Origin of the sequence: Polycladomyces abyssicola (assembly GCF_018326425.1) — a bacterium.
Lineage (GTDB): Bacteria > Bacillota > Bacilli > Thermoactinomycetales > JIR-001 > Polycladomyces > Polycladomyces abyssicola.
In genome coordinates this window covers 2,201,155-2,431,840 of record NZ_AP024601.1, presented here as the reverse complement: position 1 = coordinate 2,431,840, position 230,686 = coordinate 2,201,155, and the positions used below count along the sequence as shown (strand labels likewise).

General features: G+C 53.0%; 224 protein-coding genes, 1 other RNA gene, 3 pseudogenes, 1 riboswitch and 4 other annotated features (2 of these 233 running past the window's edge). Of the genes and pseudogenes, 173 read left to right on the top strand and 55 right to left on the bottom strand.

Going from position 1 to position 230,686, the window contains the following annotated elements; translation table 11 throughout:
• Nucleotides 1-501 carry the 3' portion of a hypothetical protein gene (locus KI215_RS12230; RefSeq protein ID WP_212773001.1) on the top strand. The gene continues 372 nt to the left of window position 1, outside the view, so the window shows 501 of its 873 coding nt (coding positions 373-873); its start codon lies off the left edge, out of view; the stop codon is at nucleotides 499-501.
• 53 nt (nucleotides 502-554) lie between these two features.
• Here KI215_RS12230 and KI215_RS12225 read toward each other — a convergent pair whose 3' ends face one another.
• Complete coding sequence (locus tag KI215_RS12225; protein ID WP_212773000.1) at nucleotides 555-1,640, bottom strand: isocitrate/isopropylmalate family dehydrogenase; 1,086 nt, start codon at nucleotides 1,638-1,640, stop codon at nucleotides 555-557.
• A gap of 292 nt (nucleotides 1,641-1,932) precedes the next feature.
• Between KI215_RS12225 and nagZ the strand changes: the two genes are divergently transcribed.
• The 12 genes from nagZ to acsA all read left to right on the top strand — a co-directional run bounded on the left by nagZ (nucleotide 1,933) and on the right by acsA (nucleotide 13,472).
• Nucleotides 1,933-3,708: a beta-N-acetylhexosaminidase gene (gene nagZ / locus KI215_RS12220; RefSeq protein WP_212772999.1), complete on the top strand. Its 1,776-nt coding sequence runs from the start codon at nucleotides 1,933-1,935 to the stop codon at nucleotides 3,706-3,708.
• A 51-nt stretch (nucleotides 3,709-3,759) separates the two neighbouring features.
• Entirely contained in the window at nucleotides 3,760-4,149 is a 390-nt protein-coding gene (locus KI215_RS12215) for a DUF948 domain-containing protein (protein ID WP_212772998.1), read from the top strand.
• 29 nt (nucleotides 4,150-4,178) lie between these two features.
• Entirely contained in the window at nucleotides 4,179-4,520 is a 342-nt protein-coding gene (locus KI215_RS12210) for a YtxH domain-containing protein (protein WP_212772997.1), read from the top strand.
• Nucleotides 4,521-4,754: 234 nt separating this feature from the next.
• The gene (locus KI215_RS12205) at nucleotides 4,755-5,189 is read left to right on the top strand and encodes an EamA family transporter (protein ID WP_212772996.1); all 435 of its coding nucleotides are present in this window, start codon (nucleotides 4,755-4,757) and stop codon (nucleotides 5,187-5,189) included.
• Nucleotides 5,190-5,208: 19 nt separating this feature from the next.
• On the top strand, nucleotides 5,209-5,559 hold the full coding sequence (gene ytxJ, locus KI215_RS12200) for a bacillithiol system redox-active protein YtxJ (protein WP_212772995.1): 351 nt from the start codon (nucleotides 5,209-5,211) through the stop codon (nucleotides 5,557-5,559).
• A gap of 43 nt (nucleotides 5,560-5,602) precedes the next feature.
• Nucleotides 5,603-6,151 (top strand): RNA polymerase sigma factor, encoded by a 549-nt coding sequence (locus KI215_RS12195; protein ID WP_205493545.1) that lies wholly within the window; start codon nucleotides 5,603-5,605, stop codon nucleotides 6,149-6,151.
• A 16-nt stretch (nucleotides 6,152-6,167) separates the two neighbouring features.
• Entirely contained in the window at nucleotides 6,168-6,914 is a 747-nt protein-coding gene (locus KI215_RS12190) for an anti-sigma factor family protein (RefSeq protein WP_212772994.1), read from the top strand.
• Between the two features lie 102 nt (nucleotides 6,915-7,016).
• Nucleotides 7,017-8,090 (top strand): bifunctional 3-deoxy-7-phosphoheptulonate synthase/chorismate mutase, encoded by a 1,074-nt coding sequence (locus KI215_RS12185; protein WP_212772993.1) that lies wholly within the window; start codon nucleotides 7,017-7,019, stop codon nucleotides 8,088-8,090.
• A gap of 140 nt (nucleotides 8,091-8,230) precedes the next feature.
• The gene (locus tag KI215_RS12180; RefSeq protein WP_212772992.1) at nucleotides 8,231-9,424 is read left to right on the top strand and encodes a hypothetical protein; all 1,194 of its coding nucleotides are present in this window, start codon (nucleotides 8,231-8,233) and stop codon (nucleotides 9,422-9,424) included.
• A gap of 237 nt (nucleotides 9,425-9,661) precedes the next feature.
• On the top strand, nucleotides 9,662-10,687 hold the full coding sequence (ccpA, locus tag KI215_RS12175; protein ID WP_212772991.1) for a catabolite control protein A: 1,026 nt from the start codon (nucleotides 9,662-9,664) through the stop codon (nucleotides 10,685-10,687).
• A gap of 28 nt (nucleotides 10,688-10,715) precedes the next feature.
• Nucleotides 10,716-11,414, top strand: a complete 699-nt coding sequence (locus tag KI215_RS12170; RefSeq protein WP_212772990.1) for a 5'-methylthioadenosine/adenosylhomocysteine nucleosidase — start codon at nucleotides 10,716-10,718, stop codon at nucleotides 11,412-11,414.
• 330 nt (nucleotides 11,415-11,744) lie between these two features.
• Entirely contained in the window at nucleotides 11,745-13,472 is a 1,728-nt protein-coding gene (acsA, locus tag KI215_RS12165) for an acetate--CoA ligase (protein WP_420830132.1), read from the top strand.
• Nucleotides 13,473-13,710: 238 nt separating this feature from the next.
• Here acsA and KI215_RS12160 read toward each other — a convergent pair whose 3' ends face one another.
• Complete coding sequence (locus tag KI215_RS12160) at nucleotides 13,711-15,792, bottom strand: transglycosylase domain-containing protein (RefSeq protein ID WP_212772989.1); 2,082 nt, start codon at nucleotides 15,790-15,792, stop codon at nucleotides 13,711-13,713.
• 107 nt (nucleotides 15,793-15,899) lie between these two features.
• Nucleotides 15,900-16,167: a binding site (T-box leader), on the top strand.
• Nucleotides 16,168-16,209: 42 nt separating this feature from the next.
• Between KI215_RS12160 and tyrS the strand changes: the two genes are divergently transcribed.
• Nucleotides 16,210-17,463 carry a tyrosine--tRNA ligase gene (tyrS, locus tag KI215_RS12155; RefSeq protein ID WP_212775183.1) on the top strand — a complete coding sequence of 418 codons (1,254 nt, stop codon included), beginning with the start codon at nucleotides 16,210-16,212 and terminating at the stop codon, nucleotides 17,461-17,463.
• 101 nt (nucleotides 17,464-17,564) lie between these two features.
• Here tyrS and KI215_RS12150 read toward each other — a convergent pair whose 3' ends face one another.
• From KI215_RS12150 to trmB, 3 genes are all read right to left on the bottom strand, one after another.
• Nucleotides 17,565-18,275 (bottom strand): alpha/beta hydrolase, encoded by a 711-nt coding sequence (locus tag KI215_RS12150; RefSeq protein WP_212772988.1) that lies wholly within the window; start codon nucleotides 18,273-18,275, stop codon nucleotides 17,565-17,567.
• 79 nt (nucleotides 18,276-18,354) lie between these two features.
• The gene (gene rpsD / locus KI215_RS12145) at nucleotides 18,355-18,954 is read right to left on the bottom strand and encodes a 30S ribosomal protein S4 (RefSeq protein ID WP_212772987.1); all 600 of its coding nucleotides are present in this window, start codon (nucleotides 18,952-18,954) and stop codon (nucleotides 18,355-18,357) included.
• A gap of 298 nt (nucleotides 18,955-19,252) precedes the next feature.
• The gene (trmB, locus tag KI215_RS12140) at nucleotides 19,253-20,023 is read right to left on the bottom strand and encodes a tRNA (guanosine(46)-N7)-methyltransferase TrmB (RefSeq protein ID WP_212772986.1); all 771 of its coding nucleotides are present in this window, start codon (nucleotides 20,021-20,023) and stop codon (nucleotides 19,253-19,255) included.
• A gap of 326 nt (nucleotides 20,024-20,349) precedes the next feature.
• Between trmB and KI215_RS12135 the strand changes: the two genes are divergently transcribed.
• The 6 genes from KI215_RS12135 (at nucleotide 20,350) to KI215_RS12110 (ending at nucleotide 27,153) form a co-directional block, all read left to right on the top strand.
• The gene (locus tag KI215_RS12135) at nucleotides 20,350-21,318 is read left to right on the top strand and encodes a sugar phosphate isomerase/epimerase family protein (RefSeq protein ID WP_212772985.1); all 969 of its coding nucleotides are present in this window, start codon (nucleotides 20,350-20,352) and stop codon (nucleotides 21,316-21,318) included.
• A 30-nt stretch (nucleotides 21,319-21,348) separates the two neighbouring features.
• Nucleotides 21,349-22,392, top strand: coding sequence for a Gfo/Idh/MocA family protein (locus KI215_RS12130; RefSeq protein WP_212772984.1), 1,044 nt, complete (start codon nucleotides 21,349-21,351; stop codon nucleotides 22,390-22,392).
• Between the two features lie 14 nt (nucleotides 22,393-22,406).
• On the top strand, nucleotides 22,407-23,471 hold the full coding sequence (locus tag KI215_RS12125) for a Gfo/Idh/MocA family protein (RefSeq protein ID WP_212772983.1): 1,065 nt from the start codon (nucleotides 22,407-22,409) through the stop codon (nucleotides 23,469-23,471).
• A gap of 99 nt (nucleotides 23,472-23,570) precedes the next feature.
• Nucleotides 23,571-24,851, top strand: a complete 1,281-nt coding sequence (locus KI215_RS12120) for an ABC transporter substrate-binding protein (protein ID WP_212772982.1) — start codon at nucleotides 23,571-23,573, stop codon at nucleotides 24,849-24,851.
• A 152-nt stretch (nucleotides 24,852-25,003) separates the two neighbouring features.
• Nucleotides 25,004-26,311: a carbohydrate ABC transporter permease gene (locus KI215_RS12115; protein WP_212772981.1), complete on the top strand. Its 1,308-nt coding sequence runs from the start codon at nucleotides 25,004-25,006 to the stop codon at nucleotides 26,309-26,311.
• Nucleotides 26,312-26,325: 14 nt separating this feature from the next.
• Nucleotides 26,326-27,153 carry a carbohydrate ABC transporter permease gene (locus KI215_RS12110; RefSeq protein WP_212772980.1) on the top strand — a complete coding sequence of 276 codons (828 nt, stop codon included), beginning with the start codon at nucleotides 26,326-26,328 and terminating at the stop codon, nucleotides 27,151-27,153.
• Nucleotides 27,154-27,189: 36 nt separating this feature from the next.
• Here KI215_RS12110 and KI215_RS12105 read toward each other — a convergent pair whose 3' ends face one another.
• Nucleotides 27,190-27,663 carry an Hsp20/alpha crystallin family protein gene (locus KI215_RS12105; RefSeq protein WP_212772979.1) on the bottom strand — a complete coding sequence of 158 codons (474 nt, stop codon included), beginning with the start codon at nucleotides 27,661-27,663 and terminating at the stop codon, nucleotides 27,190-27,192.
• Between the two features lie 148 nt (nucleotides 27,664-27,811).
• Between KI215_RS12105 and KI215_RS12100 the strand changes: the two genes are divergently transcribed.
• Both KI215_RS12100 and KI215_RS12095 read left to right on the top strand, forming a co-directional pair.
• Entirely contained in the window at nucleotides 27,812-28,984 is a 1,173-nt protein-coding gene (locus KI215_RS12100; RefSeq protein WP_212772978.1) for a hypothetical protein, read from the top strand.
• Between the two features lie 16 nt (nucleotides 28,985-29,000).
• On the top strand, nucleotides 29,001-29,618 hold the full coding sequence (locus KI215_RS12095; protein WP_212772977.1) for a histidine phosphatase family protein: 618 nt from the start codon (nucleotides 29,001-29,003) through the stop codon (nucleotides 29,616-29,618).
• 280 nt (nucleotides 29,619-29,898) lie between these two features.
• Here KI215_RS12095 and KI215_RS12090 read toward each other — a convergent pair whose 3' ends face one another.
• From KI215_RS12090 to KI215_RS12075, 4 genes are all read right to left on the bottom strand, one after another.
• Nucleotides 29,899-30,792 (bottom strand): diacylglycerol/lipid kinase family protein, encoded by an 894-nt coding sequence (locus KI215_RS12090; protein WP_212772976.1) that lies wholly within the window; start codon nucleotides 30,790-30,792, stop codon nucleotides 29,899-29,901.
• 88 nt (nucleotides 30,793-30,880) lie between these two features.
• The gene (locus tag KI215_RS12085; protein ID WP_212772975.1) at nucleotides 30,881-31,162 is read right to left on the bottom strand and encodes a hypothetical protein; all 282 of its coding nucleotides are present in this window, start codon (nucleotides 31,160-31,162) and stop codon (nucleotides 30,881-30,883) included.
• Between the two features lie 95 nt (nucleotides 31,163-31,257).
• The gene (locus KI215_RS12080; protein ID WP_212772974.1) at nucleotides 31,258-32,781 is read right to left on the bottom strand and encodes an MDR family MFS transporter; all 1,524 of its coding nucleotides are present in this window, start codon (nucleotides 32,779-32,781) and stop codon (nucleotides 31,258-31,260) included.
• 212 nt (nucleotides 32,782-32,993) lie between these two features.
• Complete coding sequence (locus KI215_RS12075) at nucleotides 32,994-33,407, bottom strand: DUF4395 domain-containing protein (RefSeq protein WP_212772973.1); 414 nt, start codon at nucleotides 33,405-33,407, stop codon at nucleotides 32,994-32,996.
• A 245-nt stretch (nucleotides 33,408-33,652) separates the two neighbouring features.
• Here KI215_RS12075 and KI215_RS12070 point away from each other — a divergent pair, with 245 nt between their 5' ends.
• The 3 genes from KI215_RS12070 (at nucleotide 33,653) to KI215_RS12060 (ending at nucleotide 35,601) form a co-directional block, all read left to right on the top strand.
• Complete coding sequence (locus KI215_RS12070) at nucleotides 33,653-34,324, top strand: class I SAM-dependent methyltransferase (protein WP_212772972.1); 672 nt, start codon at nucleotides 33,653-33,655, stop codon at nucleotides 34,322-34,324.
• A gap of 343 nt (nucleotides 34,325-34,667) precedes the next feature.
• Entirely contained in the window at nucleotides 34,668-35,144 is a 477-nt protein-coding gene (locus KI215_RS12065) for a PaaI family thioesterase (protein WP_212772971.1), read from the top strand.
• 31 nt (nucleotides 35,145-35,175) lie between these two features.
• Nucleotides 35,176-35,601 (top strand): NUDIX hydrolase, encoded by a 426-nt coding sequence (locus tag KI215_RS12060; RefSeq protein ID WP_212772970.1) that lies wholly within the window; start codon nucleotides 35,176-35,178, stop codon nucleotides 35,599-35,601.
• Between the two features lie 43 nt (nucleotides 35,602-35,644).
• Here KI215_RS12060 and KI215_RS12055 read toward each other — a convergent pair whose 3' ends face one another.
• Nucleotides 35,645-36,148, bottom strand: a complete 504-nt coding sequence (locus KI215_RS12055) for a GAF domain-containing protein (protein WP_212772969.1) — start codon at nucleotides 36,146-36,148, stop codon at nucleotides 35,645-35,647.
• Nucleotides 36,149-36,528: 380 nt separating this feature from the next.
• On the opposite strand from KI215_RS12055, the gene KI215_RS12050 reads away from it, so the two are divergent.
• From KI215_RS12050 to KI215_RS12035, 5 genes and pseudogenes are all read left to right on the top strand, one after another.
• Nucleotides 36,529-37,644, top strand: coding sequence for an aminopeptidase (locus KI215_RS12050; RefSeq protein ID WP_212772968.1), 1,116 nt, complete (start codon nucleotides 36,529-36,531; stop codon nucleotides 37,642-37,644).
• Between the two features lie 26 nt (nucleotides 37,645-37,670).
• Nucleotides 37,671-37,826: pseudogene (locus KI215_RS16125) on the top strand (aminopeptidase); the annotation flags it as partial.
• 117 nt (nucleotides 37,827-37,943) lie between these two features.
• Nucleotides 37,944-38,198: an AbrB/MazE/SpoVT family DNA-binding domain-containing protein gene (locus KI215_RS12045; protein WP_212772967.1), complete on the top strand. Its 255-nt coding sequence runs from the start codon at nucleotides 37,944-37,946 to the stop codon at nucleotides 38,196-38,198.
• 124 nt (nucleotides 38,199-38,322) lie between these two features.
• Complete coding sequence (locus KI215_RS12040; RefSeq protein WP_212772966.1) at nucleotides 38,323-39,357, top strand: M42 family metallopeptidase; 1,035 nt, start codon at nucleotides 38,323-38,325, stop codon at nucleotides 39,355-39,357.
• A 15-nt stretch (nucleotides 39,358-39,372) separates the two neighbouring features.
• On the top strand, nucleotides 39,373-39,846 hold the full coding sequence (locus tag KI215_RS12035; RefSeq protein WP_212772965.1) for a PaaI family thioesterase: 474 nt from the start codon (nucleotides 39,373-39,375) through the stop codon (nucleotides 39,844-39,846).
• A 125-nt stretch (nucleotides 39,847-39,971) separates the two neighbouring features.
• Here the strand turns inward: KI215_RS12035 and KI215_RS16015 are convergent.
• Nucleotides 39,972-41,052, bottom strand: a pseudogene (locus tag KI215_RS16015) (RNA-guided endonuclease InsQ/TnpB family protein); the annotation flags it as partial.
• A 229-nt stretch (nucleotides 41,053-41,281) separates the two neighbouring features.
• Entirely contained in the window at nucleotides 41,282-41,656 is a 375-nt protein-coding gene (locus KI215_RS12020; protein ID WP_212772962.1) for a molybdopterin-binding protein, read from the bottom strand.
• Nucleotides 41,657-41,776: 120 nt separating this feature from the next.
• Here KI215_RS12020 and glsA point away from each other — a divergent pair, with 120 nt between their 5' ends.
• Together glsA and KI215_RS12010 are read left to right on the top strand one after the other, a co-directional pair.
• Nucleotides 41,777-42,694, top strand: coding sequence for a glutaminase A (glsA, locus tag KI215_RS12015; RefSeq protein ID WP_212772961.1), 918 nt, complete (start codon nucleotides 41,777-41,779; stop codon nucleotides 42,692-42,694).
• A 177-nt stretch (nucleotides 42,695-42,871) separates the two neighbouring features.
• Nucleotides 42,872-43,171: an Fpa/YlaN family protein gene (locus KI215_RS12010; protein WP_212775182.1), complete on the top strand. Its 300-nt coding sequence runs from the start codon at nucleotides 42,872-42,874 to the stop codon at nucleotides 43,169-43,171.
• Between the two features lie 58 nt (nucleotides 43,172-43,229).
• Here KI215_RS12010 and KI215_RS12005 read toward each other — a convergent pair whose 3' ends face one another.
• Complete coding sequence (locus KI215_RS12005) at nucleotides 43,230-44,114, bottom strand: LysR family transcriptional regulator (protein WP_212772960.1); 885 nt, start codon at nucleotides 44,112-44,114, stop codon at nucleotides 43,230-43,232.
• A gap of 98 nt (nucleotides 44,115-44,212) precedes the next feature.
• Between KI215_RS12005 and KI215_RS12000 the strand changes: the two are divergent.
• Nucleotides 44,213-45,001 (top strand): annotated as a pseudogene (locus KI215_RS12000) (citrate/2-methylcitrate synthase); the annotation flags it as partial.
• A 48-nt stretch (nucleotides 45,002-45,049) separates the two neighbouring features.
• On the opposite strand, the gene cax reads toward KI215_RS12000, so the two are convergent.
• Complete coding sequence (cax, locus tag KI215_RS11995) at nucleotides 45,050-46,195, bottom strand: calcium/proton exchanger (protein ID WP_212772958.1); 1,146 nt, start codon at nucleotides 46,193-46,195, stop codon at nucleotides 45,050-45,052.
• A 453-nt stretch (nucleotides 46,196-46,648) separates the two neighbouring features.
• Between cax and KI215_RS11990 the strand changes: the two genes are divergently transcribed.
• From KI215_RS11990 to KI215_RS11980, 3 genes are read left to right on the top strand one after another with little or no spacing between them, the layout of a single operon-like run.
• Nucleotides 46,649-47,464: an NYN domain-containing protein gene (locus tag KI215_RS11990; RefSeq protein ID WP_212772957.1), complete on the top strand. Its 816-nt coding sequence runs from the start codon at nucleotides 46,649-46,651 to the stop codon at nucleotides 47,462-47,464.
• A gap of 50 nt (nucleotides 47,465-47,514) precedes the next feature.
• Nucleotides 47,515-48,297, top strand: coding sequence for an SDR family oxidoreductase (locus KI215_RS11985; RefSeq protein ID WP_212775181.1), 783 nt, complete (start codon nucleotides 47,515-47,517; stop codon nucleotides 48,295-48,297).
• Nucleotides 48,298-48,325: 28 nt separating this feature from the next.
• On the top strand, nucleotides 48,326-48,703 hold the full coding sequence (locus KI215_RS11980; RefSeq protein ID WP_212772956.1) for an Asp23/Gls24 family envelope stress response protein: 378 nt from the start codon (nucleotides 48,326-48,328) through the stop codon (nucleotides 48,701-48,703).
• Nucleotides 48,704-48,993: 290 nt separating this feature from the next.
• On the opposite strand, the gene KI215_RS11975 is transcribed toward KI215_RS11980, so the two are convergent.
• Nucleotides 48,994-49,338: a YugN family protein gene (locus tag KI215_RS11975; protein WP_246512105.1), complete on the bottom strand. Its 345-nt coding sequence runs from the start codon at nucleotides 49,336-49,338 to the stop codon at nucleotides 48,994-48,996.
• Between the two features lie 233 nt (nucleotides 49,339-49,571).
• Here KI215_RS11975 and KI215_RS11970 point away from each other — a divergent pair, with 233 nt between their 5' ends.
• The 9 genes from KI215_RS11970 (at nucleotide 49,572) to KI215_RS11930 (ending at nucleotide 55,844) form a co-directional block, all read left to right on the top strand.
• Nucleotides 49,572-50,759, top strand: coding sequence for a M20 metallopeptidase family protein (locus KI215_RS11970; RefSeq protein WP_212772954.1), 1,188 nt, complete (start codon nucleotides 49,572-49,574; stop codon nucleotides 50,757-50,759).
• 104 nt (nucleotides 50,760-50,863) lie between these two features.
• Nucleotides 50,864-51,553, top strand: coding sequence for a DUF421 domain-containing protein (locus KI215_RS11965; protein ID WP_212772953.1), 690 nt, complete (start codon nucleotides 50,864-50,866; stop codon nucleotides 51,551-51,553).
• A gap of 65 nt (nucleotides 51,554-51,618) precedes the next feature.
• Nucleotides 51,619-52,044 carry a CBS domain-containing protein gene (locus KI215_RS11960; RefSeq protein WP_212772952.1) on the top strand — a complete coding sequence of 142 codons (426 nt, stop codon included), beginning with the start codon at nucleotides 51,619-51,621 and terminating at the stop codon, nucleotides 52,042-52,044.
• Between the two features lie 186 nt (nucleotides 52,045-52,230).
• On the top strand, nucleotides 52,231-52,632 hold the full coding sequence (locus tag KI215_RS11955; RefSeq protein ID WP_212772951.1) for a YhjD family protein: 402 nt from the start codon (nucleotides 52,231-52,233) through the stop codon (nucleotides 52,630-52,632).
• 20 nt (nucleotides 52,633-52,652) lie between these two features.
• A complete protein-coding gene (locus KI215_RS11950) occupies nucleotides 52,653-52,847 on the top strand; it encodes a hypothetical protein (RefSeq protein WP_212772950.1) in 195 nt (64 codons plus the stop codon).
• A 120-nt stretch (nucleotides 52,848-52,967) separates the two neighbouring features.
• A complete protein-coding gene (locus tag KI215_RS11945) occupies nucleotides 52,968-53,312 on the top strand; it encodes a cupin domain-containing protein (RefSeq protein ID WP_212772949.1) in 345 nt (114 codons plus the stop codon).
• Between the two features lie 370 nt (nucleotides 53,313-53,682).
• Nucleotides 53,683-54,141 carry a stage V sporulation protein AC gene (gene spoVAC / locus KI215_RS11940; protein ID WP_212775180.1) on the top strand — a complete coding sequence of 153 codons (459 nt, stop codon included), beginning with the start codon at nucleotides 53,683-53,685 and terminating at the stop codon, nucleotides 54,139-54,141.
• Between the two features lie 15 nt (nucleotides 54,142-54,156).
• Nucleotides 54,157-55,206: a stage V sporulation protein AD gene (gene spoVAD / locus KI215_RS11935; RefSeq protein WP_212772948.1), complete on the top strand. Its 1,050-nt coding sequence runs from the start codon at nucleotides 54,157-54,159 to the stop codon at nucleotides 55,204-55,206.
• A complete protein-coding gene (locus tag KI215_RS11930; protein WP_212772947.1) occupies nucleotides 55,203-55,844 on the top strand; it encodes a GDSL-type esterase/lipase family protein in 642 nt (213 codons plus the stop codon). Before spoVAD ends, KI215_RS11930 begins: the two co-directional genes overlap by 4 nt.
• Before the next feature lie 62 nt (nucleotides 55,845-55,906).
• On the opposite strand, the gene KI215_RS11925 is transcribed toward KI215_RS11930, so the two are convergent.
• Nucleotides 55,907-56,662, bottom strand: coding sequence for an HAD family hydrolase (locus tag KI215_RS11925; RefSeq protein ID WP_246512308.1), 756 nt, complete (start codon nucleotides 56,660-56,662; stop codon nucleotides 55,907-55,909).
• 112 nt (nucleotides 56,663-56,774) lie between these two features.
• Nucleotides 56,775-57,034: a binding site (T-box leader), on the top strand.
• Nucleotides 57,035-57,085: 51 nt separating this feature from the next.
• On the opposite strand from KI215_RS11925, the gene aroF reads away from it, so the two are divergent.
• A complete protein-coding gene (aroF, locus tag KI215_RS11920) occupies nucleotides 57,086-58,099 on the top strand; it encodes a 3-deoxy-7-phosphoheptulonate synthase (RefSeq protein ID WP_212772945.1) in 1,014 nt (337 codons plus the stop codon).
• Between the two features lie 170 nt (nucleotides 58,100-58,269).
• Nucleotides 58,270-59,352 (top strand): S8 family peptidase, encoded by a 1,083-nt coding sequence (locus KI215_RS11915; RefSeq protein WP_212772944.1) that lies wholly within the window; start codon nucleotides 58,270-58,272, stop codon nucleotides 59,350-59,352.
• A gap of 309 nt (nucleotides 59,353-59,661) precedes the next feature.
• On the opposite strand, the gene KI215_RS11910 is transcribed toward KI215_RS11915, so the two are convergent.
• Nucleotides 59,662-60,984 (bottom strand): hemolysin family protein, encoded by a 1,323-nt coding sequence (locus KI215_RS11910; protein WP_212772943.1) that lies wholly within the window; start codon nucleotides 60,982-60,984, stop codon nucleotides 59,662-59,664.
• Between the two features lie 696 nt (nucleotides 60,985-61,680).
• Between KI215_RS11910 and KI215_RS11905 the strand changes: the two genes are divergently transcribed.
• Nucleotides 61,681-61,914 carry a hypothetical protein gene (locus KI215_RS11905; protein ID WP_212772942.1) on the top strand — a complete coding sequence of 78 codons (234 nt, stop codon included), beginning with the start codon at nucleotides 61,681-61,683 and terminating at the stop codon, nucleotides 61,912-61,914.
• Between the two features lie 165 nt (nucleotides 61,915-62,079).
• Nucleotides 62,080-62,235 carry a hypothetical protein gene (locus KI215_RS11900; protein ID WP_212772941.1) on the top strand — a complete coding sequence of 52 codons (156 nt, stop codon included), beginning with the start codon at nucleotides 62,080-62,082 and terminating at the stop codon, nucleotides 62,233-62,235.
• An 87-nt stretch (nucleotides 62,236-62,322) separates the two neighbouring features.
• Here KI215_RS11900 and KI215_RS11895 read toward each other — a convergent pair whose 3' ends face one another.
• A complete protein-coding gene (locus tag KI215_RS11895) occupies nucleotides 62,323-62,802 on the bottom strand; it encodes a protease complex subunit PrcB family protein (RefSeq protein ID WP_212772940.1) in 480 nt (159 codons plus the stop codon).
• Nucleotides 62,803-62,973: 171 nt separating this feature from the next.
• Here KI215_RS11895 and KI215_RS11890 point away from each other — a divergent pair, with 171 nt between their 5' ends.
• From KI215_RS11890 to KI215_RS11880, 3 genes are all read left to right on the top strand, one after another.
• Nucleotides 62,974-64,659, top strand: coding sequence for a DNA repair helicase XPB (locus KI215_RS11890; protein WP_212772939.1), 1,686 nt, complete (start codon nucleotides 62,974-62,976; stop codon nucleotides 64,657-64,659).
• Nucleotides 64,656-66,560 carry a helicase-associated domain-containing protein gene (locus KI215_RS11885; RefSeq protein ID WP_212772938.1) on the top strand — a complete coding sequence of 635 codons (1,905 nt, stop codon included), beginning with the start codon at nucleotides 64,656-64,658 and terminating at the stop codon, nucleotides 66,558-66,560. The genes KI215_RS11890 and KI215_RS11885 overlap by 4 nt, the downstream gene beginning before the upstream one ends.
• Nucleotides 66,561-66,858: 298 nt before the next feature.
• Nucleotides 66,859-67,278: a YlbF/YmcA family competence regulator gene (locus KI215_RS11880; protein WP_212772937.1), complete on the top strand. Its 420-nt coding sequence runs from the start codon at nucleotides 66,859-66,861 to the stop codon at nucleotides 67,276-67,278.
• Here KI215_RS11880 and KI215_RS11875 read toward each other — a convergent pair.
• Nucleotides 67,268-67,669, bottom strand: a complete 402-nt coding sequence (locus tag KI215_RS11875; RefSeq protein ID WP_212772936.1) for a hypothetical protein — start codon at nucleotides 67,667-67,669, stop codon at nucleotides 67,268-67,270. The two genes, KI215_RS11880 and KI215_RS11875, sit on opposite strands and share 11 nt — an antisense overlap.
• 166 nt (nucleotides 67,670-67,835) lie before the next feature.
• Between KI215_RS11875 and KI215_RS11870 the strand changes: the two genes are divergently transcribed.
• The 5 genes from KI215_RS11870 (at nucleotide 67,836) to KI215_RS11850 (ending at nucleotide 72,288) form a co-directional block, all read left to right on the top strand.
• A complete protein-coding gene (locus KI215_RS11870) occupies nucleotides 67,836-68,126 on the top strand; it encodes a YlbG family protein (protein ID WP_212772935.1) in 291 nt (96 codons plus the stop codon).
• Between the two features lie 91 nt (nucleotides 68,127-68,217).
• Nucleotides 68,218-69,465 (top strand): MFS transporter, encoded by a 1,248-nt coding sequence (locus KI215_RS11865; protein ID WP_212772934.1) that lies wholly within the window; start codon nucleotides 68,218-68,220, stop codon nucleotides 69,463-69,465.
• Between the two features lie 562 nt (nucleotides 69,466-70,027).
• Nucleotides 70,028-70,768, top strand: coding sequence for a hypothetical protein (locus tag KI215_RS11860; RefSeq protein WP_212772933.1), 741 nt, complete (start codon nucleotides 70,028-70,030; stop codon nucleotides 70,766-70,768).
• A 430-nt stretch (nucleotides 70,769-71,198) separates the two neighbouring features.
• The gene (gene minD, locus KI215_RS11855; protein ID WP_212772932.1) at nucleotides 71,199-72,011 is read left to right on the top strand and encodes a septum site-determining protein MinD; all 813 of its coding nucleotides are present in this window, start codon (nucleotides 71,199-71,201) and stop codon (nucleotides 72,009-72,011) included.
• Between the two features lie 10 nt (nucleotides 72,012-72,021).
• Complete coding sequence (locus KI215_RS11850) at nucleotides 72,022-72,288, top strand: cell division topological specificity factor MinE (RefSeq protein ID WP_212772931.1); 267 nt, start codon at nucleotides 72,022-72,024, stop codon at nucleotides 72,286-72,288.
• A 119-nt stretch (nucleotides 72,289-72,407) separates the two neighbouring features.
• On the opposite strand, the gene KI215_RS11845 is transcribed toward KI215_RS11850, so the two are convergent.
• On the bottom strand, nucleotides 72,408-73,226 hold the full coding sequence (locus KI215_RS11845) for a hypothetical protein (RefSeq protein ID WP_212772930.1): 819 nt from the start codon (nucleotides 73,224-73,226) through the stop codon (nucleotides 72,408-72,410).
• Nucleotides 73,227-73,515: 289 nt separating this feature from the next.
• Here KI215_RS11845 and KI215_RS11840 point away from each other — a divergent pair, with 289 nt between their 5' ends.
• Nucleotides 73,516-73,962 (top strand): hypothetical protein, encoded by a 447-nt coding sequence (locus KI215_RS11840; protein ID WP_212772929.1) that lies wholly within the window; start codon nucleotides 73,516-73,518, stop codon nucleotides 73,960-73,962.
• Nucleotides 73,963-74,283: 321 nt separating this feature from the next.
• On the opposite strand, the gene KI215_RS11835 is transcribed toward KI215_RS11840, so the two are convergent.
• Together KI215_RS11835 and KI215_RS11830 are read right to left on the bottom strand one after the other, a co-directional pair.
• Nucleotides 74,284-74,511, bottom strand: coding sequence for a hypothetical protein (locus KI215_RS11835; RefSeq protein ID WP_212772928.1), 228 nt, complete (start codon nucleotides 74,509-74,511; stop codon nucleotides 74,284-74,286).
• A gap of 8 nt (nucleotides 74,512-74,519) precedes the next feature.
• Entirely contained in the window at nucleotides 74,520-74,675 is a 156-nt protein-coding gene (locus KI215_RS11830) for a hypothetical protein (protein ID WP_212772927.1), read from the bottom strand.
• 297 nt (nucleotides 74,676-74,972) lie between these two features.
• Here KI215_RS11830 and KI215_RS11825 point away from each other — a divergent pair, with 297 nt between their 5' ends.
• Nucleotides 74,973-75,143, top strand: a complete 171-nt coding sequence (locus KI215_RS11825) for a hypothetical protein (protein ID WP_212772926.1) — start codon at nucleotides 74,973-74,975, stop codon at nucleotides 75,141-75,143.
• A 51-nt stretch (nucleotides 75,144-75,194) separates the two neighbouring features.
• On the opposite strand, the gene KI215_RS11820 is transcribed toward KI215_RS11825, so the two are convergent.
• The 3 genes from KI215_RS11820 to KI215_RS11810 all read right to left on the bottom strand — a co-directional run bounded on the left by KI215_RS11820 (nucleotide 75,195) and on the right by KI215_RS11810 (nucleotide 76,332).
• Nucleotides 75,195-75,764 carry a manganese catalase family protein gene (locus KI215_RS11820; protein WP_212772925.1) on the bottom strand — a complete coding sequence of 190 codons (570 nt, stop codon included), beginning with the start codon at nucleotides 75,762-75,764 and terminating at the stop codon, nucleotides 75,195-75,197.
• Between the two features lie 74 nt (nucleotides 75,765-75,838).
• Nucleotides 75,839-76,099, bottom strand: a complete 261-nt coding sequence (locus KI215_RS11815; RefSeq protein WP_212772924.1) for a spore coat protein CotJB — start codon at nucleotides 76,097-76,099, stop codon at nucleotides 75,839-75,841.
• On the bottom strand, nucleotides 76,096-76,332 hold the full coding sequence (locus KI215_RS11810) for a spore coat associated protein CotJA (RefSeq protein WP_212772923.1): 237 nt from the start codon (nucleotides 76,330-76,332) through the stop codon (nucleotides 76,096-76,098). The genes KI215_RS11815 and KI215_RS11810 overlap by 4 nt, the downstream gene beginning before the upstream one ends.
• 194 nt (nucleotides 76,333-76,526) lie before the next feature.
• Between KI215_RS11810 and KI215_RS11805 the strand changes: the two genes are divergently transcribed.
• The 36 genes from KI215_RS11805 to KI215_RS11635 all read left to right on the top strand — a co-directional run bounded on the left by KI215_RS11805 (nucleotide 76,527) and on the right by KI215_RS11635 (nucleotide 109,911).
• Nucleotides 76,527-76,895 (top strand): hypothetical protein, encoded by a 369-nt coding sequence (locus KI215_RS11805; protein WP_212772922.1) that lies wholly within the window; start codon nucleotides 76,527-76,529, stop codon nucleotides 76,893-76,895.
• Nucleotides 76,896-76,909: 14 nt separating this feature from the next.
• Complete coding sequence (locus KI215_RS11800; protein WP_212772921.1) at nucleotides 76,910-77,068, top strand: hypothetical protein; 159 nt, start codon at nucleotides 76,910-76,912, stop codon at nucleotides 77,066-77,068.
• Between the two features lie 89 nt (nucleotides 77,069-77,157).
• The gene (locus tag KI215_RS11795) at nucleotides 77,158-77,370 is read left to right on the top strand and encodes an alpha/beta-type small acid-soluble spore protein (RefSeq protein WP_212772920.1); all 213 of its coding nucleotides are present in this window, start codon (nucleotides 77,158-77,160) and stop codon (nucleotides 77,368-77,370) included.
• A gap of 139 nt (nucleotides 77,371-77,509) precedes the next feature.
• Nucleotides 77,510-79,096, top strand: a complete 1,587-nt coding sequence (locus tag KI215_RS11790; protein ID WP_212772919.1) for an acetate--CoA ligase — start codon at nucleotides 77,510-77,512, stop codon at nucleotides 79,094-79,096.
• Between the two features lie 58 nt (nucleotides 79,097-79,154).
• On the top strand, nucleotides 79,155-79,700 hold the full coding sequence (locus KI215_RS11785) for a hypothetical protein (protein ID WP_212772918.1): 546 nt from the start codon (nucleotides 79,155-79,157) through the stop codon (nucleotides 79,698-79,700).
• Between the two features lie 325 nt (nucleotides 79,701-80,025).
• Nucleotides 80,026-81,777: a sigma-54 interaction domain-containing protein gene (locus KI215_RS11780; protein WP_212772917.1), complete on the top strand. Its 1,752-nt coding sequence runs from the start codon at nucleotides 80,026-80,028 to the stop codon at nucleotides 81,775-81,777.
• 140 nt (nucleotides 81,778-81,917) lie between these two features.
• Nucleotides 81,918-83,120: a thiolase family protein gene (locus KI215_RS11775; RefSeq protein ID WP_212772916.1), complete on the top strand. Its 1,203-nt coding sequence runs from the start codon at nucleotides 81,918-81,920 to the stop codon at nucleotides 83,118-83,120.
• A 15-nt stretch (nucleotides 83,121-83,135) separates the two neighbouring features.
• Nucleotides 83,136-83,684, top strand: coding sequence for a 3-hydroxyacyl-CoA dehydrogenase family protein (locus tag KI215_RS16205; protein ID WP_338048298.1), 549 nt, complete (start codon nucleotides 83,136-83,138; stop codon nucleotides 83,682-83,684).
• Nucleotides 83,647-84,033 carry a 3-hydroxyacyl-CoA dehydrogenase family protein gene (locus tag KI215_RS16200; protein ID WP_338048297.1) on the top strand — a complete coding sequence of 129 codons (387 nt, stop codon included), beginning with the start codon at nucleotides 83,647-83,649 and terminating at the stop codon, nucleotides 84,031-84,033. Before KI215_RS16205 ends, KI215_RS16200 begins: the two co-directional genes overlap by 38 nt.
• A gap of 11 nt (nucleotides 84,034-84,044) precedes the next feature.
• On the top strand, nucleotides 84,045-85,196 hold the full coding sequence (locus tag KI215_RS11765) for an acyl-CoA dehydrogenase family protein (protein ID WP_212775179.1): 1,152 nt from the start codon (nucleotides 84,045-84,047) through the stop codon (nucleotides 85,194-85,196).
• Nucleotides 85,197-85,210: 14 nt separating this feature from the next.
• Nucleotides 85,211-85,861: a CoA transferase subunit A gene (locus KI215_RS11760; protein ID WP_212772915.1), complete on the top strand. Its 651-nt coding sequence runs from the start codon at nucleotides 85,211-85,213 to the stop codon at nucleotides 85,859-85,861.
• Nucleotides 85,862-85,866: 5 nt separating this feature from the next.
• Nucleotides 85,867-86,547, top strand: a complete 681-nt coding sequence (locus KI215_RS11755) for a 3-oxoacid CoA-transferase subunit B (protein WP_212772914.1) — start codon at nucleotides 85,867-85,869, stop codon at nucleotides 86,545-86,547.
• Nucleotides 86,544-87,797, top strand: coding sequence for an ABC transporter substrate-binding protein (locus KI215_RS11750; protein WP_212772913.1), 1,254 nt, complete (start codon nucleotides 86,544-86,546; stop codon nucleotides 87,795-87,797). Before KI215_RS11755 ends, KI215_RS11750 begins: the two co-directional genes overlap by 4 nt.
• A gap of 20 nt (nucleotides 87,798-87,817) precedes the next feature.
• Nucleotides 87,818-88,693 carry a branched-chain amino acid ABC transporter permease gene (locus tag KI215_RS11745; protein ID WP_246512104.1) on the top strand — a complete coding sequence of 292 codons (876 nt, stop codon included), beginning with the start codon at nucleotides 87,818-87,820 and terminating at the stop codon, nucleotides 88,691-88,693.
• Entirely contained in the window at nucleotides 88,693-89,703 is a 1,011-nt protein-coding gene (locus KI215_RS11740; protein WP_212772911.1) for a branched-chain amino acid ABC transporter permease, read from the top strand. The genes KI215_RS11745 and KI215_RS11740 overlap by 1 nt, the downstream gene beginning before the upstream one ends.
• On the top strand, nucleotides 89,696-90,430 hold the full coding sequence (locus KI215_RS11735) for an ABC transporter ATP-binding protein (protein WP_246512103.1): 735 nt from the start codon (nucleotides 89,696-89,698) through the stop codon (nucleotides 90,428-90,430). Before KI215_RS11740 ends, KI215_RS11735 begins: the two co-directional genes overlap by 8 nt.
• Nucleotides 90,417-91,121: an ABC transporter ATP-binding protein gene (locus KI215_RS11730; protein ID WP_212772910.1), complete on the top strand. Its 705-nt coding sequence runs from the start codon at nucleotides 90,417-90,419 to the stop codon at nucleotides 91,119-91,121. Before KI215_RS11735 ends, KI215_RS11730 begins: the two co-directional genes overlap by 14 nt.
• 19 nt (nucleotides 91,122-91,140) lie before the next feature.
• Nucleotides 91,141-91,920: an enoyl-CoA hydratase/isomerase family protein gene (locus KI215_RS11725; protein ID WP_212772909.1), complete on the top strand. Its 780-nt coding sequence runs from the start codon at nucleotides 91,141-91,143 to the stop codon at nucleotides 91,918-91,920.
• Between the two features lie 105 nt (nucleotides 91,921-92,025).
• Nucleotides 92,026-93,237, top strand: a complete 1,212-nt coding sequence (locus KI215_RS11720) for an acyl-CoA dehydrogenase family protein (RefSeq protein WP_212772908.1) — start codon at nucleotides 92,026-92,028, stop codon at nucleotides 93,235-93,237.
• 170 nt (nucleotides 93,238-93,407) lie between these two features.
• A complete protein-coding gene (locus KI215_RS11715; RefSeq protein ID WP_212772907.1) occupies nucleotides 93,408-93,797 on the top strand; it encodes an acyl-CoA thioesterase in 390 nt (129 codons plus the stop codon).
• Between the two features lie 3 nt (nucleotides 93,798-93,800).
• On the top strand, nucleotides 93,801-94,055 hold the full coding sequence (locus tag KI215_RS16355) for a 3-hydroxyacyl-CoA dehydrogenase NAD-binding domain-containing protein (protein ID WP_420830195.1): 255 nt from the start codon (nucleotides 93,801-93,803) through the stop codon (nucleotides 94,053-94,055).
• Nucleotides 94,056-94,159: 104 nt separating this feature from the next.
• Nucleotides 94,160-95,284, top strand: a complete 1,125-nt coding sequence (locus KI215_RS11705; protein ID WP_212772905.1) for a zinc-dependent alcohol dehydrogenase family protein — start codon at nucleotides 94,160-94,162, stop codon at nucleotides 95,282-95,284.
• Between the two features lie 436 nt (nucleotides 95,285-95,720).
• On the top strand, nucleotides 95,721-96,923 hold the full coding sequence (locus tag KI215_RS11700; protein ID WP_212772904.1) for an acyl-CoA dehydrogenase: 1,203 nt from the start codon (nucleotides 95,721-95,723) through the stop codon (nucleotides 96,921-96,923).
• A gap of 33 nt (nucleotides 96,924-96,956) precedes the next feature.
• Complete coding sequence (locus KI215_RS11695) at nucleotides 96,957-97,955, top strand: phosphotriesterase family protein (protein ID WP_212772903.1); 999 nt, start codon at nucleotides 96,957-96,959, stop codon at nucleotides 97,953-97,955.
• A gap of 47 nt (nucleotides 97,956-98,002) precedes the next feature.
• Nucleotides 98,003-98,758 carry an SDR family NAD(P)-dependent oxidoreductase gene (locus KI215_RS11690; protein ID WP_212772902.1) on the top strand — a complete coding sequence of 252 codons (756 nt, stop codon included), beginning with the start codon at nucleotides 98,003-98,005 and terminating at the stop codon, nucleotides 98,756-98,758.
• A 16-nt stretch (nucleotides 98,759-98,774) separates the two neighbouring features.
• Entirely contained in the window at nucleotides 98,775-100,478 is a 1,704-nt protein-coding gene (locus tag KI215_RS11685; protein ID WP_212772901.1) for a long-chain-fatty-acid--CoA ligase, read from the top strand.
• Nucleotides 100,479-100,505: 27 nt separating this feature from the next.
• Complete coding sequence (locus KI215_RS11680) at nucleotides 100,506-101,252, top strand: 2-phosphosulfolactate phosphatase (protein ID WP_212772900.1); 747 nt, start codon at nucleotides 100,506-100,508, stop codon at nucleotides 101,250-101,252.
• Nucleotides 101,242-102,303, top strand: a complete 1,062-nt coding sequence (locus tag KI215_RS11675) for a phosphotransferase family protein (RefSeq protein ID WP_212772899.1) — start codon at nucleotides 101,242-101,244, stop codon at nucleotides 102,301-102,303. Before KI215_RS11680 ends, KI215_RS11675 begins: the two co-directional genes overlap by 11 nt.
• A 57-nt stretch (nucleotides 102,304-102,360) precedes the next feature.
• Nucleotides 102,361-103,143, top strand: a complete 783-nt coding sequence (locus KI215_RS11670) for an enoyl-CoA hydratase/isomerase family protein (protein ID WP_212772898.1) — start codon at nucleotides 102,361-102,363, stop codon at nucleotides 103,141-103,143.
• 11 nt (nucleotides 103,144-103,154) lie between these two features.
• The gene (fabG, locus tag KI215_RS11665) at nucleotides 103,155-103,913 is read left to right on the top strand and encodes a 3-oxoacyl-ACP reductase FabG (RefSeq protein ID WP_212772897.1); all 759 of its coding nucleotides are present in this window, start codon (nucleotides 103,155-103,157) and stop codon (nucleotides 103,911-103,913) included.
• A 17-nt stretch (nucleotides 103,914-103,930) separates the two neighbouring features.
• Nucleotides 103,931-104,380 carry a MaoC family dehydratase N-terminal domain-containing protein gene (locus KI215_RS11660; protein ID WP_212772896.1) on the top strand — a complete coding sequence of 150 codons (450 nt, stop codon included), beginning with the start codon at nucleotides 103,931-103,933 and terminating at the stop codon, nucleotides 104,378-104,380.
• Nucleotides 104,377-104,799: a MaoC/PaaZ C-terminal domain-containing protein gene (locus KI215_RS11655; RefSeq protein WP_212772895.1), complete on the top strand. Its 423-nt coding sequence runs from the start codon at nucleotides 104,377-104,379 to the stop codon at nucleotides 104,797-104,799. The genes KI215_RS11660 and KI215_RS11655 overlap by 4 nt, the downstream gene beginning before the upstream one ends.
• Nucleotides 104,800-104,922: 123 nt before the next feature.
• Nucleotides 104,923-105,696 (top strand): SDR family oxidoreductase, encoded by a 774-nt coding sequence (locus KI215_RS11650; protein WP_212772894.1) that lies wholly within the window; start codon nucleotides 104,923-104,925, stop codon nucleotides 105,694-105,696.
• A gap of 78 nt (nucleotides 105,697-105,774) precedes the next feature.
• Nucleotides 105,775-107,448 carry a long-chain fatty acid--CoA ligase gene (locus KI215_RS11645; protein ID WP_212775177.1) on the top strand — a complete coding sequence of 558 codons (1,674 nt, stop codon included), beginning with the start codon at nucleotides 105,775-105,777 and terminating at the stop codon, nucleotides 107,446-107,448.
• Nucleotides 107,449-107,602: 154 nt separating this feature from the next.
• Nucleotides 107,603-109,003 carry a sigma-54 interaction domain-containing protein gene (locus tag KI215_RS11640; RefSeq protein ID WP_212772893.1) on the top strand — a complete coding sequence of 467 codons (1,401 nt, stop codon included), beginning with the start codon at nucleotides 107,603-107,605 and terminating at the stop codon, nucleotides 109,001-109,003.
• Between the two features lie 569 nt (nucleotides 109,004-109,572).
• Entirely contained in the window at nucleotides 109,573-109,911 is a 339-nt protein-coding gene (locus KI215_RS11635) for a hypothetical protein (RefSeq protein ID WP_212772892.1), read from the top strand.
• Nucleotides 109,912-109,988: 77 nt separating this feature from the next.
• Here KI215_RS11635 and KI215_RS11630 read toward each other — a convergent pair whose 3' ends face one another.
• On the bottom strand, nucleotides 109,989-110,414 hold the full coding sequence (locus KI215_RS11630; protein ID WP_212772891.1) for a hypothetical protein: 426 nt from the start codon (nucleotides 110,412-110,414) through the stop codon (nucleotides 109,989-109,991).
• A gap of 83 nt (nucleotides 110,415-110,497) precedes the next feature.
• On the opposite strand from KI215_RS11630, the gene KI215_RS11625 reads away from it, so the two are divergent.
• Complete coding sequence (locus KI215_RS11625; RefSeq protein ID WP_212772890.1) at nucleotides 110,498-111,619, top strand: S8 family peptidase; 1,122 nt, start codon at nucleotides 110,498-110,500, stop codon at nucleotides 111,617-111,619.
• Between the two features lie 14 nt (nucleotides 111,620-111,633).
• Here KI215_RS11625 and KI215_RS11620 read toward each other — a convergent pair whose 3' ends face one another.
• Complete coding sequence (locus KI215_RS11620) at nucleotides 111,634-112,914, bottom strand: S8 family peptidase (protein WP_212772889.1); 1,281 nt, start codon at nucleotides 112,912-112,914, stop codon at nucleotides 111,634-111,636.
• A 334-nt stretch (nucleotides 112,915-113,248) separates the two neighbouring features.
• On the opposite strand from KI215_RS11620, the gene KI215_RS11615 reads away from it, so the two are divergent.
• Complete coding sequence (locus KI215_RS11615) at nucleotides 113,249-115,231, top strand: peptidoglycan D,D-transpeptidase FtsI family protein (RefSeq protein ID WP_212772888.1); 1,983 nt, start codon at nucleotides 113,249-113,251, stop codon at nucleotides 115,229-115,231.
• A 16-nt stretch (nucleotides 115,232-115,247) separates the two neighbouring features.
• Entirely contained in the window at nucleotides 115,248-115,829 is a 582-nt protein-coding gene (locus KI215_RS11610; protein ID WP_212772887.1) for a DUF502 domain-containing protein, read from the top strand.
• A gap of 68 nt (nucleotides 115,830-115,897) precedes the next feature.
• Here KI215_RS11610 and KI215_RS11605 read toward each other — a convergent pair whose 3' ends face one another.
• Nucleotides 115,898-116,092: a gamma-type small acid-soluble spore protein gene (locus tag KI215_RS11605; protein ID WP_212772886.1), complete on the bottom strand. Its 195-nt coding sequence runs from the start codon at nucleotides 116,090-116,092 to the stop codon at nucleotides 115,898-115,900.
• A gap of 113 nt (nucleotides 116,093-116,205) precedes the next feature.
• Here KI215_RS11605 and asd point away from each other — a divergent pair, with 113 nt between their 5' ends.
• The 3 genes from asd to KI215_RS11590 all read left to right on the top strand — a co-directional run bounded on the left by asd (nucleotide 116,206) and on the right by KI215_RS11590 (nucleotide 119,160).
• Nucleotides 116,206-117,084, top strand: a complete 879-nt coding sequence (gene asd / locus KI215_RS11600; RefSeq protein WP_212772885.1) for an archaetidylserine decarboxylase — start codon at nucleotides 116,206-116,208, stop codon at nucleotides 117,082-117,084.
• Nucleotides 117,085-117,119: 35 nt separating this feature from the next.
• The gene (locus KI215_RS11595; protein ID WP_212772884.1) at nucleotides 117,120-117,716 is read left to right on the top strand and encodes a rhomboid family intramembrane serine protease; all 597 of its coding nucleotides are present in this window, start codon (nucleotides 117,120-117,122) and stop codon (nucleotides 117,714-117,716) included.
• Between the two features lie 205 nt (nucleotides 117,717-117,921).
• Complete coding sequence (locus KI215_RS11590) at nucleotides 117,922-119,160, top strand: MFS transporter (protein WP_212772883.1); 1,239 nt, start codon at nucleotides 117,922-117,924, stop codon at nucleotides 119,158-119,160.
• A 132-nt stretch (nucleotides 119,161-119,292) separates the two neighbouring features.
• Here the strand turns inward: KI215_RS11590 and KI215_RS11585 are convergent, their stop codons facing one another.
• The gene (locus KI215_RS11585) at nucleotides 119,293-119,631 is read right to left on the bottom strand and encodes a DUF4870 domain-containing protein (protein ID WP_212772882.1); all 339 of its coding nucleotides are present in this window, start codon (nucleotides 119,629-119,631) and stop codon (nucleotides 119,293-119,295) included.
• A 56-nt stretch (nucleotides 119,632-119,687) separates the two neighbouring features.
• Here KI215_RS11585 and KI215_RS11580 point away from each other — a divergent pair, with 56 nt between their 5' ends.
• The 10 genes from KI215_RS11580 (at nucleotide 119,688) to KI215_RS11535 (ending at nucleotide 130,660) form a co-directional block, all read left to right on the top strand.
• Nucleotides 119,688-120,227 (top strand): gamma-glutamylcyclotransferase family protein, encoded by a 540-nt coding sequence (locus KI215_RS11580; RefSeq protein ID WP_212772881.1) that lies wholly within the window; start codon nucleotides 119,688-119,690, stop codon nucleotides 120,225-120,227.
• A 16-nt stretch (nucleotides 120,228-120,243) separates the two neighbouring features.
• On the top strand, nucleotides 120,244-121,281 hold the full coding sequence (locus KI215_RS11575) for an SIS domain-containing protein (RefSeq protein WP_212772880.1): 1,038 nt from the start codon (nucleotides 120,244-120,246) through the stop codon (nucleotides 121,279-121,281).
• On the top strand, nucleotides 121,282-122,253 hold the full coding sequence (locus KI215_RS11570; RefSeq protein ID WP_212772879.1) for an ROK family protein: 972 nt from the start codon (nucleotides 121,282-121,284) through the stop codon (nucleotides 122,251-122,253).
• 78 nt (nucleotides 122,254-122,331) lie between these two features.
• Nucleotides 122,332-123,426 (top strand): extracellular solute-binding protein, encoded by a 1,095-nt coding sequence (locus tag KI215_RS11565; RefSeq protein ID WP_212772878.1) that lies wholly within the window; start codon nucleotides 122,332-122,334, stop codon nucleotides 123,424-123,426.
• Complete coding sequence (locus KI215_RS11560; protein WP_246512102.1) at nucleotides 123,396-123,767, top strand: type 2 periplasmic-binding domain-containing protein; 372 nt, start codon at nucleotides 123,396-123,398, stop codon at nucleotides 123,765-123,767. Before KI215_RS11565 ends, KI215_RS11560 begins: the two co-directional genes overlap by 31 nt.
• 313 nt (nucleotides 123,768-124,080) lie before the next feature.
• Nucleotides 124,081-124,836: a polysaccharide deacetylase family protein gene (locus KI215_RS11555; protein WP_212772876.1), complete on the top strand. Its 756-nt coding sequence runs from the start codon at nucleotides 124,081-124,083 to the stop codon at nucleotides 124,834-124,836.
• Between the two features lie 169 nt (nucleotides 124,837-125,005).
• On the top strand, nucleotides 125,006-126,280 hold the full coding sequence (locus KI215_RS11550) for a hypothetical protein (protein ID WP_212772875.1): 1,275 nt from the start codon (nucleotides 125,006-125,008) through the stop codon (nucleotides 126,278-126,280).
• Entirely contained in the window at nucleotides 126,277-127,152 is an 876-nt protein-coding gene (locus KI215_RS11545; protein ID WP_212772874.1) for a sugar phosphate isomerase/epimerase family protein, read from the top strand. Before KI215_RS11550 ends, KI215_RS11545 begins: the two co-directional genes overlap by 4 nt.
• Nucleotides 127,149-128,882, top strand: coding sequence for a polysaccharide deacetylase family protein (locus tag KI215_RS11540; protein WP_212772873.1), 1,734 nt, complete (start codon nucleotides 127,149-127,151; stop codon nucleotides 128,880-128,882). The genes KI215_RS11545 and KI215_RS11540 overlap by 4 nt, the downstream gene beginning before the upstream one ends.
• The gene (locus tag KI215_RS11535; RefSeq protein ID WP_212772872.1) at nucleotides 128,879-130,660 is read left to right on the top strand and encodes a glycoside hydrolase family 20 zincin-like fold domain-containing protein; all 1,782 of its coding nucleotides are present in this window, start codon (nucleotides 128,879-128,881) and stop codon (nucleotides 130,658-130,660) included. Before KI215_RS11540 ends, KI215_RS11535 begins: the two co-directional genes overlap by 4 nt.
• A gap of 627 nt (nucleotides 130,661-131,287) precedes the next feature.
• On the opposite strand, the gene KI215_RS11530 is transcribed toward KI215_RS11535, so the two are convergent.
• The 3 genes from KI215_RS11530 to KI215_RS11520 all read right to left on the bottom strand — a co-directional run bounded on the left by KI215_RS11530 (nucleotide 131,288) and on the right by KI215_RS11520 (nucleotide 135,311).
• Nucleotides 131,288-132,424 carry a Gfo/Idh/MocA family protein gene (locus KI215_RS11530; RefSeq protein ID WP_212772871.1) on the bottom strand — a complete coding sequence of 379 codons (1,137 nt, stop codon included), beginning with the start codon at nucleotides 132,422-132,424 and terminating at the stop codon, nucleotides 131,288-131,290.
• Nucleotides 132,425-132,592: 168 nt separating this feature from the next.
• Nucleotides 132,593-134,200: a hypothetical protein gene (locus KI215_RS11525; protein WP_212772870.1), complete on the bottom strand. Its 1,608-nt coding sequence runs from the start codon at nucleotides 134,198-134,200 to the stop codon at nucleotides 132,593-132,595.
• A gap of 58 nt (nucleotides 134,201-134,258) precedes the next feature.
• Nucleotides 134,259-135,311 (bottom strand): Gfo/Idh/MocA family protein, encoded by a 1,053-nt coding sequence (locus KI215_RS11520; RefSeq protein ID WP_212772869.1) that lies wholly within the window; start codon nucleotides 135,309-135,311, stop codon nucleotides 134,259-134,261.
• Nucleotides 135,312-135,493: 182 nt separating this feature from the next.
• Between KI215_RS11520 and KI215_RS11515 the strand changes: the two genes are divergently transcribed.
• Both KI215_RS11515 and KI215_RS11510 read left to right on the top strand, forming a co-directional pair.
• Entirely contained in the window at nucleotides 135,494-137,860 is a 2,367-nt protein-coding gene (locus tag KI215_RS11515) for a DUF2339 domain-containing protein (RefSeq protein WP_212772868.1), read from the top strand.
• Nucleotides 137,861-137,961: 101 nt separating this feature from the next.
• On the top strand, nucleotides 137,962-138,216 hold the full coding sequence (locus tag KI215_RS11510) for a YciI family protein (RefSeq protein WP_212772867.1): 255 nt from the start codon (nucleotides 137,962-137,964) through the stop codon (nucleotides 138,214-138,216).
• Between the two features lie 100 nt (nucleotides 138,217-138,316).
• Here the strand turns inward: KI215_RS11510 and KI215_RS11505 are convergent, their stop codons facing one another.
• The 3 genes from KI215_RS11505 to KI215_RS11495 form a co-directional block, all read right to left on the bottom strand.
• Nucleotides 138,317-139,162, bottom strand: coding sequence for a carbohydrate ABC transporter permease (locus KI215_RS11505; protein ID WP_212772866.1), 846 nt, complete (start codon nucleotides 139,160-139,162; stop codon nucleotides 138,317-138,319).
• The gene (locus tag KI215_RS11500) at nucleotides 139,159-140,100 is read right to left on the bottom strand and encodes a carbohydrate ABC transporter permease (RefSeq protein WP_246512101.1); all 942 of its coding nucleotides are present in this window, start codon (nucleotides 140,098-140,100) and stop codon (nucleotides 139,159-139,161) included. Before KI215_RS11500 ends, KI215_RS11505 begins: the two co-directional genes overlap by 4 nt.
• Nucleotides 140,101-140,368: 268 nt before the next feature.
• Nucleotides 140,369-141,673, bottom strand: coding sequence for an ABC transporter substrate-binding protein (locus KI215_RS11495; protein WP_212772865.1), 1,305 nt, complete (start codon nucleotides 141,671-141,673; stop codon nucleotides 140,369-140,371).
• Between the two features lie 260 nt (nucleotides 141,674-141,933).
• On the opposite strand from KI215_RS11495, the gene KI215_RS11490 reads away from it, so the two are divergent.
• The 6 genes from KI215_RS11490 to KI215_RS11465 all read left to right on the top strand — a co-directional run bounded on the left by KI215_RS11490 (nucleotide 141,934) and on the right by KI215_RS11465 (nucleotide 148,867).
• Nucleotides 141,934-143,214, top strand: coding sequence for a DegT/DnrJ/EryC1/StrS family aminotransferase (locus KI215_RS11490; RefSeq protein WP_212772864.1), 1,281 nt, complete (start codon nucleotides 141,934-141,936; stop codon nucleotides 143,212-143,214).
• Nucleotides 143,211-144,428, top strand: coding sequence for a DegT/DnrJ/EryC1/StrS family aminotransferase (locus KI215_RS11485; protein WP_212772863.1), 1,218 nt, complete (start codon nucleotides 143,211-143,213; stop codon nucleotides 144,426-144,428). Before KI215_RS11490 ends, KI215_RS11485 begins: the two co-directional genes overlap by 4 nt.
• A gap of 193 nt (nucleotides 144,429-144,621) precedes the next feature.
• Nucleotides 144,622-145,479: a sugar phosphate isomerase/epimerase family protein gene (locus KI215_RS11480; protein WP_212772862.1), complete on the top strand. Its 858-nt coding sequence runs from the start codon at nucleotides 144,622-144,624 to the stop codon at nucleotides 145,477-145,479.
• A 124-nt stretch (nucleotides 145,480-145,603) separates the two neighbouring features.
• Nucleotides 145,604-146,398, top strand: a complete 795-nt coding sequence (locus tag KI215_RS11475) for a glucosamine-6-phosphate deaminase (protein ID WP_246512100.1) — start codon at nucleotides 145,604-145,606, stop codon at nucleotides 146,396-146,398.
• Nucleotides 146,379-147,545, top strand: a complete 1,167-nt coding sequence (locus KI215_RS11470) for an N-acetylglucosamine-6-phosphate deacetylase (RefSeq protein ID WP_212772861.1) — start codon at nucleotides 146,379-146,381, stop codon at nucleotides 147,543-147,545. The genes KI215_RS11475 and KI215_RS11470 overlap by 20 nt, the downstream gene beginning before the upstream one ends.
• Before the next feature lie 347 nt (nucleotides 147,546-147,892).
• Complete coding sequence (locus tag KI215_RS11465) at nucleotides 147,893-148,867, top strand: 2-hydroxyacid dehydrogenase (protein WP_212772860.1); 975 nt, start codon at nucleotides 147,893-147,895, stop codon at nucleotides 148,865-148,867.
• On the opposite strand, the gene KI215_RS11460 is transcribed toward KI215_RS11465, so the two are convergent.
• Nucleotides 148,837-149,685, bottom strand: coding sequence for a CPBP family intramembrane glutamic endopeptidase (locus tag KI215_RS11460; protein ID WP_212772859.1), 849 nt, complete (start codon nucleotides 149,683-149,685; stop codon nucleotides 148,837-148,839). The two genes, KI215_RS11465 and KI215_RS11460, sit on opposite strands and share 31 nt — an antisense overlap.
• A gap of 378 nt (nucleotides 149,686-150,063) precedes the next feature.
• Between KI215_RS11460 and greA the strand changes: the two genes are divergently transcribed.
• The 3 genes from greA (at nucleotide 150,064) to fabF (ending at nucleotide 152,594) form a co-directional block, all read left to right on the top strand.
• Entirely contained in the window at nucleotides 150,064-150,543 is a 480-nt protein-coding gene (greA, locus tag KI215_RS11455; RefSeq protein ID WP_212772858.1) for a transcription elongation factor GreA, read from the top strand.
• Nucleotides 150,544-150,709: 166 nt separating this feature from the next.
• A complete protein-coding gene (locus tag KI215_RS11450; RefSeq protein ID WP_212772857.1) occupies nucleotides 150,710-151,099 on the top strand; it encodes a hypothetical protein in 390 nt (129 codons plus the stop codon).
• 235 nt (nucleotides 151,100-151,334) lie between these two features.
• Complete coding sequence (fabF, locus tag KI215_RS11445) at nucleotides 151,335-152,594, top strand: beta-ketoacyl-ACP synthase II (protein ID WP_212772856.1); 1,260 nt, start codon at nucleotides 151,335-151,337, stop codon at nucleotides 152,592-152,594.
• Between the two features lie 212 nt (nucleotides 152,595-152,806).
• Here fabF and KI215_RS11440 read toward each other — a convergent pair whose 3' ends face one another.
• The 3 genes from KI215_RS11440 to KI215_RS11430 all read right to left on the bottom strand — a co-directional run bounded on the left by KI215_RS11440 (nucleotide 152,807) and on the right by KI215_RS11430 (nucleotide 154,177).
• The gene (locus KI215_RS11440; protein WP_212772855.1) at nucleotides 152,807-153,142 is read right to left on the bottom strand and encodes an ArsR/SmtB family transcription factor; all 336 of its coding nucleotides are present in this window, start codon (nucleotides 153,140-153,142) and stop codon (nucleotides 152,807-152,809) included.
• A 1-nt stretch (nucleotide 153,143) separates the two neighbouring features.
• Nucleotides 153,144-153,578, bottom strand: coding sequence for an SRPBCC family protein (locus KI215_RS11435; RefSeq protein ID WP_212772854.1), 435 nt, complete (start codon nucleotides 153,576-153,578; stop codon nucleotides 153,144-153,146).
• A gap of 149 nt (nucleotides 153,579-153,727) precedes the next feature.
• Nucleotides 153,728-154,177, bottom strand: coding sequence for a hypothetical protein (locus KI215_RS11430; protein WP_212772853.1), 450 nt, complete (start codon nucleotides 154,175-154,177; stop codon nucleotides 153,728-153,730).
• A gap of 494 nt (nucleotides 154,178-154,671) precedes the next feature.
• Here KI215_RS11430 and KI215_RS11425 point away from each other — a divergent pair, with 494 nt between their 5' ends.
• Entirely contained in the window at nucleotides 154,672-155,103 is a 432-nt protein-coding gene (locus KI215_RS11425) for an NUDIX hydrolase (protein ID WP_212772852.1), read from the top strand.
• 83 nt (nucleotides 155,104-155,186) lie between these two features.
• On the opposite strand, the gene KI215_RS11420 is transcribed toward KI215_RS11425, so the two are convergent.
• The 3 genes from KI215_RS11420 to KI215_RS11410 form a co-directional block, all read right to left on the bottom strand.
• Nucleotides 155,187-155,546, bottom strand: coding sequence for a group I truncated hemoglobin (locus KI215_RS11420; protein ID WP_212772851.1), 360 nt, complete (start codon nucleotides 155,544-155,546; stop codon nucleotides 155,187-155,189).
• A gap of 162 nt (nucleotides 155,547-155,708) precedes the next feature.
• Nucleotides 155,709-156,410, bottom strand: coding sequence for a Crp/Fnr family transcriptional regulator (locus KI215_RS11415; protein ID WP_212772850.1), 702 nt, complete (start codon nucleotides 156,408-156,410; stop codon nucleotides 155,709-155,711).
• A 200-nt stretch (nucleotides 156,411-156,610) separates the two neighbouring features.
• The gene (locus KI215_RS11410; protein ID WP_212772849.1) at nucleotides 156,611-156,802 is read right to left on the bottom strand and encodes a hypothetical protein; all 192 of its coding nucleotides are present in this window, start codon (nucleotides 156,800-156,802) and stop codon (nucleotides 156,611-156,613) included.
• A 139-nt stretch (nucleotides 156,803-156,941) separates the two neighbouring features.
• On the opposite strand from KI215_RS11410, the gene KI215_RS11405 reads away from it, so the two are divergent.
• From KI215_RS11405 to KI215_RS11365, 9 genes are all read left to right on the top strand, one after another.
• Nucleotides 156,942-160,181 carry a PD-(D/E)XK nuclease family protein gene (locus KI215_RS11405; protein ID WP_212772848.1) on the top strand — a complete coding sequence of 1,080 codons (3,240 nt, stop codon included), beginning with the start codon at nucleotides 156,942-156,944 and terminating at the stop codon, nucleotides 160,179-160,181.
• Complete coding sequence (locus tag KI215_RS11400) at nucleotides 160,178-163,768, top strand: UvrD-helicase domain-containing protein (RefSeq protein WP_212772847.1); 3,591 nt, start codon at nucleotides 160,178-160,180, stop codon at nucleotides 163,766-163,768. The genes KI215_RS11405 and KI215_RS11400 overlap by 4 nt, the downstream gene beginning before the upstream one ends.
• Nucleotides 163,769-163,898: 130 nt before the next feature.
• Nucleotides 163,899-165,980, top strand: coding sequence for a transglycosylase domain-containing protein (locus tag KI215_RS11395; RefSeq protein WP_212772846.1), 2,082 nt, complete (start codon nucleotides 163,899-163,901; stop codon nucleotides 165,978-165,980).
• A gap of 155 nt (nucleotides 165,981-166,135) precedes the next feature.
• Nucleotides 166,136-166,507 carry a hypothetical protein gene (locus KI215_RS11390; RefSeq protein WP_212772845.1) on the top strand — a complete coding sequence of 124 codons (372 nt, stop codon included), beginning with the start codon at nucleotides 166,136-166,138 and terminating at the stop codon, nucleotides 166,505-166,507.
• 312 nt (nucleotides 166,508-166,819) lie between these two features.
• Complete coding sequence (locus tag KI215_RS11385; RefSeq protein WP_212772844.1) at nucleotides 166,820-168,976, top strand: RelA/SpoT family protein; 2,157 nt, start codon at nucleotides 166,820-166,822, stop codon at nucleotides 168,974-168,976.
• Between the two features lie 19 nt (nucleotides 168,977-168,995).
• Entirely contained in the window at nucleotides 168,996-169,442 is a 447-nt protein-coding gene (dtd, locus tag KI215_RS11380) for a D-aminoacyl-tRNA deacylase (RefSeq protein WP_212772843.1), read from the top strand.
• Between the two features lie 74 nt (nucleotides 169,443-169,516).
• Nucleotides 169,517-171,526 carry a transketolase gene (gene tkt / locus KI215_RS11375; RefSeq protein WP_212772842.1) on the top strand — a complete coding sequence of 670 codons (2,010 nt, stop codon included), beginning with the start codon at nucleotides 169,517-169,519 and terminating at the stop codon, nucleotides 171,524-171,526.
• Nucleotides 171,527-171,934: 408 nt separating this feature from the next.
• A complete protein-coding gene (locus KI215_RS11370) occupies nucleotides 171,935-173,455 on the top strand; it encodes a coproporphyrinogen III oxidase (protein ID WP_212772841.1) in 1,521 nt (506 codons plus the stop codon).
• 258 nt (nucleotides 173,456-173,713) lie between these two features.
• Complete coding sequence (locus KI215_RS11365; protein WP_212772840.1) at nucleotides 173,714-174,901, top strand: M20 family metallopeptidase; 1,188 nt, start codon at nucleotides 173,714-173,716, stop codon at nucleotides 174,899-174,901.
• A gap of 201 nt (nucleotides 174,902-175,102) precedes the next feature.
• Here the strand turns inward: KI215_RS11365 and KI215_RS11360 are convergent, their stop codons facing one another.
• Complete coding sequence (locus KI215_RS11360; protein WP_212772839.1) at nucleotides 175,103-176,020, bottom strand: DMT family transporter; 918 nt, start codon at nucleotides 176,018-176,020, stop codon at nucleotides 175,103-175,105.
• Nucleotides 176,021-176,111: 91 nt separating this feature from the next.
• Here KI215_RS11360 and KI215_RS11355 point away from each other — a divergent pair, with 91 nt between their 5' ends.
• The 5 genes from KI215_RS11355 (at nucleotide 176,112) to KI215_RS11335 (ending at nucleotide 181,099) form a co-directional block, all read left to right on the top strand.
• Complete coding sequence (locus tag KI215_RS11355; RefSeq protein ID WP_212772838.1) at nucleotides 176,112-176,672, top strand: helix-turn-helix domain-containing protein; 561 nt, start codon at nucleotides 176,112-176,114, stop codon at nucleotides 176,670-176,672.
• A gap of 90 nt (nucleotides 176,673-176,762) precedes the next feature.
• Nucleotides 176,763-177,019 (top strand) — a binding site (T-box leader).
• Between the two features lie 57 nt (nucleotides 177,020-177,076).
• On the top strand, nucleotides 177,077-178,345 hold the full coding sequence (gene hisS / locus KI215_RS11350) for a histidine--tRNA ligase (protein ID WP_212772837.1): 1,269 nt from the start codon (nucleotides 177,077-177,079) through the stop codon (nucleotides 178,343-178,345).
• 13 nt (nucleotides 178,346-178,358) lie between these two features.
• Entirely contained in the window at nucleotides 178,359-180,146 is a 1,788-nt protein-coding gene (aspS, locus tag KI215_RS11345; protein WP_212772836.1) for an aspartate--tRNA ligase, read from the top strand.
• 124 nt (nucleotides 180,147-180,270) lie between these two features.
• Nucleotides 180,271-180,452: non-coding RNA, 6S RNA (gene ssrS, locus KI215_RS11340), on the top strand.
• 71 nt (nucleotides 180,453-180,523) lie between these two features.
• Nucleotides 180,524-181,099, top strand: a complete 576-nt coding sequence (locus tag KI215_RS11335; protein WP_212772835.1) for a 5' nucleotidase, NT5C type — start codon at nucleotides 180,524-180,526, stop codon at nucleotides 181,097-181,099.
• A gap of 25 nt (nucleotides 181,100-181,124) precedes the next feature.
• On the opposite strand, the gene KI215_RS11330 is transcribed toward KI215_RS11335, so the two are convergent.
• Nucleotides 181,125-182,471, bottom strand: coding sequence for an AAA family ATPase (locus KI215_RS11330; protein WP_212772834.1), 1,347 nt, complete (start codon nucleotides 182,469-182,471; stop codon nucleotides 181,125-181,127).
• 262 nt (nucleotides 182,472-182,733) lie between these two features.
• Here KI215_RS11330 and cymR point away from each other — a divergent pair, with 262 nt between their 5' ends.
• From cymR to mltG, 14 genes are all read left to right on the top strand, one after another.
• The gene (gene cymR, locus KI215_RS11325; RefSeq protein ID WP_212772833.1) at nucleotides 182,734-183,153 is read left to right on the top strand and encodes a cysteine metabolism transcriptional regulator CymR; all 420 of its coding nucleotides are present in this window, start codon (nucleotides 182,734-182,736) and stop codon (nucleotides 183,151-183,153) included.
• Nucleotides 183,154-183,170: 17 nt separating this feature from the next.
• Entirely contained in the window at nucleotides 183,171-184,313 is a 1,143-nt protein-coding gene (locus KI215_RS11320; protein ID WP_212772832.1) for a cysteine desulfurase family protein, read from the top strand.
• A 153-nt stretch (nucleotides 184,314-184,466) separates the two neighbouring features.
• Entirely contained in the window at nucleotides 184,467-184,994 is a 528-nt protein-coding gene (locus KI215_RS11315; RefSeq protein ID WP_212772831.1) for a hypothetical protein, read from the top strand.
• Between the two features lie 112 nt (nucleotides 184,995-185,106).
• Nucleotides 185,107-187,368, top strand: a complete 2,262-nt coding sequence (recD2, locus tag KI215_RS11310; protein WP_212772830.1) for an SF1B family DNA helicase RecD2 — start codon at nucleotides 185,107-185,109, stop codon at nucleotides 187,366-187,368.
• Between the two features lie 49 nt (nucleotides 187,369-187,417).
• On the top strand, nucleotides 187,418-187,915 hold the full coding sequence (locus tag KI215_RS11305) for a PRC-barrel domain-containing protein (protein WP_212772829.1): 498 nt from the start codon (nucleotides 187,418-187,420) through the stop codon (nucleotides 187,913-187,915).
• Nucleotides 187,916-187,929: 14 nt separating this feature from the next.
• The gene (locus KI215_RS11300) at nucleotides 187,930-188,124 is read left to right on the top strand and encodes a hypothetical protein (RefSeq protein ID WP_212775174.1); all 195 of its coding nucleotides are present in this window, start codon (nucleotides 187,930-187,932) and stop codon (nucleotides 188,122-188,124) included.
• A 19-nt stretch (nucleotides 188,125-188,143) separates the two neighbouring features.
• On the top strand, nucleotides 188,144-188,359 hold the full coding sequence (locus KI215_RS11295; protein ID WP_212772828.1) for a hypothetical protein: 216 nt from the start codon (nucleotides 188,144-188,146) through the stop codon (nucleotides 188,357-188,359).
• A gap of 187 nt (nucleotides 188,360-188,546) precedes the next feature.
• Complete coding sequence (locus tag KI215_RS11290) at nucleotides 188,547-189,611, top strand: AI-2E family transporter (protein WP_246512099.1); 1,065 nt, start codon at nucleotides 188,547-188,549, stop codon at nucleotides 189,609-189,611.
• 358 nt (nucleotides 189,612-189,969) lie between these two features.
• Nucleotides 189,970-192,600 (top strand): alanine--tRNA ligase, encoded by a 2,631-nt coding sequence (gene alaS, locus KI215_RS11285; RefSeq protein ID WP_212772826.1) that lies wholly within the window; start codon nucleotides 189,970-189,972, stop codon nucleotides 192,598-192,600.
• A 50-nt stretch (nucleotides 192,601-192,650) separates the two neighbouring features.
• A complete protein-coding gene (locus KI215_RS11280; RefSeq protein ID WP_275956702.1) occupies nucleotides 192,651-192,950 on the top strand; it encodes an IreB family regulatory phosphoprotein in 300 nt (99 codons plus the stop codon).
• A 13-nt stretch (nucleotides 192,951-192,963) separates the two neighbouring features.
• On the top strand, nucleotides 192,964-193,407 hold the full coding sequence (ruvX, locus tag KI215_RS11275) for a Holliday junction resolvase RuvX (RefSeq protein ID WP_212772825.1): 444 nt from the start codon (nucleotides 192,964-192,966) through the stop codon (nucleotides 193,405-193,407).
• A complete protein-coding gene (locus tag KI215_RS11270) occupies nucleotides 193,385-193,702 on the top strand; it encodes a DUF1292 domain-containing protein (protein ID WP_212772824.1) in 318 nt (105 codons plus the stop codon). Before ruvX ends, KI215_RS11270 begins: the two co-directional genes overlap by 23 nt.
• 5 nt (nucleotides 193,703-193,707) lie before the next feature.
• Nucleotides 193,708-194,001, top strand: coding sequence for a DUF1292 domain-containing protein (locus KI215_RS11265; RefSeq protein ID WP_246512307.1), 294 nt, complete (start codon nucleotides 193,708-193,710; stop codon nucleotides 193,999-194,001).
• Nucleotides 194,002-194,087: 86 nt separating this feature from the next.
• Nucleotides 194,088-195,125 (top strand): endolytic transglycosylase MltG, encoded by a 1,038-nt coding sequence (gene mltG, locus KI215_RS11260; protein WP_212772822.1) that lies wholly within the window; start codon nucleotides 194,088-194,090, stop codon nucleotides 195,123-195,125.
• A 129-nt stretch (nucleotides 195,126-195,254) separates the two neighbouring features.
• Here mltG and KI215_RS16005 read toward each other — a convergent pair whose 3' ends face one another.
• Complete coding sequence (locus KI215_RS16005; RefSeq protein ID WP_246512098.1) at nucleotides 195,255-196,493, bottom strand: pyridoxamine 5'-phosphate oxidase family protein; 1,239 nt, start codon at nucleotides 196,491-196,493, stop codon at nucleotides 195,255-195,257.
• Between the two features lie 217 nt (nucleotides 196,494-196,710).
• On the opposite strand from KI215_RS16005, the gene KI215_RS11250 reads away from it, so the two are divergent.
• The 7 genes from KI215_RS11250 to sigK all read left to right on the top strand — a co-directional run bounded on the left by KI215_RS11250 (nucleotide 196,711) and on the right by sigK (nucleotide 204,768).
• A complete protein-coding gene (locus KI215_RS11250; protein ID WP_212772821.1) occupies nucleotides 196,711-196,926 on the top strand; it encodes a hypothetical protein in 216 nt (71 codons plus the stop codon).
• 95 nt (nucleotides 196,927-197,021) lie between these two features.
• The gene (locus tag KI215_RS11245) at nucleotides 197,022-198,599 is read left to right on the top strand and encodes a PhoX family protein (RefSeq protein ID WP_212772820.1); all 1,578 of its coding nucleotides are present in this window, start codon (nucleotides 197,022-197,024) and stop codon (nucleotides 198,597-198,599) included.
• 7 nt (nucleotides 198,600-198,606) lie between these two features.
• A complete protein-coding gene (gene tatA / locus KI215_RS11240) occupies nucleotides 198,607-198,822 on the top strand; it encodes a twin-arginine translocase TatA/TatE family subunit (protein WP_212772819.1) in 216 nt (71 codons plus the stop codon).
• 135 nt (nucleotides 198,823-198,957) lie between these two features.
• Nucleotides 198,958-200,763 carry a peptidoglycan D,D-transpeptidase FtsI family protein gene (locus tag KI215_RS11235; RefSeq protein ID WP_212772818.1) on the top strand — a complete coding sequence of 602 codons (1,806 nt, stop codon included), beginning with the start codon at nucleotides 198,958-198,960 and terminating at the stop codon, nucleotides 200,761-200,763.
• Nucleotides 200,764-200,868: 105 nt separating this feature from the next.
• A complete protein-coding gene (locus KI215_RS11230; RefSeq protein ID WP_212772817.1) occupies nucleotides 200,869-201,759 on the top strand; it encodes an AEC family transporter in 891 nt (296 codons plus the stop codon).
• Nucleotides 201,760-202,211: 452 nt separating this feature from the next.
• Nucleotides 202,212-203,876, top strand: a complete 1,665-nt coding sequence (locus tag KI215_RS11225) for a serine hydrolase domain-containing protein (RefSeq protein ID WP_212772816.1) — start codon at nucleotides 202,212-202,214, stop codon at nucleotides 203,874-203,876.
• Between the two features lie 187 nt (nucleotides 203,877-204,063).
• Complete coding sequence (sigK, locus tag KI215_RS11220; RefSeq protein WP_212772815.1) at nucleotides 204,064-204,768, top strand: RNA polymerase sporulation sigma factor SigK; 705 nt, start codon at nucleotides 204,064-204,066, stop codon at nucleotides 204,766-204,768.
• 334 nt (nucleotides 204,769-205,102) lie between these two features.
• Here sigK and KI215_RS11215 read toward each other — a convergent pair whose 3' ends face one another.
• Both KI215_RS11215 and KI215_RS11210 read right to left on the bottom strand, forming a co-directional pair.
• The gene (locus KI215_RS11215; protein WP_212772814.1) at nucleotides 205,103-205,411 is read right to left on the bottom strand and encodes a DMT family transporter; all 309 of its coding nucleotides are present in this window, start codon (nucleotides 205,409-205,411) and stop codon (nucleotides 205,103-205,105) included.
• Nucleotides 205,412-205,424: 13 nt separating this feature from the next.
• The gene (locus tag KI215_RS11210) at nucleotides 205,425-206,006 is read right to left on the bottom strand and encodes a TetR/AcrR family transcriptional regulator (protein ID WP_212772813.1); all 582 of its coding nucleotides are present in this window, start codon (nucleotides 206,004-206,006) and stop codon (nucleotides 205,425-205,427) included.
• Nucleotides 206,007-206,285: 279 nt separating this feature from the next.
• On the opposite strand from KI215_RS11210, the gene KI215_RS11205 reads away from it, so the two are divergent.
• On the top strand, nucleotides 206,286-207,830 hold the full coding sequence (locus KI215_RS11205; protein ID WP_212772812.1) for an amidase domain-containing protein: 1,545 nt from the start codon (nucleotides 206,286-206,288) through the stop codon (nucleotides 207,828-207,830).
• 200 nt (nucleotides 207,831-208,030) lie between these two features.
• On the opposite strand, the gene KI215_RS11200 is transcribed toward KI215_RS11205, so the two are convergent.
• The 4 genes from KI215_RS11200 to KI215_RS11185 all read right to left on the bottom strand — a co-directional run bounded on the left by KI215_RS11200 (nucleotide 208,031) and on the right by KI215_RS11185 (nucleotide 213,546).
• Nucleotides 208,031-208,789 (bottom strand): NAD-dependent protein deacylase, encoded by a 759-nt coding sequence (locus tag KI215_RS11200; RefSeq protein WP_212772811.1) that lies wholly within the window; start codon nucleotides 208,787-208,789, stop codon nucleotides 208,031-208,033.
• Between the two features lie 1,266 nt (nucleotides 208,790-210,055).
• Nucleotides 210,056-210,226: a hypothetical protein gene (locus KI215_RS11195; RefSeq protein ID WP_212772810.1), complete on the bottom strand. Its 171-nt coding sequence runs from the start codon at nucleotides 210,224-210,226 to the stop codon at nucleotides 210,056-210,058.
• A gap of 102 nt (nucleotides 210,227-210,328) precedes the next feature.
• Nucleotides 210,329-211,435: a M24 family metallopeptidase gene (locus KI215_RS11190; RefSeq protein WP_212772809.1), complete on the bottom strand. Its 1,107-nt coding sequence runs from the start codon at nucleotides 211,433-211,435 to the stop codon at nucleotides 210,329-210,331.
• Between the two features lie 218 nt (nucleotides 211,436-211,653).
• Nucleotides 211,654-213,546: an alkaline phosphatase D family protein gene (locus KI215_RS11185; protein WP_212772808.1), complete on the bottom strand. Its 1,893-nt coding sequence runs from the start codon at nucleotides 213,544-213,546 to the stop codon at nucleotides 211,654-211,656.
• Between the two features lie 488 nt (nucleotides 213,547-214,034).
• Here KI215_RS11185 and KI215_RS11180 point away from each other — a divergent pair, with 488 nt between their 5' ends.
• The 8 genes from KI215_RS11180 (at nucleotide 214,035) to KI215_RS11145 (ending at nucleotide 221,667) form a co-directional block, all read left to right on the top strand.
• Complete coding sequence (locus tag KI215_RS11180; RefSeq protein ID WP_212772807.1) at nucleotides 214,035-214,556, top strand: YqeG family HAD IIIA-type phosphatase; 522 nt, start codon at nucleotides 214,035-214,037, stop codon at nucleotides 214,554-214,556.
• Entirely contained in the window at nucleotides 214,538-215,662 is a 1,125-nt protein-coding gene (yqeH, locus tag KI215_RS11175) for a ribosome biogenesis GTPase YqeH (protein ID WP_212772806.1), read from the top strand. Before KI215_RS11180 ends, yqeH begins: the two co-directional genes overlap by 19 nt.
• Before the next feature lie 260 nt (nucleotides 215,663-215,922).
• Complete coding sequence (locus KI215_RS11170; RefSeq protein WP_212772805.1) at nucleotides 215,923-216,774, top strand: shikimate dehydrogenase; 852 nt, start codon at nucleotides 215,923-215,925, stop codon at nucleotides 216,772-216,774.
• 21 nt (nucleotides 216,775-216,795) lie between these two features.
• Complete coding sequence (locus tag KI215_RS11165; RefSeq protein ID WP_212772804.1) at nucleotides 216,796-217,380, top strand: nicotinate-nucleotide adenylyltransferase; 585 nt, start codon at nucleotides 216,796-216,798, stop codon at nucleotides 217,378-217,380.
• Nucleotides 217,370-217,948, top strand: a complete 579-nt coding sequence (gene yqeK / locus KI215_RS11160) for a bis(5'-nucleosyl)-tetraphosphatase (symmetrical) YqeK (RefSeq protein WP_212772803.1) — start codon at nucleotides 217,370-217,372, stop codon at nucleotides 217,946-217,948. Before KI215_RS11165 ends, yqeK begins: the two co-directional genes overlap by 11 nt.
• A gap of 14 nt (nucleotides 217,949-217,962) precedes the next feature.
• Nucleotides 217,963-218,307: a ribosome silencing factor gene (rsfS, locus tag KI215_RS11155; protein ID WP_212772802.1), complete on the top strand. Its 345-nt coding sequence runs from the start codon at nucleotides 217,963-217,965 to the stop codon at nucleotides 218,305-218,307.
• 138 nt (nucleotides 218,308-218,445) lie between these two features.
• Nucleotides 218,446-218,687 (top strand) — a binding site (T-box leader).
• A gap of 56 nt (nucleotides 218,688-218,743) precedes the next feature.
• Nucleotides 218,744-221,200, top strand: coding sequence for a leucine--tRNA ligase (gene leuS, locus KI215_RS11150; RefSeq protein WP_212772801.1), 2,457 nt, complete (start codon nucleotides 218,744-218,746; stop codon nucleotides 221,198-221,200).
• A 317-nt stretch (nucleotides 221,201-221,517) separates the two neighbouring features.
• Nucleotides 221,518-221,667: a hypothetical protein gene (locus KI215_RS11145; protein ID WP_205492824.1), complete on the top strand. Its 150-nt coding sequence runs from the start codon at nucleotides 221,518-221,520 to the stop codon at nucleotides 221,665-221,667.
• Nucleotides 221,668-221,900: 233 nt separating this feature from the next.
• Here KI215_RS11145 and comER read toward each other — a convergent pair whose 3' ends face one another.
• Nucleotides 221,901-222,737 carry a late competence protein ComER gene (comER, locus tag KI215_RS11140; protein WP_212772800.1) on the bottom strand — a complete coding sequence of 279 codons (837 nt, stop codon included), beginning with the start codon at nucleotides 222,735-222,737 and terminating at the stop codon, nucleotides 221,901-221,903.
• A 90-nt stretch (nucleotides 222,738-222,827) separates the two neighbouring features.
• Between comER and KI215_RS11135 the strand changes: the two genes are divergently transcribed.
• On the top strand, nucleotides 222,828-223,478 hold the full coding sequence (locus tag KI215_RS11135) for a helix-hairpin-helix domain-containing protein (RefSeq protein ID WP_246512096.1): 651 nt from the start codon (nucleotides 222,828-222,830) through the stop codon (nucleotides 223,476-223,478).
• A gap of 53 nt (nucleotides 223,479-223,531) precedes the next feature.
• On the opposite strand, the gene KI215_RS11130 is transcribed toward KI215_RS11135, so the two are convergent.
• The gene (locus tag KI215_RS11130) at nucleotides 223,532-224,725 is read right to left on the bottom strand and encodes an ornithine--oxo-acid transaminase (RefSeq protein ID WP_212772798.1); all 1,194 of its coding nucleotides are present in this window, start codon (nucleotides 224,723-224,725) and stop codon (nucleotides 223,532-223,534) included.
• 214 nt (nucleotides 224,726-224,939) lie between these two features.
• Nucleotides 224,940-225,057: riboswitch (SAM riboswitch) on the top strand.
• A 216-nt stretch (nucleotides 225,058-225,273) separates the two neighbouring features.
• On the opposite strand from KI215_RS11130, the gene KI215_RS11125 reads away from it, so the two are divergent.
• Nucleotides 225,274-226,575 (top strand): homocysteine synthase, encoded by a 1,302-nt coding sequence (locus KI215_RS11125; protein WP_212772797.1) that lies wholly within the window; start codon nucleotides 225,274-225,276, stop codon nucleotides 226,573-226,575.
• Here the strand turns inward: KI215_RS11125 and KI215_RS11120 are convergent.
• Complete coding sequence (locus KI215_RS11120) at nucleotides 226,554-226,805, bottom strand: hypothetical protein (RefSeq protein WP_212772796.1); 252 nt, start codon at nucleotides 226,803-226,805, stop codon at nucleotides 226,554-226,556. The genes KI215_RS11125 and KI215_RS11120 overlap by 22 nt on opposite strands.
• 72 nt (nucleotides 226,806-226,877) lie before the next feature.
• Between KI215_RS11120 and KI215_RS11115 the strand changes: the two genes are divergently transcribed.
• From KI215_RS11115 to KI215_RS11100, 4 genes are all read left to right on the top strand, one after another.
• Nucleotides 226,878-228,074 (top strand): aminotransferase class I/II-fold pyridoxal phosphate-dependent enzyme, encoded by a 1,197-nt coding sequence (locus tag KI215_RS11115; RefSeq protein ID WP_212772795.1) that lies wholly within the window; start codon nucleotides 226,878-226,880, stop codon nucleotides 228,072-228,074.
• Nucleotides 228,040-229,203 (top strand): trans-sulfuration enzyme family protein, encoded by a 1,164-nt coding sequence (locus tag KI215_RS11110; protein ID WP_212772794.1) that lies wholly within the window; start codon nucleotides 228,040-228,042, stop codon nucleotides 229,201-229,203. The genes KI215_RS11115 and KI215_RS11110 overlap by 35 nt, the downstream gene beginning before the upstream one ends.
• Nucleotides 229,204-229,565: 362 nt before the next feature.
• Nucleotides 229,566-230,123, top strand: a complete 558-nt coding sequence (dcd, locus tag KI215_RS11105) for a dCTP deaminase (protein ID WP_212772793.1) — start codon at nucleotides 229,566-229,568, stop codon at nucleotides 230,121-230,123.
• Nucleotides 230,124-230,234: 111 nt separating this feature from the next.
• Nucleotides 230,235-230,686, top strand: the 5' portion of a protein-coding gene (locus KI215_RS11100; RefSeq protein WP_212772792.1) for a class I SAM-dependent methyltransferase. It continues 154 nt past the right edge of the window; only the first 452 of its 606 coding nucleotides appear in the window; its start codon is at nucleotides 230,235-230,237; its stop codon lies beyond the right edge, outside the window.

Here is a 230,686-nt window from a genome sequence, read left to right as displayed (position 1 = left end):
GAATCTTTCCATGTTGACCGTCAGGCGTTCAGACGGGAACTGTCGCGAATACTGCCGAAGGATCGTCTGATCCGGTTGTTCCTGCACCGTCATCCGGAAGTCGCGTTGCAGACGGTAGCTTCCTACTTGGGAAAAGATCCGCAACAACTGAGCCAATTGATCCAACGCTATCAATTGAAGCCGCGTGACGTTGTCAAAGCAGCAGTGTTGGCCAAAGCAAGCGGGAAAGACATCGCGCAAGTGGTCGCGATGAAAACATCGCAAAAACAGTGGCGCGACGTGGCGGCATCATTGGGATTAAAGCGAGAGGATGTGCGGGATGAAGTGCAGCAATTGAAAAAGATGTTCCGCCAACAGTTGAAAAAATGGCATAAGCGACATTGTCCCGATATTTCCGGTAGAGAAAAACAAACTTCAACCGGCACAACCGACGAACAGCCGCAAACGGAACGCTTGTTGGACGGGATCGATCCGTTCGCTTCGTCTTCCGATACATTGTAACGCTTTGAATATACGAATGCCCGCTCTTACGGAGAGCGGGCGTTTGCGTTTACTCAAAAACCTTGCAGCGTATTCCACACTTCCAGTTTGGTTTGCACTTTGTTGATCACTTCATTGGTAAATTCGGTGGTGGTGGCGTTGCCGCCCAAATCGGCTGTTCGTACTCCTTCGCGCACCGTTTCGATGGTGGCTTCATAGATGGCGCGAGAGGCGGCGCTGGCTTTGGGATCATTGAAATAAGTGAGCAAAGAAGCACCTGCCAGTATCATGGCCATGGGGTTGGCGATGTTCTTGCCATACAACGAAGGAGCTGTCCCGTGCGGTGCTTCCGCCATCACCACTTTCGGGTTGAAATCTTCGTCGAAGCTCATCAGGATGGATTCGGCACCGGCGATCGATCCGAACAACTGCAATACCAAATCACTCAAACAATCGCCGTCCCGGTTGAGGGCCGGTATCACCATCGGTTCCCCCGAGCTGTTGAGCAGCAAGGCATAAGTGGCATCGATCAGTTGAGGCTCGTATCGCACTTCGGGATACCGCTTGCTGGCCGCGTCCATTTCTTCCTTCAACATGCCTTCATACACGGGGCTGACGGTGTATTTGGGACCGCCAAACACTTTGGCGTTCGTCTTCTTGGCGTGACGGAAGGCGAATTCAGCCACGGCACGACACGTTTTACGGTCGATTTTTTCCGTCCGATACGCCACTTCATCCATACCTTCCCCTTCGCGCCATTCCTTGGCGCCATAGGCGTCACCGACCGCCATCCGGATGATGGAGATCGGGGCATACGTACCGGCGACCGGTCGCACGCCGGGGATTCTGCGTCCCGTGCGGACGATCACCTTACCGTCGATTTCTCGCCGCAGGATAGCGTTGGGACTGCCCACATCCCCTTTTTCCTCCGGTGTAATCGTGGCCGCTTTCAGACCGAAACCGGTCCGTTTCATCGCCTGCGCTGCTTCCAAGACAACTTGGTTGTTCGTTTTCCGGCGGTTTTCCAGACTGAGATCAAATTCCAGAAACTCCAAGTTCAATCCGATCACGTTGGGATCGAGAACACGCAGCGCTTCTTCCAATAACTCCTGGCCTGTCTGGTCTCCTTTCATCACGACGATCGATTTGACATTCGACATGATGTGTTCTCCTTTCTCCACAGTCTTCTTTTGCAGGGCGAATTTGAACAATACGCACGCTTCGCTTATTCGAACAGGACTAAATCTGGAGGCCCCATTTCATGTTACGAAACTGTGTTTCATTTCTCACCTATCCCATTATAGCGCGTGCAACCCATTACGACCAGCGGGAAAGATTCGAACAACTTTAAGGGATTTCGGATAGTCATTCCCGACCGACTGTGATAGGATGCAGGTGTGAAAAAGAATACCCCGCAGTCAACCGAAAGAAAGAGAGAAAGGAGGGAAGGGGATGAATACTGGACGGATCGGCAGATGGAGCATCACAGCGTTGGTATTCATGGTGTTGATCAGTCTTCCGTCGGCCGTTCCGCTCAACATCCGCAGCCCGTTGTCGCAGGTGGATGCCACATGGGTGAACCGGACGTTGTCCCGCATGAGTCTGGACGAAAAAGTGGGCCAGATGTTTATGGTGGGATTCCAAACGGACAGATGGGGATCGTCCTCCGGCTTCTCGGCTCATGCCCGTGAACTGATCCGCCGTCATCATGTGGGCGGTGTCATCCTGTTTTCGCGCAACCTCCAAAACCCGCGCCAAGTGGGGGAGTTGACCAATCAGTTGCAACAACTGGCCGTGGCGTCTGAGCCTCACGTACCACTGCTGATCGCTGTCGACCAGGAGGGTGGGGACATCACCCGAGTCGACGGGGCAACGGTGTTTCCCGGCAACATGGCACAGGGGGCGACGGTTGATCCGGAAATTGCTTACGTGTCGGCCAAAACGGTGGGACGGGAATTGCGCGCTATGGGAATCAACCTCAATTTGGCCCCGGTGCTGGATGTGAACAAAAATCCGGCCAACCCGGTGATCGGGGTTCGTTCGTTCGGCGAAAACCCCCGGATGGTGGCTGCGATGGGTACGTCAGCCATCCGCGGTTACCATGAGGGGGAGGTGCTGACGGCGGTCAAACATTTCCCGGGCCACGGGGACACCCATGTCGATTCCCACATTGGTCTGCCGTCGGTGACCCATGATCGCAAACGGTTGGATGCGGTCGAGTTGGTGCCGTTTCGGGAATCCATCAGGGGCGGTGCCGACATGATCATGACCGCACACATCACTTTTCCGGCTATCGATTCCACACCGGATACCCCTGTCACGTTGTCTCGCCGTGCGTTGACCGGATTGTTACGGGAGGAGCTGGGATTTCAGGGAGTGATCATTACGGACGACATGGAGATGGGTGCGATCGCCAAACGATTCGGCACACCACAAGCCGCCGTTCGGGCGATTCAAGCAGGAGCGGACATGGTTCTGGTTGCCCATTCTCTTTCCGCACAACGATCCGCGATTGCGGCAGTCAAACAGGCGGTTCAAAGTGGGAAGATTTCCAAAGAGCGAATCGATGAGTCGGTTCGTCGCATTTTACGTCTCAAAGCGGAGCGGCTGGGCAAGCATGCCGTCGCCAAACAAGTGTATGCGTACCCGGACGAAGCGGAACGGATGGTGGGAACGCCGCAGGCGGCCCGGCAAGCAGAAGCGGTTGCCGCACGCGCCGTCACGCTGGTACAGGACCCGGACCGACGTCTGCCATTGCGCCCCGAGTGGTTACCGCGCGTACTGGTGGTTTCACCCGAAAAACCGGTGGCCTTGAGCCGACGGTTGTCCGATCAGGGGTTCCGTGTGGAAGCGTTGGGGGTTGATGCCGATCCCGCAGTGGCTGAGCGTAAGCGGGCGGTGGAGAAGGCGAGAGAGGCGGATGCAGTGATCGTGGGTCTCACCGGTGCCGTATTGCACCCGCAGCAAGCGGCGTTGGTCCACCAGTTGGAGGAGACGGGAAAACCGGTTGTCGCCTTGGGCCTGAATACGCCTTATGATGTGGCTGTGTTACCGAGAAAAACGACATACTTGGCATTGTACGGCTCCAACCCCGTATCGTTGGACGCAGGTGTAAAGGCACTGACGGGCCAGATCCCGTTGAGGGGGAGACTGCCGGTCTCCATACCCGAAAGGTATCCGGTAGGAGCCGGGATTCACATTGAACGAATGGCTCGGCCGGGTCGTTAACGTTTTTCTTCTGAAATGTTGGGGAAAGAACGGGCGAGGAGGGGCAGTCCGATGTGGATTGCAATCAGTTTGATGATGATCGCGGTTTCGTTTTTGGTATTGGTCATTTTTTTGATCATTTCCTTATTGAAATGGAATCGTGCGGTGGAATCGATCGAAAAAACCGTTCGACAAGTGGAGCAACAATTGTCGGAGACATTGCAGGAATCCCGCTCCATGATGCAGGAAGTGCGGATGTTGGTTGCTGATGTCCGTGAGAAGACTGACTGGATCGATCCGCTTCTACGATCGCTTCACACCGCGGGAACCAGTTTACAGGAGCTTTCCACCGGCCTCCACCAACAAGTGATATCGGTGCGCCGTCGACTGGGCAGTGTGTTGTCCGTGGTGGGAGCGGTAATGGAGTGGTTTCTTCAACGGCAGGGACCTCGTGATAAATAAAGCAGATTTGGAAGAGAGGAGTGTGGCCGATGGCGAAAGAAACGGGTGGAAGGAATTTTTTGTTGGGGGCTGTTGTGGGCGGTTTGATCGGAGCGACTGTTGCCTTGTTGTTGACACCCAAAACGGGTCGTGAGATGCGGGAAGAGCTGGGCAAACGCTGGGATATTGCCAAGGAAAAAGGGCGGGAGTGGATGGAGGCGATTAGGGAACAGGCTGACATCACCCCGGAACAATGGGAAGAGGCCAAAGAAGTGGCCAGATCCAAATGGATCGAACTAAGTACAACTGCAGATAACATGCGAAAGGAACAGATGTGGGTCGACATCCGTAAAACGGAAGGAGAGCCGTCAGACACCCAAAAAGACGGATGATGCGGAAAATGGGAAACGGCGCTCGACTCTCAGTCGAGTGGCTTCTGAGTTAGTTAGAAAATGGAAAATATTACAGGTTAATTGCGGATGAGCGGGTGGGTAATAAATCAACAGTGTTGTCGACGGACAAGCACCAGGTTGCACCCGATTCAAAGGATATCCTGATAAGAGCGTGTCTAACCCGTTTGGACAAAACATATACATGGGACAAAAAGGTCCAAACGAGGTATGATAATGAATAAAGAAATTGTGTACGCGCTGCTGGCGGCGCTTAGTTTCGGGATCGCGCCCGTTTTTGAAAAGTTGGGGTTGTCTCGGACCGATCCCACCTTGGCGCTGTTCGTCCGCGCGTCGGTCACATCGTTGCTGGTCACGGCATTTTTGGTGACTTCCGGCAAAGCACACCTGTTTCGTGCAACCGATGCCCAGTCATTGGTGTTTGTCGTAATCGGCGGTGTATTTGGTGTGCTGTTCGCCCAGTTTTTTTATTTTAAAGCCCTGCAATACGGGGAGATCGGTCGCGTCATGCCGATCGTGGGCGGTTTCCCTGTTATCGCCTATTTCTTGTCCATTATCGTGTTTGGTGAATCAGTTACCCTAACCAAGTTGATAGGCATTGTGTTAGTGGTGGCAGGGGTGCTGTTGTTGGGAGACACCGAAGGATCTTAGTGCAGAAAGGGTGGATGAAATGAGCGAATTGCCGTTGATTACCTCGGAGGAACAATGGGAGTCTTGGTTGGAAGAATCCCGGAAACAGCCGCTGTTGCTATTGAAACACAGTACCCAATGCCCGATCAGTGCCGAAGCATTTGAAGCGTTTCGTGCTTTTTCCGGCACATCGCAGGCCAAATCCGTTCGGATGGGCGTGGTCACCGTGATTGAACATCGTCCGGTCTCCAACGCGATCGCGGAACAGCTGCAAGTCAAACATGAATCACCGCAAGCGCTACTCATCAAGGATGGAAAAGCCGTCTGGCACGCTTCCCATTGGAACGTGACTCAAGAAAGTCTGGCACAAGCGGTAGCCGCACACACCTGAAAAACGGGTTCTAACGGGAGAAAGAGGAACAGAGGAGGTTGTCATGAGCTCAAAGGAAATGCGAGTCTCATCACGGAAGTTGGTGGCGGATGACTTTATGGAACGCCTGCAACAGCATCGGCGTTACCTGTATCATATCGCCTACCGACTGACGGGAAATCCCGAGGACGCCAAAGACCTGACGCAGGAGACGATCTGGCAAGCACATCGCAAATCCAATAAATACGTTTACGAAAAGTCGCTTAAGGCATGGTTGCGGACGATGATGACCAACCGTTTCCGTGACCAGAAACGGAAAAAAAGTTTGAAGCTGGTCGCGCTGGAAGACGCGTTTATACATTCGGAACCTCCTCCGACCACCAGCATGGCCTCGGTGGAGGAGCAAGTGGAACAGCGTTTGCTTCTGGAACGGGTGAAAGAGGAGATTCAAAATCTACCCGAGATTTATCGACGCGTCATCGTATTGCGTCATTTTTACTCCCTGTCATATACTGAGATCAGTAAAGAATTGGAGATCCCGGAGGGAACAGTCAAAACGCAGCTGTTTCGTGCGCGGAAGATGTTGAAAGAGCGTTTGTCGAAAAAAGGGTAAGGAGTGGACGCGGGCGATGTCTTGCAGGGACATGGATCAGCTCATTCAGCTATACGTGGACCGGGAAATCGAGGAAACCGACCGTATGCGTCTGAAGTCCCACGTGGCGGAGTGTGCTGATTGCAAACGGGACCTGCAGGATATGATCGCACTGGTCGACACGTTGGAAAACATCCGGATTAAAGCCCGGGCTCCCCATTCAGCAAACGGGCTCTCACTGGTCAGATGGGTGGCGGTTGGCATATCCATTTTCCTGTTGGCCTATATTCCGTATCGCAGTGAGCATGACCAAACACCCGTATCGTCTCTGTCCGTTTCTTCCATCAGTGTAGCGCAGAATGGGGCTGAAGAAACGGTTGACCCCGAATACACCATCTTGGCGACATCTGCCGATACCGTCCGCATCCCGCATCGGGATACCGTTCGGATTCTCACACCGGATCAATGGCCGGCCCGTATCTCATCCGCGACGGCTCTGGTGTATCCCGGCGCTTTGCGTTTCCTGATCGATCAGACGGGATCGGATTGGTACAGGCAAGTGGACCGATTGATTTTGGTAAAAGTGCCCGATGCTGATACATTGCGGATGCTGTTGAAACGCGTGGGAGAAGAATGGGATGGTTCCACGGACCATGATATCGTCCAGTTTCCCACCTCGGTCGTCATCACACCGGGTGAACAGCCCAAAGTGCAATTTTTCTCCTCTCCCGCCCAGGACCAGGATATCTTGCAGTGGGCAAGCCATTTAATCCGTCATCATTGATTCGTTTTTTCTTACGCCCATTTTACTGGTCTGGGGTGACATCCCGCTCCTTCTGCGCTATAATAAGCGAAAATTTTTCATAAGGGATGGGTGGGGAGAGTATTGAGTCACCAACAGATTGAAAAGTTGAGGCAGAAGCTGGACGACATCAACTTGCAATTGCTTCGGATCATCAATGAACGTGCGTCAGTGGTAAAGGAAATCGGGGAAATCAAAAAACGATACGGTGTTCAAAAGTTCGATCCCATTCGGGAAAAAGACATGCTGGAACGAATTGTGGAACATAACGAAGGACCGTTTGACGACAATACCGTCCGCCATCTGTTCAAGCAGATTTTCAAGGCTTCATTGAGCCTGTTGGAAGATGACCACAAAAAGGCATTGTTGGTCAGCCGGAAGCGTCAGTCGAAGGACACCGTCGTCATGGTGGGCGATTTTCCGGTCGGCGGGGAGCGTAACGTCATGGTGGCGGGACCTTGCTCGGTCGAATCGGAGGAACAAGTTCGGCAAGTGGCGCAAACGATGAGCAAATTGGGAATTCGCTTGATCCGTGGCGGTGCGTACAAACCGCGCACGTCTCCCTACGACTTTCAGGGCTTGGGAGAAGAGGGGCTAAAAATCCTGCGCCGGGTGGCTGATGAATTCGGCTTGAAAGTGGTCAGTGAAATTGTTCATCCGGCCGATATCGAGATGGCGACTCAATATGTAGATGTGATCCAGATCGGTGCACGTAATATGCAGAACTTTGAGCTCTTGAAAGCGGCAGGCTCTGTTCGTAAGCCCGTGCTATTGAAACGCGGCTTGGCGGCGACACTGGAGGAATTCCTGTTTGCGGCGGAATATATTGTCTCCCGCGGCAACACACAGGTCATCCTGTGCGAGCGCGGCATTCGTACTTATGAAAAATGGACGCGAAATACACTCGATATTTCGGCTGTTCCCATTTTGAAACAAGAAAGCCATCTGCCCGTGTTGGTGGACATCAGTCACTCCACCGGCCGGCGTGATATCCTGTTGCCCATCGCCAAAGCGGCATTGGCTGCGGGGGCGGATGGCATCATGGTGGAGGCTCATCCGGAGCCTTCGGTGGCGTTGTCAGATGCCGGGCAGCAAATCAATCTCAACCAACTGGAAGAATTGCTGATGCAATTGCGTCAAACGTACGATTTGGTGTGAAATCATCACTTCCGTTTGTGAAGGGTGGCCGAAGTCCAGAGCTACATTATCGACAGTTTGGGGAGAAATGGGGCTTCCGTCTCCATTTCTCCCTTTTTTGCGTTACAATGTGGTTAAAAAGGAAAAAGGGGGCGAATCAGGTGAGTCAACACGAATGGATGCAGGCCGTTCAGAATGAGCAGATGTGGTTGCATGAAGTCTCGGCCGGACGGATGACGCAGGATGATTGGTTTATCCATCTGGCAAAAAACGGGACCCCCTTGCGTACGCTGATGCTGGCAACGGAACAGGGGGGGAGTGAAAAACCCGTCTTGGCACCGGGTCCCTCACCGCAAAACAAACGACTGGTGTTGGTGATGGATCCGGAAGCTTTGCAAGCGATCCGATTGCAAACACCGGGATCGCCCCGATTGATGGCGGAATCTGCTTGGACACTGGTCCCCAAAACGCTGCGTGCCGGTCACGACGGCTTTGTGGTGAATCCCGGACATCCCACCCGAATGACTTTGGACCGTACCACGGCCGCACGGTTGTGGAGGGAATATGCCGTGGCACAATTGGGTCGCAAAGGCGGTGGCTGGGTGCCGGTAAGGGATGAACAGATGTTGTTGGTGGAATATGCCAAGGATACATACACGGTTGCGGTGTATGCGACGGAGGAAGATTGCGAGCAGATCAGCCGCCAATGCGGTGGAACGACGACGTTTATTCCGTGGTCCCGGATTGCCCGGCGCTGTCAGGAGGTAGGGGCTGAGGCGCCATTTTTGCAGTTTGGTTATCCCGAACAAGTAATGCTGGAAGCCCGGCATATGGAGGCATTAATTCGACAAAGCGACGATACGCCACCGTTGCAACAAACACCGTCACCGAACACGTCACCTTCAGCTACTCCCACAGCTTCCCAGTCTGCTGACGCGCAAGCCGAAGAATCGGCCGCTTCCGCTCAAGCTGGATTACAAGCGTTGGAACAGGCGATTCGTCAGGGGCAAGGGATTGCCAATGGTTGGGAAGTGTGCAGGGCATTGGCTGAATTACAGTCCGTCTGGGTGATTGTCGATAGTCGAGGAGAATTGGTGCCGTTGACACAGGACAGCGGTCATCTTATGATCGACTTGTTCACATCAGAATCCCATGCAATGGCTTTGTTGGAGGATTGGAAACAAAAACATCCCGATACGCCGACGCTTACCCCTCGTTTGGTACCGGCCCGTCCGCTGTTTGAGGCGTGGGCGCCCAAAATGCCGGTGATATGGATCAATCGCGGCACTCCACAAGCATGGACGAGTGTGACGGGGGAAACCTTGCCGTATGTGCTGCAATTGTCCGGCTCCTGAAGGAAAGAAAAAGAGCCGAGGTGACTCCGGTTCTTTTTTTGATTTCCGGACAAGCTAATGAGGAAACTGGTGGGACTCGATGAAAATACGTGAAATCCTGTGGTAAAATGTGATATTGAGATAGAGGACGATCATCACGATGAATGGGACGGTTTCCATTGAAAGGAAGCCGCTCCCCAGCGGTGATGTTGGATAACGGAACGTGAAAAAAATGTAAATTGGGTGTGGAAGATAACAATGGGGAAGAAACGAGAAGCAGTTACCATTTATGATGTGGCACGGGAAGCCGGTGTATCCATGGCAACGGTTTCGCGTGTGGTCAATGGAAATCCCAATGTGAAACCCGCTACAAGAAAAAAGGTATTGGAAACAATCCGCAATCTCGGATATCGGCCCAATGCAGTCGCGCGGGGATTGGCCAGCAAACGGACGACAACTGTGGGGGTGATCATCCCCGACATTTCCAATGCATTTTTTGCTGAGTTAACGCGGGGCATTGAGGATATCGCCAACATGTATCACTACAATATCATCCTGAGTAACTCGGACAACAAAAAGGACAAAGAATTACAGCTGATCGAGACGTTTTTGGAGAAACAGGTGGACGGGCTGCTGTTCCTCGGCGGTGAAGTGACGGACGAGCATCGACAGGTCTTTGCCGAAGCGCATGTGCCCATCGTATTGGCTGGAACGCAAGATCCTGTAGGTGACCGCCCGTCTGTGGTCATCGATCAGGTACAGGCCGCCAAGGAAGCAACTACGGCGCTGATCCGGGAGGGTAACGAACGCATTGCCTTGATCGGCGGCCCGCTGACTGATCCGGTCAACGGCTATTCCCGTTACTTGGGCTACAAACAAGCATTGGAAGAGAATGGATTGCCTTTCAACGAGGAATTGGTCCGTATCGGTGACTATCGTTACCGTTCCGGATTGGAAGCGATGCACAGTCTCTTGGAAACCGATCAACCGCCTACCGCCGTATTTGCCTGCAGTGATGAAATGGCCGTCGGAGCTTTACATGCGGTGCAGGATGCCGGTCGATCCGTGCCGGAAGACATCTCCATCATCGGATTCGACGATATTCCGCTGGCCACGCGAGTGCGCCCGTTGTTAAGCACGGTGGCCGTGCCGATGTATGACATCGGCGCTGTGGCCATGCGCTTGTTGACCAAATACATGAACGACGAGCCGGTGGAGAGTGCGCAGGTAGTATTGCAATATCGGTTGGAGTTGCGCGATTCCACTCGGATACAAGAGCTGTGAAAATTAACGGGAGAGAGGAGAACGTTCGTTGACAATCGGTGTAATCGGGGCGATGGAGGAAGAAGTCGCTCTGTTTCTGGAGGAAATGGAAACCGAACAAGTGGAGGAGCACGCCGGCATCCGTTATCACCGGGGTCGGTTGGCCGGTACGGACGCCGTAGTGTGCAAGTCCGGTGTGGGCAAAGTGAATGCGGCGATCTGCACGCAAATCCTGATCGACCGATTCAACGTAAAGGCGATCGTGTTTACCGGTGTGGCGGGGGCATTGCACCCGGATCTGGACATCGGGGATCTGGTGATTTCCACGTCATGTCAACAACATGATATGGATGTTACGGCTTTGGGTTTCGCTCCCGGTCAAATCCCGTTCCAGGCGGTCTCGGTCTTTCCCGCCGATGAACGTTTGATACGGTTGGCTGAGGAGGCGGCCCAGCAAGCGGCGGATGTCAAAACGGTGAAAGGAAAAGTGTTGTCCGGTGATCAATTCATCTCCAGCTCGGAAAAAGTGGCCGAACTGCGAGAAAAATGGGAGGGCGTCTGCGTGGAGATGGAAGGGGCCGCTGTGGCCCACGTTTGCTACGCGAACCGAGTTCCGTACGTCGTGATCCGCTCCATGTCTGACAGGGCGGATCATTCGGCCAACGTTAACTTTGCCGAATTTACGAAGCTGGCCGCTGAACGATCCTGCGCAATCGTGCGGGAGATGTTAAACCGGTGGAACGGATAGAATGTATCCGGAAATGGAACTGCCGGCCCAAGAGAGAACCTGTTGACAAACTGGTACACGAGCGAAAGCCGTCTTTCTGCCGAACGGCTTCAACGTAAGGATGTGGAGCAGAGGGCGGAAGACGGTTTTTCACTTAATCAGGCACTATTTCGAAAAGAATGAAAAGCATCGTTGCGATGAATGATATCAGAGGACAATTGTCGCAACCGCCTGCCAAATGGAAGGTCGGCGGTTGTTGTGTCATATAAATTGCGAATGTTTCAATCTATGTTATAATAGTGGATAATGAAGGCGTTTTCACGAGGGTCGACGAAACAAGGAGGGCAGAAAATGAAAATGATGGAGACGGAACGCTTGGCTGTGACCGTGAAGGAAGCCAACCTGCCGGACTACGAAAAGACCGCTCGCGAATTTGATTGGAAGGAAGCAGAAAAGGCTTTTTCCTGGTACGAGACAGGTAAGGTGAACGCCGCATACGAAGCGATTGATCGTCACGCCGAGTCGGAAGAAAGAAAAAACAAACTGGCTCTGATCTACAGCGATCCCAACCGAGAGGAACGCTATACCTTTGCTGAGATGAAAGAGAAATCCAACCGTTTTGGAAATGTACTCCGTAAAATCGGTATCCAAAAAGGGGATCGTGTCTTTATTTTCATGCCCCGCACTCCGGAATTATATTTCAGCTTTTTTGGAGCGATCAAAATCGGGGCCATCGTGGGCCCGTTGTTTGAAGCGTTTATGGAAGCGGCTGTTCGCGATCGGCTGGAAAACAGCGAAGCGGTCGCCTTGGTAACGACTCCCGCTTTGTTGCCGCGTGTTCCGGTGGATGAGTTGCCGGCACTCAAGCACATCATTCTGGTGGGTGCGCAGGGGGAACTGCCGGAAGGCTACTATGATTTTCACAAGGAAATGGCGAATGCTTCACCGGAATTGGACATTGAGTGGGTGGACCGCGAGGATGGAATGCTGATTCACTACACTTCCGGGTCGACCGGGAAACCCAAGGGAGTGTATCATGTTCATAATGCCATGATCCAGCATTACCAGACAGGTAAGTGGGTGCTGGACTTCAAGGAGGACGACGTATATTGGTGCACGGCGGACCCCGGTTGGGTGACGGGCACTTCCTACGGTATCTTCGCGCCGTGGCTCAACGGGGTCACCAATGTGGTGCGCGGCGGACGATTTAGCCCGGACGATTGGTACCAAACCATTGAAAAGTACAAGGTCACCGTCTGGTACAGTGCACCGACGGCTTTCCGCATGTTAATGGCGGCGGGGGATGATGTGGTAAAAAAATACGACCTCTCTTCCCTGCGCCATGTATTAAGCGTGGGTGAGCCGCTCAACCCGGAAGTGATCCGTTGGGGAATGAAGGTGTACAATCAACGTATCCATGACACGTGGTGGATGACCGAGACCGGCGCCATTCTGATTGCCAACTACCCGTCCATGGAGATCAAGCCCGGCTCGATGGGACGACCGATTCCCGGTGTGAAGGCGGCGATCATCGACGACGAGGGTAACGAACTGCCGCCCTACCAAATGGGTAACCTGGCCATCCGCACACCTTGGCCGTCCATGATGCGTGCCATATGGAAAAACCCTGAGAAATACCAAGAGTATTTCCGCATTCCGGGATGGTACATCTCAGGTGACTCCGCCTATATGGATGAAGAGGGGTACTTCTGGTTCCAGGGACGGTTGGATGACGTGATCGTCACCGGCGGAAAAAATGTGGGACCGTTCGAAGTGGAAAGCAAACTGGTGGAGCACCCAGCGGTGGCGGAGGCGGGCGTCATCGGCAAACCGGATCCCGTCCGGGGACAGATCATCAAGGCGTTTGTGGCACTCCGGTCGGGATATCAGCCGTCCGAAGAGCTGAAAGAGGAGATCCGGAAGCATGTAAAGGAGAAACTGGCGGCTCACGCAGCCCCGCGCGAAATCGAATTCAAGGACAAACTGCCCAAAACGCGCAGCGGAAAAATCATGCGGCGTGTACTCAAAGCTTGGGAGTTGGGATTACCTACCGGCGACTTGTCAACGATGGAAGATTAAGAGTAGAAGCAGAAAAACCCCCGGGTTTATACCCGGGGGTTTTTTGATAGTAACGAGGAACACCGTGCCGAGCATGTCTGGTAATGGCGTAAGAAGAGTAGTTTTTTGCAGGTTGACTGACATTTGAGCATAGTGATTCTCACCAGCATCAGAATGCATGTAACAGACACGTTCTCATTTGATCATCCGTGGCGATGGAGCCCATACCAGTTTGCTGTATATTTAGCATATTTCGACATTATTGCACACCCAGGGCGACGAAACGTTCGCCCTTAGGTTGAAGATTGGGGTCAGACTGCATGATCGCCTTGAAATAAGTGGCCCATGCTTCCTTCGCAACGGTATCGTTGTACATCTTTTTGTTGTAGTCGTATCCGACCCATACGCCCAACGCCACGCGGGGGGAATAACCGATGAACCACACGTCGTATTGATTTTGCGTGGTTCCCGATTTGCCCGCGATGTCGTAACCGCGGATCCGTTGACCGATCAGTTTTCCTGTGCCGTTTTTGATCACATCGCGCAACATGTCAGTAGTGGTGTATGCGGCATTCGGAGAGTAAACCTGTACAGGTTTCTGTTTGTGTTCATACACCACTTTCCCGGAGGAATCGATGATTTTCTGAATCATGTACGGCTCGTTGAATTGACCATGATTGGCTAAGGCCGCATATCCGGCAGTCATCCGCTGAACCGTGAAGCCGTAGGTAAGTCCGCCGATGGCGGAAGCTTCCCCGTCGTACGGATGGAATCGGAAGCCCATTTTCTCCAGGTAGCTGAAGGCACGTTCCTTACCTACCATCCGGAACACCTTGATGGCCGGGATGTTGAGCGATTTGGCCAATGCTTCGCGGGCCGTCACGTCTCCTGCATATTTTTTGTTGGCATTTTTATAGGTTTTACCCGTACCGTCCGCTGCTTTCAGCTCTTCGTCCTTGATCTTCGTTTCCGGTGTGATCAGACCGAGATCGAGCGCCGGTCCGTAATCCAGCAAGGGTTTTATCGTAGATCCGGGTTGGCGCGGATAGTCCAGCGCGTGATTCACTTTGGTCTCCCGTCCGCCGACGAATGCCAGCAACGCCCCCGTTTTTACATCGATCAACGTGGCGCCGACCTGTTGCAGTTGGTTCTTTTTCACCACCCATTTGCGGTTGCCTTTGGGCCCCACTTTCACCCGGATGTTGGCCGGAGGAGCGAACTTAATCCGATTGGTGGTTTGTTCCATCGTATCCAACAGATTTTTGTCAAGGGTCGTTTCGATATGGTATCCGCCCGTTAGCACCCGTTTCCGGTATTCTTCCATCGTAGCCCAATACTTGCCCTGCTTTCTCAGCTGAGCCGGATCCAGACCATCTACTTTCATAAGGGCTTCAGCCGCTTGTTTTTCGACCGCGTCCATTACATACCGGTACTTCTCATAGGCGCTGGGTTTCGGTTTGGCCAGTGAGGCCTGCAGGTTGAACGCCAACGCTTGGTCGTATTCCTGCTTGGTGATCTTATGGGTTTTCAGCATCCGGTCCAGCACGACCTTCATGCGCTCTTTCCCGGCTTTCAGCGTGGAACCGTCGTCGGCAAAAAACGGGTTGTATGCGTTGGGCCGTTGGACCATACCTGCTATGTAGGCGGCTTGTGCCAAGTTGAGATCTTTGGCGCTGACGTCAAAGATCCCCTTAGCCGCAGCTTCCACTCCCAACATATTGCGGCCGTTGGGATCTTTTCCGTAGTATGTGCTGTTCAGATACGCGTTCAGAATGTCCTTTTTGCTGAACATCTTTTCCATGCGCAACGCGATGAAGATTTCCCGCGCCTTGCGTTCATGGGTTTGCGACTGGTCTTGCAAGATGGTGTTCTTGACGACCTGTTGTGTGATCGTGCTGCCGCCGGTGGTCACCGAGCTATGCATCACCTGTTGCAGGGCCGCACGAAACAGGGCTTTGGGAACCACTCCGTGATGTTCGTAGAACTGTTGATCTTCCGTTGCGATGAAAGCCTTGATCAGATAGGGGCTCACTTGCTCCGCAGTCACGATTTTCCGGTTTTCGTCCCCCCTGAGCTGGCCGATCAGTTGCCCGTCACGGAAAAACGCTTGGCTGTTTTGAGACCATCCCGTTAATTTCTTCTCAAAGTCGGCCTTGCTCAGCACTGGCTGATCTTTGACCAGCGAAGCGACGTAACCCGCAACGACACCTGCGGCACCAATCGACAACGTGAGTATCAGGATCACAGCGAAGAATAAAGAATAGAGAAAGCCTTTGAAAATCCGGAAACCCAGCGACTGTTTTTTTGCCGCCGGGGATGAAGGTGAATCACGGTGTTCCATCGCTTGATACCCTCCTCGTTTAACGGTAATATTATATCACAGGCATTGTTTGGGAGGATCATTGAAATCTTCGACAAAATCGCGTCAATTTGCGACGCGTCCATCAGAGAGCAGTGATGAACAGGACGAGTAGCCGGCGGATCGGACCCTACAGAGAGCTGGTGGTTGGTGTGAACCAGTGGTTCCCGCCGTGCGAATTACACCTGGGAGCTTCGCATGAGGCCGATTGGACTGTTTATGGTCATTCGGAAAAAGGGGATTGACCAGACAGGTCCAGGCTTCGTGCGACGGGGGTGACTTACCCGTTATCCGAACGAGCGGAAAGCAGCATTGCTTTCAAAAAGGGTGGTACCGCGGGTGAACCTCGTCCCTTGAGGATGGGGTTTTTTTATGTTAACGAAGAAGGAAGGGATGGAAATGAGCACGACGGAGATCAAACCGGAAGTTCAACGGGAGATCGAGCGGCAGTTGGCTGTCATCCGCCGCGGTGTGGCCGAGATCATCCCGGAGGAAGAATTGAAGGAAAAACTGCGTCACTCCATTGAAACCAACCGGCCGCTCAAGGTGAAATTGGGATTGGATCCCACCGCGCCGGATATCCACATCGGTCATACGGTGGTATTGCACAAACTGCGCCAGTTCCAAGAACTGGGGCACGTCGTCCAATTGGTGATCGGCGATTTTACGGGTCGGATCGGCGATCCGACGGGAAAATCGGAGACCCGTCGTCAGTTGTCGGAAGAAGAGGTGAAGGCAAACGCCCGAACCTACACCGACCAGTTGTTCAAGGTGCTGGATCAATCCAAAACGGAAATCCATTTCAACAGTACGTGGCTGTCGCCGATGACATTTGCTGAAGTAGCCGAACTGGCCGCCAAATGCACAGTCGCCCGGATGCTGGAGCGGGACGATTTCTCTAAGCGGTATCACAGCGGCCAGGCGATCAGTGTGCATGAATTTTTCTATCCGTTGATGCAGGGCTATGATTCAGTCGCACTGAAAAGCGATATTGAACTGGGAGGAACGGACCAAAAGTTCAACCTGCTGATGGGTCGCCAACTCCAACGCGAATACGGTCTGCCCGAACAGGTCATCATGATGATGCCGCTGTTGGAGGGGTTGGACGGCGTCAAAAAGATGAGCAAAAGCTTGGGCAACTACATCGGCATCCAGGAACCGCCGCAGGAGATTTACGGAAAAGCCATGTCCATCCCGGACGAATTGATGGTGAAATACTTTGAGCTGGCGACCGATCTGTCCAACGAAGAGTTGGAGAAGCTGAAAAAAGGGCTGGCCGACGGGACCATTCATCCACGGGACGCCAAAATGAAGCTGGCTCATACCCTGGTGCGCATGTATCACGGACGGGAGGCCGCTGACGAGGCTGAACGCCATTTCCGCCAAGTGTTTCAGCAAAATGCCCTGCCGGAAGATATCCCGGAAGTGACGATCGCGGCGGGTCAACTTCAAGACGGCAAGATGTGGGTGGTGCAACTGCTGTCCACCTTGAAGTTGGTTTCGTCTAATGGCGAAGCGCGTCGGATGATCCAGCAGGGGGCGGTTCGCGTCAACCAAGAAAAAGTGACGGATGTCGATCAGCATCTTCCTGTTGAGGATGGAATGGTGGTACAGGTGGGAAAACGCAAATTTGCTAAAGTGAAGTTGGTTTAACAAAAAAGCGGGCCCGATTTTCTCGTTTCTGGAATTGCTTCACTTGACGAGAAATCGGGCCCTTCCCGTTTTAGTTGCGATGGTGGGATGCGTCCTTGTTGTCAAAACGGTTCCAAACCGGCTTGCTGCAACAAATGGTTACCAATTTCCACCAGTTGATCGGCGACCACTTCTGGTTCCTGCAACAGGTAAAAGTGGCCGACTTTTGTTTCGATGCAGCGCCAACCTGCTTGCTCCGCGATTCGGCGTTGCGATTCGTAGTGTTCCGTCCATTTCCAGTAGACGCAAGGATGGTCAGGCCAACCGTCCGGGACGGGGATGGCCTCTTCGTACATGGCCAGCGGCGTCGCGTACAATTGGGCCACAAAGGCGCGACGCACGGAAGGTGCGGGGATCGCCGTCTTCAGATCATCTTCGGTCCATGGTGGAATCATGCCGTCCCGTGCTTGCCGGCGGAATTCGTCCGCTGCTTCTTTTGTATTGTACAAATCCAATCGGCTTTTCCCATCTTGGGGAATGAGAGCATCGACAAAAACGGAACCGATGACCGGTTGCTGGATGGCGTCGGCCACGGCCGGGATCAGTACGCCCGCACCACTGTGTGCCACCAGAATGATAGGCTCTTTGGGCGTGAGATGTTCCAAGGCCGTCACAACTTGCTCCACATGTTGTTTCCAATACGGGGGTTCATCTTTACGATGTCGCAAAATCGGAACGATAGCGGGAATCTTTCGTTGTTTCAATACTTGCGCAACCCAGTTCCATGTGGCTGGACCGACGAAGGGACTGTGCAACAACAAAAAAGTGGCCATTGTATCACCCCATAATGGATGATTTGTAAAGAAAAACCACTCCATCCAAAACGAATGGAGTGGCTGGGTAAAAAGAGGATTAACGGGAGTAGAACTCCACGATCATCCGCTCATTGATTTCCGCCGGGAGTTCGGAACGCTCAGGCAGACGTTTGTAGGTGCCTTCCATTTTGCTTTCGTCGAACTCGAGATATTCCGGCAGGAATTGCCGATCTTCCAGCGCTTCTTTGACCACTTGCAGGTTGCGGCTCTTTTCGCGCAGGCCAATTACGTCGCCCACCTGTACTTGATAGGACGGACGGTCCACTTTTTTCCCGTTGACCGTGATGTGTCCATGTACCACCAATTGCCGTGCTTGTGCACGGGTACGGGCGAAGCCCAGGCGATACACCAGGTTGTCCAGGCGGGATTCGAGCAACTTCATGAAGTTCTCACCGTGAACCCCTTGCATTTTGCCTGCACGGTCAAAGAGATTGCGGAATTGTTTTTCGTTCAGACCGTACATCAGACGCAGTTTTTGTTTTTCCTGCAACTGAAGACCGTACTGGCTCAGCTTCCGGCGTTGCCCCGGACCATGTTGACCCGGCGGATACGGCCGTTTCAACTCTTTTCCGGTGCCAGACAGAGAAATGCCGAGACGACGGCTCAGTTTCCAACGAGGTCCAGTATAACGTGCCATACTGAAGCTCCCCTTTCATCATTTGCGTTGGAATGCAAATGACGGGATGGCTGGTTCGCGAAGTTGCCCGTACTTTCCGGATAGCGGCGAAAAGCCGGACATCCGTGAAAACGTTACAGCCGTCATTCACGGAGCGAACCAGTGAGGGTGATCCATCACCATCACTTTGCGTGCTATCCTCAAACCCCAGGGAGATTTGAGCCATACAAAACCTTATTATAAAACATATACGGCAAAAGTCAATGAGAAAGCAGCGTCTGAACGTATGCATCGTCCGGCTGAAGGATGTTTCCACTTTTTAATCCCGGTCTGTCAATGGATCAGAAACGTCATCATTCCGGTTTGTCTCATGATCTGCTTGTTCTTGACCCGTGTCGATCTGCCAAGTCTTTCTTTTCCTTCTCTTCTCCAACACTTCTTCCGGAAATTCTACCGGCGGTCGGGCGAGCAGGTAGTAGATCGGCATTCCCTTGGCGACGAATTTTTCTTCATACTCGGTCATGATGTTGCCTTCGCTATAAGGGCTGCGATGCAGGTCTTCACTCTGCTCCAGCACCGTATAACCGCATACGGCGAGTTCCTCCAGTGTAAACTCGTACAAGGACCGGTGATCGGTTTTGAGCAACAGCTCCCCCTTCGGTCCCAGGATTTTCTGGTATTGGGCCAGAAAATCGCGGTGCGTCAGCCGGCGTTTGGCATGCCGCTTTTTGGGCCACGGGTCGCTGAAATGCAGATAAAAACGGGCCACTTCCCCTCTGTCGAACACCTCGTCCAGTTCCGCGATATCCATCCAAAGAAAGTGGAGATTGCTGCAGTCCTGTTCATCCGCTTTTTTGAGCGCCTGCATCAGGACTTCTTCAACCCGTTCGACTCCGATCCAATGAATGTTGGGTTTCGCAGCGCAGATGGTGGATAAAAATCGTCCTTTGCCTGTGCCCAACTCAACATGGAGCGGGCGATCGGTCTGAAGAAATGTGCGCCATTGTCCGCGCAGTTGTTTCGGGTCGTTGATGACCCGTGGATGTTGACGTACAAATTCCTTTGCTTCCGGTTTTCTTCTGAGTCTCATGGTATCCCTCGTTATGTGTTCGTAGTATTGCCGATGATCCCGAAGGTGGGCCTCCGGTGATTCCCTATCTATTATAGCCACGAGCAGGTAAGAGACCAACTGAAACGGGCGGATTTCTCTCAGTAAGGGATGGATGTTTATTTTTGAATCATACAAACGGTTGCATCTTTGCGCATGATTTTTTATGCTAGAAGTGGAGAAAACGTTTTCGATATGACGAAAGGTGTGTGTTTTTCGAAAACGGCGCATCTACACACAATTATCTCAAAATTCGCTTAAGAACTGCTCGCTATGCTCAATCGCTACATACAAAAGGGGGAAACGTTGTGAAACTCGGTGTGTTCACGGTCTTGTTTTCGCAGATGCCGTTGGAGGAAATGCTCGATTACGTCAAAGCAGCCGGACTGGATGCAGTGGAGATCGGGACGGGTAATTACCCGGGAAATGCGCACTGCAATCCAGATGAGTTGCTCGAGGACGAATCAAAATTGCGCGCCTTCAAGAAAGCGATTTCAGACCGTGGTCTGATCATCAGTGGGCTAAGCTGTCACGGTAATCCATTGACACCGGAGAAAACGTTTGCACAGCAATCCCATGACACGTTTGTGAAAACGGTGTTGCTGGCGGAAAAGCTGGAAGTACCGGTTGTCAACTGTTTTTCCGGCACACCCGGCGCTTACGAAGGAGCCAAGATGCCCAGTTGGCCCGTCGCACCCTGGCCCAATGAGTACCGAGAGATCCTGGAATGGCAGTGGAAGGAGAAGCTGATTCCTTATTGGCGGGAGTGGGGAAAATTTGCCGAAGAACACAATGTGAAAATCGCTTTGGAACTGCACGGCGGATTTTTGGTCCACACCCCTGCCACGTTGTTGAAACTGCGTGAAGCAGTGGGAGAGGTAATCGGGGCCAACCTGGATCCCAGCCATTTGTGGTGGCAAGGCATCGATCCGGTGGCTGCGGTGAAAATCCTGGGGAAAGCGGGCGCCATTCACCATTTCCATGCAAAAGACACCTACATCGACCCCGACAATGTCAATATGTACGGGCTCACGGACATGCAATCGTATGCCAACATGCAGGAGCGGGCCTGGATTTTCCGTACCGTTGGCTATGGTCACGACCTGAAAACTTGGGCGGACATCCTGAGCGCCTTGCGGATGGTGGGTTACGATTACGTCGTCAGCATCGAGCATGAAGATGCTCTCCTGTCGGTGGAAGAAGGATTCCAAAAAGCGGTTGAAAACTTGAAACAGGTGTTGCCGAAGGAACAGTTGACCGATATGTGGTGGGTCTAAGGCTAAAGACATTGGAGGAGGGGATGAAACATGGCCAAGATTCGAGTGGGTGTTATCGGTTGCGGAAGCATTGCCAAGTATCGTCATATTCCGGAATACGCGGAAAATCCTCATGTGGAACTGGTCGCTTTTTGTGATGTGGTAGAAGAACGGGCAAAACCATTCGCTGATCAATATGGCGGCAAGGTATATACCGATTATCAGGAGTTGCTGAAGGATGATGCGATCGATGCCGTCAGCGTTTGCACGCCCAACGTGGAACACGGTCCGATGACGATCGCGGCGGCGCGTGCGGGGAAACATGTATTGTGTGAGAAGCCGATGGCCACATCCGGTGAGGAAGCCCAGGCGATGATCGATGCGGCACGGGAGAACGGTGTGGTCCTGATGATTGGACACAATCAGCGGTTGATGCCGCCGCACGTTAAGGCGAAAGAGATTTTGGAGAGCGGTAGATTGGGCAAAGTGCTCACGTTTCGCACGACATTCGGCCACGGCGGTCCTGAACAATGGAGTGCTGAAGGAAAAGGCGGTTGGTTTTTCCGGAAAGAACGGGCATTTGTCGGTGCAATGGGCGATTTGGGTGTCCACAAGGCCGATCTGATCCGTTGGCTCTTACAGGATGAGATTGTGGAAGTGGGTGCATTGGTGGACACGTTGCACAAGGAAGAAACGGACGTGGACGATAACGCGGTGATCATTTTGCGTACTCGCGGTGGTGCAATCGGTACCATGGAAGCGAGCTGGACACATTATCCGAATGAAGATAACAGCACTATTTTACATTGTGAAAACGGTACTATGAAAATTGGGGTAGACCCGGTGGATCAAGTGATCGTCGAACTTCGGGATGGCACGGTCGAACGATATCAGGTAGGCGCCATCGCCACCAACGAAGAGGGAGGACAAACCAAAAGCGGCGTGATCGACGCATTCGTCCACAGCATCCTCTCCGGTGAACCTCCTCTCATCTCGGGCGAGGAAGGGAAGAAATCGCTGGAAGTCATTCTGGCGGCCATCCGGTCTGCGGAAGAGAAACGCATCGTACAACTGCAACCAACCCAAGTTGGCTAATTGGAGGAGCAGTCATGACACAGTCATGGAAGATCGGAATCATCGGCGCAGGTGGGATTTCGGAAGCCCACCTCGCCGCCATCCAAGAGGAGCCTCGTGCGCAAGCCCTCGCCATCGCAGACGTAAACGAGGAAACAGCACGGAAGCGCGCCGACCGGCACGGTATTCCGCACGTTTACACCGATTACCGGGAGATGCTGAAACGGGATGATCTGGATGCAGTCATTCTCTGCCTTCCCAACTTTCTGCATGCCTCGGTAGCGGTGGAGGCGCTGTCCTCAGGCAAACACGTTTTGTGCGAAAAACCGATGGCGCTCAACGCCGACCAGGCGCAGTCGATGGAGGATGCGGCCAAACAGGCGGGCAAAGTGCTGATGGTCGGACAAAACAATCGTTTCCGCGGAGAATCAACGTTACTCAAACGGCTGGTGGATCAAGGCAAGCTGGGAACTGTCTATCATGTGAAAACGGGGTGGATTCGGCGAAACGGCATCCCTGGCTGGGGAAGTTGGTTTACGTCAATGGAGAAGGCGGGGGGTGGCCCCCTCATCGATATCGGTGTACACGTGTTGGATCTGGCACTTTGGTTGATCGACTATCCCCGGCCGGTGACCGTGTTCGGTCAGACGTACAGCGTATTTGGCCCGAAAAAGAAAGGGCTTTTCGGTTGGGGAACCGTGAATGATCAGGGTGTATTTGACGTGGAAGATCTGGCGGTGGCCATGATCAAATTTGAAAACGGTACCACGCTGATCCTGGACGTCAGTTGGGCCGCCCATATTGAGAAAGATCGCGCCTATGTGCAATTGTACGGCGAGGAAGGCGGCGTCAACATGGACTTCAATGCCGGTAAAATCACGCTTTTTCATGAGGAAGCGGGTGTTCCCGTCGATTCGGTGTTGTACCCCGAACGGCAAAATGAACGATTGCTGTTGTTGCAAAATTTCCTGGACGCCGCTGAAGGAAAAGAAGAACCGATTTGCCGGCCGGAACAAGGAGTTTACATTCACCGCATATTGGATGCGATCTATACCTCTTCCCGTACGGGAAAGCCCGTTACATTGGATGAGACCGACTAGGAGGTGGGAAGGAGCAGGTTAACACAAATGGTGGCATCAGCGGTTGTGGTCATCATGAAGTGACGGTAGTAAATGAAACAAACAGGAGGGGAAACACGCATGAAACAGTGGAAAAAATGGGTGAGTGCTGGTCTTGCGTTAACAATGGCGGTATCACTGACGGCTTGCAGCCCGGGTGGTTCCGATGCGGACAGCGGTAGCGGAGGCAAAGTGAAGATCGTCTATGCCCGGGGAAAAGATGTAACGCCGGCAACGAAAAAGATTGTCGAAGCATTTGAAAAAACACACCCCAACATTGATGTCGTCGTGCGGGAGATGCCGGCCGATACGGGTCAGAGCCATGACCAGTACGTGACGATGCTCTCCAGCAAATCGTCTGAAATCGATGTATTCGACTTGGACGTGATTTGGCCTTCGGAGTTTGCCCAGGCGGGCTATCTCTTGCCGCTGGACCGGTTTATCCAAAAAGACCGGATCGATATGAACCAATACGTACCCGGTGCGGTCGAAGCGGGTAAGTTCGAGGGCAAGCAATGGGTGATGCCCAAATTTATCGATGCCGGTCTCTTGTATTACCGCAAAGACCTGATCAAGCAACCGCCGAAAACCTGGGACGAACTGATTCAAATGGCCAAACAGACGAAGGGAAAAGGCGGCACCAAATTCGGTTATCTGATGCAGGCGAAACAATATGAAGGGTTGGTCTGCAACTTCTTGGAGTTCATTTCTGCCTATGGCGGTAAAATCCTGGATGAGCAAGGGCGTGTGGTGATCAACAGCCCGCAAACCATCAAAGGTTTGAAAAAAATGATCGAAGTGACCAAATCTGACTTCGTCCCGAGCAATATCACCACTTTTACTGAGCTGGAATCCCATACCGCCTTCCTGGAAGGTCAATCAGCTTTGATTCGCAACTGGCCGTATATGTATGCACTGGTGCAAGATCCGGCACAGTCCAAAGTGAAGGATAAAGTGGGCGTCGCTCCGTTGCCTGCCGGCGACCATGGCTCGGCTGCCACGTTGGGCGGATGGATGACGGGGATCAACCGATACAGCAAGCATCCGAAAGAGGCTTGGGAACTGGTGAAATTCATGACGGGTCTGGAAGGTCAAAAAATCACGGCGCAATATGGCGGATCGGCACCGACGTATCTGCCGGCATACAATGATCCGGCTGTAAAAAATGCCAACCCGTTGTTCGCCCAAAAGGACTTTGTCAAAGGAGTCAGTGCAGCTGTGCCTCGTCCGGTATCCCCGGATTACCCGAAAATCTCTGACATCATCCAAATTGAAGTTTCCAAAGCCATCGTGGGGAAACAAACGGCGGAACAAGCCGTAAAGAACATGGAGCAAAAACTGAAACAGGTAGTAAAACAGTAAACAAGTGATGGAAAGACCGCGAGATAGTGAGCCGGGAGATCGTTTCACCGTTCCGGTTGTAGACGGGGTACGGCTCCCGGCCTCTTTCAAAGAACCAAGTGGGAGTGGTGGATCTCCCTCCCGATCAGCCTTCAACAAAGTGGTGACGCAACATGAAAATCGGTAAGCGTATGGAGTTGTCGGAAAGGTCGATCGGCTATCTGTTCGTGTTGCCTACGCTGATCATCATTCTGTTGATCGCGATCTGGCCGGTGATCCGTTCTTTTTGGATCAGCTTACATGATGTGCGGTTAAACAATCCGGCCAAAACCGAGATACACGATCAATACGGAATCGATATGGAAGGGTATCTCAATACTGCTCCGTTTTTGATCAGTGCTCTGGATTCTGAAATTCAGCACGCCAAAGCACAGAAAGACCGGCTGCAGGCCATACGGGATGAAGTGCAAAAACTGAGCGATCTTCTCAACCAGGAAAAAGGGGTAAAAAAGCGTTACGATCAAGTAAACGATTTGCTCACGGACTTTAAGCCGGTTCCGCCCGACTTGAAGTATGCCAACATCCAAAACGAGACCGCACAAAAGGTGAAACAGTCGCTTTCGCACATTCGCACTGAACTGGAAGATATGAAAAAACAAGGCGTACTTCAGAAACCGAGAGACGTTATCGGTTTGACGGACGGGTTTCAATCCGCGTTGATTTCACCCAACTATGTCGGACTCCAATACTATCGACAATTTGCTCAAGACCCGCGGATGTGGGCTTCGTTGGAAAACACACTGGTGTTTACCGTGATCTCCGTCGCTTTGGAGTTGGTGTTCGGCTTATGGATTGCGATGTTGTTGAACAAGCAATTTATCGGACGAGGCTGGGTACGTGCTTCCGTGTTGATTCCTTGGGCCATTCCCACGGTCATTTCCGCCTTGATGTGGAAGTTTTTGTTTGACGGTCAAAACGGGATAGTCGCCAAATTGTTCGAGGTACTCCACATCGTGCCCAATATGGGTGAACTGTTGACAACAAAATGGGGGTCGATGTTTGCCATCATCGTCGCCGATGTATGGAAAACCACCCCGTTCATGGCGTTGCTGCTGCTGGCCGGTTTGCAAACCATTCCGCAATCGTTGTATGAAGCGGCGGAAGTGGACGGTGCCAGCAGGTTTCAAAAGTTTGTGAAGATCACGCTCCCGTTGTTGAAGCCGACCATCTTAGTGGCGTTGTTGTTCCGGACATTGGATGCATTCCGGATCTTTGACTTGGTGTATGTGTTGACGGGAGGGGGACCCGGTAATGCGACGGAAACGATTTCGATCTACGCCTACAAAACGATGTTCGCCCAGATGAACTTCGGGGCGGGTTCGGCGTTGTCCGTGATCGTCTTCCTGTGTGTGGCCGTCATCAGCATGGTATTCGTCAAAGTGTTGGGAACCGATTTGGTCCCCAGCGGCCGGAGTAAATAAGGAGTGTGACTGAGATGCAGCAGAAACCGGGGTTTCTGTTTTACCTGATGATCGCCGGGTTTTTGTTCATCATCTTGTTTCCGTTTCTATGGCAGTTGATCACATCCCTCAAGCCGCCGGGTGAACTATTTGGCGATCATGCGTTTCGACCCATCATCGATCATCCCACTTTGGAAAACTACAAGCGCGTGTTTACACAACGGCCGTTCCATCTATATTTGTGGAACAGCTTTGTGGTGGCATCACTGACGACAGTGTACTGCATCGTGATCGCTTCTTTCGCCGCCTATGCGATTGCCCGTCTTCATTTCAGAGGGAAAACGGTGGTTCTCGGATTGGTGCTGGCGGTTTCGATGTTTCCGCAAATCGCCACCATTTCGCCGATCTTTCTGTTTATGCAATCGGTGAAACTGACCAACAGTTATTTGGGTCTGATCATTCCCTACACCACGTTTGCCTTGCCGTTGGCCGTCTGGAACCTGACGACCTTCTTTCAAAAGATTCCTCACGATTTGGAGGAAGCGGCCAAAGTGGACGGGGCAACCGTGTTGCAAACCTTTCGCAAGGTGATCGTGCCGCTGGCAGTACCGGGCACGTTTACCACGGCCATCTTAGTATTCATCGCAGCGTGGAACGAATTTTTCTTTGCGTTGACCATCAATACGGATGAGGCGATGAAAACCGTCCCCCCTGGCATCGCGATGTTCCAAGGGCAATATACAGTCCCTTGGGGGGAGATCTCCGCAGCATCCATCATTGTGACAATCCCGTTGGTGATCATGGTACTGATCTTCCAGCGGCGCATTATCTCCGGCATCACGGCCGGAGCGGTCAAAGAATAAGGATGGGCAGCCGATCCATGGTAACGGATCGGCTTTTTATTTGTCACGCTTGTTCCGTACGCTGATGTGGAGACGGGAGACATCTGGGTTTTTCGGAACAGTGATGTAGAACATCCCGTTTTCGTTTTCGACATGGATTCGTTTAAGGTCTGCATCGGCCGGTAGAGCCAACGATCTACGGAAGGCGCCGTATCGGCTCTCCACCCGATAGAGTCGTGTGTCCTGTCTTTCGGTTTTCCGTCTTTTTTCCCCCCGGATGGTCAATACGCCGTCGTAGACGGTGATCTCAATCTCTTTTGCCTCCATTCCCGGCAGTTCGGCTTCGACTACATATCGGTCCGTCTGTTCCTCGATATTGATTCGTGGAAGGAAATCGGCGGCCCTTCCGAGAAAATCATCTTCAATCTCCCAGGGATCGGAAAAAAAACGCCGGATTGCTTGCGACACATTTTGCCGTAATCGCGCCAAAGGTTTGACATCCGGCTGGTCGGATCGTACCATGGTGCCCATCTTCATCTTCCTTTCGCTAATGTTCTACCATCTATTTTGAGACGGAAAAAACAGATTATGCACCCATGAAAGACATAAAAAGGATAGTGAGGATGTTTTTGTTGCGATAAGATGGAGTACAAACGTTCCATATGAGGGGTGGCGGATATTGGCAGTCCGTTGGACGATGCTGGGGATGTGGTTGCTCGTCAGCTTGTTGGCGGGTTGCCAATGGGGAGACGACTTCCAATCGGGGACACGGGTCTCACATCTTTCCCGTTCGGAATCTGCGGCGTTTGTCCCGTATGCTGACCGGGAGGTGCCGAGTCTTCGTTCATTGATTGCCAGAAAGGGGTTTCAACAGTATGCTTCTCAGCATGCGTATTTGTTGGGGTACAGCTACGATGGCGTCTTTCTGGCAGTGATGACGTTTGATCGGGAGGCACAAGCCTATCGCATTCAGTTGTACCACACCGTACAGCAGAGGATTGAAGAAACGCTGTACGTACCTTCCGCTGAACGGTTGCATGCGACGGATGATTCCCAGAAACAGAGCGAAGCGGAAGAACAATTGCAAATTGCTCAGGAAACCATCGACATGGGGTACCGAATCAAGGCGCCAGCTAAACCTTTGAAATGGCGATTTGATCAGGCTGTGCGCATCCCTGGTCCCGGCAACTATCTCATTCGAACTGACTGGAAAACACCGACTTTGTCCATCCTCGTCCAAGACGGCCAAGGGAGGAAATGGAAGCTGGCGCAACAAGATTGGCGAACATCCGCCCTCCGGCCGGCTTCCGAGATGTATGTGATCCGTCACCCGGATTTTCCCGATCGATGGACGGTAGTGGGTGCTTCGATTGGGGCGCAAAAAGGTCCAGAACCCTTTTTTTGCTCCATGGAGATAGATGCATTGCGACCCGAGCGATCAGAACAGTCGCTCTCCCGGCTGGTCAATACGGTATTGCCTGGCGGGGGAAACATTGTGTTTCGTGGGGAGTTGACCAAGCGCGGGTATGGTGTTCTGTTGGCTGTTCAGGAAGCTTTACCGCCGGCTGTGCGGGAGCCGGGGATTGTGTATCAGGGAATAGCCAAGAGATTTGTTATAATTGACGACAGCGGGCGTGCTGTTGACCAAGGTGGCAGCAACGGGTTGGTTCATCAAGGTAGAATATTGTCAGCCGGTCAATCCTTGTACTATCGGATTGTTTTGATCGCCCGCAACCCCAAGCAAAAAGCCGATCTGTTGCTGGTGGACCAGTTGGAGCCGAATGGAAAAGTCAAACGTACGTTTGAATGGATCTGGGACGAATCGGGACAACGTTTTCAACTGTTGCAATGAGAGGGAGAGGAGAAGCATGGAAACACATTTATGGCTGATTCGCCACGGGGAAACAGTGTACAACCAAGAAAGGCGGATTCAGGGACGTCTTGACATCCCGCTGAATGAAAACGGAAAAGAGCAGGCGCGGTTATTGGCCGAGTGGATGCGCACACGTCCGGTGGATGCTGTATATGCCAGTGATCTCAAGCGTGCGGTGGAAACGGCGGAAGCGATTGCCCGTGTCCACGGGTTGACCGTCAACCCGCTGCAGGGACTGCGGGAGCGGTCGTTTGGGGAGTGGGAAGGCATATCGTTCGAAGAGTTGGAAGAGCAATATCCCGATTGGAAGAAAGTTTGGGCAGAAGGTGGACGCTACGGGGTCGAACGATTTGACGAGTTGAGTCGGCGCATCGCCGAGCAGTGGGAGTGGATCGCCCGACGGCATCCTGGTGCCCATGTGGTCGTTGTCGGCCACGGTAGCAGTATGCATGCCGGTTTGATGGCCATCGCGCATGAGCAGCGCAATGAGTTGAATGTCAGACTGACCAATACGGGAGTGACATCCGTCACCTTCCATCCGGATCACGGTTGGCAATTGGTTCGCATCAACCAAACTGATCATTTGCAGGCGGTAAAATCGGCTGATCGATGAGCAGGGCTGTGTCGTATCTTTGCGAGTCCAATTCAGGTGAGCCTTTTTCCACTTCCTCTGTTTGTTTCGTTCTGCTTAGGGGTTGCCTTGTGAGGAAAAGGCCACCTTTCTTTTTTGAATGGCCTCATTCTGCTTTCAGCTATACAGGAACGTTTGTTTCAACAGACCAAAAAAAGACACGGATGAATCGTAATGCATCCATGTCTTCGATGATCTATGTTCTGATTTTTTTGTGAATGATGATTGGGGGGAATTGTCCGCGAGATCAACCGAATGGTTGTCAAAATGTGTGCTGCTTCCCTACCAGCATCGTCAGATGGTCGGGAAAAACGGAAAGAGTGGCCGGTGTCGTACCTTTCTTTTCCCCGTCGCAATCGATCAATTGCGGCGAGGAGGTTTCAACATGCATTTGGTGGGTCCGAAAATAGAGAACGTCTTCTCCTTCCGGCGGTTTTCCTGCCCAATGAGAGCGGAGCCAGGACCAGAGACTGTCGAAGGAGGCATCCTTCACCAGAAACACGTCCATCAGGCCGTCATCCACACGGCTCGTCGGGAAAAACGTCCGATAACCGCCCAGGTAGGCACCGTTACCGGCGATGAGTAACTGCGCCGGACCGTGATAGGATACGTCATCCGCCTCCAGATGCAATGTAAACGGAGTTGGATTGACGGCATGTTTCAGTGCATTGAAATAGTAGGCCAGCCGCCCGAACCGCTCCTTCTCTTTCGGGTCGATATCCGAGGATACTTCCGTGATGAGACCGATCCCCCAAAAGTTGAGAAAATAGCTTCGACCATCAAACCCCACATCGACCGAACGTTCCCGACCGGACAGGATTTGCTCCGCCGCTTCCATTGGATCTTGGGATATTCCCAGTGTGCGGGAAAAATCATTGCACGTGCCGCCGGGCAAAATGGCCATGTGTGGACGACGGGGGAGCGGTGCCAATGCGTTGACCATTTCTGCTAACGTACCGTCCCCTCCACCGACGACGATCAGATCGGCATTTTCCGCCTCTGCCCGGACAATTTGCGCTCCCTCGCCTGGACGTGCGGTTTGATGGAAGGAAACAGACATGCCCGCCCGACGAAAACGGAGGAGAATTTCGTCGATGGTGGAGAGCAGGGAGCCGTCCCCGGCGTTCGGATTGACGATGAGAACGGTATGTTTCATGTGATATGACATCCTTTTCGTAGAGTGGGAGGGGTGTGTGATTTAATATGGACACTCATTCGATTTTTGAAACGTGACGGGACTGAGATCATCCCAACGGCTTCGTCCAGAGTGAAAATATCGCGATCCATGCCAGGATGTTCAGGAGCAACGTCAGCCCCGCCATGAGGGTGATCACATGCCGCATCTTCCGATATCCCCGTTTGCGTGCCCACAGACCGGCCGGCAGCACATATGCGAGTTGCACAAATCCGAGAAACCACAACGCGGCCCCCTTGGTGACGATGAGCATCAGCGCATGACCGCACAGGATGGAACTGAGCCCAAGTGCGATCTCAACCGTGGTCGAAATACGTCTTATGGGTTTCAAACATCGGCCACCTCCGATTCATTGACTGGGTGGTCATTGACCGGCTGTTCCCGTGGCCCAATTTCTCCTCATCACCTATGTGGACAATCATATGGTTATGGTGTCGTTTCTTCCGGAAACGCCATCGATTGCGCACTTCCTTTGGGTATCCATACGGCAGCCACGATTAACGCCAACAGGCTGAAAACAGTGGCCGTCAAAAAGACCGCGTGCAAGGAGTGCGCCAGCCACCTCCCCATTTCAGCATTCAACCAGGCAGGCAGTTGCGCAAGGGACTCCGGAGAAGTGATTCCCTGCATATGCCGCAACTTGTCGATTGTTTCCGGGCTCCATTCACCTTGATGGGCTTGAATGGACGTCTCTACGGCACGTTTCAACTGGAATGTCATCACAGCTCCCAGAATGGTGACGCCGAAGGCCCCGCCCATCGAACGGGAAAACATCTGAGAGGAGGTGGCAGCTCCACGATCCTGCATGGAAACGGCATTTTGGATGGCCAAAATGTATGTGGTCATGGACAAGCCCAGACCCAAACCCAATGCGCACATGGTTGCCAGCACCCATCCGTACGCGGTGTTCTGTCCCATGCCGACGAATATCAGCGCTGCGGCGACAATCAAGCTTACACCGGTCAATACGACGGGACGGTAGCCGCTTTTCAGTATCCAGCGGCCTGCCGCGATCGAGCCCAACGTCCATCCCAACACTTGCGGCGTGATGGCCAATCCGGCCAATGTCGGGCTTTCGTCCAACACCCCCTGCACAAAAAGGGGAACGAAGGAAATCGCTCCGAACATGCCCATTCCTGTGAGAAATGCGGTCAAATTGCTGGAAGCGATGATCCGGTTCTGCAACAGGCGGATGGGAATGAACGGGTCCTTTACCCGACGTTCCCACTGGATGAGGATCATCAGCAATACGGCCGAGATCGCCATACATCCCCACGGCAAAGGGTTTCGCCAGCCTTTTTCACCAATGAGCAAAGTGGCGTATAATAAACCAAACACGGATATGGTCATCAGTCCCGCTCCGACCACATCGACATGCGGACGTTCTCCGTCTTTACGGTTGGGCAGGTAGACGGCAATGATGCCGATCACCAGCAATCCGACCGGCAAGTTAAACCAGAATAACCAGCGCCAAGAGAAATGTTCCACTGTCCATCCGCCGACGAACGGACCGATAACGGCGGCGACCCCCCATACTGAGGAAAACCATCCTTGCACACGGGCACGCGCTTCAAACGGGAAGATATCCCCGATGATCGTCATCGCTACAGGCAAAACGCCGCCAGCTCCCAGCCCTTGCAACGCACGGAACAAGACGAGTTGTGTCATGGATTGGGACAGTCCACACAACGTCGAACCTAAGACGAACAACAGTACAGCCACGATGAAGACACGTTTTCGTCCGTAGAGATCAGCCAATTTGCCGTAAATGGGAACTGTCGTCGTATTGGCCAACATGAATGCGGAAAACACCCAGCTGTACAGGGAAATTCCACCCAATGCCGTCACAACGGTGGGCATTGCCGCATTGATAATCGTCACTTCCACTGCTGCGAGAAACATGGCGACCATCAATGCCGCCGTGATCATATTGCGTTGGTGCCGATTCATCTTTCTATCGCCTCTCCATCTGCTTCGTTCGGATAATCTTATCCTACCCCATTACTTCGAGTTGCGAAAGAGAGAGAAAAAGAAACCGGGAGCCGTTTCTATACCGCTTCGATCAACAGGTAATGAAGCGATATGGCAACGACTCCCGGGATCAAAGCGTGTTTCAGATTTCTACAGCCCGGATAAAAGGGATTTGGAGACACACTTTCGCATCAGCCTTTTTGACGGCGATGCTTCCACTGCAAATACTGATATCGGATAAAGCAACCGATACAGAACCCGAGAATGGCGATGAAAGCGGCCAAGGCGACCATCACGGCAAAGACGGTGCCCACTGTCGTCCAACCGAGTGTAAATGCGATCAAGCTCACCGCCAGACAGATAACGGAAATCCATTGGTTAAACCGCTGTTGATCGGGGTCTTCCGCCGGATATTGGTCAAGTGGCTTGGACAGAAACGGACTCGCCAGCCAAAATGCGGGGTTTTTTCCGGTTGACAAGCTAATGATCCCCACCAAGAGCGGAATGACCAAGATCCAGGGTTGAGAGAACAACAGAGCAGCCAACACTGTAAACACGATCATCCATTGATTGGTACGGACAAAAGGGAGTGGGATGCCGGACATGATATCCACCACTTTTCCGAGTGATTATGTAAGATTTATGATGCCATCAATTTGGATTGTTGACAAGGGGGAAAATGGTTGATGTGACAAAATGTTGAGAGCGTGTCCGTCGAGTTTTGAATCCACGCAACCTTGGGGGCATGCGTTTTTTTCCATTGATGGGAACAATGGATGGTGTTAAGATTCCACTTGGAAAACTGACTAATTCGATAGGATTAAGGAATATTTGCCGAGGAGGCCATGTGATGACAAACGAACCGCGTTTTAACGATTTGTTCGATCAATGGGCCGAGGATTACGATCATGCTGTATCCGGCGGTCATCCGGAATATATCGAGGTGTTTGAGGGATATGCCGATATTTTGAAGACAGTGGTAGAATCGCTCTCCCTTCCCAAAGGGAGTGTCGTGATGGAATTCGGTGTCGGTACCGGCAATTTGTCACGTTTGCTCCTGGCGGCGGGATACCGTGTGATCGGGATTGAACCGTCTGCTGCCATGCGGGAAAAGGCGAAAAGCAAACTGCCGGATCTGGAGCTCTATGAAGGGCATTTTCTGCACGTTCCGGACGGTCTTCCGCCCGTGGACGGGATTGTCAGTACGTATGCGTTTCACCATCTGACGGATGACGAAAAAGACAGGGCGCTTCGGGATTTCGCGCGTCGGCTCCGGCCAGGCGGAAGAATTGTGTTTGCCGATACCGTTTTTCGGGATGAAGCCACGAAACGGGCCATGCAACAGGAAGCCGAGGAACGTGGATTTCATGAGCTTGCACTGGATTTGAAACGAGAATATTATCCGGTAGTGGAACGTTTGGAGAGTGCTTTCCGTCAGGCGGGCCTTACCGTTTGTCTGAAGCAGTTGAACCGATATGTGTGGCTGATGGTGGCTGAGCAAAGGGGAGGAAACCCAGGTTAAAAACCTGGGCAGGTTGTGGATCAAGTTTGCGGGTTCCGATTACCCGTCTCTGCTCTGTAGTGACGGTTAGAGTCGCTTGATAGGACCAAATCCTCCATAAGAGGGGTAGCCGTTTTCCCACGAGCCACCTTTGAGTGTTTACGAAATAGGAGCAGTGAAAACAGTTCACTCGAGATCACGATGGGTAGATTATGGTGTCAGCAGTCTCCCCAGGTCGAACGCCTGGGTTTTTTCATTCGCTAGTCACCGTTTTTTGCTATACTATGCGTATGGGCGAAAGTATCGCTCAGTGTGAAGGGTTACATATTTCATCCGTATATTTCGTCAAAAGAGGGATTTGATCATGACAAGAGAAGGATTGCTGCAGGAGTTGCAAGATCTGAACGAACAGGAAATCCAGACGATCTACAAAATGGTGCAGGCACTCAAGCGTTCGCGGGTCAGCCCGTTGGCATATATTGAAGAGCTGATGAATTTTCGGTCGGATGGCTACGATGAAAAAGAGGGCGTTTATGTTCACCGGATGTTGGTAACCGAAGAGCTGAAAAATCGCTACAAAATGCTGCACGGGGGAATCACGACCACTTTTATCGACACGGCCATGGGTTACACCGTGTTTCAAGCGTTCGGTTATGAGCGCCGCGCTGTGACACTGGATTTAAATGTGCACTTCCTGGCACCGGCTCAGGATGGTTGGCTGACTGCACAAACCCGTGTGGTGAAAAGTGGCCGGACCATCATCGTGTTGGAAGCGAAAGTGACGGATGAAAACGGCAAACTGATCGCGACGGCGACCGGCGATTTCTTCAGGTTGGCGTAGCGGAAACAGAAAAAAGGGCTGGTGGGATGCGATGAAAAAACCGTATAAAATCGCGGCCAAAGCGATCATCTTTGATCAGGGACGGGTGTTGGTACTGCGAAAATCAACGGAGGAACGCAGTGCCAGAGACAATCACGGCTGGGATTTTCCCGGCGGTGGATTGGAACCCGAGGAGCCATTGATGGACGCATTGGCCAGAGAAGTACGGGAAGAAACGGGATTACAGGTAAAAGTCGTCGCGCCCGCCTACATTTATGACGAGATTCAAGAAGAAAAGCATCTGATTATCATCAAGTTCGCTTGCCATCAACCGACTGGAACACTCCGGTTGAGTGCCGAGCATGACAGCTACCATTGGATTGCGCTGGACGAACTGGACACGGCTCCGTTTCCTGAGTGGATGAAGGAGGAAATCAAACGGGCGCATCGGGTGTATACACAATTTCTCACCAAGTAGTTCATATGAAATGCCCTGGCTCCAATGAGCGCAGGGCATATTTTCAACCTTTCAGGATCGGGGACCAATCGATGCTGTTTGTGACGATTCGGGCGAATTGTTCCAGATATCGCTGGTCTTCCTCGTCGAAACGGGCTTCAATCGGACTGTCGATATCCAACACAGCTACCAGCTGGTCGTCCTTGAACATCGGCACCACGATTTCAGATCGGGTGGCAGCATCACAAGCGATATGTCCGGGGAATTTCAACACATCCCGGACCAGTTGCGTACGGCGCTCAGAGGCTGCCGTTCCACAAACACCTTTGCCGAACGGAATGCGGATACAGGCCGGTTTGCCCATAAACGGCCCCAGCACCAGTTCGTCACCGCGGTTCAGATAATAACCGGCCCAGTTTACTTGCTCTAAAGACAGATACAAGAGGGATGCGGTGTTGGCCAGATTGGCCACCATGTCCCGTTCCCCTTCCACCAGGTGGCCCACCTGTTTCAACAGATTTTCATATCGTGAGATACGGTCGCCTTCGATCTGCTCAAAGTGAAACATGAGTGAAAACTCCTTTGTTGCAATTTGGCTGATCCCAGACTGTGTGAAAAACTGCGGACGTTGCCGCGAACAACGACTCAGCAGTGAGATCGGTTGCACCTTTTCCCCATCATTGTAACGAAACGGGGTCGGTTTCGCTATACCCGTAATCAGCTTTCCCAAAACCGCTAAGGCGTGTCTGGTTATTCCGTAAAACGAAACGTACTTTGCCCGCGTCCTACGCTGACCGGGCTGGAGCGGTCATCATCTGCTTTGCTGCAGGGCGCAGGTGGAGCGAACCGGGAAAGAATTCACCAAACATACCCCAGGTGTCCAAACGCTTTCACCCATGATACAATCGAAGGGAAAGCGGTCAGGCAGCGGAAAAGGAGGAATCGACCATGCAAGACCCACGGTTATCGCAATTGGCAAAAGTATTGGTGCATCATTCCTGCAGGGTGAAACAGGGCGACAACGTGTTGATCGACGTGTTCGGACCGGACCACGATCTTGTACGGGCGTTGATCCCGGAAATCCGTGCAGCCGGTGGGTATCCGTTTGTTCAACTACATAACCATGCATTGATCCGAGCGATGTTGCTGGACACCGATGAGGAGCACATGAAACGTTTGGGCGAAATCGGCCTGTATCAGATGAAACGAATGGATTGCTATATCGGCATTCGCGGCGGACAAAACATCAGCGAACTGTCCGACGTTCCGGCTGCCCATATGAAGTGGTATATGGAACATTTCAACCATCCCGTCCACACAGAACAGCGGGTGAAACACACGCGGTGGGTGGTGTTGCGTTATCCCAATCCGTCGATGGCCCAGCTGGCCAACATGAGCACGGAGGCATTTGAAGATTTCTATTTCCGTGTCTGCACGTTGGACTACGAGCGGATGGCCAAAGCGATGGAACCGTTGGTGAAGCGGATGGAGCAGGCCAAGGAAGTGCGGATTGTCGGCCCGGGGACGGATCTGACTTTCTCCATCGAGGGTATGCCGGCCATACCTTGCTACGGACAGTGCAACATCCCCGACGGGGAAGTGTACACCGCTCCTGTTCGTAACTCCGTGAACGGAACGATCACGTTCAATACGCCAACGGTTTATCACGGGGTGAACTTTGAGAACGTCCGCTTGCGCTTTGTCGACGGCAAGATTGTGGAAGCGACGGCCAATGACACCAAACGGTTGAACGAAATTCTGGATACGGACGAAGGGGCGCGCTACATCGGGGAATTCAGCTTGGGCTTCCACCCGTACATCCGCCACCCGATGAAGGATATCCTCTTTGATGAAAAGATCGACGGCAGTTTCCACTTCACGCCGGGAAGCGCCTATGAGGATTGCGACAACGGCAACCGTTCGGCGATTCATTGGGACATGGTCTCGATTCAACGGGAAGACTACGGCGGAGGAGAAATCTACTTCGACGGTGAACTGATCCGTAAAAACGGCCGTTTCGTCGTGCCGGACTTGGAACCGCTCAACCCTGAAAACCTGGGGTAATCCAACCATGCAAGACCCGCGGTTATCGAACGGCCATTCATTGGGATTTGATCTCAATCCAACGGGAGGACTACGGAAGAGGAGAAATCTACTTCGACGGCGAACTGATCCGCAAAAACGGCCGTTTCGTCGTACCGGACTTGGAATCGCTCAACCCCGAAAATCTGGACATTTCCGCATAAAATGGGTTCAAATCTCGTAAATAGGGAAAATGTTAGTAGATTTGAAGAGAACTGCAAGTATCCAGTAGGATTTTCTCGCTTTCAATATTCCAGGAGACCAAAAAGGAGTGGTTGGGCATGAAAGCTACGGGGATTGTCAGAAAGGTAGACGAGCTGGGGCGGATCGTCTTGCCGGTGGAATTGCGCCGTACGTTAGATATTGATGTGAAAGACCCGGTGGAAATCTATGTGGACGGCGAAAATATCATTCTGAAGAAATACAGTCCTTCTTGTCTGTTTTGCGGCCAAGTGGAAAATGTCATCTCCTACAAAGGGAAAAACGTGTGCCAAACTTGCGTGGAAGAATTGGTCTCCATGAAGGATCGTGCGTAACCGGTCGGGCAGGTAAGCCCGTTTTGCCGGTTTCTCCCCTCGCCCCATCGGCCTGTTTTTGCAGGCCTCTTTTTTTTGTCTCTTGTCCGCTGGTATAATCCGGAATAGGAGAGGAGGATGAAAAGTGGAGGAACAATTGATCTCCACCTTGGTTGAATTGCTGAACATCCCGAGTCCGACGGGGAGAGCCGACGCTGCCATTACATATGTAGAGGAGCGCTTGAAAGACTTGCCGTATTCGCTGGTCCGCACGCGCAAAGGAGGGCTGTTGCCCGAGATTCCGGGAAAGGATGAGGAGACGATCCGGTTTATCACCGCCCATGTGGACACACTGGGGGCGATGGTGAAACAGATCAAAGAGAGCGGTCGTTTGCGGATCACTGCCATCGGGGGTGTGACCTGGCACTCACTCGATGGGGAAGGTTGCACGATTGAAACACGGTCCGGACAGCGCTTCAGGGGAACGATTTTGGCTACTCATTCTTCCCCTCATGTCTATGCCGATGCCCGGTTGCAACAGCGAACGGAAGAAAACATGGAGGTCCGCTTGGATGCCCGTGTCTGTGATGCTGATGAGGTGCGCCGACTGGGAATCAGCGTGGGTGATTTTGTCTTCTTTGATCCGCGTGTAGAAGTGACGGAAACCGGATTTGTCAAATCGCGTCATCTGGATGACAAAGCCAGTGTGGCTGTTTTGATCGAACTCATCCGCCGGATTGCCGATGAAGGGTGGGTTCCACCGGTTACGACACACATTTTTTTCAGCAATTACGAAGAAGTGGGACACGGCGCCAATGCGATGATCTCGGATAAAGTGCGGGAATATTTAGCCGTCGACATGGGTGCGATCGGAGAGGGGCAGGAATCAGACGAATTCAGCGTCTCCATCTGCGCCAAGGATTCCTCGGGACCTTATCATTTCGGCTTGCGGCAAAAGCTGGTCCATCTTGCGGAAGAGCACGGCATTCGCTATCGGGTCGACTTGTATCCGCGGTACAGATCGGATGCCAGCGCCGCTTTGCAGGCAGGACACGACCTCATCTGGGGACTGATCGGTCCCGGGGTGGATGCGTCCCACGCATATGAACGGACTCACCGTGAGGCATTGGTCCATACGTATCGGTTATTGTATCATTACCTTCAAACACCGTCACTTTAGAGAGGGAACTTCGCGATGTGGGATGAAATAAGGGAAGTACTGGTAAACGGCAGTGAGGAAGAAAAAGAGTTGTTTCGACTTACTTTACAGGCCATCCGGCAAAAACGGGAGAGGCAAAGTGCGTATCCATCCGGATTCATGGGCTTGTCTGGCAGATTTGTGAGTCCCGGAGTGTATGAATTTCGGGTGTCCGTCACTCCTTATCTGCTCAACCGTGGCGGCGTGGTCCACGGCGGTATGACTGCCTTGTTGGCTGATTCCACGATGGGGTCCTTGATCAACCGTTCGTTGCCGGACGACCAGTTTGCCGTGACATCGGAGATGAAGATCCATTATCTCAGTCCGGGGCGGGGCAAAGAACTGATTTCACGCGCCACCTTGCTGGATTTGCGGCATCCGTTTGCCGTCGCCTCCTGCACGATTACCGATGAGCGGGAGAGAAAAGTCGCCTACGCCACCGGTACATTTTTCATCGGAACTCGCAGGTGACTTGCTCCACACGACCAAACACCAGAGGCACTCCCTTTGATCGCCGTGGGCTTCTCGCTTCATCTGGCGTGGCAACCCACATCCATCCACGATGGCTTTGTCCAAGCCTAGAAAAGGTTTCATTCTCATTGTCCGTATCTCGGCTCAGGAACGTATCCCATCGCTTTCTGTAGGATATTTCTCGCGGCATTGACATCTCTGTCTGCTACATATCCACATGAGCAACGATGGGTACGTTCTTTTAATGTCTTCTTTACGATCCGACCGCACTCCGAGCAAACTTGCGACGTGCTGCGAGGATCCACTTCCATCACTTGCTTACCGGCCCACTCTGCCTTGTAAGCCGTAAATTGAACCAGCATCCTCCCACCTGCGTCTGCAATGCTCTTGGCAAAATGGTGATTTTTCACCATCCCCCGAATGTTTAAGTCTTCAAAGGCAATCCCATCGTAGTTGTCCACCAAATATCGGCTGATTTTGTGAGCGGCGTCTTTCCTCTGATTGGCTATGTATTCATGGCATTTGGCCAATATCGCAACTGCTTTTCTCCAACGATGGGAGCCCTCTGCGGGAAACCATCCGTTGGAGCCATTTCAACTTTCTTTCCGACTGACGAAGATACTTGGGGTGGTCGAAATATTCTCCATCAGAGGTCACAGCAAGATGTTTGATCCCCAAATCCACTCCTACTTGCTTACCAGTACTTGTAGATTTGGCTTTCACCTCACACGAGAAGCAAGCATAGTACTTGCCGTTTTTCCGCTTGATGGAGCAAGTCTTGATCTTTCCTTCGATCCGGCGGTGTAGCTTGATTCTCACATCGCCGATTTTGGAGAGTTTCAGATACTTTCCATCCAGTTTGTAGCCAGCTTGAGGATAGGTGAAGCTATCGTATCGGTTCTTACCCTGAAAGCGAGGGTATCCCGGCTTTTCCCCACGCTCAATACGACGGAAAAACGCTTGAAATGCTTTGTCCAACCGCTTGGCTACGTCTTGAAGAACCTGGGAAAGGATCTCTTTGAACTCCGGGATCTCCTTCTTGAGTGCTGGGAGTTCTACTGCTTGCTTGTGATAGTTCAACGCGATTCTACGTCTTTTGTAGGCGAACTTTCGTTGTTCAAGCATGGAGTTGTAGAGCCAGCGGCACATGTAAAGTGTCCATTCCATTTTCTCGATTTGCTCTTTCGTTGGTTTCAGCCTGAATTTGTAGGTTCTTATCACTGTGATCAACTCTTTATACAGTCTTTTCTAGTATGATACAAGATTCTACCAGCATTTTCAGAATGGATCAGAAGGGCATTCGAACAATGTCGGACTTGCGAGAGCTGAAGCCCTCCCTCGTCCGACACTCCTTTCATCCCAACCCTGAAGGGCTGGTTTTCCGCTTGCTCTTTATAAACAACCATCCCCTGCGGCATGAGCCCGCCGGGGATGGTTATTTTACTTTGACGACTTCCAGCTTGGTCAGATATCCGATCGGTTGACCTGCCAGATTTCCTTTCTGCAGGTACAACAGCGCCGGGCCGTCCGGGCGAATCGGCTTGCCGTCGCGAGTGAAACGTAAAATGCCCGAACGCGCTTCTTCCAGAGTGATTTTGATTTGATTGCCGTCGGATTGGTGACAGATGACATGGGTGGCATCTGGATCAGGTTCGGCATGCTCCAGAAAGATGGACAGTTTCATCCCGTAACCCTCGACGCCCGGAAAATATTTTTCCATGGGAATTTTGCGTTCGTCCACGATCCATATCGTCGGATCGAGGTTGATCTGAAAACGGACCGCTCCAGTGATCAAAATGACTTCGTTCATATGATGTCGGCTCCCTTGTCTGGATGATATATCAGGCATGTTTCATTATACATGATCGGCTTGATGCAAAAAATAGGATATAAGGACGATCAGCCCGCAAGCAGTCGAGGAGGAAAACAGATGAGACACCCCCTGTTGGAAGAGCTGGTGGCCAAACACCGGCCAGATACGAAGGGCGGCAAGGTGGCGGATTATATCCCCGCACTCAGCCGACAAAATCCATCCGTACTGGGCATCGCGACGGTCACACCCGATCAGGAATTGATGTACGGCGGAGATGCACCGGAGGTATCATTCACTATGCAAAGCATCTCCAAAGTGATCAGTTTGGTGTTGGCGTTGATGGATCATGGAGAAGAGACGGTATTTTCCCAAGTGGGCATGGAACCGACGGGGGACCCGTTCAATTCGTTGTACAAACTGGAAATGATGAGTCCGCCCAAGCCGCTCAATCCCATGATCAACGCCGGTGCAATGGTTGTCAGTTCCCTGGTGAAAGGATCGGGTGTGGAAGATCGGGTCGGTCGTCTGCTGGATCTGGTACGGGCGATGGCGGACAATCCCGATATCGAAGTGGACGAAGAAGTGTTCCGATCCGAATATGAAACCGCGCACCGTAACCGTTCCATCGCCTACTTTTTGAAGGAGTACGACCAGATCGGCGATGTGGAAGAAACCCTGCAGGTGTATGTGCGGCAATGTGCCATTCGTGTCACCTGCGAGGATTTGGCGAGGATCGGTCTGAGCCTGGCACAGTATGGGCGTTCCGTAACCGGGGAACAGATTATCCCACAATCGATCGCCAGGTTGGTGAAAACTTTTATGGTGACATGCGGGATGTACAATGCGTCGGGGGAATTTGCCATCCGGGTCGGTATTCCCGCCAAAAGCGGCGTTTCGGGGGGGATCTTGGCTTCCGTGCCCGGTAAGATGGGGATCGGCATCTACAGCCCCGCATTGGACGACAAAGGAAACAGCCGCGCCGGTGTTCGGTTGTTACAGAGTCTCTCGCGGGCATGGCAACTGAGCATTTTTTGATGGGACGGTTTGGGAGAAGGGTGGCCTGATTGAGGGACAACTGGAGATCAAACTTATCAGACACACTTGATTCCGCACTTTGCAAATTTGTTATGAACATGTTACACTATGATCAAGTGTAGTAGGTACGGCCGTTTTTCCTTTCCCAAAAGAGTAGCGGTCGGATAGGGGGGTTCTCTGTTGACGCCAACACAGACCGATCTCAACCAACGGGCGCTGGAATTGTTGCGCGAAGATGCGGAAAAGATTCACCAGTTGATTCATGTACAACTGGAACATTTGACAGCGCCGAAATGTCCGTTGTACGAAGAGGTTTTGGACACGCAGATGTTCGGCCTTTCCAGGGAGATCGATTTCGCCGTCCGGGCGGGCTTGATCGATCGGGAGCAAGGCCGGGAGATCATCAGCGACTTGGAACGGAAGTTGGCCGATCTCTACACGAAAGTACTCCCCTTATCAAAAACCAAAGAATCATGACACGCAAAGACTCCGGACGGGGTCTTTTTTATTTTTCCACCATCACCTGCGAAACGTTCTACTCTTCATAGGGCGGGTAAATCCCGCGAAGATCATCCACCAAACGGCGAAGGACCGGGGAAAGGGCCCGACGGTCGGGATGAAACAGACAAACGGGCAGTTGCGGATGCAGTTCGGGAATGCGCAACAGTCGCCATCCGGCCTGATCATGGGTCAAGGCCATCCGGGGGAGGATGGCGCTCCCGATTCCTTGGGATACTGCTTGTTTGATCGTCTCTATGTCGGGCAGTTCGAGAACGGGATCGATGGTCAAATCGTATCGTTCCAATTGTTCATCGAGCATCCGTCGCTCCGTTGTACCCGGCGCAGGCAGGATGATGGGGGTTTCCGGCAATCGTTTCAATGGAAAATACGCCATGCGGGCGATCGGGCTCTGAAAGGAAACGGCCAATGTAAACGTGTCATAGACCAAAACGGATACAGGAAAGCGAGAAAGGTTACCGGTCCGGTATGCGATGCCCAAATCGATCCGCCCCTCTTCCAATGCTTGAATGATCTGCACTTCAGTCAGGGTCAGCATGCGGATATGAACGTGGGGGCGTTCGGGTTGCAAATAGGGAGACAATCGCTGAAGCGCAAATCGTCCCAGGGTAACATCGACCCCGATCGTGATCCGAGTGATCGAATCGCCATTTTTTTGATGCAGGGCATGTTTGCTTTCTTCAAAAAGGGAGACCATTTTTTGGGCATAAGGAAGAAAAGATTTTCCCTCCGGTGTAAGCGAAACATGGGGACGGTGGAATAATGTGCAGCCCAGCTCTTCCTCCAGGCTCCGGATTTGTGCGCTGACGGCGGGTTGGGTCAACATCAGCTCTTCTCCGGCTTGGCGAAAATGCCGATGCTTCGCCACTGTGAGAAAGGTGATCAACTGTTGGATATGCATGGGATCCTCCCGTTTGATCAAATTCATTTATCAACGTGATGATAATGATAAATTAGATTTTTTTCAACAATTCGACTACGTAGGCTGTCGCCGCCTTATCGGACGAAAGCCAGTTTGACTGGCCGCCGACGCCGGATCAGGCATTGCAAGTGGCGGCCAAGATTCCGACGATCATCGGGGTTCGCCGCCATGCGTTACAGGGTGTGCCGTTTGATCCTCCGTCGCGGGATTGGACCCATGCGCAATGGCACGGTTGGTGTACGTGCGGAAGTGTGTTGCCTCCCCGGTATGTGCGCGCACTGGAGGCCTATCTCATCCTGACGGCGGAACACGGATTGAATGCGTCTACCTTCACCGCACGCGTTGTGACGTCCACACAGGCGGATCTGCCATCTGCGCTGTCAGCCGCCATCGGTGCATTGAAAGGTCCGTTGCACGGCGGTGCGCCAACTCATGTGGAAATGATGCTGGAGGAGATCGGTGACGAAAGGCTGGCCGAGGCGTATCTCCGATCGCGCCTGGATCAAGGAAAGCGATTAATGGGTTTCGGCCACAGAGTGTACAAAACCGTCGACCCTCGGGCTGAAGCGCTGAAAGCGATCGCACAAGAGATGGCCGAGGAGGAGCCCTGGTTCCGGTTGGCACTCCATGTGGAAAAAGAAGCGGTCCGTCTGCTTCAGGAATACAAACCGGGACGCCAACTGTACGCCAATGTGGAATTCTACGCTTCGGCGGTGTTGAAAGCGATCGGTTTGCCCAAGGAGATGTATACGCCGACTTTCATTTCTTCTAGGGTGATCGGATGGGCCGCCCACGCGTTGGAGCAGGCGGCGGCCAATCGGATCATCCGCCCCGATTCCCGCTATATGGGTCCGATGCCGGAATAGTGACGAAAGCCCCCTGCAAACGCAGGGGGCTTGTTTGTGATGGGAGTATTAAACGACAAAGAATGCCGTACCCAAAATGATGTAAACCAACAGCAACAACACGCCTTCATACCAGTTGGTCGACCCGTCCCGGGAAATGGAGGAAGCGATAAAAGCGGAAACGGCAATTGCCGCCAATTCGTACCCCGAAAACACCAGGTCCATCGGTTTGCCGACCAAGTAGCTGGCGAATACCAGTACCGGCGCGACAAACAACGCAACTTGTAAACTGCTGCCGATCGCGATCTCCACTGCAGCGCCGATCCGGTTTTTCATGGCCAGGAACACAGCGGCGCTGTGCTCAGCAGCATTACCGATGATCGCGATCAGGAACGCACCGACAAACAGCTCCGACCAACCCAGTGCATGTGCGACGGCTTCCACGCTGTGGACCAACCATTCACTCTGAAGGGCGACAAAAGCCGTGGAAACCAACAGGAGCAACAGGGAAACGCCTTTTGACCACTCCGGTCCCTCTTCTTCCTCATTCTCCGCGGTAGCAGTCGCAGCAGCAAAAGCCGGCGTACCGGCAGCAGGGCTCCTTTCCGGTTCGTCCAGCGGAGAGTGTTCCTCCGGCAACCCGTCCACTGCATCACCCAATTCCTTGCGGTGGGTTACCAGGGAGAAGAACAGCCAGAGAAAATATCCGATGATCAGTGCGGCTGCGATGCTCAGGCTCAAAATATGTACTTCTTTTCCTTGGAGTCCCTTGATAAACGCGGCGGGAATGAAAAGCGCGATGACAGCCAGCAGCATCAGGGAAGCATTGTGCCCGGCCAGCATCGTGTTGAACCGTTGGATTTTGTACCGCAATCCGCCGAACAGCACACTCAATCCGAGTACGAGTAACAGGTTGCCGATGATGGATCCCGTGATACTCGCTTTAACCATGTCAAACAACCCGGCCTTCACCAGGAAAAACGCGATAATCAGTTCAGCGGCATTGCCGAAAGTGGCGTTCAAAAGCCCTCCCAGACGTTCGCCGGCGTAATGGGCGACACTTTCCGTGGCCTTACCCAGCAACGCAGCCCAAAACAACAGCGACAAACAGGCGGTGGCGAATTGAATCGGCTGGGAATGGAGAAAAAAGTGCGCACCGATACTGAGAAGTGTAGACAAGATCAACAACGGCAAAAACCACTTTTGCTTCAACATTTTTCACTCCTTGTCCCATTTTAGTTTGTCCTCGGATGCTTCCATCATACTGGATGGATCGGGCATGGGAAAAGTCAGCTTGTTGGTGGGGAGAATCCATCGGCGAGACATTATTTGTTTTTTGTTCCAACCACTTTCAGGACAATTTCAAAAAATGCCGCTCCCTTGTATTGTACGGGAAATCTTGTTGAATGCAATGGGGGAGCGGACAGGATTTAGCAGGACCCGGTTGAATTTCGATCTGGTATACGCTGTGTGATGAGATCGGCAAGATGGGGACCAAATTGCGCAGTTTGATTGAATTACTGTAACAAAAGGATTCCGATGTGTGTTTGTCGAATTCATCCATAATCAGAAAGCGGAAAAGTGTATGGTTGATCGGTTGATAGAGGGATATGTCATAATCCGAGGCGGTGAAGTTTGAGACAAAGTGAGGGATCGGAGGCCTTACCCATGAATTTGGAGAAACATATCGCCGTGTTCATCGATTTGGAAAATGTCTATTACGGGCTCAAGAAATACCATATGGACCCGGATCATCCCGATGCGCACCACAACTTGTTTCTGCGGTTGCAGGAACATTACGGCAAGGACAAGATCCGTATGATGGAGGCGTACGCTGATTTTGAACAGTTGGACTTGTCTATGATGAGCCTGCAGCGCAAACGGGTACATGTCCATCAGGTGTACGGCAACGGCCGGGGAGGAGAAGAGCGGAAAAACGCCGCGGACATCCAGCTTTGCCTGGATGCGATGGAAGTGTTATACGAACTTCCTGAGGTGACGACGTTTGTCATTGTCAGTGCTGATCAGGACATGATCCCTTTGCTGGATCGCCTATGGTCTCACGGTAAAAAGGTGGAGCTTTTCTGCCTGTTTGACGAGAGCCTCTCCAAATCCGCTCAGCTTCCCGAATTTTGCGATAAAATTTACAATCTGTTCGAATTTTTGCACATTCCTCAGTTTCAGAATCTCTCCCAAATGGATCGATTGGTTCAAAGCGCCATCATCCATATTTATGAGTGGTATGAAGACCCCAACAATTTTGACAAGAGTTATGGCAGTTCCTGGATCAAGAAGGATCTCATGCGCAAGTTTCGATTGTCCGACGGAGAAGTGAATGATTTGTTCACCAAGCTTGTGAGGGGACGCTATTTGGAGCCCTACGAGATTGGCGTGGATGGAAAGAAGTTCTACGGTTACCGGACCAATATGGACCATCCGCAGGTGCGGTTGATCGTCAAAATCGCCGGGTATATGGTAGGATAGAAGTACTAAAACGGCTAATTTCATTGCAACGAAAGAGAGGGATTGTGGCGTTGGATCTCGGACTGAAAGGAAAAGTGGCGTTGGTGACAGCATCCAGTCGGGGATTGGGACGAGCGATCGCACATCGTTTGGCCGGTGAGGGAGCTAAAGTGGCTGTTTGCAGCAGGGATCAGGCCCGTGTGGAAGAAACCGCTCAGACGATCGCCGAGCAAACGGGAGCAGAAGTGTTCCCCGTGGTGGCTGATGTATCGCGGGCGGAATCGGTGAACAAGCTGATTGATGAAGTCGTCGGGCGGTGGGGACGGATTGATGTTCTGGTGTGCAATGCGGGCGGACCGCCCAGCGGTACATTTGAGATGTTTGACGATGAGGTGTGGCAGCGAGCGTTTGAAACCAATTTGCTGAGCGTGGTGCGTTTGGTGCGTGCTGCTTTGCCGCATATGTCCAAAGGCGGAAAGATCATCACCATCGCTTCCACCAGTGTCAAACAACCAATTCCCGGTTTGATTTTGTCCAATACGATGCGGGCCGGAGTGGCTGGATTGATGAAGTCGTTGGCTGAGGAGCTGGCTCCGCGCGGGATCTTGGTCAACACGGTTTGCCCGGGTCGTATCGCCACGGATCGCGTGCAGGAGTTGGACGAGTCTTTCGCCGCAAAAAAAGGCGTATCAGTAGAGGAAGTGCGCAGAGCTGTATCCGCTCAAATTCCGCTGGGACGCTATGGGGAGCCGGACGAGTTTGCCCGTGTTGTCGCTTTTCTGGCTTCTGACGCCAACACGTATGTGACGGGTCAGGCGTTGATGATTGATGGCGGAATGGTCAAAGCATTATAACATATATTCTAGATCGAGGAGGGTCTTTATGTCGGAAACCTTATCCCAAGGAAGCATACGCATTGCCGACGATGTGGTGGCAGTGATTGCTGGCTTGGCGGCCACGAAAACAAAAGGGATTGCCAGCATGTCCGGTGGTATCACCGAAGGTTGGGCCAAACGGGTCAGCGGTAAAAACGTGACGCGCGGTGTATCGGTGGAAGTGGGGCAAGTGGAGACAGCCATCGATTTGCGGGTCATCGTGGAATACGGTGTCAAGATCAATGAAGTGGCACGTGAGCTGCAACAAAACGTCAAAGAGGCGGTAGAAACGATGACCGGTCTCCGCGTGGTCGAAGTCAATGTCAAGGTGGAGGGCGTTGACATCAAGGAGAAAGAAGAAGAACAGGAAGAGCGCGTACGCTGAAGGATAGAGTTCACCGACTCCATGTTCCCGTGTCTGGCAACTTGATCAGCACGCAACGTAAGCCCTACCGAGAGGAAAACCGGAAAGCGCAGGAACATTCGCGGGCAATCTTCTTTAAAACCGAAGGGTACTTTACCCACGCCCTGCGCTGCCCGGTTCAAAGCGGCCAAGATCACTTTCCTTGCAGGGCGCAGGTAGAGAGAGCCGGGAAAGCGATATGGATCGATTGATCAGACACCACATGAAACTCATCAGCAATCTCAGCCGCCATCGATGGCGGCTGTCGTCTGTCATGCGGTCAATTTCTGATGAGCTTCTTTCAGGACAGAGGCAACAGCTTCCCGAAAAGCTTCCGGGATTTCTACCGAGTAATCCAGACCGTGCGGAAAAATATGACGGGCAAAAGCGGCATTTTCCAACTCCACTATGGCCTTGGGGTTTTCCAACTGTCCTTCCACTGCGCGGGCCATAATGCGCAGATAGTAGTCCTGTCCGGTCTTTTCTTCATGGTACTTCATGTCGTAAACAGCTTTGTTGTAATCCCATGACCAGCGAACAAAGCCCAAGCCGGTCAAAACGCTTTCCACTTCGCCAAACGTTTTGCGAATCCCTTTCAACTGAATTTCTTCCAACACCTTGTTCCCCCTCTCTTGGCGCACCACATCCCTTTTCATGATAGTATGTTCTGACAACGGGTGCAAGGCAGCGGATTGTTAATAGTGAGGATTGATTCGGTTTCTCCGTGGAAAGCCGTTCCCGTCTCCATTTGATTTTTCGTGTCATCGGAATGATTTTTTTGTTTGAAGGGCGTTTTTTGTTAAGATGAAATTCCAAGGTGCTTGAAGGTGTCGGGAGGGACTTTTATTACATGCGAGATTGGAATGAACCGATTCGTGCGCTGTTCCCGCAAATGGTAAAATGGCGCCGTGAATTTCATATGCATCCAGAACTCTCTTACCAGGAAGCGCGCACTTCGGCGCGGGTAGCGGAAATCCTAAAACAAGCCGGTCTGGAGGTGCGCACCGGTGTTGGCGGAAGGGGTGTGATCGGAATTCTTCACGGCAACGGGGATTCGTCGCGAACAGTGGCCTTGCGTGGCGATATGGATGCGTTGCCGATTCAGGATGAGAAGACGTGTGAGTACCGGTCCAACGTACCCGGCGTCATGCACGCTTGCGGTCATGATGCCCACACGGCTGCTTTGCTCGGTGTGGCCGTTCTGCTCAGTCAACACCGTAAAGAGGTTCCCGGTCGGATTGTCTTTTTGTTTCAGCATGCCGAAGAAGTCCTTCCCGGAGGGGCGGAGCGCATGATCGAAGACGGTGCTTTGGAGGGAGTGGATGCCGTCTACGGCGTTCATCTCTGGACTCCTTTTCCCGTCGGGGTTGTCGCTTTGAACGATCACGCCCTGATGGCCGGAGCGGATACATTTCACATCGAAGTGATCGGTAAGGGCGGGCACGGTGGTTTGCCGCATGAAACGGTAGATGCGATCGTCATCGCATCCCATCTGGTCGTCAATCTGCAAACCGTTGTCAGCCGACAAATCGATCCCCTCAAGTCAGGTGTTATCACCATTGGTCACATTCAAGGCGGTCAAGCGTGCAACGTGATCGCGGAACGTTGCGTCTTGACAGGCACGATACGTACACTGGACCCGACACTTCGAGAATTTATCTCCGCCAGAATCAGCGAGGTGACCGAACAGACTTGCCGTATGTACGGGGCTACTTATCGCGTTGATTTCGAGTGGGGCACACCCCCGCTAGTCAATCACGCTGTAGAAGCCCACAGAATGGCTGAAGTGGCCCGCCGGATCGTAGGCAATGCAAAGGTGTGGGAAGTGCCGCCGGTGATGGCAGGAGAGGACTTTGGCTACTACCTGCAACAGCGTCCGGGCGCTTTCTGTTTTGTCGGTGCGGGCAATCCTGAGCGCGGCATCCGTTATCCACATCATCATCCATTATTTGATATTGACGAAGAAGCGATGAAAGTGTCGGCCGCGTTGCTCATTCAGACCGCGATGTCGTATTTGCGTGGAGATCCGGTGAAATAAAGGGTTTTTATATAAACAGATCTGGAGCGTTTTCACTCGCTCCTCTTTTTTTTTGGGAATAAGTGGACATACTATCACCCGATTAAATGCGGGAGGGAAAAGAGATGGATTTTTTGGAGGTAATCTTTCAGACAGTCATCGCTTTCGTGGTGATTCTGGTGTTAACCATGATTCTCGGGAAACAGCAAATCGCCCAGATGACATATTTCGAATATATCAACGGGATCACATTCGGTTCAATCGCGGCCACATTGGCGACCGACATCGACCAGCATACGTGGCAGCATTTGATCGGACTGGTGTTGTTCGGTGGGTTGACCTTGCTGTTGTCGTACCTCTCACTAAAAAATCGCAAAGCCCGTCGCTGGCTAGAAGGAGACCCGGTCATCGTCATCCAAAACGGCCAGATCATGGAGGAAAATCTGAAAAAAAACCGGTTTCATTTCGACGAAGTGATGGAACTGTTGCGACAAAAAGGCGTGTTCGACATATCCCAAGTACAGCAGGCCGTGTTGGAAAACGACGGACAAATCACGGTGATGCTGAAACCACAATATCAGCCGCTCACCAAAGACAGTATGGCCAAACCGTCGGGACCTGCCAATATGCCGATCGAATTGGTAATCGACGGCCAGGTGATCTACGAAAACCTGCAAAAGGCCGGCAAGAACGGACAGTGGCTTATGAACCAAATCCGGAAGCAAAAAGGGGTGCAATCACTTCGTGACGTCTTTTACGCCAGCTTGCAGTCGGACGGTACTGTCTATGTGGATGTGCGCAACGATCAGGCCTGAGAATAAAACATACACCTGCACGCCACAATAAGTAAAGCACTGTATGTAAAAAGGAGGAACCTTGCATGGGACAACTGAAAGATATCATGACCCAACAAATCGCTTACGTTACGCCGCAAGACAACGTGTATGAAGTGGCTAACCTGATGAAACAACACAACGTGGGGATGATTCCGGTTGTTGAAAATGGCGCGTTGCAAGGAGTCATTACCGATCGCGATCTGGTTCTGCGTTGCATCGCAGAACGGCAACCCAACTCCCTGAAGGCGAGCGACGTCATGACCGGCAACCCGGTCACAGGCAATCCCGACATGTCGGTGGCGGAAGCCTCCCAACTGATGTCCCAACATCAAATCCGTCGTCTGCCCGTGGTGGAAAATGGGCAAATGGTCGGAGTTGTGGCGATCGGGGACATGGCGGTTCGCGATACATTCTCCGATCAAGCCGGTCAGGCATTAAGCAATATTTCCGAGCCCAGCCAACCGCAATAGCATTACATCGCCTGTTGGAGCGTGGAAAAAACCCGGCACGTCGCCTTTCATGCCCCCCATTAACCATGGGAGAGAAGGCGGCGTTTGCTTGTTTTTGGATACAATTTCCGTCGTGATCAAAACATATGTTCGCATATAATAAAAACGGAAAACGATGCAGGTGTGATGGCCAGGTAGGTGATGTCCATGATGATTCCGCCGGAGGAATACAACCGATTCGCTGATCTCATCAAGCGGCTGGTGGTATTGGACGTGCTGGCCCGCGCACTGGAAATCGATCAACGGGGGATGGAACGTCTCCCGTTAAAGTTTGGAAGAGTGTGGAAGGAAACGATGGCGGAGGTCATGCAGCGCGTAGAACAGGAGCGGGTACAATGCCGACGACAACTGCGCCGGTGCGGGGGACACATCGTGGAGGTGCGCCAGTGGTCGGATGCGCGAGAAGTGCAGGCGCGGTTCCGCGGTTTTTTCTATCGGCACTGGTTTGACAACGAATGGCTTCGCAGTGAATGTGAAGAGTGGCTTCGCTCGTATTGGCGGGAGGGCAAAAATACCAGACAACAAACTCCCCGGACTCGGTCACATTAAACATGAAGGGAGGATGTAGCATGAGAAAAGGTCTGATTCCTGTCATGCTGGGTACATTGGTTTCCACACTGGGCGTCTCGCTGATCAACCGGAAGCGGAAAAACTGGTTCCGTAAAACCCGTTCCACCCGACCGTACGGTTGGGGTGTGTTTGGATTCGGTCTGGCTCACATCTTATTGGGCGGGATTGATCTGTTCCGTCGGCGCGCGCGATAAGAATGAGACTAGGGGAGAGTCTCCCCTCTTTTTCTTGCAAAAAGTTTGCTTTCTTCAGTTGAATCATATCCCGAATTTGCAGTACAATGTACCCAAATGGCGAAGGGGGTTGCAAAATCAATGGAGGGGCCCTATGTAATCCGCAAGGGTGGCAGTGACTGGATTCCGATGGGAAATGGGGTACAGCTGAGCTATCTGCGAAAAAGCGGCAAGGAATACAGCATTTTGCTGAAGATGGAGTCCGGAGGCCGTTTTCCGATGCATGAACACGTCGGTGGAGAAGAAGTTTATGTCATCGAAGGAAGCGTGCAACTTGGAAAAGTTCGTTTGGAACAAGGGGACTATTACTATGCTCCTCCCGGTGTGAGCGAAACTGCCATGACGGAAGACGGTTGTACATTGCTGATCACCTCTGCACGGGGCTTGGAAGTCAACAATCCGACAGCCAAAGTGACGGCTCAATGACAGCCGTTCCACATATATCGTTTATGAAGAGCGAGCGAAAACTCGTCTGAAACGAAATCATCTAAGCTTGGACGAAGACATCGTGGATGGATGTGGGTTGCCACACCAGATGAAGCGAGAAGCCCACGGCGACCAAATGATGTCTTTGGTTCTTTAGCCGTGTGGATCAAGTCACTGTTTTATGATGGCCAAGCAGGAGGCACGTTTACCCGACCGCAATACCATTGCGGGACGGGAAACGTGCCTTTTTTCGTCTGTTCGACTCATCGCATAAAATCCTCGATTTCATCGCACGATATGAAAGCGATTGTTGCTGAGGGAGTGCGATTCCGAGATGAGCGATCAAGAACAACAAGCAGAACAGCAAGCCATGCAACAAGCTGAAGAGCAAGCGAAAATTGAGCAATACCAGCAAGTGGCGAAACAATATCAGCCCCGGCCCAAATTGCTTCGAAACTGTTTGAAGGCCTTTGTTGCCGGCGGCTTGATTTGCGTGATTGGTCAGTTGCTGCAAAACATGTACATTCATGTTTTTCATTTTCAACCCGACAAAGCGGGGGATCCGACCGTAGCCACCCTGATCTTCATCGCATCTGTACTCACCGGGTTGGGCGTGTTTGACAAGATCGGACAGTGGGCCGGAGCGGGAACGGCGGTGCCGGTGACCGGTTTTGCCAACTCCATCGTATCTGCTGCGTTGGAACACCGCGCGGAAGGATGGGTGCTTGGCATTGGCGGCAATATGTTTAAATTGGCCGGATCGGTCATCGTGTTCGGCGTGGTGGCCGCCTTTTTCATCGGAATTATTCGTACGTTGTTCTTTTCGTGAAGGGAGGGTTGAGCGATGGCGACAAACGAAACGAAAGCACTTGGAAGAAGCACATGGGTTTATCCATCGGGTGTTGGAATCTTAGCGAGCGCGGCAGTGGTGGGGCCCAAAGAAGGCGATGGTTTGCTGAAGGATGACTACGACATTATTTACACGGATATGTATGCCGGACAGGATACATGGGAAAAAGCCGAACGAAAGATGTTGGAGGATGCGGTCGCCACGGCCGTGGAAAAAGCCGGGTTGCAGACATCGGACATTCCGGCCTATCTGGCGGGTGACTTGTTGAACCAAAATATCACCTCATCCTTCTCGGCCAAAACACACCAGATGCCGTTTATGGGTGTTTACGGTGCCTGCTCCACCTCCATGCTGTCTTTGTCGTTGGCAGCGGCGTTGGTGGATGGAGGGTATACGCCCTATGCAGTGGCTGGTGTCAGCAGTCATAACGCCACTGCGGAAAAACAGTACCGTTATCCGACCGAATATGGCGGACAAAAAACGGATACAGCACAATGGACGGTGACCGGAGCCGGAGCTGCCGTGGTCGGACGGGGCGAAGGCGGTCCTCTCATCCGTTATTCCACCATTGGAAAAGTGGTCGATCGAGGGGTGAAAAATCCCTTTGATTTGGGAACGGCGATGGCTCCTGCTGCTGTGGACACGATTCAGACTCATTTCCAAGATACAGGTCGCATGCCGGGAGATTACGATTTAATCGTTACTGGCGATTTAGCCAAAGTAGGCCATCCCATCGCAGCCGATCTGCTTAAACAGGCGGGGTATGACCTCGGTGAGCGCTTCCAGGATTGCGGGTTGATGATTTACAGTCCGGGTCATGAAGTATTCGCCGGCGGTAGTGGATGTGCCAGCAGTGCGGTGGTGACCTACGGACACATTTTAAAGCAGATGCGTCAGGGGACATGGCGGCGAGTACTGGTAATTGCAACGGGAGCTTTGTTAAGCCCGATTTCTTATCAACAAGGTGAATCCATTCCTTGTATCGCTCATGCGGTGGCTTTGGAAATGTCTGAAGCGGCGGAAGGGAGCGGCGGATTGTCATGAATCAGATCGCCTATTTGGCTTTGGGCGATTCGTTGACGGAAGGAATTGGAGCGCGCGTTCCGTTTGTGGAGCAGTTTTTCGACCACCTGCGCCGAACGGAAGATTGCCAGGTGCGAAACTGGGGCGTTTCCGGGATGACGTCGGAAGAACTGTTTTCGATGTTGGGAAATTCGGGGATTGGCCGGTTGGTAACGCGTATGTCCCACATCACCGTAACCACGGGCGGTTGCGATTTCATCCACACGTATGAAACGGACGGCGTTTCCATCATCAGTTTGACCCGTACGATGCGGCGCGTACAATTACAAGTGGATCGCATCCTAGGTTTGCTCAGGAAGTACAATCCGGAAGCGACGATCCATCTGTTGGGGTTTTATTTGCCCCTACCTGCTTATGAGCAGGGTTTGTGGATGGCTACCCGGTTGATCACCTCGATGAACCAAGCGTACCAGCGGTTATGCCGGCAACATGGGGTACATTGGGTTGATCCGTTTGACACGTTCCTCCACCGCCATGACTATTTTGCTGATGAAGTGCATCCCAACCAAAAAGGGCACGACGAATTGGCCCGCCTTTTCATTCAAACGGCGGACCCGGAACAGGCCGGAAGCAATCAATTGCCAAACAGTCATCCTTAGAACATGGCTGGTAAATCAATGGATTAAATCTAAGCGAAGCGTACTTTCCCGCGTCCCGTGCTCTATTTACTCATCAATTCCCGTTCCCAAATTTTCAGCAGTTCGTCCAAGCTACAGATGATATATTGAGGGCGACATGTTTCGTGAAACGCCGAAGGCACTCCTTCCCGATGGAGGCGGTGATTCAGACAGGTTGAAAACAATGGATGACGGGTCCGTTCTGTGATGGGGAGGTTTCGCAAATCCGAAGGCATTTCGCGGTAAATCCACACGGATATTTGTTGAGCCCGGTTCGCTCCCAACACATCTTGATCCAACCGGTCTCCCACATGAATTACCTGTCTATCTTTTCCGAATTGGAAAAAAGCAGCTTGCGGTTTGGCGTACCGCATCTCCTCCGGTGTGTAGAACCCGCCGAAATACGGGGTCAAGCCCAGGCAGTCTGTCACCGGACGCTGGTATCGGGTAAATCCATTGGTGGCCGCCACCATGTGGGCGCCTGCTTGGGTCAAGCGATCCATTGCCGGCAACACATCCGAAAACAACCATACTTTCCCCACACATGCGTGCTTTTCCACCAACTCGCGTACGGTAAAGGGGATTGCGTGTTCCAAGACGACCGAGCAAAGGATGTCATCCCAGTCATAGGCCTCCGGGTAAGCACCATTTGAGAGCCGTCGCCGGTGTTCACGGATGAGGCGGTTCACGGGTTTTTCCTCTGAAAAATGTGATTGTAACCAACGGTTGATCTCCGGAAACACCCAGCGTCGAAATGGATTGATCATCAATGTATGATCCAGATCAAAAGAAAGCAACACTTCATTCAATCGGCCCCATCCCCTTTTTGTCATGGGTTCAAAATTCCTCATTCGCCCTGTTGACAGATTTGCCAGAACGTGATAAGTTATAAATCAAATTTCACTTTCATACCCAAAAGCGTTGAAGAGGCGAAGTAGGCAGTGGAGACCCGATTGCAGAGAGCCGGTGGTGGCTGCGAACCGGTATCGGCCCATTGACCGAATTACCCCTCGGAGCTGTTGGCTGAAACGTTGGGTGATCAGTAACCCCACGGAGTAGGTCAAACCGGCTTTCCCCCGATATCGGGAATCGTGCGGACGATCGGTCCGTGCGACAGAGTGGAATCTTTCGGGATTCAATAAGGGTGGTACCGCGAGCTCCTCGTCCCTTACGGATGAGGAGCTTTGTTATTATGGATATTCGATTCAAGGAGGCGGCGCGTTATGATTTTGGTGTTGGAACCAAACTTAACGGATGAGCAGGTGGCGAACATAGTCCGTCAGTTGGAGGAAAAAGGAGTTCAGGTTCATTACTCCAAAGGTGTGGACAAAACGATTCTCGGTCTGATCGGTGATAAGCGGAAAATCGCAGAATTGCCGGTGGAGCGGTTTCCCGGCGTGGAAAAAGTGGTGCATGTCAGCGAACCGTTCAAATTGGCCAGTCGCCATTTTCACCCGGAGGCGAGCCGAATCCAAGTGGGCAATGTTGTGATTGGCGGCGAGGAACCGGTGGTGATTGCTGGACCGTGTTCCGTTGAGAGTCGGGAGCAGTTGATGGCCACAGCGGAAGCGGTGAAAAAAGCGGGTGCGCATATCCTTCGCGGTGGGGCGTTCAAACCGCGCTCGTCCCCCTACTCGTTCCAGGGATTGGGTGAGGATGGTCTGAAGTTGTTGGCCGAGGCTCGCGAAAAAACCAGCATGCCGATCATCTCTGAAGTGATGGATCCGGAAAACCTGGAGATGGTGGCTGAGTACGTCGACATCCTGCAATTGGGTGCCCGAAACATGCAAAACTTCCATCTGCTCAAAAAAGTGGGGCGAATCAACAAACCGGTAATGTTAAAAAGAGGTCTTTCCGCCACCATTGAAGAGTGGTTGATGGCGGCCGAGTATATTTTGAATGAAGGAAATCCTCATGTGATCCTGTGTGAACGCGGGATTCGCACATTTGAACAGTACACACGGAACACGTTGGATATCAGTGCCGTTCCGGTCGTCAAACACTTGAGCCATCTGCCGATCATCGTTGATCCCAGCCATGCTGCCGGAAAATGGCGCTATGTGACGCCATTGGCCAAAGCGGCGATCGCAGTCGGCGCGGATGGCTTGATGATCGAAGTGCATCCCCAGCCGGAAAAGGCGTTGTCCGACGGACCGCAGCAGCTCACGTTCGACAAGTTTGATGAACTGATGCACCAAGTGAAGGCATTGACGTCGCGGTTAGAGCCGGTGGGTTAACGAAAGCCATCTTGATTCAATCACAGACAGGCCGGATCTCCCGATCGGGAGACCGGCCTTTTTTTTGTTCACCAACTGTCAATTCCTGCTAAAAATCAACCGATGGCTAAGCATCTCGTCCAATCTTTCATTCTAGTTGCCTCATACATTGTCGTATGAGGTGATGAAACATGATGGAAGATCGACGGTTTACGTTTCTGTTTCGCACCTGTCCCAAACCGGAGAAGATCCAGCGATGGGGAGGGAAAGTCTACCATGTCAGCCGCTATAGTCAATCGGTGTCCGCCGTCGTACCATCGGCCAAAGCGCTGAAAGCGCTATTGCGCGACGATGATCTCATTTTGGCCGAACGGGATCGTTTGGTAGGGTTGCCTTCACCGCAGTTGGAACAGATTTATCGAGTTCCAAGTATTCGGAAAAAATCGCGTTCCTTACGACAGGTGTTGCCCTGGAACATCCAGCGCGTTTGGAACGCCAAACCCGTATCCAATGCCGGCAAGGGCGTACGCGTAGGCGTGATCGACACCGGGATTGATTTGACCCATCCCGATCTCAGAGGCAACATCAAGGGTGGGGTCAACCTGATCAAACCGGGTGCATCCCCGCAGGATGATAATGGACACGGGACGCACGTGGCCGGGATCATTGCCGCGGTTGACAATCGGATCGGTGTGGTGGGTGTGGCACCTGCAGCGCAATTGTACGCCATCAAGGTGTTGAACAGTCGCGGCGTGGGTAGGTTGACCACATTGATCAAAGGAATCGAATGGGCAATCGACCACGGTATGCACATTTTAAACATCAGTATTGGCGGCGGGACGTCCGTTCCCGGAAATCTGGTCGCCGCGATCCATGCCGCGGTCAATCGGGGGATTCTCGTGGTTGCTGCAGCGGGCAATAACGGGAAGGCCAACGGCAAAGGAAATAATCTGGAAGTACCTGGGAAAATATCCGGTGTCGTCGCCGTGGCTGCATTGGCCAAAAATAATCGTCGTGCGCCATTTTCCGCGACGGGGCCAGAATTGACCATCGCTGCTCCCGGTGTGAGGATTTTGAGCACTTTCACAGGTGGCCGTTATGCCGTTTTGAGTGGGACATCACAGGCGGTACCGCATGTGGCGGGAGCGGCGGCGGTATTCAAACAGTTGCACCCGGGTTTGTCTCTTTCGGCGCTGAAACAAGTGTTGACCAGACGTGCCAGGCGTACAGGCGCTCCTCACCTGACGGGGGCAGGTTTGGTGCAAATCCGTTGAATTTGGATTCATGGGACCGGATGTGGAACAACCGCATGAACATTTGGTGGAAATCAAGCGGGGCACCCGTTAGTCGAGGTACCCCGCTCATGCGTCATATAGAAACTGTCTACATGATGGGGTGAGAGACGGAGGGCGTGTCTGGTAAATCCGTGAGGGAGCAAATGCTTTACCAGGTGAGCGAAGACCCGGAAAACGCAGGAATGAAATCGCGAAGCGTATTTTGCCCATGTTCTGCGCTTCGGTTCGGAGCGGCCATGGCCCACTCTCTTGAGGGCGCAAGTGGGGCGAACCCGGGAGATACGCCGATTACGATGACGTCTTCTGGTTTTCGGGCGGCGCCGGTTTGACAAGCAGACGGGTGATGCTGCGCTGATCAATTTCCTGCACGATGAAGAGGAGGCCGTCGTACACGACGCGGTCCCCCACTTTGGGGACTTCCTGCAGTTGTGAAAAGATCCATCCACCGATCGTGTCGTTGTCGGGATCTTCGATGTGAATGTTGAAATGCTCGTTAACTTCTTCGATCAGCAGGCGGGCGTCAATCGACGTCTCGTCTCCTTTTTGTTGGAAGAATGGTCGTTCGTCATCAAATTCGTCCTGAATTTCACCGACAATCTCTTCGATGATGTCCTCCGTCGTCACCAGGCCGGATGTGCCGCCGTATTCGTCGACGACAACGGCCATACCAGCCCGGTTTTTTTGTAAAATCCGAAGGATGTCCTTGATTTCCATCGTCTCCGGTACCAGGGTAACCGGGCGAACCAGCTGGGTGATATCAGGCTTCTCCCCTTCCGCCAGCCGTTCATAGATATCGCGAATATGGATGATGCCGAGGATGTCGTCCTTGTCTTTGCCACACAGGGGAAACCGGGTGTATCGTGCTTCCTTGACGATCTTCATGTTTTCCTCAAAGGACAGATGGGCGTACAAGCAGACCATATCGACTCGGGGAACCATGATCTCTCTCGCCACCCTGTCGGTGAAATCAAAGATATTGTCAAACAAGGACAGTTCCGTCTGGTCGATCAACCCGCTTTTGTGGCTTTGCTCCACTAACATGCGTATTTCTTCTTCGTCGTGCGCCATCTGATGATCGGGTACGGGCTCGATTCCCAGCCACTTTAATACTTGGTTTGCAGCATTGTTCAACACCCAGATAAATGGATAAAACAACCGATAAAACCAAATCAGCGGACGCGAGGTGAATAGGGTGATATTCTCCGACCGCCGAATGGCCAGTGATTTGGGCGCCATTTCCCCCAGCACGATGTGAAGAAACGTAATCAAGCTGAACGTGATGGCAAACGATACCGTATGTATCATCCAATCGGGCAGATGAAGCCATTTCAGCGCTGTATCAATCACACGGGCAACAGCCGGTTCGCTGATCCAACCCAAACCAAGCGAAGCCAATGTAATGCCCAGCTGAGTGGCTGATAAATAAGCATCCATGTTGGCCAGCACTTTTTCTGCCGCTTTGGCCCGACGGTTTCCTTCTTCCGTCAATCGGGCGATCCGGGTAGAACGCACTTTGACAATCGCGAACTCCGCCGCTACGAAAAAGCCGTTCGCCAGTACGAGCAAAAAGACGAGTGTGAATTTAAACAAAAGGATAATCACGTTTTCCAACGGCAGAAGAACCCCCCGTTCATGATGTTCGACGCATCGGCACAGGTGAGACTGTATTTGGTAAATCCATATGGATCCATGTGTGCTGTTTCCCCTCTCACGCCTGTTTCACGAAATTCATGATCACACTCGTAGTAAAACGAAACGGTCAACCTGAATGACCGGACGGATCACAGATTGACACAACCTCATGGCATATTGTGTCCAACCTGTTTTGTTTCATCGTCAGGTCATCGCTGGCGTGATGGGGTACATTTCCTGTCCGTATTATTTTAACGCAAAAGTAAGGGTCGGTCTAAGACAGGCATCCCTATTCATACAATCTGATGAAACAAAGGAGGGAACGGAATGGAAATCTATTCGACCGAACGACCTTATCCGGGCATGACTTATCCGTGGCAGTGGGATCATACATATTTTCCATTACAGACGGGAATGTCACCGTGGACAATGGCCGGAGCGCCAAGTTATCCCAGTTATCCGGGATTCCAACCGGGTGGGGGAGCACCGGGCTTTCCGGGGTTGGGACCATGGATGGGATGGCCATGGTCCATGATGCCATCACCTGGAGGTCAACCGGGCTGGCCTGTTTCATGGACGCGAGGATGGGATGGTTCGGGGAATTGTCGAGATTGCCAATCCAATCCTCCCTTTGCTCCATGGACATCGTGGACGTCATGGTGGGGAGTTCCACCCATGTACAATGAAGTGCCGAGTTGGTCGTATCCAGGCGAGCCGACCGCTCCCAGTGCTTCACCGTATTCTGCACGGGAAGCGGACTCGGAACAACCAACCGCGTATTACCAATTCGATCCTGCGGGGGAGCCGTTGTGGGAATCTATGGAATCCCCGGAATCTCCCTGGATTCAAACACCGGAGATGGAGAATGTGGGTGCCGAAGATTCCACAGATCCACATGAAAATGGATGAATCAGGCACCTGCTTGACGCATAAAACATTCATTGGAACCCTTTCATGGTTTCCACCCTTCCTTGCATGATACCTTTCGGATGGTGTTTTCCTCCGAAAGGTTTTTTTGTGGAAAACAACATAGCGGGGAACAATGAAAAGAGTGACTCAAAAAGGAGGGAAAACATGATGGAAATTCGAGAAAGAGGGATCCCGGAGATCCCGCCGGCCATTCGGGAACCAGAGATCACGAGCCCGCATCAGCCAGAAATCGTGTCTCCGAGAAGTCCCGATCATCCCCGCGATCCCGGTCCGATCCGAGCGGACGAAGCGAAACGTTGACACGCTAAACGCCGGAATGAGCGGGACTCTTGAGAGGCTTTTTTGGCAAGCTTGATCGCTTCTCCGATCCGTAATGTTGAAGGTCTTTTACATTTGAGCTGGAGGCCGGGCGGTCTTAATGCGGAATTGGAACGTGACGTCTGTCTGCAAGGGGATGGAGACGACCGTTACTGGGTAGGTGATCACTTGGGTGACGAGTGATCCGGGAGGAGGTGCCTGCTCTTTGGCATATACAACCACCGTATGGCCAAGGCGGTGAATACGCTGGATCTCGATCCGATAACCACCGGTTGGTCGCATGCCCAACGCCGCGATCACATAGGTGCGTTCATTCGCATGAACAGCGACACCAGTGGGCTTTCCCGTCGCTTGTATCTCCTCCCACCGTTTCTTTACTTCAACGGGCAACTGTTGTAACGATTCTTGGCGAAAAGGGATGTTCATGTCGTCTTGGGGCGTTTTCCCTTGTGGGGTCCCATGATCGCGGGACATCCCTCCGCCACAACCGGTGATGCCCATCATCAACACCAGTAACAGCATGACAATCACCTTCCATGGATTTTTCATGGGCAGTACCCTCCTGTTTGATTCGCCTTTTCCTTTATAGACCCCTTTCGACTGGGAAAAGTTTCAATGGATTGCAACGGGTTGGATAAATTTACTATTTGTTAGGTTTTTTGTCATGGTTTTGTGCATTGTTGTTCAGAATAACCAGTAGATGGAAAGGAGGGGTGCAGGGTGTATCGACCCGATCTGCCATTGATCGTACAGAGAGACCGCACGTTATTGCTGGAAGTGAGACATCCGTTGTTCGACGAGGTGCGGGATCGTTTGGCGTCATTTGCGGAGCTGGTCAAAAGCCCGGAGTACATTCATACATACCGTTTGACCCCTTTGTCGCTTTGGAATGCAGCGGCCAGTGGCGTCACCGTGGAGGAAGTGATCGATGTATTGACGCGCTACAGCAAATTCGAACTGCCATCGTCGTTGCTGGATCAAGTACGGGATTGGATGTCGCGGTACGGCAAGATCCAATTGCGTCGGACCGGAAGCGAGTTAACGATTGGGTGCAGGGATCGATTGTTGTGGAAAGCGCTTATACATATGCCTGAAGTGCGGGAGTTGGGATTGAAAACGTTGGATGACACAACAGCGGTGATCGATCCTGCATGGCGCGGAAAAGTGAAACAATTGTTTTTACGCATGGGGTACCCGGTGGAAGACATCGCCGGGTACAGCGAGGGAAAAGCATTGGAGGTTGCGCTCAGGGATCGATCCCGGTCAGGAGATCCATTTACGTTGCGGTCCTATCAGCGGGACGCGGCCGATGCTTTTTATCGATTCGGATCGGTTTACGGCGGGAACGGCGTGTTAGTGTTGCCGTGCGGAGCGGGAAAAACCATCGTCGGGTTGGCCGCGATGGCGAGGGTAAAGCGGGAAACATTGATCCTAACCCCCAATGCCACCTCCGTCCGGCAGTGGGTGCGTGAGATTTTGGACAAAACGGATCTTCCCGAGGCATGTGTGGGGCAATATACCGGGGAGAAAAAACAGGTTGCCCCAGTTACAGTGGCAACTTATCAGATTTTGACCCACCGGACTGACCAGCACGCTCCGTTTACCCATATGCGGTTGTTTGAAGAGCGGGATTGGGGATTGATCATCTATGATGAGGTTCACCTGTTGCCTGCACCCGTATTTCGGGCCACCGCCGATTTACAGGCCAAGCGGCGATTGGGGTTGACTGCGACGCTGGTCCGGGAGGACGGGCGCGAGGAAGACGTATTCAGCCTGATCGGTCCCAAAAAGTACGATGTGCCTTGGAAAGTGCTGGAGTCGAAAGGATGGATTGCAGAAGCGGTTTGCATCGAGATTCGTACCCCGATGCCTCCGGCGATACGACAGCAGTATGCATGCGCGCAAAAACGGCACCGGTACCGGATTGCTGCCGAGAACCCGAGCAAAGTGGCAGTGCTGAGAGACATATTGCGGCGTCACGCCGATGAACCTGTGTTGATCATCGGTCAATACTTGAGTCAGTTGAAAGAGATTGCACGGGAATTGGCGGCGCCGCTGATTACCGGACGTTTGGCCCAGCGGGAACGGGATCAGTTGTACGAACGATTTCGGCAAGGAGAAATTCCCGTGTTGGTCGTCTCCAAAGTGGCCAATTTTGCGATCGATTTGCCTGATGCCGGAGTGGCAGTTCAGGTATCCGGGTCGTTCGGTTCCCGGCAGGAAGAAGCCCAGCGGCTGGGACGAATTCTGCGCCCCAAACAGGGGAAAAACCAAGCTCATTTTTACCATATCGTTTCCCGGGATACAGTTGATCAGGAGATGGCCATGCACCGTCAGCTCTTTTTGGTGGAGCAGGGATATCGATACACCATCCGGGATGCCGAGCAATGGGAGGTGGAACAGTGAACATCACGCTGTGTTTTCGATCCTTGTCCCCGTCTGTCCGTTCCCGGATTGCCGAATGGCACGGTTTGGCGGATGAAGAAGCGGAACGACTGCCCGAACGATTGTCCGATACCGAATTTTTACGGAAGATACGGGAAGGTATGGACGAGGCCGAACAGGCGTGGATGGATCATTTCACTTTTGTGGTCGGCAGTGGTGTGTGGAGCGGACGGGATTTGGGAAAACGGGAGGGAGTGCGCTTCTTGCCGTCGGTGTCGCTGCGTGTCGCTCTGCTGCGGCTCAGGCAAAAGGGATTGGTCTATGCCGTTCGCAGTGCGGGTGGACAGTTGGGCCACCTATGCCCGGAAGAGGTTCGCCGGGCATGGTTTCGTCTGAGATGGGGGGAGCAGCGGACAATCCGTCCGGTTTTCGACGTTCAAGCGGAAGAATTGGCCGGAGGCGGTTTATACCAGGACCTGTTTCAATTTTTGATCTTGATTCACCAGCATTCACCCCGGTTGACGCAAGACGGACGTTTGTACAAGCGGACCGCGCAAAAATGGAACGCGGAATTGGAGATAGAAACGGAAGCGTTACACCACACCCCGTGGGACACAAACGGCGAAAGTGACGATCAACCACCTGCGTTGAAATTGGTCTGGCATCTGGCACATGATTGGGATCTGGTTGAGGTGGTGGAGGACCGGCTTGTCCTGCGGGAAGCGGTGGTGAGGGAATGGTTGCACATGTCGGAACGGGTGGCACAGCGTCGGTTGTACGATTGGGTGAAACGGCGGCTGCTTCAGGATAATCCGGGCAGAGAAGCATGGTGGTGGGGTTTGGAGGAAGCGGGAAGGGACTGGACGCCGGTTGACGGTGGAGGAAACTCGGTGCCTTATGGGGAAAAGCCGAACCTCTCCCAAATCCGGCAATGGCTGCGGTCCCTTCAGGCGATGGGGTGGGTCGATCTGGGTAGGAACAGAAAGCGGTCATACTGGCGGTGGAGCAACTGTTCGCCTTTTGCGGATCATTTGGTGGAAACCGCGGACAAAGGGTTTGTCAAACCGGATTTTGAAGTGTTGATTCCTTTCACCTTCCCCATGGCCGAACGGTGGCAGCTTGCGCAATTTGCCGATTATGTCGGAGGAGATCGAATGTTGACCTATCTCTTGACAGTGGAATCCGTCCGTCGCGGAAGAGCGCAGGGGATGTCAACCGGGGAAATTCTTTCGGCTCTGGAGCAGATCGGCGATTCTCCTTTGCCCGATAACGTACGGATCGGTGTGGGTCAGTGGGCGGCACAAGCAGGGCGTATCACTTTTCGCACTTGTGTGTTGCTGGAATGTCAGGACGAGCGGTTGGCAGATGAATTGGAACAACATCCGGAAATCGGCCCCAGACTGCAAAAAAGGATCAGTCCCACCGCATTTCAGGTGACAGCAGAGGAAATTGCACAACTGCAGGAGTTGTTGGACGGACAAGGATATCCCTTTTTGCCAGGCTTGCTTGAAGAAACGGAAAAGATGTGGTGGCGTCTGCCGCCTCCGCCATCCCTCGGCTCGGTGGGCAGTCGTTTTTCTGACAGGGCGATGGGGAAGGCGGGACAGCTGGTGGATGCGTACCCGGAGATCAATGAGGCGGTACCTGGCATACAGCATTTGCCTCGGATGTGGACGTCGGGATTGCGTGCGTATCATCGAACCACTGTTTTGGATATGGTCCGAAAAGCGGCAGAATGGGATTTGGAGATGATGGCGACGCGGGAAGGAGCCGAGCCGATCCAATTTTTCCCGAAGCAAGTCGACAATGTCGGCGGACATTGGCTGATCCGGGGGCAAAACCGGCGTGGTGGGGAGGATCACTGGAAACTGGAAGAGCTGTCCGCCGTGCAGATCCTCATTCCGGATGAACTTCGCCGATAGTGTCCAGGGCATGTTTGGTCATTCCGTAAGGGAGCAATGTTTTCCCAGGTAGGGCCTTTACCAAGGCCCTGACTGAGTGAAGACTCGGGAAGCACAAGATGGGAATCGCGGGCAATTTCCTTAAAGCGAAGCGTACTTTGCCAGCGTGCTGCTCTGACGGGGTTAGAGCGATCATCATCTACTTCCCTGCCGAGCGCAGGTGGAGCGAGCCAGGAAAGCGATGTGAACAGTACACACACCAAACACACACTGGAATGAATGGGATTGTGGTACAATGGGGGCATGGAGGGATGATGCGATGGCATCGCTCGATATGACCGAAATTCTACTGGAAACCTATCGTTTGGCTGATCAGATCATTGAATCCGAGGAAGTGTCCCGTTATTTGCAGCTAAAAAAACAACTCCGCGAGGATGCGCAGGTACAAGCGCTGATTCGGGAGTTTCAAAAGAAAAAGGAACGTTTTGAAGAATGCCAGCGGTTCGGGCATTACCATCCCGATTATCATGCGGCCAAAGAAGAAGCCGAAGCGCTTCAACGCCGCATGCGGAAGCATCCGCTGATCGCAGCTTATTTGGAAGCAGAAGCAGTATTGGACCAATTGCTGCATCAAGTGAGCCGGACGATCGCCCATTCGGTATCCGAGTCGATCAAAGTGCCCGCCAATGATCCGCTCGACGGGAACACGTCGGTAAAACGCTGCGGATTCACTTTCTAGGGCGGAGTAGGATGCACTGAGGGCACTGATTGCCGCAGCAAAAACTCTTGATGTCCGGTACGCGAAACTGAATTCGGTATACACGCGTGTCGCCCGAGGAACGTACGAAATGACAGGCGAAAGACCATTCCGTCCCTTTGATCAGCTCGTTCGCCATCTGTTCCAACAGCCCGTCCAGTTCGTGGGGCTGACGGCCATCAGCCGGTTGCAAATACAGAAAATGGACGCCGGCAAATGTTCGGAGCCGAACATCGGCGCAAACAGGGGATGCTTTCAACTGTGTCGCAAGACGTTCATACAGCGTTGTGGATTTCATGAGGAACTGGCGGGATGCCGCCTGTTCGTCACACTCCCATTTCCAGATTGGCGGTATGGTCCGCCGTCGACCCATTGTTCCACCTATTGTACCAAATCCGATCTTAAATAGGTATAGGTACAGGAAATGTTCGTCAGTTGATCTGGGTAGAGCTGACATGTTACCATATTTAGTGTAATGCACTGCCTTTCCAAAAGGTGAACAACCTTTGCAAAACACGGCACAAAAAGGAGAGCCGATCATGTCGTTTCCTTTTTCTGACCGGCTGGGTTTGGCTGTGTGGGTCAAAGATCTGAAGGCAGCGCGTTCATTGCGGCGTATGGGAAACATCCATTTTGTCTCCAAGCGGTTGAAATATGTATATCTCTACATCGACGGCCGCAAATCGGATCAGACGATCCGAAAAATTGAACGACTTCCGTACGTCACACGCGTGGAACGTTCCCTGCGGCGCGAATGGACGACCGATTTTCAACGTACATTGGAAAAGTCGAAGGATGGATCAGCAGTTGGAACCAAGACGGAAAAATAGCTGCCCGCGAAAGGGCGGCTTTTTCTCATCTTAATATTTCGCTCAGCGAAATAGCAGGAAAGCGAAAGACAAAACTCGGGAGAGGACCTTTATGCCCATTTGGCGACGAAACTTGTACATTCTCATGGTATCGCAGTTTTTGGTTTTGAGCGCGATGTCGATGATCGTCCCGTTTCTGCCGTTGTATCTGGAACGGGATTTGGGCATGAAGAATCCTGCGGAGATACAACTGTGGGCGGGATTGGTATTTGGTGCCAATTTTTTGACTTCGTTTTTGATGGCACCGGTGTGGGGCACACTGGCGGACCGATACGGCCGAAAGATTATGGTGTTGCGGTCGGGATTCGGCATGTCGGTCGTGATCATGCTGATGGGATTGGCCACTTCGCCACTGCAACTGTTGCTATTACGCATGTTGAACGGTACGATTTCCGGATTTATTCCTGCTTCCATCTCATTGACGGCCACCAATACGCCCAAAGAACATGCCGGATATGCGCTCGGTTTGTTGCAGTCCGGAGCGGTGGCCGGTTCGATCATGGGGCCGTTTATCGGCGGCATTTTGGCGGAAGTAATCGGTTTTCGCGAAATCTTTTTCCTGACCGGTACCCTGCTCGGACTGGCGACCCTGGTCGTATTGTTGGCGGTCAAAGAAGAGAAGCGACCTGAACCGACCGGCGAATCTGCTGGCTTTTGGGCTGAGGGTTCAGCCATCTTGCACCAGCGTCCATTGGTCATCCTGTTTACGGTCGGTTTTCTGTTGCAGTTTGCCGTATTGGGACCGATGCCGCAGATGCCGAGGTACGTATCGGAATTGGGAGCGCCTGGCGGCTATGTGGCTTTCTTTGCCGGACTGGTGACGGCTGTCACCGGTTTGGCCAATATGTTGGCATCGCCGGTTTTGGGCCGGTTGGGTGACCGGTATGGTTCGGAAAAAGTGTTGTTTTTCGCGATGCTCGGGGCGGCAGTACTCTTTATCCCTCACGCCTGGGTGCATCATGTGTGGCAACTCTTACTGCTGCGCTTCTTGTTGGGTATGTGCGTCGGTGGGCTGTTGCCTTCGCTCAACACGTTGGTGCGTCAATATGCCCCGAAAGGGAAAGAAAGTACTGCATACGGTTACAGTACCAGTGCCGTTTCTTTGGGAAATATGCTGGGACCCGTCACTTGCGGTTACTTGTCCGGATGGATCGGTATTAACGGAATATTTTACGTAACCGCCGCTTTGTTGTTCCTCGGCGCATGGTGGTTGAAAGCAGGTCTCAAAATCACGCCTTCCATCTCACATTCCCCAATGGAAAAACATGCAGCAGGGGATCATGCTCCCCCGATCAGGTAAGGGTGTTTCGTTAACACCGACACGGCTTTCAGCCGGTTTTTTCCGTAAGATCCCTCGTTCGTCTCAATTCCATATCCGCCCTCAGCGGTTGACCAGACGGATACCGCCCTCCTTTCATAGGATAGGAACAGGCCCGTTGGTTGCTTGCTTGCAGTCGAAGAAAGGAGTGGCGCTATTGTTTGGATTTTTTGGGAAAAGAGTGCCGAGACCGTTCTTCCCGCCTATAGGTTTGAAAGGGCCGGGATTTAAAAACAGATGGGGACCGCCCCCTGGACCGGGTGTATTGGGACCGCCGCCACCGCCACCACCGCCCCCGGAACCGTTTTTTGACGGGCCGCCTCCAGGTCCCTTTTCTCCCGGAGAGTGGCTGGACTAAAGGGTTGCCGGTTCTTTTAGAAATTTGTCATGTTTCCTGAGCGTATGTGCTCAGGCCTTTTCTTTGTTTGGCGAAAAACCATCAAAATTAGACCGGAAACCAATGGCAAAAAAGCTTTATAATAGAGTGTATAAACACACAACCAACATCCTTTCAGGATTTGACGGATAAAAGGAGGGAACCCCCGTGAAACTGCTGAAAGAATTGAAAGACCGTTTGGAAAAGGGCATGGAAACGGCCGGTCATAAATCGCAACAGATGTTGGAGATCAGTCGGTTGAGCATGAAAATCAAGGTGAAAAAAGAGGACATCGACCGACTGTACCGCCGTTTGGGACAAGCGGTGTCGGAAGTATGGGAATCACAGTCCGAGTTTGTGTTAAATGCGCACATACGTGAATTGTTGGATGCGATACGGGACCTCAAACAGCAGGTGGAGATTTTGGAACAAGAATTGTTGGACGTGAAAGGGAAACGGGCGTGTCCGGCTTGCCAAACGGTAATCGACAAGAGTTTGGACACATGTCCGAGTTGCGGAAAGACATTCTCGGTTCAAGAATATGTTTCTTCAGAGCGACCCGTACATAACCGCGCACACACTCCCGAACCGGATTCACCCAGAGTCGAACAACCAACATCCCGTGTGACTTCCGAGTCTCAACGCACCGGGAGAGAAATGGATTTTCGAGAGTATACCCTGCCAAAAATCAACTTGGATCTGTCATCAGCTGGCGACACCGCTCATTCCAAGCCTCAAACCGGTCCCAACAGCAATACTGATTCTCACGCTACAGCTGCCGTTCATTCCCAAACGCAACTATCTACAGGTTTTGAAGAAATCGTGGTTTGTCCAGGATGCGGTATCCAAATCAACCCGCAGGCGACACGATGCGACACATGCGGAGAAGTTTTTTTCCAGTCTAGTTGAGAAAGAATGGCGGTTTGGCAGGACACGGGCTGGTGCGTGACGAAAAACTTTCTTTGAAAAGAAAAAAGTGGGTATGATACACGTTTCGACACCTGTCCCGGAAATGCGGAGGGAGGACCTGTTTTTAAGGTAAAATTTGTCTTTTGTCACTATGCTATGTTTGATACAATAATAGGTAATCTTTAGGGGTGTGTCATAACAGCAGGATTCTTGTTGTTTTCAGGCTTGGGTGATCGCCGTATGATCTCGGGTCTCGTTACCCGCGTGTACATAATCGGTGCACATCTTTGCGGAGTTAGCCGCAAAGAGGGTTTGGATGACACAACCCCTAGCTTTCCGAAGCAGATTCCCCGCATGGGTGTAAGAGCACCCGACTGGAGGCGGGATGAGTCGAATCGAGACAGAGGGTTGGGGAAAGGGGTAACGAGTAATGAAGCACGAATCTGTCGCGATTACCATTACGAGTGGTAAAGGCGGTGTGGGAAAGTCGACGACCGTCGCTTCGGTCGGCCTGGGATTGGCACAACTCGGTAAAAAGGTATGTCTGGTAGACACTGATATCGGTCTTCGAAAGCTGGATTTGATGCTGGGGTTGGAAAATCGCATCGTATATGATTTGGTAGACGTGATCGAAGGTACGGGTAAACTGCGGCAAGCATTGGTTCGCCACAAGGAATATCCAGATTTAGCCCTGTTGCCTGCGGCGCAAACGCGCTACAAAGAAGAGGTTACACCGGCACAGATTAAACAAGTGGTGGATGAACTGCGAAACGAGTTTGATTACATCTTGATCGACTCACCTGCAGGAATCGAAGGCGGTTTTCGGAATGCCATCGCTGCTGCTGACCGTGCCATCTTGGTGGTCAACCCCGAAATTCCGTCAGTACGTGATTCTGACCGTGTCATCGGTCTGTTGGAAGCGGCGGATCTCAAACAGATCGATTTGATCGTCAACCGAGTGCAGCCCGGGATGGTGCGTGACGGTGACATGTTGAGTGTGGAACGGGTCCAAAACCATCTGGCCATCAATCTGTTGGGTATTGTGCCTGAGGACAAACGCATCATTCGTTCATCCAACACGGGTGAACCTGTCATTTTGGATCAGAAGTCGTTGGCGGGCAAGGCATTTTCCAATATTGCCCGCAGAATCAACGGAGAAGAAGTCCCGTTTTTGGAGTTGGAGGAAAGTGGGTTGATCTCTCGAATCAAACGGTTGTTTCATATCGCGAGTGCGTTAAATTGAGGTGAAGTCCGTGGCGTTTCTCAATATGTTCAGCAGGGACAAGGATCAGCCCACCGCACCCACGGCGGATGATCGTTTGTCTCTCGTTTTGAGCTATCAACGGTCGGAAATCGACGAGGCCAAATTGAAACAATTTCGGATCCGCCTGATCGAGCTGTGTGATGATTTCGGTTTCGATGTGGTCGGTCAAGTGGAAGTGCGACCCCAATCCAGGGGAGGAGATCGAACAACCGTGTTATGTGCCAGCATCCCGGTTCGAGTGAAGCAAAAAAATTGAAGGAAGGGCGCGTTTTTCCGCCCAGTCCATCAGTATGATAGATGGACTCATGGCGGGAAAACGCGCCCTTTTTTTGCATAAATCCAAGAGAAAACGCTTTGTCAAATGATTGGCCCGCTTTACATCGTGTGATTTTTTCCCAGATTTTGCTCCAAAAAATCCACAACCACAGCCGGAAACGCTTTGTCCTCGGTAATCGTGAACAAGGCGATGGAAACGCGGGTACAACCGAACTTGCGCATCAAATGCAACAGCTTGTCACGAGTGGTTGCGTTGGGTTTTCCGAATTTCTTTTCAAAAGCTTTTAAAATCATTTTCTCTTCAGAAGAAGGCTCATAACGGGGGGATGAGAACTCATTCGTCTCGACCTTGACGGGATTCTCTTGTTCATGGGAAGCGGCGATCTCCTGCCGGATATCCTCTATCTGCTGTTTGGAGTATGTACCGTCCAACGAACGGATCTCCGGGCGTTGGATTTGCCAGTCCTGCAGACGACGTCGCCTACGCGGACGTTGTTCCGGCAAGCGGTTGAAACGGTCCGGATATTTTCTGCGCAAGGTATAAATCCGTTGATAGATGGCTCCTTGTGTACGGGACAACTGTTTTTCCAATGCCGCTATGGCGGACGACAAAGATTTGCCTTCATCCAAGTAACGGTTGACGGTTTGAATGACCGTTTCCTCTTCCTCTTCGGACCAACTGTTCATTCGACCATTGGGGGAATGGCCATTTTGGTAATTTGATGGAAATCGTTCCGGGAATTCCGTCCGTAGTTTGCGTACGTGAGACATGATACCAGCGTAGCCGCGGTTCAAAGTATCAGCCAGTTCTTTTAAAATGTCCCGCTCACGGCGACCTTGGGCCAATCCCCGGTTAATCGCCTCTATGATCGTTTCGTTTTCTTCATCTGTATATTTTCCTTTTTTTGTGTCAAACATGTGTTTCCCCCTCTCAGCCTTAATAATTTCTCTATTTCAATATAACAAAATTGAAACAACCTTTTCCACTAATATACTCCTTTTTTCGACTAAATTTTAGTTTGAAAACGAGGTTTTTCTCCATAATCAACATAAAAAAGGGAATCAACACTAGTAATAACCAAAAATATGATTAAAAAAGTATAATTGTCAACCAAATTGCCCATACAGATACTGAATATGGATTTTCATACATATCCGAAGCACTTATGAAAATATTTGTTGTCAGCCAAGGAAGGAGGACGTGGAATTGGAATTGAGAGTGAATGAAATCAGTTCATTACTGACAACCCGTTATCCGCTTTCCGGCAACCGTCATGAGGAGAACAGTTCTGAAGTGCCTGTTCATCGCGATTGGGACATCACCTCCAAAGCGGCTTTGGTCATCTTGTGGGGACTGTTGATCTATCCCCGTTTGGATCCGGAGATGAGGCGTCAATCGCCTCCCGTCGTATCGGTCAATCAACTCCACGCATCATTTCGTGAGCATCTCGGAAGCGAACAACAATGGCGGAGTATGTTGGAACGGTTTGTCCAACATGATTACATCCGCATACAAGCTCCCGACCGTGTCACACCGGGGACTCGATTGTTCGCCTCTGTCGATGCTGCTAAGATGTACGACTTATTTCGTACTTCTGTATTAGTTCGACAACTACATACTACCACGAAATCACCTCGAAACAAAAATTCGTGATCAGATTTTAATATTTTCGTTTCGATGGAAACAATTGTCGAATTGAATTTTTAAGCTGACAAAAGCCGTGATCCTGCCTTTTATCCAAGCAGGGAATCGGCTTGTGTTCTTTTTGCGGAAACCAGAAAAAAAGCGCTGATGTTCCACAAAGAAAAATGGGGCACAAGCCTCAGGAGAAATGTGGAACAATCAACGCCGGAGCGGCGGTTTGAAAACAGTTTGAATCATGATATGGGAGAAGTTGAAAGGGAGCAGGGGATAAACGACCCAAAAGTGACTTGAAATACCGGAGAAGGTGTAATGTTTCAGTTTTTGGAGGTGTCAATCGTTGTCTTTGAGGGATTCCAGAAAACGTTGCAGGGTCTTCCGCTGTTCGGGGGACAATTGCAAAGCAACATGGACCAGGTGCCGAATATCTTCCGGTAGAGAAGACATCGCGATCTGGTGCTGTCCCATCTGGTTGATTACTTCTTCCAGCAGGTTTCTTGCTTCATCGATGTGCTTGTAGGCTTGGATCAACAATTTGGCTGCGGGACTCTGATGATTCATTGCGTCATTTACTCCTCACGAGAGGATAGGATGCGCTCGATTTCCTCGTGGATTCGTTTCAGTTCGTCCGAACTCAGCTTGTGAAGGTCCCGCATCATGCTCTCCAGTTTCAACAACCGGAATTCCTCCAAAAATGATGGGATGTATTGGGGATGAACCGACATCAAAATAACTCCTTTCGGAAATTCGTCATATGATCGTTTGATTTGTCCGAGGGAATTTTAATTGTATCAGAAATCTGTCGGTGGTCAATGACGATCAGGTGTGGATTGTCCCAATCGATGTCGTTTTTTCCCATCCTCATGCCTTCTCGCTCCCGCATTCGGAAAGATCTCGACAAGATTCGTTTTTTGTCATAAAAAAAGGGTTTCGCAGAGGTGAAAAAAGGGTAATCAACATCTAGCCCTTCTTTGTGGGCACACTCCTTGGGCTGTATTCATTCTACAGCAAAGAGGTGTTGCATGATGGCGGCGGAACCACTGCGGGAAATTGAAGAAAGGTTGGAAAGAGCCAAACAGGAGTACAAGTTGGCCGTGCAACGCCACGAATTTTTGGCACAGGCGGATTTATGGGAAGAGATTCAGCAATTGAAAAAACAGCGGGATCAATTGAGATTGAGACAGATCAGTTGAAGTTGGATACAAAAAGCCAAAGCTCCCTCCGGGGAGCTTTTATCATTTTACTCAAAAATACTGCTTCTGTGCCCGATGTTCCTTCAGGATTTCCACTGCCTCGCGGAAGCGTTGGGCATGAACCACTTCCCGTTCCCGCAGGAATTTGAGGGCGTCATTGACATCCGGGTCGTCCGACATGTCGATCAGCCATTGATACGTAGCGCGTGCTTTTTCCTCCGCGGCGATGTCCTCGTACAAATCGGCGATGGGATCTCCTTTGGCTTGGATGTAGGTGGCGGTAAACGGATTGCCGGCAGCATTATGGTAGAAGAGTGCACGATCGTGATCGGCATAGTGATCGCCCAACCCTGCCGCTTTCATCTCTTCGGGTGAGGCATCTTTGGTCAGTTTGTAGACCATGGTGGCGATCATTTCCAAGTGAGCAAATTCTTCAGTGCCGATGTCGGTCAACAATCCCTTAACCTTGTCGGGCAAAGTGTAGCGTTGGTTGAGATAGCGCAATGCGGCGGCTAATTCACCGTCGGCTCCCCCGTATTGCTCGATCAGATATTTGGCTAGTTTGGGATTGCATTGGCTGACGCGCACCGGATACTGCAACTTCTTTTCATAAATCCACACATCAGTTCCCTCCATTGCAGTCTCTCTTTCATGTTAGCTCGGATCTTGATGTTAGCGGCTTAGCGATTGGACATCTAAACTTCCCAAGGCCATGGGCCTTCGTTCCATCCTCCCGGATACTGATTATAACTGTGACCAAAATGGGTCAGCGGGCCGAATCGGGACTCAAACTCCTTTTTGAGCTGAGATCGTTTTTGTGCATAGCTGTTATACTGCTGAATCGTACGTGTATCTCCGGGATGGGTATCCAGATACAGGTTCAATTCCACCAGGACGAAGTCAACCACCTGCAATTGATGCAGGAGCTGATAATATTCTTTGCTCATTTTGCTCATCTCTCATTGCCCCCGTCGAAACGTGTCTTTCGGTACGGACTGTACAACAGCGGCCACAACGTACCGCGTCGAAGTGCCATTTCAGGGGGGAACTGGGGAAGATTGGGGGGTTGGAACGGGATATATTGGTTAGGTGGAACAACGTATTTTTTGACACGAATGGGATGACACGGGTCAAATGGACTTACGTAAGGTTGCCAATATCGCTCCTGTTGCACAAACGGATTCCACATCTTTCACCCTCACCTTAACCATGTCATTGGTGTGATTTGCTCAGTGTCAAGATATGTACTCCATGGGCGGGTGTTACGGGTTAAATCGCCCATTTCTCATTACGCAAAAAATGTCATCGGCGTCGGGCGCATACCTTGATATCAATCATCGTCATATTAAGAGGAGACGAACCTCTTTGGTTGGAGGTGAGATCTTGAAAGAACGAGGAATTTTGGCTTATTTCCATACGGAGGAACAGGCGAAAAAAGCAGCGGATGAATTGAAACGCCATGGAGTCGAGAATGTCCAGGTGGATCGCTTTTCGGTTTTTCCTTCAACGGAGGAACGTGATTTGGACAACCCGATCGCAGAACCGCTTTCATCTTTGGCCCAGAACGTGATGGACGCCTACATTTCCAGTCCCGATGCGGGTGTATTGGCGTCCGCTCATCCCAGTGCCAGCGGCATGGCGGATGGAAGTGGATGGCAGACGGATGAGGATGTGTTGGTCACTGCCGTGGTGGAGGAATCGCGGCTGGAAGAAATGAGGGCATTGCTGGAGTCAATGGGTGCCCGTTTGTAAAGGAGGGATCAGGAGTGACACACCGGAAAGGACAACCGAAAAAAGAAAGCCGTTTTGTGGACAAAACAGGCAAGGAACCGCCCATTTCTATCGATGGACACAAACCCCCGCGCATGTGGGATGGAGACGTGACAGCGGGTGGAAATACGCCGGATTCCCCGAAATCGAGATGAACGGTTTCTCAGTTTCACCATAATTTCACACGCATTGATCTCCAGACAAAACCGCAACATAAAGGTACAGAATCAAGGAGGTGAAAATCATGCCGCAACAACGTGACCGCAACAACAACCAACTGCTGGTCCAAGGTGCCGCCCAAGCGCTGGACCAAATGAAGTATGAAATCGCTTCTGAGTTCGGTGTTCAACTGGGGCCGGACACGACCTCCCGTGCCAACGGTTCTGTTGGTGGTGAAATCACGAAACGTCTGGTTGCCTTGGCCGAATCTCAACTGGGTGGAGGCCGTACGGTTTAACCTGAACAATTTTATCATCTGGTATCGGGCAGCGACTTATGTCGCTGCCCATTTCATTTCCAGTTAATTTCAGAGGATTTGGAATCGTCACTGTCGTAATTATTGAAAGCGTTACCACTACCCGGGAGGCGATGCTTGAATGGATCGTATCATCGAAATTCCGACATATTACAACCTGGCGCAGGATGTAGACCGACACGCTCAATCCCCGGATAAAGCGGCCATTTTGTGGGAGAATGACAAAGGAGAGCGTCAAACCGTCACTTATGGTGAATTGAAACAGCGTTCCGACCGATTGGCCAGTGGTTTGCTTGCAAAAGGATTGTCCAAGGGCGACCGGGTCATGATCTTGTTACCGCGTCACCCCGCTGCTTATACTGCCTATTTGGGCGTGTTGAAAGCGGGTTTGGTTGTATTGCCCGGCTCCGAAATGCTGCAACCGTCGGATATTCGTTACCGTTTGCAACATGCAGAAGTCAAAGCGGTGATTGCCGATGCGTCGCTCACGCAACGAGTGGACGAGGCGGCCCAGGATTGCCCGTTCCTGTTGCATCGATGGGTGGTGGGTACAGCTGAGACAGAAGGTTGGGAACCACTGGATTCGGTGGAGAGGGAACCGGTGGAACTTCCCCGCACTCGCAGTGACGACGTGGCTTTTTTGGCTTATACATCCGGTACCACCGGCGGTCCCAAAGGTGTGATCCATCACCACAGTTGGGCGATTGCTCATCAGGCAGCGGCCAAGCTGTGGCTGGATATCCGTCCATCAGATGTGGTATGGGCGACAGCGGGTCCAGGATGGGCCAAATGGGTGTGGAGTCCGTTTATCGCTACTCTGGGATCCGGTGCCACGGCACTTGTTTATCAGGGAAGGTTTTCCGCAGAAAAGTATCTCTCCCTGATGGAGCAATACAAAGTGAACGTCCTCTGCTGTACGCCGACCGAGTACCGACTGATGGCTAAAGTGGACGGCTTGGAGCGATACGATCTGTCGTCACTGCGCAGTGCCGTCAGTGCCGGAGAACCTCTGAACAGGGAAGTGATCGATACGTTCCGCCGTTATTTCAATGTTGAAGTGCGGGACGGTTACGGTCAGACGGAAAACACACTTCTGGTGGGAACGCTTAAGGGAATGAAGGTGAAGCCGGGGTCGATGGGTAAACCCACACCCGGTAACCGCGTGGCCGTCATCGATGAGGAGGGTAATCCGGTGCCGGTCGGACAGGTGGGGGATATCGCCGTTCACAAAGATACCCCAGCGTTATTCAAGGGATATTTCCGTGATCCGGAGCGAACGGCGAAAGCCTTCCGGGGGGACTGGTATCTGACAGGCGATCAGGCGCGTAAGGACGAAGACGGGTATTTCTGGTTCGAGGGCCGCTCCGACGACATTATTATCAGTTCGGGCTACACGATTGGGCCGTTTGAAGTGGAGGACGCCCTGGTCAAACATCCGGCAGTGCAGGAATGTGCCGTGGTGGCCAGTCCGGATCCGATTCGGGGATCGATCGTCAAGGCGTTCGTCATCCTGAAACGGCAGGAGGATGCCTCCGACGATCTGGTTCGGGAACTGCAGGAACATGTAAAACGGGTAACCGCCCCATACAAATACCCCAGGGAAATCGAGTTTGTCACAGAATTGCCCAAAACGACCAGCGGCAAGATTCGCCGGGTGGTACTGAGACAATTGGAAAAAGAACGCAAAGCCAATCGGCAGACGAGTTGAACCGGACTCTCACCTTCGGTATAATCGAGGGCAGCTGGAGACGAAGGAGACCGGTATCATGAAGGTGTTTCCCCACGGATATGTAGTCAATTTTCAGGAGACAGCCCGGGAAATGTACCCGAAAGACTTAGACGCCAAGCTGAAAAAAGCGATATCCCAATGCAAAAACCTGATGGTGGGCACGATCAGTATCCCGCAGCAGGCATTGCATGTGTTCGGAACGGCAGAATCGTTCGAAATTTTGGAGGAACAGGATCTGTTGCGCATCCGTTTTCGCCGGCAGGACGGGAAAACGGAGGAAAGGGAACATTCTCTGTCGGCGTTGACGATCAGTCACGAGGCGCGATTCGACATTCACGATCCGGCTAAGGGAACGGTCCCTTGTATAGTGTTGTATGTCACCTTTGCGGTGGGTGAGGATACAGACGAAGAAATTACCTATTTCTTCACCGACCCGGAGGCGGTGACCCACCCATTGGATTGTGTGGCTGAGTTTTGGCTGCAGGTGCATGAAGTGGGTCGTGACGTCAACTTCGACGAAGTTGGTTGTGCTGCCAACCAATGGAAACCCGACCGCACGCCGCCTTGTGCGGGAGGGTGTTGACGGCTGTCATTTAGGGGAGCTGTCGTATTTCCCATCGAGTGACTCTGGTTGTTGATACGGAGCTTAAGACGAGAGTCTCTGGACTTTTGTGGGATCGAAGCATGCTTCGATCTTTTCCAGTTCTGTGGAAAGAAGACTATTTGCGAACGATACTCGTGAACCCGATGCGGTACTTGTCCGCTTCGGGTTTTTCTGTTCGTAGCATACAACAGTGACCTTCGGCGTCTGTTAAAATAAAAGAACAACAAGAGGGGATCGATGTCTTCAAAAGAGATTAGCTTGAGTCAGCAGCGTTCGGGGATTCATTTTGTGAAGGGGGTAGGCGATGGCTGAGAAACTTCACGATTGGAAGCATCTTTGGCACCAGACACCCTGTCCTATGGCAGTCGTGGACGACTTGGGTATGATTCGTTACGGAAACCAAGAGTTGCTCCAATTGTTTGAAAAGGAAAAACTGGATTATCGATCCTGGGCTTCGTTCATTCAAGCAACTGCTTTCAAGGAAGATCCGGAACTGCAACAGATCGGCGGCAAGAGATACCGGATTCGTTACTGTGCACTGGATGAACCGGAGGGCTGGTTTCTTTACTTGCTGGAAAGGGTTGCTGGTGAAGGACATCCTCCTCAATCGACGCCCAACGGGTTGGATTTGGACACCCTCATCGAAAATTCCTATGACTGTATTTATATCACAGACCACAACGGGATCACGCTTCACACGAACTCCGCGATTGAAAGGCTTACGGGGATTCCGAAGGAGTATTATGTGGGGAAAGATGTTCGATACCTGGAAAAAAGGGGAATATTGAAAAAGTCCGTGACACTGGAAGTGTTGAAAACAGGAAAAACCGTCAGCACCGTACAAGCCAATAAACAAGGGAAAGTGCTGATCATTACGGGGAATCCGGTCTTTGACAACGAAGGCCGGGTTGTACGGGTGATTACCAATATCCGTGATGTGACCGAATTAAATCGCCTTCGGGATGAACTGGACGAGACGCGCAAGTTGTCGGAGAGGTATCGTAAAGAACTGTCCGAATTGAGGAAGCTGTACCTGAAGGAAGAACCCTCCATTGTGATGAACGATGTGGCCATGCAGCAGGCTTATCATTTGGCGATGAGAGTGGCCGGAACCGACGCAACCGTTTTGCTGTTGGGGGAATCCGGAGTCGGCAAAGAAGTATTTGCCCAGATGATCCATAAAAACAGCAGCCGGTATGAAAGTGGGTCCTTTATCACCGTCAATTGCGGTGCGATTCCGGAAGAATTGATCGAGTCGGAATTGTTCGGTTACGAGGGAGGGGCTTTCACCGGAGCCCGAAAAGAGGGGAAACCGGGGATGTTCGAGCTGGCGGATAACGGAACCTTGTTTTTGGATGAGATTGGGGAACTTCCTCTGGCGATGCAAGTAAAACTCTTGCGCGTGATTCAGGAAAAAAAGGTTCGAAGAGTGGGGGGAACACGGTCTGTTCAAATCAACGTGAGAATCATCGCCGCAACGAACCGCGATTTAAAAGAAATGGTGAAAAGGGGGGAGTTCAGGGAGGATCTCTATTATCGGATCAGCGTGGTTCCGATCGAAATTCCTCCTCTTCGAAGGCGGAAAAACGACATTAAACCGTTGTTGATTCACTTTCTGGACAAGTATAACCGCAAGTACCGCAAGTCTTGTTATTTTGTTCCGGAAGTTTTTGAGAAGCTGCAGGAATACGAGTGGCCGGGGAATGTTAGGGAGCTGGCCAATATGGTGGAGCGGCTGGTCATCACCTGTCCGGAGGATGCGATTCGACCGGAATATATTCCGGAAATACGGGAAAATCGAAACGTTGATTCCCATGGTAGCCGGTCTCGGGTAATGGTCCCGGAGATTAACGGGGAAATCTACAACCTGTCCGGTTTTAACCGTTCCTTTCAATCTTTGAACGATTTCATCTCCCACCTGGAACGTGAGATTTTGGCCGAGGCTTATGAACGATTCCACAGCTCTTATCAGGTGGCGCAGAATTTGGGAATCAGCCAGTCCACAGCCATGCGAAAGGCATACAAATACGGAATCAGAGAAAAGGGTTCCTCTTAAGTCGATTTCGGTTTATAAACCGAAATCGACTTATTTTTTGACTTATTTGAAGGTGGGTGATGACCCCTTTTTTTAAGATGTTTGGGAATCGCCATTGTGGCATGGCTTTTGCAATAAAAAGGAGCGGGAGGGGAGATACAGTGAAAGATTGCTGGATCGTCGGAGCGGTGCGAACACCGGTGGGGCGTTACGGTGGTGCGTTATCCACTGTTCGACCCGATGACTTGGCCGCAGTGGCAATTCGCGGCTTGCTGGAACGGACCGGTGTCCCCGGTGAAGCTGTGGAAGATGTGATTTTCGGAAATGCCAATCAAGCGGGGGAAGATAACCGAAACGTGGCAAGAATGGCTTTGTTACTCGCAGATTTACCCGTCACCGTCGGTGGTGTGACGGTCAACCGTTTGTGCGGTTCGGGTCTGGAGGCAGTGAACCAGGCTAACCGGGCCATTCGAATGGGGGAAGGGGACGTGATGATCGCCGGAGGAGTGGAAAGTATGTCCCGTGCCCCTTTGGTGATGTCGAAACCCGATCGGGCCTTCCCGCGGGGGAATACGACCGTATACGATACCACCCTTGGTTGGCGGTTCGTCAATCCCCGGCTGGCCGAACGCTATCCGCCTGAGTCGATGGGGGAAACGGCGGAAAATGTGGCGGTGCGTTACGGAGTCTCCCGGGAGGATCAGGACCGATTCGCTTTGCTGAGTCAGCAGAGAGCGGCTGCGGCCATACGGGAAGGTAAATTCAAAGAGGAAATCGTTCCTGTTCCCGTCGATGACCGCAAAGGAATTCGGTGGGTGAGTGAGGACGAACATCCCCGCCCGCAAACCACCTTGGAGCAATTGCAGGCTTTGCTCCCCGCGTTCAGGGAAGGCGGCACGGTGACTGCGGGGAATGCTTCGGGGATCAACGACGGGGCGGCGGCTCTTCTTTTGGCGAGTCCGGAGAAAGCGAGAGAATATGGCCTTCAGCCCATGGGGCGAATCGTTTCCTCCGCGGTTGCGGGAGTAGATCCTTCCGTGATGGGGATCGGACCCGTTCCGGCTGTTCGAAAGGCGTTAAAGCGGGCTGGTTTGACGATGGACGACATCGACTTGATCGAACTGAATGAGGCTTTTGCCGCCCAAGCAGTGGCATGCATGCGCGAATTAAACATACCCGAAGAAAAATGCAATGTGAACGGTGGATCCATTGCGATCGGACACCCCCTTGGAAGCACGGGAGCACGGTTGTTGACGTCGCTTCTCTACGAGATGAAACGCCGTCAAGTCCGTTATGGATTGGTAACCATGTGCATCGGGGTGGGACAAGGAATCGCCACCATTGTGGAACGCATCGAGAGTTGAGAAGGGAGGATCGGTATGCGGGAAATCCATCGGATCGGTATCATCGGTGCGGGAGTGATGGGAAGGGGGATTGCATACCAAGCGGCAATCTCTCGATTCTCAGTGGTTTTGTACGATATTAAGCCTGAATTGTCAAAAAATGCAGTGAAACAGACCGCATCCCTCATCAAGCGGCAGGTGGAAAAAGGGGCTCTTTCCCCGGAATGGGGTGAGGAAGCCTTGAACCGGATCGAAACAGTGGATTCGCTGGAAGCCTTTCGAGAGTGTGATTTTGTCATCGAAGCAGTGGTCGAAGATCTCGAGATCAAACAAAATGTGTTTCGGCAGCTGGATGCAATCTGCGACGGAGAAGTGGTGCTCGCGACCAACACATCAGCTAAAAGCGTTACTGAAATCGCTGCTGCCGCATCTGATCCCAGTCGGGTGTGCGGCATGCACTTTTTCAATCCCGTACACCGGATGAAGCTGGTGGAAGTGGTTCGAGGATTGCAATCCGCAGATTGGGCCGTTGAGCAGACGGAAAAAAGTGGCCCAGCAATTAGGAAAAGAAGTTGTCCGCATTAATGAACGGCCAGGGTTTGCCACCAGCCGCATCAGTGCATTGGTGGGCAATGAAGCGTTCTACATGTTGATGGAAGGGGGCGGATCCCCTGAGGAGATCGACCGGGCCATCAAGCTCGGGTTGAACTATCCGATGGGTCCCTTTGAATTGGGGGACTTGGTGGGTTGGGACACCCGGCTGAAAGTGCTTGAATATCTGCATGAAACGTTGGGAGAGAAGTTTCGTCCTTGCCCGCTTCTCGTTCAATATGTCAAAGCCGGCCGTTTGGGGAGAAAGACCGGACAGGGCGTTTACCGGTACGATGAACAGGGTCGGCGGGTTCCCTACCAAGAAGAAGAGTTTGCAAAGTGAGGGTGAGAATATTGGAACTTGTGGTCAAACCCGAAATCCGGCAGCTGCAGACTGTGGTCAGGGATTTTGTGAAGGAAGTGGTTGAACCGGTCGCGCAGGTCATCGAAGAAGAAGACCGTATACCGGAGGATGTCGTGGAGCAAGCAAAGGAACTGGGATTGTTCGGTCTTTCCATTCCTGAAGAATACGGTGGATTGGGCCTGAGTATGACGGAAAAGTGCGTTCTGTTAGAGGAGCTTGGAAAAACCCATAACGGTTTCACCAGTCTCATTGGCGCCCACACTGGTATCGGGACCGTCGGAATCGTGGAGTTGGGAACGGAAGAACAGAAGCAGCGGTTCCTGCCGAAAATGGCGAGTGGTGAATGGATCGGCGCGTTTGCCCTGTCCGAACCTGAGGCGGGATCTCATGCGGCCAACCTACGTACCCGTGCTGAACGCAAGGGGGATCGCTATGTGCTCAACGGGATGAAACACTTCATCACCAACGGTCCGGAAGCCCGCGTGATCACCGTCATGGCCAGCACTGATCCCGCCAAGGGGGCCAAGGGCATCACCTCCTTTTTGGTGGAAAGCGATTCGCCGGGGTTCAGCCGAGGTCCGGCGGATGTGAAAATGGGGCTTCGGGGGTCCCACACTTGCCAGTTGTTTTTCGAAGATTGTGAGGTGCCGGAGGAAAACCGCTTGGGAGAGGAGGGTGAAGGATATGTTAACGCATTGAAAATTTTGGCCAACGGTCGGGCCTCTCTTGCAGCCCGTTGCCTGGGGTCTTGCGAGAAATTGTTGGAACTTTCCATGGATTACGCCATGCAGCGGAAACAATTTGGAAAGCCGATTTTTGAGAACCAGGCCATCCAACACATGTTGGCGGACATGTCATTGGAGATTGAAACACTGCGGAGTTTACTGTATCGGGTGACCTCCATGGTGGATCAAGGAAAGAAAGTGATCAGGGAATCGGCAACGGTCAAATTGTATGCTTCGGAAGTGTACAACCGCATCGCGGATCGGGCGGTACAGATTTTCGGCGGAATGGGTTACATGAAAGAGTTTCCGGTTGAGCGGTTTTACCGGGACGCCCGAATTACACGGATCTATGAAGGGACGTCGGAAATTCAGCGCAACATCATTGCGGCGCAATTGAAGAAGGAATATGTCCGGTAGGGAGGAGAGTAAAGGTGCCAGCCATCCGACAATCTGCCGAGGAGGCCGTTCGCCGTATCCGCTCCGGGTCAACCTTGATGGTGGGCGGATTCGGCTTGGCCGGCGTCCCTCTGCGGCTGATCGATGCCTTGGAGCGGACGGAGGTCCGGGATCTGACCGTGATCAGCAACAACATCGGTACCCCCGGGCAAGGTTTGGGGAAATTGTTGAATGCGGGTCAGATCAAAAAGGTCATCGGGACCTATTTTACCACCAATCCGGATGTCGGGGAGGCATACCATGCCGGGAAGATCGAGGTGGAGTTGATTCCGCAAGGCACCTTTTGCGAAGCTATCCGTGCCGGGGGGAGCGGCATTCCCGCTTTCTACACACCGACGGCGGCCGGGACTGAGCTGGCCGAGGGGAAGGAAGTCCGGTTCTTCGACGGCAAGCCGTATGTCTTAGAGCGGGCATTACGGGGTGATGTTTCCCTGATCAAAGCCCATAAGGCGGACGAGTTGGGGAACCTGATTTATTACAAAACGGCCCGGAACTTTAATCCGTTAATGGCGATGGCTTCCGACTTGACCATCGCAGAAGTGGATGAGATTGTTCCGGTCGGGAGTCTGGATCCTGAGGCGATTGTCACCCCGCACGTGTTTGTCGACATTCTTGTCACGGAGTGAGGAGAATGAATCAGCGAGATCGGATTCGTCATTGTATTGCTCGCAGAGCAGCCGGGGAGCTAAAGGACGGGGATGTGGTCAACCTGGGGATTGGTATCCCCACTTTGGTCAGCGACTACATTCCCCCCGGCGTCGCCATCCATTTACATACGGAAAACGGCATGCTGGAAGTGGGACCCACTCCGCCGCCGGACCAGGTTGATCCTCAGCTTGTCAATGCCAGCCGTCAACCGATAACGGAGCTCCCCGGTGCCTCTTATTTCGACAGCGGCCTCTCTTTTGCCATGATGCGCGGCGGACATTTGGACACCACCATTATCGGGGCTTTGCAGGTCAGTCAGACCGGGGATATTGCCAGCTGGGCCGTTCCGGGAAAAACAGTCCTCGGGGTCGGGGGGGCCATGGATCTCGTTGTGGGGGCCAAACGGGTGATCGTCGCAACGACCCATCAAAACAAAGACGGACAGCCCAAAATCCTTCCGGAATGCACATTTCCCTTGACCGCACGTGGCGAAGTGGACGTGTTGGTGACGGAACACGCGGTGTTTCACTTTACTGAAGGGAGGATGATACTCGTCGAAATCGGGGATCACCTCGATTTGGAGGAATTGAAGTCCATCACCCCGGCGGATTATGAAATTCACCCGCAACTTACCGTAGTGGATCGTTGGGAGGGAGTTCATTGAAGGGAAAACGTTGCTTGATGTTGTCACTGATCTTGTCTGTGGCTGTCCTGTTTACGGGATGTTTACCCGAAAGAGAGGCGAATTCCAATCGGGTCAAAATCGGAGTAGCGTTTCCCACTTCGGGCAACCTGGCCAAAATCGGCCAATCTTGCACCAACGGAGTCGAGATTGCTGCGGATCTTGTCAATGAGCAGGGAATCCGTCCCAAGATTGAATTGGTGAAGGTGGATGTTCCCGACGCCGTGGCAGCGGTTCACCAGGTGAACCGGCTCATACTGAAAGAAGAGATCAAAGTCATCGTTGGGACTTACTCCAGTCCCATCAGCATGGCTACGAGCGGGATCACCGAACGAAACCGGGTGGTGTTGTGGGAGGTGGCAGCGACCGATCCACGGTTGACACGACAGGGATTCCGATATGTGTTTCGTCCAAATCCCGATGCCGTCTTGTACGGTCCGGCAACGGTTCGTTTTCTGAGTGAAGTGGTCGCTCCCAAACTGGGCCTGAAAAAAGAAGAAATGCGAATGGCATTAATCCATGAGGACGGCGATTACGGCGAAGGGGTGGCGGCATCGACGAGGGAAGCAGCCAAAAAAGCGGGCATTCCCATCGTGGAGGAGATTCGTTACAATGCCAAAACCACCAATGATTTGTCTTCGGCGATTTTGCGCCTGAAGAGAGTTCAACCCGATATTATCAACATGGTTCAATACGACACCGATGCTCAGCTCTTTTGGAAACAGGCTAAACAGTTGGGACTCAACGCCAAGGTGTTTATTGGAAACGGAGCGGGACAGAGTTCGGACAATTTCGGGCACACCTTTGGCAAAGCCGCCAACGGTGTCCTGGACACAAGCAGCGCCATTGCTGTCAATCCGGAAGCCTTGATACCGGAGATGCGCCAAATAGAAAAAACCTTTATTCAGCGGTACAAACAAAAGTTTGGAAAAGAACCGGACTTGATCGCCCGGTTGGCCTTTTCTTCGGCGTACATTCTGTTTCACGACGTGATCCCAAAAGCGGGAGGGGACAATCCGGACAAGATCAGGCAGTCAGCCCTTTCCCTTGACCAGCCGGTGGGTTCCACCCTTGTCGGATGGGGAGTGAAGTTTGACAAAACAGGCCAGAACACCCGTGCAACCTTGTCGGTCATGCAATGGCAGGACGGTAAACTCAAGGTGATATATCCGGAAAATTTCAAAAAGAGTGAACCCATCATGATTCCGATGTCTGATGGATCGGAACGATAGTGGCCTTGGGGGGACGAGTGATGATTCTACTGCAGCTCTTGATTTCAGGCATTTTGATTGGCGGTGTTTATGCATTGATCAGCCTGGGGCTTACCTTGGTCTTCGGGGTGATGCGCATCGTCAATTTCGTTCACGGCGATCTGTTGATGATCGCGATGTACATGGCCTACTGGTTATTTACGCTCTTTGGAATCGACAACTATACAGGTCTTCTGGTAATCATTCCGGCTACTGCCGGTCTCGGTGCTTTGATTTACTGGGGGGTTCTACGGTTTGCCGTTCGACGGTCCCACGATGCGTCTATCCTGGCCACCATCGGGATTTCCATCGTCCTTCAAAACGCCGCTTTGATTCTCTGGTCCGCGGATTACCGTTCGATTAACAACGAACTGGCCACGCGGTCGGTGGAGTGGAAGGGGCTTCACTTATCCGCCCCGCTTCTCATCGCCTTTGGGGTGGCGATTCTGGTCACTCTTCTGTTGTTCGCTTTTCTGAACCACACCTACTGGGGCAAAGCTATCCGTGCCGCGTCAATGGATCGGTATGCAGCGATCTTGATGGGAGTGAAACCCCAACAGATTTTCACGCTTTCCTTTGCCATCGGGACGGCTCTAGTCGGAATTGCCGGTGCATTGTTGGCATCGGTATACACTGTTTATCCCACGGTGGGGGCACAGTTTCTGTTGGTCTCTTTTGTGGTCGTGGTCCTGGGAGGATTGGGAAGTTTGAGGGGAGCGATTTTGGGAGGGTTGATGGTTGGCATTGTGGAATCCACAAGCGCATATTTCATCGGTTCTTCCATGAAGGAACTCGTCTATTTGCTTCTTTTCATTCTGATCCTGATCGTCAGACCCACCGGATTATTCGGACAACGCTTGCCGGAGGTGGACCGGTAATGGATGTGAAACAGGAGGTCCGAAAACTGACTCCTACCGTCCGGCCTCGCATCATCGGATATGGATCGGTTGCGCTTTTGACGGTGGTGTTGCCGTTTCTTTTGCAAAGCGAACTCTATTATCTCGATACATTGATTTTGGCTCTGCTCTGGGCTTCGGCCGCGGGAGCATGGAATCTGGCGGGAGGATACGGCGGCTTGCTTTCACTGGGGCATGCTGCTTTTTTCGGTATCGGTGCATACGCTTCTTCGTTGATGTACGTGAAGCTGGAAGTCTCCCCCTGGATCGGGATGGCGGCAGGGGCCATTTTGGCCGGAGTGTTGGGGCTCGTCACCGGCATGGTCACCTTACGGATGAAAGGCCCATTTTTCGCATTGACCACGATTGCCATTACTGAAGTGTTGATGATCGTAGCCGTCAATTGGTCCGACCTGACGAACGGTTCCAAGGGGGTGAATATCCCCTATCATCCCGGATTTTCCAATATCGCTTTTGACTCCAAGATACCCTATTACTTCCTGGCATTGGCCATCTGCTTGATCCCCTTTTTCATCGCCCGGTGGTTGGAGAGATCTCGGTACGGTTACGAATTGATGGCGGTTCGTGACAACGAGGCAGCGGCTCAGGCACTGGGGATCGATTCGGTGCGGGTGAAAGTGGGCATTCTCGTAATCAGCAGTGCGATCACGGCCGTGGCCGGAGCTTTTTACGCCCAATACATCACCGTCATTGAACCCTACCATGAGTTTTCCTTTGCCGTTTCCGTTCAAATGGTACTGATCACCATGATCGGAGGATTGGGGACAAAATGGGGCCCCATCTTTGGCAGCTTGATCGTCACGGGAATGGACACGTTTCTCCGAGATGTGTTGGTAGGGGCACAAGGTGGCGTCCAGGCGTTGCTTTATGGGTTGATGCTGGTATTGGTGGTGCTTTTCATCCCGGAAGGATTGATCCCATGGATGAAACGTCGTTTCCGTTTGAAGAATGGGGGTGTGCACAATGGCTGAAATATTGGCGGTGCAGGACCTGACCAAGAGATTCGGGGGATTGACCGCTGTCGATGGTGTTACTTTCACCGTCAACGCGGGAGACATTTTGGGGATCATTGGCCCGAACGGAGCGGGGAAAACCACATTGTTCAACTTGATTACCGGCTTTTTGCGCCCAGATCGGGGAACCGTCATTTTCCGGAACCAACCGATCACCGGATGGAAGGCGCACCGGATCAGTCGTCTGGGATTAACCCGGACTTTTCAAATCACGAAACCTTTCGGAAATTTGGATGTTCGGGACAACGTGGCCGTGGCCGCTCTCCGTTCAACCGGTTCCTTAAAAGAAGCTCGTGACGTTGCGGATGAGGTGCTGGGTTTTGTCGGACTGGAATCCTACCGACACCACGAAACGGACACATTACCCATCGGGTTGAAAAAGAAGCTGGAACTGGCTAAGGCATTGGCTACCCGACCTTCTTTACTGTTTTTGGACGAGGTGATGGGAGGGCTTTCCGCAGAAGAAGTACGGGATCTCATCCACGTTTTGCACAAGATCCATGATGCGGGTACGACGTTGGTGGTGATCGAACATGTTCTCCCGGTGATCACGGAGTTGTGTAATCGGGTGATCGTACTGCATCACGGGGCCATGCTTACCCAAGGTCCGTCCAAAGAGGTACTTCGCCATCCGGAAGTGGTTAAAGCGTATTTGGGGGAGGTGCACCCGGATGCTCACAATTGAGGGACTCTACGGTCGTTATGGGGACGTGACTGTGCTGCACGACATCTCCTTGACGGTGGAGCGGGGATCGTTTGTCAGCGTGGTGGGGGTCAACGGGGCTGGGAAGACCTCTTTGATGAAATCGATCATGGGTGTGGAGATCAAAACCCACGGCAAAATCCGGCTGGAAGGAGAAGACATCTCCAACTGGCCCACCCATCGACGGGTGGAAGCCGGTATTACCATGGTTCCGGAGGGGCGTCGGCTTTTCCCCTACATGTCTGTGAAGGAGAACTTGGAAATGGGATCGTATCCTTCCCGTTCCCGCAAGTATCGCAGAGAAGGTTTTGATTTCGTTTACTCTCTCCTTCCGAAGTTAAAAGAGCGGGAAAAGCAGCCGGCTGGATCCTTGAGCGGCGGTGAACAGCAGATGGTGGCATTGGGAAGGGCGCTTATGTCCAGGCCCCGTCTGTTGCTATTGGATGAGCCGTTTCTGGGGCTGGCACCGATCGTGGTGCGGCAAATTCGGTCGTTGATACCCAAACTGAAAAACCAAGGAATTACGCTTTTGATGGTGGAACAAAATGTCGCCTCTTCTCTGGGAGAATCCGACTGGGGGTATGTGATGGTCAACGGCTCCCTGGTGTTCGAAGGCAAAGCGGATGATCTCCTTCGCAGCCGGGATTTGCACGGTGTTTACTTGGGAGTTTAAACGGGAGGGGGATTCTAGCATGTCGGAAAAGAAAACGATCCTGACGGAAACTGCAGATGGAATGGGAATCATCACGATCAACCGTCCGGAAGTGCGGAATGCCTTGAACTCACAGGTCATTCGGGAGATGAGGGAGGTTCTTCAGGAATGGCGGGAAAACGATCAGGTCCGGTTGGTGGTGTTTACCGGGGCAGGTGAGCGGTCTTTTGCCGCCGGAGCGGACATCGCCCAACTGAACCGACGAACCTTTCAAGACGGATTGGCTGGGGGATTGCAGGGTTTATATGATGAGATCGAGATGTACGAGAAACCGACCATCGCTGCGGTTAACGGTTATGCGTTGGGGGGAGGGTGTGAGTTGGCCATGGCGTGCGATCTGCGGATAGCGCAGGAGAATGCCAAGTTCGGCCTTCCGGAGCTCAATTTGTCCATCATTCCGGGAGCGGGCGGAACCCAGCGGTTGGCCCGTCTGGTTGGAAAAGGACGGGCGATGGATATGATCTTGACGGGCTCCGTGATCGATGCCCGGGAAGCGGAACGGATCGGTCTGGTATCCCGGGTGGTCAGCCAAGGGCAGCTGATGGAGGAGGTGCGAAAAGTAGCCGACGCGATCCTTTCCAAAGGTCCCTTGGCGGTCAGGTTGGCGAAGATGGTGGTTCATACCGGCTTTGAAACGGATCAGCGAACGGGATTGATCCTTGAAAAGTTGGCCCAGTCCCTCTTATACACGACGGAAGACATGCGAGAAGGCACCGCCGCGTTTCTGGAAAAACGAAAGCCTCGTTTCAAAGGACGTTAACAAGTCATATAAAGAACAGGACGTCTATATGAAATTTGGTGCGGAATGGTCGATACGGATAACGAAATATAGTGAATACCAACCTTTTCCCAAGGAGTGAATATCATGTTTGACTTCTCTTATTCGGAAGACCAACTGGCTGTCAAGAAGCTGGTACGGAAATTCGTGGATAAGGAAATCATGCCGAACATCGAAAAATGGGATGAAGATCAACACTTTGAAAACAGCATTATCGATAAGTTGGCAGATCTCGGGCTTATGGGTGTCTGCATCCCGGAACAGTACGGTGGCCAAGGTATGGACTACATCACTTTGGCCATCGTCTGTTCCGAACTGGAGCGCGGAGACACTGCGTTCCGGACGCTCGTCTCCGTTCACACAGCGCTGAACAGCATGACGCTGTTGCAATGGGGAAATGAATTTCAGAAAGAAAAGTATCTCAAGCCACAGGCGCAAGGGAAGAAAGTGGGCGCTTTTGGTTTAACGGAACCGAACGCCGGGTCCGATGTGGGAGCCATTCAAACCCGGGCCATCAAGGATGGGGACTCCTACATTCTAAATGGAAGTAAAACCTGGATCTCACTGTGTGGCGTCGCCGATCATTTCCTCATTTTTGCCAAAACCTCTCCGGATCAAGGACACCGTGGAATCTCCTGCTTTATCGTGGAAAGGACCTATCCCGGGGTCACGACCCGTGGATTCAAGAACAAATTGGGCATCCGCGCCGGGAATACGGGTGAAGTGTTCTTGGAAGACGTGCGAGTCCCCGCTGAGAATCTCGTAGGCGAAGAAGGCGAAGGTTTTAAGATTGCCATGTCCGCTTTGGATAACGGCCGCTTTAGCGTTGCCGCCGGCGCTGTAGGATTGATTGATGCCTGTATCGAAGCAAGCGTCAAGTATGCCCACGAACGGGAAACCTTCGGGAAATCCATCGGGAAACATCAAATGGTTCAGCAAATGATTGCCAAAATGGTGGCAGGCTACGAGGCCTCCAAGCTTCTGGTCTACCGGGTCGGCTGGATGAAAAACAAAGGGATCCGCAATACCCGGGAGACTTCCCTCGCCAAATGGTTCGCTTGTGATGCCGCATTCAATGCTGCCGTGGATGCGGTTCAGATTCACGGGGCTAACGGCTATTCTCATGAGTTTCCGGTAGAGCGGTATATGAGAAACGCCAAAGCCCTCGTTATCTATGAAGGAACCAGAGAAATCCATCAAGTGATGCAAGCAGAGTACGCTTTGGGTTACCGAAAAGACAAGGAACTACGTAAAAATCTGCCCGCATGGCCCTTTGAAGAGGCGAAGAAACTGGTTTAAACGATAGAACAAGCGGGTGATTTTCTGACGCGGGTCAAACAAACCCCTCAAAACGAAATGGGCACTGTGGCCACCCTATCCCGGATTCCCGAGCTGCTGATATAAAGAAGGTTTGCAGCCTTATTTGTTGAGAAGGTAAATGCCGTCTACTTAAAAGGGGGGATCGATCAATGTTTGTCACGAGGATTCGTCCGCGTGTATCTGAGACTGATGGAGTCGGTCACATCAATAACACGAGCATACCAATTTGGTTTGAATCAGGTAGAGATGAAATTTTTCGTTTATTTACACCCGATTTCTCATTTAAGAATTGGAAATTGGTCTTGGTTAACATGAGCATAGACTTTGTAAACGAAACCTTCTACGGTCAGGAAGTGGAGGTTCAAACGTGGATCAAGAAGATTGGCAATACAAGTTTTCAAATAGAAGAGGAGTTGTATCAAGACAATGAATTACGGGCGCGAGGAGTATGCACATACGTCCATTACAATTTTGTGGAGCGAAAACCGGAACCAATCCCGCAGCACATTCGGATACAACTAGAGAAACATCTGCGCTGATCGATTTTTCAGATAGATCCTTGCAAAACCGGTCAAAGCATTCGCCCAATGGCTCGGCTGGAGAACTGGGATGCGGCAGATCTTGTAATCGAAGCAATTCCGGAAAGACTTGCTCTTAAGCAAGCGCTGTTCAGCCAATTGGACGAATTGGCCAAACTAGAGGCGATTCTGGCAAGCAACACCTCATCTCTGGAAACGGTGATCGCAAAAGATCACCCGGTTTTATGGTCGATCACATCCACCGGAAATTTGGTTTAGTTATGATTCAGAGCAATTCACGTTCCGGAAATCCACGGAAGGATATTACGAATGAGATTCAAAGTTTATAATACTATGTCACCTCATAAAGGAGGCAATGTCAGATGAAAGTACGCGCCGCCGTCCTGTATGAAATGAATCTGCCGTCTCCTTACAAGGATAGTCGGCCACTTCGAATAGAAACGCTCGACCTTGACTCGCCCCAAATGGGCGAAGTGCTGATTCGCATACGAGCCGCTGGTTTGTGCCACTCAGACCTGTCTGTCATTAATGGCAGCCGGCCCCGTCCGATGCCGATGGCCCTCGGTCACGAAGCAGCGGGTGAAGTCGTGGAAGTGGGGCCTGGTGTAACCGATCTCCGTCCTGGTGATCATGTTGTCTGTGCCTTTGTGCCCAGTTGCGGACACTGCCTACCCTGCCAAGAAGGGCGCCCAGCCCTCTGTGAACCGGGCGCTGTTGCCAATAACGCAGGGACTCTATTGTACGGGGAGAGAAGATTACACAAAGACGGGACGGACATTCATCACCACCTAGGTATATCGGGATTTGCGGAGTATGCGGTCGTAGCGAGGAAATCCTTGATCAAGGTCGATCCGGAAGTGCCATTTGATGAAGTGGCAGTCTTCGGATGTGCGGTTATGACTGGAGTTGGAGCTGTGGTGAATACTGCCCGCGTACCGGTGGGCAGCAGTGTAGCTGTTGTCGGTCTGGGCGGAGTCGGCCTGAGCGCCATACTTGGTGCCATCGTAGCTGGGGCAAGGCGCATCATAGCTGTGGATGTAAATCCTGCAAAACTAAAGATGGCACTGGAACTGGGGGCTACCGATGCATTTGATGCACGAGATCCAGAAGTGACACAACAAATTCGCGCAGCCACCAATGGCGGTGTGGAATTCGCAATTGAAACTGCTGGTGCAGTGCCTGCTATGCAGACTGCATTCGCTATCACGCGTCGCGGTGGCACTACCGTCACGGCGGGTCTGCCTCATCCGGAGCACCATTTTTCTTTCCCACATGTCCTGCTCACCGCTGAAGAACGAACCATCAAGGGGTCTTATGTAGGAAGCTGCGTTCCGGCACGCGACATCCCTCGTTTTATCGAGCTGTATAAGCAAGGTCGCTTACCGGTCAACCGGCTTCTGACTGATCGCTTGCGTCTTGAGGACATTAATGAAGGATTTGACCGCCTGGATCGCGGTGAGGTTTCACGGCTTGTTGTCATGATGTAAGTGTGCCGAATTGTAACAAGAAGGCGGGTATTGAAAGACAAAACGGCTAATCCATCCTCACACGTATCTTTGACCATCCTGTTATTCTCTACTGAAAGCGGGGGTGTTTCTTATAGAAACAAATTTTGTTCCCGTAAGAAACACACTGAAGAAACACAGCACTGTCCTTACTGCCCTGTTTTCCTGTCCCACCATCGATGAGGCGCTTTTTTTGTGTATATTCAACACAATTTTCTGTTCACAAATCATTGGAAAGCCATAAGCAGACTGGCATTCATCTTGCTTATATATTGGGGTGAACGACAATGCGACGTCCCTGAACGATTTTCAACTCTCTTCCTCGTCCTACAAAGATCCGCAAACTTCCCTGTCGGGAAGCGGAAAGATCCCTTGAGCTGCAGGATTGGTAAACCATGGGAGGAAAGGATGGAGGCTGATGGATTTCGCGTTTTCCGATCGGGTGAAGGAGTATCAAGAGCGGTTGCTTCGCTTTATGGAGGAGGTGGTGTACCCGGCAGAAAGGATCTATGTGGAACAGCTACGGGATAGCCCAACGCGGTGGGTCGTCCCGCCGGTGATGGAGGAAATGAAGGCGAAAGCCAAGGAGGCCGGATTGTGGAATCTGTTTCTGCCGGATAGCGACAAAGGGGCGGGTTTAAAAAACTTGGAGTATGCTCCCCTGTGCGAAATCATGGGCCGCTCCCCCATCGCTCCCGAGGTGTTTAACTGCTCCGCCCCGGATACGGGCAACATGGAGGTCTTGGAGCGCTATGGGACCGAGGAGCAGAAGGAGAAGTGGCTTATTCCCCTGTTAAACGGGGAGATCCGATCGTGCTTCTCCATGACGGAACCCGATGTAGCTTCTTCAGATGCCACCAACATCCAGACCACGATCCGTCGCGACGGGGACGAGTATGTGATCAACGGGCGGAAGTGGTGGTCCTCCGGTGCCGGTGACCCCCGGTGCAAAGTGGCCATCGTGATGGGTAAGAGCAATCCTGATGCGCCCAAGCACCAACAGCATTCGATGATCATCGTCCCCCTGGATACCCCGGGAGTGCGCATCGAGCGAATGCTGCCGGTGTTTGGTTATGATGACGCCCCCCACGGTCACGCGGAGATCACCTACGACAACGTGCGCGTGCCGGCCTCCAACATCATCTGGGGAGAAGGCAAGGGGTTTGCTATCGCCCAGGGGCGCTTGGGACCGGGACGGATCCATCACTGTATGCGCCTGATCGGGGCGGCGGAGCGCGCCTTGGAACTGATGGTTCGCCGCGTCAAAGAGCGGGTTGCATTTGGCAAGCCCTTGTCGGAGCAAGGGGTGATCCGGGAGTGGATCGCCGACTCCAGGATCGAGATCGAACAAGCTCGTCTGTTGACACTGAAAGCGGCGTATATGATGGATACCGTGGGCAACAAGGTGGCGAAAAAGGAGATCGCCATGATCAAAGTGGTCGCTCCCAACATGGCTCTCAAAGTGATAGATCGTGCGATTCAGGCTTTCGGTGCTGCCGGTGTCAGCGAAGATTTCCCCCTCGCCTTCATGTGGACCAATGCCCGCACCCTGCGTTTGGCCGATGGCCCCGACGAGGTGCATCGCCGGGCCATAGCCCGCCTGGAGCTCAGTGGTGAGTGAAAAGGACACAATCCCAAAAGGAGAGGGATGAACATGGCAAATGTGGTGAACACCGTTCGTGGGCCGATCGCTGCGGAGGAATTGGGCAAAACCTTGATCCATGAACATATTGTCTTTGGTTACCCCGGCTTTGACGGCGATGTCACCTTAGGGGGGTTCGACAGGGAGACGGCCCTGCAGAAAGGGATCGAGGTGGTAGAAAAGGCAAAAGCGCACGGTGTGAAGACCATCGTGGATGCCACTCCCAACGACTGTGGCCGGAACCCCGAATTATTAAAGGAGATTTCCGAGCGGACGGGGGTCAACATCGTCTGTTCCACCGGGTACTACTACGAAGGCGAAGGAGCACCCAACTACTTTAAGTTCCGCAATTTGGTGTCGGATGTGGAGCAGGAAATCTACGAGATGTTCATCAAGGAGATTACCGAGGGGATCGGCAAAACCGGCATCAAAGCCGGTGTAATCAAGCTGGCCTCCAGCAAGAACGCCATCACTGATTACGAGCAGATGTTCTTCCGGGCGGCGGCAAAAGCGCAACAGGAGACGGGGGTACCCATCATCACCCACACTCAGGAAGGGACCATGGGACCGGAGCAGGCGGAGTTCCTCGTTTCCGAAGGGGCGGATCCCAGTCGCATCCTCATCGGCCACATGGACGGAAACACCGATGTGGGCTACCACATCCGCGTGCTGCAGACGGGCTGTTCCGTCGGCTTTGACCGCATGGGCATCCAGGGATTTGTTGGGATGCCGATGGATTCCGAGAAGCTCGTTGTCCTGTTGGGACTGATCAATGCAGGCTACGAGAAGCAGATCTTCCTTTCCCATGACACGGTGAATGTCTGGTTGGGCCGTCCCCCGGTTTGGCCGGATCAGTTGGCTAAATTGCTGGAAAACTGGCATATAACCCACGTATTTGACAACATTATTCCGCAGCTGAAGGAAAAAGGGGTTACCGAGGAGCAGATCGATCAAATCATGGTGAAAAACCCGGCGCGGATGTTCGGCGTTCACACCAAGGTGGAAGTGTAGCGAAAACTTCTGCTCCCGTTTCAATGCAAAAAAACGGAGGTCAACCGATGCGGTTAAAGGATAAAGTGGCGATCGTCACCGGCGGGGCAAAGGGGATCGGAAGCGCCGCCGCCAAAGAGCTGGCCCGGGAGGGAGCCAAGGTGGTTGTGGCGGATCTCGACCGTGCCAACGGGGAGCGGACAGTGGCTGAGATTGAAGCGGAAGGAGGATGCGCACGCTTCTTCCGGGCAGACACCTCTCTATACGACAGCGTGAAAGAGTTGGTTCAGGATACGCTCCACCACTTTGGCAAGTTGGACATCATGTTCAACAACGCCGGCGTCGTCAACCGGCGTGTGTCTCTTTTGGATTTGCCGGTGGATGAATATCACCGTACCGTGGACGTCAATCAGCACGGGGTTTTCTATGGCATCAAGGCGGCGGGAAAGGCGATGAAGGAAAACGGAGGTGTCATTATCAATACCGCCTCCATTTACGGCTTTATCGCCGACCGTAAATATTTTCCCTATCATACCAGCAAGAGCGCCGTCGTGATGATGACCAAAGTGGCTGCCTTGGAGCTGGCACCCTACAACATCCGCGTCGTAGCCATCGCTCCGGGATTGGTGGATACGGAGATTGTCCAGCCGTTGAAAGAGCGCTCCGAAGTTTGGCAAGCGGTGGAAAAAGCGCAAATGCGCGGAAGGGCGGCAAATCCCGTGGAAGTGGCTAAGGTGGTGTCCTTTCTCGCCAGCGATGACGCTTCCTTTGTCAACGGATCCGTCCTGTTTGTGGACGACGGGGCGGCCGCCTTTAAACGATGAAACAGGAGGGATCAACATGTCTTCTCCTTACGCAGACAAACCCTGGCTTGCATCGTACCCTCCTTATGTTCCACAGAAACTTCCTCTGCCGAAAATGAGTATGATCGGTTGTTTCGAAGAGTCGGTGAAGCGGCGTCCTGAGCAGGCTGCTGTCCATTATTTCGATCACTCCATTTCCTATCAGGAGCTGGATGACATGGCAGAAGCCTTCGCTGTTCTCCTGGCGGAATGGGGAGTGGGCAAAGGGGATCGGGTGGCTGTCTACATGCAGAACAACCCCCAGTTCCTCATCGCCCAGTACGGCGCCTGGAAGCGCGGCGCGATCATGGTACCCCTCAATCCGATGTTCAAGGAAAAGGAGTTGGAGTACCACTTAAACGACTCCGGCGCAAAGGTTTTGATCTGTCTGGAGTCCCTCTACGCAGCAGTGGCCAAGCAAGTGGTGGCGAAGACCATGGTGGAACACGTGGTCACCACCCATGAGGCTGACCTGCTTCCGAAGGGGATGAAGGAATCCATCATCCTGCTCGAAAACTCTGATAAGCAGCAGTTTGCCGAAACCACCGACATGATAAAGGCGGTGCAAAAGAGGTTGAACCGAAAAACCCCCCGGGAGGAGGTCACCCCTGAGGACATCGCCTACTTGGTGTACACCTCCGGCACCACGGGCCTTCCCAAGGGGGCAAAAAGCCTTCACAAGAACATCGCGTTTAACGCTGAGGTGTATCGAACCTGGATGCAGCTGGGAGACGAGGACTGCGTGTTGGGTGTGGCCCCTTTGTTCCACATCACCGGCATCGTGGGCCATATCGCCGTGGCGGGCCTTGCCGGTATCCCCCTGGTGCTGTTCCATCGATTTGACGTCAAGGAGATGCTGCGTCTCGTCGAAAAGTGGCGGCCCACCTTCACTGTAGGCTCCATCACTGTCTACATCGCCCTGATGAACCATCCCGATGCTGAAAAGGTCGATCTTTCTTCTTTGAAAAAATGCTATAGCGGTGGTGCTCCCATCGCCCCCAGCATCACCGATCAGTTTATGGAGAAGTTCGGCATTTATATCCACAACATTTACGGGCTGACAGAAAGCAACTCCCCCACCCACGCCGTGCCCTTTGGTGCCCGAGCGCCGGTAGATCCAGAGAGTGGAGCCCTGTCGGTGGGCATTCCCGTCCCCAACTGCGAAGCGAAGCTGGTGGACCTCGCAGACCCCTCCAAGGAGGTCGCCGCCGGGGAGAAAGGAGAATTTGCCGTGCGGGGTCCGATGATCTTCGCCGGTTACTGGAACAAGCCCGATGAGACGAAAAAAGCCTTCCACGACGGATGGTTCCTCACCGGAGACGTGGTCAAGATGGATGAAAAGGGCTGGTTTTACGTTGTTGACCGGAAAAAGGACATGATCATCGCCTCCGGCTTCAAGGTGTGGCCTCGGGATGTGGAGGACGTCCTGTATCAGCATCCCGCTGTGAAGGAGGCGGCGGTGGTCGGCGTTCCCCACCCTTACCGAGGGGAGACGGTAAGAGCTTATGTTTCTCTTAAGGAAGGGTTTGAGGTAACGGAGGAGGAGTTGATCCAATTCTGTAAGGAGCGGATGGCGGATTACAAGTACCCCCGGGAGATCGTCTTTCTGAAGGAATTGCCCAAGACGGCCACGGGCAAATTCCTTCGCCGGCAGCTCAGAGACCAGGCGAGGGAGGAAGCTTTGAAGCAGCAAAAAGCGTAATAGGAGCTGAATACCATTGGCAAAAAAATGCGTGTCTGGCTGAAAAAAGAAGAGATCGATGCCGCCAGGCTAACGGGGGCAACGGCTGTCGTCATGGATGTCCTCCTGGCGACAACGACGCTACTTGCCATCATTGAGGCGGGCGCTCGCAGGATCTTGCCCGCCGGCAGCCTGGAGGAGGCACGTCAGTTGGCGGATGAATTGGTCTCCCCCCTTCTCCTGACTGGAGGTGAGGAGGGCGGCGTTATGGTCGACGGATTCGATTGCGGCCCTTTCCCCGATGAATATCCCGCGGAAAAAGTGAAGGGCAAAGATGTGATCTTTCTCACCACAAACGGCACTCGGGCGATTCACCGCGCCAAAACTGCCGACGAACTGTTGATCGCTTGCCTTCGCAATGCCCCGGCGGTGGCTCGTTACTTGCGGAAGGTGGAGACGGAATCCGTTTGGCTGATCTGTGCCGGCTCCCAAGGGTGGTTTTCCCTTGAAGATACCTTGTGCGCCGCCGTCATCTTGGCGGAGATGGACCTTGCCGGGTGGGATTTGGACGATACCAGCTTGTTGCTGCAGCAATTGGGCGTCAGCCACCGGGAAGACATTCACTCTCTTTTGAGAAAGGGGCGGGTAGGCCGGTGGTTTGAACGAGAAGGGCTGACCCACGTCTTCCGCCATACGGGGGAAGTAGGGGCCAGCGATACATTGGTCGTCTTACAAGATGGGCTGCTCGTGCCGCTACAGAGCAAAGTGGATTGGAGGGAAGCACATGGAGGATAAGACGATTCCCGTTCGCGAAGGGGAGGAATTTGACCGGGATAAGGTGGCTTGTTTCTTAAGAGAACACATCGACGGCCTGGCGGATGTCCCCATGGAGGTGCGGCAGTATCCCACCGGGGCTTCCAACCTGACCTATTTCATCCGGATCGGGGAGTGGGAGGCGGTGCTGCGTCGTCCCCCCTTGGGTCCGTTGCCGCCTAAGGCGCATGACATGGAGCGGGAAGCAATGCTCCTGGAGAAGCTTCATCCCGTTTTTCCCTTGGCACCGAAGCCCTATGTGATCTGCCGGGATGTTTCCGTCTTGGGTGCTGCCTTCTATGTAATGGAACACCGGCGGGGTGTCGTCATCGATGATGCCTTCCCTCCAGGGGTGAAGCCGACACCGGATCTCTGCCGACGGATTTCCGAGGCGATGGTGGACACCTTGGTGAAGCTCCATGACATCGACTGGCGGGAAGCGGGGTTAGCCTCCATGGGCCGTCCCACGGGATTTTTGGAGCGGCAAGTGAAGGGGTGGATCATGCGGTATGAAAAGGCGAAGACCGACGAGATCCCGGAGGTGGCGCCCCTCGTCCGCTGGCTGTTGGATAACGTGCCTGAGAGTCCTGCTCCTACGGTAATCCACAACGATTACAAGCTAAACAACATCCTGTGGGATCCGGAGGATGTGGCCCAACCTGTGGCTGTACTGGATTGGGAGATGACCACCATCGGTGATCCCCTCTTTGACCTGGCTGTGGCTTTAAGCTATTGGGTAAGGCCGGATGATCCCGAGGAGCTAACCCATGTTCTGCCCACGGTGACTACTTACCCCGGCTTTATCTCCCGGGAGGAATTTATTGAGCAATATGCCCGAAAGAGCGGCCGTGACCTCTCTTCCATGCACTTTTACATGACCTTCGCCTATTTCAAAAATGCGGTGATCCTGCAGCAGATCTACGCTCGCTGGAGAAGGGGGCAGACGAAGGATAAGCGGTTTGCCTCCTTCGGAGAGTGGGTGCGCCATCTAATCCGACACGCCGCTGGTTTAATCCGGGCCGGAAAACGGTAGACCAGGAAAGGTCAATCACTATGCACCATAAAAATATGAATGAAAGGAGCCTGACCCATGTTTGAGACGATCCTTTTTGAAAAAGAGGAAGGGCTGGCAACAATCACGCTGAACCGTCCCCAGGCGCTGAACGCTTTCGACGAGCAGATGCATGAAGAGGTTTATCAAGCGGTGAACCTGGCAGCGGAAGACGCCGATGTTCATTGCATCCTTCTGACTGGGAGCGGCCGGGGGTTCAGTGCTGGTGCAGACATCAAAGTGATCAAGGAGGCAACCGGGGAAGTAGATCTCGGGGAGTACCTCAGGAAGACCTATAACCAACTCTTGCTCAAGATCCAGGAAATCGAGAAACCCTTTGTCGCCGCCCTTCACGGCCCGGTTTACGGGGCGGGTTTGGGCGTGGCTCTCGCCTGCGACTTCCGCATCGCCGCTGCCAGCTCCAAGTACTGCATGGCCTTTATCAATATCGGCTTGGTTCCCGACGCCGGTACCTCCTTCTTCCTTCCCCGGATTATCGGTCTGAGCCGGGCGATGGAGATGACCATGACCGGGGAGCCGGTGGACGCTGAGGAGGCATACCGCATCGGGTTGGTCAACAAAGTGGTGGTGGATGAAGAACTGGTCAAAGAGGCGAAAGCCTTCGCACGGCGCTTGATCCAAGCCCCCACCAAGGCCCTCGGCTTGAGCAAGAGGATGTTGTGGCAAAGCTTTGAAAGCGACCTGGCCACTGCGCTGAACCGGGAAGCCGAGTTCCAGGCGGCTTGCGGCAGGTCAGCGGATCATAAGGAAGCAATCGCTGCTTTTTTCGAGAAACGGAAGCCCAACTTTATTGGTAAGTGAGGAGGAATCATATGCGTCTGAAGGACCGCGTCGCCTTTATCACGGGAGCCGGCCGGGGGATCGGCAAAGCGATCGCCCGGCGCTTCGCCCAAGAAGGAGCCAAGGTGTGCTTGACGGATATCGATGAAGCAGGGGTGCACGCCTCTGCTGAAGAGCTGGAAAAGGAGGGGCTTACGGTCTTTGCCACCAGGGTGGACGTGGCTGACCGCGACCAAGTGGAGGCGGCCGTCGAGGAGACGGTGAACCGCTACGGCCGCTTGGATATCCTGGTGAACAACGCTGGAGTGATCCGGGACAACCTCCTCTTTAAAATGACCGACGAGGATTGGGAGACGGTGATGAACGTCCACCTGAAGGGAGCTTTCTTCTGCAGCAGGGCGGCTCAGAAGTATATGGTTGAGCAAAAGTATGGTCGCATCATCAACATCTCCTCCACCTCCGCCTTAGGGAACAGGGGTCAAGCCAACTACGCTGCCGCCAAGGCGGGCCTACAAGGCTTCACCAAGACCTTGGCCATCGAGCTGGGGAAATTCGGCATCACCTGCAACGCCGTCGCCCCCGGCTTTATCGATACCGAGATGACCAGGGCGACGGCGGCCCGGATCGGGGTGTATTTTGACAAGCTCGTGGAGGAATGGATGAAAGAGATACCGGTAGGAAGAGTAGGAAAGCCGGAGGATATCGCCACTGCTTGCCTTTTCTTCGCCTCGGAAGAGGCATCTTTTGTCAACGGCCAGGTGCTGTATGTAGCCGGAGGACCCAGAGATTGATCCGCGAGGTGAATCCCATGTGGCAACCCTTCATTGGTAAGCGTTCTGAGTCGGTGACCAACTGGGTAGAACGGGGAGCGGTCAAGCGATTTGCCGAAGCGATTCAGGATTTGAATCCTCTCTATTTCGACGAGGAAGTGGCAAAGAAGAGCCGTTGGGGACGGTTGATTGCCCCGCCCACCTTTCCCATGACTTTTGACTATGGCCAGATCGAGGGCTTGATCCTGCCGGAGAGCGGGCTGATCCACGGCGATCAAACATTCCATTACCAACGTCCCCTCTTTGTCGGGGAAGAGGTCTCCTGCTACACGGTGTTAAAGGATGTTACTGAGAAAAAGGGAAAAAGTGGCCGCCTCACCTTTTTGGTCTTTGACCGTATCGGGGAGGACCGGGAAGGTGAGCCCATTTTTACCGCCACCACGACGGTGGTGGTCACCGAAGCGGTGAAAAGGGGGATGGCAGGATGAAACCGGTTACGACTGTGTGGCAAAAAGGGCAAGAGCTACCGCCAGTGACGCTACCACCGGTGACGAGGTTGCAGCTGATCAAATATGCCGGAGCCTCCGGGGATTTCAACCCGATTCACACCATCGACGAAGCAGCGGAACAAGCGGGCTTGCCCGGGGTGATCGCTCACGGGATGCTGACCATGGCCACCTTGGGGCGCCTTTTTACCCCTTATCTGGACAAGGGATTCATTCAGCGCTTTTACACCCGGTTTGCAGGCATGGTTTTCGTCGGCGACGTCCTCACCATCAGCGGTAAAGTCGTCGAAACTCAATATACAGAGGATGGGGAGCTCGTCACCTTCGACGTTTTTGCCAAAAACCAAAAGGAGGAGGTTGTCGCCAAGGGTAGCGTCGACTTTCTCGTATTCAGGGATTAGAAAAACGCAGGTGATGGCCCAAGGCCATTTCCTGCTTCCATACTTGTCGGTGGTTCCCGGGGAAGTGTCGTCGTTGTGACAGATCACTACTAATTGTCAACCAACTTGGATGAGGTGATACAGTTGACCGTACTCGATTTATTTCGTTTGGACGGAAAAGTGGCCATCGTGACTGGAGGAGGAAGGGGATTAGGGCAGCAGATTGCTCAGGCTTATGTGGAAGCGGGTGCGAAAGTGGTGCTCTGTTCCCGAAGGGTAGAGAACTGTGAACAAGTGAAAGCTGAGCTGGAGGCACAGGGTGGAGAGGCTTTCGCTCTTGCATTGGATGTCACCAACCCTGACTCGGTGAACGAAGTGGTCTCCAAGACCATCGAACGTTACGGCCGTATCGATATCCTGGTCAACAATTCCGGTACCTCTTGGGGAGCGCCGGCTTTTGACATGCCCTATGAAGCGTGGCAAAAGGTGATCCAGACCAACCTGACAGGCACATTCCTGATGTCTCAGGCTGTCGGTCGTCACATGCGAGATCAGGGGGGCGGCAAGATCATTAACATCGCGTCTGTGGCCGGATTGCGAGGTTCCGAGCCGGAGGCATTGGACGCGGTCGGTTACAATGCAAGCAAAGGCGGGGTTATCACGCTGACCAGAGATCTGGCTGTGAAATGGGCCAGCTACAACATTTATGTCAATGCGATCGCGCCAGGTTTCTTTCCCACTAAGATGACGAAAGTTGTGCTGGAGCGCGGTTACGACCGGATCATCGCGGCTACGCCGCTGCGCCGGGTCGGCGGAGAACGCGATCTGCAAGGCGCGGCTCTGTATTTCGCCTCAGCTGCCTCCGATTTCGTAACTGGTCAGGTCCTCGCGGTTGATGGTGGTTCAACAGCGAAATAGGGAAGCCATTCTGAATGGGAAAAGCCAAGTGCTTCACAATTGGGACGATGGAACCAATATTCAAGGTGGTGTGAAATGATGACGGAGCGCCATTTTCAGTTCTGGCCGAAACGTCTGCCGACCACACTGACCATCCCGGAGACAACCATTTACGACAACCTTGAGGTTTCTGCCCGCCGTTACCCGCAAAAGACCGCCATCTATTACTACGGAAACACCATTTCCTACCGGAAATTATGTGATGAAGTGAATGTGCTCGCAGGGTATCTGCAAGCGGAACTGGGTGTGGGGAAAGGTGACAGAGTGGTTCTGTACATGCAGAACTCACCGCAATTCATTATTGCCTTTTACGCCATCCTGCGTGCGAACGCGGTGGTAGTCCCGATCAACCCCATGAATACCACGGATGAACTATCGTTCTATGTCGGCGATTGCGGTGCGAAGGCAGCGGTCATCGGTCAGGAACTGTACGAACGGATCGCCCCCGTCCTGCATAAAGGCGTTCTCAAACACCTCATCGTCGCCACATATTCGGATTATTTACCCGGCACAACCGAATATGAACTGCCAGAGGTCGTAGCTGCTCCCCGGCGTGGCATTAACAACTCGACGGTGGTCTTTTGGAATGAAGCGCTGGACAGAGGACATCAACCTGGTCCGGTTGAAGTGGTGGCGGATGACCTGGCGGTGATTCCATATACGTCGGGGACGACCGGAAAGCCGAAGGGCTGTATCCACACGCACCGGACGGTTCAGGCGAACGTCGTCGGTAGTTGTGTCTGGAATCAGACCACACCGGAAGCTGTCACTTTGTCGACACTGCCTTTATTTCACGTAACCGGTTTGCAACACGGCATGAATGTACCGATTTACACAGGCAGTACGATTGTGCTCTTAACACGCTGGAACCGGGATATTGCGGCAAAGTTGATTGAACGGACGAAGTGCACACACTGGACAAACATCGCGACAATGGTTGTGGATTTTTTGGCAAATCCCCATTTGTCCAAATATCGTATCGATTCATTGCGTTTCATCGGGGGCGGGGGAGCGCCCCTGCCGGAAGCAGTGGGAGAGAAGTTGTACCAGTTGACGGGGATTCGCTACGTCGAAGGGTATGGTTTATCCGAGACGATTGCGCAGACTCACCTCAATCCGCCAGATCGTCCGAAACTGCAGTGCGCCGGGGTTCCGTTCTTCGACGTCGATGCACGCGTTGTCGATCTCGAAACCCTGCGGGAACTCGGCCCGGGGGAAGAAGGAGAGATTGTTGTTCGCGGGCCACAGGTGTTCAAAGGATATTGGAATCGTCCGGAGGAAAACAGCAAGGCTTTCATCGAGATCGATGGGAAGAGGTTCTTCCGCACTGGCGATATCGGCAAATACGACGAAGAAGGTTACTTCTTTATCGTCGATCGCGTCAAGCGCATGATCAATGCCGCCGGGTTCAAGGTATGGCCTACAGAGGTGGAATCCATCCTCTACAAACATCCCGCTGTAGAGCAAGCGTGTGTCATCGGCGTGCCCGACGACCGCCGCGGCGAGACGGTGAAAGCGTTTATCGTTCTAAAAGAGCAAGCAGTCGGCACTGTCACGGAACAAGACATTATTGACTGGTCCAAGGGACAGATGGCAGTGTACAAATACCCTCGTATTGTGGAGTTTGTTCGTTCTCTCCCCATGTCTGGAAGCGGAAAAATCCTCTGGCGGGTACTGCAGGAAAAAGAACTCAAAAAGCAAAAACAAGTATGAGAAGGAAGCGTTTATCCGAAAGAACTCACAGAATTGATGGAAGAAGTAGAGACCCCATACCCTCTACTACTGGAATATCATACCTCATGTTGACTCTTTTCAGAATCAATGAAAAAATAAATACAACAACGTATCAGCTCTTCCGGGGGGAAAGATGGGCAAGAGCCAGCAAGTTTTGTTAAAAAATTGGTTCAGTATATTGGACCATTTGGATGAGATATTCCTGTTTATCGGTAACGATACGGAGATCCTTCATGCCAACAGTGCCTATTCCCGTCTGATTGGCGTCCCCAGGGACAAGGTGATCGGCAGGCGTTTATCCGACATCGAGCCCAAAGCGCGGATCATTGAGGTGCTGGAGACGGAGCGGCCAGTCTATCACGATTACTCCTATATCGAATCTGTGGGCATGGATATCGTGGGCAATAGTTTTCCCGTCTACGACGAAGGGGAAAAAGTGGGAGCAATCGGCATTTTTCGCCCAGTTTCGTTATTTTCCGCCGACTCCTCTCTCCTGTCAACCCCCGTATGGTGCAAAAAAGAAAAGGCGGCAGAGGGAGGGGACCCTTTCAGTCGCTTGATCGGCGAGAGCCGGGAGTTGAAAAATGTGATTTACATTGCAAAAAAGGTGGCCCAGACGGATACCACCGTGCTCCTCAGAGGGGAGACCGGGGTAGGGAAAGAGGTGTTTGCAAAGGCCATCCATGAAGCCAGCCCTTTCTCTGACGGCCCCTTTATCGCACTCAACATGGCTTCCATCCCGGAAACCTTGATCGAATCGGAGCTTTTCGGCTATGAGGCTGGCGCATTTACCGGAGCACAAAAGGGCGGTAAGCCTGGTCTGATTGAGTTGGCTGGGGGCGGGACACTGTTTTTGGACGAAATCGGTGAAATCAGTCCCATGCTCCAATCCAAGCTGCTCCGAGTTCTTCAGGAGCGGGAAGTGATCCGGGTAGGGGGGACCAAAGCCCGCCCTGTCCGCTTCCGCCTTATCGCCGCCACCAACCGCGACTTGGAGTCTATGGTGGAAAACGGGAGGTTCCGCCCGGATTTTTACTACCGAATCAGTGTCATCCCCATTCACCTCCCACCCCTCAGGGAACGTTGTTCTGATGTGCTTTTGTTAGCAGAGCACTTCAAGCGGAAGCTGGAGGAACGGCATGGTCGGCAGAAAGCCTTTTCTCCTCGGGTCCTGGATATGATTAAAAGGTATTCCTGGCCTGGCAACGTGCGTGAGCTTCAAAGCTGTATCGAGTATATGTACGTCCTCTCCGAGGGGCAGCTTCTGGATGTTCAGCACCTGCCGCAACATATCTGGGAGTATGTCAAAGGCAGCCCAGTTGTCATTGGTGAGAGAGAAGAAGCCGCAGCACCTCCCCTTGCAAAGGAGGTCCCTTCCAAAGCAAACCTGAAAGAGGTCATGGAGCAGGTAGAAAAAGAGATGATCATCAAGGCCCTACGGGAATCCAGAACAAAGACGGAAGCTATCCAACGTCTGGGTATGAGCCGCAAGGGATTCTATATGAAGCTGAAAAAATATCAGCTTACCTTCTGATAAGTGTCTGGAGGAAACTACAAATAAGCTCTAGCTGGTCAAGTAAATCTACTGCCTAAGACTCTGCCTTCATGAAATATAACCCGCAAGCGGAACAACATTCGCTTGCGGCTTTTTTTATTCACAAGGGTTTCACGGCCTTGGTGGCGATGAAAGAACTCGTGTACTACTGATCAATCAATCTTTGTCCGCTGTAGGTATCTTCGAAAATCCCTCGATGCGAAAACCGGCTCTGATTTGCCCTTGGATTTGGTCTTCCAAAGTGTGTCCGAATTTGATAGCCAAATCATTGTTATTTTTCTAATCGGTGGAGTGAGCCAGGAAAACGAATCGGATTGATTTATCTGTCACGCCTTAGGCCCAGGCCCTTTTTTGACGGGCTGGGTGAATAACGTGTGCATTCTCCCAGTCGAGACATACATGTAATGGTGTAAGCATCGGGGGATGATTGGATAAAAATTGTGGTGGTCTTTTTCTGGCAAAGCGACCTTTAACTTGGCGAAACGAAGAAAAAGTGGAAGGTACCCGTTAAAAATGATGTGACACCATTCGCAAGGGGAGGGTACGTCATGACTGCACAATCGCCACGTCAGCACATTTCGAAATCGGCCTCGAGATTGGTAAACAACAAGTGGTTGCAGAGCGAGCTGGATCGGTTTTGTGAATCGTATCGCCATCAACGTTCCCAGGGCTGGCTTGATTGGGTTGCGGAACAGGGACAGGGAGAACAGGGACGACAGAAGATCATGCAACTCCTGCGCCAAATCCAATCCGCTCAGTCGGCAACTGCGCCCACGGAGCGGTGCGAAGACGATTCAGGTACCGATCAGGTGGAGGCCAAGCGGATTGCATACCTGTTGACCAAAACGCGAAAACATCGCCCGCGAAAGAAAAAACAGGGGCGTTGAGGTGTTGCCGGCATCGGCCGACTATCCCCCTTTCCACCCCCAGTGAGTTCCTGCCATGGTGAGGTTAACCCATCACCCTATTTCTTCTTTTTCTCCATCACATGTTTGACTATTTTTTCCAATGACGGTGCGTTGAGGAGATCGAACAAACTGTCCCCGTCCGGGGAGTGCGGCTTATAAGGGGAGTTGTTTTCATCCTTGGCTGGGGGCGATTGCTGGGAAGTGGTCGGTGTCTTATTGGGTTGGGGCGATTGCTGGGAAGTGGTCGGTTTCGGGTTTTTCCCATCCGATTTGGGTTGCATTTTAGACAGGGAGGAAATGACGTCGCGAAGAAGGTCTTGGTCTTTAACGGCATAAGAGAGGTTAGTCAACGCTTGTATCCATTGTTCCATTTGGGAAGTCATCAACGATATTTCTTTGGTCAGGAGATTCATTTTCTCCATCCCTTGAATCAGGTTCCGCTTGTTGGCGGAATTGTCATTGGAAGACCGTTTGGCTGGCATGGTATCCACCCTCCTGTGGTACACGCATTCGGTCTCAATATATTCGGTTTCGGTGGAAGAAGTGATGATGGGGAGTGAATAAGATGAAGATGCCGGAATGGTTTAATTCCCCGCCTCCTTACCGGCATGATCCGAGACAGCAGCGGGTTCGAAAGATATTTTATGTCAGGAAATGGAGCGATCCGCGAACGTTGATGCGCTATTTTCGCCAAATGGGCTGTCGGTCGTTTCGGTTTCTGCCGTACCTCCACATGGTGATCGGCGAGTTTGTTCATGATCATCCTCGTGAATCGGAGCACTATTTGGGTTTGGAATATATCGAACCCGACATCAAAGTAACGATCACTGATCCCTATGTGGGAGCGGTGGTCTCGGAACAGCCCTATACCGTGCCCTGGGGCGTTCGGCAAATTGAGGCCAACCGTGTGTGGAGGATCAGCCGGGGGCGTGCGGTGAGGGTGGCGGTGATCGATACCGGGATCGCTCATGATCATCCGGCGATCCGGGACAATTACCAAGGGGGCAGCAACATTTTGTCTCCCATTTTTTCTCCGTATGATTACAATGGTCACGGAACCCACGTCGCGGGAACGATCGCCGGACGGTCCAACGAGCTGGGCGTTTTAGGGGTGGCGCCGCGCGCCCATCTATATGCGGTCAAAGCGTTCAACCGAAAGGGCAGCGCCAATCTGTCCGACCTGTTGAGTGCGATCAATTGGTGCATTGAAAACCAGATGCAGGTCGTCAACATGAGCTTTGGAATGGACAAGGCGAGCGAGGCGCTTCGCCATGCGATTCAAATGGCTCACAGGCGGGGCATCGTGATGGTGGCCGCTGCAGGCAATCAGGGCAACCGGTCGATGATCGACTATCCGGCTCGCTACCCGGAAACGATTGCGGTGACGGCTACGGGGAAAAACGGGCAGTTGGCTTCCTTCAGCAATCTGGGGGAAGGGACGGATCTGGCGGCACCGGGGGACAAAATTCGTTCCGCATGGTTGAACAATTCGACCCGCGAGATGAGTGGAACGTCGATGTCGGTGCCCCACGTAACCGGCACAGTGGCCTTGATGTTGTATCTGCGTTCCGAATTGACGCCGGAACAGATGCGTAAAATCCTCATCCAGACGTGTGAACCGATCAGCGGAACGGAGCTGTTGGGGATGGTAAATGCGTATCGTTGTGTGCGTGTATTGGCTCGGTAACATCGGGCGGGTGATCAGGCTCTGACCTGACCCCGTCCTTGTTCGTTTTCCGGGAACTTGAGATCTTGTGCTTTTTCAAGCAGTTGTTGTTTCACTTGATCGGGTGTGAGGGCGGGATCGGACGTGAGAATCAGGGCGGCGACACCGGCTACGATGGGGGTGGCCATCGACGTTCCGGATAAGGAGGTATAGTTGTCACCCACTCGCCTGTCAGGAGACATTTTATCCAAGTAGGAACGTTTCACACGCAGGGAAGTGATTTGGCTGCCTGGAGCGACAAGGTCGGGCTTGACGATCCCGTCGATGGTTGGCCCTCGGCTGGAAAATGAGGCGATCGTGTTGTCACTATTGTCCACTGTGCTGTGGTCATCGGTGGCCCCGACAGTGATCACCCGAGGATGGATGCCCGGACTGGCGATGGTTCGGGGTTCGGGCCCTTCATTTCCGGCGGCGACCACGACGGTGATGCCGTGATTCCATGCTTCTTCCACCGCCTGACATACCGGGTCGTCTTTATAGGAGTGTTGGCTGGTGCTGCCCAGTGACAAGGAGATCACACGAATGCCGTATTCATCGCGATGATCGATGCACCACTGGATCCCTTCGATTACGGTGGACAAGCTGCCGGAACCCATTTTGTCCAGTACCTTGACTCCCACCAAACGGGCTTTAGGAGCGGCGCCCCGGTACTTACCGCTTGAACGGTATCCGTTTCCGGCGGCACATCCGGCGCAATGTGTGCCGTGGCCGTTATCGTCGTACGGGTTGGTTTTCCCTTTAACAAAGTCCTTGAAAGCGATGATCCGGTTGGTCGGCTGTGTCAAATCAGGATGCGGATGGATGCCTGTGTCCACAACGGCGATGGTGACACCCTCCCCCTCATTTCCCCCGCTCCAGACTTGGGGAGCACCTACGGAAGGAACGGCGGTGTCCAGAAGCGCATGCACCTTGCGGTCCAAATATACTTTTTCCACTGACGGCATTTCCAAAAGCGACTGAAGTTGGGACAGCGACAGCTGGGCGGCAAACATCCCGATGCTGTGGAAATATTTCATGGTGGGACAGCCGATTTCATACATCCACTTTTCGGCCCATTGCAGGCTGGCGGTGGAGGAGGGGGACATTTTGATGAGTACGCGGGTGCGGGACAGTACGTGTATAACATGGGTGGCCAGATGGTGCAAAAAACAGGGAACACGGCGTAGTGTCTGATACCGTTGGATGAGATGGGTACGTAAAGCGCCATCCATCCGTTTACTGTGTTTGTGAATCCATGCGGCATGAGTGTAAGACATGGTGATGATTCTCCTTCCAATCAATCTCGTATAGTTTTACATTATGATTGGTAGGAAAAGTTTGTCACAACCGTTGTCCTTTTCACGTAAAGTTGCGCTTTTGTCCCCTTTTGCCGCGAGGTTTTGTGTTAAACTAGAAGACGGATTTTGCGAAGGATTTTCAGGGAGTGTCTGGCCAGTAGTCTCTGGTAATGGTAGACCTCATGAAAGAGTGGGCCTGTTTCCCACAAGTGATTTTGGAGATCAAGCGAAACTGGAACGAGAAGAAACAGGTTCACCCCGAAAAAGCGGATTGCCAGACACCCATAACCGTAGAAGGGTTGGGATGATCGGGATGATCAGACCGAAACATCACATGACACCGAAAGAGATGAGTTTTCAACGGTTGCATGTGTTGTGGCTGTTTGTTTTTCTGCTTTTTGTGATATTGGTTCTCAGATTGAGTTGGGTGCAGTTGGGCGGGGGAGAACGATATCATCGCCTCGCTGCTGAGAACAACTTCAAGCAAATTCCCGTTCTTGCCCCCAGGGGCAATATCTACGACCGGAACGGCAAACCGATTGTGACCAACCAATCGCTGTATACGGCCATTTATTTGGAAACGGACGACCCAAAAGATCGAAAGCTGGCGACTGCCAAACGGTTGGCCCAAGTATTGCATCTGCCGTTGGAAGAAGTTCTTCAGTCGATGGATGTAGGTCTGGATGCCAAAGGAAATGATGTGCCCCGCCGAGAGCCTCCCTATTATCCGAAAAAGATCAAGGACCGCCTGACGGAACGAGAAGTGGTCGAACTGGTGGAAAATCCATCCCTGTTTCCCGGAATTAACGTGATCATGGAACCCCTGCGCAAATATCGGAATGATACGTTTGCAGTGCAGACGATTGGCTATGTCCGATCATTCGCAGGAGCAAAATCCTCCTTGAAAAAATACAAATCAGCTGCGGAAAAGCCGGATCAAGGGGGATACCTGGATTGGGAACAGGTGGGGATGGATGGAATTGAGTACAGCTACCAGGACCAATTGCGAGGCAAGCACGGATACCGTCTGGTGAGGGTAAATTCATCGGGAAAAGTAGTGCAGGTACTCAAAGAGGTGCATCCTCGACCGGGTAACAGCTTATATTTGACATTGGATGAACAAATGCAGTTGGAGACAGAGAAATTTATCGAGGAGCATTTGCGCCATTTACGGACGATGGGAGGCAAAAACCAGGCGCCATACGCCAAATCGGCCTACGCGGTGGCGATGGAAGTCAAAACGGGTAAGATCCGGGCGATGGTTAGTTACCCCGACTACGATCCGAGTATTTGGAATCGGCGCGTTTCGCCCAAAGACTACGAAAATCTGCGATTTGTGATTCGCAACGGCACGATCGAAGAGGCGCCATTTGATGCCAGCGGTTACGATAACCCGGACCGGGTGGTAAACCGGCATCCATTTTCGGTGTTGCCCTTGGGGTCTACGTTTAAGCCGCTGATGGTTTTGATGGGGCTTCAGGAAAAGTTGATCACACCGTGGACCTATTGGGCGGACCCGGGGAAATTTTACTATGCGGAAGCGACTCCGCCCATTCGCAATGCCGGCGGGCACAACTACGGCGTGCTGAATCCGATCCGGGCGCTGCAAAAGTCCTCCAACACCTTCATGGCATGGTTGGGTACGAAATGGTACCGGCGGGACAAAGAAAAGGCGCTGAAAAAATTTCTGGACTACACCCACCAGTTTGGGTTGGGTGTTCCGACGGGCGTCCGGTTGAAAGGGGAACAGGACGGAACGGAAGACTATCGCAGCATCGCCAAGCGTTTCTCCGGATTGGGTGCGATGGCGCTGGCCTCATTTGGGCAGGCCCAACGTTATACCACGTTGCAGCTGGCACAGTATGCGGCCACTTTGGCCAACAAAGGGGTACGGTTACGTCCGCAGTTGGTGGAAAAAATAGTAGATGCAAACAATAAGGTGATTGAAGAAACGAAACCGGAAGTGTTGAATCGCGCTGCGATCAATCCTCGGTATTTTGATACGGTAACGAAGGGGATGGTGGCGGTTACTCAACCCGGCGGCACCGCTTCTCAGCTGTTCAAAGGACTGCCGTTTCAGGTGGCCGCCAAGACCGGTACGTCGGAGCAGGATATTCCGGGACGCGGCCGGGTGGAAAACTCCGTATTCATCGCCTTTGCTCCTGCCGACAATCCGCAGATCGCAGTAGCCGTTGTGGTGCCGGAAGGAGGCTATGGTGCGGTAGGGGCCGGCCCGATTGCGGAAAAGATGATACAACTTTATTACCAGCGTTTCATGCAGAACCAGGCCCATTGACGGGGGGAGATTATCAATGAAACGGTGGCGCGTGATGAAAAGACTCACCGTCTATTTTCTAAACGGATTGTTGGTCGTTCTGCCACTGGCGGGTACCGTGTACCTGTTGCGCTATGTGTATCAGCTGCTGAACGGCTGGGGGATGTTTTGGCTGCCCGATCGCCTGGAAATACCCGGGCTGGGCGTTTTGGTCGTCATCGGCTTTGTCCTTTTGGTCGGGTTTCTCGCCCGTTTGTGGGTAACGAAAAAGCTGCTGGACTGGATGGAGTCCATCATACAACGTTTGCCGCTCATCAAGGGAATTTACAGCACACTGAAGGATACCATTCATTCCTTTTTTGGCGAGAAAAAATCGTTTGATACCGTGGTCTTCGTCACTGTGGCGGGAACAAAGCGGATCGGTTTTCTGACCGTGAAAGAACCATGCTTCACCACCCGAGACGGAAAAGAGTATGTTGGTGTGTATTTCCCCCAGAGTCTGCAATTTGCCGGGGATTTGCACTGGTTCGAACGGAGTGAAATCGAGGTGTTGGATCTCCCCGTTGACGAAGCGCTTCGCATGGTGTTGTCGGCCGGTGTGGCAGGAAAATCCAAATAAAAGGACATCGCAACAAGTAAAACGCCCATCCTGTCACAAGGACAGGATGGGCTGGGTGATCATTTCGCTTACTGTTGGTTTTGCTGTTTACGGCTTTGGGACTGTTGGTTTTGTTGACGAACTTGTTGAGCGTTCGTTTTGGAACCAGCAGCGCCAGCCGATTCAGTAGCGAATTCGGTTTGGAACGCTTGGCGGCCCGCAGACTGTTGGTTTTGCTGACGGACCTGTTGAGCGTTGGTTTTCGGCGTACCTTTTTGGTACATGGATGATCACCTCCGATCAGTATTCTCCCCGTCCAAACGCGATTCAGTCATGGAATTTCGAACCATGAACAGGAAATGAGCGGAAATTCATCACGGGATTTGAGGAGGACATAATGAAAGACCGGATGTTAATGACTTTGCTGCATGCATTGCCCAAAAAAACGATTTCCCGATGGATGGGGCGTTTCGCCCGCAGTCCTGTAAGCAAACGCTTCATCCCTTATTACATCAAACGGTTTGACATCAACCTGTCGGAAGTTGAAAAGCCATGGAATGAATATGAAAGCCTGATGGAGTTTTTCGTTCGACGACTAAAGCCGGGAGCACGACCGGTCGATCCTTCTCCTGATACGGTGGTGAGCCCAGTGGACGGTACCATATCCCAGCTCGGAACCATCACCCGAGACACGCTGATCCAGGCAAAGGGATTGGATTATCAGTTGGAGGACCTGTTGGGGGGAGATCGTGAGCGGGCCAAACAATTTGAAAACGGAACATTTGTCACCATTTATCTGAGTCCGCGTGACTATCACCGGATTCACGCCCCAATTAAAGGGCGTATCCAGGGTTTGACCTACATTCCCGGCACGCTGTTTCCGGTCAATACTTTTGGCGTTCGAGCCGTTCGCGGATTGTTTGTGCGCAATGAACGTTTGATCACCTATCTGACTTCCCCGGAATTGGGAACGGTGGCCCTCATCAAAGTGGGTGCGACCAACGTGGGGAGTGTCAAAGTGACATACGACCCGGAAATCGTCACCAATCGTCCGCGTCAAAAGCAATTGAAGAAGAAATCGTATGATCCCGAACCGGAATTGGAAAAAGGGGAAGAGTTAGGACGGTTTGAGTTTGGTTCCACCGTCATTTTGTTGTTTGAAAATGGAAAGATACAATGGTGTCGGGATTGGCGTCCGGAAGATCCGGTTCAAATGGGCCAACCTATCGCAAAGGCGCTTCACCGGTCCGACACACTTTTAAGTCAGCGCAGATGATCGGCACACCCTAATCCGAAGAGGGGGAAACGGTGGTGTTTGGGCACACACAAATCCCGTTGCAGCGATTTCCATCTTACTTCCCGGTCGTCACCGGCATTCTCGCGGTACAAACGGGGTTGTTCGCCATGATGACATTGCAGGGCGGGACGACCGACCCGGAAGTGCTCATCCGTTACGGTGCCTACGAAAGCATGCTGGTGTCGCAAGGCGAATGGTGGCGGTTGGTTATCCCCGTGTTTCTTCATATCGGATGGATGCATTTTTTGTTCAACAGTTTTGCCTTATATCTGTTGGGGCCGCAGTTGGAATGGTTGATGGGGCGGATCTGGTTTTTACTTTTGTATCTTGCTTGCGGAACCATCGGTAACCTGGTTACTCATTGGCTGGATTATTCAGTCATCACGGCGGGGGCGTCAGGGTCCATATACGGCCTGTTCGGTGTTTATCTGTATCTGTACTGGCGGCGTTCGATCGATCCGGAAACCGGAAAGGGATTAGTGGCGCTTGTCGGGATCAATTTGCTGATCAGTCTGTTTCAACCCAATATCAACCTGGCGGCACATTTGGGAGGGTTATTGTCAGGTTTTCTGCTGACGGAACCATTGTTGCGGTTGCGTAGGCACTCCTAAGGCGTGACTGTACTCCGTTTCACCCGGGTGCTCCTTTTCCTCTCGCCTTTTTTCTAAACTTGAAGGCGCTAACCGGAAAAGGGGCACCTGCCTCTTCTGTAGAACCACCGCCTCGTTCACCATCCTGTCATCCCCAGTATTTTTTACCTTGGGAGAGATCGCTTAATGCTGTGCATGCTGGTTACCCTATCAATGGGTGATTTGCATGGGCATACTCAACCAATTGAATCGACTGGATCGGCAAGCTTGGTTGTTGTTGGCGATCAGTGGATTGTTTGCCGTCTCCACTGCGTTGTCTAACACGTTTGTCAATGTGTATCTGTGGAAGCTGAAACGGGACTATGGATTGATCGGTTGGTTCAACCTGCTTCAGTATGCGGCCATGGCGGTCACGTTTATCGTGTCCGGGCGCATGGCCAAAAGTGTGGATCGTGTGATTGTGATCCGTTGGGGAGTGGCCGTGCATGCATTGTTCTATTTATGTGTGCTGTTGCTCGGTGACGGATCGGCTCGATACATTTCCTGGTTGGGCGGCTTGCTCGGAGTTGGAGCCGGGCTGTTCTGGTTGGCATTCAATGTTTTGTACTTTGAGATCACCGAGCGGAACAACCGGGATGTGTTCAATGGGATGAACGGATTTTTGGGGTCGGCAGCCGGAATCGTTGCCCCTCTGTTATCCGGTTGGATCATTACGCACGTGGACAGGTTAACGGGGTATCGCATCGTTTTCGGTCTATCTATGGCCATTTTTCTGGCGGCGGTCATGGTCAGTTTTTTGTTGAAACGACGCAAAGTGGAAGGGGAATACCAGTTGGTCAGTGTGCTCCGTCAGTCCTTTCGCATGAAAGAGCGCTGGCGGTGGGTGATGGCAGCCAGTGTGGCGCAAGGGGCACGTGAAGGGGTGTTTGCTTTTCTGATCGCTCTGCTCATTTATGTCACCACACAAAACGAGATGGTATTGGGCAGTTTTCTGACAGTCAGCTCACTGGTTTCCCTGATCGCTTTTTTGTTGGTGGGCCGTTATTTACGCATGCAATGGCGCGATGAAAGCTTGTTTGTCGGTACTTTCATGATGGGTGTGGTCGTCCTGCCGTTTGTCTGGAAGGTGGACACATGGTCATTATTTTTGTTGGGAGTAGGAGCAGCCCTGTTTTATCCCCTGTATATGGTGCCGCTGACGTCCACCGTCTTCGATGTGATCGGTGAAAACAAGACATCGGCTCGTTTGAGGATTGAATATGTAGTGGCGCGGGAATTGGCGTTAAATCTGGGAAGGGTACTGAGTCTGGCGCTTTTTCTGTGGTGGGTGAGCAGAACGAATGATTGGGAACAGCTGCGTTGGCTGTTGCTGATCATCGGTTTTGTCCAGATTTTTGTTTGGTGGACGCTGCGACATGTGCCGCCGGTGTCGATGACCACCAAACCGAAACCAGGAAGCTCTTGACCGGCGTTAAGCCGTTTCCAGCCAGCGAAACAGGAAAACGTATGGGTATACAGATCATGAGGGATCAAATGAATCAATACACCCCGGCCGAATCGGCCGGGGCGATTTATCATCGGTGCCCTATGAATGTGATCAAATTTTTTGTGCCCACCGACCCGTGACAGGGTAGGAATACCACAGTCCGTTCCAGGTCTGGATCACCGCCCAAACCGTAAGGATGAAAGCGGACAGTGCTACGAGTGGGAAGAGCAGGAATCCGATCAGCACCAACATCAACACTTTGGATGTAAACAGCGCGACCAACACCCCGACGTGGAACATAAACGCTTCTTTGGCGTGATGTTCCACAAACGGGGATTTGTCTTTAACCAAATATACCAACAGCGGCAACAACAATGGAAAAAACACCAGACTGGCATGGCACAGGATTGACCACACTTTGTCCCGATTATCGGTTGATGTGGGTTGCATATTCGTTTCACCACCTTTTTCCTATTTTACCCGGCTTTTTGTTATAATGAACATGGGTGACGAAAAATTATTTCATATTAGAAAATATCGAAATAGTCAAAAGAAAGGGGGAACAGCTGCTGTATTATTTTGCCTACGGTTCGTGCATGGATGAGTCAAGTTTTGCCGGAACCGTCGGAAAGGACCAGTATCAATTGCTGGGTGGTGCCAGGCTGAAGGATTATCGTTTGGCATTTCCTCTCTACAGTCAATCCAGGGGAGGTGGTGGTGTGGGCGACATCCTCCCGGATCCGGGCGGTGAAATGGAAGGGGTCTTGTACCGGTTGAAGCTGGCCGCATGGCCGCCATTGGATGAACGGGAAGGGGTCTCACAGGGAACCTATCGGCGGATGAAGGTGAACGTGATCTGGGACAGCCGTATGATCGAAGCGGTGACGTACACGGTGGTGAACAAGGCGGATCGGGAATTTCGCCCCAGTCCATTGTATTGCCGGTTAATCATGAATGGAGCCAGGCGGCATTTGAGCGACGCTTACTGCAGGAGATTGATCCGTGAATGGAAAGAACGGTTCGGCATAGAATGGCCGATCCGATAATGAGGAGGAGATGCTGTTGCCCGGTCAGGTGACCATGAAGGAGATGGCGGAGCAGGCTCAGGCATGGCGGACGGTTTGGGAAGCGCGTGATTCGTCCCAGGCTGTTTGGCGCAAATTGTTGTCGGCGGGCCGAATCGAGGAACTGGTGTTCACCGGTTGCGGATCGTCCTTTTATCTTGCCAGTTCGGCGGCAGCCGCATTTTCCAAATGGACGACTTACCCTGTCAAAAGCGTGCCCGCATCGGAGTGGCTTTTATATCCGGATCAGCATGCATCGGGCAAGCGCACACTGTTGGTGATCATCTCCCGGTCCGGTACGACGACCGAGTGCCTATGGGCGGCGGAAGCGGCGGAAAAAATGCCGGGTTTGCGTACTTTGGCCGTTACCTGCCACCCCGACAGTACGTTGGCCCAACGTTGTGATGATACGCTGGCAATACCCGCCGGACGGGAAGAAAGCGTCGTGATGACCAAATCCTTCACCAGCATGCTGTACCTGCTGCTCGTCAGTGCCGCTTTGCTGGGCGAAAATCGGCATGCACAAGCTGAATTGGCGGGATTGCCAGATTGTGCGGCCGATTGGTCGCAACTGGCAGCGGAGGGGAAGGCTTTGGCCGGAGAAGATTACCGGACAGTGGTTTGTTTGGGGGCGGGACCGTTGTACGGAATTGCCCAGGAAGCCGCATTGAAGGTAAAGGAGATGGCCGCTCAACCTTCTGAAGTATATCATCCGCTGGAATACCGTCATGGTCCGAAATCGATCGTGAATGATCAAACGTTGATCGTCTTGTTTGCTTCCGACAGGGGCCGGGAGTACGAACCACGGTTGATGCGGGAATTGAAGCAGATGGGTGGGCGTGTTTGGGTGATCGGAGGGAGTGCGGAACTGTTTGCCGACATGGACCGTCACACGCCGCTGAAGGAAACGGCGGGAGATTGGATCCGTGGGTTGATCGGCCTTTTGCCTGTGCAACAATTCGGCGTGCATTACGCCATCCGTCGTGGATACGATCCGGATCGCCCGCGTCATTTGTCCCAGGTGGTGGAGTTGTAGATGGAATCGGTTTGGCTTGGCATTGATGTCGGCGGCACCAATGTGGTGATGGCTTTGGGAGATGGGGATGGCAACTTGTTCGCCAAAAAACGGATCCCCACCTTGGCGGCGGACGGGGCAGCCAGGGTGCTCAAGCGGATCATCGATGCGGTCGAAGCCATGTTAGCGGAAACGGGGACGCCGGCTTCCCGATTGGGCGGCATCGGTTTGGGTGTTCCGGGATTGGTCGACGCGAAGCGTGGTGTGGTGAGGTTGGCAGTCAATTTAAATTGGCGCCAGGTGGCGGTGTCCGAGGTGTTCCGCAGCCACTTCGGTGTGCCGGTTCACGTGGATAACGACGTGCGGGCAGCCACGTTGGGGGAGTATCAATTTGGAGCAGGCAAGGGTTTTCGCCATTTTTTATGTTTGACACTGGGAACAGGGATTGGTTCGGGGATGTTGTTGGATGGTCGCATTTATGCAGGTGCAACCGGTGGTTCAGGAGAAATCGGCCATATGGTGGTAGATCCTGATGGGATCCCGTGTACGTGCGGCAATCGCGGTTGTCTGGAGACGATCGCATCGGGTCCGTCGTTGGTCCGGTTCGTACGGGAACGGATGGCGGATGGGGTGGCGGTAAATCTCGACGATGATGAACTCACAGTGGAACGCATCGGCTCAGCGTTTGATGCCCAGAATGCACTGGCACGGGAAGCGATCCAACGTGCCGGGAAGTATTTGGGTTTTGCTCTGGCCAATGCAGTGAATCTGTTGAACGTGGAGCGGGTAATTATCGGGGGTGGTGTATCTCTGTTGGGTGACCGTTTGTTTGGGTTTATCCGAAGCGAGTTTCAACGTTTCGTATTACAAGGGGTGGGCAACGGCGTAGAAATCGTCCCGGCTGCGCTGGGGGATGAGGCTGGTGTGGTGGGAGCGTTGGTGTTGGCCCGTCAGACGACAGGGTTTCCCTCGGATACGCCTGCCACGATGTGACTTGTATCATGGAGAGGGAAATCCTATCAACGGAGCGGGACAACCGGCTCAATAGACGAAATGGATGAAGGTGAGAAAGTGACGAAACTGCGGCGCCGCAGTACGTTTGACCGACGGTATGAACGTTTTGTCCGTTCGCTGCGGGATCAAATCGTGACCGGTCAACTGAAGCCCGGGGACTTCATTCTATCTGAACATGAATTGGCCGATCTGTACGAACTGAGCCGCGGCTCGGTGAGAAAGGCGCTGTCGGAGCTGGTGTCCGAGGGATTGTTGCTCAAAATCGCCGGCAGGGGAAACATGGTGACTTACCCTCGAAAAGGAGACATTCGTCTGGCCACGATCAAACTGGGATGGTTTTCCCCTTCCTATGAATTACCCGTGGTTCGTCAATTACTCCAACGATTTGAAGAGCGGTTTCCGATGTTACGTGTTCAGTTGGTGCCGATTCCGACCCCGGAGTGTGTGGAGACATTGATGGAGTGGAATGCGTCGGAAACGGTCATTGATGTTTTCGTCCTTCCCGACTTTTTCTTTCTGCGGTGGGTTCAGCAAGGCTGGGTTCATCAGCTCCATCCGTATCTGCCTGAGGAGATGCAACGGGAACAATCGTCTTATCCTCAATTATTGAGCATGTTTCAACACGACGGGGTGCAGTATGCCACACCTTTTGTCTTTTCACCTGTGGAGATAGGCTATCATCGACGGATGTGGGAAAATGCGGGGATCCGGGGGCCCAACCCGATTCGTGATTGGATGGGGTTGGTGGAAACGGCGCGCCGGTGTTCCATACGAACACCGGACGGCGAATGCGATCAGTACGGATTTTGTTTCTCTGCTTCCCGCAATCGATGGCCAGTTTTCCTTTTGCAAAACGGTGGACGGTTGGCTGATGCCGACGGAACGCTCCTTTTGGATTATCCCCGTAATGTCGAAGCGCTTCGTTTTTGTGTGGATCTGATGTATCAGCATCGCGTCGTTCCCGTTTTTTCACATGGAAGTAACCGTTTGGCCGAGGATCTGTTTATGCGGGGGCGTGCGGCGATGATCTTGACAACGTATTATTTCATGAATGAATTCCGATATCAGGGGATGGACTGGGACCTTTACCTCCCCCGATGGGACGCGAAGAGGCGACACTGTTGTTGGGCAACGGTCTGGCCATCAATGTGAACTCGCCCAACCGGGCGGCCGCCGAAGCATTGGTCGATTTTTTGACGAGTCGGGAAGCGCAGTGTGAGATCAAGAGGCAATCATGTACGATTCCGGCGCGTAAAGAGGTAGCGGAAGATCGTACGCTATGGCGATCTGACGTTCACCCCGAACATTATCATGTGTTTGTCGACGTGTTGCCCTATGCGCGATCCATTCGGGATTTGGGGGTCACGGAGGAACAGTTCTCTTTTTTGGAAAATGAACTGCATTTGATGTGGGCCCGTGTGGAGTCGCCTGATGTCGCGTGTCGCAGAATCGCGGAAGAGTGGAGACGCCGTTCGGCATTGCCGACGACATAATCACATTGTTACTGGGTGAATGCATGCAGTTCCATAGCCGCTTTCCCAACTTGGGAAAACGGCTTTTTTGGTCATCAAAACGTCACATCCAACGGGAGTCCCAACATGCAAAATGGTGATGGGGCCGATCAGCTGTAGAGGGACGCGCCCAGTTTATCCCGATTAGGATCGGACGGTGAGAGTGATGCATCATCAGAAAAGGTACATGTGGATAGTGTGGTTGTTGTCGGTGACGTTCCTCGCGGGTTGTTCCCATTCGCACGCACGATCTCAACCATCCTCCAACCACCCTCATCCTGCTCTGGTTGTACATGTGCAGACGCATAAAGCTAAGGAAGCCACCCATGACGCTTTGCTGAAACAAAGATTGCTGACAACATACGGCAACAAGCATCCCGTACGGTGGGGCGAACACATGCCGGGGATCTACCAGCGGTTTGAAACGAGTGAAAAAATCGTCGCCCTTACCTTTGATGCCTGCGGTGGCAAGGAAGGAAGCGGTTATGACAAAAAATTGATTGACTATCTGATCCAACAACGCATTCCGGCAACGCTGTTTATCAACAGCCGCTGGATCGACGCCAATCCAGAACTCTTTCAGTCATTGGCCCACAACCCGCTGTTTGAGATCGAAAATCACGGTTTTCTGCACAAGCCGCTGTCGGTGGATGGGCGATCGGCCTACGGCATAGCCGGGACTCAGGATGTGGGGCAAGTGGTGGATGAAGTGATGATCAATGAACGGAAAATCGAGCGGCTCACCGGACGTAAACCGATGTTTTTTCGTCCGGGTACCGCCTATTTCGATGATGTCGCTGTTCAGATCGTGCATCAGTTGGGTTTGAAGCCGCTCAACTACGATGTACTGGGTGATGCCGGGGCGACGTACAGTACAGTACAAGTGAAGCGGGCGCTGTTGAGTGTCAAACCCGGTTCTATTGTTCTTCTGCACATGAACATGCCCCACGGCGACACGGCAGAAGGAGTGATCCAAGCGATTCCTCTGTTGAAAAAACGGGGATATCGTTTTGTCCTTCTTCAAGAAGTAGCGGGTCAGTTGCGATCTTGATCGATTCGGGAGCAACCCTCACCGCCCTGACATCACGCAGGGCGGTGATTCGCGCTTTATTTATTTCGTTATATTTTTGATAATTCAAAATAGAGGTGATACGTTGGATGAAGGTGAAATACAACTGAAATGGAAATTTCCATCATATCGTGGGGAGAGGGGGGCGCAAATGCGAGTGGGAGTGGCATCCGCTACTATTACTCCACCGTCCGGGGTCGAAATGGCGGGGTACGCGTTCCGGGATCGTCCAGCGGAAGGCGTGTGGGATGAGTTGACGATGCAGGTGATGGTGATCGAACATGACGACACACGCGTGGGAATGGTCACGGCGGATGTAATCTGGTTTGATGCCGAATGGTCGGATGAGGTTCGCCGTGTCTGGATGGCGACAGATTCCCAAATGGCTGATGTGTGGTTCGCCGCGTCGCACACACATAGCGGTCCGCAAACGTCAAAGGGGATGCACCCGGTGTTGGGGAAACCGTCTGATCAGTATCTGATCTGGTTGAAACAGACGGTTCTTCGGTTGGCGGCTCAGGCCGCCGCCGATTTGGAAGACGTCAGGATATATTCTGCACAAGGATGTTGTTCTTTCGGCGTCAACCGACGCCGGCAGGAAGACGGTCGAGTCGTGATGAAACCGGAGGAGAGCGGTCCGCGCGACGACTGCGTCACGGTGGTCGGGTTTCGCCGTGTCGACGGAACTTGGAAGTCATTGTGGTTTCATTACACTTGTCATCCGACGGTAGCAGGCGGATATCATTTTACCGCCGACTACCCCGGGGCGGCACGTCGTAGGATTGAGACTGCCATCCCAGGTGTCAAGGCGATGTTTTTGCAGGGATGCTGTGGGGACATCCGACCGCGCTTGGTAGATGAACGCGGTGCTTTCTACCGCGGGGGTCCAGCGGAAGTGGAACGGTTGGGCCGATTGTTGGGGCAGGAGGTAATTCGTCTCTTGACAGAAATGGAAACCGAGTTTCCATATTTGTCAATCGATTCTCACGAGGTGGAACTGCCATTGCAAACGGTCGTTCCACGTCCTTTCCTACCCGACATCGAAACAAGTCAACTGTACCCGGCATGGCGGGAGTCGGTTAGGAAAAAGACGGGGTGGAAGCCGTGCTTGGACATCGGACGGCTACAGATCAGCGAGCGGGTCGTTCTGTACGGGTTCAGTGCAGAAATGACGGTGGAATACGGACTGTGGCTGAGAAGGCGCTTTCCTCGGCACCGCGTCATCCCCGTCGGTTATGTGAATGGATGTTTGGGGTATCTATGTCCGGCACGTTATGTGGATGAAGGTGGATACGAGGTGGAGGAATCGTATATGTATTTCGGTTTGCCCGCGCCGTTTTCCCGTGAAACGGAGGAACGGGTCAAACGGGGAATCGCCGCGCTCCCCGGTTTGCGGAACGAGCGAAAAGAGGAGGCAGGATCGTGAAGATTTCCGTATTTACGGTGTTGTTTAAAGACCGGAGCATCCATCAAACGTTTCGCATATGTGAAGACTTAGGCGTTGACGGGGTGGAGCTGTACGGAAGAGAACCGCATTTGTCGGAGGAGACTTCCGCTGCGAGGTTGGAGGAGATTAAGGCATTATCAAAAGAATACGGACTGCCTGTGATCGGAATCGGCACGTATCTCGGTCGTTTCTCAACTGACAACGACGCGGATTGCCAACGGGACGTGGAACGATTGGAGCGTTTTTTGGAACACGCCGCCGAGTTGGACTGTCCGCTCATCCGTGTGGGATGCGGCGGTCCGCACGCATTTCGCGCGCACGAGTACCATTTTCTCAAAGGGGCGGAATGGATCCGAAAGTGTGCTGATCGCGCCGCGATGTACGGTTGCAAATTGATGATCGAAATTCATAACGGTTCACTTGTGGAAACGGTCAACGATGCGCTGCGCTTCCTGCGGTTGGTGGACCGGGACAATGTAGGTTTGATTCATGACGCGGGGAATATGGCAATTACTGATACGGATTTCGGCAAATCGTCCATTCACCAATTGAGAGATCACCTGTTTCATGTTCACATCAAGGACGTGGCGCGGGTACCCTCTTCGGATGTGGCCGGCGGATTTCAAAACTTGACTCGTCACGGAATGGAGCATTTCCAACAGCGGTTGTTGGGCGAGGGAGATGTCGACCACCATCCGGTGGTGGAGGGATTGATGGAGATCGGCTATACGGGATATTTGTCGATTGAATCGCATGCGCCTCTGCCTGATGTGGAGCGCGCCAGAGCGGATATCGCGACATTGCGCGCAATCATTGACAAAGTCTCCGCAAAGAGGGCCAATGCCAGATGATCGGGTTGCTTGTACATGACAGAGGGAAGGTGTCGTCGTATTCTCTTTATCTGGAAGAGATCCTGTCTCATGCCGGATTACCCTTTGCCCGCCACGAAACGGTGGCGGAAGCGATGCGGGATTTACCGGCTGTGTTGCTGTCGGTCGGCAGGCCGATGTGCTCTGCGGCCGAATGTGAGAGATTGGCGCGTTTTGTTCATAGGGGAGGCACGTTGATTCAGATCGGGGACGGCACGGGTTTGGACGAGGTGTTGGGCGTCCGATACACGGGTGTGGTTGAAGAAGAAGGGTGGTTGACGGGAATTTCGGACCATCCGGTCACCCGGGAATGTCATGTGCCGCTTCATGCCTTTTCTATCGCTGGAATGAAGGCGCTCACCGCCACGTCGCTGGGTACGATCGTTTCACGGGGAGCGAGTGTGGGGGACGGTATCGCTGTACGGCAAACGGGAAATGGACTGGCCGTGGCAATTTCACCGGATGTGGCAACCACGGTCGTCCGTATTCAACAAGGGATACCGGTCAAGCGGGACGGGGTGCCTGCCCCCGATGGTACCGCACCGATCGACGATGGGATTCTCAAAGCGGAAGACGGAATGGTGCTGGATTGGGAACGGGACCGACAACCGTTCGACGGGGGAGCACCGTTTTTCCAAGTGCCGGTGGCGGATGAATGGCGGAATTTGTTAATCCGTCTCATCTGGTGGGGAGCAGGACGTCAGGGTGTGCCACTGCCCATGCTCTGGTATTGGCCGGGTGGTGTATCTGCGGTGGGGCATCTGTCGTTGGACTCCGATTTGAACGAAGACGAGGCGGCGATGTCGACACTACGGGTGCTCGATCAAGCCGACGTAAAGGCAACATGGTGCGTGATGTATCCGGGCGGTTATCGTCCGGCGACCTACACGGCCATCCGTTCTCATGGCCACGAGCTCGCCCTCCATTACAATGCGATGAAAGACGATGCGCGCTCCTGTTGGGGGGAGGACGATTTCGATTTCCAATGGCGTTGGTTGCGGGAACGGTCGGGTGTTCCGATCGTGACCAACAAAAACCATTATCTGCGCTGGGAAGGGGGAACCGAATTTTACCGGTGGTGTGAACGAAGAGGCATTCGGGTGGATCAGACCAAGGGGCCGACCAAACGGGGAGATATCGGTTTTTTGTTCGGCAGTTGTCATCCATGGTTCCCGATCGAGGATACCGGAGACGGAATGCGGCGAATGGATGTGTTGGAAATTCCTTTGCTGACGCAGGACCTCGTGTGGACCGTACCATTTGAGGTGTGTTTTCCCTTGTTGAATCGGTGCATGCGACATCACGGTGTTGCCCACTTTTTGTTTCATCCGCACCACATTCACACGAAGCCGGAGGTGGCGCGGGCGGTGATTGCCCTGACTGAGGCGGGGAGAGAAATGGGGCTGGTGTGGTGGACAGCGGAGGAGATCGATCATTGGGAGTGGCTCCGGCGTCAGGTTGATTTAGTTTGCTGCAAAAACGAGTCAGGCGAGTGGGAAATTCGCGTCCGGTCTCCTCATGAGATACCGGATGCCACCCTGCTGATTCTGTCTCCGGACGGTCAGGGACACGCGATTCCACCCCTGTCATTCTCGGGTTTGACGGCGGATCGCGTCCGGTTGAAGCGGATGGACGGTTTTGATTTTTACGAGGTAAGGGGAACGATTCGGGCAGGAGACGCGCATGTGCGAGTGGGAGGAGATAGCGGATGAATACGATGCGGTTATTGCCCGAACCCAAGCAGATCTGTTTGCGGGCGGGGAAGTTTGTGCCCGACGCTTCCCAACCACCCGCGGTTTCATTGGATACAGCCTGTGATGAGCGGCTGATGCGCAAGGTGCGCCGTCTCTCTGACACCGTTCGGGTGGAAGCCGTATCCGGTTTTTCTCTGGTATGGGGAGATCCCGCACCCATCGCGGAAAGGGAGCGTCCCCGTCATCCGGATGGGTATGCCTTGTCGGTGGACGAAGGTGGAATCCGCCTGGTTGCTCCCACCGCCCGGGGATGGTACCACGGTTGGCTCACCCTGCAACAGTTACGGGAGGAGGACGGTGGGTTTCCCGCATGTATGATCCAGGACGAGCCGTGTGTCTCCCTGCGCGGCATTCACTTGGATTTCAAGGCCGGGGTGCCGACAACGGCATATTTGGAAGAGGCGATCATCGAACTGTCCCGTTACAAGATTAATCTGTTGCTGGTCGAGTATGAGGATCGCGTTCCCTGGGGGGATGAAGGGTGGCGGCATCCCCATGCGTTGACATTGACCGAGTTGGAACGGCTGCAGCAAGTCGCCCACGATCACTTCATCGAGGTGATGCCGTTACAACAAACGTTTGGTCACCTGCATTACATTTTGCGTCATGACCGGTGGGCTCGGTTTCGCGAATTGCCGGATCAGATCGGGGATCTCTGCCCCTCTCATCCCGAAGCCGCCGCCTATGTGGAAACATTGGTCGAACGGATGATGGCGGCACACCAAGGGTCCCGCCACATTCACCTCGGAGCGGATGAAACCTTCCATTTGCACGCATGTTCCCGGTGCCGTGAACGATGGGGGGAGGACGGCCGCGAAACCAATTACGTCCATCATGTCAACCGGATGGCGGAGCTGGTGCGACGACACGGGAAAATCCCGGTCATCTGGGACGATATGCTGCGGGGCATGTCCGACCGGTCACTGGATCAATTGTCTCGAAACATTTCCCTGATGGTTTGGTGCTACTATACCGGTGACCGTATTCATCAACAGATTGACCGGCATATCGAACGGTATCGGACATTCGGGTTTCATCTGTTCGGCGCGGGTTGTATCCAGGGGGCTGATGAACATGCATTCCATTTGCCCAATTACAGAGTGCGGGCGAACAACCTGGCCGATTGGGCTCAGCGTCTGGCCACTGGTTCGTGGGATGGGGCGGTGGGGACGGCATGGGCTCGGTATACGAGTGTCCATCCCCCCACCGAACCATTTCCGGTGATCTGGTACGGAGCGCTGTTGGCGGCCGAATGTTTTTGGACTGGACAACCACCGGACTTGACGAGAGTGGACGATACCGTCAGCCGTCGGCTGTTCGGGACGAAGACGACAATCCCCTTTCACCGCATCAATCCCGGCCATTATGCCAACGGGCTGTACGACGATCCGGAAGCGATGGAGGCTTTAGCCCGTCAAGCCGTACGACGGCGTCGGGAAGCGGAAATGTACCGCATGATGGCCAAACTGCGCCATTTGCAGTTATGGACCCAACATGCATTGGAGCATGGATACCGGATCGACAGGGGATGGAGTACACGAACGGAAACTGCCATCGTGTGCGGATACGTAAAAGAAGCGTTACGGATGGCCGATGAGTGGGAACAGGAGGCGCTGCCACTATTTACTGCCTTTTATCGTCCGCGAGATGCCGAAGAATGGCTGGCCTCCCGTCTGGACCTTATCCGGCGGCAGGCGGGTGATGCGCTGAAGAGGTGGCAGGGTGACGGAACATAAGAAACGGTAAGCGAAGTTCTGTTTGGTGTTTCTTCTCAAAAATCGCCAAAAATAAGGCCATAATGATCGTTGCCCAATCCATATCTTCGGCTTCTTGTATGCTTCTCTTTGGATTTCTCTATGATTTAGCATGCCTGCAAATAGGTACATTTAAAAGATTCAGGTGAACAGGCATTGTTTGAACGAATTTTCTGAGCTATACTGATATTAGTCTGCTTATGTGTATGGGAGACCCGTCACAGATTTTGGACGGGTCTTCACTCTTTTCTTTCTGTATTTGTTATCAGATGTGATGAAATGTCTCAAGATCAAAGCAAATTACGTCTTTTTTATGCGATTGTCCATATTTTAACAATAGCCGCAGTGGAACATAGGAGGTCTTTTGGAAAGATATTGATGGCGATCGTGTCTCTTCTCATTCTATTTTTTTCCCTTCTTCTTTTCTCAATTGTCCACTGGTAACCTTACAGCTTTGAAAAAACCAGCGGAAAACCGCTGGGTTTTGTATTCCGACTATTTCCTACTAGCAGTTGGCAAGCTTGTAAATACATTTTTTCAAGTCAGACTGCAAATCTACCGCTTGATCCGACAAACGTTTGTGCTTACCCAAATCATCTCTGACCCGATTTAATCCCATTTCACTTCCTGGAATGTGTGGGTGCGTGCCGACTCCCGCGCCTTTAAGCAGAGTAGGGCACTGTCCAATCCGGACTGCAGGGGCGACAGGGAGACGGCCGTTCCTCTCATCACCTCGATAAAATTGCGGGCCAGTACGGCGTCTCCGCCGAAATGTTCCCCGTCATCTCCGATCTGATGGGTTTCCACGCGCTTGGTGTGATGCAAATGAACGGTGATGCGATTGGTATAGAAATCGAATTCCAACGTGCCGCGGAATCCAATCAGACGACAGGAACGCGTACCCGCCCGGTGACGGACGACAAAGTTTTGCGAGTAAGCGACATGCATACCGGTATCATACTGGATGATTGCACTGCTGGAGTCTTCGTTGCCCGTATCCACAGCAAAACAGCAGTATTCTCCGGCCGGTGTCTCGTGAGCGGCCCGATGGACACGATACATGCTTTCCGGACAGGTGTCCCGTTCGTCGCAGTCCCGGCATTTGAGCCCGGCCGGTTTGTCCCCCTTGAAGATTTGTTTGGAGGTCACCGCACAGATCCGGACCGGCTTCCGTTCCCCCAGCAAATACTGAATGTAGTCGAAATCATGTGTTGCCTTTTGCAGAAAAAGGCCGCCCGTTTCGTTTTCGTCCCGGTACCAGTGATGGTAGTAGACGCCGCCGTAGGGTACATTGTTGATCGCTTGCACGTGTTCAACTGACCCGATTCTGCCCGAATTCACGATTTCCTTGGCCAGTTGCACGATGGGGGCCGTTCGCAGCGGAAAGGAGACGACCACTGGCGTATTCGTTGAGTCGGCCACGCTTTTCAGCCGAACGAGATCCTCCATGCGGGTGGCGACCGGCTTCTCCAAAAAAAGCGGGATGCCGTAAGGCAAAACATCCACGGCGATGGTAGCGTGCATGGAACATCGGGTGCCGATCAAAAGTCCGTCCAATTTGTTCTCGGTCAGCATCAGGCGGTAATCCTCGTAAAAGGCGACATCTTTCAAAGACGGATCGGCCGCGCGAATTTCATCATTACGTACGTCGGTAATCGCGACGACGCGGCAATCAGTGTCCGCTTTCCGGATTTCGGCCAACATGTTGCGAATACGTCGACCGTATCCGATCACGCCCATTTTCATATGCATCGCTCCTCGCAAAAGCCGAGACTGATGACACGAACAGCCGCCTCCCGCCTTCGCTCCTTTTCTTCAGAGTCGCTTGGCTGGAGACGGCTCGCTTTTGACAGTAGTTGGTCAGCAAAATCCTACAGTTGGATGCCGAATTCTTGTGTGTGACCTTTGAGGACACTACGGTGACAATGAGGACAGATGATGCTTCAATTCTGCTTTTTTCGCTTTGAGCAGCAGTCGGCGCAATTTGTCTCCTTTGGCGCGGAAGTGTTCGATGTGATGATCCGACCAAGCACTGCTGTAGTTAGACAAGGCGAACAACCAAGCTTCCAACCACCTGCGTGCCTCCTGATCCCGTCCGTTCCATACGCAATCAGCCATCTCGATCAAACATCGGACATGTTCCCACACCGAAGAGTCGGTCGAACGGACGGCCGAAGCATACAAATCATAGAATAGATAGGCTGTTTGTACGGCGGCGAACGTATCGGCTTGCCGCTGGGGATTGTAGATGAGATTTTCCGCAACCATGCTTCGGGTGCTGGTTCGAACGGTCCAACCGTAACCTTCCTCAAAGTCGGGATCTTGCAGCGTAAATCCGACAGGGCGAATCCGATCAAATCCTACATTGACCCAGAAATTGGACACACCGCGTTTGTCATAAAGCCGGAATATCAGGGTTGCGACCCGTTTTCCCTTGAGGTAAGGTGTGAGGTCCAGCGTCACCTCTTTCCATGTTCCATCGCTGTCCGTGGCCACATCTTGTTCCCACACCACTTGGGTATCGATCAATACTTGTTTGTAGTGATAACCGGCGCCCAGCAGGTTGCTGTAGGTGTCATAGTGGGAGAATGTCAGTTTCTGTTGGGGGGCAGCGGGGGTGGGATGGATCACTTGCTGGATTTCAGCGCGATCTCCGGCAAGCGTGGGCGTTCCTGCGGGAACGAAGAAGCTGAAATACCCCTTGCCGGAAGAAGCGACGTCATCGGACGGTTCCGGTTCAAACTCTTTTTTCAATACGTAGGTGACGACACCTTGGGCGCGGTCCTGTGTCATCATATACAGTCCGGTGCGCACCACTTCCTCTACATAGCGAGGTGTGGGATTGGCAGGTGTGGCGGACAACTTGCTGGCATACACCATCAATACGTACGGCAGCTGATAAGGTTTCAGCAAACGGCTTAGATGATCGAGCTGATCTTCCAGGGTGTCTGTTCGTTGCGTGTTCCGGTACGGATCGTCCCGGTAGGCCATGATGATACCGTCAATGCAGGATGCATACTGATCAACAAACTGCGGTGTGATATCGGGGAAATACATCTGGGGCAGAAATTGCAAGTACGGATTTTGCGCACGTGCGGCGTTTTGCATTTGCTGCACGTATTCGGGAGTGTAAAAACCGAGATTGTGGCTGAAATCGTCGATTGCCCATGCTTTCAAGTTATCGTATTGGCGGGAGAGACGACCGATCGCATCTGCCCAGGCGATATAATCCGTACCGTATGGTTCCGATCGTTTGGTGGCGGATTCGCTGGGGGGTACCAGATATACCCACACGTCGATACCCGCTTGTTTGGCTGCTGGCAGGAATTCTTTACGCAAATCGTCCCAGTCTGTTTTTTCGTGCCAAATCAAATAGAGGTACGTATTGACGTTGAGTTCCCGTAAGGATTGAATCATGCCGGGCGTGTCCACATGGCGAACGCCGTCGGCACGGGGCTGGCTTTCCCGTAGTTCTCCGGCGTAATCTCCCAAAATATCACGGATGTAATAGGGTTTCAACATCCTTTGCACACTCCTTCTGCCGGATTCGGATGGCCCCCCTCAGCTTCCCCGATTTTCTTTAATACCCCGTCACCGGTTCGGGTGAAAAAACAACCGTCCGGCCTGTTTTCGCCGATTCATAAATGCCCAGAACGACCTTCAAGGCACGGTAGCCGTCTTCTCCGGTGATGAGCGGGGATCTTCCATCTAGTATGGCTTCCGTGATATCCCGCAGTTGTTGTTCATGATAGTAGGCACCAATCGCTTGGGGGTCGCTTGCTCCGCTGGTGCCGGCAGACGTGGCGAGATCGGGTGGAGGTGGTTGGTTCCCCTCAAACGTCCAGGTAACGATGTCGGTACCCACGATGCGGACCGCTCCGCGTTCTCCGTAGATATGGAGTTCCGGGGCGAATCCGGGATACATGGCGGTAGAGCCTTGAATCAATCCAATTGCACCATCCATAAATTGAACCCACCCCACAGCCGTGTCTTCGGCACGGATCGCGTGAACGCGCGTGTGCACAACCCCGGAAACCGATTGTACCGGTCCCAACAACCAGCACAACAGATCGATCGAATGAATTGCCTGATTCATCAGGGCGCCGCCGTCCATCTCGGGTGTGCCGCGCCAATCCCCTGAGGCATAGTAATGCGGTGTCCGGTGAAACCGCACATGTACCTCGGCGCTCAGGATCTTGCCGAACTCACCATGGTCGATCATCTTTTTCACTACTTGGTGGGCCGGTTCAAAACGACGTTGGGAAATGACAGATAGTGTGACCCCTTTTTCCCTGGCAGAGTGGATTACCTCCCGGGCATCCTCCAATGTGAGTGCGAGCGGTTTTTCGATAACAACGTGTTTGCCCGCCTCAATCGCTTCCAGAGCCATCGGCGCATGCAAACCGCTGGCGGTGCAGAGAATCACCGCATCCACGTCCGGACGGGACAGCATATCCGCGTAATCCGTATGTCGCGCCGCACCCGTTCGTTCGCTGATAGATTGTGCCTTCTCCGGTGTCCGGTTGAACACGGCGACCAGCTCCGCCTGCGGAATGGATTGGATGGCTTGGACGTGAAATTGGGAAACGGAGCCGCATCCGGCCAGAGCATATCGAACCTGTTTCGTGGTCATCCTCTCCTTTATGTTAATTCATGGAAAAGGATTGTAATGAAAAAATAACATTTGAAAGAAAAGTTTGTCAAGTCAAAACACTTGCGTCGGATACGTGCGATGTCGGAAATGGTTGAAAATAACAGGGTTTCATCATAATATGAAAAGACCGGAGGAAAAGATTTGGAAAAGGAGGGCAAGCTTTGGATTTGGATGGATTTCTTCTCACTTTGCTGGTGTTATTTTTGTTTGTTCTGTCCATTATTTATTTCGGCATGATTTTCGCAGTGGTTTCTTTATGGAAACAAGTCAAAACACTGAAGTCGCGCATGGCGGATTTGGAGCATGGTATACAGACAATGCCGCAGCCTGGCCGTGAAACCCAAGCATCGGTACCGCCACCTTCGCCGGCTGATGTCCCTCAACCCCCGCACTGGACTTGGGACCCATCGGTTACGGTACCGTCCGTACCCTCCCGGCCGGCTCCAGCTCCTGCTACGCCGGGAGTTACCGCAGGTTCTCCTGCTGCTTTCCGCCCCACCAAACCGTCACGTACGCGTGCGGAGTGGGAGATGCTGATCGGAGGGAAATGGTTAAATCGGGTCGGTGCCGTTGCCCTGATGATCGGTTTGGGCTTTTTCCTCAAATATGCGTTTGATCATCAGTGGCTGAATGAAACGGCTCGTGTGTTGATCGGTGCATTGGTGACCGCCGCATTGCTGGGATTGGGTTCCCGATGGCACAATAAAGGTCTGCCCATTTTTGCCCAGGGATTGTTTGGAGCAGGCGTGGCCATCGGTTACCTGACTGTGTATGCGTCGTTCAACTTTTATCATCTGGTACCGCAATCCGTGGCACTGTTGCTGATGTCGGCCATGACGGTCCTTGCCTTTTGGGTGGCGATCCGTCATGATTCGCTTGCGATTTCCGTACTGGGTTGGGCCGGTGGATATCTGACCCCCTTTCTGCTCAGCTCCGAGAATCCCAACGATATCGGACTGCTGGGCTACATCGCCCTGTTGTCAGCGGGATTGTTGTGGGTGATCCGGAAAAAAATGGTGTGGCTCTCATGGTTGTTGCCGATGACCGCAGGTGCTACTTATCTCCTGTATGTCGTTTGGTTCGCATTCCTTTCCCGTCATGATCAGTGGTGGATGGGAATCCTGTTCCTCACCTTGTATTGGGCGTTGTTTACCTGGTTTGATACCATCCGTGCCAACCGTAGCCAACATCTGTCCGAAACGGCGCAGATGATCGGGCGTATCGTCGCTGGGGTGAATACGGGATGGTTCCTGAGCCTGTCCTACGCCGCGTCGTATCAGAACTATGAAAAATGGGGCGGTTTGCTGTTGTTGTTTGCAGGTGCGTTGTATTTCTGGCTGTCGCACATTGCCGTCCGGCGTGGATGGGCCACTGTCGAAGCCGTTCAGTACCGGATGTCGGCACTTACTCATGCGGCTGTAGCAACGGCGATGTTTTTCTCCGGTGTGACACTGGGCATCATCTGGGCAATCGAAGCGGCCGTAGTGGCTCGAATGGGTTCAGTGCGGCAATCGCGTATGGACTGGTTTGCTGCCAGCGGGTTGGCCTTCTTGGCATTTTGGATGTGGATCGAACGAAGTGAATCCTTCGATATCACCCAGTTATGGCCATTCTTGAACCAGCAAACGCTGCATTCAGGGGTATTGGCGGCGTCCCTTGCGATCGGGGGATGGTGGGCCCGACATTTACCGGGAAAAACAGGAATGGTGATGTCCCGCGTGTGGCACGGTGTGGGAGCGTTCACGCTTTTATGCTGGATCTCGTTTCAGGCAGATGTGTGGTCGTTTTATCTGGAAAAGGTGACGCACGACGCGTGGCCAAATCAAGAGCCATTATGGAATGTGATTGCCTGGCTCCTCTACTCATTGGCGATGGGATGGATCGGTTCTCGGTTCCGGTTGGGGGTTCCGGTTTGGGCAGGAGCGGGTACGTATGTGCTGGCCGTTTTGTGGGCGATGGTGCTGGGGGAAGGGTATCCTCATGACGTGAGTCAGTTTGTACCGGTGTTCAATATGCGGTTTGCGGCATTTGTCTGTTTGGCTGTCGGCGGATGGTTGTTGAAACGGCAGTTGCAGACAGCTCCCGGTATCGCGCGATTTGCTCGTTGGGTGTCTTTGACGGCGCACGTGGCGATTTTTCTGCTGATCTGGGAACTGTTGTCCACTGAGACGAGGGACATATTTGACCGGTTGATTCTTGCAACCAATCCATCCAAAACCGACACCATTCATTTCTATGAAAACCTGCAACAACTCTCTCTTTCCGGCGTATGGTTGCTATACTCGATCGGACTGATAGTGATCGGGATCATCCGCCGGGTCCAGACGGTTCGGATCACGTCGATCATACTGTTCGGCATCACGATCCTGAAGATTTTCATTTTGGATTTGTCCTTCCTCGATACGTTGTATCGTATCTTCTCCTTCATCGGTCTGGGTCTGATCCTACTGACTGTCTCGTTTGTCTATCAGCGGTACAAGGACGTTCTGCAACTGGGAGGAGAAAAAAAAGAAAATGTTGATGGATGAACAGGGAACCTGACAGATTCGATTTCTGTTGACGTGAGGAGTTGTTGCTCCCTTTTGCTATGGCTAAAATAGATGAAAAAAGAAAGGGAGATCGATCGTCGATGGCATATTTTGCGGCCATATTGCACATGGAGAAACCGGAGCTGAACCAGAAGTATCGGCCGGATCACCTGGCGTATCTGGATCAGTTGGCTGAACAGGGAAAGATTTTTGCGAAAGGACCATTTGCGGACGGTTCGGGAGGAATGGTGGTGTACATCGCCGATTCATTGGAGGAAGCTAGAGAGATGGCGGAACGTGATCCGTATGTGGTTCATGGCGTTCGGCGTTTGGAACTGCACGAGTGGAAGATATAATGTTTGGTATCACCCACCCGGCTCAAAAAGGGTGGGTGAATTGCTGTGGGGGATTCGTTTTGGACGTGGGTCGGTGGACCGACTTTGTTCTGTAACCTTCCTATTTTTTCACTGCACCCTGCATTCCGTAGATGAAATACCGTTGCATCAGCAGGAAGAAGATGATGATGGGTGTGACCGAGATGACGGCACCTGCGGCCAGCGATTTGACATCAAATCCGAAGGTGCCGGCCAAGTAGGCCAAGCCGAGTGACAACGGATAAAGCTCGGGTGATTTCAGTACGATCAGCGGCCAGATGAACGAATTCCACACAGAGATGAACGAAAAAACGCCGAGAGCAGCGGTGGTGGGAGCCGTCAGCGGCAACATGATGCTCCACCACATGCGAAAAGGATCGCATCCGTCGATAATGGCCGCTTCCTCCAACTCTCTGGGAATGGCGAGATAGGCCTGTCTCATGAGAAAGACGGCAAATCCCCCCAAAAGTCCGGGGATGATAATACCCCAGTAACTGTCGGTCATGTTCAATGTTTTAACCAAGAGAAAACGCGGAATCAACATCACTTCGGGTGGAATAAACATCGTAGCGATAATCCCGTAAAAGATGAAGTTTCGTCCAAAAAAACGCATCCGTGCCAGCGGGTAAGCAGTGATGGATGCAAGAAAAAGGTGTAGCGGCACCATGACGCCAACCAGGAAAAACGAGTTAAACATGTAACGAGGGAACGGGATATCGTTCCACGCCTGATGGAAGTTGTCCCATACCGGCGGATCGGGAATCCACTGTGGCGGAAAGCTGAACACCGGCTGACTGTCCGATTTGAAGGCGGTGGAGATCAGCAGGATGAAAGGGCCGACGAACAGACAGGCGATCGCCGTAAGCACAACATACATCCCTGCGGTTTTCGCCATCCGCTTCAACCGGCTCCATCTTTTGTGGGTCATTGCATGCGTTCACCTCCGTGGGACAGTCGAAAATTCAATATGGACAATACCAATAGAATCACCCACAGCACCATACCGACCGCGCTAGCGTAGCCCATGTTCAGCTTTTGGAAAGCGAGATCGTAGATCAAATACGTTAAATTGGTCGTACTGTCCAGCGGTCCGCCCTGGGTCAGCATGAACACACTGGTAAACACCTGCATCGAACCCATGCCAGCCATGACCACGCACAAAGCGACAAACGGCCGCAACATCGGGATGATGACGTGCCATATGATTCGCAACCGGTTGGCACCGTCCACCCGGGCCGCTTCGATCAGATCCTGCGGAACGGACTGCAAACCCGCGAGATAAATGATCATGTAAAAGCCCATCGATTTCCAAGATTCCACGAGAGCCACAGCAAAAATGGCCGTGTTCACGTCCAACAGCCAACTGATCGGTTTGGACAAAATCCCCAACGTGATCAGCAGATAATTAAGAAGACCGCTTTCGTGATAGAGATAGTTCCACGTGATCGAGACCGTGACCATCGACGTGACGACGGGTAGGTAATAGGCGACGCGGAAGAGATGGATGCCTTTCAGTTTTTGATTGACCAGAATGGCGAGAAATAGCGGGATTACCACCAACATGGGAACCATGATCACCATATAGGCAAATGAGTTTTTCAGCGCCTTCCAGAACGATGGATCATTCAGCATGTCGTGATAGTTTTCCAGTCCCACCCACTCAGGTGGAGAGAGTACGTGATATTTTGTGAACGAGAGATACAAAGCGTTGAATGCCGGGATGTAGTCAAATATAACGAAAAACGCCACCCCCGGTAGCAAAAACAAATACGGCACCCAGGGAAAACGGCGGAGGCCAAGGCGGGTACGGGGTCGAGGGGGGACTTGCGACTGCGGGACCGGTTGTGTCGGTGTGGGCATCGACATCACATCGCCTCCTTTTACGAAGATGAAAAGCGGTCGATAAGGGTGTGTCAGGTAAAGCGATTTATTCGGGTAGTCTCTTTTCGCTCGCTCCCAGGGTGCAGGTAGAGCGAGCCGGGAAAGCAATGTGGACAGTAATCACCAGTCACATCCGAAACAACGGTTGATGCAACAAGGGACGGTTTTCCCGTCGGGGTGCATCGGCACAGTTGACGGAAGGCGGGAAAACACGTCCCTGAACGATCGGTTCTGTAGTTTCACATACGAAGCATCACTGAGACTGGGCGAGGCTTTCGTTCCATTTCTTCACAGCATCATCCAGACCTTGCTTGACCGATTTTTTCCCCATCAGCACCGCACGCATTTCTTCATCAAATGCATCGCGCAAATCCTGCTCGTTTTGAATGCCCAAGGTATCGCTGACGACTTCTTTCATCGAGGAAACCATGATCTTGCGGGCTTCATCCTGTTTGGTCTTTACTTCAAATTGGGTAAAGAAGGGATCTTTCAGTGTCTGTTCGGTCGACGGGAAGATGGGGACCAGTTTGCAGAATGCCAACTGATTCTCCGGACTGGTGACGAACTTGGCGAAATCGGCCGCTTCTTTCGGATGGGCGCTCGCTTTGGGAACGACGAGGGTCTGAATGCCCTTGAGCGGGATAATGCCTGCTTTTCCTTTCATCGGCGGGGTCACTTTGATTTTTTGAAAGACGTTGGGTGCGTTTTTCTCGATTTTTGTCAGGTTGAAGGCTCCTTGCATCGTGGCGATGGCGACTTGTTCGTTTTCCAGGTTTTGCGGCAGGGAACGCTCCTCTTTGCCGATCACGCCGCTGGAGATGGCACCGGTTTTGTAAGCATCGACGAATTTTTGGACGAATTGGACGTGTTGCGGGGAATTGAAGACGGCTTTTTTCTTGTCGGGACTCAGGATCGGCAATCCTTCGGCGACCATGAGCATGATGTTGGGGAACGTGTTGGAGCCGTATACGTTGGAGAGTTTCTGATGAATCAGTTTGCCGTGCTGGAGTGCTTCATCCAGATTGGCGGGCGGTTTGTTCGGGTCCAATCCGGCTTTTTTATACAGATCCGTGTTGATCATACCGATATACGGACCGGCGTGATACCACGGCACAGCCATCAGTTTGCCGTTGAACGTGAGGCCTTGGCGCAGGTTGGCGAAGTAGGCGTTCAGATCGTTTGGCTGGAGCAACCCGTCAACAGGAGCAAGGGCGTCTTGGTCAACGAATTTGGGCAGGTTCATGCTGTCCAAGTTGACGACGTCAGGCGCTTCACCCGCAGCAAGAGCGGCCAGCAGCTTGCGGTCCACTTCCTGTCCGGGGACGTCCACCCATTTGATTTTCACATTGGGATGGGCCTTTTCGTATGACTGGATCAGACCTTGAATATAATCGGAGAAATCCTTTTTCAAGTTGATCGTCCAAAATTCCAGCGTAATCGGACCGTCCGATTTCTTCGGATTATCAGCGTCGTTTTTCGGGATGCCGCAGCCCGCGAGGGCGCCGAGCAACAATACGAGGACTACGGACAGCGCGATCCGGGATACCCAGGATTTCACCCTCATCACTCCTTCATTTCATATCGATCATGCCGTGACCAGACAGTAAGGCTGGTGGACGATGAAATCGTGTTGACCCCCTTTTGGTCCATCCTCTCCCTTCACCTGTCTCCTACATGTATATGGTCATCTATGGGAAAATTATCATAACATTCCTACTTCGTCAATCGGGGAAAACTTCAGAACATTCAATTGACACCTAGGGAGGGATTGGATAAATTTGTAGACAGGTAAGATACAACTGGTTGAGGAGGGATATGGTGGAAGCTTGGGAGGGGCGTTTGGCGAAGGACGGCGGCACGCCGGTGATCGAGCCGGGGAGTCTGCCGACGGTTTCGGATGCGAGCGGCAGAACGTTTGGCGAGGAGGAACTGGCGGAGTTGACCGAGGTAATCCGCTCGGGGCGGCTGGGCAGGAATGAAGGTACAAAAGTCAAAGTGTTTGAGCAGGCGTTTGCACGGCGGTGGGGCGTCCCTCATGCGACTGCATCCACGTCGGGGACAGCGGCTCTCCATTTGGCCATCGGAGCGATCAACCCCGATCCCGGCGATGAAATCATCACCACTCCCATCACCGATTTCGGTACCATCATCCCCATCCTGATGCAAAATGCCGTTCCCGTTTTCGCCGACATTGATCCGGAAACCTGGTGTCTCGATCCCGCCTCGGTGGAACAGCGCATCACCGAGCGCACGCGGGCGATCATACTCGTGCATCTGTTCGGCCGGCCGGCCGATCCGGACCCAATCCTCGACATCGCCCGTCGTTACGGGTTAAGGGTGATCGAAGACTGTTCGCAAGCGTTTTTGACAGAATCCAAAGGACGTCTGGTCGGCACGATCGGGGATATTGGCTGTTTCAGTTTTCAACAATCCAAACACATGAGTTGCGGTGACGGCGGCATGACCATCACCAAAGACGAGGAGCTTGCATGGCGAATTCGCCTGTTTCAAGATAAGGGATGGCCACGGGAAGGAAATCTGCGCACTCATCTCTTTTTGTCTCCCAATTACCGGATGACGGAGTTGCAGGGGGCGGTCGGTCTGGCCCAACTGAAAAAACTGGATGATGTGGTGCGAAGGCGGGAGGAGCGCGCCCGTCAATTGACGTTGGCATTGTCGGATGTGCCGGAATTACGTCCCATCCGGCTCGGACCGGGTGACCGTGCGAGCTATTGGCTGTATCCGATGCATGTCGATACCGAATCGCTCGGCATAAGCACGAAGGTGTTGGCCTATGCCCTTCAGCAGGAAGGGTTGCCGGCACGGGCCGGGTATGTGGAACCGATGTACAAGGTTCCGGCGATTCGGGACCGTCATACGTATGGTCGGTCTGGCTATCCTTTCGTTGGGGTGCGGAAAGAGGAAATCATCTATCCCGACGGTTTGTGCCCGCATGCCGAAGCGATGGCGGAGCGAATGATCTTGTTGGCATGGAACGAAGGGTTTACCGAAGAGCATGTACGTGCGATCGCCAGCGGATTGAAAAAAGTCGTCACCTATTATCGGCAGCAAAAGCATCAGGGAGGCGCTGCTGGATGAACCGATTGGCGATTGACGGAGGAGATCCAATACGGACGGAACCGTTTCCCGCGTGGCCGGTGTTCGGGGCCGAAGAGGAGCGGGCACTGATTGAAGTGTTGCGGTCAGGAAAATGGGGAGCCTTGGATGGTTCCAAAGTGAAGCAGTTTCAGGAACGGTTCGCTGCTTTTCAGGATGCGAAACACGGCATTTGCGTTGTCAATGGTACATTGGCGTTGGAGGTGGCGTTGCGCGCGGCGGGTGTCGGTCCAGGAGACGAAGTGATCGTGCCGTCGTACACGTTTATCGCGACAGCCACATCAGTTTTGGCGGTCGGAGCCCGTCCGGTTTTCGCCGATGTCGATCCACAGACGATGCAAATCGACCCGGCGTCAGTGGAAGAACGGGTGAACAGTCGGACACGGGCCGTCATTCCGGTACATTTGGCGGGTCATCCCGCTGATTTGGATGCCCTCATGGCGCTTGCCGGGCGGTACGGTTTCACCGTGATCGAAGACGCGGCTCAGGCGCACGGAGCGGCGTGGAAAGGACGCAGAGTCGGTGCGATCGGTCACCTCGGTACGTTCAGCTTTCAATCGAGTAAAAACATCACGGCTGGAGAAGGCGGAATCGTGGTGACCAACGACGATGCCCTCGCTGCCCGCGCTTGGTCGATTCACAATGTGGGCCGCGTACCGGGGGGGTTGTGGTACCAACATGAAAGCATCGGATGGAACTTACGGATGACCGAATTTCAGGCCGCCGTTTTGCTTTGTCAATTGGATCGGGCGGAGGAGCAATTGCACCGCCGACAGGTGAACGCGGCAGCACTGTCCGGTTTGTTGGCTCATATCGACGGTGTGGAACCGCTTAGTGTAGACTCACGTGTCACTTCTCATGCATGGCACCTATACCTCTTTCGGTATGACCCTGCAGCGTTCGGGGGGATGGACAAGAGCACGTTCATCCGATGTTTGCAGGCAGAAGGGATTCCGGCGGCACCGGGGTATATCCCTCTTCACCGAAACCGGGCGATGCGTCAAGCGCTTTGGGAACAATTCGGCGTGAAAGAGGAAGACATCCCTCCATGTCCGTCGGCAGAGCGTGCTTGTGACGAAACAGTGGTTTGGTTACCGCAGTCGGCGTTGATGGGGACATCCCAAGATTTGGCCTCGATCGCACAGGCGCTCGAAAAGATTCAGGCGGTCGCCAGCCAAAGACAGCAGGCCAAGTAACGGTAACCTTGGTTTCGTAAGAGGGCTATGTTTTCCCCAGTGAGCAACGAACGAGGGCGTGTCTTATAAATCCGTAAGAGAGCAAATGCTTGCGGGGTGAGCGACTGACCAAGCCCTGTCTGAGCGAAGACCCCGAAAGCAGAGAACATCATCGCGGGCAATTTTCTCCAAGCGAAGCAGAAAGGTGGGAATGATGACGGTCTTTTCGCGTCTCAGTGTGTTGACGGATGAAGTGTCTCAGGATTGGGACGAAGTACTCGCTTTTGTCGAAGAGTATGAACTTCCCTATGTGGAGCTTCGGTCCGTGTGGAGGGCCAATGTGATGGACATAGAGCCGGGACGGTTACGCCATCTTCGTTCCACGTTGGCCGAGCGGGGGGGACGGGTGTCCGGTCTGGCTTCCCCTGTGTTCAAATGCGCATTGGATCCGAACCGGCCGGTGGAGCACGGTGACACCTTTTTTGCTTCCGAAGGCACGGTGAACGACCATATGGACATGTTGAAACGGGCACTGGAAGTGGCCGGTTTTTTCCAGGCACCCGGCATTCGTATCTTCTCCTTCTGGCGGGAACGCAACCCGGAACAGTACGTGGATGAGGTGACGGAGCATCTCCATCAGGCGGCTCGGTTGGCCGAGGAAGCGGGCGTGGCTCTGTGGTTGGAAAACGAACCTTCCACCAACGGCGGTTACGCCGACGAGGTGGCGCTGTTGGCGGCCAAGGTGAATTCCCCGTTTCTGCGTGTTTTATGGGACCCCGGAAACGAACGATACGGCGGGAAGGTACCGTTTCCCGACGGGTATGAACAGGTACGGCCTTGGATCGGACACGTCCATCTGAAAGATGCCATCTACACTCCTGAACAAGGAGGGAAATGCGTACCGATCGGCGAAGGGGAGGCCTGTTTGGAAAAGCAATTGTCCACGTTGGAACGGGATGGGTATACCGGGTTATATACAGTGGAAACCCATTACGTTCCGAAAGGCGGTACACCGGCGGACGGTACACGCCGATCCATTTCCGGGTTGCGTCGAATCTGTGAGTTTGCCTGATGGGTTGAGGGTGTGTCGGGTCAGGCGGAAACGTTTCCTAGGTGAGCTGCCTTGGTTGAGCCGGGAATCGAAGCGGGCAAGATTCAGACACGTCCTCACAATCTACTTCATGGGGGGGAACGAGTTGGTTTCTTCCGTCAAGCCCTTGTTCACCAAACAGGTGGATCGGCTCAAGGTGCGAGTATATGCCGACCGTCGGGAATTGGGACGGGCGGCGGGGGAATCGGTGGCGGAGCGCCTGCGTCTACTGCTGAAGGAGCAATCCGAGGTGCGCATGGTGTTCGCCGCAGCCCCTTCCCAATTGGAGATGCTGGATACTTTGTGTCAGGCCGAAGGAATCGATTGGTCGCGTGTTATCGCGTTTCACATGGATGAGTATATCGGATTGCCAGAATCGTCACCCCAACGATTCGCCCATTTTTTGCATCACCATCTGTTTGACCGCGTTCGCCCGGGAACCGTGCATGTGATCGAAGGAAACCGTGATCCGTATGCCGAATGCGAGCGATATGCCAGATTGATCAGGGAAAAATCGCTGGACATCGTATGTTTGGGTATCGGAGAAAACGGTCATTTGGCTTTCAACGATCCGCCGGTGGCCGATTTCGAAGATCCGGAGGTGATCAAACGCGTGGCATTGGACCCCATCTGTCGCAGACAACAGGTGAACGACGGTTGTTTCGATGATCTGGAATCCGTTCCCACTCATGCGTTGACCCTGACCATTCCGGCGCTCATGTCGGGGCGGTACCTGGTTTGTGCCGTACCCGGAAAAAGCAAGCGAATCGCGGTCGCCAAAACGTTGAGCGAACCGGTCAGCACTTCCTGTCCGGCCTCCATTCTCCGGTATCATCCGGATTGTACGTTGTACCTGGATTTGGAATCAAGCGGTGTTACCCATGACCTGTCACATCATTGAGGGGAAGGATTGGCAGACGGGAAAGCCCATCCGGTTGAAGATCCGGGAAGGCCGTATTTACGAAGTGGTGGAACCGGAGAAGGTGTCGGATGACGCGCCTCTGGTGGCTCCCGGGTTGATCGATTTGCAGGTGAACGGTTACAAAGGGTTGGATGTAAACGCCCCTTTGTTCAATACGAATGACATCCGGCAGTTAACCGCATCGTTGTGGGAGACCGGCGTCACCACCTTTTTTCCGACGGTGATTACCAACAGTGAAAAAGCGATCACGCGCTCCCTCCGCACCTTGGCGCGTGCTTGTCGGGAAGACGCGATGGTGGATGCATCCGTCGGTGGGATTCATTTGGAAGGGCCATTTGTCTCGCCGGAAGACGGCCCGAGGGGAGCCCATGACCGTAAGTGGGTGCGCCCGCCGGATTGGGAAACGTTTTGCCGGTGGCAAGAAGCAGCGGAAGGGCGAATCCGTCTGATCACACTTTCTCCCGAGTGGCCGGACAGTTCGCGCTTCATCGAACGGTGCGTGGCGAGCGGTGTCAAAGTGGCGATCGGTCATACGGCAGCAACTCCGAAGCAGATCAGGGAGGCGGTGGCGGCGGGGGCGACTTGGAGCACCCATTGGGGCAACGGCGCCCATGTGATGTTACCACGCCATCCCAATTATTTGTGGGAACAGCTGGCTGCCGATGAGCTTTGGACCAGTTTCATCGCCGACGGACACCATCTCCCTGATGCCGTCATTCGCGTCATCCTGCGGGTGAAGAGGGAAAAAGCGGTGTTGGTCAGCGATGTGGTTGCGCTGGGCGGCATGCCTCCCGGTCAATACCGAACCCCTGTCGGAGGAGAAGTGGTGTTGACCCCGGATAACCGCTTGCATTTGGCACATGACGAGCGGTTACTGGCCGGATCGGCCTGTCCGCTGATCGAGGCTGTTTCGCGCTTGGTGGTCAGGGGTTTGACCCCGCTTGAAACAGCCTGGTGGATGGCCTCCGTTTCACCTGCACGGTACTTGGGGTGGTCGGTTGATGGAAAATGGCGGGTCGGCGATTCCCCCGATATTGTCCAGGTAATGTGGGGGGATGAGGGGAAGCGTTTGACCGTTCACTCGACTTACAAGCGGGGGCAACTCGTGTTCCGACATGACCTTTGACACTCCACATGGCTGAAGCACCTGGGCTCTTTAGGTGTCCCAAGCGGCTTTATCCAGTAAGCTAACTGGATAAAGATGGTGGTTTCGTGTATCATCATAGCTGACAAGCCACCATATCCAGGCTGTTGACAAAGTTCGCCGACTCCGATTTCCCTTTTCCTCTCTATAGCAAGAGTCGCTCGACGGAAAATTCGGATCCGTTCCTTTCAAAAAGGGTGGCCGTTTTCCCACGGGCGACCTCTGAGCTTGCCGAAAGAGGAGCGAGAGAGAAAACGGCTCTCCCGAAATGGAATCGCTAAACCACTTTGTCAGCAGTCTCAATATCTAGACAATCAGGAGTGGACTCCATGTCGGTACACATTTTCGTGACACGCGAGCTGTTTCCGGAAGTGACGGAGCAATTGAAACAATACGGACAAGTGACGATCGGTGCTCGGGACCGGGATTTGTCGCGGGAGGAACTATTGAAGGGGGTTCGCGGCAAAGATGCGATCCTGTGCATGTTGACCGACCGGATTGACGCGGAAGTGATGGACGCCTGCCCCGGTTTGCGCGTGATCAGCAATTATGCCGTCGGATACAACAATATTGACGTCGTCGAAGCCACCAAGCGGGGCATCCCCGTGACCAACACCCCTGATGTGTTGACGGAAGCTACAGCGGACCTGACCTGGGCGTTGTTGTTGGATGTGGCGCGCCGGGTAACAGAGGGGGACCGTTTGACCCGTTCCGGCCGCTGGCAGGGTTGGGGACCCCGCTTTATGCTGGGGAAAGACGTGTATGGTTCCACATTGGGCATCGTCGGCTTCGGGCGTATCGGCCGGGCGGTTGCTCGTCGCGCCCAAGCCTTTGACATGCGTGTGCTTTACTATTCCCGCACACGACTCACCCCGCAGGAGGAAAATAGACTGGGCGTCGTTTATCAACCCTTGCACGAGCTGTTGGCGAAAGCGGATTTCGTGTCGCTTCATGCGCCGTATACGCCAGAGACCCACCACCTCATCGGGGAAGCGGAATTGCGTCGGATGAAGCGAACCGCCTATCTCATCAATACCGCCCGTGGCCCGTTGGTGGACGAACGGGCGCTGGTGCGGGCGCTGCAGGAAGGGGAAATTGCCGGGGCTGGACTGGATGTATACGAAGACGAGCCTCGTTTGGCGGAGGGATTGGCCGAGCTGGAGCAAGTGGTGTTAGCCCCTCATCTGGGCAGTGCCACATGGGAAACGCGGATGAAAATGGCGAAGTTGGCCGCGGAGAATCTGTTGTCTGTTCTCCGCGGTGAGAAACCTCCTCATCTGGTCAACCCGGAAGTATGGAAATGATCGGATTTCGTTCGATTGCGGTTTTGGAGCCAAAAAGCCGCCGTTAATGATATGAGCAAAACGGTGACGGCGGCCCCTGCTTCCAGTCCGAACCCGCCGCCGGTCACCCAAACGGGCCCTGTTTCTCTTGTGATCAAAACGGGATGTTCAATCAGATGCAGACCGGAAACGGGGAGCGACAACGTCTCTTGGCACAGATTCCAAGCAAAATGAAACCCGATCGGTGTCCACAATCCGCCAAAAGCTTCTTTGGCCGTCCCCAGCATGACACCCGCCAAAAAGAGATTGAACAAAGCGAGCCAAGAGAGGTTTGGATTGCCCAAATGGAGGGCACAAAATAGTAGGGATGCGGTGATGATCCCGATCATGCGTCCCCATTGTCGTACCATGAGGGTCTGTATGTAGCCACGGACCAGGATTTCTTCACCCAAGGCAACGATCAAAAAGCCGGACAGGGCGGATGTGAAATCCGTCACCGTCGACGAGGAGAAGTGGAATCCGTCCACCCTCAGCCAGCCGGTTGTCAACAGGAGCACAAACGGAACAGCGATTCCGAATGATCCCCAACCGGCTCCGCGAAGGAATGAGCGAAATGGGGACGGTTCCGCAAAACCCAACTCATCAAGCGGCTTTTTTTCCAACCATGCCCATACCAGAAAGGCGGCCAGCACAAACGCGGTGTTCTGTCCTACGATCACGGGCATCAGGGAGCGATGCACAGGATAGAGGGGGAAGAGCAATGAAACGAAAAATACGATACCCAGCACCGACAACAGGAACACGAGAAACAATTTTCCGACCAGTTTTAGCACGTTCATCACATCTTCTCCTTTTTCGTCTCGTGATCAATCATGTCCCTTTGGACATTGTAAGACGTTCAAGCCGCCTTTGCAAAAAATGGACTTGCTCTCTTGGACGAATGCAACAAATGTGTTAAGATATTTTTCAGCTGCAATCAACTTTCGATTGGCGAAAAAAATCCTGCACAAATAGGGTCATGAAATCGCTTACTTCCCAAAAGTGGTATCAGCAACATTCGTAATTTCATCGGGGTGAGCGATCCTGCATTTTCTTTGCGCGGTTGTAGGAAGTGCGTGATAATTCAAACAACTGGTTGCATATGAATGGAACACGACACTGGGCGGGATTCCGGCCGCGACAAAGAGGATGGTTTTGTCGATAAGGGAGGAATCGGTATGTCTCAACAGAAAAAAGAAGTATTGTTGACCGAAGAAGGTCTGGCCAAAGTCAAGGAAGAGTTGGAATACCTGAGAACGAAAAAGCGGCATGAAGTCGCCCAACGTTTGAAAGAAGCCATCGCGCAAGGCGACCTCAGCGAAAACTCCGAATACGATTCTGCCAAAGAGGAACAAGCGTTTGTGGAATCCCGGATCGTACAGTTGGAGAACATGATTCGCAACGCCAAAATCATCAATCAGGATGCGCAAAACAAAAACTACGTCAGCATTGGAGCCAAAGTAACCATTCAGGAGTTGCCAGATGGAGAAAAGGAAACGTATATCATCGTCGGCAGTGCGGAATCTGACCCGACGGCAGGCAAAATTTCCAACGAGTCGCCGATCGGTGCCGAACTGATCGGAAAACGGGAAGGCGAAATTATCAATGTCCCGGTTCCGTCGGGGACGATCCAGTTCAAAATCCTGGAGATCAACTAAGCTGTCAATTACGGGAAAATAGAGAGCCGTTTTCCTGGCCGCTGGGCAAGACAGGAGAACGGTTCTCACTTCCCCCTCCATCGTTTGATGGGGGGTGTTTGTTTCGTTGTTTTGTTTTGAAAATAAACTATTTTTTGTTTTTTCTTTGATTAAAGGGGAGAATCGAATGAACAAACAACCGGAAACCGGATTGTTTCAACCCGAAAGGGTGTTCATCGGCGGATACAGTGCGGAAGAGAGGCAGCCCGAACCGTTTGTGGCTGTTTCATTCGCGGATGAGTCAAGCGCCGAGGCGGCATACGACCGATTGAAAGAAAGAGAAAGAGATTGGCGGATTCACATCGAGCTGTCCGGGGAGAACGTGCGCGTGGCGTTGGAGAAGGCGGGAACGTCACCGTTGTATACGGAGGAAATTTGGAAAGATGAGACCTGGCACTTTTTCTCGACATACTACCATCAATCCACCTGCGTGCTCGTGATGGTAGCTGTGGAGGGGGAAGTGCGCCCGGATTGGTCGATCCGTCTGGATAAAGAACAAGTTCGGATGGCAGGATGATTCTTCGGCGCGCCATCAGCTGGGTTAATGGATCAGTATGCCACCGTAAAGCGCTTGCGGATAAAACGGGAGTTTCCAGCTCATCCAACATGGCGACAACGTAATCCTCGGCGAAGGAACCGCTAAACCTTCCATTTTCGTGATCTTATTTGTCTAAGCCGCTCTCCGCAGTATAAAACCATCATTTCCCAATCATAATAACATGGAGACATCACAGGATTCAGGGGGGAACGGCATGAAAAAGCGCGTCGTCATCACCGGTATGGGAGCATTGACCCCGATCGGCCAAGACGTGCCCGACTTTTGGGAGGGATTGCAGGAAGGGCGGAGTGGTGTGCGGTCCATTTCGCGTTTTGATCCGAGCGGATTTCCGACAACGATTGCGGCGGAGATCCCGGATTACGATCCGCTCGATCATTTTGAGGCCAAGGTGGCACGCCGGATGAGCCGCTTTGCTCAGTACGGGCTGGTAGCGGCGCGTGAAGCGGTTCGGCATGCACAATTGGAGATGGATCGGGTCGATCCGGTGCGCGTCGGGGTGATGGTGGGAACCGGTAGCGGCGGGTTGGATCGCATTCAGGAGGAGTACCAAAAGGTGTTGCAAAACGGAAAGTTGTCCCCGTATTTGGCACCTGCCATGCTGGCCAACATGGCATCGGGTGAAATCGCGATCGCGCTGGGAGCCAAAGGGCCTTCCGCGGCGGTGGTGACGGCATGCGCGACGGGAAGCAGTTGCATCGGTGAAGCGATGCGAATGATCCAATATGGGGAAGCGGATGTGATGATTGCCGGCGGTACGGAGGCGCCGATCACGCCCCTCGGGTTGGCCGCCTTTTCTCGAATTCGCGCATTGTCCAGGCGAAACGGGGAACCGCAGAAGGCTTGTCGGCCGTTTGACCGGGAACGGGACGGATTTGTCGCCGGTGAGGGAGCAGGTGTGGTGGTGTTGGAGTCGCTGGAGCATGCTCTGCAAAGAGGCGTCCCCATTCTTGCCGAATTGATCGGATACGGCGCGACGACGGATGCCCATCACATCACGGCTCCCTCTCCCGACGGCGCCGTTGCCGCCGAAGCGATGATCCGGGCATTGGCCGATGCGGGCTTGTCCCCGAAACAAGTGGATTACATTAACGCACACGGAACGAGCACTCGTGCCAACGATGCGGTGGAAACGATGGCCGTCAAGCGAGTGTTTGGGGAGGCGGCGTACCGAGTTCCGATCAGCTCGATCAAATCGATGATCGGACACCTGTTGGGTGCGGCAGGGTCGGTGGAACTGATCGCATCGGTAGAAACCATACGACATGGCGTGATTCCACCCACCATCAATTTTGAAATGCCGGACGAAGGGTTGGATTTGGATTACGTCCCGAATACGGCCCGAAAACGGGATGTGCAGGTGGTGATGAGCAATTCATTCGGTTTCGGGGGACATAATGTCAGTCTGATCGTCCGGCGATGGGACCCTATGGACGAATCCTTGATCACCTGCTGAAATACGAAAAGAGAGGCGACCATCGTCACCTCCAGCTTGTTGACATAGCCTGCGGGCTCAACGGGAAGTTCGGCCCGCTTCCCCAATAGAGGTTGGCTGTTTTCCCCCGCGAGCGACCCTTGGTGTTAGCAAGGAAAATGGCGCACCCGGAATCGCGAATGGTACAACCCACTTTGCCGGCAGTCCAACCATCATTGTCTCTTTTTCTGAGGCTATTGGCCGTCCACTTCCTCCGATTCCACATAGTGTTTCAGTGCAACCATCTTGTTTTCCCAAAACCGCTCGAAATAGGAGAGCCAATGCTTCAATTCGAGCAGCGGCTCTGGTTGGAGGCTGTATCGCGTCTCCCGCCCGACTTTTCGCTGCTTCACAAGTCCCGCATCCGACAAAATGCGCAGATGCTTGGAAACAGCTGTTCGGCTCATCGGAAAGTGCTCGCTGATCCCGGTGACATGCATCTCCCCATCGGCCAGCAACTTTAAAAGCTGACGGCGGGTAGGATCGGCAATCGCCTGAAATACGTCATGTTTCGGTAAGGCAGCACCCATCTTATGCCTCTACCACCTCGCGAAGCTTTTCGGTCACAATCGACTTCCAACCATGATCCATTCTGTTGTGTGCTTCCGAGTGTGTTAATCCCGATTCCGGGAAGATTTCATCAGGTTCTCCCCAACCTGAATGAATTAGGGTAAACTGCGTTTTGCCTTCCAAATCCTTCAATTCAAATGAAACGCGCCAACCGGATTCACCCCAGGCAAAGGAAAGTCGGTGTGGAGGATCGATCTCCAGCACTTTGCATGGTGTGGGGCCGAAAGGGGTCTGCAATGTGAATTCATGTCCTACTTTTGGTTGAAAATCATTGGGCATGAACCATGCGGCGATGCCTTCTGATGTAGAAACAGCTTCCCATACTTTTTGAATAGGTGCCTGAAATACGGCTGTGTGACGGATGGCCGGAAGTGTACCTCTGTTACTTCCCTGCATTTTGTGATCCTCCTCTATTTGATACGAAACCATTAGGTTTCGCATCGATTATATGAAACCGATTGGTTTCATGTCAAGTGTCGGAAGCGGAGAATCAAAGGGACATAAATAATCCTGCCTCCATCAGAGGCAGGATTGGTTTGCAATTCCTAGCTGTTTGGACGCTGTAATTGGTGGATCAAATGGGTAAGCGGGCGGGAAGTGCGGTATTCCACCCATTGGCGTTGTGTGTTGCGAACCAGCAATCGCGGGGCATCCCACGTCGAAGCAGGTTGCGTGACGATCACCTCTTTGATGGGGTAGCCGATGGGAGAACGCGGCAATACGACCGGCGAAGGGAATCGGAACAGCAGGTACCGTGACGGAAGTTGGTAGGAACTGAGTCCGGCCATTTGTTCAATACCGTTCAAGACGCGTTCCAGTTCATGATGTGTGATCCGGGTGACCGGGATCGGAACAAGCTGTTGGTTGTGGACGCGATAGGCTTTGACATATGCCACTTTGGCTGCCGTCGGCGACATAAACGCATGTGGAGCTGATGGTAACCACAAAAGAATCACCGCCAACAAGCCCCAACCCGCAAGGCGGGTAACCTTCATCCCAAGCGCCTCCTTCAATGTTGATTCGTCCTTAGTTTGGAAAAAGATGAAAGGTTTCATACCCTCACCCGCCGAAAGGATGAAAGAAAAGAAAAAGAAGACGGATCTCCGAAACGTCAATTCCGGTGCCTTCCCGAACGACGGGAAGGAAGGATGCGGTAGTACGGTATCCAGGTTAACCGTAGTGTTGTGTTAGAGGAAAGGGGGAGAGCGGACGGCGACGGTGGGAAGGATGGTTGAAAGCGCGATCTCGTCAAAGACAGTACTTGAGCACATACGACACTATGAAATCAATCATATTGATATTAAAGGGAAGCTGACACCAACATTTTTTCTCCCTTCTACGATCTTCTATAGATAAAAGCGGATTTGTGTTACCCATACATCAATCAACCGGTCCTGCCATAAGTTCTTGTATCTGTCGATTTTGGAAAAGTATCACGATCATTCCGTGGTCTGGTGACGGGAAAAAAGCAAAAAAGGAGGCACAACGGATGTTACCCAAACATCATGTCGCAGCGGCCGGAATTGTGTGGGACGATGCCAAAGGAGTGCTGCTCATTCAACGTGCCGACAACCATCACTGGGAACCACCGGGTGGCGTGGTGGAGTTGGATGAAGCGCTGGATGCGGCAGTTATTAGAGAGATCCGGGAAGAAACCGGGATTGAGGTCAAAGTGATTCGTTTAATCGGGGTGTACAAAACCATCGGTCGAAACGGAACTCATGTGGTCAGTCTCGTCTTTTTGTGCACGCCGGTTGGCGGTACATTGCAACTGAGTCCCGAAACGGTCAATGTCGGTTTTTTCCCGATTGAGATGGCGATGAACATGGTCAAACGCAAATGGATCCGCATCCGATTGGAAGACGCGATCAGAGAATGGAAAGATGTTCCGGTTCGGTCCTATCTTCACCCAGAGAAGTGAAAAAGCCGACAAACGGGTTCGTCCGTTTGCCGGCTGTTGATTGAGAACGAGGTTTACCGGATGAAGAATGAGTGCTGTGTCGGTTATTTATTAATGATGTGCGGTTTGACGCTGCGAAGAAATGCTTCCACTTTGACGCGGTCTTCCAACGGCACGTTGTATTTGCGCAAGGCACCGTTCAAATGCTTAATCGCTATTTCGTAGTGCTCATGCGTGATGTTCATCCCCTTGTGGGATTCGCGCAGGGTAGCACCTTCGTATTTATGGGGACCGCCCAGCGCATAGCTCATGAAGTAAGAGATCTGGTGCTTACGGAGCTTGTCCATGTCTGTGTATCGAAAATAATGGCTGACTTGTTCATCTTTGATCATCCGATCGTAGAACTCGTTCACAACGGCTGCAATGGCTTTTTCTCCACCCAGCTTTTCGTACAGGGTTGCCACTTATGTTTCCCTCCATTTCAAAAACAAAGACAAATGATCTATGAGTCCAATCATGGATCGGAGGCGGGAAAAAAGTCGAATAAAACACACAGGATGTCTTAACTGTAACAAATAGGGGATTGAATAGATGTGAAATAAATCACACCCCATCATTTTTTCTGTCTAACCGATTTGTGTGTGCGGGCAATCGACCAGCTCCTTCAATTGGTGAACGTGAATCACGAGATATCCTTCTTGCAGATGGACATATCCCTCTCGTTTCAGGCGGTTCATCACACGGCTGACCGTTTCGCGTGTGGCACCGATCATCTGCGCGAGTTCCCGGTTGGTGTACCGCTCCTTCAGGCAAACACCCTGTTGATGAGGCTCGCCCACGGTACGGGCCAGACGGAGGAGTAAAAAGATCACGCGCTCGTATGCGTCATGAACGATAGACTCGTTCAGTTGTTGTTCCAAATCGCTGATTTGCTGCCCCATGGTTTGAATCAACCGAATGGTGAGTTCGGGATGAGTACGGAGCAATTGTTCCATGTCTTCTTTGGGCATGACCAAGAGGTGAGAATCCTCCACCGCTTGGGCGTCGGCATGAAAACAAGCCTCCCGAAAGAAGCCAAAGTGTGGGAAGAAATCTCCGCTGAGACAATAGGAGATGAACATCTTGCTCCCTTCCGGGTCGGTTCGGTATATTTTGATTTTCCCCCGGTAGACGATAAACACTTTGTCGATTCTTTCCCCCCGCAAACACACGACTGTCCCCCGTTTGACCTTTCGCTCGATCAGCGTGTGACTCACCGCTTCCAACGCTTCCGTATTGATGCCGTGAAACAGGGGCAACGATTGTAAAAAACGCGCGATGTGGTTCAACGTGGATCACCTCCGGGGTGTCCGGCAACCGCGTTCAACACCAGCTCTCATCTAGAGTGTAAGTGATTTTTCGGTACATAGCAAACCAGCAGTCCCGTCGTGCGACAAAAGGATCATATTTCAATGATGTAAAAAAACCTTATGAAACAGAAAATGGTCCTCGGTACGGGCTCGCTACCCGACCGGGGACCCTGGGTGGGTTATTTTTCCTGAGATGTTTCTGGAGCTTCCGGCTCCTTCCCCCACTGTGTAGCTTCGGACAGATGCGGATTCAGTCCCCACATCTCCTGGATCGCGGCGGTAACGTGGGTGTGGGGGTCATTTTCTGCTGGATACGCAGCCATCTGACCATCCTGCAATTCAGTCGGGCGTGTTTTTTTCGGTTGTTTCACGAACATGCCTCCTTCGGCAGTGGGTTTTCCGTTTGCGGATTGGTATAATGCAGAAAAGAATCTGCTTTTTTCATCGTTTCACCGTTGGACCGGCGTTATGTAGAAAAATTTCACCATCGAATACGGAAGAGGGATCGAGATGACGGGAACGGTTGTTCTGCATCCTGTTGACTCGGCGGGATGGGGGATGGGCTGGGGTAACCCCGCTCGGTTTTTCGGTTGCAAACGGGTGGATTACCTGGTTCCCGGAACACGTATGGCTCGGGAACTTCACCGTCGCTACCTGCCTTTCCTACGGGATCAACGGGATGTGCATTTCGGTACATTTGACCAGTTTGTCCGCGAGTTGTTGCAGAATCGGCGCAGACGTCTGCTTTCTGCCATCGAGCAGGAATGTCTGGTGCAACAAGCTGTCAGCACTGCTGATCGGGAAGAACCGTTTACATACTTTCGCGGATGGAAATCGCGTCCGGGTTGGATTAAAAAGATGGAGACTTGGATCGGGGAAATCAAGCGTTCCGGCGTACTGCCCGAACGTCTGATGGCGCTTTGGCATGATCGCGGTCCCAAAGAACGTGAATTGGCGCGAATCTATTCGGCCTATCAACGGTTGCTCGCGAAAAGCGGAGCGTTTGACCACGAGGAGGCTTACTACCAAGCATTACAGGCATTGCAAAAGGGACAGGCACGATTGCCGGAGTATGTGGTTGCTGAACATTTTCACGATCTGTCTCCTCTGCAGGAACAATTGCTGATCCAACTTGTCACCTCTGGTGTCCCCGTTGAGCTGCATTTGGTTTGGGACGGGACGCGTCCCCGTTTGTTCAAAGAGACGGAGCAGACCACGGAACGCTTGCGGCAACGCGGCTTTGCCGTACGACAAGTTTCGGTTGAACCGTCCCAGGAAGGTCGGGTACCTGCATTGGAACATATGGTCCACACGGCGTTTGCTGTTCGTCCGGAACGACAAGCGGCGAACGGCGCAGTGGAAGTGTTGTCCGCGCCTGGTGTGGAGCAGGAGACCCGAATGGTGGCAGGCAGTGTCAAACGATGGTTGTTTGAGGAAAACGGATCGTTATCGGATGTGGCTTTAATCGTACCGGATCTGGATACATACTTGTCCCCGCTCGTACGGGCGTTGTCGGAGGCAGGATTGCCCGTAGCAGTGCCGTTGACGGTACCGCTGCGCCATCATCCGGTAATGGAGACCATCTTGACGGCAATGGCCGTGCGCATGGGAAGGGAAGAGGAACGTGTTGCCCTGATGCAGAGCCCGTTTGTTCCGTGGGGAAGTGAGGCCGATCGACGGTTGTGGTTGAAGGCATACGAACGTTGGGATGCACCACAGAGCTTGGCGGAATTGGAATCGCTCATGGGCCGGGCCGAGAACGAAAACGAGACGGACCAGACGGTATGGTTGGGCTTGATGTCTTTGTATCGCTGGGTGGAAAGTATCCCGTTGAATGCTTTGTGGCGGGATTGGTTGGCGTGGTTGGAATCATGGGTGAATGAGCTGGAACAGCCGTCCCGGTATCGCAGGTTGGCGGAAGACCCGCGCATGTTGCCGTTTCTGGCAGAAGAGATGCAGGCTTTTACCTTGGTCAGGGAAATCATTCAGGAATGGAAACACGTCGACCCGTCTGGATTTGCCGGGGAAGCATTGGAATTGCGCACGTTGGCCGGCATGCTGGAACGGGCTGCGATACGGAAACGGGTGCGCAAAAAACCTGGTCGTCGTGGCGGTCTTCGCATCCTGGAGCCCAACCAGATCCGCTGGGACCGATACCGGGCTGTGTGGGTGCTGGGATGTGCGGAAGGAAAGTGGCCCCGTCCGATCCACGATGACTGGCTGTTGCCGGATGAGGAGCGAGTACGTCTCCTTCAAGAAGAAGTGCGCTTGATGACTTCCGATCAGTTGCGTCATCGGCAATTGCTGCCGTTTTTCCTTTGTGCTTCCTCTGCCGAGTCATACTTGGTTCTTTCCTATCCTCATGCTGACGAATCCGGATCTGCGCGCTTGCCGTCTCCGTTTTTGCAGGAACTGTTGGCGGTGTGGAAAGAGACGGATGTGATCCACAAACGGCGGGATGTATCCCACATACTCCTTGCACGTTTGGATGCGTGTGTTTCCAGGAAAGAAGGATTGGCGCGAGCCGTTTCGCTGTTGTCCCAAAACGGTAAAGCCGATTCTGTGTCAACAAGAAAGCAGGCAATGGCATTACTGAAAAACGAAGCGCGCAGGCAACCGGAACGAACTTGGCATTGGCTGGAGCGGCTGCGGGTGGAACGTGTGCGTCTCTCTGGAAATGACGCCGCATTTGCCGGCCGGTTACGGCCGTCACTGTGGAAGAGACACGGTTTTTCTTTGCAGGATCGCGTCTGGAGTCCAGCAGAGTTGAATCAGCTGATGCAGTGCCCGTTCCACTATTTTGCCGACCACTTGTTGGAGGCACGGGAACCTGCGCCCGCTCGACGGGAGTGGGCAGCGCTGGATCGAGGGCAAGTATGGCATCGGGTGTTGTGCCGCTTTTGGCGCGGATGGGAGGAAGTACGCCTTTCGCCGGATACGTGGGAGAATGCGATGGAACGGTTGGATGTGCTGGTGGACGCGTTGTTTGACCAGTTGTTGACCGAGGCCGAAGCATTGTCTCGCGACCCTTTTCGTTTGGCTGTGGAGAAGGAGCGGCTCAAACAGCAGCTGTCCGCTGTTTTGTCACATGAATGGCATTGGCGCGGGGTGGGCGGCGGCTCCGGCATGCGTCCGGCTCATCTGGAGCTGTCCTTCGGCATGACCGATCCAAACCTGATCCACCGTGGTGAAATGGACCCACAATCAACCAAACACCCAGTACCGATTCACCTGCCGGGAGATGTGACGATCCGAGTGCGTGGAAAAGTGGATCGGGTCGATGTGGATGAAGAGGGCTATTATGCCGTGTATGACTACAAATCGGGTACAGTCGCCGATCCCAAGCGGATCAGAGAAGGAGCGTACCTGCAATTGCCGTTGTTCCTCTGGGCGGTGCAGCAAGTGTTGGGTCTGGACCCCGCCAAAGCTGTGGGAGCAGCATTTTATACACCAGGCACCCGGCAGAACGGCAAACCGCCCACCAACAACCGAAACCAAGGATTGTGGCGGAAAGAAGCGACGGAACGCACGGGCATCCATGCGCGGGTGAAGGGATTGATGGATGAAAAGGAATGGACGAACACGATGGAAGCAATCGGAGAGCGGCTCAGCCGGCAGCTTCGTCGAGTTGAACATGGGGATTTTGCGGTCGACCCGACCTGGGAGTGCCCGTCACATTGCCCCCACCGGACAATATGCCGTTGGGATGTCACGTCGTCACCGGCAGAGAAAGGGGAAGGAGAGGAATGACCCACTCGTTTACACCGGAACAATGGGAAGCCATCAACACACTGGATGTGGACTGTATCGTTTCCGCCGGTGCTGGATCGGGCAAAACGCGGGTACTGGTGGAGCGATACCTGCGCATCTTGTCCACCCATTCGGATGATCCCGATATCCTGGATCACATCGTCGCCATCACCTTTACGGAGAGAGCCGCCGCGGAGATGAAAGAGCGTATTCGTCAGGGAGTGGCGGAACGGCTGGCATCGGCCCGGAAACATAACACCGCCGAAGAAACGTGGTGGTATCGCCTTCTGTCGGAAATGGAACGCGCCCGCGTGATGACGATCCACGCGTTTTGTGCCCGCTTGCTGCGGGAATATCCGATCGAGGCCGACGTGGATCCCGATTTTACTGTGATGGATGAGACGGAAGTGGCCTGGTGTCTGGCGAATGCCGCCGAACGGGCGGTTTCCGCCGTGCCGCAAACAACCGAACTGAGTGAGGAAGTGAAACGGGCGTGGGAGACATGGGTGACCGGAGTGGGACTCACCCGTGCGGCTCGCGAATTGGCCGCGTTGTACCGACAGATGACGGGCATGGGCTGGGGGCCTGGTGAGTTAACGGAGCGGACGTATCGGGATTTGGAGAAACTGGAGGATCGATTAGGCGAAGAAGAACGGGAGGCGTCGCTCTCGTTGTTATCTGCCGGGCGCGCGTTGATGGAAATCACGGGCGGAAAACGCGTCCAAGCGTTCCAGACGGAATGGCCGGAACTGGAACGGCGTTGGCTAAAAGCGGGTTCCCGGATGGAGAAACGGGATGTACTTACGCGGTTGGAAATGTTGTTGAGCGGGAACTGGGGGCGAAAAGAAGAGATCCTCCGGCCGCGGGACCGGATGAAACAGACCCTCCAGCGACTGAATGAAGTCGTGGACGGATGGCTGTCACTCCCGGAAGAGCGCAGGTTGATCGACGCCGTCCTGTGGGCGGTCTCCCATCTGCACGAAGCATACGAATCGGTGAAACAAAAGTTGGGCGGGTTGGATTTCGACGAATTGCAATTGCGCGCCTGTCGGCTGTTGGAAGTCCATCCGCATGTGCGTTTGGAAGTGAGTCGGCGGATTCGGTATCTGATGGTGGACGAATTTCAGGACACCAACGAACTGCAAAAGCGGCTGATCGATTTGCTTTGCCGGGAACCCGACGGACGGACGATCCCGGGTAAACGGTTCGTTGTCGGTGATCCCCAGCAGTCGATCTACCGGTTTCGAGGCGCTGACGTATCCGTGTTCGGAAAAACGAAAACGGAACTGTTGTCCGAGGGCGGGAAAGCCGTTTCCATGCGGGATAATTTCCGCTCCCATCCTGATGTGGTGGCGTTCGTCAATGCTTTGTTCTCCCGGTTGATGTCTGGTCAGCTTGACTCTGCCAGTGTGTACGAACCGGCAACGGCACAAGGCAGTATGGATACCAAGCCGCCCTGCGTGGAGTGTTTGGTCATTCCCGAAGCGGAAGAGGGGGAACGTGAGGATCGGCACGAACGGGAAGCCTATTGGTTGGCAAGGCGCATCCGGGAGATGATCGATGAGGGGACGCGTCCCGGTCAGATTGCTGTCTTGTTTCGAGCCATGAACCATGTTAAATGTTATGAACGGGCGTTGGCAGAAGCGGGGGTACCGTTTTATGTGGTGAAAGGGCGCGGGTTTTACGACCGGCAGGAAGTGCTGGATGTGCTTCATTTCCTCAGGTTTTTGCACGATCCGGACGATGTCCTCTCGTTGGTGGGTGTGTTGCGATCCCCGTTTTGTGCGGTTTCGGACGAAACCCTCTTTCTGTTGGCCCAGGCGGGGGCCTGGTCGATGCCACCGGCGTCTTGGTTGGAAGTGGATGGCCTCGCTGAAGCGGAGCGAATGAAATTGTCCCGTTTTGCGGCACTGTTGGAACAAGCCCGTTTGCGGATCGGACGTGTACCGGTGTCGGAGCTGATCCGGTTTTTATTGGACGAGAGCGATTACCGATTGGTGGTGTGGGGGACGCCGTCCGGCAAACAGGCCAATGCCAATTTGGACAAGCTGATCCGTTTGGCTGGTACCCGGCGCGATACAGCGGCATTTTCTTTGACCTCTTTTTTGCGGATGATGGATCGTCTTCGGGAAGAACCTGTTCCGGAAACGGAAGCGCCGGTGGAATCCGACGACGGCGACAGTGTGAAACTGATGACCATCCACCAGGCCAAAGGCTTGGAGTTTCCCGTCGTGTTCATACCGGATCTCTCCTGGCGTCGCAACCGCCCGACATCGGAGCTGTTGGGGGATGCGGAAGCGGGGTTGGCGGTCCGTCTGCGCACCCCGCATGGGGATAAACGGGAAACCTATCGCTGGCGTCGACTCCGGGAGCGGGAAGAACAGTTGGAAATCGAGGAATCGGTCCGCCTGTTTTACGTGGCTGTCACCAGGGCCAAGCAACGGCTCGTGCTGAGTGGGGAGCCGGAAGAACACAAGCAGGCCAAGAAAGGAGAGCCTCTCCTTTCCGTCGATTCGTGGAGCCAATGGCTGGACGGTGTGCTGGGTTGGGAGAACATCGATGAAGAAACGGGAAAATGGACATTTCCCGACGGGGAAACGTGGATTCGCGTTCGCAGGGTGGAAGCGGGGGAGGCGGCCGCCCTGCCGTCGGCTCATACCGAGTTGGACTCCGTGCTGTTGACGTCCCGCACTTGGTTTGAACGGGAAAGTGGCGGGCATGGGTACTCGGACGACTCCGCGTGGGCGCTGATGGAGTCGCGCGGGTTGACGGAGCGTGACGGTTTGGGTATCAGTGTGACCGATCTGATGACGCTGTTCAATTGTCCGCGCAAATATCTTTACAAACGGTGGATTAACGTCCCGACCGAGTTGGAAACCGAGCGGAATACCACGGAGTCGAATGAGGAAGTCTCGCCCGTGCCGTTGTCGTCCACATTGATCGGAAGTGTGGTCCACCGCGTGATCGAGTGCTGTCCCGACGATGTTGTCCGGGCGGAAGAGTTGATGGAGGTATATCGGTCCGCGGTGGCCGAGTACAATGGGTATCGGGCAGACATCCCCGCATTGTGGGACGAAGTTCGCCCGTTGTTGCAAACTTACTTGGACAGCCGTTTTCATCTTCGACCCAAGCGGAAGGATTGGAAGGAAGTACCTTTTGTCCAGCGTGTCGCCGGATTGGAAGTGGAAGGGATTATCGACCGTCTGATCCAGCACGAAAACGGCGAATGGGAATTGGTTGATTACAAAACCAACCGAGCGACCGATTATGGTTGGGATGTGCTGGCCCGGGAGTACGAGCCGCAATTGCGTCTCTACGCGTGGGCTACCCATCGTCAGTGGGGCGTGTTGCCTCGGCAGGTGGTACTGGTGTTTCTTCGTGCCAACCGTGAAGTTACCGTGGAGGTCACGCCCGAATTGATCCGGAAAACGGAGGAAGAATTGCACACGGTAGCCGAATGGTTGATGGACGAAGAAAACCCGAACCGGTTTGAACCCCGTCCAGGCGCACGTTGCGCCGCCTGCGATTTTCGGGAGATCTGCCCGGCAGCCGAAACAAGAGATTCCATCCGTTTCATGGAAGCATGAACGGGAAAAACCAAAATGATCAAAATCTCGTTATGGATGAAAGAGAATGTGAACAAGGGTGTTGCGGCCGTCCGACAAAAGGAATTTGCCGGGCCTTGAACCGCAACACCCTGGGAGTGGAGGAGAGGAGATGAAAACTCAAAAGATCACACTTGTAAGAAGCTGGTTGTCCCGTCAGTGGGTCAAACCATGGGTTCGGTGGCTGACATGGGGATTGGCCGGTTTCGTTATCGTCTTTTTGATCGGTATCAATATCGCGATCGCGATGACTGATGTCGACTCCTTGGCCAAACCGGTGGATCAGCCGACCATCATCTATGACCGTTATGGGCGGGTGGCCAGCAAGATTATGCTGTCCAACCGGGAAGGGGTGAAATTCCGGCAAATTCCCCCTCACTTGATCCATGCGGTCATTTCCACTGAGGATCGTCGGTTCTATGAACACGGGGGCGTTGACTACATTGGCACCCTGCGGGCGTTGTGGGTCAACTTGCTGTCCGGCGAAACGGTTCAAGGCGGCAGTACTTTGACCCAGCAACTGGCCAAGAATGAATTTTTGACACAGGATCGCACGTTTGAGAGGAAATTGAAAGAGTTTTTATATGCCAAGAAAATCGAACGCACTTATTCCAAAGATCAAATCCTTGAGATGTATCTGAATCGCATCTATTTCGGTGAAGGAGCATGGGGAATCAAACAGGCTGCTCGCACCTATTTTGGCAAGGACGTCAGCCAGCTGACCCTGGGGGAATCGGCCATGCTGGCGGGGATGATCAAAGCGCCTTCCGCTCTGTCTCCTTACAAGCATTTCAATCAGGCGATGGAGCGGCGGAATGTCGTTTTGCGACTGATGAAAGACCAGGGCTATATCACTGAACAGCAGATGAAACAGGCGGAAAACCAAGACATCGTGCTGGAGCGGAAAAAGCGGGATCCCTACAAAGGAAAGTACCCGTGGTACGTAGATGCCATCATCCAGGAAGCCATCAGCAAATACGGGCTGACAGCTAATGAGGTGCTGCACGGAGGATTGCGCATTTACACGGAACTGGACCCTCGTATGCAACGAGCGGCGGAAACCGTGTACAACGACGACAGTCTGTTCCCGCAAAGCAGGGAGGACCAGCTAATCCAGAGCGGCGCCGTCATGTTGGACCCGACCACAGGGGGCATCCGGGCATTGGTGGGTGGCCGCGGAGAACACGTTTTCCGCGGATTCAACCATGCAACCCAATTGAAACGTCAGCCGGGCTCGGCACTCAAACCGTTGGCGGTGTACACCCCGGCGCTGGAACAGGGTTGGCAGATCGGATCGGTTCTCAAAGACGAACCCATGGATTTCGGCGGATACCGCCCGCAAAACCACGATGGACACTATCTCGGTCGTTTGACGATGTATGAGGCCGTCATCCACTCCTCCAATGTTCCGGCGGTCTGGCTGCTTCAGCAAATGGGGATCGACAAGGGCATCAATGCGCTGGAACGGTTTGAAATCCCGCTTACCGAGGAGGATCGTCAGTTGGGTCTGGCGTTGGGCGGTTTGAGGGAAGGGACTTCGCCGCTCAGCATGGCGCAGGCCTACTCCGTTTTCCCCAACAACGGTCTGATGGTGGAAGCCCATACCATCCGCAAAATCGAGACGGCGGATGGAGAAACATTGGGACGCTGGTATAAAAAAGTGACACGGGTGACGAGCAAAAAAGTGGCGCAGTCCATCACTTACATGTTACGCGGCGTCGTATTGGAAGGAACCGGAAAGCAAGCGCGAATTCCAGGAAGGGAAGTGGCCGGAAAAACCGGCACCACGCAAATGCCGGGTATGAACGAGGGGAACAAGGACAACTGGTTCGTTGGCTACACGCCGCAATTGGTGGGAGCGGTATGGCTCGGCTACGACAAAACGGACGCGCATCATTTTCTCCGAACTGCCGCAGGGGACAGTGCGGCAATCATTTTCCGGGAAATGATGTCCCGTGCACTGCAAGACCAACCCGCCAAGGCGTTCCGTCTGGACACCATTCACCTAAGCAAACCGCCCAAGATCGATCGCAGCCCCAAGCCCAAACCACAAACACCGGAGGAGAAGGCAGCCAAAAAGATCAAGGAAGGCCTGAAAGATTTGTGGAAGAGTGAAGAAAAGCGGCTGAAGGAGCGACTGAGAAAGAAAAAAGAAGAATGGGAGAAACGACTCAAAGAGTGGCGGTTGCATTGATCCCGTAGAAGCCGTCTCTCGCCGGGAGACGGCTTCACCCAGGTCGGGATCATCTCCGACCCCTGTGCTGTGAAAAAATCTTGGCATTGTGTTAAAACAAAGACATGCTATGATATACTATTAGGCATGAGAACGGCAAAAAGGAGAGAGCCATGATGGAATGGCTGCATGATTTTTTTCAAGCACTGATTGCGGGTTTTGGACGCATTATTCTCACCGCGATGATTTTGTGGATGGTCTCCCTGATCGTGCTGTTGTTTCGGGAGCTGTTCCAACCTGGAGATATTCATTTTCGCAGTTATTTATACCGTGTGTGGAAATGGCTGTTATGGAGCTTTGAAATCGCTTCGTACGGTGGCGTCATTGTGGCACCGATTATCATGTACCGAACAGAGGAATACCTCAAATACGGCATGGTGCTGTTTGCAGCAATCGTTTTTTCCGCCGTACTCATTCATCTAAGAAGAAATACGAAATTGTTCACGTGGCGTGAGGCGGAACATTCCAAAGAAAAGACGGATAAATGACCGATCTGATGGAATTGAAGTGCCAGAAGTCGTCGTCTCTCATCTTTTCAAGGCATTGTCGGAAAGATGGGAGACGACCCGGCACGATTGACAATCGCTGCCACAATATTTCCAACAGTCTTCCCCTGATTTTTCCTCCATTTTACAGGCATAAGCAGATGAAGCGCCTCACCCTTTGAGGGTTAGCCACCATCCCTGCGGTGCCGGGCTTATGTCAATCCTCTGAGAATCTCTCACCGCCTCTTTACTTTCCATCTGCCTTAATAGATAATTAAAGGAAAAACTTTGGATATTGAACGGGTGAAGCTGGCAATGCCGATAGAGCAGCTCTTGGAGAAAGCGGCACGATATCTCAGTGAAGAAGATCTGAAAAAGGTGAAGAAAGCATATGAATTTGCGAAACAAGCGCATGAAGGCCAGTTTCGCAAATCAGGTGAGCCGTATATCCACCATCCGGTAGCTGTGGCTGAAATCCTGGTCGATTTGCAGATGGATGCGATCACACTGATGGCTGCCATGTTGCACGATGTGGTGGAAGATACCGGTGTGACGCTGGATACGTTGAAAGAAGAGTTCGGGGAAACGGTGACACAGTTGGTGGACGGCGTCACGAAACTGAAAATCCGGATGAATTATAAATCGACCGAAGAACACCAGGCGGAAAACCACCGCAAGATGTTCGTGGCGATGGCGCAGGACTTCCGGGTGATCCTGATCAAGCTGGCTGACCGATTGCACAATATGCGCACGCTGAAGCACCTGCCCGAGGAAAAGCAACGGCGCATCGCCAACGAGACTTTGGAAATTTTCGCCCCGTTGGCTCATCGTCTGGGTATTTCCCGGATCAAGTGGGAGTTGGAGGATACCGCGCTACGCTATCTCAATCCCCAACAGTATTACCGGATCGTGAATCTGATGCGCAAAAAACGGGCAGAGCGTGAGCAATATATCGAACAAGTGGTCAAAACGATCCGGGAACGGTTGGAACAAACGGGAATTGAAGCGGATATTTCCGGTCGTCCCAAGCACATTTACAGTATCTACAAAAAAATGGTGACCCAGCACAAGCAGTTTAACGAGATATACGATTTGCTGGCGGTTCGTGTCATCGTTGACACCATCCGCGATTGCTATGCGGTGTTGGGGATCATTCACACAATATGGAAACCGATGCCCGGCCGGTTTAAAGACTATATTGCCATGCCCAAACCCAACATGTACCAGTCGCTGCATACCACCGTAATCGGCCCGAAAGGAGAACCGATCGAAGTTCAGATCCGGACCAAGGAGATGCACCAAACGGCCGAATATGGGATCGCGGCTCACTGGGCATACAAAGAAGGGCAAAGTTACCAACCAGGTTCCTTTGAGGATAAATTGAAGTGGTTCCGTGAAATCATGGAATTGCAGCAAGAGGCCAAGGATGCCAAGGAGTTCATGGAAAACCTGAAAATGGATCTGTTTTCCGACTCCGTGTTCGTGTTTACGCCCAAAGGGGATGTCATCGAACTGCCGGCCGGATCGGTCCCGTTGGATTTTGCCTACCGCATCCACACCGAAGTGGGCAATAAGTGTATCGGCGCCAAGGTAAACGGAAAGATTGTACCGCTTGATCACAAATTGAAAACAGGCGATATAGTGGAAATTCTCACCTCGAAGCACAGTTACGGTCCCAGCCAAGACTGGTTGAAGATCGTCAAGTCGTCCCATGCCCGCAACAAGATCCGCAGTTGGTTCAAAAAGCAGCGCAGAGAGGAAAGTGTCGCCAAAGGGCAGGAGATGATCGAGGCCCTTCTGAGAAAACACGATTTCAACCCGAGCGAGGTGCTGACGGCCGAAAGGTTGAAAGAAACGGCTGCCAAGTTCAACTTTCAAGATGAGGAAGATATGTATGCCGCTGTCGGTTATGGCGGCATCTCCACGGCACAGGTTGTCAACAAGCTGACGGAAGGCTTGAAGCAGGAAGAAGATGCGGCACCCGTCGTTCTTCCCGAAGTGAAAAACATGCCAACCCAGCGCCGAAAAATGGCGCAGGGCGTTCGAGTCAAGGGCGTGGACAACCTGTTGGTGCGCCTGTCCCGCTGTTGCAACCCCGTACCGGGCGACGAGATCATCGGGTTTGTCACCCGGGGACGCGGTGTGTCCGTTCATCGCAAGGACTGCCCCAACATCCAATCAGTCGAACCGGAACGCATGATCGGGGTGGAATGGGAAGGCGAAGGTGAGCAATCCTATCATGTGGATATCGAGATTTCCGGTTTGGATCGACGGGGATTGCTCCACGAAGTGTTGCAAGCCGTATCCGAAACCAAAACGCATTTGACCGCCGTCAGCGGCAAGGCTGATCGCCACGGAATGGCCAAGATTCACATGACTTTGCTGATCCGAAACATTCATCATTTGCAGTCAGTGGTGGAAAGGGTCAAACGCATCCGGGATATCTACAGTGTGCGACGCATCATGCAGTAGGTAGAACAGGAGGGCGCTTGTGAGGATCGTATTGCAACGGGCGAAGGAAGCCCGGGTCAAAGTGGAGGGCAATATTGTCGGCGAAATCGACCATGGCTTGGTTCTGCTGGTTGGGTTTACTGACAGCGACGATGAAGATGACCTGAGATATTTGGCGGAAAAGGTGGTACACCTGCGGATTTTCGAAGATGAAGAAGGTAAGATGAATCGCTCCCTGGTGGATGTGAAAGGGAGCATTTTATCGGTTTCGCAGTTTACGCTGTATGGTGATTGCCGAAAAGGGCGTCGGCCCAATTTTATGGCTGCGGCCAGACCGGAAAAGGCAGTCGTCCTTTATGACCGGTTCAACCAACTGCTCAGAGAACACGGCGTACGGGTGGAAACGGGCGTGTTCGGCGCCATGATGCAAGTGGAGCTGATCAATGACGGACCGGTTACCATTCTGTTGGAAAGCAAGCCAAAGTAAACCCCGGTCACACTGTGATATAATAATCTGGGCAGTCACAGAACGTGTGGGATACGTGAGGAGGAGCAATCGAGATGACCACATCCAACCCAATCGAAAAGATGGCCATCAACGCCATTCGCGTGCTGTCGATCGACATGGTGGAAAAGGCCAACTCGGGCCATCCCGGCATGCCGATGGGAGCGGCGCCGATGGCTTATGTACTGTGGACCAAATTCATGCGTCACAATCCGGACAATCCCAAATGGTTCAACCGCGACCGCTTCGTTTTGTCCGCGGGACACGGTTCCGCCATGCTGTACAGCTTATTGCATCTGACCGGTTATGATCTGCCCATGGAAGAGTTGAAGCAGTTCCGACAATGGGGCAGTCGGACACCGGGTCACCCGGAATACGGTCACACTCCGGGTGTGGAAGCGACAACCGGCCCGCTCGGTCAAGGGATTTCGATGGCTGTGGGGATGGCGATGGCGGAGCGCCATTTGGCGGCCAAATTCAACCGGGAGAACTTCCCGGTCGTGGATCACTATACCTACGTCATCGCCAGCGACGGCGACCTGATGGAAGGTGTGGCCGCAGAAGCCGCTTCGTTGGCAGGTCATTTGAAACTAGGCAAATTGATCGTTCTGTACGATTCCAATGACATTTCACTGGACGGCGAACTGGCGCTAGCGTTCAGCGAAGATGTGAAAAAACGCTTCGAGTCCTATGGTTGGCATGTGCTCAAAGTGGAAGATGAGGATGATTTGGATGCGTTGAGTGCGGCTATTCGCGAAGCGCAAGCCGTTACCGATCGCCCATCCTTGATCGAGGTGAAAACCACCATCGGGTATGGCAGCCCCAACAAAGCGGGTACGCACAAAGTGCACGGGGCGCCGCTCGGAGCAGAAGAAGCAGTGTTGGTGCGGAAGGAATACGGCTGGCCTTACGACGAGCCGTTCTTTATTCCTGAGGAAGTGCGCCAACACTTCGCCGAATGGAAAGAAAAAGCTAAACAGGCGGAAGCAGAGTGGAACCGTCTCATGAAAGCGTACCGCGAGGCGTATCCGGAGCTGGCCGCAGAGCTGGATCTGGCCATTGCCGGTCGACTGCCGGAAGGATGGGATTGCGACCTGCCAGTCTACCCAGCGGATGACAAAGGGATGGCCACCCGCAAAGCGTCCGGTGAAGCGATCAACGCCATTGCCAAAAATGTGCCGACCCTGTTTGGCGGCTCGGCTGACCTGGCTTCGTCCAACAATACGACGATGAAAGAGGAAGGGATTTTCGGCGCCGAAGACTATACAGGGCGCAATGTGTGGTTCGGTGTACGTGAGCACGGTATGGGTGCGGCGCTCAACGGGATGGCGCTACACGGCGGTGTCCGTCCGTACGGTGCCACATTCCTGGTGTTCTCCGACTATCTGCGTCCGTCCATCCGATTGGCGGCCCTGATGCAGCTGCCAGTGACCTATGTCTTTACCCACGACAGCATCGCAGTCGGGGAAGACGGGCCCACACACGAACCGATCGAACAAATCCCGTCTCTTCGCCTCATTCCGGGCTTGAAAGTCATCCGCCCGGCGGATGCCAATGAAACAATGGCAGCCTGGCGTCTGGCTATGGAAGAGCAGGACGGTCCAACGGCGTTGATCCTGACGCGGCAAAACTTGCCGGTGTTGGAAGGAACGGCCGAATTGGCCAAAGACGGCGTGCGGCGTGGTGCCTACGTAATGTCCGAAGCGACGAACGGTCGTCCGCAAGCGATCCTGATCGCGACTGGTTCCGAAGTCAGCTTGGCGGTGCAGGCGCAGAAACAATTGGCCGAAAAAGGGATTCACGTACGTGTGGTCAGCATGCCTTGCCGGGAGCGGTTTGATCAACAATCCGAAGAATATCGTCAATCCGTTCTGCCTAAAGAAGTCTCTGTGCGCGTCGCCATCGAAGCAGCACATCCGATGGGATGGGATCGTTACGTCGGCGAACGGGGAGCCGTGATCGGGGTGGATCGTTTCGGTGCATCCGCGCCGGGTTCCCTTGTCATGAAAGAATACGGCTTCACCGTCGATCGTGTGGTCGCACAGGTAGAGCAACTGTTGGGTTGAGAAAAAACCGGTTGTCTTCTGGACAACCGGCTTTTTTGTTTCCCTCACGCTAGACCAATATCCGTTTGGACGACCGTCGATCTTTTTTGGCAAACAGGGAACATTAAAGGCGATCACTCAGGGAGGAGGGATCCCTTTGCGCAGGTCGCCCAAAGAGAGAGCGGTAATCCGACAAGGATGTCAACATCTTTCCGCCGATCCGCACAACCGTTCACATCCACCCGTGGAAGAAAACGAGGTTGACCGCCGCACTTTTTTCCTTTCGTTTCCGTCCGTTTTGTCGAAGCCACCACGAAGCCGTTGACCCGGATACATTGATTTCTTCCGTTGTCTCAGCTAGACTGAGAAAAGATGATGATAAAGGAGGAAACGTGCACGATACCGGGTACGGGAGCGTGTGCGAACGAGATGAAACGGATTCGCATATCTGGGGTGGATGACACCTTTTATCGGGATATTGAACTCATTGCCGGCTTGTTTTTTGGCGAGGCGAAAGTGGTGGCGAACGAGGAACAGCGGCCGGATATCAATCTGGCCATCCGGGTGGAAGATCGCGGCGATACTGTGGCGGCGGCTGTGGAGATGGCGGACCCGGAAGACGGGCAACGATGGTCGGCGTCACATACCAAACAAGTCCCACCGACGCTGATCGGTCGGGAGCGTCGCAAAAAAGTGAAACAGACGATCAATCATGCTTGGTTGCGTGTATTGCAGGAAGCCACAGGTGTGGTGCAGCCTTGGGGGATTTTGACCGGCGTGCGCCCAACCAAACTGTTCCACATGCTATTGTTGCGCGGTCATGGGAAGGAAGAAATCCGTCGTCTCTTGCAAACGGAGTATCTGATCCAGCCTGAGAAAATCGCCTTGCTGGAGGAGATCGTCGACCGACAACTGGCGGTTTTGCCGGATTTGTATGAGCTGGATCGAGAGGTTAGTCTCTATATCGGCATCCCGTTTTGTCCTACCAAGTGTGCGTATTGCACCTTTCCCGCTTATGCGATCCAGGGACGAAACGGTTCGGTCACCGCGTTTTTGGAAGGCCTTCACGAAGAAATTGCGGCGGTGGGCGACTGGTTGAACGAGCAGGGATTGCCGATTACGACCGTGTATTTTGGCGGGGGTACGCCCACTTCCATTTCCGCGGAGCAATTGGATTCGTTGTTTTCTCAGATGAAGCGGTCGTTCCGTGCGTTTGACGGTGTACGGGAGTGGACGGTAGAAGCCGGCCGCCCGGACACGATTGATGAAGAAAAACTGCAAGTGCTGAAGAAATGGCAAGTCGACCGGATCAGTATCAACCCACAAAGTTTCAGAAACGAAACACTGAAGGCGATCGGCCGTCACCATACGGTGGAAGAGACACTGACCAAATTCGCACTGGCCCGTGAGATGGGCATGAACAACATTAATATGGATCTGATTATCGGCTTGCCAGGTGAAGGTTTGGAGACGTTCCGGGAAAACCTGCGCATCGTGGAACAGTTGCGACCCGAATCGCTCACCGTACACACATTGTCATTTAAACGCGGTTCCACCATGACCCAGAACAAACGGAAATATCGGGTGGCAGAACGGGACGAAGTAGCCGATATGGTTAACCTGGCCCGGGAGTGGACCAAGCAAGAGGGGTACGTTCCGTATTATCTGTACCGGCAGAAAAACATCTTGGGCAACCAGGAAAATGTCGGTTACGCGTTGCCCGGCCACGAAAGTCTGTACAACATTATCATCATGGAAGAGCGGCACACTATCATCGGATTGGGATGCGGGGCAGTAAGCAAAATCATCCCGCCGGGAACGTCCAAGGTGAGCCGCTGGTCCAACCCGAAAGAACCGCAAGCCTATATCGACACGTACCGGACGATGATCCCGGAAAAATTGCGCGCCCTCTCTGAGGCCTACGGGGAACGATTGGCTGTTCGGAGTTAAACCAAAGTCTCACCGCCTCTTGACGCGGTGAGACTTTTTCGTTGGCAGGATGATTTCCAATCGTTATATTTGGTATGTAAGAGGAATGAAAGGGGATTTCGCAATTTTTCCACAGAAGGTGGCATCGGAAAGATCGATGGTATGCAAACCCAGCGGAAAAACCGCTGGGTTTGTCAATAGCCATCGCTTCCAGGAAGCGGCTATTTTCTGTTAAAATGGATAGAAAATAAAAATGATTCATGAAAAGGGGGAGTGGCCATGTCGACCACCCTTTCCGGTCGCTTTTCCCAAGATGTTGAGCGGTTGCGGGACGAAGTGATCACTTGGCGTCGACATTTACATCAAAATCCGGAGTTGTCCTTTCAAGAAAAGAAGACATCCCAGTTTGTATATGAGACGTTGCAAACTTTTCCCGGCTTGGTCGTCACCCGGCCGACACCGACGAGCGTGATGGCCCGGCTGATCGGAAAACAGCCTGGCAAAACCGTCGCCCTGCGTGCGGATATGGACGCGTTGCCCATTCAGGAGGAAAGCGGTGTGCCGTTCTCTTCCCGCAACCCGGGGGTGATGCACGCGTGCGGGCATGACGGGCATACGGCCATGTTGCTGGGTGTGGCCAAAATCTTTTCGAAGATGACTGAACTCATCACCGGGGAGCTGCGGTTTTTGTTCCAACACGCCGAAGAGAAATTTCCCGGCGGTGCCCGCGATTTGGTGCGTGCAGGGGTGATGGAAGGTGTGGATGCCGTTGTTGGCGCCCATTTGTGGACACCGTTGGCGGTGGGGAAAGTGGGCGTGGCGTATGGTCCGATGATGGCGGCTCCGGATTTGTTCCGCCTCACGATTCAAGGAAAAGGAGGACATGCTGCCTCTCCGCATCAAACGGTCGATGCCATCGCTGTTGGCGCCCAGGTGGTGACCAATCTGCAACACTTGGTATCCCGGAGGACTGATCCGCTGGATTCGTTGGTGGTGTCCATCACCGAATTTCATGCGGGAACGGAGCACAACATCATACCAGACAAAGCGGAGATTGTCGGTTCGGTTCGCACTTTCGACCCTTCACTCCGTGAGATGGCGCCCGAGTGGATCGAACAAGTTATCCGTGGTGTCACGTCTGCGCACGGTGCCCAATACGAACTGCGATTTGAACGAGGGTATCATCCGGTGATCAACGATGAATCGGTAACGCGTACGGTGGAAGAAGCAGTCGTCGAAGCGTTGGGGGAAGAAGTAATCGAACGGGTGAAGCCGTCGATGGGCGGTGAAGATTTTTCCGCTTATCAACAAGTGACACCGGGAACGTTTCTCTTCATTGGTGCCGGAAACCCGGACAAGGGAGCCGTATACCCGCACCACCACCCGCGATTCACCATCGATGAAGATGCAATGGCGATCGGAATGACCGTACTGGTACACGGCGCATGGAAGCTGTTGCACGGTTAACGGGATCGATTTCACCATTATCTTTAGAGCGGTCTGGTCACTGATTACTCCAAGTGAGCGGGGTAGCCTTTTTCCGGCGAGCAACCTTTGCACCAGGCAAAACGGGGCGAGCGGAAAAAGGCGCGCCCGGTTCAAAAGGAACAAATCGGAACTCGCTCCAACTTGGAACACGAACAAACACTCTGTAACACCAATCCCTTGTTACAAGCGTTCATTTTCTGCATTGCGATGTTCTCTTTGTCTGGAAGGAGAGTTCGCCGCCTGTTTGCCGTAAACGACCAGCAAGACGACCGCCAGCGCTGCGACGGCGGTTTGCCATGTGATCATTTCCCCCAACATCACCGCCGAAAACAAGATCGTGAAAAACGGTTGCAGGTATTGCAGCTGACTTACACGGGCGATGCCGCCTTGGGCCAGTCCGGTATACCAGAAGAAAAAGCCGAGAAATTGGCTCACTATTGCCAAATATAAGAATGCTCCCCATATGCGCAGTGATACGTCCATCATCCCAGGGATGATCATCCACACCGTCGGAACGATGAGCATCGGAAACGAAAGAACCAATGCCCAACTGATCACTTGCCAGCCACCCATCTCACGGGACAGTTTTCCACCCTCCGTATATCCCCAAGCGGCGGACAAGACCGCCCCCAGCAATGCCCAGTCTGCGGTGCGCCATTCGCCCAAACCCGTATCTTGCCATGCAAACCACAACACAATCAGACATCCGCCCGCACTACAGACCCAAAAAAGTCGGGATGGCCGTTCTCCTGCTCGCCATGCGGCCAAACCGGCAGTCGCTAACGGCAGCAAAGCCAAAACGACGGCACCGTGAGAGGAAGGGACACGGGTCATGGCCCATGCACTCAATACAGGAAAGCCGATAATGACACCGAGGGCAACGCCGAAAAGTGGTTGCCATTGACTGCGTTTCGGAAGAGGGGCTCGTTTGACCCACAATAGGATGCCTGCCAAAAGCGCTGCGATCACTGCCCTGCCCAGTCCGACGAAAACAGGGGGCCAATGGGCGACGACCATGCGGGTGAAAGGCAACGTAAGACTGAAACTGACCACACCGATACCACCGTAAAACATCCCTTTGGTAACCGGACGGTTCATTTGTTTTCCCCCATCTTGTATTGATTTGTTTGCTATAGTGTATAATAGTTTATCATGGGGAACAATCCCCCCATGCAAGGATTTGAAGGGAATGAGATTCGTGTCGCTAGGAGACAACATCCGTCATCACCGCATGCAAAAAGGTCTATCCCTGCATGAGCTGTCACGACGGTCCGGAGTCAGTCCATCCATGCTGTCCCAAATCGAGCGCGGGGTGAAAAATCCCACCGTACAGGTGGCATGTCGAATCGCGGAAGCGTTGAGCGTCACGTTGTCGCAACTGTTGGGGGAGGAGCCCCGGCGGCAGACGATCCTGATCCCGAAGCACCGACGTCCCGTATACCGGGAGGAAGAGACGGGGGTCGAACGGCATGTGTTGTCACCTGCATTTCCGTCAAAAGGGGTAGAGTTGGTGATGAATGTGCTCCCGGAAGGAACGGATACCGGTGTGTTTCCGCCCCACCAACCCGGCGTAACGGAAGTGGTATATGTGGAAGAGGGAGAATTGGAAGTGACGTTGGATTCTTCAACCTATCGGCTTGCCGAAGGAGACTCCCTGTACTTCGAGGCGGATGTGTCGCACCGGTTTCAAAACGTGGGGAAAGGACGTTGTCGATACTTTCTCGTGATAGATTCACATACTCGCGACTGATCTCTTGACAAGCCGTTTCCCTTCCATTAAAATTTATTGCTAATCGAGCGAATGAAATGGACGGATATATCCGACGAAAACCCGACACGGTCAACATCGATGAAGGGACAAGTACCCGTCAAACGGGCAGTCAGAGAGAGGACGCCTTGGCTGGAAGCGTCCTTCTGTCACGTGGCGGGGAATGACACCCGGAGGTTTCGGGGCGAACTCCCGTTGGGGGACAGTAGACCCGAACGTTTGCCGAACGTTATATCGGCCTCGAGTGGGAGACGCACCGTTGATGACGGGTGTCTTCAAACAGGGTGGCACCGCGGGTGATGGTGGAAAACCAATCTCTCGTCCCTGACAGTATCGTCAGTGGCGGGAGATTTTTTATTGGGATCGAGAAAAAGGAGGCAGTACCGATGAACGTACGCATTCCTCGCGGCACGGCAGACATCATGCCGGGAGAAGTGGAGAAATGGCAATACGTCGAAGAAAAAGCGCGCGATGTGTGCAGGCGTTATCATTTTTCCGAAATTCGAACGCCGATCTTTGAACACACCGAGTTGTTCCAACGCGGAGTGGGAGAGACGACCGATATTGTCGAGAAGGAGATGTACACATTCGAAGACCGGGGTGGACGTAGTCTCACTCTGCGCCCGGAAGGGACAGCGGCCGTGGTGCGGGCGTTCGTGGAACACAAGGTATATGGTCAGCCTCAGCCGACCAAGTGGTTTTACATCGGACCGATGTTCCGGTACGAGCGGCCGCAGGCGGGGCGGATGCGCCAGTTTCACCAGTTCGGTCTCGAGGTTTTCGGTTCGCATGATCCCGGAACGGATGCCGAGGTGATCGCGCTCGGTGCCCATTTTTTTGAGGCCGTGGGCCTGAAGGGCGTCACCGTTCACCTGAACAGCGTCGGTTGTCCGAAATGCCGACCGGTGCACCGGGAGAAATTGGTGGCTTATCTCACACCCCACAAAGACCGGCTGTGCCGGGATTGCCAGTCGCGATTGGAGCGGAACCCGCTGCGCATCTTGGACTGCAAAAACGAGACCTGTCGGCAGATCACCGAAGGCGCTCCAGCCGTGTTGGACGTGTTGTGCGACGAGTGTGCGCCGCATTTTGAAGCGGTGAAACGGCACCTGGATCTGCTGGGCGTCGATTACACCGTCAATCCTCGGCTGGTGCGCGGATTGGATTATTACACCCGGACGGCGTTTGAATATATGCTGGAAGGGCTGGGTGCGCAAGCATCAACAATCGGTGGCGGCGGACGCTACAACGGTATGGTGGAGGAATTCGGTGGTGGTGACGTGCCCGGCATCGGCTTCGCCACCGGACTGGAGCGTGTGCTGTTGGCATTGGAGGAGCAAGGTGTGACACTCCCGCTGGATCGGAGTCTGGATTGTTTCCTGGTCACGCTGGGAGATGAGGCCCAAGAAAAAGCGGTCACACTTCTGCAATCGCTCCGCAAGGCCGGTTGTTCGGCGGACCGGGATTATCTGGGGCGGAAACTCAAAGCGCAGATGAAGGCGGCGGATCGGATGAATGCCCGATTTGTAGCCATTTTGGGAGAAGAGGAACTGAAACAAAACCAGATTGTGGTCAAGGACATGACCACAGGCGAACAGGAAACGGTCAACCTGGATCAATTCGTCGACTACATCCGCCAGGGAAGCAAGCGGTAGGAGGTATTAAGGGATGGAGAGCGTGCATAAAACGCATCATTGCGGTGAGTTGCGAAAAGAACATGTGGGTCAGGAAGTCGTCCTCAACGGTTGGGTTCATAAACAACGCGATTTCGGCGGATTGATCTTCCTCGATCTTCGCGATCGCTCCGGATTGGTACAAGTGGTGTGCAATCCGGAAACATCGCCCGCCGCTGTGGAAATTGCCCAAAAGGTCCGGAGCGAGTACGTATTGGCGGTCAGAGGAAAAGTGATCAACCGCTCGCCGGAGACGGTCAACCCCAAGCTGGAGACGGGGGAAATCGAGGTGCAGGCCGAGGAGATCGAAATTCTCACCCCGGCCAAAACACCGCCGTTTGTCATTCAAGATCAGGTGGACGTGGACGAACCGGTACGGCTCAAATACCGGTATCTCGATCTCCGGCGGCCGGTGATGCAACAGACGCTGATCCTTCGTCACCGTGCGATGCAAGTGGTGCGCCGTTTCTTGGATGAGCGCGGTTTCATCGAAGTGGAAACACCCATGTTGACCAAGAGCACACCGGAAGGCGCACGTGACTATCTGGTTCCTAGTCGGGTACATCCGGGCGAATTCTACGCTTTGCCCCAATCGCCTCAATTGTTCAAACAGCTCTTGATGGTAGCGGGGATGGAGCGGTACTTCCAGATTGCCCGATGTTTCCGGGATGAGGATTTGCGGGCAGACCGGCAACCCGAATTTACCCAGATCGATATCGAAGCGTCGTTCCTGCCGCAGGAAGCCTTCCTGGAGATGATGGAAGAGATGGTGGCGACGCTCTTCCGTGAAACGATCGGGGTGGAGGTGGAGCGTCCCTTCCCGCGGATCACTTATCGGGAGGCGATGGAGAAATACGGTTCGGACAAACCGGACCTGCGTTTTGGCATGGAACTCGTCGACCTGTCCGAGATCGTGAGAAACAGCGGATTTAAGGTGTTTTCCTCCACAGTGGCCGCAGGCGGCCAGGTCAAAGCGATCAATGTCAAAGGATGTGCGGGCTGGAGCCGAAAAGAGATCGACAGCTGGGGAGAAACGGCACAACAGCTGGGAGCCAAAGGTCTCGCCTGGCTGGCAGTAAAAGAGGAGGGGCGCAAAGGTCCTGTCGCCAAATTCCTGAGCGAGGAAGAATGGGATCGTATTCGCGAGGCGACCGAAGCAGAAACGGGCGACTTGCTTCTGTTCGTGGCCGACCGGCCCCAAGTGGTGGCCCATGTATTGGGCGAACTGCGGCTGAAGCTGGGTAAACATCTGAACTTGATCGACCCGAACGCATACCGGTTCGCTTGGATCACTGAATTTCCGCTGCTGGAATATGACGAGGAAACGAAACGGTACTACGCGATGCACCATCCATTCACCATGCCGGTGGAAGAGGATATTCCGTTGTTGAAAACCGACCCAGGCCGCGTTCGGGCGCAAGCGTACGACATGGTGCTCAACGGATATGAGATCGGCGGGGGCAGCCAACGGATCCACCGTCGGGAAGTGCAGGAGGCCATGTTTGAAGCGTTGGGTCTGTCAATGGACGAAGCGCGGGAAAAATTCGGTTTCTTGCTGGAAGCCTTTGAATACGGGGCACCGCCGCACGGTGGCATCGCCTTCGGATTCGATCGTTTGGTGATGCTGTTGGCGGGCCGGAGTAACCTGCGGGACTGCATCGCGTTCCCGAAAACGGCCAGCGCCAGCTGCCTGATGACGGAAGCACCGTCGCCGGTTGATGAACGGCAATTGGACGAATTGCACATCACCGTACGAGAAGAAGTGACCCAAAAGGCAGAATAGGGTTTGTCCGGTCATCCCATCTCCATTAGGGCGTGTCTGGTAAATTCGTTTCCTTAGACACGCTCTATTGGGAAGAATGGTGCTTGAATAAGGGGAAACGATGTGGTAACATATAAGCACGATAAGAGCCCTGCGATGTACGTGAACCACCGAAAGTTTTGAGCCAACACCATTACAAAAGGGAGCCCGGCGTCGTCTGGGGGAGCGGAAGCCTCCGGGGAGAGGACCCGTGAACTCAGGCGCAGGGCACCCACCTGCGAGAGAGCAGGTTCAAAACTAAGGGAGCCACGGCATAATGGGGCTCTTTTTTTATTTCATAAGTTTTTTGGTTCCGGGGAAGACTGAACGATGTTATCGCTGCAACGAGGAGGGGGAAGATGAAAATCGGCGTCGACATCGACGGGACCATCAAAGATACACAATCGGCCGCCGTCCAAGTGTACAACGAGGCACTCAACCGCAAAATAAAACGGGAGGACGTCAAGGAGTTTCACTTGGACAAGGCTTACGGTTTGAGCAAAAAAGAAGGCGCCCACCTGTGGCGCAAGCTGGAACACAAAATCTACTCTCTGGCCGTTCCGCTTCCCGATGCGGCTGAAGTTTTGACCCAATTGCAGCAACAGGGTCACGAGATCCACTTCATCACTGCACGTCCAGGGAAGCCGAATATTGTGGATATCACGAAAAAGTGGTTAAAAAAGCATGGTTTCCCCTACAATGGCGAGAATCTGAACATGAGTGCGCAAAACAAGGCGGAAGTGGCCCGGCGTCTTGGCATCGAACTGTTTTTTGAAGACGCGCCGCAACATCTGGACCGTTTGGTGGAGGCGGGAATTCCGACCGTCATCGTCGACGCGGTGTACAATCGGAATTACCCCCATGATTTGCCGCGCATTACCAGTTGGAAGCAGGTATTTGCCTTGGTGGAGCAGATGGAAGCGCGACGCGTCTGAGATGAGAGAAAACCATCTTTCGCCCTCAATTTTCCCGATCCGTCCCTTTCCCCGACTCTCCTTTCATCCAACGAAGAAACTGTTGCAATTTCCCTTCATAACCCATATCGGTCGGGTGATAAAACGTTTTGCCGACATGTTCGTCCGGTAAATATTGTTGCGGGACGTAACCACGCGGATAATTGTGCGGATATTGATAGCCGATGCCCCGATTTTGTCCTTTGGCGCCAGGGAAATGGGCATCCCGCAAATGCGGGGGGACTTCCCCGCGTGATTCCTTTTTCACCGCTTCCATCGCTTCATTGATCCCGCGAACGACGGCATTGCTTTTGGGAGCGGTGGCAATGTAGATGACGGCTTGTGCCAGCGGGATTTGTGCTTCCGGCATGCCAATGAATTCCACCGCATGTGCAGCCGCCGAGGCGATCAATAGCGCTCGCGGATCGGCCATTCCCACGTCTTCCGCTGCATGGATAAACACCCGTCGGGCGATAAACCGGGGATCTTCCCCGGCCTGGATCATTTTGGCCAGATAATACAATGCGGCATCGGGGTCGGAACCGCGCATGCTCTTGATGAAAGCGGAGACGGTGTCATAATGTTGGTCCCCGCTTTTGTCATAGCGGATCACTTTTCGTTGGATGGACTCCTCCGCTACTTCCAATGTGATGCGTCGGACACCGTCTTCATCCGGATCGGTGGTAAGGACAGCCAGTTCGATGGCATTGAGGGCGTTGCGCGCATCACCGCCTGCCATCCGCACAATGTGCTGCAAAGCAGCTTCTTCCACTTCAACGCGGTATGCGCCCAATCCGCGATGTTCATCCGCCAGCGCCCGACGGATCAGGGTCATCAGATCCTCTTCTCCGATTGGATGCAGCTGAAAGAGGCGTGATCGGGACAACAAGGCCGGATTGACTTCGAAAGACGGATTTTCCGTCGTTGCTCCGATCAGGATGATGGTGCCGTCTTCCACCGAAGGTAACAGAGCATCTTGCTGTGACTTGTTGAAGCGGTGGATTTCGTCGATAAACAGCACCGTTTTCTGCCCGTACATACCCAAGCGCTCCTGTGCCTCCTGAATGAGACGACGGATATCCGAAACCCCGGCTGTGACCGCGTTGATCTGTTCAAAATGGGCACTGGTGGTATTGGCGATCACGCGGGCCAATGTGGTTTTTCCCGTTCCGGGCGGACCGTACAGGATGAGCGAGCTAAGCTGATCCGCTTCGATGGCCCGGCGGAGCAGCCTGCCCTTGCCGATGATATGGGATTGGCCCACGATTTCGTCCAATGTGCGCGGCCGCATGCGGGCAGCCAACGGAGCGCGTTTTTCCGATTCCTGTTGTCGTCCGTATTCAAACAGATCCATCGCACTTCTCCTCTTCAATTCTCTGCAACTTCCTGATTACAGGGTACAAGAACAAGCGTTCTAGATCAACTTCGGTTTCATTCACCAGGACGTGAGCTGAAGAAAATCATGGGCATTTTTCTCTAAGCAGATATACACTAGGATCTGATATATCGGACCATAATAAGAATAATCAACGAAGCAGATTGGACGGATTTGGCGAGTTTCGGTACAATTTGGGGAGAGCGAAGATGGGACTGAAACGAGGAAGAGGTGTGAATCGGTGAAAGTGTCCACCAAAGGACGATACGGATTAACCATCATGATGGATTTGGCCCGGCGATACGGAGAAGGACCGACATCACTGAAAAGTGTCGCAGAACGCCATCAGCTGTCAGAACACTATTTGGAACAATTGATTTCTCCCCTGCGTAATGCCGGTTTGGTACGCAGTGTACGTGGAGCGTATGGGGGATACATACTGGCACGGCCTCCGGAGGAGATCACCGCAGGGGATGTGATTCGCGTTTTGGAGGGACCTATCTCTCCGGTGGAGTTTTCCGAAGAGGACGATCCGGCCCGTCGAGACTTGTGGAAACGCATTCGGGATGCGATTGCCGATGTGTTAGACAACACGACGTTGGCCGATTTGATCCATTACACCCCGGATGGACAAAGTGACGCATATATGTTTTATATTTAAAACAGCAGGTGAGGACGATGTCGATTTATTTGGATCATGCGGCTACAACGCCCATCCATCCTAAAGTGAAAGAAGCGATGCTTCCTTTTTTGGAAGACCACTTCGGCAATCCCTCCAGTATCCACGCTTACGGTCGGACCGTACGACAGGCGATTGATCGCGCTCGTGATCAAGTGGCGGCATCGATCCATGCTGATCCCGGTCAACTGATCTTTACCAGCGGGGGAACCGAGGCGGATAATCTGGCGTTGATCGGTGTGGCGATGGCCATGCGGGAGAAAGGGAAAGATCGGGTCATCACCACAACGGTGGAGCATCATGCAGTGTTGGACACGTGCCAGTATTTGGAAAAAATCGGGTTTCAGGTCATCTATGTACCGGTGGATCGATATGGACGCGTACAGACAGAGGAGTTGAAGCGGGCCATCGATGACCGTACCGCCATCATCAGTGTCATGTACGGCAATAATGAAGTGGGCACCCTGCAACCGATCGAGGAGATCGGGCAAATCGCCAAAGAGCGGGGCGTCTGGTTTCACACTGACGCCGTTCAGGCTCTGGGATCGGAACCGCTGGATGTGCGCAAGCTGCCGGTGGATCTGCTCTCGTTGTCCAGTCACAAAATTAACGGGCCCAAAGGTGTAGGTGCGTTGTATATCGGGCGGAAGGTGCCGCTGCAGCCGCAAATGCACGGCGGTATGCAGGAGCGCAGAAGGAGAGCCGGCACGGAAAATGTGATCGGGATCGTCGGCTTCGGGCAAGCAGCCGAACTGGCGATGGCCAACCGGGAGGAACATCGCGACACAGCACAACGCTGCCGGGAAGCGATGTTGGAAACGTGGCGTCAGGAGGGCATCTCTTTTGTCGTCAACGGCCACCCGGAACATTATCTGCCTCATGTGCTCAATGTCAGTTTCCCTGGAGCAGAAACCGAAACCCTGCTGATGAACCTGGACCTGGAAGGGATCGCGTGCTCCAGTGGTTCGGCTTGCACATCGGGAACATTGGAGGTTTCTCACGTGTTGAAAGCGATGGGCTTGCCCGACGAGCTTTTGCGTTCTGCGATCCGGTTCAGTTTCGGTTGGGGCAATACGGTTGAACAGGTGACGGAAGCGGCAAAAACGGTCGCCCGCGTCGTCCGTCGTCTCACCGAGCAGTGAGTCGCTTTTTGCAGGGCACAGTTGGAGCGATTCGGGAAAGCGAGCGGACCGACTCATAGATACAACCTCGACCACTTTGTCAGCAATTTTAGTGTTTCGCCGCAAGGCGAAACACTTCTTTTATCCGAAAAAACAGGGAAGGGAGAACCAGAGATGAAAAAAGATGGGGATGTCATCAACGGAATGGATGATTGGGAATCTACCTTGGACAATATCGATTGGAAAGAAGTCTTGCAGGAAATCGACAGTGCCTTGTTGGACAATTTGGCGGCGGAGTTGGGATTTCGATCCTATGAATTACTGAAACGGGCTTCGCAGATGTTGACACCCGATTATTACCTGATCCATCTGTCCGATGGCCGATGGGGATTGTGGAGTCCGACGCACTACAAACACCAGGACCCGATCTTCGCTCACAGCCGGGAAGAAATGTTTGCCCTCATCCAAGACGGATTTCAATTGCCCAACGAGGAAGCGGTGCAATATGTGCAGGAGACGCTGGATTCCGTCCGACAGACGCAACGTTGCATCCAATGTGGTTTTGAATTCGACCCGGGGGATCCGCTGCGGGAGGAATGGGGAATGGAAAGCGGAGTGAAAGCACCCGAGCAGTTTTGTTCCCCCGAATGCGCGATGGAAAGCGTAGTGAAACAGTTAAAGAAGGACCATGGATGGGAATAACGCTGGATTTTGCGAATTTGTGATGAAAAGTTTGCTTTTTCTCTGGCTTTTGGCATTCTTTACCCACTATACTGGTATCAGAATGGTTGTTCGGTAAGAGGTGCGAAAAAGCATGCAACAGTCCGGGCTCGACCTTTGGGGAGAACAGTATCTCAAAGGTGCCGTCATCCAGGAGATCTACCACAATGAAGAAAACGGCTTCGGGGTGTACCTGTTGAAAATCCTTGAAGCTTCGGAGCTGACGGACCAATCGGAAACCGTCGTGGTGGGCCATCTATTTCGCCCGCATCCGGATGAAGTGTTGACCTGTTACGGACAATGGGTGCAACACCCCAAATATGGGCGGCAGTTTCAGGTTCAACGGGTGAAAAAGGAATGGCCCCAATCCGAAGAAGCCGTCGTCAAATATCTGTCCAGCGGACTTTTTCCCGGTGTCGGCAGAAAAACGGCGGAAAAAATCGTCCAACATCTCGGGCCGGCGGCACTGGAGAAGATCAGCTCCAACCCGGATATTTTGGCGGATATCCCGGGGGTGACTCCGGCACGGGCCCGGACCATCGCCGACAACATCCGGGAGAACCAGGCCTTGGAACAGGCGATGGTGTATTTGTACGAGTTCGGGATCGGGCCCGCTTTGGCCTTGAAAATCGTACAGACATACAAAGAAGAGACAATGGCTGTCCTGCGTGAAAATCCGTACCGACTGATCGAAGATGTCGAAGGGGTCGGTTTTCGTCGTGCGGATGAAATCGCCCGTCAAGCAGGAGTGGCACAGGATTCCCCAGCCCGATTTCAGGCGGCGGTATTGTACGCCGTCAAAGAAGCTGCATACACTTACGGGCATGTCTATGTGACCCCGGAACAGCTGTTGGCGGAAGTGAAAGAGCTGCTCGGAGAAGACGCCTCTCTGTTTGATGATCGTGCCCGTCAGTTGCTGGATCAAATGGTGGAAGAAGAACGGTTGGTGGAAGCGGAAGGACATTTCTATCTGCCGTCTCTGTATTATGCGGAGCACGGCTTCGCTTTGCGTGTAAGGCTGTTGATGGAACAGGAAGTACCTACTTTCCCGGTACAGGAAATCTATCGGGCGATCGGTGAGTTGGAAGAGGAGTTGGGGGTGGCGTATGCCGACCGGCAACGGGACGCGATGATGAAAGCAGTTTCTTCCCCTTTGATGATTTTGACAGGGGGACCCGGCACCGGCAAGACCACTGTCATACGCGGGATTTGTCATCTGTTTGCCCGTTTGCACGAGTGCTCGCTTGATCCAGTCGTTTACGAAGGGACCGACCGGCCTTACCCGATCCGACTGGTTGCACCCACGGGCAGAGCAGCGAAGCGAATGTCGGAAGCAACAGGCCTGCCGGCGATGACGATCCACCGACTGCTGGGATGGAGAGGAGACTTTTTTGAGCGAAATGCGGACAATCCCATCGAGGGATCGTTGCTGATCGTCGACGAGGTGTCGATGATGGATATCTGGTTGGCCAATCAATTGTTCCGGGCGATTCCCAAAGGCATGCAAGTGGTGTTGGTAGGGGATCAGGATCAACTCCCCTCTGTCGGTCCCGGCCAGGTACTTCAACATCTGTTGCAGGTAGAGGACATTCCGCGCGTGGAGCTGACGGAGATCTTCCGGCAGGAAGAAGGTTCTTCCATCATTACGTTAGCACACGCCTTGAAAAAGGGGGAAGTCCCGGCCGATCTGGTCCGCCCCATGCCGGATCGACGTTTTTTTCCCTGTACCCAGGAACAAGTCGTCGATGTGGTGCTCCAAACGTACCAACAAGCCATTAAAAAGGGCTATACGCTGTTTGACGTGCAGGTATTGGCCCCGATGTACAAAGGTCCCGCCGGCGTCAATCGCATCAACAGGGCGATTCAGGAAGCGGTCAATCCCAAACGGGATGGCGTCCGGGAAATCACCTGGGGTGAAACCGTTTTCCGTATTGGGGACAAAGTACTCCAGCTTGTCAACCACCCGGAACATCCCATTTACAACGGGGATATGGGTATCATCATCGCGATCGAGGAAACGGCGGCGACTGACGAACCGGTCTGTTGGGTGCGGTTTGATCGAATGGAAGTGCCATACAAACGCAACCAACTGAATCAGCTTTCATTGGCCTACGCTTGTTCCGTCCACAAAGCACAAGGATCGGAGTTTCCCATCGTCATTTTCCCCGTGGTCCACGCCTACAGAAGAATGCTGAGGCGCAACCTGATCTACACGGCGGTAACACGCAGCAAATCGTATCTGATCTTGTGCGGAGAACGGGAAGCCATTCGCATGGGTGCCCAGCAAACTCGGGGGGATGAGCGCAACAGCGCTCTGGTCCAATTGTTGCGACGTTGGCATCAACCCCCAGCGTAGGTCCCGGATGGCAAATGCATACTAAGGAAAGCGAAAGGAGGAACTCCTTTTGCGAAAATCCCAAGATGTCATCGGTTTGCCGGTGTATCATGCGCAAACAGGTCGGCATTTGGGTACCGTCCGGGACCTGCTGTTTGATGAAATGCAACGGTTTTGCGGGCTGTTGCTGGAGGACGGCGGTGTATTCAAACCTGGACGGTATCTCCCTTCCGAACTGATTGGTGCCATCGGTACGGATGCGGTGATGGCGGACAGCGAACCAATCCCCTACTCCTCACCTCAAGCGCTCCAGCGATGGACGGGCATGTTGACGGGACAGCGAAAATTGCGTGGACGACCTGTGATGACGGAACAGGGCCAGGCATTGGGAATGGTGGAGGACGTCTATTTTTTGGAAAATGCGGGAACGCTGGTAGGGTACGAACTGTCCGACGGTTGGTGGTCCGATTGGCGGGAGGGACGGAAAGTCCTTCGCGCCCCGTGCCCTTTGATTTGGGGAGAAGAGATTTTGATCGCCCCCGCCGTCGGTTGGCAAATGGATGAGTGAAAGTAGGGGAGAACATGCTTCGCTGTCCCAGTTGCAATTCCCATGATCTGGGTAAAGTGGGCACCAATCAGTTCTACTGCTGGAACTGTTTTGTCGAACTCACAGTTGCCGGCGGCGAGATTTCCGCAGTCTTCCAAGTGGAAGAAGACGGCAGTCTCAGCTCGCTGAATGACCTGTTCCTGGATGAATCCGATCAAGCCGCCCTTTAGGGGGAAAGGAGGATTGGCTATGATGCGTCGAATCCTTTCCGCTTTGGCGGTCGGCACCGTTCTCACTTGGATTGCCGGTCGTATGACGGGCCGAATCGGTCCGATGCGCGGCAGACGGTGGATGGCCCGAATTTGGCAGATGATCCCGTTAAAGCGCATGCGCACCAATTTGGCGCTGAGTCGAATTTTCATGCAGGTCTTAGGCAAACAGATGGTCCGTCGCTGGGCCCGATAACCGTCCTTTTCCCTCCTCCGCCAACTCTTCCCGGATGGACGTGAACGGGAAGGGCGAAATACCGGGTGGGACCGTCCTATTCTCGATGAAGAGGGGGACCGCGTCCCACCTTTTCCATATCGTCATACATATTTCTGTGGGACGAGATACTATACTGTTATCAGAAGATCCCGGGGAGGTGGGATCGGTGGAGCGCCTCACGCGACAACGGGCCTTGTACATATCCGTGCTGACGTTGGTGATCTTGGGCATCATTTTTTTGCTTGTGCAGATCGGACCGTGGCTGCAAGGGCTGGCGGGATTTCTGAAAGCCGTATTGACTCCCTTTTTGTTTGCGGTGGTCATCTCCTATCTGTTGCACCCGATTGTCACCATGCTGAGCGAACGGGGCGTTCCCCGATCGGTGGCCGTACTTCTGATATACACATTGTTTATCGCTTCGATCGTGGTCGTCGTGATGAATCTGGTGCCGATGTTCGATCAGCAGCTGGAAGAGCTGGCCGAACATTTGCCCCAATGGAATCAGCAGATCCGGAGCTGGATTGATCAGTACGATAACAATAAACAAGTATTGCCACACAGTGTACAGATCGGGATCGAGCGATCACTGGACCGATTGGAACAATCGGTTGCCGACGGGATTGGGAATTGGTTGAGCGGCATCGGCAGTACCCTCAACCAGGTGATGATTGCGTTGGTGGTTCCGTTTCTCGCTTTTTATATGCTGAAGGACACGCAATTGATCGAACGCAGCATGTTGGCCTTCTTTCCCGTGCGCCATCACAAAAATATTCTCCGTTTGTTTCGGGACATCGACACGGCGTTGGGGAATTATATCCGTGGTCAGTTGTTGGTTTGCCTGGTAGTGGGCGTATTGGCATACATTGGTTACCGCTGGATCGGTTTGCCGTACCCCCTCCTGTTGGCGTCGTCAGTGGCGGTATTCAATGTGGTACCGTATCTGGGACCGTTTCTCGGAGCAATTCCAGCGATCTTGGTCGCGTTGGCCATCTCCAAAAAGATGGTCGTCTCTGTTTTGCTCATCAATCTGGTCATTCAAATGTTGGAGGGGAACGTGATTTCGCCACAAATTGTGGGCCGTACCCTTCACCTGCATCCGCTGTTGATCATTTTTGCTCTGTTGGCAGGAGGAGAGGTAGGTGGAATTTGGGGCATGATATTGGCCGTTCCCTTTTTTGCCGTATGCAAAGTGATCATCGAACACGTGACTCGTCATGTGATCCACCGTTGACAGGCAAGCGGAGTCGTGAGAGAACGGTTCAAGAGAGTTTGAAAACGGCGCAATTCGTGTAGTATAATGAAGGACGAGCATGATCTTCCAAGTGATCAAAAGCGATGACGGAACCGAGTGAACCAACTCCCCCGTTTCAGAGAGGAAGGCCCGCGGCTGAAAGGCGTTCCCGGTGTGGAAGGTGCACGGCCAGTTCCCGAGTGCAGGCAAACCCTGCCGGCGAAAGCCGTTATCCTTTGACGAGCGACCGTCAGCATCATGCGGGCGGTAATCGGGGTGGTACCGCGGGAAAACCTTCTCGTCCCTGGGACGGGAGGGTTTTTTGTATTTTGCGAGTCAACCGTAGGAGGGAAATCAAATGAAGGCGGCCGAAATACGGAAAAAGTTTCTGGATTTCTTCGTGGAGAAAGGGCACAAAGTAGAGCCCAGCGCTTCGTTGGTGCCGGTGGATGATCCGTCCCTTTTGTGGATCAACAGCGGCGTGGCCACGTTGAAAAAATACTTCGACGGCAGGTTGACGCCGGACAACCCGCGCATCGTCAACGCGCAAAAATCGATCCGTACCAACGATATCGAAAACGTCGGGTACACCGCTCGTCACCATACGTTTTTTGAGATGCTGGGCAATTTCTCTATTGGGGATTACTTCAAGGAGGAAGCTATCCTTTGGGCATGGGAGTTTTTGACGGATCCCAAATGGATGGGGTTGGACCCCGATCGTCTGTCAGTCACCATTCACCCGGAAGATGACGAGGCTTACCGAATTTGGCGGGAAAAAGTGGGTATCCCCGATGAGCGCATAGTCAAACTGGAATCCAACTTCTGGGATATCGGTGAAGGGCCGAGCGGACCCAATACGGAGATTTTTTATGATCGCGGCGAGCATCTGTGTGATCCGAGCGATCCGGAGTGCTATCCGGGCGGGGAAAACGAGCGGTATCTCGAAATCTGGAACCTGGTCTTTTCTCAGTACAACCACAACCCGGACGGCACCTACACACCGCTGCCGAAGAAAAATATCGATACCGGAATGGGCCTGGAGCGGATGGCCTCGGTGATGCAGGACGTACCGACCAACTATGACACAGATCTGTTCCAGCCGATCATTCAGGCCACGTGCCGGGAAGCAGGAGTGGAGTACGGAAAAGATAAGGAAACGGACGTGGCGCTCAAAGTGATCGCCGATCACATACGTACCGTCGTGTTCGCTGTGGGCGACGGCGTACTGCCTTCCAACGAAGGTCGCGGATACGTGTTGCGCCGCTTGTTGCGCCGTGCGGTGCGCTATGGACGGAAGTTGGGAGTCGACCGCCCGTTCCTGTACCAATTGACCGGTGTCGTCGCCGAGATCATGAAAGATTACTATCCAGAACCCTTGGAGAAACAGGCGTTTATTGAGCGCGTCATCCGTGGGGAAGAGGAACGGTTTTTGGAAACTCTGTCGGAAGGACTGCACATTTTGGCACAGGTGGTGGAACAGGTCCGGGAGGAAGGTACCGGCCGCATCTCCGGTCAGGATGCTTTCAAGTTGTATGACACGTACGGTTTCCCGGTGGATCTGACCGAAGACTTCGCCCGGGAACACGGGTTGGAAGTGGATCGGGAAGGCTTCGAACGGGCGATGGAGGAACAACGCGAACGCGCCCGGGCCGCCCGGCAGGACGTGGACAGCATGCAGGTGCAGGGCGGAGCGCTCGCAGAGTTGGACGTAGAGAGCACCTTTGTCGGCTATACCCGTTTGCAGACGGATACGCGAGTGGCCGCGTTGGTGCATGATGACCAGTTGGTGGATATGGTGGGCACAGGCGAAACCTGCCTCGTTGTGTTGGAAGAAACGCCGTTCTATGCAGAAAGCGGGGGACAGGTGGCCGACAAGGGTTGGATTCGAAGTGACAGCGCCCGCCTGCGCGTGGAAGACGTGCAAAAAGGTCCCCGCGGTGAACACCTGCATACCGTTCGCGTGGAAGAAGGCGTCATCCGTAAAGGCGACCGTGTAACGGCGGAAATCGAGGAAGAAAAACGGGCGGATATCGTCAAGAACCACACGGCTACCCACTTGTTGCACCGGGCGTTGAAAGACGTGCTGGGTGAACACGTCAACCAGGCCGGATCGTTGGTGGCACCCGATCGTCTTCGTTTCGATTTCACGCATATCGGTGCCATGACGGAAGAAGAGATCAGGAAAGTGGAACGGTTGGTCAATGAGCATGTCTGGGCCAACACAGAAGTGGAAACGTTCCACAAACCGCTCGCCGAAGCGAAGGCGATGGGGGCCATGGCCCTGTTTGGTGAAAAATACGGAGAGATCGTACGCGTTGTCCGTGTGGGTGACTACAGCTTGGAGCTGTGCGGCGGTACACACGTCAATCGTACGGGTGAGATCGGATTGTTCAAGATTGTGAGCGAAAGCGGCATCGGTTCCGGCACGCGGCGGATCGAAGCGGTTACCGGTCGCCATGCGTTCCGCTACTTGGAGGGGCAACTGCAGCTGTTGCACGAAGCGGCCGAACGTCTCAAAGCGCGTCCTTCCGAAGTAGTCGAACGGTTGGATGCCTTGCAAGCCCGATTCAAGGAATTGAGCCGTGAAAACGAGTCGCTCCGGGCCAAACTGGGCCGGATGGAAGCCCAACAATTGACCGATCAGGTACAGGAAGTTGCCGGGGTACCTGTTTTGGCCGCACGCGTTTCCGTTTCCGACATGGACGGTTTGCGTCAAATGGTTGATGATTTGCGGAACCGGATGAAAGAATGCGTGGTGGTATTGGGTGCGGTCAATGGGGATAAAGTACAATTAGTGGCTGCCGTGACACCTTCCTATGTGAAAGCCGGACTGCATGCCGGAAAGTTGATCAAGGAAGTTGCTGCCAAATGCGGTGGTGGAGGCGGCGGACGTCCCGACATGGCACAGGCTGGCGGCAAGCAACCCGAAAAATTGAACGATGCTCTCCGTTTGGTTCCGGATCTTGTACGGCAACAGGTGGAAGCCTAATAAAGCAAATAAAGGAAATCCGTTCTGTTGGGGCGAAGTAAAGAGTACACATGGCCCATCCAAACAAAAGAGGTGTTGTAGAATTGTCTATGGATGAGACAATGAAGTTTGACTTTCGGGGGGAGGAACAGGAGGAAGTCAAGCCGGAAGAAATTCTTTTGATTGTGTATGAGGCGCTGAAAGAAAAAGGATACAATCCGATCAACCAAATTGTCGGGTACCTCCTGTCCGGAGACCCTGCCTACATTCCCCGTCACAAAAACGCGCGCGCCTTGATTCGGAAAGTGGAGCGGGATGAGCTGATTGAAGAGCTCGTCAAACATTATTTGCACTCCCGCTCGGAGCGTTGAAAGGATTCGATTGGTGCGCATATTGGGATTGGATGTGGGAGAACGGCGTGTGGGTGTGGCGGTGAGTGATCCGATGGGTTGGACGGCACAAGGGGTCGAAGTAATTGACCGTGCTCGCACCCCTGACTGGATGGCGCGCGTCGGGGAGTTGGTCCGCCAATATGAAGTGGAAGCGATCGTAGTGGGGCTGCCGCGCAACATGAACGGGTCGATTGGGCCCCGGGGTGAAGCGTGTCAGGCGGCAGCGGAGGAACTCCAACGCCGTTTCTCCCTCCCCGTTCATCTCTGGGACGAGCGTTTGTCGACAACCGCGGTGGAACGCACACTGATTTCAGGGGATGTCAGTCGCAAGAAACGAAAACGTGTAATTGATCAATTGGCGGCATCCTGGATCCTGCAGGGATACTTGGATGCCCAAAGGAGGATACCTGATCATGAACATTCATCAAACAAATGAACCGGAATACATCGTAATCCCAGACGAGGACGGGAACGAAAACCGGTTTGAAATCCTGTTCACATTTGAGCAGGACGAAACGGGTAAAAAGTACATGTTGGTTATCCCGGCGGACGAGGACGCGGACGATGAAGAAGAACAGGAAGTCTATGCCTTTCGGTATGAAGAGGACGGAGATGACAAACTGACCTTCTATCCCATCGAGGAAGAAGCGGAATGGGATATGGTGGAAGAAGTGTTCAACACCTTTATGGCCGAACCGGAAGACTTTAACCAAGAGGAAGCGGGGCGTTGAGGCGTATGGACCATCAGGAACCGCGTCTGGGAAAAGAGGTTCATACCCTTCGCAATGCATACGGACCGGAATTGGTACTGGTCGATGAAGATGGCGGCGGTGAAACCGTCTATCGTATCGTTCACGAGGTGGAAGTGGACGGCGAGCATTATGCTGTTCTGCAAGAAGCGGGCAACCATGAGGAGGATGCTTACCTGTTCCGTGTGGGACACGAGCGGGTGGAGCCCGTCGAGGACGATGCGGAGTGGGAGAAAGTGGCCGAGGCGATCGATGAGTTGTTGTATTTTGATGAACAATGACGAAAAACGGGGGTCAACCCCCGTTATTTTTTATGGGTAAGTTGTGCTAACATAAGTGGTGGAATACGCAAGAGAGGAAGTACAAGATGAAGTGGCTGATGCATCTCTTTTTTACACTTGTGCTCTTGGCCGCCTGGTCGATTCTTGCCTATATTTACGTCGACCATACGCTTAGCTCTCCACCCCGCACGGAACCGGTGCAGTTGGAGATTCCTCCGGGTACGTCTATCACTGAGATCGGGCGGTTGCTGAAAGAAAACGGCCTGATTCGTCAAGATTATTTTTTTACCGCCTATGCCTGGTGGAAAGGAAAGACCAATCTGCAAGCGGGTGTTTACGAAATTCCGCCTGATGAAACGCTTGATGGCATGTTACAAATGTTTTCGTCCGGAAAAACGGGTGGTTCCCGTGTGACCATTCCGGAAGGGTATACGGTGGAACAAATTGCTTCATTGATGGAACAGAAAACCGGTATGAAGCGGGAAGATTTTTTGCGAGCCGTGAATGAAACGCCCTATCCTTATGATTTTGTCCGGGAAATCCCGGATAAACCGGATCGCCGCTATCGTTTGGAAGGATATCTGTTTCCCAGTACATATCATTTTCCCAAGGGCATTCAACCGGAAAAAGCGGTGGACATGATGTTGCAGCAATTTCAACGGCGATTGACGCCGGATGTCAGACAGCGGCTGAAAGAGGAAAACCTGACCGTCGACGAATGGGTAACAGTCGCATCCATCGTGGAGCGGGAGGGGCAAGTCAAAGAGGAACTGCCCAGAATTGCGGGTGTGATCTTTAATCGGTTGAAAAAGAACATGAAATTGCAAGTGGATGCCACGGTGCAATATGCTTTGGGAAAACAGAAAACACGTCTGTTCTACAAAGATCTGAAAGTGGACAGCCCGTATAATACCTACCGTCATGAAGGGTTGCCACCAGGGCCCATCTCCGATCCGGGTGACGATGCGCTCAAAGCGGTGCTCTATCCCGAGAAACACAACTATTTGTATTACGTCACCAAAAAAGACGGAACACATGAGCATTATTTTGCGGAGACACCAGCAGAGCACCAGCTCAACATCGAGCGCAGCAGAAAAAACGAACAGATGGAAGACCAAAGATAAACGGGAATGTGGATTCAAACACCGTTTTTCCGGATCAATCAAACCTTAAAGCAAAACACCACCGGTTTTTTGACCGGTGGTGTTTTGCTTTAGGGCGTGTCTGGTTTTACGGAAAATAACCAGACACGCCTATTTGGTTCCCGTTTCTGACGAGACCGGCTCCTTTATCCACGGACGCGGACAATCTTTGGCTTTGAAGAAGTCACCGCCTTTACGGACCACATCGTCGGTTCCCCATTCGATCTCCTTGTCCAGTTTTTTCAGCAGCGGAATATGTTTGGAGCAGTGAATATACGCTTCTTCCACTTCCACCAGTATCCAACGTTCCGGTTTGCGGAAGCCTTCTCGGTTCAGTTCCTCCATGATTTTTTCGGGAAGATTGGCTAACTTCATCAACACGTCGTTTTCGATGATCTCCGCCTTGCCGTTAATGTGCAAACCGATGGCGTGTTGGAAAAAATCGATGAATATGATGCCGATATGCGGATTTTCCAAGATGTTTCCCAAGCTGGCCATGACGCCGTTGCCCCGGTATTCGGGATAGATCAGGGTTTTTTCGTCGAGAACGTGCACAAATCCGGGCGGACCCGCACGGAACGAACAGTCGCATTCTCCGTGACCGTCGGCCGTAGCGATGAACATCATTTCCTGATCGGCGATGAAGGATTTCATCACGTCATTCAAATGGTCCAACATCTGTTTGTTGTAAAAACTGAGTGCACGATTGGTAGTACCATAACGTTCCTGCAACAGATGTTCTCCATTGGAACCGGGCAGGCGGGTGTACTGAGCCGGCTGCGTTGGCTTTGGCACGGATGCCGTTGGAACCGCCGTGGTCGAAGGCGTAGCCGGTTTGAGTGATGGGTGAGTTGACGAGTTGGGGAGTGAATTGATTTCGGGCTTGTCCAATAGCATCTGTTTTGTCAGCCGTTTGATTTTGCGCATGATCCGGACGGGATCCCGCAATTTGTTGACCAATTCTCCCCAATCGGTATGGCCGGTCAAGTTCCCTTCCTTTTGCACCTCTACATATTCGACGATGCTTCCCTCCGATTGCTCCACCAGCATGGTTAAGCCAATCGGAATGCGATAAGGTTCGCGGATGATCCGGGCGCCATTATCCTTGAGGTGATACTTGAAATCGGTAATGGAGTCTACTACGAATGTAGTCGAAATGTTTCGATAAGCGCTGACGGCCTCCTGCGAACCTGCAGCCAATACCATGTTATGAAACCAAGCGTACTCCAAATTCGTCTGTGGATCGCGAAAACGGTGGCGGACAGGCTCTTGCAACAGCCGTTCGTAATGGGTCATCGACGTGGAGAGGTCTTCCACGTACATCCGGCTTAGTGTCCTTAAAATTTTCATGCAGAGCATTCCCCTCTTTCTCGCCGCCTATTGAAAAATATGTACCCATAGTTATCAACCTGATACGTTCATGTACGGTTTCATTATAACAAAGTTCGACATTAACATGTGAACAGTCAAGTTTCCTCCATGTTTTCCACCATTCGGCCCAAATCACCATCATTTTGCTCGCAGCATAGACTGATACCCAATCCAAGCCAAGAGGAGCGAAAGCGTGATGGGGATTCCTTTCATCGTCAAGGTGAACCATGTGTCATCTGGAGGTGAACTCAATTTTTCTCCCGGGATCAACATTCTTCTCAACCAGGAGCATTTTACCAAAAATAATGCCACCAGCGCCAATACGGGTGATTTGGCACGGGAGTTGATTTTCGGTCCGATCAAAGACTTCGATGTGGTGGATATACCGATCAAACAAATCAAAGGGGTTTAACGTACTAAATGGGATTTTCAACTACCCTTGAAGAAACATTAATATTCCTCTAGTAGATTGAAAGGGGGTGGAACCGAAGAAAGGGAGGGAATGGGATGTCTGATTTAACGAGACGGCAGTTCATGACATACCTCGGTGTGGGTACGGCGGCGTTGATCGGTACCGCTACCGGCGTCACCCGCATTGCGAAGGCGGCGGGTGTGGAAATGCCGACTGCTCGGACGTCCAAAGGAAGCGGACGGGTTCCGTTTCGGCCGATCGCACCGTCCGATCAGGACGATTTGGTGTTGCCCAAGGGGTTTGAATATGACGTGATTGCCGCTTGGGGAGATGATATTGGCAATGGCGAGAAATTCGGTTACAACTGCGACTTGACTGTATATTTTCCGATCGAGAAATCCTCGGAACACGGTCTGTTGTGGGTGAACCATGAATATACAGGAAACGGGAAAATCTTTTTGTATCCCCCCGACACGCCCGAAAAGGAGAAGCATCGCATCGAACAGTACAATTTGGGCGGAAGCATTATCGAGATCAAAAAAGAAAACGGCCAATGGCGCTTGGTCAAAAACTCCCGCTACGCCCGCCGGGTGACCGCCAACACGATGATTGACCTGACCGGTCCCGCCCGTGGCGACGCGGCAGTCGGCGGCGTGGTGGAAGTGGAAGGCACATTCGCCAATTGCAGCGGCGGGCGGACCTTGTGGGATACGGTGCTGTCCTGCGAAGAAAACTTCCAGGAAGATGCGAAGCGCTGGGGTAGAAATGAAACACACTACGGCTGGGTCGTGGAAGTGGATGTGTTCGACCCGAAATCTAAGCCGAAAAAGCATACCGCATTGGGGCGTTTTTCCCATGAAAATGCGGCGATGACACTGTCCAAAGACGGCCGTCTGGTCGTGTATATGGGAGACGATGCAAAAGACGAGCATTTCTACAAATTCGTCAGCGAGGGCCGTTTTGACCCGGCCAAAGGAAAAGAAAACTCCCGCTTGTTGGAGCGGGGAACGCTGTATGTAGCCAACCTGGAAAAGGGGAAATGGCTGCCACTTGATTTGGAGAAATCTCCAGCGTTGAAATCGAAATTCCGCACACAGGGAGAAGTGCTGGTCAATGCGCGTGAAGCGGCCAAATTGTTGGGAGCTACGCCGCTGGACCGTCCGGAGGATGTGGAAGTTCATCCGATCGATAAGTCGGTATACCTCGCGTTGACCAATAACGATCGCCACGGCAACTACTATGGTCAAATCCTGCGTTTCGTCGAAGAAGATCCGGCGTCGGAACACTTCACTTTTGAGGTCTTTGCGGTAGGTGGACCGCAATCCGGTTTCGCCTGTCCGGACAATTTGCTCTTTGACTCCAAAGGAAACTTGTGGGTGTTCTGTGACATGTCGTCGGATAAGCTCAACAAAGAAGGCGTGTACAAACCGTTCAAAAACAACGGAGGATTTTTCATTCCCACCAACGGTCCACACAAAGGGGAAGCGTTCCAGTTTGCGTCCGGACCCGTGCAATGCGAGATGACCGGCCCGTGGTGGACCCCCGACGAAAAGACGTTGTTTGTGGCGGTTCAGCATCCGGGAGAAGAGACGACCGATCCCGCCAACCCGACCAGCCGCTGGCCGCGCGGCGATATCCCCCGTCCGGCTGTAGTCGCCATCAGGGGGTTCTGACGAATCAATGATCGGCAATATCGGTTTGCCTGAGCTCCTGTTGATCTTGTTGCTCGTATTGTTGCTGTTCGGCTCCAAACGGTTGCCGGAAGTAGGTCGGTCAATCGGCATGACATTGAAGGAATTGAAGCGGTCGGCCAGCGTTGTGCTGGACGATGAAGACAAGACGCAAGAAAAAACGGCCGTACGGGAGGCGGAAGGAAAAGGTACAGCGAAATCATGAGTGAATAATGAATCCCCCGACTTTTGTCGGGGGTATTTTGATCAATTCGGGATTTTTCCCGATCACCTGTTCCCCGTATACCAACCCCCGACAATGTCGATGCTGGAAGTGAAATCGGGGAACGGGGTGGCGGCATTGAAGACCAAAACAGGGTTTACCGGACGGGGATGGGCGGCAGGACTGGCGTTTTTTCTGGCTTTTTCTGTTGTGGCAGCTCGTTTGTCCCACATTCAACTCATGACATCCAAACAAGCGTCTCTGATCACCCGGGCACAGGAACAACAAAGCAGGGAATACGTGGTGGACAGCGGACGGGGCATGATCTTGGACAGGCATGGCGATCCCATTGTCGGAGAACGGGGTAAGCGATTGATTGTCTTTCCTATGGACCGGCAACAAGTTCGTCTCCATGCGGCAAAATTGAATCGTGTTGCAGAGATGGCGGGGTATTCATACGACGCATTGATCCGAAAATTGATGGCGCTGAAAAAACCGCAATCCCTGCCGACGTCGGAGGGGGATGATTGGATCGTAACTCCGGATCAGGAGCGGGAGATTGAAGCACTCCACATTCCCGGTATCCATGTGATGGAGACGGATAACCGGTCCGCCCCGTACGGGTTGGCACGGCAGTTGGTCGGCAGGGTGGCGCGGGACCCGTTTTTGCTGCGCGAACGATATGGTGAGGAATTGGCTGGTGGCACGTATCAACCGCTTTCACGGATTGGGCTGTCCGGTCTGGAAGCCTCCTTTGAGCCGTTTTTGCGCAGTCAGTCCGAAAATGTGATTACCTATGCCGTGGACGGCAGAGGCCGGCCTTTGAACGGGCTTCGTCTGAAACAGTTGCAGGGCAAGGATGGCTCGGAAACGGTTTCCTATCAGGTGGTTACTGCGTTGGATCGACGGATGCAACATGCAGTGGAAAAGATCCTCAATGATGAAGGGGTGGCCGATGGGGCGGTGGTTCTGCAGGAGATTGCCACCGGGGATGTTCTCGCGATGGCCAGTCGCCCATTGCCGGACGGTGGTTCGTTTCAGGCGCGACCCTGGGACAACCGGGCCGTGATGGAAACCGTACCCGGTTCCATCTTCAAGACAGTGGTCGCGGTGGCTGCACTGGATACAGGGATCGTCAAACCGGATACGGTGTTTGTCTGCCGAGGAAAATTGGGACGATACGGATTACGCGATGCCAAACCGGGAGGCCACGGAAAACTGACTTTCGCTCAGGCGTTTGCCGATTCCTGCAATATCGTGTTTGCCCGGTTGGCGGAACGGCTGGGGGGAGAGACCATCGAAAAATATGCCCGAAAGCTGGGGCTGGCACAAAAAGTGAGCTGGAATGGATCGGTGTTTCACGATTCTGATTTCCGACAACTGCTGGAGGAGCAGAAGGGATTGATTTTCTCCAGTGAGGAGGCCAGACGGGATCACGGAGCAGTTGCACAAACCGGAATCGGTCAACGGGATGTACAGTTGACCCCTTTGCAGGCGGCCAATATGGTTACGTCGCTGTTTCACGACGGTCAATCATTGACCCCCCGTCTGGTATTGCGGGTGCAAAGTCCCGATGGCCGAGCGGTTGCGGTATTTCGGCCGCAGGCCTATAAGGAAAACTTTCGGATCAAATCGAAGACGTTGGTACAGGTAAGGCGCATGATGCGTATGGCTGTAACGGAAGGAACAGCCGTTGCAGTTCAATCCGCCAAGTGGAGGCTTGCAGGGAAAACGGGTACGGCCCAAGTGGGGAAGAACAAGGATCGTTACAACAAATGGATGATCGGATACGGTCCCTATAATCGGCCCCGATATGCCGTATCTGTGGTGCTGCGAGGCGTCCCCGACAGCCAGGATCCCCGTGCCGTACGTATTTTTCAACGTGTCATGGATGAAGTGGCGTTGATCGAAGCTGAAGAACGTGACGACGGGAAGCGAAAATAGAGAAGGGATCGGCGCATCGGGCAGCCCCCGGTGCGTTTGATTTTTTTGAGAGGGTTTCTTTGATAAGATAGAAACATCCGATTTTTTCGCAGGAGTGGGAGAGACATGTTTGTTCAAGTCATTCTGCCCGTTTTTCTGATCTTCGCCTTGGGTTATGTGGGTCAAAAGCGTTTGCGACTGGATGTGCGATCCCTGTCTACGGCCTCGATGTACCTGATGTCGCCGTTGTTGGTTTTTCGAACCTTGTATACGGCGAACATCGACAGGCAATACATTTATGTCACTGTCTACTCGCTGGCACTTTGCCTGATCTTAATCGGCTGTGTGAAAATCACGGCCCGGATCAGGGGGTACACGAAATCGGAAGAAAGCGGTCTGATTTTGGCCACTGCGTTTATGAACAGCGGCAACTTAGGAGTTCCCGTCATTTTGTTTGCGTTTGGTCAGGCCGGCTTGCATTACGCCATTGTCATCATGGTGGTGCAAACGATCTTGATGAGCACGCTCGGTATTTATTATGCGGCCAAAGGTAGCGCTGCGGGTGAACAGGCGATAGCGTCCGTGGTCAAAATGCCGATCATCCATGCTGCTGTGCTGGGTCTTCTGTGGAATGCCTGGGGTTGGGAAGTGCCCCGTAGCCTGTTGCAGGTGATCGACTTCGTTGCGGACGCGGCCATTCCCACGATCATGCTGGCCTTGGGTATGCAGTTGGCCGAAATCCCGCTCAACCGCCTCGATTGGGAGAAAGTCAGTTTCTCTCTATTGTCGCGGTTGATCCTCTCTCCCGTCATCGCTTGGTGCATCGCCATTTGGTTGCCCGTGGACCCGCTGCTCAAGCAGGTGATGGTGGTGGCTGCGGCGATGCCTTCAGCGGCCAATACGACGATGTATTCGTTGCAATTCGGCAGTGAACCCAAACTGGTTTCGGGCATTACACTGTTGAGCACTGTGATCAGTGCGGTCAGTTTGACGGTGGTGCTCGGTATGCTGCGTTGACGGTGTGGATGGGTGTGCTGAAGAAATCTGCTCCCTCACATCGGCTATGTATCATGAAGGGGGTGTCACTCCTGTTTGGCTGGGGCGTGTCTGGTGAATACTGTTTCCCCGGCTCGCTCCACCTGCTTCCTACACGGAAGGAGATCATGACCGCTTCGAACCGGAGCGCAGGATCGGGGGAAAGTACGCTTCGCTTTCCGGGTATTCGCTCGGCCGGGCTTAGTTCTTCTCTCACAGGGAAACATTGCCCCCTAACGGATTGACCAGACATATACTAGCTAAAAGGTTGCTTACCGGGAAATTCACTCTTCTCTCCAGGGAACGTATCACTACCCAACTGTTTGATCAACCGGTAATGGATACACTCTCGTGATAGTAAATATTTGCATGTTATTTTATCTATTTTCTGATAATATGGAGATAACTCGATCCATAGGAGGGGCCTTTGCAAAATGTTGCACAGATGGTGGAAACGAGCATGTTCCATCCTGGTGGGATTGAGCTTGCTGTTGCCGCTTCCTGCACAGGCGCATCAACCGGACAGGGTAAACACGCCGTTTACATGGGAACATCCCGCTCCGTTCACTCCCGTCCTGCATCCCGCAAAACCGGAATCCGTCGGGATGAGGGAAACGTCGCTCGACGCCGTGGATGCTTTTATTCAACAATCCATCGCCGATCGTGTCATGCCTGGAGCGGTAGTGTTGGTGGCCAGAAGCGGCGGTGTGGTCAAGCATTCCGCATACGGTGATGCCGCCCGCTACCTAGACGACAAGGGAGCGGTGATGGAACATCCCCTGCCAATGCGTCCCGACACGATCTTCGATTTGGCTTCTATCAGCAAAATCTTTACGGTTGTAGCAGCCATGAAATTATATGAGCAGGGGAAATTCCACTTGGATGACCCGGTTGCCCGCTACTTGCCGGAATTTGCTCAAAACGGCAAGGAGAAAGTGACGATTCGTCAGCTGATGACGCACACGTCCGGTTTTCGTCCGGGGCCACTCACACCTTTGTACAAGGTGCCCGGAAGCCGAGAAGACCGGTTGCGTTATGTACTGACACATCCGTTGGACCATGAACCGGGAACGACCTACGTGTACTCCGATTTGAACCTGATCACCTTGGGAGCGTTGGTGGAGCGATTGTCCGGTGAGCGGCTGGACCAGTTTGTCAGGGAACAGATCACCGTGCCATTGGGGATGAAGGACACGATGTACAATCCTCCCGCCGAGTTGAAGGAACGGATCGCTGCCACAGAGTATCAGCCGTGGACGAATCGGGGATTGGTGTGGGGGCAGGTTCACGATGAAAACGCCTGGGCATTGGGAGGAGTGGCCGGTCATGCCGGTGTTTTCTCCACGGCGCGCGATTTGGCGGTGTTTGGCCAGATGATCCTAAACAAAGGTACCTATGGTGGCAAACGCATTCTCAGTCCGGAAACGGTAAAACTGATGGAGGACAATCAAAACGAGGCGTTCCCGGGTCAGGATCACGGTCTGGGATGGGAGCTGAACCAACACTGGTATATGGACGCATTGGCTTCTCCCCGTGCCATGGGGCATACCGGCTATACCGGCACCTCATTGGTTGTGGACCGAACCAACGGTGCGATCGCCGTCTTGTTAACCAACCGGGTCCATCCTACCCGTCAAACGGTTTCCACCAACCCGGTACGACGGCAGTTCGCCCGATTCGTGGCTGATGCGATCCCCGTCAACCTGCCCGGAAAAGAGGAAGCGTGGTTTGCCGGATACGGTGACAATCTTGACCGGCTGCTGACATCCGGCAGGTTGGATCCTTCCGAGAAGCCTCATACGATCTCATTCACGACGTGGTACCGTATCCAACCGGACCGTGATCAGGGAGTGGTGGAGGTGTCAGCGGACGGTACCAACTGGACCGTTATCGGTTCGCCAATGAGCGGAAGTGGGGAGTGGCGGCGTATCACGTTGACGCTGCCGGCTCAGACCTGTTATGTCCGTTTCCGCTATCATACGGACACCTATGGCAACGGTCGTGGATGGTATGTGCAAAACCCGGTGGTGACGGATGAAAGCGGGAAAGCAATTCCGCTGGAGTGGTCATCCGATGAGTGGGAATTGCGCGGTTATTGATAACCCTCGTGCATAGCGAAGGAATCGAGGTCTTTGGATTCAAATACCTCATATCTGCTAAGCTTCCAGGAAATCTCCGGGAAGCTTTTCTTTCTGATTGATTTCCCCCGTACAGGCACGCGCCCAGTCATCCGTACATATAGCTAAGAATACCTGCGAAGGGAATGTGGACGGAGGTGTGGATCGCGTGCCAGAAATATTGGCGGCTTTGGCAATGATGCTGAGGGAAGCAGTTCTGTTTGTATCGTACATTAAAAACAATGCATTTCCCCAACCTCTCTCGGAAGAAGAGGAAGAAAAGCATCTCAGGCTCATGGCCCAAGGGGATAAGAAAGCACGCAACACCTTGATCGAACACAATTTGCGGTTGGTTGCCCACATCGTCAAAAAGTTCGAAAATACGGGAGAAGATTCGGAAGACCTGATTTCCATCGGTACGATTGGTCTCATCAAGGCCATTGAGTCCTACCAAACTGACAAGGGTACCAAATTGGCCACCTATGCGGCGCGATGCATCGAAAATGAGATTCTGATGCATTTACGGTCGCTCAAAAAGGCTAGAAAAGATGTCTCTCTGCACGACCCGATCGGAACCGATAAAGAGGGGAATGAAATCACCCTCATTGATGTATTGGGTACCGAACGGGACGAAGTGATGGATATGGTACAGATGAAGATTGAGAAGAAGAAAATTTACGGACATCTGCATATCTTGGATGAACGGGAGCAAGAGGTAATTAAAAGCAGGTTCGGTTTGAGCGGGGAGGATGAGAAAACACAACGGGAGATCGCAAAAGAACTGGGGATCTCACGCTCGTATGTGTCACGTATTGAGAAGCGGGCACTCATCAAGCTGTTTCACGAGTTTTACCGGGTGAAGAGCGGTAAGTAGCTACGGTTGTCGTGTGGATTACAAAACAGGTAGCATAATTAAAAAAACAAAGCCTTCCCCCACTGTGGACCTGCGGCCGTAAGTAAAGTGCCCCTTTACTTACGGCCTGTATTTTGCCCAACAACAATGGTTCACATCGCTGCTTCTGGGAACCCATATCAGTTGCGGTGGTCCAAGAAGAGACCGAGCAAAGCCGCAATGACTTGCAGTTATCCTACCGAAGCCTTACCCCTTTTACCGCTTACTCACGGGTGGTGGTGATTCTCGAAAACGGGAGCAGTCTTGATCAATATAAATCCTCAGTCGGAAAACGCTACAATCTGCTGAAAGTGCTTCAATGAGCCGATGTCAGTTTGAGTCCCACAATTCCGCTGATGATCAATATCAAAAAAACCAATCGGAGCGCGGTTTTGGGCTCGCCAAAAAACAACATGCCCACCAATACCGTACCTGCCGCCCCGATCCCCGTCCATATGGCATACGCTGTGCCGACAGGCAACGTTTTCAATGAGGTGGATAACAATAAAAAACTACCGATCATGCTCCCGATGGTCACAGCAGTCGGGATCGTTTTTTGATACTTCAGTCCGATGGCCCACACCACTTCCAATATGCCCGCCGCCAACAGATACAACCAAGCCATTTCATCAGCCTCCTCAATGTGAGATTCCCGACCAGTAGATCCGCCAAATGCCGTCAATACGTCGGCGGAGCATTTCCGGTCCGTAGTAGAACAGCTGAATCAGTACGCCATCCAACAAACAAAGGAATGAGGCGATCAGATCATCAAGATTGGTCTCGCGAATGACGCCCGTTTGGATTCCTTCTTTGAAGCAATCCCGTAGGACATCTATCAACCAGGTTTCGGCCTCTAAAAACCGATCCCGGATCTTCTCCTGTACAGCGGGAGGAGAGAACAGCATCGCACGTTGGTAAAACGCAAACGCGTCACCATGTTCGGATGCGTAGGTCAGGCCGTTGGTCAACAGCTGGTACAATCGCTCTTCCACCGTTTTGTCTTGCAAAGAAGCGAACAATTTCTGTGTATGGGCAAAATGTGCCTTCATGATCTCTTTAAAGACGGACAGAAACAAGGCCTCTTTGCTTTCAAAAAAAGCGTAGATGGAAGGCTTTTGAATGCCTACCTCCCGAGCGATCATCGAAAGGGAGGCGCCTTCGTAGCCATGTTCGGCAAAAAGGCGAATCGCGACTTGTTGAATACGCTGTTTGGTGGACAATATACATCACCTACCTAACGTTCGGTAGGTCCCATTTTATTTCGCTTGAGATAAAAAGTAAAGAGGGTATGACTGGGGTATTTCGTCACCGATCAATCCTTGGAATCCTGGAATAAAAGAAAATGAATGTAAACCTTTCACTGGGAGATTTCACTTGAATCTTCCGCCACAGATTCTCCATCTTTTGTCCTACTTACAATCTATTGAACTAGTCCAAATGAGCAGCTATGATAGGATCGTAGCCATCATTTTATATTTTCAAGAAAAGGGGATGGACGGTTGAAGAGAAAGGTTTTGTTCTTGGTGGGGTTGGTGGTCGTTGTCGGCTTGGGAACGGCTTATGCTTTTTCCGACACATTGTTCGGTGGACCGCCCAAAACAGTTAAAAAGACGGAGTCGGTTCCGATGACGGCCGTGACGGATGAACCGGAGGATCAAGGGCAAAACTTGGATGAGGAGTTGTCCGCGGTTAAGGAGAATACCGACGGGCAGCAGACAAAAGGGAAAAAGCTTTCCTATTATGCCAACTATTCCGTCAGCAAGGAAGAGATTAAACGCGATCACCAGGAAGCGATCCAAATCTCGGAAGATCGGCTCAAAAAGAAAAAGTTGGACATCAAGCCTGATTTGGATGATCCGAAATATCGCGATTTCATCAAGGGAATGGCAACGGATCTCACTTCGTACAGCAAAGAAGAGCGGGAACAGATCATTCAGTACGCCAGAGATGTGGACCGCTACGAAGACCAAGTGAAGAATAAGCGGATCAATGAGTTAGAAAAGAAGCTGGCTGCCGGTGAAAAATTGACGGGAGCCGAACTGGCGGAATTGAGGGATCTTTTGCCGAACAAAAAAGGAAATGTGCCCATGACCCTGGATCGCTCGTCGAAATCCGGCAAAGAAGAAGTGAAAGGGTCTCCGGAAACGGTCAAAGGGTCCGAACAGAACCCCCAACCAAAACAAGAGACTGACCAACAAGAGAGCGAAGGTGTCTCCACCCAACCGGCTCCAGCGGATGAAAGCGGTCAGGGAACCAATCCTGAACAACCGGCAACCGATGACCAGCAAAATGCGACCGGTGGCGATCAGGGGCAAACAACCGCACCGAATCAAAACAATAGTGAATCCAACCAAAGTGAACCCAACCAAGGAAGCGCTGATCGAGAACAAAGCTCACCGGATCAATCTGGTACCGAACCGACCAGGGAAGTGCCGGGTTCCACCGCTCCCAATGAGCAAGGGAACAGCAACGATGGCCGTACGGTGCAGCCCCAACCGGGCGACGATCAAAATGAGGGTAATGCACCTTCGTCCCGCTTGATCCCGTACGACCGTCAGGCGGCTCGGGATTATGCTTACCAATGGTGGAACAAACGGAACAATGAGCAATACGGCTATTACAGCCGGGTCAGCGGCGGATGCTACAACTGCTGGTACGATTGCACCGACTTCGCTTCACAAGTGATGAAAGCGGGCGGATTGGTGGAATGGAAGGAAACGAACTACTGGTATTACAGTGACAAAAAACCGTCCTATTCCTGGGGCGTAGCCAACAGCTTGTACAAGCACCTGAAATTCCGGGCAAAACCGGTACAGTCGATGTTTGACCTGAAAATCGGTGATGTGGTGCAGGCTGATCTGGACGGCGACGGTGACATTGACCATTCCGCCGTGGTGACGAAAGTAACACCGACCGAGGTGTACGTCACGCAGCATACCACGGACAAAAAAGACAACCCGTTGAGCCTGTGGATCTTGTACGGATTCAAAGTGTACGGTTGGGATATTCAATCGGCCAACTACGCTGCACCATCAAGTAATTGAATACTTTCACACACCAAGGGAATATCGCGTTCGTAACGGTTGAATAACCGGCGAACGCTTTTTTTCTGTCAGCGCTAAAAACATGCCATTGGCGCGGGGAGATACCGCGCCAATTTCTTTTTAGCCACCCGTTGAAGAAGAGAGACTTGCCATCGACTAAGAAAGGGATAGGGATACGCACGAAGCCTAATAGAAATGTTTTACCCCTGATTGTGTTCTTTCAAGTGCGTAAACCGATCGGTTCCTAATATTGATTCCGCCATTTCGCTTAATACTTTGCCGATGCTTTCATGTATGATGTGATCTGCCAAATGATCCAAAGGAGTAGAGGTTTTGTTGATGATGATGATTTTCGAACCTGTTTCATGTGCTAACTCTACCAATCCGGCAAAAGGATAAACTTGCAGAGAAGTGCCCATTACCAGTACCGTATCTGCTTGTTCCACTTCTTGAACAGCCGAATTCCAAGCATTCGAATCCAGCGGTTCACCGAACAAAACGATTGGCGGACGAAGGGGAGCCTTACAATTCTCATCTGTACAATAATAAGTATTTTCGCGATAAGAAGTTGCGGGATATTCTTTTCCACAGCGGGAGCAGACCAGATAGCGCAAATGACCATGGATTTCGATCACCCTTTGACTTCCCGCTCGTTGATGGAAACCGTCGATATTTTGCGTAAGAACCGCTTTTAAAATTCCTTCCTTCTCCAGTTCGGCGAGCACATAATGACCAATATTGGGTTTATACTTCAACAAGTCTTCGATGCGCATTTGGTAGAATTCAAAAAAGTCATCTGTGCCGATCGCTTGCGGGCTGGCGATTTCATAAGGATTTTTTCCGCACCAAAGCCCGCCTTGTGAACGAAAATCGGGAAGTCCGCTTTCTGTTGACATACCCGCACCGGTAAGGGCGACGAGATAGTTGGAGTTTTGGATCAGCTGAATCAGTTCTTTCATGGGATTCCCTCCTCTTTCCAAACTTCTATTGAATCGTGTCAATGGGGTTTGTCAGTGCTAGGGTGCTTACATACGGGTATGTAGAATCATTTCGCTTGTGATGCTAATCCTTTCTCCTATAACATATTAACATTAGACATCGGTTGATTCCGAGGTTTACTGCGCCGGCTTGTTCGAATTTATGGATTAAGTTTTTTTCTTATAGTGATTTAACTTTATTCAAATTCGATTTCATGTTATCCCCTTTCTATTAAATCGGATGTTGTGATTCTTCCCAAAGAGAATTCTAACACTTTTTTATCCTGTCGAGATCCACACTCTCGTCCCATTTGGGTTTACCCTATGACCACACCTGGAACCACTCTGCAAAAGAGTGGCTTCTCTTGTCTCAAAAACGAACGTTTTTGAGACTTTCCGACGAGCCCCTTGTGTTGCAGCCAAAAAAGCTTTATTTCGGTCTCAAAAGTCAGTATCAAAATCAAAGTCTCAATAGTGACCGTTTCGACGAGTTGTGAGACAATGGGGGGAATCGAGAGGGGGAAGGCGGCATGCTCGTCGGACGGGTTTCAACACATGATCAAAACTTGGATCTCCAATTGGATGCGCTTCGACAACATGGATGAGAGAAGATTTTTACACGCACATCATTACCGACATCAAAAAAAGACCCGGCAGGTATCAAACTACCTGACCGAGTACAGCTCAACCATTAACGATATGGAAGCGTTACACTTCCACTATTCCCCTTTTTGTTTCCGCGATAAACCGCAAATTTCAAATTTTGTAGACGCGTTGTTTTCCTTCCTGTTTTCACGTATTAGGTAAAGAAAAATCAAGTTTTCTCAGGTAATTTCTTTACAGAAGGGATATTCTACTCACAACTCAGACCTGTTGCACATCGAACCCATCTGGGTGAAAGGAATATAATGATCCCAACTTAGGAACAGGAGGGAATCCATTGTATACCATGCCCCCGGGTTATTCATTCCTCCATACTATATCCCCAGCCATACTATATCCCCAGCGGTTCACCACGGAATTATTCCCTTTCCCCAGGCGCTTTATATTGTTGAATCTTGGGAACAGAATGAGCGCTTTCCTTATTTCGAGGATATGCCGGTTTAAAAAGAACCCCTGGATTCCCAGGGGGTTCTTTTTAAACCGGACCATTTCGACGACGAGTGAAAAAAGATCGACTGCAACAGAGTGATATCGTCCGGATTTATAAGTATGATACCCAAATGTGTTACGCAGTGTATGACTCCTTCACCGTTCGGGATGTTCGAGTGGGTGACATTCATTGAACTCCGCCTGTTTCCCGGGCACCTGGAAGCCCACAACCGTGGTTCGACTGGTATCACGATCCGCTTTTACGGACAAGAGGCCCATCTGGCGCACGGAGAGAACATCGCCTGGCATCAGGGGGACCAGCAGCATTGTACAAAAATCCTACGAAGTAACCGCTGTGAAGTAAATACCCCCTACCGATTTCGGCAGGGGGTGTCTCAACTTCGCTAAAAAGCGGGGGCTTTGGGTTGTTCAACGGATGATCAGCAATTCTTTGGAAAAGTTGGTCAGAATTTCGCATCCCTCTTCGGTGATCATCACATCATCCTCGATCCGCACACCCCCGACGCCTTCCACGTAGATGCCCGGCTCCACGGTGAAGGTCATACCAGGTTGCAGGGGTTGCGTGTTGGTGCTGGTCAACGAAGGATACTCATGCACCTCGATGCCGAGACCGTGGCCGACCCGATGGGGAAAATATTTTCCATAGCCGGCTTTTTCAATCAACTTTCGTGCAGTCTTGTCCAATTCTCCGATGGGGGTCCCAGGTTTGCATGCATCCAGCGCGCTCAGCTGCGCCTGCAACACCGTTTCATAGATTTCACGCTGCTGTTCTCCGGCCGAGCGATATGCGACGGTGCGGGTGATGTCCGAACAGTAACCTTCCAGCACGACCCCAAGGTCGAACAAGACCAAATCTCCCTCCTGCAGCCGGCGGTTGCCTGGTATGCCGTGCGGCAAGCCGGACTTTTCTCCAAACAGTACCATCGTGGAGAAAGCCATGCTCTGAATCCCTTTTTGTTTCAACTCCTTCTCGATCACTGCGACCACTTCCATCTCAGTGACGCCTTCTTTCAAAGCGGAGAATCCCACTTCTACACCATAGTCGGCCAAGCGGGCCGCTTCCCGCATGATGCCGATCTCCTTCGAATCTTTGATCATCCGCAGCTGATGCATCTGATCTTCCGCCGAAATGAACCGGACACCCGGCAGGATGGACATCAATAATTCCGCACGGCGGTAGGAGAGATGATCCTTTTCCACAGCCAGGGTGCGAACCCCGTTTGGTTGGATCTTTCGGGAGGTAAGTGCGTCTCGAATCATTTCCCACGGGTTTTGGGTATCGTCGTATCCCAGGATCTCATAAGACCATCCCGCATTTTTGGCTTGTTTCACTTCCATTTGCGGACAGATCAACAGCGGTTCAGCTTCGGGGAAGACGAACAGCCCCAACAACCGTTCATGTGGATGGCAAAGAAATCCAGACAGGTAGAACACATTGGCGGTAGAGGTGAGGAACGCGGCATCGATCGATTCCTGTTTGAGCCAAGAGGAAAGTTTCTCCAAACGAACCTGCATGCGCCTGCTCCTTTCTATGAAAAAGGAATCATTGTACGCGAACTACTGTCATCATCCGCCTGATGAAGGAAAAAATCAAGGGAAAAACAAAAAAAGACGGGATGTTCCCGTCAAAAGAAAAGGACCGCGTTTGTTTAGGGCGTTTCTGGCAAATCCGTGAAGGAGGAGACAGTATTCACCAGACGTGCTTTGGCCGTCTCGAACCGGATGGGATCCCGTCAACCGTGTGAGAAGTTCAGCCGTGCCTGATCTCGTGGAATCTCACATTCGAAAAGAAGGGATTTACGTGCGTCGCGGGATTGGATCGAGCTTACCGCATAGGCACGCCAAATGGCTTTGTCCCGCGTCAATTCCATCACGGCGTAACCATGGGTGGTACTGTCAAACCGTTTGATCCAGGGATTTTGCATGGTGATGAGATTGGACAACTGATGAATCACCTTGTCCAGGATGTCTTCGGACATGGACGATACCGGTCCGAAAATATCGGCGAGCATTTGTTTGACAGCCGAAAGCGGGAGCGGATTGGAGCCGGAGATCGATCCTCGGATCGTTTGTTGCACCATTTCTTTCAAATTGGATGAGGTGACAGAACCGACCATCAGTTCCACTCCCACCGCCTGTTCATCGGACGCGTTGCCGTAATCTTCATGGATCAGATTGGCCTCAAAGGTGTGCAAATCACCCGTGATGGTGATCCAATTGCGAATGCCCGCTTTTTTTAGTGCCTCCGTCAACTGACGGCGTTCGCCCGCGTATCCGTCCCACGCATCCAGATTGAGATATTGTCCGAACAGTTTCAAAGGGGTGAACTGGACTTCGTTGGCCCAGATTTTCCATAATGCCGTGGCGGATTTCATCCGGTCGAGGAACCAAGCTTTTTGTTCCTTCCCTAGCATCGTCTGGTCCGGGTCGTTCATACGGGGGCAGCCAGAGGAGAGGTAACGTTCGCCCAGTTCCTTTTCTCCGCACGGGTGGGCGCTGCGGTAGAGACGTTGATCGGTGAATATGAATTCGGCCAGGTCACCCCAGGTAAAGGAACGAAAAATGCGGATGGAACGATCAAATGATTGCGTTCCATCAAAGGTGACGCGTGCCGGCATGTATTCAAACCATACGCGGTTGGCCGTCAACCGGCGTGACGGATCAGATTCCGGGCTGTCGTCAGGAGCGACGGCCGGGAAATACGTATCGTTGGCAAATTCGTGATCATCCCAGATGGCGATCATGGCATGTCGTTCGTGTAGGCGTTGCAGGTCGGGATCGGAGCGGTAGGTTTGATATAGTGTCCGGTAATCCGCCAGGGTGAACGCTTTCGACTTTCCGCTGGGCAGATGGATTTGCCGGTCGGGTAGCGGGTTTTGGTACTGAGGGTCGCCGACCGACTCGTATATGTAGTCCCCCAAATGGATGACGAAATCCAGGTCCTCCTCCGCCAGCATTCGATATGCATGATAGTAGCCGTTTGTGTAGTCGGCACAGGAAACGTAACCGAAACGGGCGGAACGAACAGGTCCACCCGTGGCGGGGAGTGTTTGGAAACGGCCGGTGCGGCTGACATGACCGGAGTGCGTGATAAACCGGTAATAATAGGTGGTTTGCGGTTGAAGACGTCCGTCCACATCCACTTTGACGATATGGTCATAATCCTGGTAAATCGGTGCGAAGCCGCTGAGTACAATATGGGAGAAGTCCGCTTGTTCGCTGATTTCAAACTGGACAAAACGCCCTTGGCGAATCGATTCGATGACGTCTTCATTGGGGGATGAGGCGGGGTCCTGCATCCACTGAACCAGACCGGGGTCAACCTTGTCTGTGGAAAGACCCGGTGAGACAGCGGGGTCCACCCGTGTCCACAGCATGGCACCGGTAGCAGTAGGATCGCCGGAAGCGACGGATTGGGGAAAACCAATCCCGGGAGCATACTTCGGTTGGTATCGGGGATAGCGAGAAGTGGCGATGGCCGCTTGTGCGGCGTTGGCCGTACGGGTGATGGCAACCACCGGCCCTTTCGTCAGGCTGTCGACGAGAAACAAGGCCGATCCGGTGAGCAACGATTTGAGAAATACCCGCCGACCTTGGTCGATGGTATTGGTGTTTCGATCACTCATTTCCCATGCTCCTTTCCCATGGACAACCGATTGCTTTCACCATAACAAAGGCGTATGAATGTACTTTATAGTTGGTGTTAAAATCTTTCGAAAATGTGAGGGTGAATACCTCTCATGAAGAGCGAATGTGATCTGAGGTGTGTAAAAGTAACGTCGATCCGCCAGACGGAATCGGTGTACGGCAAGACGCTTCCTCCTGCCAACCCCATAGGTTTTTCTCAAGGTGCGAGCAGTTTCACGAGTATTTCGCTCACCGGGCAGTTAAAGTGTTTTTGCAATTCTTATTGGATGATACTATTTATTGTTACTCCATGAGGAGGATTCAGCGAAACGCTCGGTTTTATCTACACCTATCAAATTGCCGCGTCTTCTCGCTCGCAATTCATGAGGTGAACATGGTTTCGATGCGGTGTTCCTTTTGCTCTCGGTGGGATAAATGTGGTATAGTTATTGCCGATATAAGTACGGACGATCGATGAGGTGGGCCTGTGTTTAAAGCGATTGTTCCCGATCTGTATGTACAATCCATATACGATATCGACTTCCATCAGTTGCAACGCCGCGGGGTCAAAGCGGCTATCGTTGATTTGGACAACACGCTGGTGGAAGCAGACCGTCCCGACGCCACGCCCAAATTGGTCAGCTGGCTGGACCAGGTACGGGGGATGGGATTTCGCGTGATGATCGTTTCCAACAACACGCGTACACGTGTGTCTCGGTTTGCGACACCCTTGCAAATTCCATTTATTCATCGTGCGAAAAAACCGCTCACCCGCGCGTTCAAAAAGGCGTTGCGGCGCTTGGAGACAAAACCGGAGGAGACCGTGGTCATCGGTGACCAGTTGTTCACCGATGTGCTGGGGGCCAAACGAATGGGCCTGTTTGCGATTCTGGTCGTGCCGATTTCCGAATCGGAAGGCTTTTTCACCAAGATCAACCGGATGATGGAACGGATTGTCTTCCGTTGGATGAAAGAAAAGGGAATGTTGCGATGGGGGGATCGACCGTGAGGGAATCGGCGTTATACTGTGTGGGGTGCGGCGTGCCGCTGCAAGCCGCTGACCCGAAACAACCGGGATATGTTCCGGAGAAGGTGCTGGCGGAGGCGGAGCAGGATGCCGTTTGCCAGCGTTGTTTTCGTATTCGGCATTATAACGAAGTGGCACCCGTCGTCCATGATCCTGGATACTATGAAGACTTGCTGCGACGGATTGCGGATACGGACAGCCTCGTTGTTCAAGTGGTGGACCTGTTTGACTTCGACGGCAGTTGGATTCCAGATCTGCCGCGATGGATCGGGAAGAATCCACTTCTGTTGATCGCCAATAAAATCGATTTATTCCCCAAATCGGTCAAGCACGGGCGGATTCGTGAATGGGTGCGCCGGTCGGCTGAACGCCTCGGCGCGAATCCGGTGGATATCGTGCTGTGCAGTGCGGCCAAAGGTTTTTACATACGGGAAGTGATGGCGGCCATTGAGCGTCACCGACAGGGGAGGGACGTGTACGTCGTCGGTGTTACCAACGTGGGGAAATCTACGCTGATCAACCGTTTGTTGCATGATTTCGGCGATGGCGGTCAACCGATCACGACGTCACCGTATCCGGGCACGACCTTGGACACAATCCGAATTCCGTTGGAAGACGGGCGCTCCTTGATTGACACTCCCGGCATCGTACGAAAGGATCGGTTGAGCGAATGGGTTTCTCCCGCCGATCTGAAGGTCATCGTACCCAAAGGCACGATCAACCCGCGGGTGTATCAGCTGAACGACCGACAAACGCTGTTTCTGGGCGGCCTGGCACGCGTCGATTTTATCAAGGGACCACGCCAGCCGTTTGTGTTGTATGTTTCCAATGCACTGTACGTTCACCGGACCAAGTATGAAAAAGCGGATGAAATTCAACGGACACATCTGGGTGAATTGTTGGCACCTCCGGAAGATCCGTCTGTCTTGCCCCCTTGGCGCAAACAGCAATTCCACATTCCGGGTGGCGGGAAGCAGGATCTGGTGATTGCGGGTCTCGGATGGATCGCTGTCGGTAAAGAAGCAGCCGAGATTGAAGTGTGGGCACCGGAAGGCATCCGGGTGGAATTGCGTCCGTCTGTCATCTAAAACACCCTTAACTTGCAACATCTAACCAAGGGGATTCATAAGCGAGTGATGCTGGGGCTTCCTGAAACGAGTGAACGGAAGCGGCTGGGTCGGCTCGCTCTGCTTCCGGAAAGGGCGCAGGTGGAGCGTGCCCAGGGAAGTGATGCCACGATATAGATCAGGCACGCCTGCTCGGAGCAAGTGGAGAAAACAAGCCTGAACACCAGGTTTCATCTTTCGAGAGCTTGGAAATGGTAAAAATGGAGAGGAGAGCATCACCTATGCATATCGACGGAACGACCGGCGTCGTGGCGCTGTTGGGTCATCCGGTGGCCCATTCCAAATCGCCGGAGATGATGAATCGAGCGTTTCAGACAGCCGGCCTTCCTTATATATATGCGGCATTCGACGTGGCACCGGAAGCATTGGGCGATGCTGTGCGGGGATTGCGTGCCTTGGGCGTCCGTGGTTGGAATGTGACGATCCCGCACAAAGTTGCCATTATGGAATGGTTGGATGAGGTGGACGAAACGGCCCGGGCCATCGGTGCGGTCAACACGGTGGTCAACGACAACGGCCGATTGGTCGGGTACAATACCGACGGTACGGGTTATCTGCGCTCGCTTCAGGAGGAAACCGGCCTGGATGTTACCGCACAACGCGTATTGATCATCGGTGCGGGCGGTGCGGCACGAGCGGTGGGACATGCACTGGCGACGGCAGGGGTGCGGCACATCACGGTGGCCAACCGCACGACAGAAAAAGCAGAGGAACTGGCGGCCCATCTCGGGCAGTGGACGGCGACAGATGTGGTCGGGTTGGCCGACATCAACCGGGTATTGGAGGAAACCACCCTGTTGGTGCAATCCACATCTGTGGGAATGTATCCGCATGTGGACGAGATTCCGATTGCCCCGTCCGGTTTGCATGACCGTCTCATCGTGAGCGATCTGATTTACCGGCCGAAGTGGACCCGGTTATTGCAAGAGGCGAAAAAACGGGGAGCTCGTGTGCATTCCGGATTGGGCATGTTGCTTTACCAAGCGGTGTTGGCGTTCGAACACTGGACTGGACGTCCGGCGCCGGTCGAAACCATGCGGGAGGTTTTGGAAGCCTCACTGCAAGGAGAATGATGGCGGAAATGAGGATGTGTGATGAACATCGGCATTTTTGGCGGCACATTTGACCCGATTCATATCGGTCATCTGATCATTGCCGAACAGGCATCGCAAAGCGTCGGCTTGGATGAGGTGTGGTTCATCCCGGCAGCGTCTCCGCCCCACAAGCCGGGACAAGACATTACCCCTGCAGAACACCGGGTGGAAATGGTCAGGCTGGCGATTTGCGATCACCCCAAGTTTCGATTGTCCACAGTCGAGTTGTTACGACCAGGACCTTCCTATACAGTGGATACGGTTCGCCAGCTGTGTTCACAACATCCACATGATCGTTTTTTTCTCATCGTGGGCGGGGACATGGTGAACGATTTGCCGAATTGGTATAAAATAGAGGAAATCCTGCAAATGGTGGACATCATTGGACACGCACGCCCCGGCACGAATACGGATGCTTTGCCCCCGGAGATCGCGGAAAAAGTGATCTGGGTGCAAGATCCGGTCACTGTGAATGTTTCATCCACTCAGATTCGCCGGCAATTGGCGCGCGGTGCTTCCGGGCGGTATCTTTTGCCGGAACCGGTACGCAAGTACATCAAGGGGAAGAGGTTGTATGGAACGTGAGGCATTGTTGCAAGCTGTAGAAAAGGAACTACCCCGATCACGGTTTGAACACACTTTGCGTGTGGCGGAAACGGCTGTTCGCTTGGCCGATCGGTTCGGAGCTGATAAAGAGAAGGCCGATTTGGCGGGTATTCTGCATGATTACTGCAAATATTGGCCGGATGAACGCATGCGGGACTGGATTATTCGTCATCATTTACCGTCGGATCTGTTAGACTATAATAAAGAATTGTGGCATGCCCCCGTCGGTGCCGAAGCGGTGCGTGAGTGCCTGGGGGTGACGGATCCCGAGGTGTTGGATGCGATCCGTTATCATACGACCGGACGGCCAAACATGACGCGCTTGGAACAAGTGGTGTTTCTGGCGGACTATATCGAACCCGGCCGACGGTTTCCCGGTGTGGACGAAGTGCGCGCCGTGGCCGAATCCGATTTGGACCGTGCCGTGTTGATGGCGCTCGACAACACGATTCGCTTCCTGATCGACCGTGGTCAAAAGGTGTATCCGCTGACACTTTTGGCCCGCAATGATGTGTTAGAGCGGGTGTCAGGAAAAAATTCATCCTGAGGAGGGTATCGTTTTTGAACCTGGTGGAGATTGCGCAATTGGCGGCTGCGACTGCCGAGGAGAAGAAGGCACAGCGTGTCACGATCCTGGATATCCGTGGTTTGTCGGTAATAGCCGATTACTTCGTCATCTGTCACGGAAATTCACAAAAGCAAGTGCAAGCCATTGTGACTGCGATCAAGGAAAAGATGCAGGAGGCAAAGGTTCCTCTCAGGGGAATCGAAGGGTTTGCCGAGGCACGCTGGGTACTGATGGACCTCGGAGATGTGGTCGTCCACGTCTTCCACAAGGATGAACGCGAATTTTACGACCTGGAACGGTTGTGGGGCGATGCCAGGGAAATTCAACAGGTGCAATAAAGCACATACAAACGGTATGGAATGAGTCCAATTTGTGAACAATGTTAAAAACACGTGAACAAATGATAGAGAACCCATTGACATGTGTCCAAGCTGTTTCATATAATGTGAATCAAACATCACGATAAGCCAAGATTCGACAAAGCTTGGATGAGGAGTAGTAGTCCAGCTTCCTCTGCTCAGAGAGTCGGCGTTCGGGTGCAAGCCGATCAGAGAGGTTGGATGAACTCGCCTCATCGCTCCGGATGGGAATGTTCAGTACTGTCCGGCGGAACATCCCCGTTACGGATGATGAGAGTGGGCATTTGTCCGGCAGTAGCTGTACAAATGTCAACTAGGGTGGTACCGCGGGAGTTGTGAACTAACCTCTCGTCCCTAGCAAGGAAGGCTGGGGGCGGGAGGTTTTCATATTTTGGTGTGAAGGAGGTTGGGTCACATGCGGACGTATCAACCGAGTGAAATTGAACCAAAATGGCAAGCGGTCTGGCAGGAGCGCCGCATGCACCGGACCGACGAGGATCGGGACAAACCGAAATTTTACGCGCTGGAACAATTCCCTTATCCTTCGGGTGAAGGGTTACATATGGGCCATGTCCGGGTGTATACCATCGGGGATGTGATTGCCCGTTTCAAACGGATGAACGGATATCGCGTCCTTCACCCCATGGGTGCCGACGCATTTGGTCTACCGGCGGAGAATGCCGCCATCCAGCGGGGGGTGAATCCGCGCGAGTGGACGTTGAAAAATATGAAGCGGATTCGGGAGGAGCAGGCCCGTTTGGGCGTATCCTATGACTGGGAGCGGTATGTCGGTACGTGTCTACCGGACTATTACAAGTTGACACAGTGGCTGTTTCTGCTCTTTTACGAGCGCGGACTGGCTTATCGCAAAAAGGCGGCCGTCAACTGGTGCCCCACTTGCAACACGGTGCTGGCCAACGAACAGGTTGAAGACGGGTTGTGCTGGCGTTGTGATACGGAGGTGACGAAAAAGGAGCTGGAGCAATGGTTCCTGCGAATCACCGATTACGCCGACCGCCTGCTCGAAGGATTGGACCGCTTACCGAAATGGCCGGAAAAAGTGAAGGCCATGCAGCGTAACTGGATTGGTCGCAGCGAGGGGGCGCACGTCACCTTCACCATTCCCGAACTGGATCATGAAAAAGTGACCGTATTCACCACTCGTCCCGACACGTTGTTCGGCGTCACTTACTTGGTGTTGGCTCCGGAGCATCCGCTGGTTCCGAAATTGATTCGCGGAAAGGAAAACGAGTCGGTGATTGCCGACTTTATCGAACGCATGCGGAAAGAATCCGAAATCACGCGGACAGCGGCGGATGCGGAAAAAGTGGGGTATTTCACGGGAGCGTTTGCCCAACATCCTTTAACCGGCGAAAATGTGCCGATCTGGGTGGCCAACTATGTGTTGATGGATTACGGCACCGGCGCGGTGATGGGAGTACCGGCCCACGATGAGCGGGACTTCCTGTTTGCCCGGAAATACGATTTGCCGATTCGAGTCGTCATTCGTCCGGAGGAGGGCGACACCGACGAGTTGACCGAAGCGTATACCGGCGAAGGGAAACTGGTCAACTCGGGTGATTTCAGTGGATTGAACAACCGGGAAGCGATCAAGGCCATCGCCCGTCATCTGGAGGAAAAAGGGCTGGGTGGACCGACGGTCAATTATCGACTGCGCGACTGGTTGATTTCACGGCAACGGTATTGGGGATGCCCGATTCCGATCATCTACTGCGACGATTGCGGCATTGTTCCGGTACCGAAAGAACATTTGCCGGTCCTTCTGCCCGAAGACGTCGTATTTGACGGCAAACGCAATCCGCTCACCACGTCGGAATCGTTCGTGAACACCGAATGCCCCCGCTGCGGCAAGTCGGCGCGCCGGGAGACGGATACGATGGATACATTTATCGATTCGTCTTGGTATTTCTTCCGGTATACGGATGCGCACAACGAAGATATGCCGTTCGATCCGGACAAAGTGAAGGAATGGCTGCCAGTCGACGAGTATATCGGCGGGATTGAGCACGCCGTGTTGCATTTGCTGTACTCTCGATTCTTTACCAAGGTCCTGTACGATGCCGGTTTGGTGCCGGTGGATGAACCGTTCACCAGCCTGCTGACCCAGGGAATGGTGCTCAAAGACGGAGCGAAAATGTCCAAATCCAAAGGCAATGTGGTCAGCCCGATGGACATCGTCGAAAAATACGGGGCGGACACTGCCAGGATGTTTATCCTGTTTGCCGCACCGCCGGATCGTGACTTGGAATGGTCGGATGCCGGGGTGGAAGGAAGCTACCGTTTCTTGAACCGCGTTTGGCGGATGGTGGAGCAGCACGCCTCCCTGTTCGAACAACGCCCCGCTCCCGATACGACAAGCAAGGAAGCCCAGGAGCTGAACCGGTTGCGGCACCGGACCGTCAAAAAAGTGACGGAGGACGTGAATGACCGTTATCACTTTAACACCGCCATCAGTGCCATTATGGAACTGGTCAATGGCATCTATGCCTATCCGGAGGATGCCGACCGTGGGACGCTGGCCGATGCGATTGAGACGGTCGTGCTGTTGTTGGCGCCGTTTGCGCCTCATATCACCGAAGAACTGTGGCAGCGGATGGGCCATCAAGACAGCGTGCATGCCCAGTCGTGGCCGACCTTCGATCCGGCGGCTTTGGTGCAGAACGAAGTGGAAATTGCGGTGCAGATCAATGGCAAGGTGCGAGATAAAGTGGTTGTACCGGCCGAGGCGGACAAGAGCGAAGTGGAAGCACTGGTTATGAAGCTGGACCGCATTCAAACGTTGTTGGAAGGGAAAACGGTCCGCAAAGTAATCGTCGTACCGCGAAAATTGGTCAACATTGTGGTCAATTGACCCACTTGATCGAGCCCGACATGAAGGACCGGAACGCGCAGGGATTCCATTGCGAGGCGCGTTGCCTGGAGCCCTGTGCTTCCGGTCCGAAGCGGGCTTGTTTTTTTTCGTTCGCTCTATGGCGCTCCATGGCAATGGCTAAAGGCGCTCGACAGGAAATTCGGACTCGCTTGAACCAACCACTCAGTCAGCAGTTGCAGCTCGCTATGTGGCGGGCTTTTTCTTTTTGCATGAGAAAGCGACACCTTCCACATCCTAAAGGATAACCGCCGATCAGATCCAAAGATCGGCAATCCGAGGGAAAGGATGTCTGGTACATGCGCGTGGAACCCGATTCGAAATTACCGCCGATCGGAGCGGACGAAGCTCGTGATGCCAAGTTGGCGCAGGAAGGAACAACCTTGGGCAGTGCCGTGGATGAGAACAAAGAAAAAAAAGTAAAAGGTCCCAATCGACCATCCACTTGAGATGCCGAATAGTTTCAAACCCGGTTCAGCTGCAAATGCAGCCGCGAACCGGGTTTTTTCATGAGAAAATCATGCAGGTATTCCAATAAATACATGGTAAAATGAAAACGGCTCAGTCGGGGCATGACATGTGGGGGCATCATTTGAAGTGTTGATGAGACAGTAAGTCCTTAAAAGAATCGGACCGGACGTCTGGCGCTTCAGAAATCCCGTTCTTACAAGCATGGAGACTCTCAAAGATTTTTCTCAGCGCGTTGGAACGATTGCTGCACGTTGCGGAGGTCTTCAGAAAATTTCATGTGTGTCATTTGGAAAAGGCGGGTGAAGCAGGGGATGAAGGCCTCATCCAACAGATGGAGTCCCTCGCGCGTGATCCCGCCGGGAACGGCCACCCGATCCTGGAGGGATTGCAGCGTGAACCCGTTTTCTGTCAGCAGTTTTCCTGTGCCGACGATCATCTGTTCCACCAGGGAGGTGGCGGTCTCTACAGGCAGTCCGGTCTCTTTGACGGCGGCTTGAATCCATTGCTCCAAAATGTTGGCAAGAAACGCAGGACCACAGCTGGCTAAATCGGAAGCGGCACGCGTATGGGCTTCGTCGACGTACAGCGGTTTGCTGATGCAGGAGAACAGCTGGTATAACCACTGGGTGTCTTCATCCGAGAAACGGGTTCCGGGTATCAACAGAGCGTTACCCGACAATGCCGCATGACAAATACTAGGGATCACTTTGGCGATCTTCGCGTCCAGATGCTCTTCCAAGTCGCGGATCATCACCGGACTGGTGATGGAGATGACGTATTGGTTCGGCCGGACAACATCCTGTATCTCATCCAACACCTGTCGAAAATCTCCCGGTTTGACGCAGAGAAAGATGCAATCCGCCTTTTTGGCCGTATCCCGATTGTGATCGGACACATGAATGCCAGGGCAATCCAGAGCCAGCCGTTCCGCTTTGTCGCGGGTACGGTTGGAAACGATGATACGATCGGGTTGCATGGCGTAGGAATGGACAAACGCGAGTACCAGATTGCTTCCCATGCTTCCCGTCCCGATGAAGCCGAATTTCATCACAATACCCTCCCCATCCGCATGACGCTGACATTTCTCCTTTAACTCTATGCAGGAGCGGGGAGGAATATGAGGAAAGGGGGAGTAAGGGTGTGGGAGGAAAAGTGGTATCACCGGGTCAATAAGTGGGCGCTGGCGACAGGGGTGCTGGCGCTGGTGGTGATTGGACTCATCGTGTTGTTGATCAACCGTCGGGAAGAGACTGCACCGGTTCCAACCCTGCCCGCCTACAAACCAGCTCTGCCGGCGACACCGTCGAGCGGAAATAGGGAAAAAGCCGCCAAGATTGTCGTCGACGTTAAGGGGGCGGTCAACCATCCGGGTGTGTACAAGTTGTCAGGCGGTTCACGTGTGCAGGACGCGATGCAACAGGCAGGAGGTGCGGCACCGTCAGCGGATGTGAATCGGGTCAACCTGGCTCAGCCGTTGGCTGACGGGATGGTGGTCTATATCCCGCGAAAAGGGGAACAGGTGCCTCCTCCCGTGGCCGGTGCAACCGGTTCGGTTCCAGATGGCGGGACTCAGTCGGGCACGACGGCTAACGGTGGCAAAATTTCGCTCAACTCTGCCACGGCGGAACAGCTAGATCAGCTGGATGGGATTGGACCGTCCAAAGCAGCGGCTATAATACGTTATCGTGAGGAACATGGTCCTTTTCGCTCGGTGGACGAGCTGGCCAACGTTCCGGGGATCGGGGAGAAAACACTGGAAAAGTTTCGCGACCGTTTGACTGTGCCGTGAATCGAGCCAAATTTTAACCCCCTCGTGGATCGAGGGGGTTCTTATATCGTACATCAAGCAGACAACACTTTCCGGATTTTGGCCAGTGCCCAATCCAGCTCTTCTTGGGTAATCGTGAGCGGCGGGGCGAAACGGATGGTGTTTTCGTGCGTCTCTTTGCACAGCAAACCTTCTTCAGCCAGACGTTCGCAATGCGGACGAGCCGGTTCATACAATTCCATTCCGATGAAGAGGCCTTTACCGCGGATTTCCTTGATGATCGGATTTTGGATTTGTTTCAGTTCAGCCATGAAATATTCGCCCAATTCACGAGAGCGCTGAGGCAAGTTTTCTTCCACCAGCACATCCAGTGCAGCCACAGAGACGGCGCAGGCCAACGGGTTGCCGCCAAAGGTGGAACCGTGGGAGCCCGGTTCGAATACCCCCATCACTTCTTTATCCCCGGCCACGGCGGAGATCGGCATCACACCGCCGCCCAACGCTTTCCCCATCACATACAGGTCAGGCCGGACGTCTTCCCAGTCGCAGGCGAACAGTTGACCGGTTCGACCGAACCCGGTTTGGATCTCGTCGGCGATGAACAGGACGTTGTGTTCTTTACATACTCGGTAGGCTTCACGCAGATATCCTTCCGGCGGCACGATAACGCCTGCTTCCCCTTGGATCGGCTCCACCAGGAAGGCGGCTGTGTTGGGCGTAATGGCTGCTTTCAGCGCTTCGACATCACCGTACGGTATGATTTTGAAGCCAGGGGTCAACGGGCCGAATCCGCGTTGGTACTCCTCACTGGACGAGAGAGAGACTGCAGTGATGGTCCGGCCGTGGAAATTGTTTTCACAGACGATGATTTCCGCTTGGTTTTCCGGCACTTTCTTCACATCATATGCCCAGCGCCGGGCCGCTTTGAGGGCGGTTTCCACCGCTTCGGCTCCGGTATTCATCGGCAGAATCATCTCTTTGCCCGTTAACTGAGCCACTTTTTTGTAAAAAAGTCCCAGCTGATCGTTGTGGAACGCACGGGAGGTCAAGGTGACTTTATCCGCTTGTTCTTTCAGCGCCGCGATCAGACGGGGATGGCGGTGTCCATGGTTCAATGCCGAGTAGGCACTCAGCATGTCCATGTACTTGTTGCCGTCAGCATCCTCCACCCAAACACCCTCCGCCTTGGAAATCACGATCGGCAGGGGGTGATAGTTCCTCGCGCCGTATTTTTCCGTCAATTCGATCAACGTTTGGTTCCGTGACATGATAGCCTCCTTGATGATGAATAAATTTGATGTATGGGCGCATATACACACGCCCTGACCCGAAAATAAGCAATCTATCACCATTGTAGATGGAATTTGGAATGGAATCAATGACGGAACTTTTTCTAAAAAAACGGTTGACGGCGGTATGAGAGACCGGTATAATGAAAAACAAGTTTTCTGATAGTCGACACAATTGAATCGGATTTGGAATCTCTTATCGAGAGTGGTGGAGGGACTGGCCCGATGAAACCCGGCAACCCCGGTCTGTACGAACCGGAAGGTGCCAATTCCTGCGGAAACCGACGCCAACGGTTTCCGAGAGATAAGAGAGGAGAGCTGGCGTAACCAAAGCCTCTTCTCTTATCGGAGAAGGGGCTTTTTTATTCCACTGTTTTAGGCTGATGTCACAAGCGGAAAGGCGGCTTTAGTCGGCGAGTGCTCTTTGAGATTGTGTGTTGCAATAGCGAGAGGGACGTTCACACGAACAACAGGTGATTTCTCAGGGAAATCTCAAAGCATTCAATCTCTGCGAAAGGATGATGGTGATGAGCGAAACGCAACAATACGGACTGGAAACGTTGGCGGTCCACGGTGGCCAAGAACCGGACCCGACGACGAATGCGCGAGCGGTACCGATTTACCAGACCACTTCCTATGTGTTCAACGATACGGAGCATGCAGCCAATTTGTTTGCGTTGAAAGAATTCGGCAATATCTACACCCGCATCATGAACCCGACTCAAGATGTGTTTGAAAAGCGGGTGGCTGCGCTGGAAGGTGGCGTCGGTGCGCTGGCGACGAGTTCCGGTCAGGCGGCAATCACCTACTCCATCCTGAACATCGCCAAAGCCGGGGATGAAATTGTCTCATCCAGCAGTTTGTACGGCGGCACATACAACCTGTTCCAACACACCTTGCCCAAACTGGGAATCACTGTGCGGTTCGTCGATCCTTCCGATCCGGAAAATTTCAAAAAGGCAATCAATGAAAAGACACGGGCTGTATTTGGGGAGATCATCGGCAATCCCAAAATGGACGTGCTGGATGTGGAAGCCGTGTCCAAAGTGGCCCATGATGCCGGAGTGCCGCTGATTGTGGACAACACGTTTGCCACGCCGTACTTGTGCCGGCCGATTGAGTTCGGGGCGGACATCGTCGTGCACTCGGCCACCAAATTTATCGGTGGTCATGGTACCAGCATTGGTGGGGTGATTGTGGATTCAGGCAAATTCGACTGGACCAACGGCAAGTTCCCGGAATTGACCGAACCGGACCCGAGTTATCACGGGGTTTCCTACACCGAGGCGGTCGGGCCGCTGGCCTACATCATCAAGGCCCGGGTTCAACTGTTGCGGGACATCGGAGCGTCCATTTCTCCATTCAATGCGTTTTTGTTCTTGCAAGGGTTGGAAACGTTGCATCTGCGTATGGAACGGCACAGCGAAAACGCGCTTCGGGTCGCCAGGTTCCTTCAGGAACACGAACTGGTGGAGTGGGTAAGCCATCCGGGATTGGAAGATCATCCGTCATACGAAAAAGCAAAAAAATACCTGCCCAAAGGGCAAGGCGCCATTTTCACGTTTGGAATCAAAGGTGGTTTGGAAGCGGGCAAAAAACTCATCGAAAACTTACGCCTCTTTTCTCACCTGGCCAACGTGGGTGATTCCAAATCCCTCGTAATCCATCCGGCCAGCACCACGCATCAACAATTGACTGAAGAAGAACAATTGGCCGCAGGCGTAACACCGGAACTGGTCCGCTTGTCCGTAGGAATTGAGTCGGTGGATGACTTGATCGCCGATCTGGATCAGGCATTGAAGAAAAGTCAAAACGTCGTCACGGCTTGATACACCGGGACCATTCGAAACAAATGGTGATCGAGGCTGAAAAAGCCTGTCTCTCCCAAGTGAATCCCGTTATTGATCGATTCTGGGGGAGGATTGGCCTGGTAACCGAGAGCCGGCTCATCCGATGTCGCCACTGGATAAGAGAGACGGGAGACGGAGATTCGGTCGAAGCTCTGATGACGGAATGATTCAGGGGACGTGTTTTCCGGCTGGGACAATCGGGAAAGCACGTCTCCATCTGTGTAACCGAAATGACCAAAAAAGACTTTCCGTACGGTTTTTGGAATAGGGGGAACAATGGCATGCGGATTGAGACACAACTGGCCCAATTGGGTTCAAACAAAGAGACCAAGACCGGGGCGATCAGTTATCCGGTGTATTATTCGACAACCTACCGGCATGCGGGATTGGGACAAAGCACGGGATACGATTACACCCGGACCGCCAACCCGACAAGGACGGTGTTGGAAGAAGCGATCGCCCGCCTGGAGGGTGGGACGGCTGGATTCGCCTGCAGCTCGGGAATGGCTGCCGTACAAACTGTCATGGGATTGTTCGAGCGAGGGGATCACTTGATCGTTTCCCTCGATTTGTATGGGGGAACGTACCGGCTGTTTGAAACGTTGATGACACGGTATGGTCTTTCTTTCAGTTATGTCGATTTCCGCCGTCTGGACGAAGTGAAGGCAGCCATCCGCCCGGAAACGCGCGCCTTTTTCGTCGAGACGCCCACCAATCCCCTGCTGCAGGTAACCGATTTGCATGCTGTCTGTGAAATCGCCCGATGTCATGGATTGATCACGATTGTCGACAACACGTTTATGACGCCGTATTTCCAGCGTCCGATCGAATGCGGGGCGGATATCGTCATTCACAGCGCGACCAAATATTTGGGCGGACACAATGATGTATTGGCTGGCCTGATTGTGACCAAGGGCGACCAGTTGAGTGAACAGATGGCAGCACTGCACAACGCGATCGGCGCCGTGCTGGGACCGCAAGATTCATGGTTGTTGCTTCGCGGGATGAAGACGTTGGCGCTCAGAATGGAGAGGCATCAGGAAAACGCTTATCAATTGGCTCATTTCCTCCGTCAGCACCCGCTGGTGGACGAAGTGTTCTATCCCGCATTGCAGTCGGAGACGTGGGAGATTCAAACCAAACAAGCCGACGGAGGCGGCGGCATGTTGTCGTTCCGCGTGAAATCGCCCGCAATGGTGGGGCCATTGCTCTCTTCGTTGCGATTGATCGCGTTTGCGGAGAGCTTGGGCGGGGTGGAAACGCTCATCACGTATCCGCACACGCAAACACATGCCGACATCCCGGAAGCAACGCGACGCAAAGTCGGGGTGTGCGATCGTCTGCTCCGGTTGTCGGTCGGGATCGAGTATGTGGATGATTTGATTGCTGATCTGGCACAGGCACTGGATGAGGCGGAACGGGTATGGAAGGAGGAAAAGCGGGATGAAATTTGCGACCCGATTGCTCCACAATGGTAACGAGATTTGCCCCCGTACGGGGGCGGCCAGTATACCCATGTATCTCGCATCCACCTATCATCAGTTTGATTTGGATCAACCGGGACGGTACGATTATGCGCGGTCGGGCAATCCGACGCGGGAAGCGCTGGAGAAGACCATCGCCGCGCTGGAGGGAGGCTCCCATGGATTTGCGTTTTCGTCGGGGATGTCAGCCGTCTCCACGGTATTGCTGCTGTTTTCCAACGGGGATCATCTCGTGGCTTCCCAGGATTTGTATGGCGGCACGTATCGGGTGATGGCCGAAGTGCTGCCCCGGTTGGGCATCACGGTTGACTTTGTGGATACGACGGATCTGAACCGGGTAGAGGCGGCGATTCGTCCCAACACCAAGGGAATTTACATCGAAACACCTTCCAACCCCACCTTGAAGGTGACGGATATTGCCGGCACGGCAGAAATTGCCCGACGTCACGGTGCGCTGCTGATTGTGGATAACACGTTTTTGAGCCCGGTCTATCAGAATCCGTTGCTGTTGGGGGCAGATATCGTCATTCACAGTGCAACCAAATTCATTGGTGGGCACAGTGACGTCGTGGCCGGTTTGGTGGCAGTAAAAGATCCTACCTTGGCGGAACGGATCGGTTTCCTGCAAAACGCGATCGGTGCGGTATTGGGTGTGCAGGATGCCTGGTTGGTCCTCAGGGGGATCAAAACACTCAAAACCCGGATGGATACTGCCACCCGTTCCGCAGAAACAATCGCCCAGGCGTTAGCGAATCACCCCGAAGTACATCGGGTGTATTACACAGGACTTCCCTCACACCCTGGCCACCGTTTGCAATGTCAACAATCCAGTGGACATGGTGCAGTTCTGTCGTTCGACGTCGGATCCGGGGAACGGGCGCGGGAGGTGTTGAGTCGCGTACGTCTGCCCATCGTGGCGGTCAGCTTGGGTGCGGTGGAAAGCATCCTCTCCTATCCGGCCAAGATGTCCCATGCTGCGATGCCCCAACATGTCCGGGAGCGACATGGGATCACCGACGGATTGCTCCGGCTGTCCGTCGGACTGGAGGATGTGGAAGACCTGTTGAACGATTTGGAGCAGGCATTGTCGGTCCGATCGGTTTCGGTCGCTTCCAACCGATGATCCGAACACGCTACCCGGAAAGTGGGTATCCGTTTTCCCACGAGTGACCTTTGAGCGCAGTGATTCAACAGCGAGAGGGAGAACGGCGCATCCAGAACCGCGAGTGGTTAAACACTTTGTCAGCAGTCTCACCGGTCAAGGATCACTTGACCGGCTTTTTATTGGATTGAGGATGATTGCAAAGGACTTTCCTTTTATCTGTATCAAAATATGGTAGAATAGAGACATCCTGATACAACGGATTTGTTTTTCCGCAGTTTTCCTGCCCCGGTCTCTTTGCAATCGTTTTTGTCTGTCGTATCATATCGGTTGGAATATACGTCGGCAATATTTGAAATGGGAGAAAAGGAGTCGTACGGGAAATGACGATCAAATCGGACAAGTGGATTCGGAAAATGGCTTTGGAACACGGCATGATCGAGCCGTTCATCGACCGAAACGTCGGCAAGGGGGAAGCCGTCAGTTTCGGTCTGAGCAGTTACGGATATGATCTGCGTGTGGCAGATGAATTCAAGATATTCCATAATGCGCTGAACTCCATCATCGATCCGAAACAGATCGATTCCAACTCGTTTATCGACTTTAAGGGAGATGTTTGCATCATCCCGCCCAATTCGTTTGCATTGGCTCGGTCGGTAGAGTATTTTCGCATCCCGGAAAACGTGCTGGCCGTTTGTGTGGGTAAATCCACGTACGCCCGGTGTGGCATCATCACCAATGTGACACCGTTCGAGCCGGGATGGGAGGGACATGTTACTTTGGAAATTTCCAATACGACGCCGCTTCCCGCCAAAATCTACGCCAACGAGGGACTCTGTCAAGTGCTGTTCTTCGAAAGCGATGAGGCGTGTGAGGTGTCGTATCGGGCCAAGCAGGGAAAATACCAACATCAACGGGGAATCACCTTGCCCAAGGTTTGATGGGGTCAACACTCCTTTCTTATGAAAGGAGTGTTTCTATTTGGGAGGAATGACGTTCGCTGGCGTGGAATAAAAGTGACAGCGATAACACATCTACAAGGGGATCCAATCATGAACCGTGCTGATTTGATCAAAAAGTTCGACAAACAGGCACGTTGGTATGAAAAGAGGCGGATCCAACAGGCACAAAAAGAGTGGAGGCAAAAACTCCTTTATTTTGCACGAGGAAACGTGCTGGAAGTGGCGGTGGGAGCCGGAGCCAATTTTTCTTTTTATCCACCCGGTGTGAGAATCACCGCGGTCGACTTCAGTCCAGAAATGCTGAAAAGGGCCAGGAATGCTGCGGATGAATATGGGATTGAGGTGGAGTTTATCCAGTCCGACGTCGAAACGCTCACCTTTCCGCCCGATTCCTTTGATACTGTGGTGTCCACCTTGTCATTATGCGGTTATGAAGATCCCGTCGGAGTACTCAATCGATTCAGTCGGTGGTGCAGGAATGACGGCCTCATTTTGTTGATGGAGCATGGTCTCAGTTCCAACCCGTTTCTTTCCTTCCTGCA

Bases quoted from the DNA above. Each gene is read 5' to 3' on its own strand.
- KI215_RS12225 (WP_212773000.1), bottom strand. From the start codon at position 1,640: ATGTCGAATGTCAAATCGATCGTCGTGATGAAAGGAGACCAGACAGGC.
- nagZ (WP_212772999.1), top strand. From the start codon at position 1,933: ATGAATACTGGACGGATCGGCAGATGGAGCATCACAGCGTTGGTATTC.
- KI215_RS12215 (WP_212772998.1), top strand. From the start codon at position 3,760: ATGTGGATTGCAATCAGTTTGATGATGATCGCGGTTTCGTTTTTGGTA.
- KI215_RS12210 (WP_212772997.1), top strand. From the start codon at position 4,179: ATGGCGAAAGAAACGGGTGGAAGGAATTTTTTGTTGGGGGCTGTTGTG.
- KI215_RS12205 (WP_212772996.1), top strand. From the start codon at position 4,755: ATGAATAAAGAAATTGTGTACGCGCTGCTGGCGGCGCTTAGTTTCGGG.
- ytxJ (WP_212772995.1), top strand. From the start codon at position 5,209: ATGAGCGAATTGCCGTTGATTACCTCGGAGGAACAATGGGAGTCTTGG.
- KI215_RS12195 (WP_205493545.1), top strand. From the start codon at position 5,603: ATGAGCTCAAAGGAAATGCGAGTCTCATCACGGAAGTTGGTGGCGGAT.
- KI215_RS12190 (WP_212772994.1), top strand. From the start codon at position 6,168: ATGTCTTGCAGGGACATGGATCAGCTCATTCAGCTATACGTGGACCGG.
- ccpA (WP_212772991.1), top strand. From the start codon at position 9,662: ATGGGGAAGAAACGAGAAGCAGTTACCATTTATGATGTGGCACGGGAA.
- acsA (WP_420830132.1), top strand. From the start codon at position 11,745: ATGAAAATGATGGAGACGGAACGCTTGGCTGTGACCGTGAAGGAAGCC.
- KI215_RS12160 (WP_212772989.1), bottom strand. From the start codon at position 15,792: ATGGAACACCGTGATTCACCTTCATCCCCGGCGGCAAAAAAACAGTCG.
- tyrS (WP_212775183.1), top strand. From the start codon at position 16,210: ATGAGCACGACGGAGATCAAACCGGAAGTTCAACGGGAGATCGAGCGG.
- KI215_RS12150 (WP_212772988.1), bottom strand. From the start codon at position 18,275: ATGGCCACTTTTTTGTTGTTGCACAGTCCCTTCGTCGGTCCAGCCACA.
- rpsD (WP_212772987.1), bottom strand. From the start codon at position 18,954: ATGGCACGTTATACTGGACCTCGTTGGAAACTGAGCCGTCGTCTCGGC.
- trmB (WP_212772986.1), bottom strand. From the start codon at position 20,023: ATGAGACTCAGAAGAAAACCGGAAGCAAAGGAATTTGTACGTCAACAT.
- KI215_RS12130 (WP_212772984.1), top strand. From the start codon at position 21,349: ATGGCCAAGATTCGAGTGGGTGTTATCGGTTGCGGAAGCATTGCCAAG.
- KI215_RS12125 (WP_212772983.1), top strand. From the start codon at position 22,407: ATGACACAGTCATGGAAGATCGGAATCATCGGCGCAGGTGGGATTTCG.
- KI215_RS12120 (WP_212772982.1), top strand. From the start codon at position 23,571: ATGAAACAGTGGAAAAAATGGGTGAGTGCTGGTCTTGCGTTAACAATG.
- KI215_RS12115 (WP_212772981.1), top strand. From the start codon at position 25,004: ATGAAAATCGGTAAGCGTATGGAGTTGTCGGAAAGGTCGATCGGCTAT.
- KI215_RS12110 (WP_212772980.1), top strand. From the start codon at position 26,326: ATGCAGCAGAAACCGGGGTTTCTGTTTTACCTGATGATCGCCGGGTTT.
- KI215_RS12105 (WP_212772979.1), bottom strand. From the start codon at position 27,663: ATGGGCACCATGGTACGATCCGACCAGCCGGATGTCAAACCTTTGGCG.
- KI215_RS12095 (WP_212772977.1), top strand. From the start codon at position 29,001: ATGGAAACACATTTATGGCTGATTCGCCACGGGGAAACAGTGTACAAC.
- KI215_RS12090 (WP_212772976.1), bottom strand. From the start codon at position 30,792: ATGAAACATACCGTTCTCATCGTCAATCCGAACGCCGGGGACGGCTCC.
- KI215_RS12080 (WP_212772974.1), bottom strand. From the start codon at position 32,781: ATGAATCGGCACCAACGCAATATGATCACGGCGGCATTGATGGTCGCC.
- KI215_RS12075 (WP_212772973.1), bottom strand. From the start codon at position 33,407: ATGTCCGGCATCCCACTCCCTTTTGTCCGTACCAATCAATGGATGATC.
- KI215_RS12070 (WP_212772972.1), top strand. From the start codon at position 33,653: ATGACAAACGAACCGCGTTTTAACGATTTGTTCGATCAATGGGCCGAG.
- KI215_RS12065 (WP_212772971.1), top strand. From the start codon at position 34,668: ATGACAAGAGAAGGATTGCTGCAGGAGTTGCAAGATCTGAACGAACAG.
- KI215_RS12060 (WP_212772970.1), top strand. From the start codon at position 35,176: ATGAAAAAACCGTATAAAATCGCGGCCAAAGCGATCATCTTTGATCAG.
- KI215_RS12055 (WP_212772969.1), bottom strand. From the start codon at position 36,148: ATGTTTCACTTTGAGCAGATCGAAGGCGACCGTATCTCACGATATGAA.
- KI215_RS12050 (WP_212772968.1), top strand. From the start codon at position 36,529: ATGCAAGACCCACGGTTATCGCAATTGGCAAAAGTATTGGTGCATCAT.
- KI215_RS12045 (WP_212772967.1), top strand. From the start codon at position 37,944: ATGAAAGCTACGGGGATTGTCAGAAAGGTAGACGAGCTGGGGCGGATC.
- KI215_RS12035 (WP_212772965.1), top strand. From the start codon at position 39,373: ATGTGGGATGAAATAAGGGAAGTACTGGTAAACGGCAGTGAGGAAGAA.
- KI215_RS12020 (WP_212772962.1), bottom strand. From the start codon at position 41,656: ATGAACGAAGTCATTTTGATCACTGGAGCGGTCCGTTTTCAGATCAAC.
- glsA (WP_212772961.1), top strand. From the start codon at position 41,777: ATGAGACACCCCCTGTTGGAAGAGCTGGTGGCCAAACACCGGCCAGAT.
- KI215_RS12005 (WP_212772960.1), bottom strand. From the start codon at position 44,114: ATGCATATCCAACAGTTGATCACCTTTCTCACAGTGGCGAAGCATCGG.
- cax (WP_212772958.1), bottom strand. From the start codon at position 46,195: ATGTTGAAGCAAAAGTGGTTTTTGCCGTTGTTGATCTTGTCTACACTT.
- KI215_RS11990 (WP_212772957.1), top strand. From the start codon at position 46,649: ATGAATTTGGAGAAACATATCGCCGTGTTCATCGATTTGGAAAATGTC.
- KI215_RS11980 (WP_212772956.1), top strand. From the start codon at position 48,326: ATGTCGGAAACCTTATCCCAAGGAAGCATACGCATTGCCGACGATGTG.
- KI215_RS11970 (WP_212772954.1), top strand. From the start codon at position 49,572: ATGCGAGATTGGAATGAACCGATTCGTGCGCTGTTCCCGCAAATGGTA.
- KI215_RS11965 (WP_212772953.1), top strand. From the start codon at position 50,864: ATGGATTTTTTGGAGGTAATCTTTCAGACAGTCATCGCTTTCGTGGTG.
- KI215_RS11960 (WP_212772952.1), top strand. From the start codon at position 51,619: ATGGGACAACTGAAAGATATCATGACCCAACAAATCGCTTACGTTACG.
- KI215_RS11955 (WP_212772951.1), top strand. From the start codon at position 52,231: ATGATGATTCCGCCGGAGGAATACAACCGATTCGCTGATCTCATCAAG.
- KI215_RS11950 (WP_212772950.1), top strand. From the start codon at position 52,653: ATGAGAAAAGGTCTGATTCCTGTCATGCTGGGTACATTGGTTTCCACA.
- KI215_RS11945 (WP_212772949.1), top strand. From the start codon at position 52,968: ATGGAGGGGCCCTATGTAATCCGCAAGGGTGGCAGTGACTGGATTCCG.
- spoVAC (WP_212775180.1), top strand. From the start codon at position 53,683: ATGCAACAAGCTGAAGAGCAAGCGAAAATTGAGCAATACCAGCAAGTG.
- spoVAD (WP_212772948.1), top strand. From the start codon at position 54,157: ATGGCGACAAACGAAACGAAAGCACTTGGAAGAAGCACATGGGTTTAT.
- KI215_RS11930 (WP_212772947.1), top strand. From the start codon at position 55,203: ATGAATCAGATCGCCTATTTGGCTTTGGGCGATTCGTTGACGGAAGGA.
- aroF (WP_212772945.1), top strand. From the start codon at position 57,086: ATGATTTTGGTGTTGGAACCAAACTTAACGGATGAGCAGGTGGCGAAC.
- KI215_RS11915 (WP_212772944.1), top strand. From the start codon at position 58,270: ATGATGGAAGATCGACGGTTTACGTTTCTGTTTCGCACCTGTCCCAAA.
- KI215_RS11905 (WP_212772942.1), top strand. From the start codon at position 61,681: ATGTACAATGAAGTGCCGAGTTGGTCGTATCCAGGCGAGCCGACCGCT.
- KI215_RS11900 (WP_212772941.1), top strand. From the start codon at position 62,080: ATGATGGAAATTCGAGAAAGAGGGATCCCGGAGATCCCGCCGGCCATT.
- KI215_RS11895 (WP_212772940.1), bottom strand. From the start codon at position 62,802: ATGAAAAATCCATGGAAGGTGATTGTCATGCTGTTACTGGTGTTGATG.
- KI215_RS11880 (WP_212772937.1), top strand. From the start codon at position 66,859: ATGGCATCGCTCGATATGACCGAAATTCTACTGGAAACCTATCGTTTG.
- KI215_RS11875 (WP_212772936.1), bottom strand. From the start codon at position 67,669: ATGGGTCGACGGCGGACCATACCGCCAATCTGGAAATGGGAGTGTGAC.
- KI215_RS11870 (WP_212772935.1), top strand. From the start codon at position 67,836: ATGTCGTTTCCTTTTTCTGACCGGCTGGGTTTGGCTGTGTGGGTCAAA.
- KI215_RS11865 (WP_212772934.1), top strand. From the start codon at position 68,218: ATGCCCATTTGGCGACGAAACTTGTACATTCTCATGGTATCGCAGTTT.
- minD (WP_212772932.1), top strand. From the start codon at position 71,199: ATGAAGCACGAATCTGTCGCGATTACCATTACGAGTGGTAAAGGCGGT.
- KI215_RS11845 (WP_212772930.1), bottom strand. From the start codon at position 73,226: ATGTTTGACACAAAAAAAGGAAAATATACAGATGAAGAAAACGAAACG.
- KI215_RS11835 (WP_212772928.1), bottom strand. From the start codon at position 74,511: ATGAATCATCAGAGTCCCGCAGCCAAATTGTTGATCCAAGCCTACAAG.
- KI215_RS11830 (WP_212772927.1), bottom strand. From the start codon at position 74,675: ATGTCGGTTCATCCCCAATACATCCCATCATTTTTGGAGGAATTCCGG.
- KI215_RS11825 (WP_212772926.1), top strand. From the start codon at position 74,973: ATGATGGCGGCGGAACCACTGCGGGAAATTGAAGAAAGGTTGGAAAGA.
- KI215_RS11815 (WP_212772924.1), bottom strand. From the start codon at position 76,099: ATGAGCAAAATGAGCAAAGAATATTATCAGCTCCTGCATCAATTGCAG.
- KI215_RS11810 (WP_212772923.1), bottom strand. From the start codon at position 76,332: ATGTGGAATCCGTTTGTGCAACAGGAGCGATATTGGCAACCTTACGTA.
- KI215_RS11795 (WP_212772920.1), top strand. From the start codon at position 77,158: ATGCCGCAACAACGTGACCGCAACAACAACCAACTGCTGGTCCAAGGT.
- KI215_RS11790 (WP_212772919.1), top strand. From the start codon at position 77,510: ATGGATCGTATCATCGAAATTCCGACATATTACAACCTGGCGCAGGAT.
- KI215_RS11785 (WP_212772918.1), top strand. From the start codon at position 79,155: ATGAAGGTGTTTCCCCACGGATATGTAGTCAATTTTCAGGAGACAGCC.
- KI215_RS11780 (WP_212772917.1), top strand. From the start codon at position 80,026: ATGGCTGAGAAACTTCACGATTGGAAGCATCTTTGGCACCAGACACCC.
- KI215_RS16205 (WP_338048298.1), top strand. From the start codon at position 83,136: ATGCGGGAAATCCATCGGATCGGTATCATCGGTGCGGGAGTGATGGGA.
- KI215_RS11755 (WP_212772914.1), top strand. From the start codon at position 85,867: ATGAATCAGCGAGATCGGATTCGTCATTGTATTGCTCGCAGAGCAGCC.
- KI215_RS11745 (WP_246512104.1), top strand. From the start codon at position 87,818: ATGATTCTACTGCAGCTCTTGATTTCAGGCATTTTGATTGGCGGTGTT.
- KI215_RS11740 (WP_212772911.1), top strand. From the start codon at position 88,693: ATGGATGTGAAACAGGAGGTCCGAAAACTGACTCCTACCGTCCGGCCT.
- KI215_RS11735 (WP_246512103.1), top strand. From the start codon at position 89,696: ATGGCTGAAATATTGGCGGTGCAGGACCTGACCAAGAGATTCGGGGGA.
- KI215_RS11730 (WP_212772910.1), top strand. From the start codon at position 90,417: ATGCTCACAATTGAGGGACTCTACGGTCGTTATGGGGACGTGACTGTG.
- KI215_RS11725 (WP_212772909.1), top strand. From the start codon at position 91,141: ATGTCGGAAAAGAAAACGATCCTGACGGAAACTGCAGATGGAATGGGA.
- KI215_RS11720 (WP_212772908.1), top strand. From the start codon at position 92,026: ATGTTTGACTTCTCTTATTCGGAAGACCAACTGGCTGTCAAGAAGCTG.
- KI215_RS11715 (WP_212772907.1), top strand. From the start codon at position 93,408: ATGTTTGTCACGAGGATTCGTCCGCGTGTATCTGAGACTGATGGAGTC.
- KI215_RS11705 (WP_212772905.1), top strand. From the start codon at position 94,160: ATGAAAGTACGCGCCGCCGTCCTGTATGAAATGAATCTGCCGTCTCCT.
- KI215_RS11700 (WP_212772904.1), top strand. From the start codon at position 95,721: ATGGATTTCGCGTTTTCCGATCGGGTGAAGGAGTATCAAGAGCGGTTG.
- KI215_RS11695 (WP_212772903.1), top strand. From the start codon at position 96,957: ATGGCAAATGTGGTGAACACCGTTCGTGGGCCGATCGCTGCGGAGGAA.
- KI215_RS11690 (WP_212772902.1), top strand. From the start codon at position 98,003: ATGCGGTTAAAGGATAAAGTGGCGATCGTCACCGGCGGGGCAAAGGGG.
- KI215_RS11685 (WP_212772901.1), top strand. From the start codon at position 98,775: ATGTCTTCTCCTTACGCAGACAAACCCTGGCTTGCATCGTACCCTCCT.
- KI215_RS11680 (WP_212772900.1), top strand. From the start codon at position 100,506: ATGCGTGTCTGGCTGAAAAAAGAAGAGATCGATGCCGCCAGGCTAACG.
- KI215_RS11675 (WP_212772899.1), top strand. From the start codon at position 101,242: ATGGAGGATAAGACGATTCCCGTTCGCGAAGGGGAGGAATTTGACCGG.
- KI215_RS11670 (WP_212772898.1), top strand. From the start codon at position 102,361: ATGTTTGAGACGATCCTTTTTGAAAAAGAGGAAGGGCTGGCAACAATC.
- fabG (WP_212772897.1), top strand. From the start codon at position 103,155: ATGCGTCTGAAGGACCGCGTCGCCTTTATCACGGGAGCCGGCCGGGGG.
- KI215_RS11660 (WP_212772896.1), top strand. From the start codon at position 103,931: ATGTGGCAACCCTTCATTGGTAAGCGTTCTGAGTCGGTGACCAACTGG.
- KI215_RS11655 (WP_212772895.1), top strand. From the start codon at position 104,377: ATGAAACCGGTTACGACTGTGTGGCAAAAAGGGCAAGAGCTACCGCCA.
- KI215_RS11645 (WP_212775177.1), top strand. From the start codon at position 105,775: ATGACGGAGCGCCATTTTCAGTTCTGGCCGAAACGTCTGCCGACCACA.
- KI215_RS11640 (WP_212772893.1), top strand. From the start codon at position 107,603: ATGGGCAAGAGCCAGCAAGTTTTGTTAAAAAATTGGTTCAGTATATTG.
- KI215_RS11635 (WP_212772892.1), top strand. From the start codon at position 109,573: ATGACTGCACAATCGCCACGTCAGCACATTTCGAAATCGGCCTCGAGA.
- KI215_RS11630 (WP_212772891.1), bottom strand. From the start codon at position 110,414: ATGCCAGCCAAACGGTCTTCCAATGACAATTCCGCCAACAAGCGGAAC.
- KI215_RS11625 (WP_212772890.1), top strand. From the start codon at position 110,498: ATGAAGATGCCGGAATGGTTTAATTCCCCGCCTCCTTACCGGCATGAT.
- KI215_RS11620 (WP_212772889.1), bottom strand. From the start codon at position 112,914: ATGTCTTACACTCATGCCGCATGGATTCACAAACACAGTAAACGGATG.
- KI215_RS11615 (WP_212772888.1), top strand. From the start codon at position 113,249: ATGATCAGACCGAAACATCACATGACACCGAAAGAGATGAGTTTTCAA.
- KI215_RS11610 (WP_212772887.1), top strand. From the start codon at position 115,248: ATGAAACGGTGGCGCGTGATGAAAAGACTCACCGTCTATTTTCTAAAC.
- KI215_RS11605 (WP_212772886.1), bottom strand. From the start codon at position 116,092: ATGTACCAAAAAGGTACGCCGAAAACCAACGCTCAACAGGTCCGTCAG.
- asd (WP_212772885.1), top strand. From the start codon at position 116,206: ATGAAAGACCGGATGTTAATGACTTTGCTGCATGCATTGCCCAAAAAA.
- KI215_RS11590 (WP_212772883.1), top strand. From the start codon at position 117,922: ATGGGCATACTCAACCAATTGAATCGACTGGATCGGCAAGCTTGGTTG.
- KI215_RS11585 (WP_212772882.1), bottom strand. From the start codon at position 119,631: ATGCAACCCACATCAACCGATAATCGGGACAAAGTGTGGTCAATCCTG.
- KI215_RS11570 (WP_212772879.1), top strand. From the start codon at position 121,282: ATGGAATCGGTTTGGCTTGGCATTGATGTCGGCGGCACCAATGTGGTG.
- KI215_RS11550 (WP_212772875.1), top strand. From the start codon at position 125,006: ATGCGAGTGGGAGTGGCATCCGCTACTATTACTCCACCGTCCGGGGTC.
- KI215_RS11540 (WP_212772873.1), top strand. From the start codon at position 127,149: ATGATCGGGTTGCTTGTACATGACAGAGGGAAGGTGTCGTCGTATTCT.
- KI215_RS11535 (WP_212772872.1), top strand. From the start codon at position 128,879: ATGAATACGATGCGGTTATTGCCCGAACCCAAGCAGATCTGTTTGCGG.
- KI215_RS11530 (WP_212772871.1), bottom strand. From the start codon at position 132,424: ATGAAAATGGGCGTGATCGGATACGGTCGACGTATTCGCAACATGTTG.
- KI215_RS11525 (WP_212772870.1), bottom strand. From the start codon at position 134,200: ATGTTGAAACCCTATTACATCCGTGATATTTTGGGAGATTACGCCGGA.
- KI215_RS11520 (WP_212772869.1), bottom strand. From the start codon at position 135,311: ATGACCACGAAACAGGTTCGATATGCTCTGGCCGGATGCGGCTCCGTT.
- KI215_RS11510 (WP_212772867.1), top strand. From the start codon at position 137,962: ATGGCATATTTTGCGGCCATATTGCACATGGAGAAACCGGAGCTGAAC.
- KI215_RS11505 (WP_212772866.1), bottom strand. From the start codon at position 139,162: ATGACCCACAAAAGATGGAGCCGGTTGAAGCGGATGGCGAAAACCGCA.
- KI215_RS11500 (WP_246512101.1), bottom strand. From the start codon at position 140,100: ATGTCGATGCCCACACCGACACAACCGGTCCCGCAGTCGCAAGTCCCC.
- KI215_RS11485 (WP_212772863.1), top strand. From the start codon at position 143,211: ATGAACCGATTGGCGATTGACGGAGGAGATCCAATACGGACGGAACCG.
- KI215_RS11480 (WP_212772862.1), top strand. From the start codon at position 144,622: ATGACGGTCTTTTCGCGTCTCAGTGTGTTGACGGATGAAGTGTCTCAG.
- KI215_RS11470 (WP_212772861.1), top strand. From the start codon at position 146,379: ATGACCTGTCACATCATTGAGGGGAAGGATTGGCAGACGGGAAAGCCC.
- KI215_RS11465 (WP_212772860.1), top strand. From the start codon at position 147,893: ATGTCGGTACACATTTTCGTGACACGCGAGCTGTTTCCGGAAGTGACG.
- KI215_RS11460 (WP_212772859.1), bottom strand. From the start codon at position 149,685: ATGAACGTGCTAAAACTGGTCGGAAAATTGTTTCTCGTGTTCCTGTTG.
- greA (WP_212772858.1), top strand. From the start codon at position 150,064: ATGTCTCAACAGAAAAAAGAAGTATTGTTGACCGAAGAAGGTCTGGCC.
- KI215_RS11450 (WP_212772857.1), top strand. From the start codon at position 150,710: ATGAACAAACAACCGGAAACCGGATTGTTTCAACCCGAAAGGGTGTTC.
- fabF (WP_212772856.1), top strand. From the start codon at position 151,335: ATGAAAAAGCGCGTCGTCATCACCGGTATGGGAGCATTGACCCCGATC.
- KI215_RS11440 (WP_212772855.1), bottom strand. From the start codon at position 153,142: ATGGGTGCTGCCTTACCGAAACATGACGTATTTCAGGCGATTGCCGAT.
- KI215_RS11435 (WP_212772854.1), bottom strand. From the start codon at position 153,578: ATGCAGGGAAGTAACAGAGGTACACTTCCGGCCATCCGTCACACAGCC.
- KI215_RS11430 (WP_212772853.1), bottom strand. From the start codon at position 154,177: ATGAAGGTTACCCGCCTTGCGGGTTGGGGCTTGTTGGCGGTGATTCTT.
- KI215_RS11425 (WP_212772852.1), top strand. From the start codon at position 154,672: ATGTTACCCAAACATCATGTCGCAGCGGCCGGAATTGTGTGGGACGAT.
- KI215_RS11405 (WP_212772848.1), top strand. From the start codon at position 156,942: ATGACGGGAACGGTTGTTCTGCATCCTGTTGACTCGGCGGGATGGGGG.
- KI215_RS11400 (WP_212772847.1), top strand. From the start codon at position 160,178: ATGACCCACTCGTTTACACCGGAACAATGGGAAGCCATCAACACACTG.
- KI215_RS11395 (WP_212772846.1), top strand. From the start codon at position 163,899: ATGAAAACTCAAAAGATCACACTTGTAAGAAGCTGGTTGTCCCGTCAG.
- KI215_RS11390 (WP_212772845.1), top strand. From the start codon at position 166,136: ATGGAATGGCTGCATGATTTTTTTCAAGCACTGATTGCGGGTTTTGGA.
- KI215_RS11385 (WP_212772844.1), top strand. From the start codon at position 166,820: ATGCCGATAGAGCAGCTCTTGGAGAAAGCGGCACGATATCTCAGTGAA.
- tkt (WP_212772842.1), top strand. From the start codon at position 169,517: ATGACCACATCCAACCCAATCGAAAAGATGGCCATCAACGCCATTCGC.
- KI215_RS11370 (WP_212772841.1), top strand. From the start codon at position 171,935: ATGAAACGGATTCGCATATCTGGGGTGGATGACACCTTTTATCGGGAT.
- KI215_RS11365 (WP_212772840.1), top strand. From the start codon at position 173,714: ATGTCGACCACCCTTTCCGGTCGCTTTTCCCAAGATGTTGAGCGGTTG.
- KI215_RS11360 (WP_212772839.1), bottom strand. From the start codon at position 176,020: ATGAACCGTCCGGTTACCAAAGGGATGTTTTACGGTGGTATCGGTGTG.
- KI215_RS11355 (WP_212772838.1), top strand. From the start codon at position 176,112: ATGAGATTCGTGTCGCTAGGAGACAACATCCGTCATCACCGCATGCAA.
- hisS (WP_212772837.1), top strand. From the start codon at position 177,077: ATGAACGTACGCATTCCTCGCGGCACGGCAGACATCATGCCGGGAGAA.
- aspS (WP_212772836.1), top strand. From the start codon at position 178,359: ATGGAGAGCGTGCATAAAACGCATCATTGCGGTGAGTTGCGAAAAGAA.
- KI215_RS11335 (WP_212772835.1), top strand. From the start codon at position 180,524: ATGAAAATCGGCGTCGACATCGACGGGACCATCAAAGATACACAATCG.
- KI215_RS11330 (WP_212772834.1), bottom strand. From the start codon at position 182,471: ATGGATCTGTTTGAATACGGACGACAACAGGAATCGGAAAAACGCGCT.
- KI215_RS11320 (WP_212772832.1), top strand. From the start codon at position 183,171: ATGTCGATTTATTTGGATCATGCGGCTACAACGCCCATCCATCCTAAA.
- KI215_RS11315 (WP_212772831.1), top strand. From the start codon at position 184,467: ATGAAAAAAGATGGGGATGTCATCAACGGAATGGATGATTGGGAATCT.
- recD2 (WP_212772830.1), top strand. From the start codon at position 185,107: ATGCAACAGTCCGGGCTCGACCTTTGGGGAGAACAGTATCTCAAAGGT.
- KI215_RS11300 (WP_212775174.1), top strand. From the start codon at position 187,930: ATGCTTCGCTGTCCCAGTTGCAATTCCCATGATCTGGGTAAAGTGGGC.
- KI215_RS11295 (WP_212772828.1), top strand. From the start codon at position 188,144: ATGATGCGTCGAATCCTTTCCGCTTTGGCGGTCGGCACCGTTCTCACT.
- alaS (WP_212772826.1), top strand. From the start codon at position 189,970: ATGAAGGCGGCCGAAATACGGAAAAAGTTTCTGGATTTCTTCGTGGAG.
- KI215_RS11280 (WP_275956702.1), top strand. From the start codon at position 192,651: ATGGCCCATCCAAACAAAAGAGGTGTTGTAGAATTGTCTATGGATGAG.
- KI215_RS11270 (WP_212772824.1), top strand. From the start codon at position 193,385: ATGAACATTCATCAAACAAATGAACCGGAATACATCGTAATCCCAGAC.
- KI215_RS11265 (WP_246512307.1), top strand. From the start codon at position 193,708: ATGGACCATCAGGAACCGCGTCTGGGAAAAGAGGTTCATACCCTTCGC.
- mltG (WP_212772822.1), top strand. From the start codon at position 194,088: ATGAAGTGGCTGATGCATCTCTTTTTTACACTTGTGCTCTTGGCCGCC.
- KI215_RS16005 (WP_246512098.1), bottom strand. From the start codon at position 196,493: ATGAAAATTTTAAGGACACTAAGCCGGATGTACGTGGAAGACCTCTCC.
- KI215_RS11250 (WP_212772821.1), top strand. From the start codon at position 196,711: ATGGGGATTCCTTTCATCGTCAAGGTGAACCATGTGTCATCTGGAGGT.
- KI215_RS11245 (WP_212772820.1), top strand. From the start codon at position 197,022: ATGTCTGATTTAACGAGACGGCAGTTCATGACATACCTCGGTGTGGGT.
- tatA (WP_212772819.1), top strand. From the start codon at position 198,607: ATGATCGGCAATATCGGTTTGCCTGAGCTCCTGTTGATCTTGTTGCTC.
- KI215_RS11230 (WP_212772817.1), top strand. From the start codon at position 200,869: ATGTTTGTTCAAGTCATTCTGCCCGTTTTTCTGATCTTCGCCTTGGGT.
- KI215_RS11225 (WP_212772816.1), top strand. From the start codon at position 202,212: ATGTTGCACAGATGGTGGAAACGAGCATGTTCCATCCTGGTGGGATTG.
- KI215_RS11215 (WP_212772814.1), bottom strand. From the start codon at position 205,411: ATGGCTTGGTTGTATCTGTTGGCGGCGGGCATATTGGAAGTGGTGTGG.
- KI215_RS11200 (WP_212772811.1), bottom strand. From the start codon at position 208,789: ATGAAAGAACTGATTCAGCTGATCCAAAACTCCAACTATCTCGTCGCC.
- KI215_RS11195 (WP_212772810.1), bottom strand. From the start codon at position 210,226: ATGCTGCTGGTCCCCCTGATGCCAGGCGATGTTCTCTCCGTGCGCCAG.
- KI215_RS11190 (WP_212772809.1), bottom strand. From the start codon at position 211,435: ATGCAGGTTCGTTTGGAGAAACTTTCCTCTTGGCTCAAACAGGAATCG.
- KI215_RS11185 (WP_212772808.1), bottom strand. From the start codon at position 213,546: ATGAGTGATCGAAACACCAATACCATCGACCAAGGTCGGCGGGTATTT.
- yqeH (WP_212772806.1), top strand. From the start codon at position 214,538: ATGGGGGGATCGACCGTGAGGGAATCGGCGTTATACTGTGTGGGGTGC.
- KI215_RS11170 (WP_212772805.1), top strand. From the start codon at position 215,923: ATGCATATCGACGGAACGACCGGCGTCGTGGCGCTGTTGGGTCATCCG.
- KI215_RS11165 (WP_212772804.1), top strand. From the start codon at position 216,796: ATGAACATCGGCATTTTTGGCGGCACATTTGACCCGATTCATATCGGT.
- yqeK (WP_212772803.1), top strand. From the start codon at position 217,370: ATGGAACGTGAGGCATTGTTGCAAGCTGTAGAAAAGGAACTACCCCGA.
- leuS (WP_212772801.1), top strand. From the start codon at position 218,744: ATGCGGACGTATCAACCGAGTGAAATTGAACCAAAATGGCAAGCGGTC.
- KI215_RS11145 (WP_205492824.1), top strand. From the start codon at position 221,518: ATGCGCGTGGAACCCGATTCGAAATTACCGCCGATCGGAGCGGACGAA.
- comER (WP_212772800.1), bottom strand. From the start codon at position 222,737: ATGAAATTCGGCTTCATCGGGACGGGAAGCATGGGAAGCAATCTGGTA.
- KI215_RS11130 (WP_212772798.1), bottom strand. From the start codon at position 224,725: ATGTCACGGAACCAAACGTTGATCGAATTGACGGAAAAATACGGCGCG.
- KI215_RS11125 (WP_212772797.1), top strand. From the start codon at position 225,274: ATGAGCGAAACGCAACAATACGGACTGGAAACGTTGGCGGTCCACGGT.
- KI215_RS11115 (WP_212772795.1), top strand. From the start codon at position 226,878: ATGCGGATTGAGACACAACTGGCCCAATTGGGTTCAAACAAAGAGACC.
- KI215_RS11110 (WP_212772794.1), top strand. From the start codon at position 228,040: ATGAAATTTGCGACCCGATTGCTCCACAATGGTAACGAGATTTGCCCC.
- dcd (WP_212772793.1), top strand. From the start codon at position 229,566: ATGACGATCAAATCGGACAAGTGGATTCGGAAAATGGCTTTGGAACAC.